This is a genomic window from Azospirillum sp. HJ39, assembly GCF_041507355.1.
Taxonomy (GTDB): Bacteria; Pseudomonadota; Alphaproteobacteria; order Azospirillales; family Azospirillaceae; genus Azospirillum; species Azospirillum thiophilum.
Genome location: NZ_CP167913.1, coordinates 169,072 through 394,577, shown reverse-complemented (window position 1 = coordinate 394,577; position 225,506 = coordinate 169,072). Strand labels below are relative to the sequence as shown.

210 protein-coding genes (2 of these 210 only partly in view) are annotated in these 225,506 nt (G+C 69.4%); 84 read left to right on the top strand and 126 right to left on the bottom strand.

What is annotated here, in order from left to right:
* Both ABMY26_RS33195 and ABMY26_RS33190 read left to right on the top strand, forming a co-directional pair.
* Nucleotides 1-299 carry the final stretch of a sugar transferase gene (locus tag ABMY26_RS33195; RefSeq protein ID WP_372400463.1) on the top strand. Its footprint begins 424 nt before the window's first position, so only the last 299 of its 723 coding nucleotides appear in the window; the start codon falls outside the window, past its left edge; the stop codon is at nt 297-299.
* A 223-nt stretch (nt 300-522) separates the two neighbouring features.
* Nucleotides 523-1,950 (top strand): S41 family peptidase, encoded by a 1,428-nt coding sequence (locus tag ABMY26_RS33190; protein ID WP_372400461.1) that lies wholly within the window; start codon nt 523-525, stop codon nt 1,948-1,950.
* A 37-nt stretch (nt 1,951-1,987) separates the two neighbouring features.
* Here the strand turns inward: ABMY26_RS33190 and ABMY26_RS33185 are convergent, their stop codons facing one another.
* Nucleotides 1,988-2,770, bottom strand: coding sequence for a 4'-phosphopantetheinyl transferase superfamily protein (locus tag ABMY26_RS33185; protein WP_372400460.1), 783 nt, complete (start codon nt 2,768-2,770; stop codon nt 1,988-1,990).
* A 103-nt stretch (nt 2,771-2,873) separates the two neighbouring features.
* On the opposite strand from ABMY26_RS33185, the gene ABMY26_RS33180 reads away from it, so the two are divergent.
* From ABMY26_RS33180 to ABMY26_RS33165, 4 genes are all read left to right on the top strand, one after another.
* Nucleotides 2,874-3,866, top strand: coding sequence for a phosphoribosylaminoimidazolesuccinocarboxamide synthase (locus ABMY26_RS33180; RefSeq protein ID WP_372400458.1), 993 nt, complete (start codon nt 2,874-2,876; stop codon nt 3,864-3,866).
* A gap of 42 nt (nt 3,867-3,908) precedes the next feature.
* On the top strand, nt 3,909-4,862 hold the full coding sequence (locus tag ABMY26_RS33175) for a D-2-hydroxyacid dehydrogenase family protein (protein WP_372400456.1): 954 nt from the start codon (nt 3,909-3,911) through the stop codon (nt 4,860-4,862).
* 127 nt (nt 4,863-4,989) lie between these two features.
* The gene (locus ABMY26_RS33170) at nt 4,990-5,742 is read left to right on the top strand and encodes a phosphatase PAP2 family protein (protein WP_372400454.1); all 753 of its coding nucleotides are present in this window, start codon (nt 4,990-4,992) and stop codon (nt 5,740-5,742) included.
* A gap of 110 nt (nt 5,743-5,852) precedes the next feature.
* The gene (locus ABMY26_RS33165; protein WP_372400452.1) at nt 5,853-6,332 is read left to right on the top strand and encodes a hypothetical protein; all 480 of its coding nucleotides are present in this window, start codon (nt 5,853-5,855) and stop codon (nt 6,330-6,332) included.
* Nucleotides 6,333-6,379: 47 nt separating this feature from the next.
* Here the strand turns inward: ABMY26_RS33165 and ABMY26_RS33160 are convergent, their stop codons facing one another.
* From ABMY26_RS33160 to exbB, 3 genes are read right to left on the bottom strand one after another with little or no spacing between them, the layout of a single operon-like run.
* Complete coding sequence (locus ABMY26_RS33160) at nt 6,380-7,240, bottom strand: energy transducer TonB (protein ID WP_372400451.1); 861 nt, start codon at nt 7,238-7,240, stop codon at nt 6,380-6,382.
* Nucleotides 7,237-7,668, bottom strand: coding sequence for a TonB system transport protein ExbD (gene exbD, locus ABMY26_RS33155; RefSeq protein ID WP_045583585.1), 432 nt, complete (start codon nt 7,666-7,668; stop codon nt 7,237-7,239). The genes ABMY26_RS33160 and exbD overlap by 4 nt, the downstream gene beginning before the upstream one ends.
* A 5-nt stretch (nt 7,669-7,673) precedes the next feature.
* On the bottom strand, nt 7,674-8,648 hold the full coding sequence (gene exbB / locus ABMY26_RS33150) for a tonB-system energizer ExbB (RefSeq protein WP_372400450.1): 975 nt from the start codon (nt 8,646-8,648) through the stop codon (nt 7,674-7,676).
* Nucleotides 8,649-9,036: 388 nt separating this feature from the next.
* Between exbB and ABMY26_RS33145 the strand changes: the two genes are divergently transcribed.
* Nucleotides 9,037-9,291 (top strand): hypothetical protein, encoded by a 255-nt coding sequence (locus tag ABMY26_RS33145; RefSeq protein WP_372400449.1) that lies wholly within the window; start codon nt 9,037-9,039, stop codon nt 9,289-9,291.
* Nucleotides 9,292-9,336: 45 nt separating this feature from the next.
* Here ABMY26_RS33145 and ABMY26_RS33140 read toward each other — a convergent pair whose 3' ends face one another.
* The 4 genes from ABMY26_RS33140 to ABMY26_RS33125 all read right to left on the bottom strand — a co-directional run bounded on the left by ABMY26_RS33140 (nt 9,337) and on the right by ABMY26_RS33125 (nt 17,604).
* Nucleotides 9,337-11,406 (bottom strand): methyl-accepting chemotaxis protein, encoded by a 2,070-nt coding sequence (locus ABMY26_RS33140; RefSeq protein WP_372400448.1) that lies wholly within the window; start codon nt 11,404-11,406, stop codon nt 9,337-9,339.
* A 198-nt stretch (nt 11,407-11,604) separates the two neighbouring features.
* Entirely contained in the window at nt 11,605-15,024 is a 3,420-nt protein-coding gene (locus ABMY26_RS33135; RefSeq protein WP_372400447.1) for an ATP-binding protein, read from the bottom strand.
* Entirely contained in the window at nt 15,024-16,706 is a 1,683-nt protein-coding gene (locus ABMY26_RS33130; protein WP_372400446.1) for a hypothetical protein, read from the bottom strand. The genes ABMY26_RS33135 and ABMY26_RS33130 overlap by 1 nt, the downstream gene beginning before the upstream one ends.
* A gap of 175 nt (nt 16,707-16,881) precedes the next feature.
* Nucleotides 16,882-17,604: a LuxR C-terminal-related transcriptional regulator gene (locus tag ABMY26_RS33125; protein WP_372400445.1), complete on the bottom strand. Its 723-nt coding sequence runs from the start codon at nt 17,602-17,604 to the stop codon at nt 16,882-16,884.
* Between the two features lie 314 nt (nt 17,605-17,918).
* On the opposite strand from ABMY26_RS33125, the gene ABMY26_RS33120 reads away from it, so the two are divergent.
* Together ABMY26_RS33120 and ABMY26_RS33115 are read left to right on the top strand one after the other, a co-directional pair.
* A complete protein-coding gene (locus ABMY26_RS33120; RefSeq protein WP_372400444.1) occupies nt 17,919-18,410 on the top strand; it encodes a response regulator in 492 nt (163 codons plus the stop codon).
* Nucleotides 18,407-19,483, top strand: coding sequence for an HD domain-containing phosphohydrolase (locus ABMY26_RS33115; RefSeq protein WP_372400443.1), 1,077 nt, complete (start codon nt 18,407-18,409; stop codon nt 19,481-19,483). Before ABMY26_RS33120 ends, ABMY26_RS33115 begins: the two co-directional genes overlap by 4 nt.
* Here ABMY26_RS33115 and ABMY26_RS33110 read toward each other — a convergent pair.
* The 7 genes from ABMY26_RS33110 to ABMY26_RS33080 form a co-directional block, all read right to left on the bottom strand.
* Nucleotides 19,476-19,853: a hypothetical protein gene (locus ABMY26_RS33110; RefSeq protein ID WP_372400442.1), complete on the bottom strand. Its 378-nt coding sequence runs from the start codon at nt 19,851-19,853 to the stop codon at nt 19,476-19,478. The genes ABMY26_RS33115 and ABMY26_RS33110 overlap by 8 nt on opposite strands.
* A gap of 223 nt (nt 19,854-20,076) precedes the next feature.
* The gene (locus ABMY26_RS33105; protein ID WP_372400440.1) at nt 20,077-20,472 is read right to left on the bottom strand and encodes a hypothetical protein; all 396 of its coding nucleotides are present in this window, start codon (nt 20,470-20,472) and stop codon (nt 20,077-20,079) included.
* A gap of 232 nt (nt 20,473-20,704) precedes the next feature.
* Nucleotides 20,705-22,486, bottom strand: coding sequence for a gamma-glutamyltransferase (gene ggt, locus ABMY26_RS33100; protein ID WP_372400439.1), 1,782 nt, complete (start codon nt 22,484-22,486; stop codon nt 20,705-20,707).
* Nucleotides 22,487-22,662: 176 nt separating this feature from the next.
* Entirely contained in the window at nt 22,663-22,974 is a 312-nt protein-coding gene (locus ABMY26_RS33095) for a DUF2892 domain-containing protein (protein ID WP_372400438.1), read from the bottom strand.
* A 111-nt stretch (nt 22,975-23,085) separates the two neighbouring features.
* On the bottom strand, nt 23,086-25,440 hold the full coding sequence (locus ABMY26_RS33090) for a response regulator (protein ID WP_372400437.1): 2,355 nt from the start codon (nt 25,438-25,440) through the stop codon (nt 23,086-23,088).
* Between the two features lie 121 nt (nt 25,441-25,561).
* Nucleotides 25,562-26,443 carry an EamA family transporter gene (locus ABMY26_RS33085; RefSeq protein WP_372400436.1) on the bottom strand — a complete coding sequence of 294 codons (882 nt, stop codon included), beginning with the start codon at nt 26,441-26,443 and terminating at the stop codon, nt 25,562-25,564.
* 99 nt (nt 26,444-26,542) lie between these two features.
* Nucleotides 26,543-27,184 (bottom strand): hypothetical protein, encoded by a 642-nt coding sequence (locus ABMY26_RS33080; RefSeq protein ID WP_372400435.1) that lies wholly within the window; start codon nt 27,182-27,184, stop codon nt 26,543-26,545.
* Nucleotides 27,185-27,332: 148 nt separating this feature from the next.
* Between ABMY26_RS33080 and dnaE the strand changes: the two genes are divergently transcribed.
* From dnaE to ABMY26_RS33065, 3 genes are read left to right on the top strand one after another with little or no spacing between them, the layout of a single operon-like run.
* A complete protein-coding gene (gene dnaE / locus ABMY26_RS33075) occupies nt 27,333-30,824 on the top strand; it encodes a DNA polymerase III subunit alpha (RefSeq protein ID WP_372400434.1) in 3,492 nt (1,163 codons plus the stop codon).
* Entirely contained in the window at nt 30,821-31,705 is an 885-nt protein-coding gene (locus ABMY26_RS33070) for a hypothetical protein (RefSeq protein WP_372400433.1), read from the top strand. The genes dnaE and ABMY26_RS33070 overlap by 4 nt, the downstream gene beginning before the upstream one ends.
* Nucleotides 31,702-32,658 (top strand): DUF1624 domain-containing protein, encoded by a 957-nt coding sequence (locus ABMY26_RS33065; RefSeq protein ID WP_372400432.1) that lies wholly within the window; start codon nt 31,702-31,704, stop codon nt 32,656-32,658. The genes ABMY26_RS33070 and ABMY26_RS33065 overlap by 4 nt, the downstream gene beginning before the upstream one ends.
* 24 nt (nt 32,659-32,682) lie before the next feature.
* On the opposite strand, the gene ABMY26_RS33060 is transcribed toward ABMY26_RS33065, so the two are convergent.
* Nucleotides 32,683-33,150, bottom strand: a complete 468-nt coding sequence (locus ABMY26_RS33060) for a MarR family winged helix-turn-helix transcriptional regulator (RefSeq protein ID WP_372400431.1) — start codon at nt 33,148-33,150, stop codon at nt 32,683-32,685.
* 493 nt (nt 33,151-33,643) lie between these two features.
* Here ABMY26_RS33060 and rimO point away from each other — a divergent pair, with 493 nt between their 5' ends.
* The 8 genes from rimO (at nt 33,644) to ABMY26_RS33020 (ending at nt 41,277) form a co-directional block, all read left to right on the top strand.
* Nucleotides 33,644-34,963 carry a 30S ribosomal protein S12 methylthiotransferase RimO gene (gene rimO, locus ABMY26_RS33055; protein WP_372400515.1) on the top strand — a complete coding sequence of 440 codons (1,320 nt, stop codon included), beginning with the start codon at nt 33,644-33,646 and terminating at the stop codon, nt 34,961-34,963.
* Between the two features lie 25 nt (nt 34,964-34,988).
* The gene (locus ABMY26_RS33050; RefSeq protein WP_372400430.1) at nt 34,989-35,402 is read left to right on the top strand and encodes an HNH endonuclease; all 414 of its coding nucleotides are present in this window, start codon (nt 34,989-34,991) and stop codon (nt 35,400-35,402) included.
* Between the two features lie 34 nt (nt 35,403-35,436).
* The gene (locus ABMY26_RS33045; protein ID WP_372400429.1) at nt 35,437-35,616 is read left to right on the top strand and encodes a hypothetical protein; all 180 of its coding nucleotides are present in this window, start codon (nt 35,437-35,439) and stop codon (nt 35,614-35,616) included.
* Nucleotides 35,617-35,732: 116 nt separating this feature from the next.
* Nucleotides 35,733-35,984 carry a hypothetical protein gene (locus ABMY26_RS33040; RefSeq protein ID WP_042690341.1) on the top strand — a complete coding sequence of 84 codons (252 nt, stop codon included), beginning with the start codon at nt 35,733-35,735 and terminating at the stop codon, nt 35,982-35,984.
* Between the two features lie 140 nt (nt 35,985-36,124).
* Nucleotides 36,125-36,550, top strand: coding sequence for an OsmC family protein (locus ABMY26_RS33035; protein WP_372400428.1), 426 nt, complete (start codon nt 36,125-36,127; stop codon nt 36,548-36,550).
* Nucleotides 36,551-36,685: 135 nt separating this feature from the next.
* Nucleotides 36,686-37,600 carry an alpha/beta fold hydrolase gene (locus tag ABMY26_RS33030; protein WP_372400427.1) on the top strand — a complete coding sequence of 305 codons (915 nt, stop codon included), beginning with the start codon at nt 36,686-36,688 and terminating at the stop codon, nt 37,598-37,600.
* A gap of 84 nt (nt 37,601-37,684) precedes the next feature.
* The gene (locus ABMY26_RS33025; RefSeq protein ID WP_372400426.1) at nt 37,685-38,884 is read left to right on the top strand and encodes an ABC transporter substrate-binding protein; all 1,200 of its coding nucleotides are present in this window, start codon (nt 37,685-37,687) and stop codon (nt 38,882-38,884) included.
* 8 nt (nt 38,885-38,892) lie between these two features.
* Nucleotides 38,893-41,277 (top strand): ATP-binding protein, encoded by a 2,385-nt coding sequence (locus ABMY26_RS33020; RefSeq protein WP_372400425.1) that lies wholly within the window; start codon nt 38,893-38,895, stop codon nt 41,275-41,277.
* A 144-nt stretch (nt 41,278-41,421) separates the two neighbouring features.
* On the opposite strand, the gene ABMY26_RS33015 is transcribed toward ABMY26_RS33020, so the two are convergent.
* Nucleotides 41,422-41,655, bottom strand: a complete 234-nt coding sequence (locus ABMY26_RS33015) for a hypothetical protein (protein ID WP_372400424.1) — start codon at nt 41,653-41,655, stop codon at nt 41,422-41,424.
* 275 nt (nt 41,656-41,930) lie between these two features.
* On the opposite strand from ABMY26_RS33015, the gene ABMY26_RS33010 reads away from it, so the two are divergent.
* The 12 genes from ABMY26_RS33010 to paaK all read left to right on the top strand — a co-directional run bounded on the left by ABMY26_RS33010 (nt 41,931) and on the right by paaK (nt 54,537).
* Nucleotides 41,931-42,752 (top strand): Crp/Fnr family transcriptional regulator, encoded by an 822-nt coding sequence (locus tag ABMY26_RS33010; RefSeq protein WP_372400423.1) that lies wholly within the window; start codon nt 41,931-41,933, stop codon nt 42,750-42,752.
* A 645-nt stretch (nt 42,753-43,397) separates the two neighbouring features.
* The gene (gene paaA, locus ABMY26_RS33005; protein ID WP_372400422.1) at nt 43,398-44,411 is read left to right on the top strand and encodes a 1,2-phenylacetyl-CoA epoxidase subunit PaaA; all 1,014 of its coding nucleotides are present in this window, start codon (nt 43,398-43,400) and stop codon (nt 44,409-44,411) included.
* 25 nt (nt 44,412-44,436) lie between these two features.
* A complete protein-coding gene (gene paaB / locus ABMY26_RS33000; RefSeq protein ID WP_372400421.1) occupies nt 44,437-44,739 on the top strand; it encodes a 1,2-phenylacetyl-CoA epoxidase subunit PaaB in 303 nt (100 codons plus the stop codon).
* A gap of 15 nt (nt 44,740-44,754) precedes the next feature.
* Nucleotides 44,755-45,519, top strand: coding sequence for a 1,2-phenylacetyl-CoA epoxidase subunit PaaC (gene paaC, locus ABMY26_RS32995; RefSeq protein ID WP_372400420.1), 765 nt, complete (start codon nt 44,755-44,757; stop codon nt 45,517-45,519).
* A gap of 7 nt (nt 45,520-45,526) precedes the next feature.
* Complete coding sequence (gene paaD, locus ABMY26_RS32990; protein ID WP_372400419.1) at nt 45,527-46,048, top strand: 1,2-phenylacetyl-CoA epoxidase subunit PaaD; 522 nt, start codon at nt 45,527-45,529, stop codon at nt 46,046-46,048.
* 109 nt (nt 46,049-46,157) lie between these two features.
* Nucleotides 46,158-47,237, top strand: a complete 1,080-nt coding sequence (gene paaE / locus ABMY26_RS32985) for a 1,2-phenylacetyl-CoA epoxidase subunit PaaE (RefSeq protein ID WP_372400418.1) — start codon at nt 46,158-46,160, stop codon at nt 47,235-47,237.
* A gap of 41 nt (nt 47,238-47,278) precedes the next feature.
* Nucleotides 47,279-48,958: a phenylacetic acid degradation protein PaaN gene (paaN, locus tag ABMY26_RS32980; RefSeq protein WP_372400417.1), complete on the top strand. Its 1,680-nt coding sequence runs from the start codon at nt 47,279-47,281 to the stop codon at nt 48,956-48,958.
* Nucleotides 48,955-49,761, top strand: a complete 807-nt coding sequence (gene paaG, locus ABMY26_RS32975; RefSeq protein ID WP_372400416.1) for a 2-(1,2-epoxy-1,2-dihydrophenyl)acetyl-CoA isomerase PaaG — start codon at nt 48,955-48,957, stop codon at nt 49,759-49,761. The genes paaN and paaG overlap by 4 nt, the downstream gene beginning before the upstream one ends.
* The gene (gene paaH, locus ABMY26_RS32970; protein WP_372400415.1) at nt 49,761-51,320 is read left to right on the top strand and encodes a 3-hydroxyacyl-CoA dehydrogenase PaaH; all 1,560 of its coding nucleotides are present in this window, start codon (nt 49,761-49,763) and stop codon (nt 51,318-51,320) included. Before paaG ends, paaH begins: the two co-directional genes overlap by 1 nt.
* A gap of 112 nt (nt 51,321-51,432) precedes the next feature.
* Nucleotides 51,433-51,876: a hydroxyphenylacetyl-CoA thioesterase PaaI gene (paaI, locus tag ABMY26_RS32965; protein ID WP_372400414.1), complete on the top strand. Its 444-nt coding sequence runs from the start codon at nt 51,433-51,435 to the stop codon at nt 51,874-51,876.
* 68 nt (nt 51,877-51,944) lie between these two features.
* Nucleotides 51,945-53,153 (top strand): 3-oxoadipyl-CoA thiolase, encoded by a 1,209-nt coding sequence (pcaF, locus tag ABMY26_RS32960; protein ID WP_372400413.1) that lies wholly within the window; start codon nt 51,945-51,947, stop codon nt 53,151-53,153.
* Between the two features lie 61 nt (nt 53,154-53,214).
* A complete protein-coding gene (gene paaK / locus ABMY26_RS32955) occupies nt 53,215-54,537 on the top strand; it encodes a phenylacetate--CoA ligase PaaK (RefSeq protein ID WP_372400411.1) in 1,323 nt (440 codons plus the stop codon).
* Between the two features lie 3 nt (nt 54,538-54,540).
* Here the strand turns inward: paaK and ABMY26_RS32950 are convergent, their stop codons facing one another.
* Nucleotides 54,541-55,203 carry a MarC family protein gene (locus ABMY26_RS32950; RefSeq protein WP_372400410.1) on the bottom strand — a complete coding sequence of 221 codons (663 nt, stop codon included), beginning with the start codon at nt 55,201-55,203 and terminating at the stop codon, nt 54,541-54,543.
* Between the two features lie 595 nt (nt 55,204-55,798).
* Between ABMY26_RS32950 and ABMY26_RS32945 the strand changes: the two genes are divergently transcribed.
* Nucleotides 55,799-56,815 (top strand): ABC transporter substrate-binding protein, encoded by a 1,017-nt coding sequence (locus ABMY26_RS32945; RefSeq protein ID WP_372400409.1) that lies wholly within the window; start codon nt 55,799-55,801, stop codon nt 56,813-56,815.
* A gap of 90 nt (nt 56,816-56,905) precedes the next feature.
* Here ABMY26_RS32945 and ABMY26_RS32940 read toward each other — a convergent pair whose 3' ends face one another.
* From ABMY26_RS32940 to ABMY26_RS32895, 10 genes are all read right to left on the bottom strand, one after another.
* A complete protein-coding gene (locus tag ABMY26_RS32940) occupies nt 56,906-58,738 on the bottom strand; it encodes a hybrid sensor histidine kinase/response regulator (protein WP_372400408.1) in 1,833 nt (610 codons plus the stop codon).
* 3 nt (nt 58,739-58,741) lie between these two features.
* Entirely contained in the window at nt 58,742-59,902 is a 1,161-nt protein-coding gene (nosP, locus tag ABMY26_RS32935) for a nitric oxide-sensing protein NosP (RefSeq protein WP_372400407.1), read from the bottom strand.
* Between the two features lie 193 nt (nt 59,903-60,095).
* Nucleotides 60,096-60,485: a DUF779 domain-containing protein gene (locus tag ABMY26_RS32930; protein ID WP_372400406.1), complete on the bottom strand. Its 390-nt coding sequence runs from the start codon at nt 60,483-60,485 to the stop codon at nt 60,096-60,098.
* Between the two features lie 91 nt (nt 60,486-60,576).
* Nucleotides 60,577-62,097: an aldehyde dehydrogenase gene (gene adh / locus ABMY26_RS32925; RefSeq protein WP_372400404.1), complete on the bottom strand. Its 1,521-nt coding sequence runs from the start codon at nt 62,095-62,097 to the stop codon at nt 60,577-60,579.
* 173 nt (nt 62,098-62,270) lie between these two features.
* On the bottom strand, nt 62,271-63,281 hold the full coding sequence (locus ABMY26_RS32920; RefSeq protein ID WP_372400403.1) for a formate dehydrogenase subunit gamma: 1,011 nt from the start codon (nt 63,279-63,281) through the stop codon (nt 62,271-62,273).
* A 165-nt stretch (nt 63,282-63,446) separates the two neighbouring features.
* The gene (gene fdh3B, locus ABMY26_RS32915) at nt 63,447-64,085 is read right to left on the bottom strand and encodes a formate dehydrogenase FDH3 subunit beta (RefSeq protein ID WP_372400402.1); all 639 of its coding nucleotides are present in this window, start codon (nt 64,083-64,085) and stop codon (nt 63,447-63,449) included.
* Nucleotides 64,086-64,107: 22 nt separating this feature from the next.
* Nucleotides 64,108-67,050: a formate dehydrogenase subunit alpha gene (locus ABMY26_RS32910; RefSeq protein ID WP_372400401.1), complete on the bottom strand. Its 2,943-nt coding sequence runs from the start codon at nt 67,048-67,050 to the stop codon at nt 64,108-64,110.
* A 19-nt stretch (nt 67,051-67,069) separates the two neighbouring features.
* Entirely contained in the window at nt 67,070-67,279 is a 210-nt protein-coding gene (locus ABMY26_RS32905; protein ID WP_045583624.1) for a hypothetical protein, read from the bottom strand.
* Nucleotides 67,276-67,908, bottom strand: coding sequence for a molecular chaperone (locus ABMY26_RS32900; protein ID WP_372400399.1), 633 nt, complete (start codon nt 67,906-67,908; stop codon nt 67,276-67,278). The genes ABMY26_RS32905 and ABMY26_RS32900 overlap by 4 nt, the downstream gene beginning before the upstream one ends.
* A gap of 222 nt (nt 67,909-68,130) precedes the next feature.
* Complete coding sequence (locus ABMY26_RS32895) at nt 68,131-68,307, bottom strand: hypothetical protein (protein WP_372400398.1); 177 nt, start codon at nt 68,305-68,307, stop codon at nt 68,131-68,133.
* A gap of 153 nt (nt 68,308-68,460) precedes the next feature.
* Between ABMY26_RS32895 and nadA the strand changes: the two genes are divergently transcribed.
* The 3 genes from nadA to nadC all read left to right on the top strand — a co-directional run bounded on the left by nadA (nt 68,461) and on the right by nadC (nt 72,137).
* Nucleotides 68,461-69,471 (top strand): quinolinate synthase NadA, encoded by a 1,011-nt coding sequence (gene nadA / locus ABMY26_RS32890; RefSeq protein WP_372400396.1) that lies wholly within the window; start codon nt 68,461-68,463, stop codon nt 69,469-69,471.
* Nucleotides 69,472-69,648: 177 nt separating this feature from the next.
* The gene (locus tag ABMY26_RS32885) at nt 69,649-71,319 is read left to right on the top strand and encodes an L-aspartate oxidase (protein ID WP_372400395.1); all 1,671 of its coding nucleotides are present in this window, start codon (nt 69,649-69,651) and stop codon (nt 71,317-71,319) included.
* Complete coding sequence (gene nadC / locus ABMY26_RS32880) at nt 71,304-72,137, top strand: carboxylating nicotinate-nucleotide diphosphorylase (RefSeq protein ID WP_372400394.1); 834 nt, start codon at nt 71,304-71,306, stop codon at nt 72,135-72,137. The genes ABMY26_RS32885 and nadC overlap by 16 nt, the downstream gene beginning before the upstream one ends.
* A gap of 21 nt (nt 72,138-72,158) precedes the next feature.
* Here nadC and ABMY26_RS32875 read toward each other — a convergent pair whose 3' ends face one another.
* From ABMY26_RS32875 to ABMY26_RS32850, 6 genes are all read right to left on the bottom strand, one after another.
* On the bottom strand, nt 72,159-72,725 hold the full coding sequence (locus ABMY26_RS32875) for a carbonic anhydrase (RefSeq protein WP_372400393.1): 567 nt from the start codon (nt 72,723-72,725) through the stop codon (nt 72,159-72,161).
* A 194-nt stretch (nt 72,726-72,919) separates the two neighbouring features.
* On the bottom strand, nt 72,920-73,807 hold the full coding sequence (locus ABMY26_RS32870; RefSeq protein WP_372400391.1) for a MurR/RpiR family transcriptional regulator: 888 nt from the start codon (nt 73,805-73,807) through the stop codon (nt 72,920-72,922).
* A 107-nt stretch (nt 73,808-73,914) separates the two neighbouring features.
* Nucleotides 73,915-74,862, bottom strand: a complete 948-nt coding sequence (locus tag ABMY26_RS32865) for an ABC transporter substrate-binding protein (protein WP_372400390.1) — start codon at nt 74,860-74,862, stop codon at nt 73,915-73,917.
* Nucleotides 74,862-75,911, bottom strand: a complete 1,050-nt coding sequence (locus tag ABMY26_RS32860) for a FecCD family ABC transporter permease (protein WP_372400389.1) — start codon at nt 75,909-75,911, stop codon at nt 74,862-74,864. Before ABMY26_RS32860 ends, ABMY26_RS32865 begins: the two co-directional genes overlap by 1 nt.
* Nucleotides 75,908-76,936 (bottom strand): FecCD family ABC transporter permease, encoded by a 1,029-nt coding sequence (locus ABMY26_RS32855; protein ID WP_372400388.1) that lies wholly within the window; start codon nt 76,934-76,936, stop codon nt 75,908-75,910. The genes ABMY26_RS32860 and ABMY26_RS32855 overlap by 4 nt, the downstream gene beginning before the upstream one ends.
* Entirely contained in the window at nt 76,933-77,784 is an 852-nt protein-coding gene (locus ABMY26_RS32850) for an ABC transporter ATP-binding protein (protein ID WP_372400386.1), read from the bottom strand. The genes ABMY26_RS32855 and ABMY26_RS32850 overlap by 4 nt, the downstream gene beginning before the upstream one ends.
* 366 nt (nt 77,785-78,150) lie before the next feature.
* Between ABMY26_RS32850 and ABMY26_RS32845 the strand changes: the two genes are divergently transcribed.
* Nucleotides 78,151-80,307, top strand: a complete 2,157-nt coding sequence (locus tag ABMY26_RS32845) for a TonB-dependent siderophore receptor (protein WP_372400384.1) — start codon at nt 78,151-78,153, stop codon at nt 80,305-80,307.
* Between the two features lie 36 nt (nt 80,308-80,343).
* On the opposite strand, the gene ABMY26_RS32840 is transcribed toward ABMY26_RS32845, so the two are convergent.
* Nucleotides 80,344-81,039, bottom strand: a complete 696-nt coding sequence (locus ABMY26_RS32840; RefSeq protein WP_372400383.1) for a hypothetical protein — start codon at nt 81,037-81,039, stop codon at nt 80,344-80,346.
* Nucleotides 81,040-81,307: 268 nt separating this feature from the next.
* Between ABMY26_RS32840 and ABMY26_RS32835 the strand changes: the two genes are divergently transcribed.
* The 7 genes from ABMY26_RS32835 to ABMY26_RS32805 all read left to right on the top strand — a co-directional run bounded on the left by ABMY26_RS32835 (nt 81,308) and on the right by ABMY26_RS32805 (nt 90,202).
* On the top strand, nt 81,308-82,378 hold the full coding sequence (locus tag ABMY26_RS32835) for an amino acid ABC transporter substrate-binding protein (protein ID WP_372400382.1): 1,071 nt from the start codon (nt 81,308-81,310) through the stop codon (nt 82,376-82,378).
* Between the two features lie 159 nt (nt 82,379-82,537).
* Complete coding sequence (locus ABMY26_RS32830; RefSeq protein ID WP_372400381.1) at nt 82,538-83,695, top strand: amino acid ABC transporter permease; 1,158 nt, start codon at nt 82,538-82,540, stop codon at nt 83,693-83,695.
* Nucleotides 83,692-84,870: an amino acid ABC transporter permease gene (locus ABMY26_RS32825; protein WP_372400380.1), complete on the top strand. Its 1,179-nt coding sequence runs from the start codon at nt 83,692-83,694 to the stop codon at nt 84,868-84,870. The genes ABMY26_RS32830 and ABMY26_RS32825 overlap by 4 nt, the downstream gene beginning before the upstream one ends.
* Nucleotides 84,871-84,904: 34 nt before the next feature.
* Entirely contained in the window at nt 84,905-85,648 is a 744-nt protein-coding gene (locus ABMY26_RS32820) for an amino acid ABC transporter ATP-binding protein (RefSeq protein ID WP_372400379.1), read from the top strand.
* A gap of 52 nt (nt 85,649-85,700) precedes the next feature.
* Complete coding sequence (locus ABMY26_RS32815; RefSeq protein ID WP_372400378.1) at nt 85,701-86,408, top strand: response regulator; 708 nt, start codon at nt 85,701-85,703, stop codon at nt 86,406-86,408.
* A gap of 395 nt (nt 86,409-86,803) precedes the next feature.
* Nucleotides 86,804-89,026: a methyl-accepting chemotaxis protein gene (locus tag ABMY26_RS32810; RefSeq protein WP_372400377.1), complete on the top strand. Its 2,223-nt coding sequence runs from the start codon at nt 86,804-86,806 to the stop codon at nt 89,024-89,026.
* A 129-nt stretch (nt 89,027-89,155) separates the two neighbouring features.
* A complete protein-coding gene (locus tag ABMY26_RS32805) occupies nt 89,156-90,202 on the top strand; it encodes an amino acid ABC transporter substrate-binding protein (protein ID WP_372400376.1) in 1,047 nt (348 codons plus the stop codon).
* A 6-nt stretch (nt 90,203-90,208) separates the two neighbouring features.
* Here the strand turns inward: ABMY26_RS32805 and ABMY26_RS32800 are convergent, their stop codons facing one another.
* From ABMY26_RS32800 to ABMY26_RS32780, 5 genes are read right to left on the bottom strand one after another with little or no spacing between them, the layout of a single operon-like run.
* The gene (locus ABMY26_RS32800) at nt 90,209-90,922 is read right to left on the bottom strand and encodes an ABC transporter ATP-binding protein (RefSeq protein ID WP_372400375.1); all 714 of its coding nucleotides are present in this window, start codon (nt 90,920-90,922) and stop codon (nt 90,209-90,211) included.
* Nucleotides 90,912-91,703, bottom strand: coding sequence for an ABC transporter ATP-binding protein (locus ABMY26_RS32795; protein WP_372400374.1), 792 nt, complete (start codon nt 91,701-91,703; stop codon nt 90,912-90,914). Before ABMY26_RS32795 ends, ABMY26_RS32800 begins: the two co-directional genes overlap by 11 nt.
* Nucleotides 91,700-92,770, bottom strand: coding sequence for a branched-chain amino acid ABC transporter permease (locus ABMY26_RS32790; protein WP_372400373.1), 1,071 nt, complete (start codon nt 92,768-92,770; stop codon nt 91,700-91,702). Before ABMY26_RS32790 ends, ABMY26_RS32795 begins: the two co-directional genes overlap by 4 nt.
* A complete protein-coding gene (locus ABMY26_RS32785; protein ID WP_045583640.1) occupies nt 92,767-93,636 on the bottom strand; it encodes a branched-chain amino acid ABC transporter permease in 870 nt (289 codons plus the stop codon). The genes ABMY26_RS32790 and ABMY26_RS32785 overlap by 4 nt, the downstream gene beginning before the upstream one ends.
* Before the next feature lie 50 nt (nt 93,637-93,686).
* Nucleotides 93,687-94,871 carry an ABC transporter substrate-binding protein gene (locus ABMY26_RS32780; RefSeq protein WP_372400372.1) on the bottom strand — a complete coding sequence of 395 codons (1,185 nt, stop codon included), beginning with the start codon at nt 94,869-94,871 and terminating at the stop codon, nt 93,687-93,689.
* Nucleotides 94,872-95,212: 341 nt separating this feature from the next.
* Between ABMY26_RS32780 and ABMY26_RS32775 the strand changes: the two genes are divergently transcribed.
* The 8 genes from ABMY26_RS32775 to pcaG all read left to right on the top strand — a co-directional run bounded on the left by ABMY26_RS32775 (nt 95,213) and on the right by pcaG (nt 102,196).
* Nucleotides 95,213-96,073, top strand: coding sequence for a CoA transferase subunit A (locus tag ABMY26_RS32775; RefSeq protein ID WP_372400371.1), 861 nt, complete (start codon nt 95,213-95,215; stop codon nt 96,071-96,073).
* Nucleotides 96,073-96,903, top strand: coding sequence for a CoA-transferase subunit beta (locus ABMY26_RS32770; RefSeq protein WP_372400370.1), 831 nt, complete (start codon nt 96,073-96,075; stop codon nt 96,901-96,903). Before ABMY26_RS32775 ends, ABMY26_RS32770 begins: the two co-directional genes overlap by 1 nt.
* A gap of 4 nt (nt 96,904-96,907) precedes the next feature.
* Nucleotides 96,908-98,107, top strand: a complete 1,200-nt coding sequence (gene pcaF / locus ABMY26_RS32765; protein ID WP_372400369.1) for a 3-oxoadipyl-CoA thiolase — start codon at nt 96,908-96,910, stop codon at nt 98,105-98,107.
* A 170-nt stretch (nt 98,108-98,277) separates the two neighbouring features.
* On the top strand, nt 98,278-99,078 hold the full coding sequence (pcaD, locus tag ABMY26_RS32760; RefSeq protein ID WP_372400368.1) for a 3-oxoadipate enol-lactonase: 801 nt from the start codon (nt 98,278-98,280) through the stop codon (nt 99,076-99,078).
* Between the two features lie 5 nt (nt 99,079-99,083).
* Nucleotides 99,084-99,494: a 4-carboxymuconolactone decarboxylase gene (pcaC, locus tag ABMY26_RS32755; RefSeq protein WP_372400514.1), complete on the top strand. Its 411-nt coding sequence runs from the start codon at nt 99,084-99,086 to the stop codon at nt 99,492-99,494.
* Nucleotides 99,495-99,499: 5 nt separating this feature from the next.
* The gene (locus ABMY26_RS32750) at nt 99,500-100,885 is read left to right on the top strand and encodes a 3-carboxy-cis,cis-muconate cycloisomerase (RefSeq protein WP_372400367.1); all 1,386 of its coding nucleotides are present in this window, start codon (nt 99,500-99,502) and stop codon (nt 100,883-100,885) included.
* Between the two features lie 25 nt (nt 100,886-100,910).
* The gene (pcaH, locus tag ABMY26_RS32745) at nt 100,911-101,633 is read left to right on the top strand and encodes a protocatechuate 3,4-dioxygenase subunit beta (RefSeq protein WP_372400366.1); all 723 of its coding nucleotides are present in this window, start codon (nt 100,911-100,913) and stop codon (nt 101,631-101,633) included.
* Between the two features lie 5 nt (nt 101,634-101,638).
* Nucleotides 101,639-102,196, top strand: coding sequence for a protocatechuate 3,4-dioxygenase subunit alpha (pcaG, locus tag ABMY26_RS32740; protein WP_372400365.1), 558 nt, complete (start codon nt 101,639-101,641; stop codon nt 102,194-102,196).
* A 65-nt stretch (nt 102,197-102,261) separates the two neighbouring features.
* Here pcaG and ABMY26_RS32735 read toward each other — a convergent pair whose 3' ends face one another.
* The 5 genes from ABMY26_RS32735 to ABMY26_RS32715 all read right to left on the bottom strand — a co-directional run bounded on the left by ABMY26_RS32735 (nt 102,262) and on the right by ABMY26_RS32715 (nt 108,269).
* Nucleotides 102,262-104,346: a methyl-accepting chemotaxis protein gene (locus ABMY26_RS32735; RefSeq protein ID WP_372400364.1), complete on the bottom strand. Its 2,085-nt coding sequence runs from the start codon at nt 104,344-104,346 to the stop codon at nt 102,262-102,264.
* 298 nt (nt 104,347-104,644) lie between these two features.
* Nucleotides 104,645-105,664, bottom strand: coding sequence for a TRAP transporter substrate-binding protein (locus ABMY26_RS32730; protein WP_372400363.1), 1,020 nt, complete (start codon nt 105,662-105,664; stop codon nt 104,645-104,647).
* A gap of 49 nt (nt 105,665-105,713) precedes the next feature.
* Nucleotides 105,714-106,991: a TRAP transporter large permease gene (locus ABMY26_RS32725; RefSeq protein WP_372400362.1), complete on the bottom strand. Its 1,278-nt coding sequence runs from the start codon at nt 106,989-106,991 to the stop codon at nt 105,714-105,716.
* 52 nt (nt 106,992-107,043) lie between these two features.
* On the bottom strand, nt 107,044-107,628 hold the full coding sequence (locus tag ABMY26_RS32720; protein WP_372400361.1) for a TRAP transporter small permease: 585 nt from the start codon (nt 107,626-107,628) through the stop codon (nt 107,044-107,046).
* Nucleotides 107,625-108,269 carry a gluconokinase gene (locus ABMY26_RS32715; RefSeq protein ID WP_372400360.1) on the bottom strand — a complete coding sequence of 215 codons (645 nt, stop codon included), beginning with the start codon at nt 108,267-108,269 and terminating at the stop codon, nt 107,625-107,627. Before ABMY26_RS32715 ends, ABMY26_RS32720 begins: the two co-directional genes overlap by 4 nt.
* Nucleotides 108,270-108,643: 374 nt before the next feature.
* On the opposite strand from ABMY26_RS32715, the gene ABMY26_RS32710 reads away from it, so the two are divergent.
* From ABMY26_RS32710 to ABMY26_RS32685, 6 genes are all read left to right on the top strand, one after another.
* Nucleotides 108,644-109,708, top strand: coding sequence for a LacI family DNA-binding transcriptional regulator (locus ABMY26_RS32710; RefSeq protein WP_372400359.1), 1,065 nt, complete (start codon nt 108,644-108,646; stop codon nt 109,706-109,708).
* Nucleotides 109,709-109,995: 287 nt separating this feature from the next.
* Nucleotides 109,996-111,495, top strand: a complete 1,500-nt coding sequence (locus tag ABMY26_RS32705) for a thymidine phosphorylase family protein (protein ID WP_372400358.1) — start codon at nt 109,996-109,998, stop codon at nt 111,493-111,495.
* Nucleotides 111,496-111,680: 185 nt separating this feature from the next.
* The gene (locus ABMY26_RS32700; RefSeq protein ID WP_372400357.1) at nt 111,681-113,285 is read left to right on the top strand and encodes an MBL fold metallo-hydrolase; all 1,605 of its coding nucleotides are present in this window, start codon (nt 111,681-111,683) and stop codon (nt 113,283-113,285) included.
* Nucleotides 113,282-114,523: an HlyD family secretion protein gene (locus ABMY26_RS32695; protein WP_372400356.1), complete on the top strand. Its 1,242-nt coding sequence runs from the start codon at nt 113,282-113,284 to the stop codon at nt 114,521-114,523. The genes ABMY26_RS32700 and ABMY26_RS32695 overlap by 4 nt, the downstream gene beginning before the upstream one ends.
* Entirely contained in the window at nt 114,520-117,276 is a 2,757-nt protein-coding gene (gene rbbA, locus ABMY26_RS32690; protein ID WP_372400355.1) for a ribosome-associated ATPase/putative transporter RbbA, read from the top strand. The genes ABMY26_RS32695 and rbbA overlap by 4 nt, the downstream gene beginning before the upstream one ends.
* A 3-nt stretch (nt 117,277-117,279) precedes the next feature.
* Entirely contained in the window at nt 117,280-118,407 is a 1,128-nt protein-coding gene (locus ABMY26_RS32685) for an ABC transporter permease (RefSeq protein ID WP_372400354.1), read from the top strand.
* 146 nt (nt 118,408-118,553) lie between these two features.
* Here the strand turns inward: ABMY26_RS32685 and pgmG are convergent, their stop codons facing one another.
* The 3 genes from pgmG to galU all read right to left on the bottom strand — a co-directional run bounded on the left by pgmG (nt 118,554) and on the right by galU (nt 122,321).
* Nucleotides 118,554-119,954: a phosphoglucomutase/phosphomannomutase PgmG gene (gene pgmG, locus ABMY26_RS32680; RefSeq protein WP_372400353.1), complete on the bottom strand. Its 1,401-nt coding sequence runs from the start codon at nt 119,952-119,954 to the stop codon at nt 118,554-118,556.
* A gap of 38 nt (nt 119,955-119,992) precedes the next feature.
* Nucleotides 119,993-121,324: a UDP-glucose/GDP-mannose dehydrogenase family protein gene (locus ABMY26_RS32675; RefSeq protein ID WP_372400352.1), complete on the bottom strand. Its 1,332-nt coding sequence runs from the start codon at nt 121,322-121,324 to the stop codon at nt 119,993-119,995.
* Nucleotides 121,325-121,451: 127 nt separating this feature from the next.
* Entirely contained in the window at nt 121,452-122,321 is an 870-nt protein-coding gene (galU, locus tag ABMY26_RS32670) for a UTP--glucose-1-phosphate uridylyltransferase GalU (protein WP_372400351.1), read from the bottom strand.
* Between the two features lie 390 nt (nt 122,322-122,711).
* Between galU and ABMY26_RS32665 the strand changes: the two genes are divergently transcribed.
* Together ABMY26_RS32665 and ABMY26_RS32660 are read left to right on the top strand one after the other, a co-directional pair.
* Nucleotides 122,712-123,530 carry an RluA family pseudouridine synthase gene (locus ABMY26_RS32665; protein WP_372400350.1) on the top strand — a complete coding sequence of 273 codons (819 nt, stop codon included), beginning with the start codon at nt 122,712-122,714 and terminating at the stop codon, nt 123,528-123,530.
* 88 nt (nt 123,531-123,618) lie between these two features.
* Nucleotides 123,619-123,924, top strand: a complete 306-nt coding sequence (locus tag ABMY26_RS32660) for a GNAT family N-acetyltransferase (RefSeq protein WP_372400349.1) — start codon at nt 123,619-123,621, stop codon at nt 123,922-123,924.
* A gap of 22 nt (nt 123,925-123,946) precedes the next feature.
* Here ABMY26_RS32660 and ABMY26_RS32655 read toward each other — a convergent pair whose 3' ends face one another.
* The 3 genes from ABMY26_RS32655 to ABMY26_RS32645 all read right to left on the bottom strand — a co-directional run bounded on the left by ABMY26_RS32655 (nt 123,947) and on the right by ABMY26_RS32645 (nt 127,324).
* Entirely contained in the window at nt 123,947-124,927 is a 981-nt protein-coding gene (locus tag ABMY26_RS32655) for an endonuclease/exonuclease/phosphatase family protein (RefSeq protein ID WP_372400348.1), read from the bottom strand.
* Between the two features lie 53 nt (nt 124,928-124,980).
* Nucleotides 124,981-125,661 (bottom strand): chemotaxis protein, encoded by a 681-nt coding sequence (locus ABMY26_RS32650; protein ID WP_372400347.1) that lies wholly within the window; start codon nt 125,659-125,661, stop codon nt 124,981-124,983.
* Nucleotides 125,662-125,782: 121 nt separating this feature from the next.
* A complete protein-coding gene (locus ABMY26_RS32645) occupies nt 125,783-127,324 on the bottom strand; it encodes a D-alanyl-D-alanine carboxypeptidase/D-alanyl-D-alanine-endopeptidase (protein ID WP_372400346.1) in 1,542 nt (513 codons plus the stop codon).
* Nucleotides 127,325-127,465: 141 nt separating this feature from the next.
* On the opposite strand from ABMY26_RS32645, the gene ABMY26_RS32640 reads away from it, so the two are divergent.
* Nucleotides 127,466-129,361, top strand: coding sequence for an FHA domain-containing protein (locus tag ABMY26_RS32640; RefSeq protein ID WP_372400345.1), 1,896 nt, complete (start codon nt 127,466-127,468; stop codon nt 129,359-129,361).
* A 4-nt stretch (nt 129,362-129,365) separates the two neighbouring features.
* Here ABMY26_RS32640 and ABMY26_RS32635 read toward each other — a convergent pair whose 3' ends face one another.
* The 8 genes from ABMY26_RS32635 to ABMY26_RS32600 form a co-directional block, all read right to left on the bottom strand.
* Complete coding sequence (locus ABMY26_RS32635; protein WP_372400344.1) at nt 129,366-130,625, bottom strand: MFS transporter; 1,260 nt, start codon at nt 130,623-130,625, stop codon at nt 129,366-129,368.
* Between the two features lie 199 nt (nt 130,626-130,824).
* Nucleotides 130,825-131,448, bottom strand: a complete 624-nt coding sequence (locus tag ABMY26_RS32630; RefSeq protein ID WP_372400343.1) for a LysE family translocator — start codon at nt 131,446-131,448, stop codon at nt 130,825-130,827.
* A 67-nt stretch (nt 131,449-131,515) separates the two neighbouring features.
* Nucleotides 131,516-132,322 (bottom strand): DUF3750 domain-containing protein, encoded by an 807-nt coding sequence (locus ABMY26_RS32625; protein WP_372400342.1) that lies wholly within the window; start codon nt 132,320-132,322, stop codon nt 131,516-131,518.
* A gap of 99 nt (nt 132,323-132,421) precedes the next feature.
* On the bottom strand, nt 132,422-134,623 hold the full coding sequence (gene paoC, locus ABMY26_RS32620; RefSeq protein WP_372400341.1) for an aldehyde oxidoreductase molybdenum-binding subunit PaoC: 2,202 nt from the start codon (nt 134,621-134,623) through the stop codon (nt 132,422-132,424).
* Nucleotides 134,624-134,626: 3 nt separating this feature from the next.
* The gene (locus tag ABMY26_RS32615; RefSeq protein WP_372400340.1) at nt 134,627-135,577 is read right to left on the bottom strand and encodes a xanthine dehydrogenase family protein subunit M; all 951 of its coding nucleotides are present in this window, start codon (nt 135,575-135,577) and stop codon (nt 134,627-134,629) included.
* Complete coding sequence (gene paoA, locus ABMY26_RS32610; protein ID WP_372400339.1) at nt 135,574-136,230, bottom strand: aldehyde dehydrogenase iron-sulfur subunit PaoA; 657 nt, start codon at nt 136,228-136,230, stop codon at nt 135,574-135,576. Before paoA ends, ABMY26_RS32615 begins: the two co-directional genes overlap by 4 nt.
* 219 nt (nt 136,231-136,449) lie before the next feature.
* Nucleotides 136,450-137,292 carry a serine O-acetyltransferase gene (gene cysE / locus ABMY26_RS32605; protein WP_372400338.1) on the bottom strand — a complete coding sequence of 281 codons (843 nt, stop codon included), beginning with the start codon at nt 137,290-137,292 and terminating at the stop codon, nt 136,450-136,452.
* A 49-nt stretch (nt 137,293-137,341) separates the two neighbouring features.
* Nucleotides 137,342-138,367, bottom strand: a complete 1,026-nt coding sequence (locus ABMY26_RS32600) for a helix-turn-helix domain-containing protein (protein ID WP_372400337.1) — start codon at nt 138,365-138,367, stop codon at nt 137,342-137,344.
* Between the two features lie 162 nt (nt 138,368-138,529).
* Here ABMY26_RS32600 and pobA point away from each other — a divergent pair, with 162 nt between their 5' ends.
* Together pobA and ABMY26_RS32590 are read left to right on the top strand one after the other, a co-directional pair.
* Complete coding sequence (gene pobA / locus ABMY26_RS32595; RefSeq protein WP_372400336.1) at nt 138,530-139,729, top strand: 4-hydroxybenzoate 3-monooxygenase; 1,200 nt, start codon at nt 138,530-138,532, stop codon at nt 139,727-139,729.
* Nucleotides 139,730-139,843: 114 nt separating this feature from the next.
* A complete protein-coding gene (locus tag ABMY26_RS32590; protein ID WP_045583671.1) occupies nt 139,844-140,200 on the top strand; it encodes a Lin0512 family protein in 357 nt (118 codons plus the stop codon).
* A gap of 92 nt (nt 140,201-140,292) precedes the next feature.
* On the opposite strand, the gene ABMY26_RS32585 is transcribed toward ABMY26_RS32590, so the two are convergent.
* The 4 genes from ABMY26_RS32585 to ABMY26_RS32570 form a co-directional block, all read right to left on the bottom strand.
* Nucleotides 140,293-140,886, bottom strand: coding sequence for a hypothetical protein (locus tag ABMY26_RS32585; RefSeq protein WP_144428356.1), 594 nt, complete (start codon nt 140,884-140,886; stop codon nt 140,293-140,295).
* A 334-nt stretch (nt 140,887-141,220) separates the two neighbouring features.
* The gene (locus ABMY26_RS32580; protein ID WP_372400334.1) at nt 141,221-142,267 is read right to left on the bottom strand and encodes an AraC family transcriptional regulator; all 1,047 of its coding nucleotides are present in this window, start codon (nt 142,265-142,267) and stop codon (nt 141,221-141,223) included.
* 183 nt (nt 142,268-142,450) lie between these two features.
* Nucleotides 142,451-143,116, bottom strand: coding sequence for an outer membrane lipoprotein carrier protein LolA (locus ABMY26_RS32575; RefSeq protein WP_372400333.1), 666 nt, complete (start codon nt 143,114-143,116; stop codon nt 142,451-142,453).
* A gap of 124 nt (nt 143,117-143,240) precedes the next feature.
* Complete coding sequence (locus ABMY26_RS32570; RefSeq protein WP_045583674.1) at nt 143,241-144,515, bottom strand: UbiH/UbiF/VisC/COQ6 family ubiquinone biosynthesis hydroxylase; 1,275 nt, start codon at nt 144,513-144,515, stop codon at nt 143,241-143,243.
* A gap of 426 nt (nt 144,516-144,941) precedes the next feature.
* On the opposite strand from ABMY26_RS32570, the gene glnK reads away from it, so the two are divergent.
* Nucleotides 144,942-145,280 carry a P-II family nitrogen regulator gene (gene glnK / locus ABMY26_RS32565; RefSeq protein WP_014189833.1) on the top strand — a complete coding sequence of 113 codons (339 nt, stop codon included), beginning with the start codon at nt 144,942-144,944 and terminating at the stop codon, nt 145,278-145,280.
* A gap of 84 nt (nt 145,281-145,364) precedes the next feature.
* On the opposite strand, the gene ABMY26_RS32560 is transcribed toward glnK, so the two are convergent.
* Nucleotides 145,365-145,973, bottom strand: coding sequence for a DUF2239 family protein (locus ABMY26_RS32560; RefSeq protein ID WP_372400332.1), 609 nt, complete (start codon nt 145,971-145,973; stop codon nt 145,365-145,367).
* Nucleotides 145,974-146,220: 247 nt separating this feature from the next.
* Here ABMY26_RS32560 and ABMY26_RS32555 point away from each other — a divergent pair, with 247 nt between their 5' ends.
* Nucleotides 146,221-147,477 (top strand): aminotransferase class I/II-fold pyridoxal phosphate-dependent enzyme, encoded by a 1,257-nt coding sequence (locus tag ABMY26_RS32555; RefSeq protein WP_372400331.1) that lies wholly within the window; start codon nt 146,221-146,223, stop codon nt 147,475-147,477.
* Between the two features lie 74 nt (nt 147,478-147,551).
* The gene (locus tag ABMY26_RS32550; protein ID WP_372400330.1) at nt 147,552-150,212 is read left to right on the top strand and encodes a DNA translocase FtsK; all 2,661 of its coding nucleotides are present in this window, start codon (nt 147,552-147,554) and stop codon (nt 150,210-150,212) included.
* 312 nt (nt 150,213-150,524) lie between these two features.
* Here the strand turns inward: ABMY26_RS32550 and znuB are convergent, their stop codons facing one another.
* Both znuB and znuC read right to left on the bottom strand, forming a co-directional pair.
* The gene (znuB, locus tag ABMY26_RS32545; protein ID WP_372400329.1) at nt 150,525-151,310 is read right to left on the bottom strand and encodes a zinc ABC transporter permease subunit ZnuB; all 786 of its coding nucleotides are present in this window, start codon (nt 151,308-151,310) and stop codon (nt 150,525-150,527) included.
* A complete protein-coding gene (gene znuC / locus ABMY26_RS32540) occupies nt 151,303-152,118 on the bottom strand; it encodes a zinc ABC transporter ATP-binding protein ZnuC (RefSeq protein ID WP_372400328.1) in 816 nt (271 codons plus the stop codon). The genes znuB and znuC overlap by 8 nt, the downstream gene beginning before the upstream one ends.
* 89 nt (nt 152,119-152,207) lie before the next feature.
* Between znuC and znuA the strand changes: the two genes are divergently transcribed.
* On the top strand, nt 152,208-153,188 hold the full coding sequence (gene znuA / locus ABMY26_RS32535) for a zinc ABC transporter substrate-binding protein ZnuA (protein WP_372400327.1): 981 nt from the start codon (nt 152,208-152,210) through the stop codon (nt 153,186-153,188).
* Nucleotides 153,189-153,263: 75 nt separating this feature from the next.
* Entirely contained in the window at nt 153,264-154,061 is a 798-nt protein-coding gene (dapB, locus tag ABMY26_RS32530; RefSeq protein WP_372400326.1) for a 4-hydroxy-tetrahydrodipicolinate reductase, read from the top strand.
* Nucleotides 154,062-154,086: 25 nt separating this feature from the next.
* Here dapB and ABMY26_RS32525 read toward each other — a convergent pair whose 3' ends face one another.
* The 4 genes from ABMY26_RS32525 to ABMY26_RS32510 all read right to left on the bottom strand — a co-directional run bounded on the left by ABMY26_RS32525 (nt 154,087) and on the right by ABMY26_RS32510 (nt 159,415).
* Entirely contained in the window at nt 154,087-154,713 is a 627-nt protein-coding gene (locus ABMY26_RS32525; RefSeq protein ID WP_372400325.1) for a LysE family translocator, read from the bottom strand.
* Between the two features lie 75 nt (nt 154,714-154,788).
* Nucleotides 154,789-156,576 carry a glycosyl hydrolase family 17 protein gene (locus ABMY26_RS32520; protein WP_372400324.1) on the bottom strand — a complete coding sequence of 596 codons (1,788 nt, stop codon included), beginning with the start codon at nt 156,574-156,576 and terminating at the stop codon, nt 154,789-154,791.
* Between the two features lie 384 nt (nt 156,577-156,960).
* On the bottom strand, nt 156,961-157,734 hold the full coding sequence (locus ABMY26_RS32515; protein WP_372400323.1) for a ferredoxin--NADP reductase: 774 nt from the start codon (nt 157,732-157,734) through the stop codon (nt 156,961-156,963).
* 238 nt (nt 157,735-157,972) lie between these two features.
* A complete protein-coding gene (locus tag ABMY26_RS32510; protein WP_045583682.1) occupies nt 157,973-159,415 on the bottom strand; it encodes a short-chain fatty acyl-CoA regulator family protein in 1,443 nt (480 codons plus the stop codon).
* 323 nt (nt 159,416-159,738) lie between these two features.
* Here ABMY26_RS32510 and aceA point away from each other — a divergent pair, with 323 nt between their 5' ends.
* The 3 genes from aceA (at nt 159,739) to ABMY26_RS32495 (ending at nt 164,129) form a co-directional block, all read left to right on the top strand.
* The gene (aceA, locus tag ABMY26_RS32505; protein WP_372400322.1) at nt 159,739-161,016 is read left to right on the top strand and encodes an isocitrate lyase; all 1,278 of its coding nucleotides are present in this window, start codon (nt 159,739-159,741) and stop codon (nt 161,014-161,016) included.
* A 623-nt stretch (nt 161,017-161,639) separates the two neighbouring features.
* Nucleotides 161,640-162,203, top strand: coding sequence for a DJ-1/PfpI family protein (locus ABMY26_RS32500; RefSeq protein ID WP_045583684.1), 564 nt, complete (start codon nt 161,640-161,642; stop codon nt 162,201-162,203).
* A gap of 210 nt (nt 162,204-162,413) precedes the next feature.
* Nucleotides 162,414-164,129 (top strand): methyl-accepting chemotaxis protein, encoded by a 1,716-nt coding sequence (locus ABMY26_RS32495; protein ID WP_372400321.1) that lies wholly within the window; start codon nt 162,414-162,416, stop codon nt 164,127-164,129.
* 19 nt (nt 164,130-164,148) lie between these two features.
* On the opposite strand, the gene ABMY26_RS32490 is transcribed toward ABMY26_RS32495, so the two are convergent.
* Both ABMY26_RS32490 and ABMY26_RS32485 read right to left on the bottom strand, forming a co-directional pair.
* Complete coding sequence (locus tag ABMY26_RS32490) at nt 164,149-165,051, bottom strand: prephenate/arogenate dehydrogenase family protein (RefSeq protein WP_372400320.1); 903 nt, start codon at nt 165,049-165,051, stop codon at nt 164,149-164,151.
* Nucleotides 165,052-165,162: 111 nt separating this feature from the next.
* Entirely contained in the window at nt 165,163-166,074 is a 912-nt protein-coding gene (locus ABMY26_RS32485) for a hydrogen peroxide-inducible genes activator (RefSeq protein ID WP_372400319.1), read from the bottom strand.
* 233 nt (nt 166,075-166,307) lie between these two features.
* Between ABMY26_RS32485 and ahpC the strand changes: the two genes are divergently transcribed.
* Together ahpC and ahpF are read left to right on the top strand one after the other, a co-directional pair.
* Nucleotides 166,308-166,871, top strand: a complete 564-nt coding sequence (gene ahpC, locus ABMY26_RS32480) for an alkyl hydroperoxide reductase subunit C (protein WP_045583688.1) — start codon at nt 166,308-166,310, stop codon at nt 166,869-166,871.
* A 445-nt stretch (nt 166,872-167,316) separates the two neighbouring features.
* Complete coding sequence (gene ahpF, locus ABMY26_RS32475) at nt 167,317-168,915, top strand: alkyl hydroperoxide reductase subunit F (RefSeq protein WP_372400318.1); 1,599 nt, start codon at nt 167,317-167,319, stop codon at nt 168,913-168,915.
* Nucleotides 168,916-168,991: 76 nt separating this feature from the next.
* On the opposite strand, the gene ABMY26_RS32470 is transcribed toward ahpF, so the two are convergent.
* Complete coding sequence (locus ABMY26_RS32470; protein WP_372400317.1) at nt 168,992-169,357, bottom strand: hypothetical protein; 366 nt, start codon at nt 169,355-169,357, stop codon at nt 168,992-168,994.
* A 277-nt stretch (nt 169,358-169,634) separates the two neighbouring features.
* On the bottom strand, nt 169,635-170,510 hold the full coding sequence (locus ABMY26_RS32465; RefSeq protein ID WP_372400316.1) for a GNAT family N-acetyltransferase: 876 nt from the start codon (nt 170,508-170,510) through the stop codon (nt 169,635-169,637).
* 912 nt (nt 170,511-171,422) lie between these two features.
* On the opposite strand from ABMY26_RS32465, the gene ABMY26_RS32460 reads away from it, so the two are divergent.
* Together ABMY26_RS32460 and ABMY26_RS32455 are read left to right on the top strand one after the other, a co-directional pair.
* Nucleotides 171,423-172,688 (top strand): O-antigen ligase family protein, encoded by a 1,266-nt coding sequence (locus ABMY26_RS32460; protein ID WP_372400315.1) that lies wholly within the window; start codon nt 171,423-171,425, stop codon nt 172,686-172,688.
* The gene (locus ABMY26_RS32455) at nt 172,685-173,620 is read left to right on the top strand and encodes a glycosyltransferase family 9 protein (protein WP_372400314.1); all 936 of its coding nucleotides are present in this window, start codon (nt 172,685-172,687) and stop codon (nt 173,618-173,620) included. Before ABMY26_RS32460 ends, ABMY26_RS32455 begins: the two co-directional genes overlap by 4 nt.
* On the opposite strand, the gene ABMY26_RS32450 is transcribed toward ABMY26_RS32455, so the two are convergent.
* A complete protein-coding gene (locus tag ABMY26_RS32450; RefSeq protein ID WP_372400313.1) occupies nt 173,617-175,242 on the bottom strand; it encodes a phospholipid carrier-dependent glycosyltransferase in 1,626 nt (541 codons plus the stop codon). The genes ABMY26_RS32455 and ABMY26_RS32450 overlap by 4 nt on opposite strands.
* A gap of 232 nt (nt 175,243-175,474) precedes the next feature.
* Between ABMY26_RS32450 and ABMY26_RS32445 the strand changes: the two genes are divergently transcribed.
* Nucleotides 175,475-175,846: a DUF2934 domain-containing protein gene (locus ABMY26_RS32445; protein ID WP_372400312.1), complete on the top strand. Its 372-nt coding sequence runs from the start codon at nt 175,475-175,477 to the stop codon at nt 175,844-175,846.
* 9 nt (nt 175,847-175,855) lie between these two features.
* On the opposite strand, the gene ABMY26_RS32440 is transcribed toward ABMY26_RS32445, so the two are convergent.
* The 3 genes from ABMY26_RS32440 to ABMY26_RS32430 are packed head-to-tail and all read right to left on the bottom strand — an operon-like array spanning nt 175,856 to nt 179,052.
* Nucleotides 175,856-177,412 (bottom strand): DHA2 family efflux MFS transporter permease subunit, encoded by a 1,557-nt coding sequence (locus tag ABMY26_RS32440; RefSeq protein WP_372400311.1) that lies wholly within the window; start codon nt 177,410-177,412, stop codon nt 175,856-175,858.
* Nucleotides 177,413-177,432: 20 nt separating this feature from the next.
* Nucleotides 177,433-178,569 (bottom strand): HlyD family secretion protein, encoded by a 1,137-nt coding sequence (locus ABMY26_RS32435; protein ID WP_372400310.1) that lies wholly within the window; start codon nt 178,567-178,569, stop codon nt 177,433-177,435.
* A gap of 33 nt (nt 178,570-178,602) precedes the next feature.
* The gene (locus ABMY26_RS32430; protein ID WP_372400309.1) at nt 178,603-179,052 is read right to left on the bottom strand and encodes a MarR family winged helix-turn-helix transcriptional regulator; all 450 of its coding nucleotides are present in this window, start codon (nt 179,050-179,052) and stop codon (nt 178,603-178,605) included.
* A 240-nt stretch (nt 179,053-179,292) separates the two neighbouring features.
* On the opposite strand from ABMY26_RS32430, the gene ilvD reads away from it, so the two are divergent.
* Complete coding sequence (gene ilvD / locus ABMY26_RS32425) at nt 179,293-181,158, top strand: dihydroxy-acid dehydratase (RefSeq protein ID WP_372400308.1); 1,866 nt, start codon at nt 179,293-179,295, stop codon at nt 181,156-181,158.
* A 224-nt stretch (nt 181,159-181,382) separates the two neighbouring features.
* Nucleotides 181,383-184,544, top strand: coding sequence for an adenylate/guanylate cyclase domain-containing protein (locus tag ABMY26_RS32420; RefSeq protein WP_372400307.1), 3,162 nt, complete (start codon nt 181,383-181,385; stop codon nt 184,542-184,544).
* Nucleotides 184,545-184,639: 95 nt separating this feature from the next.
* Here ABMY26_RS32420 and ABMY26_RS32415 read toward each other — a convergent pair whose 3' ends face one another.
* Nucleotides 184,640-184,930, bottom strand: a complete 291-nt coding sequence (locus tag ABMY26_RS32415) for a ribbon-helix-helix domain-containing protein (RefSeq protein WP_372400306.1) — start codon at nt 184,928-184,930, stop codon at nt 184,640-184,642.
* Between the two features lie 149 nt (nt 184,931-185,079).
* On the opposite strand from ABMY26_RS32415, the gene ABMY26_RS32410 reads away from it, so the two are divergent.
* The 5 genes from ABMY26_RS32410 (at nt 185,080) to ABMY26_RS32390 (ending at nt 188,704) form a co-directional block, all read left to right on the top strand.
* Nucleotides 185,080-185,277 carry a hypothetical protein gene (locus tag ABMY26_RS32410; RefSeq protein WP_372400305.1) on the top strand — a complete coding sequence of 66 codons (198 nt, stop codon included), beginning with the start codon at nt 185,080-185,082 and terminating at the stop codon, nt 185,275-185,277.
* A 119-nt stretch (nt 185,278-185,396) separates the two neighbouring features.
* On the top strand, nt 185,397-186,668 hold the full coding sequence (locus tag ABMY26_RS32405; RefSeq protein ID WP_372400304.1) for a YcaO-like family protein: 1,272 nt from the start codon (nt 185,397-185,399) through the stop codon (nt 186,666-186,668).
* Complete coding sequence (locus tag ABMY26_RS32400; protein WP_372400303.1) at nt 186,665-187,429, top strand: TfuA-like protein; 765 nt, start codon at nt 186,665-186,667, stop codon at nt 187,427-187,429. Before ABMY26_RS32405 ends, ABMY26_RS32400 begins: the two co-directional genes overlap by 4 nt.
* Nucleotides 187,430-187,578: 149 nt before the next feature.
* Nucleotides 187,579-188,217 carry a Crp/Fnr family transcriptional regulator gene (locus tag ABMY26_RS32395; RefSeq protein ID WP_372400301.1) on the top strand — a complete coding sequence of 213 codons (639 nt, stop codon included), beginning with the start codon at nt 187,579-187,581 and terminating at the stop codon, nt 188,215-188,217.
* Nucleotides 188,218-188,323: 106 nt separating this feature from the next.
* The gene (locus ABMY26_RS32390) at nt 188,324-188,704 is read left to right on the top strand and encodes a ribbon-helix-helix domain-containing protein (protein WP_372400300.1); all 381 of its coding nucleotides are present in this window, start codon (nt 188,324-188,326) and stop codon (nt 188,702-188,704) included.
* Between the two features lie 41 nt (nt 188,705-188,745).
* On the opposite strand, the gene ABMY26_RS32385 is transcribed toward ABMY26_RS32390, so the two are convergent.
* The 5 genes from ABMY26_RS32385 to ABMY26_RS32365 form a co-directional block, all read right to left on the bottom strand.
* Nucleotides 188,746-189,534: a 3-hydroxybutyrate dehydrogenase gene (locus tag ABMY26_RS32385; protein ID WP_372400299.1), complete on the bottom strand. Its 789-nt coding sequence runs from the start codon at nt 189,532-189,534 to the stop codon at nt 188,746-188,748.
* An 11-nt stretch (nt 189,535-189,545) separates the two neighbouring features.
* A complete protein-coding gene (locus tag ABMY26_RS32380; RefSeq protein WP_372400298.1) occupies nt 189,546-190,193 on the bottom strand; it encodes a 3-oxoacid CoA-transferase subunit B in 648 nt (215 codons plus the stop codon).
* A 17-nt stretch (nt 190,194-190,210) separates the two neighbouring features.
* Complete coding sequence (locus ABMY26_RS32375; RefSeq protein WP_045583701.1) at nt 190,211-190,870, bottom strand: CoA transferase subunit A; 660 nt, start codon at nt 190,868-190,870, stop codon at nt 190,211-190,213.
* 2 nt (nt 190,871-190,872) lie between these two features.
* The gene (locus tag ABMY26_RS32370; protein ID WP_372400297.1) at nt 190,873-192,264 is read right to left on the bottom strand and encodes a GntP family permease; all 1,392 of its coding nucleotides are present in this window, start codon (nt 192,262-192,264) and stop codon (nt 190,873-190,875) included.
* 76 nt (nt 192,265-192,340) lie between these two features.
* A complete protein-coding gene (locus tag ABMY26_RS32365; RefSeq protein WP_245636992.1) occupies nt 192,341-192,772 on the bottom strand; it encodes an SRPBCC family protein in 432 nt (143 codons plus the stop codon).
* Nucleotides 192,773-193,112: 340 nt separating this feature from the next.
* Here ABMY26_RS32365 and ABMY26_RS32360 point away from each other — a divergent pair, with 340 nt between their 5' ends.
* Entirely contained in the window at nt 193,113-193,199 is an 87-nt protein-coding gene (locus ABMY26_RS32360; RefSeq protein ID WP_372400513.1) for a heavy-metal-associated domain-containing protein, read from the top strand.
* A gap of 53 nt (nt 193,200-193,252) precedes the next feature.
* Here ABMY26_RS32360 and ABMY26_RS32355 read toward each other — a convergent pair whose 3' ends face one another.
* From ABMY26_RS32355 to ABMY26_RS32150, 42 genes are all read right to left on the bottom strand, one after another.
* Nucleotides 193,253-194,011: a hypothetical protein gene (locus tag ABMY26_RS32355; RefSeq protein ID WP_372400296.1), complete on the bottom strand. Its 759-nt coding sequence runs from the start codon at nt 194,009-194,011 to the stop codon at nt 193,253-193,255.
* A gap of 11 nt (nt 194,012-194,022) precedes the next feature.
* Nucleotides 194,023-194,754 (bottom strand): hypothetical protein, encoded by a 732-nt coding sequence (locus ABMY26_RS32350; RefSeq protein WP_372400295.1) that lies wholly within the window; start codon nt 194,752-194,754, stop codon nt 194,023-194,025.
* On the bottom strand, nt 194,751-196,025 hold the full coding sequence (locus ABMY26_RS32345) for a hypothetical protein (protein WP_372400294.1): 1,275 nt from the start codon (nt 196,023-196,025) through the stop codon (nt 194,751-194,753). The genes ABMY26_RS32350 and ABMY26_RS32345 overlap by 4 nt, the downstream gene beginning before the upstream one ends.
* Nucleotides 196,022-196,894 carry a hypothetical protein gene (locus ABMY26_RS32340; RefSeq protein WP_372400293.1) on the bottom strand — a complete coding sequence of 291 codons (873 nt, stop codon included), beginning with the start codon at nt 196,892-196,894 and terminating at the stop codon, nt 196,022-196,024. The genes ABMY26_RS32345 and ABMY26_RS32340 overlap by 4 nt, the downstream gene beginning before the upstream one ends.
* A 1-nt stretch (nt 196,895) precedes the next feature.
* On the bottom strand, nt 196,896-198,437 hold the full coding sequence (locus ABMY26_RS32335; protein WP_372400292.1) for a hypothetical protein: 1,542 nt from the start codon (nt 198,435-198,437) through the stop codon (nt 196,896-196,898).
* Nucleotides 198,434-204,760, bottom strand: a complete 6,327-nt coding sequence (locus tag ABMY26_RS32330; protein WP_372400291.1) for a tape measure protein — start codon at nt 204,758-204,760, stop codon at nt 198,434-198,436. Before ABMY26_RS32330 ends, ABMY26_RS32335 begins: the two co-directional genes overlap by 4 nt.
* Nucleotides 204,761-204,814: 54 nt before the next feature.
* The gene (locus ABMY26_RS32325) at nt 204,815-205,165 is read right to left on the bottom strand and encodes a hypothetical protein (protein WP_372400290.1); all 351 of its coding nucleotides are present in this window, start codon (nt 205,163-205,165) and stop codon (nt 204,815-204,817) included.
* A 53-nt stretch (nt 205,166-205,218) separates the two neighbouring features.
* Entirely contained in the window at nt 205,219-205,722 is a 504-nt protein-coding gene (locus ABMY26_RS32320) for a hypothetical protein (protein WP_372400289.1), read from the bottom strand.
* Between the two features lie 23 nt (nt 205,723-205,745).
* A complete protein-coding gene (locus tag ABMY26_RS32315; protein ID WP_372400288.1) occupies nt 205,746-207,047 on the bottom strand; it encodes a hypothetical protein in 1,302 nt (433 codons plus the stop codon).
* Between the two features lie 6 nt (nt 207,048-207,053).
* Nucleotides 207,054-207,260 (bottom strand): hypothetical protein, encoded by a 207-nt coding sequence (locus ABMY26_RS32310; protein ID WP_372400287.1) that lies wholly within the window; start codon nt 207,258-207,260, stop codon nt 207,054-207,056.
* On the bottom strand, nt 207,257-207,727 hold the full coding sequence (locus tag ABMY26_RS32305) for a hypothetical protein (protein WP_372400286.1): 471 nt from the start codon (nt 207,725-207,727) through the stop codon (nt 207,257-207,259). The genes ABMY26_RS32310 and ABMY26_RS32305 overlap by 4 nt, the downstream gene beginning before the upstream one ends.
* The gene (locus ABMY26_RS32300; protein WP_372400285.1) at nt 207,724-208,323 is read right to left on the bottom strand and encodes a phage virion morphogenesis protein; all 600 of its coding nucleotides are present in this window, start codon (nt 208,321-208,323) and stop codon (nt 207,724-207,726) included. The genes ABMY26_RS32305 and ABMY26_RS32300 overlap by 4 nt, the downstream gene beginning before the upstream one ends.
* The gene (locus tag ABMY26_RS32295) at nt 208,323-208,748 is read right to left on the bottom strand and encodes a gp436 family protein (protein WP_372400284.1); all 426 of its coding nucleotides are present in this window, start codon (nt 208,746-208,748) and stop codon (nt 208,323-208,325) included. The genes ABMY26_RS32300 and ABMY26_RS32295 overlap by 1 nt, the downstream gene beginning before the upstream one ends.
* A gap of 72 nt (nt 208,749-208,820) precedes the next feature.
* A complete protein-coding gene (locus ABMY26_RS32290) occupies nt 208,821-209,096 on the bottom strand; it encodes an HI1506-related protein (protein WP_372400283.1) in 276 nt (91 codons plus the stop codon).
* Nucleotides 209,097-209,111: 15 nt separating this feature from the next.
* Entirely contained in the window at nt 209,112-210,005 is an 894-nt protein-coding gene (locus tag ABMY26_RS32285) for a Mu-like prophage major head subunit gpT family protein (RefSeq protein WP_372400282.1), read from the bottom strand.
* Between the two features lie 10 nt (nt 210,006-210,015).
* Nucleotides 210,016-210,432, bottom strand: coding sequence for a hypothetical protein (locus tag ABMY26_RS32280; protein ID WP_372400281.1), 417 nt, complete (start codon nt 210,430-210,432; stop codon nt 210,016-210,018).
* 3 nt (nt 210,433-210,435) lie between these two features.
* Nucleotides 210,436-211,632: a phage protease gene (locus tag ABMY26_RS32275; protein ID WP_372400280.1), complete on the bottom strand. Its 1,197-nt coding sequence runs from the start codon at nt 211,630-211,632 to the stop codon at nt 210,436-210,438.
* Nucleotides 211,633-211,990: 358 nt separating this feature from the next.
* The gene (locus tag ABMY26_RS32270; RefSeq protein WP_372400279.1) at nt 211,991-213,274 is read right to left on the bottom strand and encodes a phage minor head protein; all 1,284 of its coding nucleotides are present in this window, start codon (nt 213,272-213,274) and stop codon (nt 211,991-211,993) included.
* A 2-nt stretch (nt 213,275-213,276) separates the two neighbouring features.
* The gene (locus ABMY26_RS32265) at nt 213,277-214,857 is read right to left on the bottom strand and encodes a DUF935 domain-containing protein (RefSeq protein ID WP_372400278.1); all 1,581 of its coding nucleotides are present in this window, start codon (nt 214,855-214,857) and stop codon (nt 213,277-213,279) included.
* Nucleotides 214,858-214,865: 8 nt separating this feature from the next.
* Complete coding sequence (locus ABMY26_RS32260; RefSeq protein ID WP_372400277.1) at nt 214,866-216,473, bottom strand: hypothetical protein; 1,608 nt, start codon at nt 216,471-216,473, stop codon at nt 214,866-214,868.
* Nucleotides 216,470-217,021: a DUF3486 family protein gene (locus ABMY26_RS32255; RefSeq protein ID WP_045585011.1), complete on the bottom strand. Its 552-nt coding sequence runs from the start codon at nt 217,019-217,021 to the stop codon at nt 216,470-216,472. The genes ABMY26_RS32260 and ABMY26_RS32255 overlap by 4 nt, the downstream gene beginning before the upstream one ends.
* On the bottom strand, nt 217,021-217,350 hold the full coding sequence (locus tag ABMY26_RS32250) for a hypothetical protein (RefSeq protein ID WP_372400276.1): 330 nt from the start codon (nt 217,348-217,350) through the stop codon (nt 217,021-217,023). The genes ABMY26_RS32255 and ABMY26_RS32250 overlap by 1 nt, the downstream gene beginning before the upstream one ends.
* Before the next feature lie 11 nt (nt 217,351-217,361).
* Entirely contained in the window at nt 217,362-217,673 is a 312-nt protein-coding gene (locus tag ABMY26_RS32245; protein ID WP_372400275.1) for an ArsR family transcriptional regulator, read from the bottom strand.
* Nucleotides 217,670-218,095, bottom strand: a complete 426-nt coding sequence (locus ABMY26_RS32240) for a hypothetical protein (protein WP_372400274.1) — start codon at nt 218,093-218,095, stop codon at nt 217,670-217,672. Before ABMY26_RS32240 ends, ABMY26_RS32245 begins: the two co-directional genes overlap by 4 nt.
* Nucleotides 218,095-218,295 (bottom strand): TraR/DksA C4-type zinc finger protein, encoded by a 201-nt coding sequence (locus tag ABMY26_RS32235; protein ID WP_372400273.1) that lies wholly within the window; start codon nt 218,293-218,295, stop codon nt 218,095-218,097. The genes ABMY26_RS32240 and ABMY26_RS32235 overlap by 1 nt, the downstream gene beginning before the upstream one ends.
* A 9-nt stretch (nt 218,296-218,304) precedes the next feature.
* Nucleotides 218,305-218,793: a hypothetical protein gene (locus tag ABMY26_RS32230; RefSeq protein WP_372400272.1), complete on the bottom strand. Its 489-nt coding sequence runs from the start codon at nt 218,791-218,793 to the stop codon at nt 218,305-218,307.
* A 10-nt stretch (nt 218,794-218,803) separates the two neighbouring features.
* Nucleotides 218,804-219,340, bottom strand: coding sequence for a hypothetical protein (locus ABMY26_RS32225; protein ID WP_372400271.1), 537 nt, complete (start codon nt 219,338-219,340; stop codon nt 218,804-218,806).
* Between the two features lie 122 nt (nt 219,341-219,462).
* Complete coding sequence (locus tag ABMY26_RS32220) at nt 219,463-220,029, bottom strand: hypothetical protein (protein WP_372400270.1); 567 nt, start codon at nt 220,027-220,029, stop codon at nt 219,463-219,465.
* Nucleotides 220,026-220,478 (bottom strand): regulatory protein GemA, encoded by a 453-nt coding sequence (locus tag ABMY26_RS32215; protein ID WP_372400269.1) that lies wholly within the window; start codon nt 220,476-220,478, stop codon nt 220,026-220,028. Before ABMY26_RS32215 ends, ABMY26_RS32220 begins: the two co-directional genes overlap by 4 nt.
* Nucleotides 220,475-220,738, bottom strand: a complete 264-nt coding sequence (locus ABMY26_RS32210) for a hypothetical protein (RefSeq protein ID WP_372400268.1) — start codon at nt 220,736-220,738, stop codon at nt 220,475-220,477. The genes ABMY26_RS32215 and ABMY26_RS32210 overlap by 4 nt, the downstream gene beginning before the upstream one ends.
* Nucleotides 220,738-221,016, bottom strand: a complete 279-nt coding sequence (locus ABMY26_RS32205; RefSeq protein ID WP_372400267.1) for a hypothetical protein — start codon at nt 221,014-221,016, stop codon at nt 220,738-220,740. Before ABMY26_RS32205 ends, ABMY26_RS32210 begins: the two co-directional genes overlap by 1 nt.
* A 1-nt stretch (nt 221,017) precedes the next feature.
* Complete coding sequence (locus tag ABMY26_RS32200; RefSeq protein WP_372400266.1) at nt 221,018-221,467, bottom strand: hypothetical protein; 450 nt, start codon at nt 221,465-221,467, stop codon at nt 221,018-221,020.
* 2 nt (nt 221,468-221,469) lie between these two features.
* The gene (locus tag ABMY26_RS32195) at nt 221,470-221,712 is read right to left on the bottom strand and encodes a hypothetical protein (protein ID WP_372400265.1); all 243 of its coding nucleotides are present in this window, start codon (nt 221,710-221,712) and stop codon (nt 221,470-221,472) included.
* On the bottom strand, nt 221,709-222,467 hold the full coding sequence (locus ABMY26_RS32190; protein ID WP_372400263.1) for a DUF2786 domain-containing protein: 759 nt from the start codon (nt 222,465-222,467) through the stop codon (nt 221,709-221,711). Before ABMY26_RS32190 ends, ABMY26_RS32195 begins: the two co-directional genes overlap by 4 nt.
* On the bottom strand, nt 222,464-222,796 hold the full coding sequence (locus ABMY26_RS32185) for a hypothetical protein (protein WP_372400262.1): 333 nt from the start codon (nt 222,794-222,796) through the stop codon (nt 222,464-222,466). Before ABMY26_RS32185 ends, ABMY26_RS32190 begins: the two co-directional genes overlap by 4 nt.
* Nucleotides 222,793-223,113, bottom strand: a complete 321-nt coding sequence (locus tag ABMY26_RS32180; RefSeq protein WP_372400260.1) for a hypothetical protein — start codon at nt 223,111-223,113, stop codon at nt 222,793-222,795. Before ABMY26_RS32180 ends, ABMY26_RS32185 begins: the two co-directional genes overlap by 4 nt.
* Nucleotides 223,106-223,462, bottom strand: a complete 357-nt coding sequence (locus ABMY26_RS32175) for a hypothetical protein (RefSeq protein WP_372400259.1) — start codon at nt 223,460-223,462, stop codon at nt 223,106-223,108. Before ABMY26_RS32175 ends, ABMY26_RS32180 begins: the two co-directional genes overlap by 8 nt.
* Nucleotides 223,463-223,471: 9 nt before the next feature.
* Nucleotides 223,472-224,107, bottom strand: coding sequence for a DUF3164 family protein (locus ABMY26_RS32170; RefSeq protein ID WP_372400258.1), 636 nt, complete (start codon nt 224,105-224,107; stop codon nt 223,472-223,474).
* Between the two features lie 74 nt (nt 224,108-224,181).
* On the bottom strand, nt 224,182-224,574 hold the full coding sequence (locus ABMY26_RS32165) for a hypothetical protein (protein WP_372400257.1): 393 nt from the start codon (nt 224,572-224,574) through the stop codon (nt 224,182-224,184).
* The gene (locus ABMY26_RS32160) at nt 224,571-225,041 is read right to left on the bottom strand and encodes a hypothetical protein (protein ID WP_372400256.1); all 471 of its coding nucleotides are present in this window, start codon (nt 225,039-225,041) and stop codon (nt 224,571-224,573) included. Before ABMY26_RS32160 ends, ABMY26_RS32165 begins: the two co-directional genes overlap by 4 nt.
* Nucleotides 225,038-225,394, bottom strand: a complete 357-nt coding sequence (locus ABMY26_RS32155; protein WP_372400255.1) for a hypothetical protein — start codon at nt 225,392-225,394, stop codon at nt 225,038-225,040. Before ABMY26_RS32155 ends, ABMY26_RS32160 begins: the two co-directional genes overlap by 4 nt.
* Nucleotides 225,391-225,506, bottom strand: partial view of a hypothetical protein gene (locus ABMY26_RS32150; RefSeq protein ID WP_052710339.1) — the 3' portion only. Its footprint extends 238 nt past the window's final position; 116 of the gene's 354 nt are visible here — the last part of the coding sequence; its start codon lies beyond the right edge, outside the window; it ends in the stop codon at nt 225,391-225,393. Before ABMY26_RS32150 ends, ABMY26_RS32155 begins: the two co-directional genes overlap by 4 nt.

Genomic DNA, 225,506 nt, shown 5'->3' with positions numbered 1-225,506 from the left:
AGTCGAGCCTGGACGAGCTGCCGCAGCTGCTCAACGTCCTGCGCGGCGACATGAGCCTGGTCGGGCCGCGCCCGATCATCGACGACGAGGTGCCCTATTACCGCGCCTGCTTCTCGTTCTACACCCGCTGCCGCCCCGGCCTGACCGGGCTGTGGCAGGTCAGCGGCCGCAGCGACGTCGATTACGTCCGCCGCGTCCAGCTCGACACCGCCTATGTCGTCGGCTGGAGCTTCTGGACCGACATCGGCATCATGCTGCGCACGGTGCGCGTCGTCGTGAAGGGCAGCGGCGCCTATTAGTCACCCCCCTCGAAAGCAGCCATCCGTTCACGCCGTCGCGCGCTCCATCGGGGCGCGCGACGCCGTCGTTGCCGCCCACCATCTCCCAGCTTGCCGGAACCGGGCTGGACTTTGAGAATGGGCGAACGACGTGTTAGGGTCGCACCAACCGGCGAAACCCCTGGTAAAGTGAACGATGCGTGTGAGACCGCCGGCCGGACCGGCCAGTCAAGAGGGGCCTAGGATGGCGAAGCTGCTGGCTGCCTTGCTGCTGATGATGGTGGCGATCGGGCCGGCCTGCGCCGTGGCCCCCACCAGCCGCGCCGACACCGTCGCGGCGCTGGACCGTTACCGCAGCGATTTCGCGAAGATCCGTGGCTACGGATCGCTCTCCACCGCCGACCGCAACTACGTCCTCTTTTCCGACGCCATGCGCCGGGTGCTGACGGAGCATGTGAAGCCCTTCGATCCGCAGGTGCTGATCGACAAGGCCGAAGACGGGCTGAAGAAGAAGAAGGCGGAGAACCCGCGCGCCAGCGACCGCATGCTGACCGAGGCGGCGCTGGACGGCATGCTGGGCTCGCTCGACCCCTATTCCAGCTTCCTCGATTCCGAGCGCTACCGCTACCTGCGCGAACAGACGCAAGGGGAGTTCGGCGGGCTCGGCATCGAGGTGACGATGGACGAGGACAGCGGGCTGATCAAGGTGGTCTCGCCGATCGACGGCTCGCCCGCCGCCCGCGCCGGCCTGCGCAGCGGCGACCTGATCGCCCGCATCGACGACATGGCGGTCAAGGGCCTGAACCTGCACGACGCCGTCGCCCGCATGCGCGGGCCGGTCGGCAGTTCGGTCGCCCTGTCGATCCGCCGGCCGCCGGCGACCGATGCCAACACGCGGGTGTCGCTGACCCGCGCCATCGTCAAGATCCAGCCCGTCCGCTACCGGCTGGAGGGCAACGTCGCCTATGTCCGCATCGCCACCTTCAACCAGTCGACCTCCACGGCGCTGGACGCCGCGGTCGAGGACATGCGCCGCCAGTCCAGGGGCCGGCTGATCGGCGCGGTGATCGACCTGCGCAACAACCCCGGCGGCCTGCTGGAACAGGCGGTGCAGGTGGCCGACCGTTTCCTGGAGACGGTGGACATCGTCTCGGTCCGCGGCCGCGACCCGGAGGAATCCCGCTCCTACCGCGGCACCTCGGGCGACCTGCTGGCCGGGCTGCCGGTGGTGGTGCTGATCAACAGCGGCTCGGCCTCGGCGTCCGAGATCGTGGCCGGCGCCCTGCAGGACCATCACCGGGCGCTGCTGTTCGGCTCGCGCTCCTATGGCAAGGGGTCGGTGCAGACCATCTCCTCGCTCAGCGCCGACACCGGCATCCGCCTGACCACCGCCCGCTACTACCGTCCGTCGGGGGCGCTGGTCGACTGCTTCGGCGTGTCGCCGAACCTGGAGGTCAAGCCGACCCACGGCAGCACCGAGGAAACCCACCCCGACCCCGCCACCTGCGACCCGAACGCCCCCGTCCCGCCCAAGCCGCAGGTCTGGCTGGCCGCGGACATGTGCCCGGACGTGATGGACAAGGCGCCCAAGCCAGACGACGACCGTCCGCTGGAATGCGCGGTGTCGGCCATCCGCAACCGCCTGACCGGGACGCTGGCCGGAGGGGAGTAAGGGAGCCCCCTCTCCCGCCCCGGGAGAGGGGGTTTTCCTACCCCACGAACCCCGGCCCCATCACCCGCGTCTCCACCGTCCAGCCCGTCCCGTGCGCGGCGACGGCGGCGACGGTGCCCGGCAGGACGCGGCGGTCGAACAGGCTCCAGTCGGCCGGAACGCCGACATCGGCCCGCAGGTCGGCCCCGATCTCCAGCAAGGCCGGTGCCGCGCCCGGCGTCACCTCCACCGCGAACCGGTCGAGCGGCATCGACAGCCCGACGCCGGCCGCCTTGATGAAGGCCTCCTTCCGCGTCCAGGCCAGCAGGAAGCCCTCGTCCCCCTGGCCGGCGGGCAGCGCCCGCAGGGCGGCGCGCTCGACGGCATGGAAGAAGCGGTCGGCGATCCCCTCGGCGCTCTCGATGGGGCGCAGCCTCTCGATGTCGATGCCGATCCGGCCCTCCGCCGCCACGGCGATGGCGAGGCTGTCCTCGCTGTCGCTGAGGTTGAAGGCCGGGCCGCCGGCCAGCGACGGCTTGCCATGCGCGCCGTAATCGAAGCGGAGCCCCGCCGGGTCGCGCCCGGTGCAGCGCCCCAGCAGCAGCCGCAGCAGCCCCCGGCGCAGCACGAAGCGGTCGGTCAGCCGCTCCATCAGGAAACGGTCGGCCCGCTCGATCTCGTCGGCGGACAGCAGCGCCCGCAGGGCGCCCCGGTGCGCCGACAGGCCGGTGAGGTCGGCGAACCAGACGCGGACCACGCCTGGGCCGAGGACGTAATCCTCGGCGGTCGGGTCATGCCCGGCGGTACCGCCGGGCTCTTGTGCGACAGCGCCGTCATGCATCGGACAGCGATCCTCCCTCGGAAATTAGCGCCCTGGCTCCGGCAGGGGTTTGGGGTATCATGCGCCCCTCTTGCATTCGCCCCCGCATCCGGACCAGGACCCCATGGTTGACACCGCCCTGCTCGCCCCGCACCTGACCAACGTTCTTCGCGACGCCTTCATCCCGGAGCTGCCCAATCATTACCGCGGCAAGGTGCGTGAAAACTACGACCTTCCGGACGAGGGCGGCGGGGCGCGGCGCATCCTGATCACCACCGACCGCCTGTCGGCCTTCGACCGCATCCTGACGGCGATCCCCTTCAAGGGGCAGGTGCTGACCCAGACCGCCCGCTTCTGGTTCGAGGCGACCAAGGACATCTGCGCCAACCATGTCCTGGAATATCCCGACCCCAACGTGGTGGTGGCGAAGCGGCTGACCATCATGCCGGTCGAGATCGTGGTCCGCGATTACATGGCGGGCACCACCGGGACCTCGATCTGGTCGATGTACAAGCAGGGCCGGCGCGAGATGTACGGCCACATCTTCCCCGACGGGCTGCGCCAGAACCAGAAGCTCGGCACCCCGATCATCACGCCGACCACCAAGGCCTTCGACGCCGGCCATGACGAGGAGCTGACCGCGGCCGAGATCGTCGGCCGCAACCTGCTGACCCGCGCCCAGTGGGACGAGGTGTCGGACAAGGCGCTGGCCCTGTTCGCCCGCGGCCAGAAGATGGCGGCGGACCGCGGCCTGATCCTGGTCGACACCAAGTACGAGTTCGGCTTCGACGAGGACGGCACCATCCTGCTGGCCGACGAGATCCACACCCCCGACAGCTCGCGCTACTGGTTCGCCGGCAGCTACCAGGAGCGCTTCGAGACCGGCGGCAAGCCGGAGAGCTTCGACAAGGATTTCGTCCGCAACTGGGTGGTCGCCCGCTGCGATCCCTACAGCCAGGACATCCCGGAGATCCCCGGCGACGTGGTTCTGGAAGCCGCCCGCGTCTATATCGAGGCCGGCGAAACCATCACCGGCCGCCCGTTCGAGGTGCCGGCCACGCCGGTCCCGGTGCTGGACCGCATCCGCGCCAACCTCGCCCCCTACTTCCCCAAGTGAGACTCTCCAAGTGAGACTTGCCAAGTGAGCGGAGCGGGCTCCATGCGCATCGCCATCCTCGACGATTACCAGCAGGTCGCCCGCGGCCTTGCCGACTGGTCGCAATTGCCGGGCGGCGCCGGCCTGACGGTGTTCGACCGGCCGCTCGGCGACGAGGACGCGGTGGCGGCGGCGCTGGAGCCCTTCGACGTGCTGGTGATCATGCGCGAGCGGACCCCGTTCCCCGCGGCGCTGATCGGCCGGCTGCCGAACCTGAAGCTGCTGGTCACCACCGGCGCCCGCAACAACGCCATCGACCTTGCGGCCTGCGCCGCCCGCGGCATCACGGTCAGCGGCACCCGGATGGTCGGCACGCCGACCGCCGAGCTGACCTGGGGCCTGATCCTGGCGCTGGCCAAGCGCATCCCGGCGGAGGAGCGTGCCCTGCGGGACGGCCGCTGGCAGACCGGCCTGACCGACGACCTGGAAGGCAAGCGGCTGGGGCTGGTCGGGCTCGGCAAGCTCGGAACCAAGGTGGCGAGGATCGGCCAGGCCTTCGGCATGGAGGTGGTGGCCTGGAGCCAGAACCTGACCGACGAACGCGCGGCCGAGGCCGGCGTCGCCCGTGTCGGCAAGCGGGAGCTGTTCGCCACGTCCGACGTGGTCAGCGTCCATCTGGTGCTCGGCGACCGCAGCCGCGGCGTGGTCGGCGCGGAGGAGATCGGCGCGATGAAGCCGACGGCGCTGTTCGTCAACACCTCGCGCGCCGGACTGGTCGACGAGGCGGCGCTGATCCACGCCCTGCGGCACGGCAAGATCGGCGGGGCCGGCATCGACGTTTTCCCAATCGAGCCTCTTCCGGCCGACAGCCCTTGGCCCGGCCTTCCCAACACCGTCCTGACTCCCCACCTGGGCTATGTGACGCGGGAGAATTACGCGGTGTTCTACCGCGACGCCCTGGAGGACATCCTGGCCTGGACGGCCGGATCGCCGGTGCGGCTGCTCTCCCCCGTCTAGATCGGATCGCGTAAAATCGGCATCGATTTGAAGCGTGAATCCGATCGCCAAACATAAGGCTAGAGTTTCGTGCGTTTCATATTAAACGCACGAAACTCTAGACGGGCAACGGAAACGGAGGGTGCCGGTGGGGGTGCGGACAGGGATCGGGGACGGCATCAGGAACGGCTTCTGGGCAAGGGTGGGCCGGCATCAGCTCGGCCTGCTCGTCGGGCTCTCGATCATCGCCGGGCTGCTGTTCGGCTTCGTCGAGCTGGCCGGCGAGGTGATGGAGGGGGAGACCAGCGCCTTCGACAAGCGCCTGCTGCTGGCGCTCCGCGATCCGCTGAACCCCGACCAGCCCGGCGGCCCCTGGTGGCTGGCCCGGGTGGCGCGCGACATCACCTCGCTCGGCAGCACCACCATCCTGACGCTGGTCACCGTCGCGACGCTGGGTTTCCTGCTGCTGCTGCACAAGCGGGCGGCGGCACTGCTGGTGCTGGTGTCGATCGGCGGCGGCGGGGCGCTCAGCGCCGGGCTGAAGATGCTGTTCGACCGCGCCCGCCCCGATCTGGTGCCGCACGGCGACCAGGTGATTTCCGCCAGCTTCCCCAGCGGCCACGCCATGCAGTCGGCCGTGGTCTACCTGACGCTGGGCGCCCTGCTGGCCCAGTTCGTGGAAGGGCGGCGGACCAAGGCCTATCTGCTGGCCTGGGCGATGGTGCTGACGCTGGTCATCGGATCGAGCCGCGTCTATCTGGGCGTCCATTGGCCGACCGACGTGCTGGCGGGCTGGAGCGTCGGTGCCGCCTGGGCGGCGCTGTGCTGGATCCTCGCCGAATGGCTGCAGCGCCGGGGCGCCGTCGAGCAGGACCGGCCGGAGGCGACGGCAGGGCGGTAAGGCGTGCGGGCCGACTGCGGTCTTGCCGGACCGTTTGTGAACAAGCGGGTTGAATACCGAAGCGTGCCCGCCGATAGTGTCGGCCCTACCCCTTTCGGATCAGGCCACCCATGCCTCACGGCACTCTCGACCGCGAAACCCTGGAAGCCGTGGGCGTCCTCGCCCGCGCGGTGGACGGCGAGCGGGTGCCCGGCGTCCTGGAATGCCGGCTGCTGGCGAATGCGCTCCGCCGCACCCTGGACTCCGGCGGGGAACTCGAGCTGGCCGAAGCCTCCCGCGTCTTCCGCACCCTGGACGCCGACCTGCGCGACCGCATCGTCGCCCGTGCCCGTCAGGAGGCCCGGCAGGCCCGCGCCCAGGGGACGGATGCCGCAAGGCAGGCAGTCACCCAGGAGGGCACCCGCGAGGGACCGGCGGCCGAGAAGCCGGCAGCGGCCGAACCGAAGGCGCGTGCCGGCACCAATTTCCTTGCCGCCCTCAACGGCCTGCGCCCGGCCGCCAGCAGCCGCAACGCCGCCCGCGACCGCCTGCGCGCCGCGGTTGACACCCAGCGCCGCGTCGGCCAGCGGACGGAGCCGACGCTGGACTGACGTCATGCCAACGGCTTTCGATGGTGACCCATCGAAAGCCGTTGATCTTATTTCAGGAAGAACTGGACCGGAACGACCAGCTCGATGCGCTCCTGCGCCATCTCCTCCGGCGGAGCCGGCAGGGGCGAGGCGCGGCGGACCATCTCCACCGTCTCCTCGTCCAGGACGCTGTGGCCGGAACTGCGGTCGATCTGGACCGACAGCACGCGCCCCTCGCGGTCGATGGTGAAGCGAACCTGCGCGACGCCCTCCTGCCGGCGGGCCTGGGCGGAGCGCGGGTAGCGCTTGTGGCGCTCCAGATGGCCCAGAACCCGGCCCTGCCAGCTCGGCACCGCCCGGCTGGGTGCCGTCGACGGTGCCGGCGCCGCCGGCGCCGGGGCGGCGACGGGAGCGGGCGGAGCGGCAGCCGGGGCCGGCTGCGCCTGCTGGACCACCGGACGGGGCGGCTTCGGCTTCTCCGGCTTGGGCTTCGGCGCTTCCTTCTTCACCTCGGGCTTGGGCTTCGGCGGATCGGGCGGCGGCTTGGGCAGCACCACCTCCGGCTCGACCACGGGCGGCGGCTCCGGCGGCGGGGGCGGTTCCTCGACCACGGGCTCGGGTTCGGGCGGCGGCGGTTCGGGAAGCGGCTCGATGACCGGCTCAGGCATCTGTTCCGGCAGCGGGATGTCGATGGCGGGGGCCGGTTCGGGCGGGGCCACCGGCAAAGGCGCCAGTTCCAGCAGCACCGCCGGCTGTTCCGCTTCGGAGGGGGTGATCGGCACATGCCAGGCGACCATGGCGACGCCGGCCGCGGCATGGACGCCCAGCGCGACCATCAGGCTGCCGCCCCAGCGGGCAAAGCCCCGCGCCGGCCTTTCCCCTCCGTCCGAGGTCCAGTCAGCCGCGCCGAAATCGGAGGCCGCGCTCATGGGGAGGGGGCCGTTTCCAGGCCGACGAGGCCGATCTTCAGATATCCCGCGCCGCGCAGGCTGTTCATCACCTCGGTCAGCGCACCGTAATCGACCGTCTTGTCGGCCCGCAGGAAGACACGCTGGCTCTTGTCGCCATGGGTGGCGGCGTCCAGCGCGGCGCCCAGCGCCTCCTTGGTGGTCGAGGTCTCGCCCAGCGACAGGGTCTTGTCGGCCTGGATGGTCAGGAACAGCGGCTTGTCGGGCCGTGGCGTCGGCATCGCGGTGGAGGCCGGCAGGTCGACCGGCACATCCACCGTCGCCAGCGGGGCCGCCACCATGAAGATGATCAGAAGGACGAGGACGACGTCGATGAAGGGCGTGACGTTGATCTCATGGGTTTCGGTCAGATCGTCGTCGTTGCCGCCGGAGCCGAGGCGCGCACCCATTCCCGTTACTCCGCCGCCTGGGATTTGCCATGGGCCTGCGCGGCCCGGGGCAAGGCATGGCGGTCGATGTCACGGCTCAGCAGCCGCAGCACCGCGGCAGACGCATCGGTCAGCTGGGCCTTGTGCCCGCCGATCGCCCGGCTGCAGGCGTTGTAGACCACCACCGCCGGGATGGCGGCGACCAGCCCGATGGCGGTCGCCAGCAGCGCCTCGGCGATGCCCGGTGCCACGACGGCGAGGTTGGTGGTCTGCGCCTTGGAGATGCCGATGAAGCTGGTCATGATGCCCCACACCGTGCCGAACAGGCCGATGAAGGGACCGGTGGACCCGATGGTGGCAAGGATACCGGTGCCGCGCGCCATGCGCCTGCCGGCAGCCGCCTCGATCCGCTCCAGCCGCGAGGCCGCACGGTCCATCAGGCCGTCGCGCGAGGGGGCGTCGGCCGACAGGTGCGTCTCCGCGATCACCGCGCGCACCAGCGTTGCCGCGGTGCCCTGGCTGAAACCGACCCGCTCCGCCGCCTGCGACAGCGAACGCGCCTCCTCCAGCATGGCCAGCGCGGCACGGGCCTTGCGCTTGGCCGCGGACAGCTCGAAGCTCTTCGCGATGGCGATGGTCCAGGTCACGACCGAGGCGAGCGCGAGCCCAACCATCACCGCCTGCACCACCGGGCTTGCGGTGACGAACATGCCCCAGGGCGACAGGTCGTGCGGCAGCGATGCCAGGGCCGTCGCGGCATCGGCCGCGCCCTGGCCCACTCCCTGCCCGACTCCAGTGCCGATCCCCTGACCAGCCGGAACCGTCGCCTGAACCGCCGTATGCACCGCAGTCGCCGCGGCCGCCGGGTCGGCGGCGGGCGGCGGCGATCCGGCGGCGGGGGCGGCTGCCTCCTGCGCATGGGCGGCGGCGCCGGCCATCAGCACCCCGACCGCGGCAAGAGCGGCGGTCAGGACAGGACGGTGGCGAAACGATGTCGGCATGGCGGTCCAACTCCCCTCGACGCGTGTCCACCACGCGCCGTGCAAAAACCCGATGACACTCCAGAGCAAAGCCCCCACCGGGGTTATAGTGCGAATAAGTCTCAATCGCACTGAAAATCGACCGGCCCTTGCCGGGATTCCGCCGTTTCCTGTGGGGTTTTCAAACGGCTTGGCCCGCATTTCGTTTGCCTGACGAACCATTTCACGCATGGAAGCAGAACAGACCGCAAATGTGAGAACGACTCTCAATACCACAAAAACCGCGGTGTCGCGAGAAATCTGGTCGCCGCAGCGACCGAATCCAACCGAATCCGCGCAACCTTCCGACCCTTCCAGCGGTTGAACAGCCGAACAGCGCATGTCCGATCCGACTTGAAGGAGGGGCCCGATGAACCGCGTGTCGGTTGTGGATGAGAATGGCAGCTTCCGGCTGGTCGCCTGCGACGGCCGCTTCGCCGTGGTGGAAACGCGGGCCGGCAAGGTCTTCGGCGTGCCGCAAGACCGTGACGGCGGCCGCGACGGCGCCGCCGACAGCCCCGACGGCATCGAATCCGTGGCCCGCTGGACCGGCGAGGGCGAGGCGCGGAATCTCATGCGCGACCTGTCCCGGCGCGGCGACGAACTGGCCCGAAGGATGCTGTAGCCTTCGGGCCGTGCGCCGCGAGCCGCGAGCAGCCCTACCGCCCAGTCACGCCACGGAGGCCAGCGGCGTCAGTCCGCGCGTCAGATTCACCATGTCGCGGTCGAGTTGCCGCTGGTCGGCCTCGGTCAGGTCGAACTTCAGATGCAGGCGGCCGTTCCCGCTGGACTTGATCCGCGCGGCCAGCGGTCCGGCCAGCCCGTCGATGCGCAGGACCAGCGGCGCACCGGCCAGCCCGCCTGGAGCCCCGCTCAGCATCGCGCCGCCGGCCGACAGGTTGCAGACCGTGGCACGGGCCGGCGAGGCACCGGGCACTTCGACCGAACAGCCGACAGAAACCGCGAAACGGGGCCGTTTGCGGCGGTCGACATCGGTGGTGGCGGTGCGGACGACACGGATCAGGACGTTGCGCAGGGAGTCGATGCCGCCCGCCACGTCGGCGGCCACCGTCCGCACCTCGCCGGCACGGCTCTGGGTGGCATCCGCCTCGGCCGAGACGCGGGCGATCCGCAGCGACACTTCCTTGGCCGCCTCGCTCGTCTGACCGACGGAGCGGGCGATCTCCTGCGTCGCCGCCGCCTGTTCCTCCACCGCCGTGGCGATGGAGGTGGAGATGGCGGCGACCTCGTGGATGGTTTCCGACACCTCGCCGACGGCACCGACGGCAGACACCGTCACCGCCTCCACCTCGGCGATCAGCGATCCGATCTCCTCGGTCGAGCGCGCGGTCTGGCTGGCAAGGGTCTTGACCTCGTTCGCGACCACGGCGAACCCCCGCCCGGCTTCACCGGCCCGCGCCGCCTCGATGGTGGCGTTCAGCGCCAGCAGGTTGGTCTGGCTGGCGATGTCGGAGATCAGCCGGGCGACCGCGCGGATGCGCTCCATCGAGATGGAAAGCCGTTCGATGGTGGAACGGGCGTTGCCGGACCGTTCCACCGCGCGGCCGGTGATCTGGCTGGCCGTGGACACCTGCAGCCCGATGTCGCCGATGGCCGCCGACAGTTCCTCCGTCGCGGCGGCGACGGTTTCGGCGTTGCTCAGCGCCTGCTGGGCGGCGGCGGCGACGGTCTGGGCATTGTCGCTGACCTGCACCGCCGACAGGGTCATCTCTCCGGCATTGGCGCTCATGCGGGTGGTCCGCTCGGCCACATGGTCGACGGCGACCCTGGTTTCCTGCTCCACCTTCTCCGCCATGGCCTCGAGCGCCCGGCGCCGCTCGTCCTCGCCATGGCGCCGGGTTTCCTCCTGCGCTGTGCGCAGACGGGCATTCTCCTGCGCCGCCTGCCGGAAGACACGGACCGTGTCGGCCATGCTGCCGATTTCGTCACGGCGCTCCTCCAGCCCGATCTCCACGTCGAGGGCGCCATCGGCCAGCGCCACCATGGCACGGCGCAGCCGCTCGATCGGGCGGATCATCGCAGATTCCAGGAAGACGACGCAGGCGGACGCCATCAGAAGGATGACCAGCCCGGCACAGATCAGGGTCCAACGCAGGTCATCCGCCGTCTCCCGCATCCCCTGGATGCCATCGGTCAGCCCCGCCAGCCGGTCCGCACTGACCGCGACCACGCTGGCGCCCAGCGCCTCCAGGCTGTCGCCCATGGCGTCGGCGACACTGTCGAACTGTCCCATGACGGGATTGCCGGCCGCGGGCCCGCCTTCGACATAGGCCTGGGCCATGCGCCGGCCCATCTCATAGTAGGGATCGAAGGCCTTGCGCGTCCTTTCGATCTCCGCGACCACCTGCTCCAGCTTCAACGCGCGCGCCAGGTCGGTTGCCTTGGCGGTGTGCTCCCCAAAGCGGCGGGCATAGTCGGCCGCCTTCTCCGGGCCGTCGTTCATGCCATCCAGCCCGCGGGTTGCCGACACGTCGGTCAGCCACTGCTGCGTCTGCACCACGTCATAGCGGATTTCCGCCACCAACGAGACCAGGGGGATGACCCGGCCGACCACGTCGCCGGTGTCGCGCTGGACATCGGACAGATGGACGGTCTGCCGGTCCATGTCGCGCATGGTGAGGATCGAGGACAGGCCGACCGCGGAAAAAACGAACACCGCGACGGCCACAATTTTTGCCCGGATCGAGATGGCGTGAAGAGCCCTGCTGGCAGAGATCATGATGAGAGGCTTCAAAAGTTAAGAGTACAAACGATTCTTGCCGAATCAATTTCGTACACACTTTAGAGAGCCCCAATCGATCCGTCACCAGAAACACATCTATTCATAGCCTCCTGTGACCGATCGCCGCTATTTTTTTAGAAATACTGCAAAAGTATTCAAGAAACAAATGAACATCCACCCGTCACTTCCGTTGCGTCATACCGGTGCCCGTTCATTCCCGCTCGTGGGCTCGACCGCAGCCGCATGCGGGATCCGCGAAGACAGCGCGTCGATGGTCGAGGCGGCGACGGCTTCGAGCGCATCGCACAGCGCAGCCTGGAGAGGACTTCCGGCGGACGTCTGCCCCTGCTGTTCCACCTGCGCCGCCAGCCGGCTCAGCCGCACCGCGCCGATGTTGGCCGCCGTTCCCTTCAGCGTGTGGGCCATGCGGACGAGCGGCGAGGGCCCTCCCCCCGGTGCAGGGGAGGAGGCCGACAGGGCGGCCTCGCGAATGGCGGCGATGACGTCGTTCACCGTATGCCGGAACGCCTCCACCGTCCGTTCCCATGCTTCGTCACCGATCACGTCGCGCAGGGAATTGGCCTGCCCCTCGTCGAGGAGGGGTGCGGTCCTCCAGAATTCCTCATCGGATACGGCCGGAGCCGGCGGCGTGACGGTGGCCGCATCGCCTGCCCCGTCCGGCCATGCGGCGTCAGGACCGGGGCGGGAAACCGCCGCCAGCGCCTTGAACAGGTCGGCGGAGACGATGGGCTTGGTCAGGTAGGCGCTCATGCCGGCGGCGAGATATTCGGCGCGATGGCCGGGCATGACATTGCCGGTCAGTGCCACGATCGGCAGCCGGGCGCACTCGTTCGCCATGGCGCGGATGTGACGGGTGGCGGTGACGCCGTCCATCACCGGCATCTGCACGTCCATCAGCACAAGGTCGAAGCCGCCGTCCTCGACCAGGCGGACAGCCTGCAACCCGTCCGCCACCGCGGTCACCTGATGCCCGGCGCGGCGCAGCATGGTGACGACGATGTCGCGATTGATCTCGTTGTCCTCGGCCACCAGGACATGCAGGCTGCCGGCCGCCTTCTTCCCCTGCGGAACGGCCGAAGCGGGCTCCGGGGCCGAGGACGCCCCCGGCGCCGGTGCCGCCTCGCACGGGTCGGCGGCGGGTTGGCAGTGCACGGTGAACCAGAAGACGCTTCCCTTGCCTTCGGCGCTGGACACGCCGATCCGTCCCCCCATCAGCATGACCAGCTCGCGGCTGATCGCCAGCCCCAGCCCGGTGCCGCCGAAGCGCCGCGTGGTGGAGCTGTCGCCCTGGGTGAACCGGTGGAACAGGGTCGGCTGCACCTCCTCCGGGATGCCGATCCCGGTGTCGGCCACCTCGAACCGCAGGCGGAAGGCACCGCCCGGCTCCGGCCTTCCCTCCAGCCCGATCCGCACGGCGACACCGCCGCGGTGGGTGAATTTCAGCGCGTTGCCGACGAGATTGACCAGCACCTGACGGATGCGGCGCAGGTCGGCGCGCACGCGGGCGGGCACGGCCGGCGCCACCTCCGTCGTCAGGATCAGGCCCCGCCCGCCGGCGGTCGGCTCGAGCAGGTCGATGCAGTCGCGCATCACGGCGCGCAGGTCGAAATCCACCGGCTCGACCTCCGCCTTGCCGGCCTCCAGCTTGGAGAGATCGAGAATGTCGTCGATGATCTGCAAAAGCGCGTTGCCCGACCGGTTGGCAACGTCCAGCAGCTGGCGCTGCTCCTCGTCCAGGTTCGGCCCCTCCACCAGGGCCAGCGCGCCGAGCACCCCGTTCATCGGCGTCCGGATCTCGTGGCTCATCGTCGCCAGGAACTCGCCCTTGGCGCGGTTGGCCTGATCGGCCGCCTCCTTGGCCCGGCGCAGGCTGGCTTCGATCTCGCGCTGGGCGGTGACGTCGCGCAGGGCGCCGGTGACGTAACGGCGGTCGCCCGCGCGCCAGCCGGCCAGCGTCGCCTCCAGCGGAAAATCGCTGCCGTCCTTGCGGCGGCCGGTCAGTTCCCGCACCTCCGACCGCTGGGCGCCGCCATTGCCGCTGCCCTCGCGGCCGGCCGCCCGCAACCCATCGTGAAGCGGGCCGATGGCAGCCGGCATCAGCCGGGTCAACGGCCCGCCGACCACCTCGGCTGCGCGGTAGCCGAACAGCCGCTCCGCCGCCTGGTTGAAGGCGTCGATCGTCCCCTTCTCGTCGACGGTGACGATCGGCTGGCCGACCGCCTCGAACATGGCGCGGTAACGCGCCTCGCTCGACGCCAGTCGGTTGGCGGCCAGCTCGCGTTCGGTGATGTCGGTAGCGGAGCCGCGATAGCCGCGGAAGATTCCGCGCTCGTCGAGGATCGGACGGCCGCTGACGCTGAAATACCGCAGGCCCGACGCGGTCATCACCCGATAACGGAAGTTCCGGAACGGCTCCCGCCGCTCCATGACGCTGCGGTGCTCCTCCCATTTGACGGCGTCACCCGGCTCGCGCAGGGCGACCTCGTCGCGCCGCAGGCCGATGGGCAGCGCCCCGCTGGCGATGTGCGGAACCAACGGCCCGGCCAGATGGGAAAAACGCAAGTCCGCATCCATCTCCCAGAACCAGTCCGAAGCCGTCTCCGCCTGGTCGCGGAGCCGCCCCTCGCTCAGGGCCATCCGCCGGGCCAGCGTCGCGAGCCGGGCCGTCTGGCGCGTCGCCAGCAGGGCCAGCCCGACCAGGCCGATGCTGCAGGCCAACGCCCCCAGCAGATAAATCCGCTGCCGACGCCGGGTATCGGACAGGAAGACCGCCTCGTCGAAGGCGGCGGTGACGACGAGCGGATAGTCGGGCAACCGCCGGAAGGATTGCAGGCGCAGGATACCGTCGATCACGCTGACGCTTCGCAGGAACCCGGTCGGCTGCCGGCGCGCCATCTGCAGCGTCGGCGATTCGCCGACGTCGCGGCCGACGATCCGGTCGCTCATCAGCGAGCGGGCGCGCAGGATGCCGTCGGTTCCGATGATCGCCACCGCGCCGTTGGTGCCGACATCCAGTTCCTCCAGCGAGCGGCTGAAATAGAACGGGTCCATCGATGCGACCAGCACCCCGGCGAAGCTGCCGTCGCTGCGGTCGATGCGGCGCGTGAGCTGGATCGACCATTTGCCCGACGCGCGGCCGAACACCGGCTTCCCGATGAACAGTCCAGCCTTCGGCTGGTTGACATGGACACGGAAATGCTCTCGGTCGGCCAGTTGGACGCGCTGGGGGGCATCCTCCACGCTGGTGTGGATCAGATCGCCATGCTCGTCGATCACTGCCAACTGGAGCAGAATGGCCGACCGCTCCACCGTCTGGCGCAGGAGCCACGGGACACCGGGGGTCCAGGCGTTGCCGTGCTCCTGGAAGTCGTTGATCAGGAAAACCATGATCTGGTCGGCCTCGGCGATGGTCCGGGTCGCCTGTTCGGCGACCACGCGGGCAAGGTTGCCCCCGTCGCGTTCGGCCCGCGTCATGGCCTCGGCATGGTCGTAATGGGCGAGCATCAGCGCAGCCGCCCACAGACCGGCAGCGATCACCAGGGTTCCTGCCCACACGGCGACCATGAAGCCGTGCTGCTGAAGCGTCCGCCCCATCACCGCTGCTCCCCGCGGCCGGCGGCGAGCGCCGCCACCCCCCGCCCCAGCCGCGGCAGGTCCAGCGGCAGCGGCAGCTCCAGGTCCGCCGGCCCGCCGCTGCCGGCGGCGGCGGCGGCGGCGAAGGTCACGCAGGGCAGGTCGGGCCGCAGCGACTTCAGGCGCACCACCAGCGCCGCGCCGGCCGTCAGCGTGCTCAGCCCGGGGCCGATGACCACCACGTCGAAGAAGCCGGGCTCGTCGGCGACGACGTCCAGCGCGTCGCGGGGATCGTCGCAGACCGAGACCTCGCAGCCCTGCTGCTCCAGCCCGGTCTGCATCCGGTCGCCGGTCGCCGGATCGGCTTCGATCACCAGCACCTGGACGACGGGTGCGACCGGATGCTTCGGAGGAACGGGCGCCGGCCGAGGCTGTGCGGGCGGAACGGCGGGGATGCGGAGCCGAACCGCCGTGCCCTCCCCGGGATGGGTCAGCAGACTGAGGCCGCCGTCGTGCCGGCGGGCGGTCAGCAGGGCCGCGGGCGGGGCGTCGGCCTCGTCATGGCCCTCATTGCCCCGGCGGTTGCGGGCACGGGTGGACAGCAGCGGGTCGACGATGGCGAACAGGACGTCGTCGGCCAGCGGCCGACCGTCGATGCGCAGTTCGAACAGGGTGTGCAAGCCCGCTTGCGGCGTCAGCAGGGTCCGGACACGCCAACCGGCCCGAACGGCGTCGCCGTCGCCGCTCCCATCCTCGCCATCCCCGCCCTTGCCGTCCCCGCCATCGACCTCCCGTTCATGGGCATTCCCGCCCGGCGCCGAACCGTCCACGGCTTGGGCGCCGCTCGGAGCGACGCTCAGGCACAGCCGCAAATCGGCACCGCGGCCGGCAGCCTCGATAAGCTCTTCCGCCAGTCCTGCAAGGGTCCGCGTCAGCAGCATGGCGTCGCACCGGGGGTTGGGCGCATCGGGGCGGCTGAGAACCGTGAAGCCGGACGGCACCGACGGCGCAGCGCGCAGAAGGGCCGCCGCCTCGTTCAGCACACGGACCACCGGTTCGGTGCGCAACTGCGCCGGCTCCGCGCGGGAGGCCATCGCCAGACGGCGCAGCCCCTTCCTCCCGCGGTCGACAGCGGCAAGGATCCGGCCGGCGTAATCGGCCTGGGGCGAGCCGGCGGGAAGGTCGGCGGTCAGGAAATCGGCATAGCCGGCGACCGCTCCCAGCGTGTTGTTCATGTCGTGGACGATGGCGCCGGCCAGCTCCGCCCGCGCATCCATCGCAGCGATCTGCTGGTCGCGCATGCTCCGGGCCGCTTGCCGGGCCGCCGCCCGAAGTTCGGCAATCCGTGCGGCATCGGCGACACCGGTCCCCGCTTCGCACGGCACCATACCGGGCGCCATACCGGGCACCGCGGCGGGAGCCGGCAGCGGAGCTTCGGGCCGGCCCGACCGGCGGTACGCGGCCCAGGCCAGCAGCAGGGCCAAACCGCCTGCCGCGCCGGTGCACGCCGCGGCCAGGGAAAGCACCCAGGGAGCGATCTCGCGCACGGGGGCCAGCGAGCCCGACAGAAGCAGGGCGCCTCCGGCCAGCGCGGCAAGCGCCGGAGCGATGCCGCCGGTTCTTCCTGCACGGAAAGTGCGGGAACCGGCTGCTGAAGCCGGCGCGACGGGTGGCCGGGACGGGAGATGGTCGGACGGGCTCATCAGCGACTCGGGAGTTCGGCCGGTTGCGCTCCGGCTCCGCTGAGCAAGAGCGGACGGTCGCGACCCGATAGCCTGGGACTTTAACATACGGACCGGGATCGCGCTGCTGGGAGCAGCCCTATGCGGCTCCGCATTCCAGCCCGCAGCCCCGAACGACAGCCCCCCTGCCGGCCGTTCAGGATGGCGCTTCGTCGAGGTTGCGGAACAGCAGCCCGGCCTGCTGGGCGCGGCGCACGGCGTCGGTACGGTTCCGGGCGCCCAGCTTGCGCAGGATACGGCGGGTGTGCAGCTTCACCGTCACTTCCTGAAGGCTTAGATGCCGCCCGATCTCCTTGTTGGTCGCGCCGGTGGCGAGCATCGACAGAACCTGCTGCTCCCGTTCGGTCAAGGGGGCGGAAAGCGCCCCTTCCCCGTCCAGCGCCGGCCCCTCGCACTCCTCCGCCTCGTCGATGTCGAGCGACAGGTCGGTCATGTGCATCAGGTCGAGCGCCACGTCCTTCGGCACGAAGCTGCCGCCTTCGGCCACCAGCCTCAGCGCCTGGGCCAGGACGCGGCGTGGCGTGGTCTTGGGCAGGAAGGCCTCGGCGCCGCACCGCAATGCCTCCAGCGCGGTCAACGGCTCTTCCGCCCCCGTCACCACGGCGACCGGCCCATGGATACCGGCCTGGCGAAGCACGCTGACCGGATTGCTGCCCTCCGCTCCCGGCATGCGCCAATCCAGCACGATCAGGTCATAGCGGACGATTCCGGCCGGAGACCCATCGGCCTCCTCCCGCAAGGCAGGCAGCTCCATCAGCGAACCGATGCATCCAACCTCGGCGTCCGGCCACGCCTGGCGGACCGACAGCTCAAGCGCATCCCGAAACAAGGGATGGTCGTCTGCCACCAAGATTCTCATCCACCGCCTCCGCCGCCCTCGGCAACCGATCTTTCCATTATATCGACATTTCCCTATATGCCCGCCAAAATCTTAAGTTTTTGTGGCCGTGACATATTTCACGTCCGTCATACAATGGGCCAGCCCCACCGTCGGCCGGCCATATACCGGGCCGGTTCGTACCGCATGCGGGATAGTATCCCCGCTATCCCATTTCCCGGCCGGGCTATCCCAGGCACCGGGGGCGCGGACGACGGCGACCGGCTAAGCTGAATTCCATCGAAATCCATCTTGCACAGCCTGCCGCGTTGCGGCGGACGACGGAAGCGGCGACCATGGAATCCACTCTGTACGAGTTGCGGGCACGCCCCACCTCTCCGCAATCCGCATCCGCGGCGCCCGAGACATCCGCGACCTCCGCCGGCGCGGCGGGTCCGGCCGGCACCGTCCTGCTGGTCGACGACGATCCGGACTTCCGCGGCATGGTCGGCACCGCCTTCACCCGCGCCGGCTACATCGTGCTCGAGGCGGAGAACGGCAACGCCGCGCTGGCCATGCTCGCCGACCGGCGGGTCGACCTCGTGGTGACCGACATCATCATGCCGGAGGCCGACGGCTATGAGATCATCCTGCGGCTGAAGCAGCTGCCGTCACGCCCGCCATTGATCGCGGTGACCGGCGGCAGCCTGCGGTTGCGCATGGAACTGCCGGGGATGGCCCGCCTGCTCGGCGCCGAGGCGGCCTTCGAGAAGCCGCTCGACCTCTCGGCACTGCTGGCGGAGGCCGGACGGCTGATCGGGTCCGGCAGGACGGAGACTGCGACGTGAAGATCCTCATCGTCGACGACGACCGGACCAACCTGCTCATCATGTCCGCCATCGTCCGCCGCCTGGACGACGCCGATCCGGTCACCATGGAAAACCCGCTCGATGCCGCCGGCTGGCTGGACGACAACGAGCCCGACCTGATCCTGCTGGACCAGATGATGCCGGACATGGACGGCATCGACCTGCTGCGCCGCATACGCGACGACATGCGGCTCGACAATGTGCCCGTGGTGATGATCACCGCCAACACCGCCGTGGATATCCGCGTGCGGGCGCTCGACCAGGGCTGCAACGATTTCCTGACCAAGCCGATCATCGTGCCGGAGGTCCAGGCCCGGCTGCGCAACCTGCTGGCCCTGCGCCAGAGCCGCGCCCTGCTGCGCGACCGCGCCGCCCTGCTCGCCGCCGAGGTGGAGCGAGTGACCGCCGCCCTGCAACGCCAGGGGGAGGAACTGGTCAACCGCCTGTCGCGCGCCGCCGAGTACCGCGACCCGGAAACCGGCGCCCACATCGAGCGGATGGCGCTCTATTCGCGCCTCATCGCCGAGGCGTCGGGCTGCGGCAGCGCCTTTGCCCAGGAATTGCTGAAGGCGGCGCCGATGCACGACATCGGCAAGATCGGCATCGCCGACATGATCCTGCTCAAGCCGGCCCGGCTGACTCCGGAGGAGATGGCGCTGATGCGCCAGCACACCGTGATCGGCCACCGCATCCTGGCGGACAGCGACATCCCGCTGCTGCGGCTGGCGGCGGAAATCGCCCTGAGCCACCACGAGAAATATGACGGCAGCGGTTATCCCAACGGTTTGGCCGGGAAGGAGATCCCGCTGTCCGGCCGCATCGTCGCCATCGCCGACGTGTTCGACGCGCTGACCTCGCTCCGCCCCTACAAGCGACCCTGGACGACGGAAGAGGCGCGGACCTACATGATCGGCAACCGCGGCAGCCACTTCGACCCCGCCCTGCTCGACGCCTTCCTGTTCCGCTGGGACGAGGTCTGCGCCATCCACGAAAGCCATGCCGAGACGGTGACGGAACTCCACCGGGAACACGCGACGGGTGGTTTCAGTTGACGATCCGCCAGGTCCCGTCGGATTGCAGGCAGGCGGTGCCGTAGACCGGCTGGGACCGGCCGCCGACGACGGCGCTGCTCTGATATTCGCGGCATTGCTGACCATTGCGCGAATAATAGGCCGGCCCAGCCGGATCGACGGCCATCGGGGCCGGAGCCGGGGCGTACACCACCGGCGGCGGCGCATAGACGACCGGCGGCGGGGCGTAATACTGCACCACCGGCGGCGGCGCGTAGTATCGGTAGGGCGGCGCGTAGTAACGGTGGGGATGATAATAGCCATAGGCCGGGAAAATCGGCCCGACCCCGATTCCGACCGATACCGACGTGCGCGCCTGCGCCGGCCCCGCCACGACCGTGGCGGCGGACACGGCTGCAATCATCACAGCACCCAGGGCAACCGCCCTCCGCACCGACATCATCATGCATCTCCCGATCGGCACGCCCGGCGGCTGTCCGGCCGGCGCGCGCACGATGGCCATCATACACCGGACCCGCCGCACTTCACAGGGGCTGCGCGGCGGGGCTGCGTCGACGGAATGGATGCCGAACCTCGGGACCGCGCCCTCCGTTCGCCATGGCCCGGCTCCGGCGTCAGATGTCGAGCGGCAGGTTGTCGGGATCGAAGCCCAGCTGCTCGACGATGGCGCGGGCGAGCGGGATGCTGGTCTCGAAGCGCCATTCGGCCATGCCGGGGCGGTATTCCGACACGTTGGGCCGGCCATTGGCAAAGCGTCGCGGGTGCAGCTCGTACCAATAGATGTCGCTCAGCCCGACGCCCTGCTCCTGCGCATAGGCCTCGGCGATGCGGGGCCAGTCGTTCACGGCAGGCGGGGGCGTCCCGGCCGACTTGGCGATGTCGGTCTGCTCCAGGAAGGCGACGATGCGCTTTCCCTCACGTTCGAAATCGGCGACACGGATGGTGACGGCCGGCTTCCCCTCACGCTGATAGGTCCACTCGCGGTTCTTTTCGACCAAGGCCTTGTCCACGGCAAATGCTCCGGTTCACTCCTGCAAAGGCTAACCGACCGGCCCGCCTTGCGCCAACTGTTCCGTTGCCTCATCCGCAAGGGCGCGAGGCACATGGCTCCCGCGCCGTCCGGAAAGACGCGTCCGGCTACCAAAGCACGCCGTTTTTTCTTTGTATACGGGAATTGTAACGCCCGGCGGCGGCCGGGCGCCCTCCCCTTCCATCGCGTCGTCCGGTCCGGCGGAGCCGGCCTCAATAGCCCAGCGTCATGCCGTCCGGGTTGCGCGGGTCGGAATAGCCGTACAGCCCGTCGGGGCGCAGCTGGATGGTCTGGGTTCGGCCCATCGTCGGCTTGACCGCCACCTTGTGGCCCATCTGCTCCAGCAGGCGGATCGTGTCGGGGCTGAGGCCCTTCTCCACCCGCAGCTCGTCGGGGGTCCATTGGTGATGGACGCGCGGCAGCGCCGCGGCCTCCGCCGGGTTCATGTCGAAGTCGATGTGGTCGATCACCGTTTCCATGGTGGTGGTGATGATGCGGCTGCCGCCGGGGCTGCCGGTCACCAGCCAGGGCTTGCCATCCTTGAGCACGATGGTCGGCGACATCGAGCTGAGCGGCCGCTTGTAGGGCTGGATGGCGTTGGCGTCGCCGCCGATCAGGCCGAAGGCGTTGGGAACGCCCGGCTTGGCCGAGAAATCGTCCATCTCGTTGTTCAGCAGGATGCCGGTGCCCTCCGCGACGATGCCGCTGCCGAAATTGAGGTTGAGCGTGTAGGTGGTGCTGACCACGTTGCCCCGGCTGTCGGCGACCGAGTAATGCGTGGTCTGGTCGCTCTCGTGGGGCGCCGGCTTGCCGGGCTTGACGGTGCCGGCCGGGGTCGCCTTCTCGGGATCGATCTTCGCCGCCAGCTCGTCGGCGTATGTGCGCGAGGTCAGGCCCTTGACCGGCACCTTGGCGAAGTCCGGATCGCCCAGATATTCGGAGCGGTCGGCGTAGGCCAGCTTCATCGCCTCCGCCATCAGGTGGATCCCCCTGGCGCTGGCGGGGCCGTATTCCTTCAGCGGCCAGCGCTCCAGGATGTTCAGCATCTGGATGATGTGCGTCCCGCCGGAGCTGGGCGGCGGCATCGACTTCACCGTATAGCCGCGGTAGCTGCCGCTGACCGGCTCGCGCTCCACCACCTTGTAGGCCTTCAGATCCTCCCTGGTGATGGAGCCGCCATGCCGGGCCATCTCCGCCGCGATCTTCTCGGCGATGGCGCCTTCGTAGAAGGCCTTCGGACCCTGCTGCGCGATGGCTTCCAACGACGTGGCAAGGTCGGCGTTGACCAGCGTCTCGCCGGCGGTCAGCGGGCGGTCGCCCTTGAAGAAGATGGCGCGGGTCGCGTCCCACCTGGCGAGATGGTCGCGCTCGACCTCCAGCAGGCCGGCAAGCTGCGGGGTGACGGTATGCCCCTCGCGCGCCAGCCGGATCGCCGGGGCCATCACGTCGGCCAGCGTCATCGTGCCGTATTTTTCCAGCGCATGGGCAAGGCCGGCGACGGTGCCGGGGATGCCGACCGCCAGATGGGTGTAGAGCGAGCGGTCGGGCACCACCTTGCCCTGGCCGTCGAGATACATGTCGCGGAAGGCCTTGGCCGGGGCCATCTCGCGGAAGTCGATGGCGACGTCCTTCCCGGTCTTGGCGTCATGCACGATCATGAAGCCGCCGCCGCCGACATTGCCGGCGTTCGGCAGCACCACCGCCAGCGCGAAACCGACGGCGACCGCCGCGTCGACCGCGTTGCCGCCGCGCTTGAGGATGTCGACGCCGATCTCGGTCGCCAGCCGGTGTTCTGAGGCAACCATCCCGTTCTGCGAGCGGACGGGATAGAAGATGGTGTAGCCGATGTCGTAGCGGACCGATGCCGGTGCCGAGGTCGAGGCGGCGGGGGCCTGCTGGGCAAGGGCCGGTACCGGCAGTGCCATCGGCAGGCCGAGGCACAGCGCCACCACGGCGGCGACGGACGGACGGAACCGGAGAGCGGGGAACCGCATACGGTGAATCTCCTGAGCGGGACGGCAGGTCGGGGGCTCCGGCCCGAGCTGCGCAGGATGTCACACCCGCGCTTCCCGGTCTTCACCCCGTCGCTGGCCTGCCCAATAATTCACCATCGGGGTTAATGGTATCGCTCATCCAGATGAATGGAATGCGACAGCCGGTGAACGGCCGTTCAATAGGTCTCCGCCATCCGGGACCGGTCGATGCCATGGGACATGCGGGAGGAGCCGTCATGGCCGAGCGCGTCGCCGTCATGGCCGGACAGGCGGTCCTTGAGCGGGCAATGGCCGCTCATGCCGCGGGCGACCAGGGCGGCGCCGACCAGCCCCATGATGGCGCCGGGTACGCTGGCACCCTTGCGCAGGCCGCCGGCCGCGACGGCAAGGCCGAGGCCGGTCGATAGGATGCGTTCACCCATGCCGAGGTTGGCGTGGCCGTCGAACACGCTGTCATAGGCGTGGCGGATCGTGGATTGGGCGCTCATGGCGGCTCCGATGCTGGAATTGGACAGGATCACCCTGCAAACGCCGCAACGCCCCCGTCTGTTCCCCGCCCTCCGCCCCCGTCCTCCGCGCGACGCGCGGCCTGGACGACGTCAGCCGGCGACCGCCGCCATGCTGCGGATCGAGCGCGCCAGCCGGGACGGCTCCACCGGCTTGGACAGCACGGTCATCGCCACCTCCTGCGCCGCGGCGGCGGAGGTCAGATCCTCGGCATAGCCGGTGACCATCAGGATCGGGGTCGCATCGCTGCGGGCACGCAGGGCGCGGGCCATCTCCAGCCCGGTCATTCCCGGCATCATATGGTCGGTGACGATGACGTCCGGCCGGTACCCGCGGTCGAGCAAGTCGAGCGCCGCTCCGGCATCGGCAGCCTCGCGCACCGAAAAGCCGGCTTGTTCCAGAAACTCGGCGGTGGCGATGCGCACCAGTTCCTCGTCGTCGACCAGCAGGACGGTGCAGCCGTCGATGCCGGCGCCCGCCGCGGAGATGCCGGCGGCCACCCCTGCGGTGCCTCCCGCGCCACCCTTTGCCTGCCCCCCCTCCTCCGGGGCCGTCGATGACGATGCCGGCGCCTGGCCCGGAACCGGCTCCGCAAGCCGGGCGCGCGGCAGGTAGAGGCTCACCGTCGTGCCCTCCCCCGGCCGGCTGGTCAGTTCGATGCCGCCGCCGGACTGGGTGGCCAGCCCATGCACCATGCTGAGGCCGAGACCGGTTCCGCGCCCGACCTCCTTGGTGGTGAAGAAGGGCTCGAAGGCGCGGGCGGCGACCTCGTCCGGCATGCCGGTGCCGGTATCGCGCACCCGCAACACGACATAGTCGCCGGCCGTCAGGCTCGGTGCCGTCACGTCCACTGCCGTCGGGGCAGGGGCCGTCAGGTCATGCCCCGCATCGGTTCCGACCGTCCGGTTGCCGGCCATGATCCGCAACGTCCCGCCGCCGGGCATGGCATCGCGGGCGTTCAGCGCCAGATTCAGCAGCGCCATCTCCAACTGGGTCGGGTCGATCATCGCCGCCCACAGCCCGGGGGCCGTCTCGACCTCGATCCGCACGGACTGGCCGAGCGTGCGGCCGAGCAGTTGCCCGACCTGCTCCACCAGACCGGCCACGTCGACCGGAACCGGCCGCAACTGCTGCCGGCGCGAGAAGGCCAGCAGGTGCTGCGTCAGGGTGGCGCCCCGTTCAACCGCCTGCAAGGCCAGCCGGGCGGGGCCGGCGATCCGCTCGTCCTTGCTGCGGCTCTCGATGACGTGCAGGTTGATGCCGATGGCCTGCAGCAGATTGTTGAAGTCGTGGGCGACGCCGCCGGTCAATTGGCCGATCGCCTCCATCTTCTGGCTCTGGCGCAACGCATGTTCGGCCTGCTCGCGCGCCTCCACCGCAAGGCGGGCGGAGTCCATCGCCTGGGTCGCCACCTCGTAGGCGCGGAATTGCCGCGCCAGCGCCCATATGGCGAGCAGCAGCGCCGCGATCCCGATGGTGCCGACGCCACCGATCGACCATGCCTGGATCCGCCAGTCCGCCAGAACCGCGTCCTGCGTCCGGGTGACGTTGACGATCAGCGGATAATCGGACAACGCCCGCGTGGAAACCAGGCGCGCCTCCTTGTCCAGCCCGCCCTGTGCCAGGAAAACCCCGGATCCCGCCTTCGACAACACCTCCAGGAAGCGGCGCGGCCCCACCGCACTGCCGATACCGATGCCGGGCAGCGTCGGGTAACGGGCCAGCAGGATGCCGTCGCGCCGCCACAGGCTGATGCTGCCGTTGCCGTCGGGCTGCAGCGCCTTGTACAGCCCCTCGAAATAGCCCAGCTCGATGGCGCCCAGCACCAGCCCGACGAAGCTGCCGTCCGGGCCGCTGATGCGGCGTGCCAGATAGATGGTCCAGGTGCCGCTGCCGCGGTTGCGCACCGGCTCGCTGATGAAGGGCTCGGCGGTGTCGTGGTCGCGCAGATAGGCGAAATAATCGCGGTCGGACACGTTGACCGACGGGATGGGGTAATAGCGTGAGAAATTGATCAGCTGCCCGTCGGCGGCGATCATCGTCACCGCATCGAGCTGCGGCAGACCCGAGGTTCTCGCCTGCAGCATCCGGTGGGTGTCGCGGCCCCCCATCCGGCGGACATAGTCGGCGGAGGTGGCGATCCCGTCGGACTTCACCTGTTCGACGATCGTGGTCAGGACCAGATCGACGCCCTGCATCGCACGCGCCGTCTGCTCGGCAAGCGACAGGTTCAGGATGGACAGCTCGCGCTCCGCCCCCTCCAGTTCCTTGCCGCGCATGCTGTCGATGTAATGGACGGTCGCCGTCAGCAGCAGGGTGACGAGCAGCCCGCCGATGAACAGCAGGACACGCAAGGGCCGGCTGGCCCGCAGATGCGCCAGCCAATGCCCGATCGGCGGGGTCGGCGGCCCGCCGTCCGGTCGTACGCTCCTGTCGGAAGAGTTCAAGGTCGACCCTGGCTGTGGTGGCTGTTCCGCTGCGTCGCGATGATCCGGAGGCCATGCCGCTGCGTCAAGACGGCCAAGGTCAATAGGCCTTTGACGCCGGGAGCCGTTCCATCGGCGCCGCTCAGGCCCGCGCCCGCGCCGCGGCCGGCAGCTTCAGCACCGACAGGGCCAGACCGGCGAAGACCAGCAGCCCGCCCGCCAGCTTGGCCGTGGTGAAGGTCTCCCCCAGCAGCAGCGCGCTGGAGCTCATGCCGAAGATCGGAACCAGCAGCGAGAAGGGGGCGACCAGGCTGGCCGGGTAATGCCGCATCAGGAAGCCCCAGGCACCGAAACCGAACAGGGTAGCCGCCACCGCGATGTAGACCAGCGAGGTCACCCCGACGACCGTCAGCGTGGTGAAGGCATGGAGGATGCGGTCCGGTCCCTCCAGGGCAAGCGACATCGCCAGCACCGGCAGCGGCGGGACCAGGCTGACCCAGACCATCAGGCTGAACAGGTCGGGAGCCTTGGCCCGCTTCATCACGATGTTCGACACGCCCCAGGCCGCCGCCGCCGCCAGGGTGAGGCCGAGGCCGAGCAGCGAGTCGCCCGCCGGCATCTCCATCGCGATCAACCCGACGCCGGCGAAGGCGACGATCATGCCGCCGATCTGCCGCGGCCCCGGCCGGTCGCCCAGCATGAAGGCGGCGAAGATGGCGGTGAAGAAGGCTTGGGACTGCAGGACCAGCGAGGCCAGCCCGGCCGGCATGCCGGCATCGATGCCGAAATAGAGCAGCGGGAACTTCACCACCCCGAGCATCGCCCCGATGCCGATCACGAAGCGCCAGGGCACCGGCGGTCCCTTGCGCCAGCCCAGCACCAGCACCGGCAGCGCCGCCAGCGCGAACCGCAGGCAGGAGAACAGCAGGGGCGGAAAATCGCGCAATCCGACCTTGATCGCGACGAAGTTGAATCCCCAGACGGCAGCGACCGCCACGGCGAGCAGGATGTGGGAAGCGCGCATGGTGGGGAGGCTAAACGGCCATCGCCGGACCGGTCAATCCGCCCCGGCCGCCCGGTCCCCGCGGCAGCCGCAGGGCTGGCCTGCGCGCCGGGGTTGCGGTCACGGATCGGCGTGCAGGATGCGGCATTCGTCCGACGCGTTGATCGCCCAGGAGGATCCTGCCAGCAGCATCGTGCCGATGTCCCCCAGGCCGCTGCTGCGGAAGCTGACGCGGCGGCCGCGGGCGAGCGGTTCGAGCTCGTCCAGATAGCTCTTGGTCGGCAAGGCGACATAGAGGCTGCCGTCCGGCAGGCCGCGGGCGCCCAAGGTCAGGCGCGAGCCCTGGTCGAGGCTGGCCGTCAGGTCGTAGCGCTCGCCGGGCTTCACCGTCGCCCCGCTGTCCGACGGGGTGAAGCCGGACAGGATGAAGCCCGATTCGACGGACGCGGTGCGGAAGGCCAGGCGCGGCGCCGCGTTCTGGCCGACCGGAATGCCGCGTTCGGCGACGCAGAAGGCCTTGCCGCCGGGTGGGGTGTGGATGGTGACGGTCCAGCCCTTGCCGGCACTGAAGGGCTTGGCCGGCCCATCCTCCAGCCCGGCGGCGGAGGGGGGCTTGACTGGTGGCGGCGGCACGGTTTCGCAGGCGGAAAGCGCCAGCGCGAGGCCGGCAAGCAGGGCCAAAGGCGTCGCCGCCCGGACGGCGCGGCGGTCCCGAAGGACCGGCAGCGGTCGGGCGACGGGTGCAAGGTGCAGCCGATCCATCGCGGCGTCCTCCCCATCCCAAGTTCCGTTACGGGGTCTTGTTGCGGCGACCTGCATACCACGTTCGCATGCATCCGCGCGACGGTCGCGGGAGCCGCACCGGCTGTGCTAGAACCGTGGGCCATTCCGCAGCAAGCCGCCGGTCGCCATGCCCCACGCCGACTTCATCCATCTGCGCGTCCATTCCGCCTATTCGCTGTCGGAAGGTGCGATCAAGGTGAAGGAGCTGGTCAAGCTCTGCCTCAAGCAGCAGATGCCGGCCGTCGCCGTCACCGACACCGGCAACCTGTTCGGCGCGCTGGAATTCGCGCTGGCGGCGTCGGATGCCGGCGTGCAGCCGATCGTCGGCACCGTGCTCGGCATCACCCGTGCCGGTCCGGCCCAGACGAAGCCCGGCCTGCCGGGCAAGGCGGCGGCCACCCCCGACCAGCTCGTCCTGCTCTGCCAGAACGAGGAGGGCTACCGCAACCTGATGGCCCTGGTGTCCAAGGCCTTCCTGGAATCGGACCCGCTGGCCGGCCCGCAGGTGGCGCTGGATGCGCTGGAGGGACGGTCCGGCGGGCTGATCGCGCTGACAGGCGGCCCCGGCGGCTCGGTCGGCCGGCTGCTGCACGAGGGCCAGAAGGATTTGGCGCTTGAGGTGCTGGAGCGGCTGAAACGGCTGTTCCCCGGCCGGCTCTATGTCGAGCTGCAGCGGCACGAGGGCGGGCGCGGCCATTTCGCCACCGTCGAGAACGCCATCGAGCCGGCGCTGATCGACCTCGCCTATGCCCACGGCCTGCCGCTGGTCGCAACCAACGACTGCCATTTCGCCACCGCCGACATGTACGAGGCGCACGACGCGCTGCTCTGCATCGCCGAGGGCGCCTATCTGAGCCAGGAGGAACGCCGCCGCCTGACCCCCGACCACCGTTTCAAGTCGGCCGAGGAGATGCGGCAGCTGTTCGCCGACCTGCCGGAGGCGGTGGACAACACGGTGGCCATCGCCCGGCGCTGCTCCTTCCTGCTGAAGCCGATCAAGCCGATCCTGCCGCCGTTTGCCTGCGAAGGCGGCCGGACCGAGGACGACGAGCTGCGCGCCCAGTCGCGCGCCGGCCTGGAGATGCGGCTGGAAAAGGCCGTCTACACCCCCGACATGACGCCGGACCAGCGCGAGGCGACGCGCAAGACCTATTTCGAGCGGCTGGAGTTCGAGCTGGACGTCATCGTCTCGATGAAGTTCCCCGGCTATTTCCTGATCGTGTCGGACTTCATCAAATGGGCGAAGAACAACGACATCCCGGTCGGCCCTGGCCGCGGGTCGGGCGCCGGTTCCGTCGTCGCCTGGGCGCTGACCATCACCGACCTCGACCCGCTGCGCTTCGGCCTGCTGTTCGAGCGCTTCCTGAACCCCGAACGCGTGTCGATGCCCGACTTCGACATCGATTTCTGCCAGGACCGCCGCGAAGAGGTCATCCGCTACGTCCAGAACAAGTACGGCTACGACCGCGTCGCCCAGATCATCACCTTCGGTAAGCTCCAGGCGCGCGCCGTGCTGCGCGACGTCGGCCGCGTGCTGCAGATGCCCTACGGGCAGGTCGACAAGATCTGCAAGATGGTGCCGAACAACCCGGCCAACCCGGTGACGCTGCAACAGGCGCTGGACAGCGAGGAGATGCTGCGCCAGGCCCGCGACGGCGACGACACCGTGCGCCACCTGATCGACATCGCGCTGAAGCTGGAGGGGCTCTACCGCCACGCCTCGACCCACGCGGCGGGCGTGGTGATCTCCGACCGGCCGCTGCACGATCTGGTGCCGCTCTACCGCGACCCGCGCTCCGACATGCCGGTCACCCAGTTCAACATGAAATATGTCGAACAGGCCGGCCTGGTGAAGTTCGACTTCCTGGGATTGAAGACGCTGACCGTGCTGAAGACGGCGGTGGACCTGATCGACGGGAAGCCCGACCTGACCACCGTCCCGCTCGACGACGAGAAGAGCTACCAGCTGCTCAGCCGGGCGGAGGCGACCGGCGTGTTCCAGCTGGAAAGCTCCGGCATGCGCGACGTGCTGCGCCGGCTGAAGCCGAACCGGCTGGAGGACATCATCGCGCTGGTGTCGCTCTACCGCCCCGGCCCGATGGACAACATCCCGAAATACATCCGGGTCAAGAACGGCGAGGAAAAAGCCGACTACATGCATGACAGCCTGGAAGGCATCCTGAAGGAAACCTTCGGGATCATGATCTACCAGGAACAGGTCATGCAGATCGCCCAGGTGCTGTCCGGCTATTCGCTGGGCGGTGCCGATCTTCTGCGCCGCGCCATGGGCAAGAAGATCAAGGAGGAGATGGACAACCAGCGCAAGATCTTCTGCGACGGCGCCGAGGCGCGCGGCGTCAAGGCCGATCTGGCCAGCCTGATCTTCGACCAGGTGATGAAGTTCGCCGGCTACGGCTTCAACAAGTCCCACGCCGCCGCCTATGCGCTGGTCGCCTACCACACGGCCTACCTCAAGGCGAACCATCCGGTGGAGTTCATGGCGGCGTCGATGACGCTCGACCTCGGCAACACCGACAAGCTGAACGTCTTCCGGCAGGAGCTGGCGCGGCTGCGCGTGCGGCTGCTGACGCCGGACATCAACCGCTCCGATTCCATCTTCGGGGTGGAGCAGCTGGCCGACGGGACCAAGGCGGTGCGCTACGCGCTGGCCGCGGTCAAGGGCGTCGGCCTGCCCGCCATGAAGGCGGTGGTGGAGGAGCGGCGGAAGAACGGCCCGTTCAAGAGCCTGTTCGACTTCGCCCGCCGGCTGGACCTGAAGACCATCAACAAGCGCCAGCTCGAGAATCTCGCCTGCGCCGGCGCCTTCGACGGGCTGAACCCCAACCGCGCCCAGGTCCATGCCGCGCTGGAGACCATCATCCGCTACGCCCAGGCCGAGGCGGCGGAGCGCGACAGCGGCATCGGCAACCTCTTTGGCGGCGGTGGCGGCGGCCTGCCGGAACCCGACATGCCCAAGGTCAAGGACTGGGAGCCGCTGGAGAAGCTGAAGCACGAGTTCGGCTCGATCGGCTTCTACCTGTCGGCCCACCCGCTGGACGCCTATTCCGGCCCGCTGGGGCGGATGAAGGTGGTGCGCTCCGCCGAATTGCAGACCGCCATCGCGAAGGGCGGTTCCACCCGCTACAAGATGGCCGGCATCATCGTGTCGAAGAAGGAGAAGACCGCCAAGTCCGGCAACCGCTTCGCCTTCGTCGAGCTGTCGGACGCCACCGGCGGCTACGAGGTGACGCTGTTCTCGGAGGTGCTGGCCGTCAACCGCGACCTGCTGGAGCCCGGCCGGCCGGTGCTGATGACGGTCGACGCCCAGTTGAACGGCGAGGAGGTCCGCCTGACCTGCCAGGAGATCAAGCCGCTGGAGGAGGCCGTCGCCTCGGTCAGCGCCGGTCTGCGCGTGGTGCTGCGCGACCCCTCTCCCATCGACACGCTGCGCGCCACCCTGGAGCGGCTGTCGCGCGGCAGGAGCCGCATCAACGTCCTGGTCGAGATCGACCCGCTGAAGGAGGTCGAGATCGAGCTGCCCGGCAGCTACACCATCACCGCGCAGAGCCGCTCCGCCCTGAAGGCTGTCCCCGGCGTGATCGAGGTGGCGGAACTGTGAACGGGGCGGCGCCCGCCTTCGGCCGCTTCATCGCCATCGACTGGTCGGGTGCCCGCGGCAGGCGGTACGCCGGCATCGCGGTGGCGGAGTGCGCGGCGGGCGATGCGGCACCGAAGCCGCTCGATGGGCCCGGCGGCTGGTGGTCGCGGACGGCTGTTTACGACTGGCTGCGGACGGAACTGGCGCGGGAGCCGGCGCTGGTCGGCATCGACTGCGCCTTCTCCCTGCCCTTCGCCGTGGCGGCGCGCGGCTTGCCCGGCTCCGCGGCGACCGTCTTCGACCTGTGGGACGCGGTGGAGGAGGTCTGCGCCGGCGAACCGGATTTCGGCGGCGGCCCCTTCGCCGTCCACGCCCTGCACGGAGCCGGGTTCTGGCACCGCGGACCGCAGCCGGATTGGTACGACGACCCGCACCGGGCGACCGAATGGGCCTGCCGTGCCGACGGGCTGGGCCATCCGCAAAGCCCCTACAAGCTGATCGGCTCCAAACAGGTCGGCAAGGGCGCGCTCGCCGGAATGCGGGTGTTGCGCGCCCTGCGCGCAGCTCTGCCCGGACGGCTTGCGGTCTGGCCCTTCGATCGGCCGGCGCCGGGCATCGGCGCGATGGTGGAGATCTATCCCCGCCTGTTCCTGAAGCAGACCGGTTTCGGGCAGCGCAAGATCCGCGACGGCGCAGAGCTGGACGTGGCGCTGGCCGGATTGGGATCGCAACCGCTGGGATTGGCCGGCACGGTCAGCGACCATGACAGCGATGCGCTGGTGTCGGCCGCCGGCCTGCGCTGGCTCGCCGCCAAGCCGCAGGCATGGGCTCCGCCGGGGCTGGACGATACGGCGCGGCGTCGGGAAGGATGGATTTTCGGAGTGGGGACGAGCGGATCATGAGCGACACCGGTTCCGCCCCCCTGGGGCCCCTCCTGGACAAGCACCGCCGCCCGGCGATCGACGTCGCCCGCGGGCTGGCGCTGGTCGCGATGGCCGCCTATCACGCCAGTTGGGACGCCACCTATTTCGGACTGGCCGGCTTCGACCTGCTGGGCGACCCGCTGTGGCTGGCCGCGCGTACGGCGATCCTGTCGAGCTTCCTGCTGCTGGCCGGGATCGGGCTGGTGCTGGCGACACGGGGCGGGCTCGACCGCGGACGCTTCCTGCGCCGGCTGGGCCGGGTGGCGGCGGGAGCCGCGGCGGTCTCGGCGGCGTCCCATGTCCTGTTCCCCGACAGCCCGATCTTCTTCGGCGTGCTGCATCACATCGCGGTGGCGAGCGTGATCGGCCTCGCCTTCATCCCCCTGCCGGCCCCGCTGACGCTGACGGCGGCGGCGGCGGCGGTGTTGGCCGGAACGACGCTGTCCTTCCCGCCGTTCGACGACCCGTGGCTGCGCTGGATCGGGCTGACCACGGTCGCGCCGGACTCCAACGATTTCGTGCCGCTGCTGCCCTGGATCGGCGGCGTGCTGGCTGGAATCGGACTCGCCCGGCTATGGCCGGGGATGGGCGACGGCGTGGCGGTGACCGGCCGCGCCGGGCGGGCGCTGGCCTGGAGCGGCCGGCACAGCCTGGCCTTCTATCTGCTGCATCAGCCGCTGCTGTTCGGCCTGGCCTGGACCGCTGCGCAGGTCATCCCGGTGGAACTGCCCGCGGTGCGCGATTTTCAGGCGGCCTGCGTGGCGAGTTGCGAACGGGCAGGCGTAGCGTCGGCGACCTGCGCGGCCAACTGCCGCTGCGTGCAGTCCGAACTGGCGCGAAACGGGCTGTGGGAGGGGTTCGTCGCCAACCGGCTGAGCGAACGCGAGCGTCGTGGTCTTGAGGACGCGGCGGCAGCCTGCCGCAAGCCCTGACGGGCCTTGTCAGAACAGGCGGAGTCAGACCGACTGCCGCTTCTCCAGCAACCCGCGCAACAGGCTGGTCAGGGTTTCGGCCAGACGATACTGGTCGTCGGCCGGCAGGTCGGCGATGACGCCGGCGAAATCGTTCAGCGGGTCGTGGCGCAACAGCTCGAGCGCCTTGGGGGTCGGGTGCAGCTGGGTGACGCGGCGGTCCTCCGGAACCGGCACGCGGACCAGCAACTCCTTGCCGACCAGCACCTCGACCATCTGCGAGGCGGCGCCGCGGGTGGTGGCGTGGAAGTCGGCGAAGGCCGAGACCGTGCGCTGGCTGTTGTTGGCGCCGGCGAAGAAGCGGAGCGCCGTCCATTGCGACGGCTTCAGGCCGTGGGTATAGCCCAGGCTGTCGGCGATGTGGGTGATCTGAAGCATCACGTCGGCAATGGCCTGCGGCGATGCGCCGCCCATATGGTCGCTGTCGGCATGTTCGGAGTCGACGATGTCCATTCCAGCTCCAATGGACCCGGCTCCAATGGGACCAGTTCCAATGGTCGATCCGATCGAAGCGCGATCCGACGCGCTGTTGTTCCGCACCGAAAGCCGGCCCGCAGCAACGCCGCGCAATTTTGCGAAGTCCATTTTGTTCCACTCTATAAGGTATAGTGGCTATACGATGGGCGTACAAAAAAGCAGGCGGCTATCGCTAGCAAGGCGGCAGCCACATCGCTCATAAGGTCATTGGACACTGTACCGCGACCGAACTGAAAACGGAACCGCGAACACTTCATCCTTTTGTTGCAAATTGTCGCATCGCCGTCATGGACGAATCGGCTCCGGCGCACCGGGATCCCATGCCAAGCATAAGCGAAATCGGCATGTCCGCCATGCCGATTCGAGTCTTTTCCATGTTTCACTGGCGCAACCCGCGATTCGCAGGTATACGCGCGCGATGACCACATCCCCCGTTCCGAAGTCCGCATCGCCGGCCCCCGTCCAGAGCATGGGCGCCCCGAAGGTCGGCATCGTCAGCCTCGGCTGCCCGAAGGCTCTCGTCGATTCAGAGCGCATCCTGACGCGCCTGCGCGCGGAAGGGTACGAGATCTCTCCCAGCTACGACGGCGCCGACGTCGTGCTGGTCAACACCTGCGGATTCCTCGACAGCGCCAAGAAGGAATCGCTGGACGCCATCGGCGAGGCGATCAAGGAGAACGGGCGGGTCATCGTCACCGGCTGCATGGGCGTGGAATCGGACATGATCCGGCAAATCCACCCCGACGTGCTCGCCGTCACCGGGCCGCACCAATACGAGCAGGTGGTGAACGCGGTGCACGACGCCGTGCCGCCGACGCACAACCCCTTCACCGACCTGGTGCCGCCGGAAGGGCTGCGGCTGACCCCGCGCCATTACGCCTACCTGAAGATTTCGGAAGGCTGCAACAACCGCTGCAGCTTCTGCATCATCCCGTCCCTGCGCGGCGATCTGGTCAGCCGGCCGATCCATTCCGTCCTGCGCGAGGCGGAAAAGCTGGCGGTGGCCGGCGTCAAGGAACTGCTGGTCATCTCGCAGGACACCAGCGCCTACGGCGTCGACGTGAAGTACAAGGCGGAGAAATGGTACGACCGCGAGGTCCGCACCCGCTTCTTCGACCTGTGCAACGAGCTGGCGAACTTCGACCTGTGGGTCCGCCTGCATTACGTCTACCCCTACCCGCATGTCGACGAGGTCATCCCGCTGATGGCGGAGGGGAAGATCCTTCCCTATCTCGACATCCCGTTCCAGCATGCCTCGCCCACCGTGCTGAAGGCGATGCGCCGCCCGGCCGCCCAGGAAAAGCAGCTGGACCGCATCCGCAAATGGCGGCAGGACTGCCCGCATCTCGTCCTGCGCTCCACCTTCATCACCGGCTTCCCCGGCGAGACGGAGGAGGACTTCCAGTTCATGCTGGACTGGCTGAAGGAGGCCCAGCTCGACCGCGTCGGCTGCTTCAAGTACGAGCCGGTCGAGGGCGCCACCGCCAACAGCCTGCCCGGCGCCGTGCCGGAAGAGGTCAAGCAGGAGCGCTGGGAACGCTTCATGGAGACGCAGAAGGCGATCAGCGCCGAGCGGCTGCAGCAGAAGGTGGGCTGGACGCTGGGCGTGCTGATCGACGAGGTCGACGAGGACGGGGCCATCGGCCGCTCCTACGCCGACGCGCCGGAGATCGACGGCAACGTCTTCCTGAACGGCGAAACCGGGTTGAAGCCGGGCGACATGGTCGACGTCACCATCGAGAATGCCGACGAATACGACCTGTGGGGCAGCGTCGAGCGCGACCTGTAACAACAATCACGATCGGAGCGCGCCCATGCCCGTCACGCCGGACGATGCCAGGCTGATGGATGTCCAGCAGGGCGGGCGCTGCTTCTATTGCGACGGGCCGATCGGGGCCGGCGCCACCTTCGACCATCTGGTCCCCCGGGCCTATGGCGGGGTCGACGATCCGGCCAACGTCGTGCTGGCGCACCGCCGCTGCAACCAGCGCAAGGGCGACCGGCTGCCAGACCGGGGCGAGCTCGACCGTTTCTTCACGCTGCGCCGGTCCAGCCGCCTCGGCGTATGGGGGCCGCTGCGTGCATTGCGCGACGCGGAAGAGGGCGACGAATGGATCGCCGTGGCGCGAGCCATCTCGCAGGACAAACGAGCCGCAATCCAAGTCTCCCGGCCGGCCGCGGCTGGAAACCACCCGCTGCCGGAAACCAATCCGACCCGATCCGGTTGAAGGAGGACATCCATATAATATGGGAGAGTCCCCGATGACCGGTTCCGAGACCGAACGCCAGAACAAGCAGCCCCACACCGAAGAGACGGTCCGCCACACTGGCGGCGAGCAGAACACCGGCAACCACAAGAAGCCGGACGCCCCCGACGCCAAGGGCGCCGACCGTTTCGGCGGAACCCGCGCCGGGGCGGAGAATGTGGAGCCGCGAAAATAGGACCGGGGAAAATAGGACCCGGGCAAACAAGACCGGGGGCATGATGGACAGGAGGCTGGCGTCCGCCCGGCCGCCTGTGCCAGATCCGGGGGACGCATCCAAAGGACGTCTCCCGCATGGCACCTTCGATCTTCAAACGCTACAAGCTGCACTTCACCCGCCCGCTGCCCGGCCTGCGTCCGGGCCGGCCGGAGCGCGACGCGATGGTGGAGCGGGTGCGACGGCTGGCCAGCGAGAACGGCATGGCCGGCGATCTCCACACCATCGCCCCCAACGCCGGCTTCGGCATCCTGGAGGTGCGCTGCACCGAACGGCTGGCCCGCCGCCTGTCCGACCTGTCGGAAATCGAGACCGTTCAGGAGGCGTGAGCCCTGGACGGAGAAGCCGGCGGCCTACCGCAGACGGGGTATGCGGCTGGCGGCCGGACTTTCCGGCCCTAGGTCAGGCTCGACCGGTGCGCGCGATGCGGCCGGCCGGACCCGAACCGACCGAAGGGGAGATACCTGACATGACGATGCGGCAATCGGATGCCGAATGGCGCGGCGACCTGAAATCGGGCAGCGGCACCATGCGGCTGGGCAGCGGCGCCTTCGAAGGCGCCTATTCCTTTCCATCGCGCTTCGAGAATGGCCAGGGCACCAACCCGGAGGAGCTGATCGCCGCCGCGCATGCCGGCTGCTTCTCCATGGCGCTGTCGGCTGCGCTGAGCCAGGCCGGCCATCCGCCGACCCGCGTCCACACCACCGCCAAGGTGCATCTGGAGAAGGCCGGCGCCGGCTTCGCCATCGGCCGGATCGAGCTGGATTGCGAGGCCGAGATCCCCGGCATCGACGATGCCGCCTTCCAGGAACAGGCGGCCGGCGCCAAGGCCAACTGCCCGGTGTCGAAGGCGCTGACCGGCACCCAGATCAGCCTGACCGCCCGGCTGCTCTGAACCGGGCACGCTCCGAACCCTTTTCCCCCTATGCCCGACCGATGATAGGATGCGCCGTCCGGAACCGGGCGGCGCTTCCCGTCAACCGCGCTCCGGATGAAATGGGCCGGATGAAACGGGCCGGACGTATCGAAGATGGGATGGAGCGGGACGGTGGAGCATCCGGCGTGGGGCGGCTTCGTGGACGTGGGCGGCGCCCGGCTGGAATACCGGCGCATCCCGTCCAGCCGCCCCGGCGCGCCGACCCTGGTGTTCCTGCATGAGGGGCTGGGCTGCATCGCCATCTGGAGGGATTTCCCCGACCGGCTGGCGGCGGCGACCGGCTGCGGCGCCCTCGTCTATTCGCGTCAGGGCTATGGCGGCTCCAGCCCCTGCCGGCTGCCCCGGCCGCTGCATTATCATGACGACGAGGCCGACGGCGTGTTGCCGGCGCTGCTCGACCGGCTGGGCGTGACCGGCGACCTCGTGCCGGTGGGGCACAGCGACGGTGCGACCATCGCCCTGCTGGCGGCGGCGGGCCGGCTCGGCCCCCGCATCCTCCTTGCCATCGCCGAGGCGCCGCACGTCTTCGTGGAGGACGTCACCATCGCCGGGATCGAGGCCGCATGCACCGCCTGGCGCAGCGGCGCCCTGCGCCGCGGGCTGGAGCGGCTGCACGGCGACAACACCGAGGCCGCCTTCCGCGGCTGGAGCGAGACCTGGCTGGAGCCGCGCTTCCGCGCCTGGAACATCGAGGACCGGCTGCCGGCGATCGCCAAGCCGCTGCTGGTCATCCAGGGCGTGGACGACGAGTACGCCACCGCGGCCCAGTACGACGCCATCGCCGCGAAGGCCGGCGGGCCGGTGAGCGTGCTGGTGCTGGAGGATTGCGGCCACACCCCCCACCGCGACCGGCCCGGCCGCGTGCTCGCCGCGATGGCCGAGGCGATAGCGGCAGCGGAGATGGCGGCAGCGGAGATGGCGGCAACGGAGACGGCGGCAGCGGGCCGGGCCCTCCCGCCGGAACGGCACAAGCCGTCCGTCCTACCGCTCGGCCAAAGGGCAGATTGACCCCACCGCTTCCGCCCTACCATAGTGCCGCCTTCCGCGCGCGGAAGCCCGTCTTCCGTCCGCCGCTTCATCGAACGACGGACAATGACTGCCGCAGCCTTCCGCCTTCTGTCGCCGATCCTCCTCCTGCTCGCGCTCGCGTGGGCGGCGCCGGCGACTGCGACCTCCCCTGACGGCCGGGAGCCGGTGATCCTGGCACTGGACGGGGAATTCGGGCTGTCCAACAGCACCTCGGCCGAAGCCATCGAACGCGGCATCCTGACCGCCATCGACGAGATCAACCGCGAGGGCGGCGTGCTGGGCGGCCGGCCGCTGGCCCTGGTCACGCGCGAACACCGGTCGATCTCCGCCCGCGGCATCAAGAACATCCGGGAACTCGCCACCATCCCCGATCTGGTCGCGGTGTTCGGCGGCCGGTTCAGCCCGGTGGTGATCGAGGAGCTGCCGGTGCTGGAACAGACCCGCACCCTGTTCCTGGCGCCCTGGTCGTCGGCGGACGCCATCGTCGACAACGGGATGCGGCCCAACTACATCTTCCGCCTGTCGCTGCGCGACAGTCTGGCGATGCCCTTCCTGCTGGCGCGCGCAGCCGACCGCGGCGTGACCCGCGTCGGCCTTCTGCTGACCAACACCGCCTGGGGCCGGTCCAACCTGGAGGCGGCCAACCGCCATCTCGTCGCCCACCGCGTGCCGGACGTGGTCGGCACCGCCTGGTACAACTGGCGGGACCGCTCGCTGATCGACAAGTACGAGGCGCTGGCCGCCGCCGGCGCCCAGGCCATCGTTCTGGTCGCCAACGACGACGAGGCCGCGGTGCTCGTGCGCGAGATGGCGGCCCTTCCACCGGAACGCCGGCTGCCGATCCTCAGCCATTGGGGGGTCACCGGCGGCGATTTCGTCGGCCAGGCCGGGCCGGCGCTCAAATCGGTGGATTTCAGCGTGATCCAGACGGTCAGCCCCTTCAACATCCCGCGCGACCGGCTGGCCCCGGTGCTGCAGACCGCCGGGCGGCTGTTCGGCATCCATCGGCCGGAGGACATCGTGTCGCCGGTGGGATTCCTGCACGCCTACGACCTGACCCGCATCGTGGCGCTGGCGATCGACCGCGCCGGCACCACCGACCGTGCCGCCGTTCGCGACGCGCTGGAACAGGTCGGTCCCTACCGCGGGGTGATCCGCGACTTCGACCGCCCCTTCGCCCCCGGCCGCCACGAGGCGCTGGGTGCGGACGACCTGCTGATGGCCCGTTTCCGCGCCGATGGCGTGCTGGTCCCGGCGGAGTGACGGCGCGGATGTCCGATCCCGACTCTCTCCCGGCCCCCCTGCCCGATCCGGAACCGGGCAGCGCCGGCCATCGCCGCCGCGGCGCTTTTCCCGGCGCCTCCGCCGACACGCCCCGGCGGATGCTGACGTCCGGCCGGCTGGCCCGCCGTTTCGCGCTGGTGTCACTGATGCTTGGGGTGCTGATCGCGGTCCTGATCGGCGCCAGCCTCTATGCGGTGTCGAGCCGCCATCTGGCACGCCAGCACCATGCCAATGTGGAGGCGAACGCCACGCTCGCCGCGCGCCAGACCGAAGGTGTGGTCAACACGATCGCGACGACGGTGCGCGAGTTGGCCGACAACAGCGTGCTGGCCACCGCGCTGGTCGATTCCGCGGGCAAGGAAACCTACCTGGCCCCCTTCCTGCGCAGCTTCAACCACATCGCCAGCGTGCCGGTGGCGATGGTCTTCACCGATTTCGAAGGCGAGCCGATCGCCGACAACGGCCGCCATTCGGGCGCGCTGGCCGTCGGCCAGGCCGACATGGCCTGGCTGCGCAAGGCCATCGCCGCCGGACGCCCCGCGGCCACCGTGGTGCTTCAGGACGGAACCCACTTCCTGCTGGCGGCGGAGATGCTGATCTATTCCCGCACCGCCTCGCCGGAAGGTGCGCTGATCTACAAGGTGCCGCTCGATGCGATGGTGCTGCATCCCGAAGCGGTGCTTCTCCATGCCAACGAAACGCCGCCGCCCGTTCCGGAAGGCATGGTGGCGGTGACGGTCCCGCTGAAGGTGCCCGACCGGCTGGCCGGGCTGGACCTGCGGCTGCGGCTGGAGGCTCCCGGTGTGCCGACCGCCGCCTTCCTGTCATGGATGCTGCCGGCCTACGGGCTGGCGGCGGCCGCCGCACTGCTGGCGATCTATGTCGGCAGCCGCGCCGTCGGCAACCATCTGACCCGCTCCCTGCGCGAGTTGGAGCGGCTGGCCGGCGCCATCGCCACCGACGGCTTCACCGGGCAGCGCGCGACGGTGCGCGGCAATGACGAGGTATCGGCGCTGGCCAAGGGCTTCAACGCCATGCTGGACCACATCGCGGCGATCCAGCGCGAGCGGGAGATGCGTGCGGCGGAGGAGATCACCATCCAGCGGACGCTGGCCGAGCGCGCGGAACAGGCGCGTGCCGAAGCCGAGGGCTCCCGCAACGAGGCGGAGCGGTCGCGCCAGGAGGCGGTGATGGCGCTGATGGTGGCGGAGCGGGCCAACGCCGCCAAGACCCATTTCCTGGCGGCGGCCAGCCACGACCTGCGCCAGCCGGTGCAGTCGCTGGTGCTGCTGACCTCGGCGCTGGGGATCCGGCTGGGCGACCACCCCGCCGCGTCGCTGGTCGGCAGCATCGAGGCGTCGATGGACGCGCTGTGCCGCCTGCTCGACGCCATCCTGGACATCTCCAAGCTGGATGCCGGCACCGTGTCGCCCAATGTGCAGGCGGTGTCGCTGGGCGCCATCTTCGCACGGCTGGAGGGCGAATACCGGCTGCGCGCGGCGGAAAAGGGCGTCGCCTTCCACAGCGTTCCCACGACCGTGACGCTGAACGCCGACCCGGCGCTGCTGGAACGGATCATCCGCAATCTGGTCGAGAACGCCCTGCGCTACACCGACCATGGCCGTATCCTGCTGGGCTGCCGCCGGGCGCGCGGCAGCCTGCGCATCCAGATCCACGACACCGGCATCGGCATTTCGCCGGAACATCTGGAACGCATCTTCCACGAGTTCTACCAGGTCTCCAATCCGACCCGCAACCGGGGCAAGGGGCTGGGGCTGGGGCTGGCCATCGTCGACCGGCTGGCGCGGCTGCTGGGATACCGCGTGCATGTCGCCTCCCGCCCGGACAAGGGTTCCTGCTTCACCCTGGACATACCGACCCCGGCCCTGCGCGCCGCCGCCGCGGCCATAACGGCGCAGACGGCGGAACGGCAGCCGGAACCGGGCCGCGGCATGGCGCTGGTGATCGACGACGACCCGCTGGTGCGCGAAGGGCTGACCCTGCTGATCGAGGATTTCGGCTGGCGCGTGCTTGCCGCCGACAGCGCGGCGGACGCGCTGCGCCTGCTGCGCAAAGGCTCGAAGACGCCCGATCTGGTGATCGCCGATTACCGGCTGGAGGCGGGCGCCACCGGGCTGGAGGCCATCCGGGCGGTGGAAACCGCGCTTCAGGCGCAAGGCCGCCCGTCGCCGCTCAGCGTCGTGCTGACCGGCGACACCGCCCCCCAGCGCATCGCCGACGCCGAGGCCAGCGGCTACCGCATCCTGCACAAACCGATCGCCGCAAAGGACGTGGCCCAGCTGCTGAGCGAGGCCGCAAGGCCGCAAGGGGCTGCCGGCCGCAATCCCGGCGCCGCCATGCCGCAAGACTGACGACGCCGCAGCCCGGAGGCGGAACCGGGGCGGATCGCGCCGAACCGGCATCGATCCGACGCGATCCGAGGCGATCCGAGGCGATCCGCCCGTCAAACGATGGCATGACGCTCCCGTGCGTTTCCCGGACAAACGCACCGCACCCTAACCGCGTCGCAGCGGGCCGGCCGCATCCACCTGAATGACGAGCCGCTCGATGAGGCGTACCGCCATTTCATGGTGCAGAAGCAACGGCTCCTGCATCTCCGGGCGCTGCTGGTCCTGGCACAGATACGGCGCTGCCGCATCCTCGAGAACGCCCCGCACCTCTTCCACGGTGAAGAAGCCTTTCTCGACCATGGCGATCACCAGCGATTCACAAATCGAGAGCGCGGCCATGCCTGCCGCCTCCTCCTCCGCCATCATCACGCCCCCCGTCTTGTCGTTCGATCCAGTGTCGCGGCCTACCGCCTGGACTGCCTTAAGGGCATAGGAACAACAAACGGGTCGGCGGCGCGTCGCACCACGTTCGAGAAAAATCTCAGCGCCTTTAACCTATGTTGTGGCCGCCTTTGTCGAAAGCCTTAATCGTTCGAGACCGCGCGGAACCGGCTCAACGGCGCATCCGTTCATTAAGGCGCCAGTGCTAGGACAAAGAAGGCAAAGAGACGACCATGACTCGCGCCCCGGCGAGCCGCGTACAAGAGTCCACTCCATTGTGGCTCAAATTAAGCAGCTACCTCGTCCTGTCGGACGAGGAAAAAATGTATCTTTCCGAATTGGAAAGGACAATCGCACGGCATCCTCCCCGGACCGATCTTCTACAGCAGGGCGAACGCTACCGTGACGTCCGCATCATGCGGGACGGGTGGGCGATCCGTCACAAGGCATTGCCGGACGGGCGGCGGCAGGTCGTGAACTTCGTTCTTCCCGGCGACATCATCGGCATGTACTGCACCTTGTTCGAATCCGCGGACCACAGCGTGACCACCCTGACCCCGGTCGAGGTGGCGAGCTTCCCGCCCGAGCGGATCGGCGAGCTGTTCCGCTCCTTCCCACGCCTCGCGGCGGCGCTCGCCTGGTCCGGCGCGCGGGAGGAGGCCATCGTCGCCGAACGGCTGCTCAGCCTCGGCCGGCGCACCGCGCTGGAACGGACGGCACATCTGATCGTGGAGCTGCTGCGCCGCCTCAGCATCGTGAACATGGCCACCGACGGACATTTCGTGCTGCCGGTGACGCAGGAGATCCTGGCCGACGCGCTGGGGCTCAGCATCGTCCACATCAACCGGACCCTGCGCCGGTTGCGCGACAGCGGGCTGATCGAGCTGAACGGCCAGCGCATCACCGTGAACGACGTGCGCCAACTCGCGTCCGTCGGCCAGTTCGACGAACTGTACCTGCACCTCATCCGTGCCCCGCGCCGGCTGGAACGTGCCTTTTCCGAAAACGGTCGCCCTCATGCCAACGCCAATGGAGCCGAACGGCCCAAGGCATGAGCAAAGGTTGGAGTGCCTCCCTCTCCCGTCAACGATGGCGGAGGAGGCATCCGCCAACGGTCTTCACCACAAAACACCGAACGGAAACAGGCTGCCGGAAGGCGGGCCGGTTGTCGGTCATATATTCGACAACCCAAAACAAATGGTTGTGCGGCCAAGTGGCTCCACAGCATCCGTGGAAATTTGCGGCGACTTTTGGACAATCTCTCCAATGCCGGCGGATCTTCTGGAATTCTATCGATAATTGATACGTATGGATGCGTTCGGGTGGCGTCCTGCCTGCTCGATACATCCGCAACGTAAGGCGGCACCGCTGCCGAGGACCGGCAAAAGCCGAGCAATTTTCTCAGCGGTGTCTTGCGCTGCCATTCCCTCTCGATGCCATCGCTGCCGCGCCGCACAAGACAGGCGTAAAGACACACCCCATGTATCGCCGATTGGCCTGATGCCAAGCAAACCTGCCGTACAAAGCCGCCGGACTTTCGGCGGAGATTCCATTTAACTAATTGATATTATTCAATATATACCGGGAAAGCCCAGCCCGTCCGAAAGCGACACACAAATCTTCTTTACAGGCTTTGATCTGTATCATATTTTCCCAGGACGCATTGTTCGCTGGACGTGCAATCCATCTCGGGGATGCCGATGTACACGCAAGCTTTGGACACCAAGACCGAGCAGGGCGCTCAGCCGTCTCCCCGGCTGGTGACGGAAGAGGAGTCCGCTCTCCAGGGCCGCTTCCAGGACCGCATCGACGCCGAAGAGAAGATCGAGCCGCGCGACTGGATGCCCGACGGCTACCGCCGCACCCTGGTCCGCCAGATCTCGCAGCACGCCCATTCGGAAATCGTCGGCATGCTGCCGGAAGGGAACTGGATCACCCGCGCGCCGACGCTGCGCCGCAAGGTGGCCCTGCTGGCCAAGGTGCAGGACGAGGGCGGGCACGGCCTCTACCTCTACAGCGCGGCGGAGACGCTGGGCGTGTCGCGCGACGAGCTGGTCGGCCAGCTGCTGTCGGGGAAGGCCAAGTATTCCAGCATCTTCAACTACCCGACCCCGACCTGGGCCGACATCGGCGCCATCGGCTGGCTGGTGGACGGGGCGGCGATCATGAATCAGGTGCCGCTCTGCCGCTGCTCCTACGGCCCCTATGCCCGCGCCATGGTCCGCATCTGCCGGGAGGAGAGCTTCCACCAGCGCCAGGGCTACGAGCTGATGCTGGCGCTGGCCCAGGGCACGGCCGACCAGAAGCGGATGGCGCAGGACGCGCTGAACCGCTGGTGGTGGCCGGCGCTGATGATGTTCGGCCCGTCCGACGAGCAGTCGGCCCACTCGTCGCAGAACATGGCGTGGAAGATCAAGCGCTTCTCCAACGACGAGCTGCGCCGGCGCTTCGTCGACGCCACCGTGCCGCAGGCGGAGTTCCTGGGACTGACGATTCCCGACCCGGAGCTGCGCTTCGATGCCGAGACCGGCCATTACGAGTTCGGCGCCATCGACTGGACCGAGTTCAACGAGATCCTGAAGGGCAACGGCCCCTGCAACCGCGAGCGCATCGAGGCCCGCCGGACGGCGTGGGACGACGGCGCCTGGGTCCGCGAAGCCGCCACCGCCCACGCCGCCAAACGCAGGCAGCGCGCCCTCAAGAAGGCCGGCTGACCCAAGAATTCCGAGGGAAGAGACGATGGATCGCCCCACCACCGACCGCAAGGACTGGCCGCTGTTCGAGATCTTCATCCGGCCGAAGAACGGGTTGTCGCACAAGCATGTCGGCAGCCTGCACGCCGCCGACGCCCATATGGCGCTGGACAATGCCCGCGACGTCTACACCCGCCGCGGCGAAGGCGTCAGCATCTGGGCGGTGCCGGCCGCGGCCATCGCGGCGTCCGACCCGTCGGAGAAGGCCAGCCTGTTCGATCCGGCCGACGACAAGGTCTACCGCCACCCGACCTTCTACGACATCCCCGCCGACGTCAAAAACATCTAGCCGGAAGACCATCCGATGAGCACGGAACTGCAACAGGCCCTGTTCGGCACCGCGCTGCGGCTCGGCGACACGTCGCTGGTGCTGGGGCACCGGCTGTCGGAATGGTGCGGCCACGCGCCGGAGCTGGAGGAGGACATCGCGCTGACCAACGTCGCGCTCGACCTCGTCGGCCATGCCCGGATGCTGCTGACCTATGCCGGCGAGCTGGAGGGCAAGGGCCGCGACGAGGACCGCCTCGCCTACCGCCGCGACGTCTTCGACTACCGCAACCATTTGCTGGCCGAACAGCCCAACCGCGATTTCGGCCATACCATCGTCCGCCAGTTCCTGCACGATGCCTGGGCCGTGGAGTTGTACGACCGGCTCTGCGCCTCGACCGACGCCACGCTGGCCGGCATCGCCGCCAAGGCGGTGAAGGAGGTGCGCTACCATGTCCGCCACAGCGGCGACTGGCTGGTGCGGCTGGGCGACGGCACCGACGTCAGCCACGCCAAGGTCGCCGACGCGCTCGGCCGGCTATGGCCCTACACCGGCGAGATGTTCGAGCGGGACGAGGCCGAACAGGCGCTGGTCGCCGCCGGCATCCTTCCCGACCCGGCCGAGCTGAAGGCCGCCTGGAGCGCCCGCGTCGAGGCGGTGCTGGAGGAGGCCACCCTCGACCGCCCGGCCGACGGCTGGATGCAGAAGGGCGGCCGCCGCGGCGAGCACAGCGAGCATCTGGGCTTCCTGCTGGCGGAGATGCAGTTCCTGCCGCGCTCCTATCCCGACGCGACGTGGTGAGGGCGGGATGCCGGATGCAGCAGGCTGCTGGGGACCGGAACCGGGTGCCGACGCGGGCGTGAAGGCCGCCTGGGATGCCCTGGCCGGGGTGATGGATCCGGAGATCCCGGTGCTGAGCATCGTCGATCTCGGCATCGTCCGCGCGGTGTCGCGGGAGGGCGGCGGTCCGCTGTCGGTGGCATTGACGCCCACATATTCGGGCTGCCCGGCGACCGGCGTGATCGTGCTGGAGGCGGAAGCCGCGCTGGCCCGCGCCGGCCTGGACGCGGCCGTTTCGGTGGTGATCGCCCCGCCCTGGACGACCGACTGGATCAGCGACGCCGGGCGCGAAAAGCTGGCCGAGGTCGGCATCGTCCCGCCGCCGCACTCCGGCAAGCGCGCCCTGACCGCGCCGGACGAGGTGATCGCCTGCCCGCGCTGCGGCTCGGAGGACACCCGCCAGATCAGCCGCTTCGGCTCCACCGCCTGCAAGGCGCTGCACGCCTGCAACGCCTGCCTCGAACCGTTCGACGTGTTCAAATGCCATTGATGCGTGGTTGCTGCGGATGCCCCCACCTAACCTCCCCCGCTGGGCGGGGGAGGGTCGGGGTGGGGGCAACCGCCGCGACCACTCAACCGGCCCGACCGAGGACCACCCCATGACCACCCCCAGCTTCCACCCGCTGACCATCCGCGAGTGCCGCCGGGAGACCGCGGACACCGTGTCGATCGCCTTCGACGTGCCGGCCGATCTCGCCGACCGCTTCCGCTTCGTCCAGGGCCAGTACCTCACCCTCAAGACCGCAATCGGCGGCGAGGAGGTGCGGCGCTCCTACTCCATCTGCTCGGGCGTGGGCGAGGACGAGTTGCGCGTGGCGGTGAAGACAGTGGAGGGCGGCCTGTTCTCCACCCACGCCAACCGGTCGCTGGCGCCGGGCGCCGTGCTGGAGGTGATGACGCCGATGGGGCGCTTCCACACCCCCGTCGATCCGGCAGCCTCCCGCACCTACGTCGCCTTCGCCGCCGGCAGCGGCATCACCCCGGTGATGTCGATCCTCAAGACCGTGCTGGCGCGGGAGCCGAAGAGCCGCTTCGTCCTGGTCTACGGCAACCGCACCGTCTCCTCCATCATCTTCCGGGAGGAGTTGGAGGATCTGAAGAACCGCCACATGGGCCGGCTGGTGATCCACCATGTGCTGAGCCGCGAGCCGGAGGAGGCCGGGCTGCTGGGCGGGCGGATCGGCGCCGGTCTGGTGCGCGAGCTGTGCGCCGGTCCCTTGAAGGCTGAAGACATCGACGCCGCCTTCCTCTGCGGTCCCCAGCCGATGGTCGAGGAGGTGCGCGACGCGCTGGCCGCCTGCGGCACGCCAGCCGGCAACATCCATGTCGAGCTGTTCGGCACGACCGCCCCGGCGCGCCCCGCCACGAGGAAAATCGCCGCGGACACGCCCACCGATGCCGCGACCATCGCCATCCTGCAGGACGGCAAGCGCAAGGAATTCACGCTGCCCTATGACGGCGAGAGCATCCTGGAGGCCGCCCACCGGCATGGCGCCGACCTGCCCTATTCCTGCAAGTCCGGCGTCTGCTGCACCTGCCGCGCCAGGGTCCGCGAGGGCAAGGTGGAGATGGCCGAGAACTACTCCCTGGAACCGTGGGAGGTCGAGGCCGGCTATGTCCTGACCTGCCAGTCGCGCCCGCTGACCGAACGGGTCGTCATCGACTTCGACGCCGCCTGACGCAACCACAGCCGACAACGACAACAAGGAAACGCCCCGCCATGACCACCACCCCGCAAGCGCTGTTCGAGACGCACGAGGCGACGCTGCAGAAGGCCGTGGAGGCCTGCCGCAGCCGAACCTACTGGTCGGCCTTCCCGGAGATGCCGAGCCCGCGCGCCTATGGCGAGACGGCGGCGGCCGATGGCGAGGCGGCCTTCGCGGCCTACCGTGACAAGCCGTTCGAGCTCGGCCAGCCGAGCGCCGCCGGCACGGTCGGCGGCGAACGCTCGCCCTTCGGCTTCGACCTCGGCATCGGCTACCCGGTGTCGGACGTCGATGCGCTGGTGAAGGCGGCCAGGGCGGCGATGCCGGGCTGGCGCAAGGCGGGGCCGAACGGCCGGGCCGGGGTCTGCCTGGAGATCCTGAAGCGGCTGAACGCGCGGTCTTTCGAGATCGCCAACGCGGTGATGCACACCACCGGGCAGGCCTTCATGATGGCCTTCCAGGCCGGCGGCCCGCACGCCCAGGACCGCGGGCTGGAGGCGGTGGCCTATGGCTGGAAGGCGATGACCGACCAGGCGCCGGCGGCGCGCTGGGAGAAGCCGCAGGGCAAGAACCCGCCGCTGGTGATGGACAAGCGCTTCGAGGTGGTCGGCCGCGGTGTCGGGCTGGTGATCGGCTGCGCCACCTTCCCGACCTGGAACGGCTATCCCGGCCTGTTCGCAAGCCTCGTCACCGGCAACGCGGTGATCGTGAAGCCCGGCCCGACCGCCATCCTGCCGCTCGCCATCACGGTCAGGATCGCGCGCGAGGTGCTGGCCGAGTGCGGGCTCGATCCCAACCTCGTCACGCTCGCCATCGGCGACACTGTCGCCAGGGATCTGGCGCTCAGGCCGGAGGTGGCGATCATCGACTACACCGGCTCGACCGGCTTCGGCGACTGGCTGGAGCAGAACGCCCGCCAGGCCCAGGTCTATACCGAGAAGGCCGGGGTCAACAGCGTGGCGATCGACGGCACCGACGACCCCAAGGGCATGGTGCGCAACCTCGCCTTCACGCTCAGCCTCTATTCCGGGCAGATGTGCACGACGACCCAGGTCATCTTCGTGCCCAGGGACGGCATCCAGGCGGGTGCGGAGCGCATGGGCTTCGATCAGGTCGTCTCGGCGCTCGCCGGCGGCGTCGAGAAGTTCCTGTCCGATCCGGAGCGCGCGGTGGAGGTGCTGGGCGCCATCCAGTCCGACGCCACGCTGGCCCGCATCGACGAGGCGGCCAAGCTCGGCACCGTCGTCCTGCCGTCGCGCGCCATCGCCCATCCGAAATTCCCCGACGCCCGCATCCGCACGCCGCTGATCCTGACCATGGACGCAGCCGACGAGGACAAGTACGGCCATGAGCTGTTCGGCCCGATCGCCATCGTCGTGAAGACCGACAGCACCGCCGACAGCCTGGAGCGCGCCGCCCGCCTGACCCGCACCAAGGGCGCGCTGACCGCCGGCCTCTACAGCACCGACCCGCAGCTGATCGAGCAGGCGACCGACCTGTTCGTGGAAGCCGGCGTCGCCCTGTCGGTCAACCTGACCGGCGGCGTCTTCGTCAACCAGTCGGCGGCCTTCAGCGACTTCCACGGCACCGGCGCCAACCCGGCGGCCAACGCCGCGCTGTGCGACCTCGCCTTCGTCGCCAACCGCTTCCGCGTGGTGCAGAGCCGCGTTCCGGTGCTGGAGGCTGTGCAATGAGCGGGACCAAGGGGAGCGACAAAACGATCCTGCTGACCATCGCCGACGGCGTCGCCACCGTCACGCTGAACCGGCCGGACCGGCTGAACAGCTTCACGGCGGCGATGCATGAGGAGCTGCGCGAGGCCATCGCCGAGCTGCGCGACGACAAGGCGGTGCGCTGCCTGCTGCTGACCGGGGCCGGGCGCGGCTTCTGCGCCGGGCAGGATTTGTCCGACCGCGCCGTCGCGCCGGGTGCCCAGGGGCCGGATCTCGGTGCCTCGATCGAGACCAACTACAACCCGCTGGTCCGCAGCCTGCGCAGCCTGCCGATGCCGGTGGTCTGCGCGGTGAACGGCGTCGCCGCCGGCGCCGGGGCCAACATCGCGCTGGCCTGCGACATCGTGCTGGCGGCGCGCTCGGCCAGCTTCATCCAGGCCTTCTGCAAGATCGGGCTGATCCCCGACAGCGGCGGCACCTGGACCTTGCCGCGGCTGGTCGGCCATGCCCGTGCCATGGGCCTCGCCATGCTGGGCGACAAGGTCTCCGCCGAGCAGGCGGAAGCCTGGGGCATGATCTGGAAGGCGGTGGACGACGACAAGCTGATGGAGGAGGCGGGGACGCTCGCCCGCCATCTCGCCAGCCAGCCGACCCACGGCCTGGCGCTGATCAAGCAGGCGCTCAACGCGTCGTCGGCCAACGACCTCGACACCCAGCTCGACCTGGAACGCGACCTCCAGCGCGAGGCCGGACGCACCCGGGACTACCGCGAGGGCGTGGCGGCCTTCGTCGAGAAGCGCGCGCCCAAGTTCGAGGGGCGGTGATGGCGGCGCTCGCCCCCTCCGTCACCGTCGCGGTGGTTGGGGCCGGTGCCATGGGCCAGGGCATCGCCCAGGTCGCGGCCCAGGCCGGCCACCCGGTCCTGCTGGTCGACAGCCGCCCCGGTGCCGCCGAGGCCGCCGTCGACTCCATCGCCAAAGCCCTGACCGCGCTGGTCGGGAAGGGCAAGCGCACGGCGGCGGAGCGCGACGCCATCGTCGGCCGGCTGCGCGCCGTGAACGGCCTGCCCGACCTCGCCCCCGCCGGGCTGGTGGTGGAGGCCATCGTCGAGGATCTGGACGTCAAGCGCCGCCTGTTCGCCGAGATCGAGGCCGTCGTCGGCGAGGACGCCATCCTCGCCACCAACACCTCGTCGCTGTCGGTGACCGCCATCGGCGCCGGGGTGCGGAGGCCGGAACGGCTGGCGGGCCTGCATTTCTTCAACCCCGCTCCCTTGATGGCGCTGGTGGAGATCGTCAGCGGCCTCGCCACCGACGCCACGGTGCTCGACACGCTGTTCGATACCGCGCGGGCCTGGGGCAAGAGTCCGGTTCGCTGCCGCTCCACCCCCGGCTTCATCGTGAACCGCGTCGCCCGCCCCTTCTACGCCGAAGGGCTGCGGCTGGTGCAGGAACAGGCGGCCGACCCGGCCACCATCGACGCCGTGGCGCGGGAGGCCGGCGGCTTCCGCATGGGGCCGTTCGAGCTGATGGACCTGATCGGCCATGACGTGAACTTCGCCGTCACCCGCTCGGTCCACGCAGCCTATTTCGGCGACCCGCGCTTCCAGCCCTCGCTGATCCAGCAGGAGCTGGTGGAGGCCGGGCGGCTCGGCCGCAAGACCGGCCGCGGCTTCTACGACCACGGCCCCGGCGCGCCCAAGCCGGTGCCGCACAGCGCCGAACCGGCGCCCAGGCCGGAAAGCGTGATCGTGCAGGGCGATCTCGGCCCCGCCGCATCCCTGGCCGGGCTGCTGCGCGAGGCCGGCATCGCGGTGGAGGAAACGCCGGGCATTGGCGTCCTGCTGGTCGATGGCGTCACGCTGGCCCTGACCGACGGCCGCACCGCCACCGCCCGCGCCGCCGGGGACGGCCTCGCCCCGCTGGTGCTGTTCGACCTTGCGCTGGACTACGCCAAGGCGACCCGCGTGGCGCTGGCCCCCGCCGACGGCACGCCGTCCGACGCGGTCGCCGTCGCGGCCGGACTGTTCCAGGCGCTGGGCAAGGCGGTGTCGGTGATCGACGACGTCCCCGGCCTGGTGGTGATGCGCACCGTCGCCATGCTCGCCAGCGAGGCGGCGGACGCGGCGATGCAGGGTGTCGCCAGCGCCGCCGACATCGACACCGCGATGACCAAGGGCGTGAACTACCCGCTGGGTCCGCTGGCCTGGGCCGAGCGCATCGGCCTGCCCCATGTGCTGGGCGTGCTCGACGCGCTGGCCCGCACGTATGGCGAGGACCGCTACCGCGCCTCGGCCCTGCTGCGCCGCCGGATCGCCGCCGCCCAAATCCCCTCTCCCGCCCCGGGAGAGGGAAGGGGCCCAAGCGGAGCTTGGGAAGGGTGAGGGGTGATCCAAGACGAACGCACCTGATCCTCGGGTCACCCCTCACCCGGCGCCTGCGGCGCCCCCCTCTCCCGGGACGGGAGAGGGCTTCAAGAAGCAAGGACCAGCCCGCATGAGCACGAATCCCCAAGATCCCCAAGCCCTCGCCGAAGCGGTCGGCCGCGGCATGTACGAGCGCGACCATTGCGCCCAGGCCCACGGCATCGAGTTGCTGGAGATCGCCCCCGGCTATGCCCGCATGGCGATGACCGTGCGCAAGGACATGGTGAACGGACACGACATCGGCCATGGCGGCATGACCTTCACCCTGGCCGACACCGCCTTCGCCTATGCCTGCAACGCGGCGAACGAGGTGACGGTGGCGGCCGGCTGCTCCATCACCTTCCCGGCCCCGGCGAAGCTGGGCGACGTGCTGACCGCCGAATGCCGGGAGGTGCACAAGCGCGGCCGGTCCGGCGTCTACGACGTCACCGTCACCAACCAGGATGGCACGGTGGTCGGCCTGTTCCGCGGCCAGTCGGCGCGCATCGCGGGGACCGTGATCCCGGTGGACTGACTCCACCGAAGGCGTCGCCCCTGGCAGTCACGCCGACGATCCCCATCTGTTTGTTTCTGGAGCGAACCATGCGTGAAGCCTACATCTGCGACGCCGTCCGCACCCCCTTCGGCCGTTACGGCGGCGGGCTGGCCCCGGTGCGCCCGGACGACCTCGCCGCGGTGCCGCTGAGGGCGCTGATGGAGCGCAACCCCGGCATCGAATGGTCCGCCGTCGACGACGTGATCCTCGGCTGCGCCAACCAGGCCGGCGAGGACAACCGCAACGTCGCCCGCATGGCGGCGCTGCTGGCGGGATTGCCCGACGCGGTGCCCGGCACCACGGTCAACCGCCTCTGCGGCTCCGGCATGGACAGCATCGGCATGGCCGCCCGCGCCATCAAGGCGGGCGAGGCCGAGCTGATCGTCGCCGGCGGGGTGGAAAGCATGACCCGCGCCCCCTTCGTCATGGGCAAGTCCGACAGCGCCTTCTCCCGGCAGGCCGAGATCTTCGACACCACCATCGGCTGGCGCTTCGTCAATCCGCTGATGAAGGCGACGTTCGGCATCGACAGCATGCCGGAGACGGCGGAGAACGTCGCCGCCGACCACGGCATCTCCCGCGCCGACCAGGATGCCTTCGCCGTCCGCAGCCAGCAGCGCGCCGGCCGCGCCCAGGACTCCGGCCGCCTCGCCCGCGAGATCGTCCCGGTCTCCATCCCCCGCCGCAAGGGCGAGCCGACCATCGTCGCCGCCGACGAGCATCTGCGCCCCGACACCACGCTGGAGGCGCTGGCCAAGCTCTCCACCCCCTTCCGCAAGGAGGGCGGCAGCGTCACCGCCGGCAACGCGTCGGGCGTCAATGACGGCGCCGCCGCGGTGATCGTGGCCTCGGAGGATGCGGTGAAGCGCTATGGCCTGACCCCGCGCGCCCGCGTCGCCGGCACCGCGGTGGCCGGCGTCGCCCCGCGGGTGATGGGCATCGGCCCGGCCCCGGCGACGCGGAAGCTGCTGGCCCGCCTCGGCCTCTCCATCGGCGACGTCGACGTGATCGAGCTGAACGAGGCCTTCGCCGCGCAGGGCCTCGCCGTGCTGCGCATGCTGGGGCTGCCGGACGATGCCGAGCATGTGAACCCCAACGGCGGCGCCATCGCGCTCGGCCATCCGCTGGGCGCCAGCGGCACCCGCCTCGTCGCCACCGCCGTCATGGAGCTGGAGGACCGCAAGGCGAAACGCGCGCTCTGCACCATGTGCATCGGCGTCGGCCAGGGCATCGCCATGATGGTCGAACGGGTCTGAACTATACCGGCAACACCGGCCGCCAAGCGCCGGGCATCCGAATCGAGGGGAGGAGCGTACCATGTCCATCATGACCGAGACCGGCGTGAACCAGACCAAGGCCGGCATGGACCGCTACGAGTTCGCCAGCCGCGACGAGATCGTGGGCATGCAGACGGAGCGGCTGGCATGGTCGCTCCGCCACGCTCACGCCAACGTCGCCTCCTTCCGCGCCAAGTGCGAGGCGAAGGGCGTCCATCCCGACGACTTCAAGGAGCTCAAGGATCTGGCGCGCTTCCCCTTCACCGTGAAGGACGACCTGCGCCAGGCCTACCCCTTCGGCATGTTCGCGGTGCCGATGGAGGACATCGTGCGCGTCCATGCCTCCAGCGGCACCACCGGGCGGCCGACGGTGGTCGGCTACACCAAGGGCGACATCGACGTGTGGGCGGAGGTGGTCGCCCGCTCCATCCGCGCGGCCGGCGGCACGCGCGGCGACCGGGTGCACATCGCCTACGGCTACGGCCTGTTCACCGGGGGCTTGGGCGCCCATTACGGGGCGGAGCGGCTGGGCTGCACCGTCATCCCGATGTCGGGCGGCCAGACCGAGAAGCAGGTCCAGCTGATCCAGGACTTCAAGCCGACCATCATCATGGTCACGCCGTCCTACATGCTGAACATCGCCGACGAGATGCGCCGCCAGGGCATCGACCCGCGCAGCACCAGCCTGCGCGTCGGCATCTTCGGCGCCGAGCCCTGGACCGGCGCGCTGCGCGAGGAGATCGAGCGCACCTTCGACATCCACGCCGTCGACATCTACGGCCTGTCGGAGGTGATGGGTCCGGGCGTGGCGTCGGAATGCGTCGAGACCAAGGATGGCCCGGTGGTCTGGGAGGACCATTTCTATCCCGAGATCATCGATCCCGAGTCAGGCGAGGTGCTGCCCGACGGCTCCTACGGCGAGCTGGTCTTCACCACGCTGACCAAGCAGGGCATGCCGGTCATCCGCTACCGCACCCGCGACCTGACCCGGCTGCTGCCGCCGACGGCGCGCGGCATGCGGCGGATGGACAAGATCACCGGCCGCTCCGACGACATGCTCATCATCCGCGGCGTCAACGTCTTCCCGACCCAGGTCGAGGAGCTGATCTGCAAGATCCCGGCGCTGGCCCCGCATTACGAGCTGGTGGTGACGCGCGACGGCCACATGGACAACCTCGCCGTCCGGGTCGAGATGCATGACGGCGTCCACCCCTCGGAATGGGACGGCCATGCCAAGCATCTCCAGCACTCGATCAAGTCGCTGATCGGCATCAGCACCCGTATCGAGGTCGCCGAACCCGGCGGCATCGCCCGGTCGATCGGCAAGGCCAAGCGGGTGCAGGACCTGCGGCCGAAGGCCTGAGGCTCAGCCCTTCTGCGACAGCGGCGGGAAGGCGTCCAGGACACCGGTCAGCAGGATCTGGACGCCGACGCAGAACAGCAGGAAGGCGAACAGCCGGGTCAGCACCCGCACCCGCGTCGGACCCAGGAAGGCGACGATGCGGTCGGCGGAGCGGTAGGACAGCCAGATCAGCCCCGCGATGGCCAGCGCCGCGCCCGACATGCCGATGAAGAACTCCATCAGCCCGCCGGCCCCGCGCGTCGGCCGGGTGGATCCCAGCGCGATGGCGACCGAGATGGTGCCCGGCCCGGTGGTGAAGGGGATCGTCATCGGGAAGAAGGCCGATTCGGCCAGCCGGTCGCCGTCGCCGGTCGGGGCGGCCTGCTCCTGCTTGCGCGCCTCGTGGCGTTCCGGCGCGGTCAGCAGCGCCCAGGCCCGTTCGGCGACCACGAAGCCGCCGGCGATCCGCAGCGCCGCCATCGACACGCCGAAGAAGTTCAGCACATAGGCACCCGCCCACAGCGCGGTCAGCATGACGATCGCCGAATAGAGGCTGACCAGCCCGGCCAGCCGCGCCCGGTCGCGCGGGCTGCTGTCCGCCGTCACCTGACTGAAGATCAGCGCCATCGCCAGCGGATTGACGATGGAGAAGAGGGCCGTGAAGGCGAGCAGGAAGCTGTCGATCATGGGATCCGGATGTCCGTCTGCTGTCCGGACAGTTAGCTGGGACGCCGGGGCGCTGGCAAGGGGATGGTTGCGCTCCCCCACGCCTGGAGTGGCCCTGCCCGCCTGCCCTGAAAGTGACCAGCAGGACGGTTTCGGCGTAAAATTGTGCGTTTCCCGGACAGGCACACCGTCACACATGCTGTCCGCACCGTCGGTTTCCGTCCGTTCGGACAGGTTTTTCAAGAGCGGAAACAACCGCCTGCCGCAAAACTCCGATCTCGCCGGATACTCTGGCTCGCTTCTTGCTGCTGCCGTTGCGGGAGATCAAGAACGCGAAGGACCGAAGGCCGTGCCGATACCCCGCCCTGCGTGGTCCTCCCATCGGCTGCGGCGCCGACCGACCCACGCCACGCCGTCAATGCTGCGGCGTCCCTCCGCCTTGCCCTTTTCGTTCGACGGCCTGAATATCGACCTCACCTTGGTCCCGTTCGCGGCCATCGTCCCCCGGGTTCTTCGGCACGCCGGTGGTGGGCATTCTTCCGCATACGCCAATCGACACGCCAATCCTTCAAGCCAAAAAAGCCCTTTCGCTCCAGCCAGAAGAGGATCGCACGCGATGAAGACCCTTGCCTCCGCCGTCCTGCTCGCCGCCACCGCGCTCACCGGCCTCGCCGGCTGGGGCACGCCGGCCGCCGCCGCCGAGCCGCTGACGCTCCAGCTGAAATGGGTCACCCAGGCCCAGTTCGCCGGCTATTACGTCGCGGCGGCCAAGGGCTTCTACAAGGACGCCGGGCTGGACGTGACGATCAAGGCCGGCGGTCCCGACATCAACCCGACCCAGGTGATCGCGGCCGGCGGCGCCGACGTGATCGTCGACTGGATGCCCTCGGCGCTCGCCAGCCGGGAAAAGGGCGTGCCGCTGGTCAACATCGCCCAGATCTTCCAGACGTCGGGCATGATGCTGACCTGCCGCAAGGACGCCAACATCAAGGATCCGAAGGACTTCAAGGGCAACACGCTGGGCGTCTGGTTCTCCGGCAACGAATATCCGTTCCTGTCCTGGATGAGCAAGCTGGGCTATTCGACCTCGGGCTCCAGCCCGGACGTGAAGGTCCTGAAGCAGGGCTTCAACGTCGACCCGCTGCTGCAGAAGCAGGCGGCCTGCATTTCCACCATGACCTACAATGAATATTGGCAGCTGATCGAAGCCGGCATGAAGGCCGACGAGCTGACAATCTTCAAGTACCAGGACCAGGGCGTGGCGACGCTGGAAGACGGCCTCTACGCCACGGAAAAGGGGCTGTCCGACCCCAAGGTGGTGGAGAAGCTGGCGAAGTTCGTGAAGGCCTCGGCCAAGGGCTGGGACTATGCCGCCAAGAACCAGGCGGAGGCGGTGAAGATCGTGCTGGAGAACGACACCACCGGCGCCCAGACCGAAGAGCACCAGACCACCATGATGCAGGAGGTCGCCAAGCTGATCGAGGGCGGCGCCAAGGGCACCGGCTATCTCGACCCTGCCGATTTCGACCGCACGGTCGGCATCCTGATGTCGGGCGCCTCCACCCCGGTGATCTCCAAGAAGCCGGAAGGCGCCTACAGCCACGCGGTGTTCGACGCGGCGGCCAAGCTGTAAGCCGCGTTTCCGCATGATACCGGGGTCGGAAGCCAAAGCTTCCCGCCCTGGTATCCCGGACGCCGGGCCGGGCAAGGCGTTACCGGTAAATCATCCCACCAGCCCCGACATCACCGCGCGCAGCTGCGCCGGCTTGACCGGCTTGTTCAGCACCAGGCATCCGGCCGCCTTGGCCTCGTCGGCCAGTTCGGGCGTGCGGTTGGCGGTGACGATGACGGCGGGCAGGATGCGGCCGCAGGCGGCGCGCAGCCGCGCCACCTCGTTGACCCCCAGCGCGCCGTCGTCCAGGTGATAGTCGGCGATCAGCAGGTCGGGCGGCTGCGGCATGCCCGACAGCAGGGCCAGCGCCTCGTCGCCGCTGGTCGCCGACACCACCTTGCAGGCCCAGCCGCGCAGCAGCGCCTCCATCCCCGCCACCACCGCCGGCTCGTTGTCCAGCACCAGCACCGACCTGCCGGCCAGCCGGTCGGCCATCGGCCGGGCGGCGACGCTGGCCGGGCGCGCGGCACGGCGCTCGGTGCCGCGCGGCACGGTGACGGCGAAGACCGAGCCGCGCCCCGGTTCCGACCGCACGGTGATCGGGTGGCCCAGCATGCGGGCGACCCGGTCGACGATGGCGAGCCCCAAGCCCATGCCGCGGTCGCGCCCCTTGGTGACCGGGGTGTCGAGACGGCGGAACTCCTGGAAGATCTCCTCGATCTTGTCGCGCGGGATGCCGGGTCCGTTGTCCCACACCTCGATCCGGATGCTGCCGTCCCCGGTCCGGCGGCAGCCGACCACCACCCGGCCGCCCTGGACATAGCGCAGCGCGTTGGACAGGAAATTCTGCACGATCCGCCGCAACAGCCGCATGTCGCTGCGCACCACCGCCCCCGACCCGACCATCTTCAGGTCGATGCCGCGCTCCGCCGCCACCGCCGCGTATTCGGTGGCGAGCGGCGCCAGGATGCCGCGCAGCGGGAAGTCGGTCACCTCCGGCGTCACCGCCCCGGCATCGAGCTTGGAGATGTCCAGCAGCGCCGACAGCAGATCCTCGACCGAGGCCAAGGCCACGTCGATGTTCTCCACCAGCTCGCCGTTCGCGTCCGGCTGCTCCAGGTCGCCCAGGGCGGACACGAACAGGCGGGCGGCGTTCAGCGGCTGCAGCAGATCGTGGCTGGCGGCGGCGATGAAGCGGGTCTTGGACAGGTTGGCGCGGTCGGCCTCCGCCTTGGCCAGCTGCAGCTGGTCGTTCAGCAGCATCAGGGCGGATTTCTCCGCCTGCTCGGATTCGCGCCGCCGCTCCTCCTCGTGCTTGATGACGGTGATGTCGGTGTAGACGCCGACGATGCCGCCGTCGCGGGTGCGCCGCTCGTTCACCTGGATCCAGCGTCCGTCGGACAGCCGGTTCAGGAAGACGCCCTTCAGGTCGTGGCGATGCTCCATCCGCTCGCGCAGCCAGATGTCGGGCGGCGGCTCGCTGACCGCCCCGGCGGCGGCGACCATCGCCACCAGATCGTTGAAGCGGATGCCGGCCTGGATGCGGTCCGCCACCGTCGGCCAGTAGGACAGGTATTTGCGGTTGCACAGCACCAGCCGGTCGGCGGAGTCGAACAGGGCGAAGCCCTCGTTCACCGACTCGATCGCCTCGAACAGGCGGGTCCGCATCGTCTCCGCCAGCTCCTTGGCGCGGGCATGGTCGCGGTTGCTGTCCTCCAGCTTGTGCAGGGCGCGTTCCAGCTCCAGCGTGCGCTCGCGAATCTTCTGCTCCAGCACGATGGCGGTCTGGAACAGCGAGAAGGCGCCGCCCTGGAAGTCCATCGACCGCTCGACGCGGTCCATCAGCACCTTGTTGATGCGCTGGAGCTTGGCGTTCTCACGCTCCAGCTCGGCGATGCGGTCGGCGGGATCGAGCGTCCAGCTGCGGGTTTGGATGCCGGCCATGGCTTAGCGCCCTCCGATGGCGACGCCCGTGAAGGTCTGGTTGACGTGCATGCCGTTCACCTGTTCGCCATAGGCGCAGAATCCGACGACCCGGTGGCGGGCCAGCCGGTCGGACATCACCGCGTTCAATTGCCGCTGCTCCATCTCCAGCCGGCGCAGGATGCAGTCGCAGCCGAGGATCAGGTCGGGGGCGCCGACCTCCGCTTCGATGCCCTCGATCAGACCGTCGAAGTTGGCGACCGGATCCACGCCTTCCGCCACCGTGAGCACGATGCCCTCGTCGATGGCGCAGAAGAAGGTCAGGCTCTCGTCGTCGTTCACCTTCTGGATCGAGCGGACATGGTACTGGCCGCCGACCCGCACCACGACGGGGTGCGCGGCGAAGATCATCGGGGTCAGCGGCTCGCCCTCCAGCCCGACCAGCCGGGCATATTCGCGCCCCGCCGGCTCGGCGTTGATCTCATGGACGATGCGGCGCTGCGGGTCGGCGCCGGTGACCACCATCTTGCGCTCGGAGCTGACGAAATGCTGGGTGCGGAAGACGGTGAAGGGCCGGGAGGTGGTGAACAGCGCGACCACCGCGGCGTTCGGGTGGAAGGCACCCTCATGCAGGACGAAGGTGCGTTCGAAATGCAGGTCGTCGCCGGCCGACGCGCCGAACAGCGGGATATCGATCAGCGCGTTGTGCAGCGCGCTGACCACCGTCTCCTCGCTCATCGACAGCCCGTCGATCAGCAGCATGGCGAAGCTGCGGGCGTCCTCGCCCAGCGGCACCGGCCGGGCCGCCATGGCGCGGTCACGGCGCGACAGCAATGAGCGGGCGATGACCGCGCTGTCGGCGATCTCGAAGCGGTCGACATGGTCGACCAGCGCGGTGACGATGGAGAAATCCTCGCTCGGAAAACCCACCGCCACCAGCGCGTTGGTGGTGTAGCCGCCGGGGCCGATCTCGCCCGCCGTGGTGCAGCCGATCACCGGCACCGTGCCGAATTCCGCCGCCAGCGCGTCGGCCAGCGCCGAACGGTCATAGCAGGGGGCGCAGAAGACGACCACGAGCTCCAGGCCCACGGCGCCAGCCCCCATACCCAACCCGGCGCCCAGCCCGGCACGCAGCTCGCGCGCGGCCTCCTCCGGCCGTTCGGCATGGGTGACGGCGCGCGGCATGCCGTCGCCACCCGCGGTTTTCGCCGGCCCCTTTGCCGACATCCCCCATGCGGACGTCTCTTGTGCGGACATGGCAGCCCCCGGCGCCTCCCCTTCCGTCCGCGGAGGCGATCCGGCAAGGGTACTCCAGGGATGGCGGCGGGCAAGGCCAATCCGCGGACCGGTGAAGGGGGGCATCGTCGGAACAGTCTCCCTACGGCATCTCTTGCATGGCGGTCGCCGGGGTGGGGTCCGGCAGGTCGGTCAGTTCCCCGTCGGTGAACAGACGGGCCTTGGCGGTGAAGCGCACGCCGTCGGGCGCCTCCAGGGAAAAACCGCCGCCGCGCGCTTGTATCACATCCAGGATGACCTGGCTGTTGCGCCACCATTCGAACGTATCGTCGGCCATGCAGAAGGGCGCGCCGCCTACCCGCCCGATGCAGAGATCCCGCCCGCCCATGCGGAACTCCCCCAGCGGCAGGCAGAGCGGTGCCGACCCGTCGCAGCAGCCGCCCGACAGGTGCAGCAGCAGCGGCCCGTGCTTGGCCGACAGGCGGTCGAGCAATGACAACGCTTCCGGTGTGGCGGTGACGCGGTCGGCCATGATGCGGTTCCCGATGAGCGGTTCCGTTGAAAGAAAAAAGGCCGGGGGACGTACCCCCGGCCCAGGTTTGCCCGATAGGGAGGAGCGGGGCTCAGAAGAAGCCGAGCGCTTTCGGGCTGTAGCTGACCAGCAGGTTCTTGGTCTGCTGGTAGTGGTCGAGCATCATCTTGTGCGTCTCGCGGCCGATGCCGGACTTCTTGTAACCACCGAAGGCGGCGTGCGCCGGATACAGGTGGTAGCAGTTGGTCCACACGCGGCCGGCCTGGATGCCGCGGCCCATGCGGAAAGCGCGGTTGCCGTCACGGCTCCACACGCCGGCGCCCAGGCCGAACTCGCTGTCGTTGGCGATGGCCAGCGCCTCTTCCTCGGTCTCGAAGGTGGTCACGGCGACGACCGGGCCGAAGATCTCCTCCTGGAAGATGCGCATCTTGTTGTGGCCTTCCAGGATGGTCGGCTGGACATAGTAGCCGCCCTCCAGCTCGCCGCCCAGATGGGCACGCTCGCCGCCGGTCAGCACCTTGGCGCCCTCGGCCTTGCCGATCTCGATGTAGGAGAGGATCTTCTCCAGCTGCTCCTGCGAGGCCTGGGCGCCGATCATCGTGCCGCCGTCCAGCGGGTGGCCCTGGGCGATCTTGGCGACGCGCTCGACCGCCAGCTTGATGAAGCGGTCGTAGATCGACTTCTGGATGAGGACGCGGCTCGGGCAGGTGCAGACCTCGCCCTGGTTCAACGCGAACATCGCGAAGCCTTCCAGCGCCTTGTCGAGGAACTCGTCGTCGGCGGCCATCACGTCTTCGAAGAAGATGTTCGGCGACTTGCCGCCCAGCTCGACCGTCGACGGGATGATGTTCTCGGACGCGTATTGCAGGATCAGGCGGCCGGTCGAGGTTTCGCCGGTGAAGGCGATCTTGGAGATGCGCTTGTTGGTGGCGAGCGGCTTGCCCGCCTCGATGCCGAAGCCGTTGACGATGTTGAGCACGCCGGGCGGCAGCAGGTCGCCGACGATGTCGGCCAGCACCATGATCGCCATCGGGGTCTGCTCGGCCGGCTTCAGCACGATGCAGTTGCCGGCGGCCAGCGCCGGGGCCAGCTTCCAGGCGGCCATCAGCAGCGGGAAGTTCCACGGGATGATCTGGCCGACGACGCCCAGCGGCTCATGGAAATGATAGGCGTAGGTGGTGTGGTCGATCTCGGCGATCGAGCCTTCCTGGGCGCGGATGCAGCCGGCATAGTAGCGGAAATGGTCGATGGCGAGCGGCACGTCGGCGGCGCGGGTTTCGCGGATCGGCTTGCCGTTGTCCAGCGTCTCGGCCAGCGCAATGACCTCCAGCCGCTCTTCCATGCGGTCGGCGATCTTCAGCAGGATGTTCGAGCGCTCGGTCGGCGAGGTGCGGCCCCAGGCATCCTTGGCGGCGTGGGCGGCATCGAGCGCCAGTTCGACATCGGCGGCCTGGGACCGGGCGACCTCGCACAGCGGCTTGCCGGTAATCGGGGTGAGGTTCGTGAAGTATTGGCCGTCCACCGGTGCCACCCACTGGCCGCCGATATAATTGTCGTAGCGGGGGCGGAGCGCGATCTGCTTCTGCAGGGTGTCGAGAGCCTGGTGGAGCATTTGGGCCGTTCCTCTCAATATGGCGAACCGGTCGGGTTGCCGGTCCGGCGCGTTTGTCTGGCGCCATTCAGCCACTTCGGGAGGGAGGGGGTAAATTGTACTATGGAAGGAGACGGCGGAGGAAGGCGACGGTCAGACAGCGTGATTGTTCGCACGCCATCGGATAAGGCTGCTCATTCCGCCGGCTGCCGGTCGCCTGCGTGCCCGCCCGGCCGGCCCTCGACATAGCCCTTGCGCAGCTGCTCCTCATACCAGCGGCGGTGATGCTCGATCGCCCAGGCCTCGTCGACCTCGCCGCGGCCCATGGCGTCGAAGGCGCCCTCCATGCCGATGGTGCCGATGTAGATGTGCCCGATCACCACCGCGATCAGCACCGCCGCCAGCAGCCCGTGGATCACATGCAGGATCTGCATGCCGCCGATCCCGGTGACGGCGAAGGGCACCATCATCAGCCAGCCGGTGGCCGTCATGCCGAGGCCGCCCAGCACGATGCCCCAGAACACCCCCTTCTGCCCGGCGTTGAAGCGCCCGGCCTCCGGATGCTTGCCGCCGGCCTTGGTGAAGAGGCCTCCGGCGGACTTGATCCACAGCCAGTCCGACTTTTCGGGGAGGTTGTCGCGCAGCCAGAGCGCCATGATCATCGCCAGCCCGACGATGAAGGGCACGCTGACATAGTTGTGGATCGACTTCGACGTCTCGGCCAGCGCGGTGAAGGCCGGATGGCCGATCAGCGGGATCAGCAGCGGCCGCCCGAAAGTGAGGATCGCGCCGGTCAGCGCCATCGCCAGGAAGCTGACCGCCGTCGTCCAATGGGCGAAGCGGTCCAGCCCGTTGAAGCGCAGCACCAGCCGCCCCGCCTTGCCGCCATGGATGCGGATGGTGCCGCGATAGAGGAAGAACGCCGCCAGGATCGCCGTCATGCCGATGGCGAAGCCGCCGATGGTCAGTTGCAGCGTCCGGGTTCGGAATTCCCGCCACTCCCGCCCCTGCGGCTGGACCAGCACCCCCAGCTTCTCGTCCGGGATGCTGACGCGGCCGACCAGCTTGTCGGTCTGCGGGACGTAGAGCGGCACCTGCTCCTTCGTGGTGGGCGAGTTGGGGCCGGGGGACTGGGTGAGCTGCGCCTGCACGACGGTCGGCGCGGCCAGCAGGACGATCAGCAGCAGGGCTTGGAGGGCGCGCATGGTGGTCTCCCGTATCGTCACTCTTTAGGAAGAAGCGCCGGTTGCCCCTTCCCTAACCCTCCCCCTCTTCGAGGGAGAGGGAACTGCCGCCGCACTCTTGCAAAGCTCCTGCCCCCTCTCCCGCGGAGCGGGGGAGGGATGGGGAGGGGGCAACCAGCGCGACGCTCACGCCCCTCCCCTGCCGCCCGGCACGCCGGGAGCGAAGGGCTGGCCCTGGTCGTTGCGGCCGTAGGCGGTGAACCAGCCCGGCGCGCCGGAGCCGTAGCCGCGGCGCAGCGACCGTTCCCGGTAGATGTCGGCCAGCACCGCACCGTCGCCGGCCATCAGCGCGCGGGTCGAGCACATCTCGGCGCACAGCGGCAGCTTGCCTTCGGCCAGCCGGTTGGCTCCGTATTTCCGGTACTCCTCGACGCTGCCGTCGGGCTCGGGACCGCCGGCGCAGAAGGTGCATTTGTCCATCTTGCCGCGGCTGCCGAAATCGGTGGTGCGCGGGTACTGCGGCGCTCCGAACGGACAGGCGTAGAAGCAATAGCCGCAGCCGATGCACAGGTCCTTGCTGTGCAGCACGACCCCATCCTCGGTCTGCAGGAAGCAGTCCACCGGGCAGACCGCGGCGCAGGGCGGGTCGTTGCAGTGCATGCAGGCCATCGAGATCGACCGCTCGCCCGGCTTGCCGTCGTTCAGCGTGACCAGCCGGCGGCGGTTGATGCCCCAGGGCACCTCATGCTCGTTCTTGCAGGCGGTGACGCAGGCGTTGCATTCGATGCAGCGTTCGGCGTCGCACAGGAACTTCATCCGGGCCATTGCTTTCCTCAGCTCCTGCACGTCATGCCGGTTCGACCCGGCAGAGGGTGACCTTGGTTTCCTGCATGAAGGTGACGGGGTCGTAGCCGTAGGTCGTCACCCCGTTCACCGGCTCGCCCAGCACGATGGGGTCGGTGTCGGGCGGGTAGTTGCCGCGCAGGGACTCGCCCTGCCAGACTCCCGAGAAGTGGAAGGGCATGAACACCGTGCCGCTGCCCACCCGGTCGGTCACCAGCGCCTTGACCTTGGCCTTGCCGCCGTCCTCCGGCCCGTAAACCCAGATCCAGGCTCCGTCCTCGATGCCCAGCCGCTCGGCGTCCTTGCTGTTGATCTCGGCGAACATCGACTGCTGCAGCTCGGCGAGCCACGGGTTGGACCGGGTTTCCTCGCCGCCGCCCTCATACTCGACCAGCCGGCCGGAGGTCAGCACCATGGGGAAGCGCTGGCGCAGGTCGCTGTCCGCCACCTTGAACTGCAGCGAGCGGGCGAGCTGGACCAGCCGGAAGTCGCGGCGGTCCTCGATGGCCGGGAAGGCCTTCACCAGGTCGGGGCGCGGGGAATAGATCGGCTCGCGGTGGACCGGCACCGGGTCGGGCAGGTTCCAGGCGACGGCGCGCGCCTTGGCGTTGCCGTGCGGCACGCAGCCATGCTTCAGCGCCACCCGGATGATGCCCATCGACAGGTCGGTCTGCCAGCTGACATTGTCCATCTCCGCGTCGCTGCCGCCGATGGCCCGGATGACGCGCATCTCCTCCGGCGTCAGATCCGTGTCCCAGCCCAGCTTCCTCAGCACCGCCATGGTGAATTCGGGATAGCCGTCCTCGATCTCCGACCCCTTGGAATAGGAGCCGTCGGCCAGCAGCGAGACGCCGTTGCGCTCCACCCCGAAGCGGGCGCGGAAGACGCCGCCGCCGTCCATGACATGCTTGGAGGTGTCGTAGAGCACGGCGGATCCCGGATGCTTCAGCTCCGGATGGCCCCAGCTCGGCCAGGGCAGGCCGTAATAGTCGCCGGCGCAGGGGCCGGCGGATGCCCGCATGGTGATCTTGTCGAAATCGGCCTGATGCTTCATGTGCATCTTCAGCCGTTCCGGCGACTGGCCGGTGGCGCCGATGGACAGGCAGCCGCGGTTCATCTCGCGCAGGATGTCCTCCGGCACCGGCCGGGTCTCCTCCACCGTGATGTGCTTGAACATCTCGTCGGCGAAGCCCAGCTTGCGGGCCAGCAGATAGATGATGGTGTAGTCGTCCTTCGATTCGAAGATCGGCTCCACCACCCTCTCGCCCCACTGCATCGAGCGGTTGGAGCAGGTGCGCGACCCGTCGGTCTCGAACTGGGTGCAGGCCGGCAGGATGTAGGTGCCGTTGCGCCGTTCCCTGATCGCGGCGAAGGTGGTCGGGTGCGGGTCGGCGACGACCAGCAGGCTCAGCTTCTCCAGCCCCTTCAGCATCTCCGGCATGCGGGTGACGGTGTTGCCGCCATGGCCGAAGCACATCATGGCGCGCAGGGGGCTCGGCTGATCGATCTCGCCGGGCTTGGCCAGCACGGCGTCGAACCAGCGCGTGGTCGGGATGCCCTTGGCCTCCATCAGATCCTTGGAGGCGAAGCGGCTCTTGAGATAATCGTACTCGACGTCCCAGACCCGGGCGAAATGCTTCCAGGCGCCTTCGGCCAGCCCGTAATAGGCGGGCAGCGTGGTGACGTCGAGGCCGAAGTCGGTGGCGCCCTGCACGTTGCAGTGGCCGCGGTAGATGTTGGCGCCGCCGCCGGCCACGCCGATGTTGCCCAGCGCCAGCTGCAGGATCGACAGCGCCCGGACGTTGGCGGTGCCGACGGTGTGCTGGGTGACGCCCATGCACCAGATCACCGTGCTGGGCTTGTTCTTCGCCAGCACCTCCGCCACGCGGCGCAGCTGGGTCCCGGGAACGCCGGTCACCCGCTCCACCTCCTCGGGCGTCCATTTCTTCACCTCGGCGCGGATCTCGTCCATGCCGTAGACGCGCTGGCGGATATACTCCTTGTCCTCCCAGCCATTCTCGAAGATGTGCCACAGCAGGCCCCAGGCGATGGGGATGTCGGTGCCGGGGCGGATGCGGACATATTCGGTGGCGTGGGCCGCGGTGCGGGTGAAGCGCGGGTCGATGACGATGAAGGGGGCGCGGTTGTGCTCCTTGCCGCGCAGCATGTGCTGCATCGACACCGGGTGCGCCTCGGCCGGGTTGCCGCCGACGATCACCAGCGCCTTGGAGTTCTGGATGTCGTTGTAGCTGTTGGTCATGGCGCCATAGCCCCACGTGTTCGCCACGCCGGCGACCGTGGTGGAATGGCAGATGCGCGCCTGATGGTCGACGTTGTTGGTCCCCCAGAAGGCCGCCAGCTTGCGGTAGAGATAGGCGCCCTCGTTGGAGAATTTGGCCGAGCCGAGCCAGAACACCGCGTCGGGGCCGGACGCCTTGCGGATTTCCAGCAGCCGGTCGCCGATCTCCTCGATCGCCCGGTCCCAGCCGATGCGCTGCCAGACGCCATCCACCAGCTTGAGCGGGTATTTGACCCGGCGGGTGCCCTTGGTCAGTTCGCGCACCGAGGCGCCCTTGGCGCAGTGGGTGCCCTGGTTGATCGGGCTTTCCCAGCCTGGTTCCTGCCCGACCCAGACGCCGTTCTGCACCTCGGCGATCACGGTGCAGCCGACCGAGCAATGGGTGCAGACGTTCTTGCGGGTCACCAGCTCGACATTGGGCAGGATCGGCCCGGCCTCCGCCTTGCGGATCATCGCGCCGGGCAGCGCGCCGACGGCAGCGATGCCCCCTGCGGCGATCCCGGAGCGGCGCAGGAAGGCGCGGCGGCTGACGCCCGGCTCCAGGCTGTCGGCCAGCGCCCCGGCCAGACCGGAGCGGGCGGTGGAAGCCCTGGCAGAGGCGTTGCCAGAGCCTTTGCCAGTGGCATTGGGGGACCGTTTGACCAGCATGGACACCCTCCCGGCCGCCCTACAGGCGGTTCAGCGCGTAGAAGCGCTTGACGTGTTCGGTTTCGCGGTAGCGGGTCTTCACCTGCTCCTGCGGCGTTTCCGCGGCCTGTGCCGCGTCGCCGGCCGGCAGCATGGTGGCCGCGGCGGCGCCGGCTGCGCCCAGCCCCAGCGTCTTCAGGATGTCGCGGCGCTGAAGCGGGGTGCGGGGAGGCTCGGGCTGGCTCGTCATGCGTCGGTTCCCTCCAGCATGCGGTTCGGTTGGGCGGACGCCTCCTGCCCGATCTCGGCTTCGATCTGCAGGAACAGGCGGCCGACGGTGCCGACCGGGCGGTAGAAATCGGCGGACTCCGCCCGTTCCAGATCCTGGAAGAAACGGCCGGCCCATGGCGCCAGATGGCTGTCCAGCATGTGGCTCTGCACCGCCGGGTCGGCGCCCTCGCGGATCAGCACGGCCATGACGTCGCACAGCGCGGCGATGTGGTCTTCCGGCTCCGACACGCCGGGCGCCCGTTCCAGCCCCAACGCCTGGAGGTCGGCGCGGAGCGCCGCCAGCGGCCGGTCGGTGAGGAAGCCGGTGCGGTAATAGGAGGCGTAGGGGACCAGCTCGCCCTGGACGACGCCGATGAACAGCGCGTTGAATTCGCGCTCCGCCCGCGCCCGGACGAGCTGCGGGTCGCCGTCCCGTGCGCGGGAGGCGAGCTCGTCGAACGCCTGCCCGAGCGGGGTGGCGTCGCCCGACAGGCCGCCCAGCAGGGCAAGCAGGGAGGCGGACGGCGGGGCCGCCAGGGTCAGCGCCAACAGCCGGTAGACGTCGGCGCGGGCGCCATCCGCACCGGTTTCCGGATCATGGATCGTCATCGCACTCCCGCAAGCCTGCGTCCTTGAGACGGCATGGAAGCCATGACCGGCCTGGGATGAGGCTGGCCGGACTTGAGATGCTGGACTTGGAACAACGCCGCACACGAACAGAAGTTGCCGCACCCGGTCGAGGTCGTCCGGGCGTGCTAATTCCTTTGCGCCGACGGCCGACGCCCGGCAGCCGGTACAGAGGCCCGCCGTCCGTCCCGAGTGCTGCGGCCCCTAGTGCTGCGGCCGGCCGGAGAAGTTGCGGTGTTCGACCGACGCCTCCTCCCCCACCCGGGCGCCGCCGGAGGCGAAGGTTTCGTCGGCGCTGCGGGCGAAAAGGGTGGGCAAGGCGACCCGCGCGCCGACGGCCAGCACGGCGATGGCGCACAGGGCGGCGAGAAAGGCTTTCATCGGGGCTCTCCCATCACGGCTCTCCGGGCGGCCGTCATGCCGGGCACAACGCTGCAGGAGACCGATTGTTTCCATCGACCGTTTTTCCGCTTGATATGCTCTAAAAGAGTACATATGGTTTTGCTCACAACGAGCATTGATCGGAGCGCCAGGATGCCCGAGGTCGCCGAACTCGCCTACACCCCCGCCGTCGCCGCGGCGACCGCGCCGATCTACGACCGGATGAAGCGCGTCGTGCCCGCCATCGAGTGGCCCTTCCACGCCCCGCTCGTCCACGCGATCAACGAGCTGAAGCGGGACCGCAACGCCGTCATCCTCGCCCACAACTACCAGACGCCGGAGATCTTCCACGGCGTGGCCGACATCGTCGGCGACAGCCTGGCGCTGGCCGCCAAGGCGACCCAGACCGACGCCGACGTGATCGTGCTGGCCGGCGTGCATTTCATGGCGGAGACGGCAAAGCTGCTGAACCCGGCCAAGACGGTGCTGATCCCCAGCCGCAACGCCGGCTGCTCGCTGGCCGACAGCATCACCGCCGCCGACGTGCGGCTTCTGCGCGAGGCCCATCCCGGCGTGCCGGTGGTCGCCTACGTCAACACCTCCGCCGAGGTGAAGGCGGAGGTCGACATCTGCTGCACCTCTGGCAACGCGGTGGAGGTGGTGGAATCGCTGGGCGTCGACCGGGTGATCTTCCTGCCCGACGAGTATCTGGCGAAATACGTCGCGACCCAGACCAAGGTGGAGATCATCGCCTGGAAGGGCCATTGCGAGGTGCACGAGCGCTTCACCGGCGCGGAGATCGGTGAGTTCCGCCGCCGCTTCGACCGGCTGACGGTGATCGCCCATCCCGAATGCCCGCCCGATGTGCTGGAGGCCGCCGATTTCGTCGGCTCAACCGCCCGCATGATCGACTTCGTCGGCAACGAGAAGCCGCCGCGGGTGCTGATGGTCACCGAATGCTCGATGAGCGACAACGTCGCCGCCGCCTCGCCGGACACCGAGTTCGTGCGCCCCTGCAACCTGTGCCCGCACATGAAGACGGTGACGCTGTCCGGCATCCTGGAGTCCCTCCAGACCCTGGAGCCGCGCGTCGAGATCCCGGACGCGCTCGCCGCCCGCGCCCGCCGCTCCGTCGAGCGCATGCTGGCGGTCAAGCCGAAGTGAGCCTCTGAAACGCCCTCTCCCGCCCCGGGAGAGGGAGGGGACCCGCGCCAATGGCGCGGGGAGGGTGAGGGGCAATCCAAACATGGATTTCCGATCCTTGCCTCACCCCTCACCCTTCCCGCTTCGCGGGCCCCTTCCCTCTCCCGGGACGGGAGAGGGAGCCCCAGGAGTCCATCCATGACCTCCAGCACGCCTTACGATGTCCGGGATGCCGAGGTGATCGTCGTCGGGTCCGGCCTCGCCGGGATGACGGCGGCGCTGCAACTGGCACCGCGCGCGGTCACCCTCCTCACCAAGACCGCCGGTCTCCCCGGCGGCTCCAGCCTGCACGCCCAGGGCGGCATCGCCGCCGCCGTCGGCCCGGGCGACCGGCCGGAGGACCATGCCGCCGACACGATCGCCGCCGGGGCCGGGCTGGTCGATGCCGCGATGGCGGCGCTGCTGACCCGCGACGGCGCCGCCCTGGTGCGCCGGCTGCTGGACGACGGGTTGCCCTTCGACCGCGCCGCCGACGGCTCGCCGCTGTTGGGACGCGAGGCCGCCCACGGTGCCGCGCGCATCGTCCATGCCGGCGGCGACGCCACCGGCCGCACCCTGGTCACCGCACTGGCGGAGCGGCTGCGCGCCACCCCGTCGGTCCGGGTGGAGACCGACGCCTTCGCCGTCGACCTCGCCATCCGCAACGGGCGGGTCTGCGGCCTGCTGGCCTGCCATGGGCAGGGCTGGGTGCTGCACCGGGCGCCGCGCGTGATCCTGGCGACCGGCGGCATCGGCGCCGCCTTCGCCCGCACCACCAACCCGGCGGAAGCCACCGGCGACGGCCTCGCCATCGCCGCGCGGGCCGGCGCCACTCTCGCCGACCTGGAGTTCGTGCAGTTCCACCCCACGGCGCTGGCGGTCGATTCCGACCCGGTGCCGCTGCTGACCGAGGCGTTGCGCGGAGCAGGCGCCCTGCTGCTCGACCGCACCGGCCACCGTTTCATGCCGGACGAACATCCGCTGGCGGAGCTGGCGCCGCGCGACGTGGTGGCCCGCGCCATCGGCCGGCGCGTCGCAGCGGTGGAGCCGGTGTTCCTCGACCTGCGTCCGGCGCTGGCCGCCAAGCCCGGCGGCTTCCCCACCGTCCTGGCGCTGTGCGCCGAGCATGGGCTCGACCCTTTCGCCGAACCGATGCCGGTGGCGCCGGCCGCCCACTACCATATGGGCGGCGTGGTCACCGACGCCGACGGACGGACCAGCCTGGAGGGGCTGTGGGCCTGCGGCGAGGTCGCCTGCACCGGCGTCCACGGCGCCAACCGGCTGGCAAGCAATTCCCTGCTGGAGGCGCTGGTGTTCGGCGCCCGCGTCGCCCGCGACGTGGCGGAGCGGCCGCTGGCACCGCTGCCGCCCTTCGCCCTGCCCCGCCCGCCGGCGGTCGCCGCCGACGTCGGCCATGCCCTGCTCGACGCCATCGGGGCGGAGGCGCGGACGGCGCTCTATGACGGGGCCGGTCTGGTCCGCAACGGGCTGGGGCTGCTGGCCGCCCGGCGCAAGCTCGACCGGCTGGCGGCGGCGCTGGACATGCTCCGTTGCGAGGACGGCGATAGCGAAAACGACCCCCAGGCCCCGCCCGAAATCGTCCGCCATTGGGGCGAGGCGCGCAACCGGCTGCTGGTCGGTCGTCTGGTGGTCCATGCCGCCCTGGCGCGGGAGGAGAGCCGCGGCGCCCACAGCCGCAGCGACCATCCCCTGCCCAATCCGGCCCATAACCCCGCCCATGGGCGCAGCGAACGCCGCACCCTCACCCTGACCGATCTGGCCGGCGCCGCCGGCCCCCTGCCCGGAGACGCCGCATGCTGCATCCTCTGACCGTCGAGCCCATCGTCCGCGCCGCCCTGGCGGAGGATCTGGGCCGGGCCGGCGACATCACCACCGACAGCATCGTTCCGGCCGACGCGGTGGCGACCGCCCGCATCGCCGCCCGCAGGGACGGCCGCGTCGCAGGGCTGGATGCGGCCCTGATCGCCTTCCGCCTGCTCGATCCCGCCATGGCGGTGACGGTGGAGCGCGCCGACGGCACCGACGTCACTGCGGGCGGCACCATCGCCACCCTGACCGGCAGCGCCCGCGCCCTGCTGACGGCGGAGCGCACGGCACTGAACCTGATGGGCCGGCTGTCCGGCATCGCCACCGCCACCCGCGCGCTGGTGCGCGAGGTGGACGGCACGAAGGCCCGCATCGTCTGCACCCGCAAGACCACCCCCGGCCTGCGCGTGCTGGAGAAGCATGCGGTGAAGCTCGGCGGCGGCTTCAACCACCGCTTCGGGCTGGATGACGCGGTGCTGATCAAGGACAACCACATCGCGGTGGCCGGCGGCGTGCGTCCGGCGGTGGAGCGCGTCCGCGCCGCCATCGGCCACATGGTGAAGGTGGAGGTGGAGGTCGACACGCTGGACCAGCTCGACGAGCTGCTCGGCCTGCCGGTCGACGTCGTGCTGCTCGACAACATGGACCCGGACACCCTGCGCCGGGCGGTGCGCAGGGTGGACGGCCGGCTGCTGACCGAGGCGTCGGGCAACGTCACCCTGGCCGGCGTCCGCGCCATCGCCGAGACCGGCGTCGACATGATCTCCTGCGGCTGGCTGACCCACAGCGCCCCGAACCTGGATCTGGGGCTGGACATGTGAGGCCGGGAGAGAGGGGGCGCGCTACGCCGCCACCTTCTCGACCTGGCCGTCCAGGCCCATCAGCAGCAGTTCGACCTCCAGGTCGGGATGGCGTTCCTTGACCATCGCCTTCAGCCTGGTCAGGTATTGGCCGTGCACCTCGGCCTCCTTGGCGGGGTCGGGCGACAGGTCCATGCCCAGGAAGACCTTGTAGGCGCCGCAGTCCCGGTGGTCCATGACGATCACCCGCTTGATGTGGTGCAGGTCCTTGGCGACCGCGACATGGTCCCAGAAGGCCTCGCCCCAGGCCGGCTTCTTGTCGGTCAGGGCGCCCAGGCTGGCGCCGGCCAGGATGACATGGTCGTAGTTCGCCTGCATGTTGCGGGCGTTCATGTAGCCGGCGACATGCCCCATCAGGCGGTAGTCCATGCAGGACAGCAGCAGCGTGTCGACGCTGCCGGCCAGCGCCGGGCGGCTCATCGTCAGCGGCGCCATCAGCGTCACCCCGGCGCCCAGCGTCGCCAGCTTCAGGAACCCGCGGCGCGAGCTGTGCTCGCCATTGTGTCCGCCCTGGCAGCAGCCATGGTGATGACCGGTCGGATGATCCATCGTCGCCTCCCCACGCACCCCGAAGCCTTCCGGGGTTTCACGCGCGATGCTGGCGGGAAAATGATGAAGATTTCAATATGGAGGCTTCGTCCAATTCTATCTGTCGGAAAATCCGGCGGCAGGGCATCTCCCGCACGGTGCCGGCGGTGCGGCTGCGCACCCCGCGATCCCGCATCCAGGGGGCACGATCCCGCTCACCGGGAATGCGGGCGGATCTCGCCATACAGCGTGACGAGCCGGTCGAGCGTGCCGACCGTCCGCTCCGGCGTCGCGGCGGACAGCGCGAGGTGCATCGCCTCGATGGTCACGAGGCCCGGCGCGTGCAGGGCGACATGCTCGGACTTCACCCGCGGCAGGAGGATGCTGGCCGCCGCGTGGGCGCGCAGCGGCGAATCCGCGCGGCCGAGGATCATGACGACGGGCAGGCCGAGACGCTGCGCCTCGGCCAGCGTCGCCGTCGCCTCGCGGTGCGCGCGCCCGTGCAGCAGCATCAGCAGGACCTGCCCCGCCCGCATGCCCAACAGCTGTTCGCCGAGCGCGATGCCGGTGGCGTTGAGCGCGAGGCCGGGCAGGCCCGAGCGGGAGAACAGCCGCGCCGCGTAATGCGCGATGATGCCCGACGCGCCGATGCCGAAGACGCAGACACCGTCCGCCCCGGCCAGCAGCCTGACGGCGGCGGCCATGGCGCGGCGGTTCTCCGGTTCGGCCAGCGCCTCGGCCGTGCGGCGCTGGCTGTCGATCACGAAATCGATGGCGGCGTCGCAGTCGCCGCCCAGTTCCCGCGCGGTCAGGGCCATCTTCTCGACCGGCGAGTCCGTCTCGCCCAGCCAGCCGTCGAGCGTGTCCTTGAGGTCGCGCAACCCGCTGAAGCCGAGCGCCTGGATGGCGCGGATCACCGTGGCGTCAGACGTGCCGGTCTCGAACCCGATTTCCAGCGCCGAGAGGCCCAGCACGGCGTGGCGGTGCGCATCGATGTAGGTGGCGACCGCGAGAAGGCCGGGCGACAACCGGTGCCGGCGCTGATTGAAACGCTCGGTGTAGAGGTCCTTCACCCGCTTCTGACGCGGCGCGACCTGAGACATGGCGGCAAATCCCCCCTGGAACTCCCCCTGGAACTCTCAGTCCTGTCTATCCCAGAGCAGGAACCGCTTCAATCGCACGGCCTCCGGCCGCCATCTTTCGCCAGCCGTCATTCCGCCGCCGGCCGCCGGGTCAGGTTCGACTGCACCGCCACCACCATCAGGCTGAGCGCCGCGTAGGAGTTGGAGATCGCCTCCTCGCGCGGGATCATGACGTAGCGCCCCTCCCGGCAAGCCTTCAGCAGATCGCAGAATCCTGGAAGCACCTCGTTCATCAGGGCGATCTCCTCCGCCGCCCCCTTGCCCTGGTCGGAACGGTAGGGGTCGAAGATGATGTCCGCATCCAGTTCCGGCAGCCGTTCGGGCCCGACCTCGATCCGGTCGTTCTCGGGAATTCCGTCGATCAGGGCGGGAAAGCGGAAGCCCGCATCGCGCAGCACCCGGCCCAGGGCGCGGTAGCTGTGATAGACGCTGAGCTTGCCGCGCATCGGCTGCAGGACCGAAACCGTGATGGCGCCGGTGTCCACCTCCGCCCGCAGCCGCTCGATCTGCGCGCGGTAGCGGCGTTCGAGAAAAGCCAGCCGCCGCTGGGCGTGGACCAGGTCGGCCAGCTGGCGGTAGAGGTGGGGGGCGCCCTTGCGGTTGTCCAGCGCGACGGTCGGCGCAATCTTCGCCAGCTGCTCCACCGGGGTTGGGCGCGAAATCTCGGTGACGATCAGGTCGGGCTTCAGGCGGACGACCGCTTCGAGATCCACGGTGGTGGCGCCGATGAAGACGATGCCGCCAGTGTCGAAATCGACGCCGGTCAGCAGGTCGCTCGACCGCAGTTCCGGCCGGCCGTCGGGACCGATGCGGCCATGGCTGCCCACCGGGAGCACGCCCAGCTCGATCAGCGGAATGGTCACGTCGATGTCGTAGACCGACACGATGCGTTTGGGCTGGGCGGGCACCTCCACCTTGCGGCCGAGGTCGTCGGTGAAGCTGCGCGTTTCCTGCGCCAGCGCCAGCGCGAACGTTGGCAGGCAGAGCAGCAGGGACAGGAGAAGGCGGATCGGCATCACAGCTGGTTCCTGCGGGTCCAGAGAAGAAGGATCAGCGTCGGCGCGCCGACAGCGGCCAGGACGACCCCGGTCGGCAGCTCGACCGGGGCGAAGGCGCTGCGCCCGATGGTGTCGGCCAGCAGCACCAGCATGGCGCCGATCAGCCCGGTGCCGATCAGCCGGGCGCGGGGCGATCCGGCGGGCAGCGCGCGCGCCAGATGGGGGGCGATCAGCCCGACGAAGCCCAGCCCCCCGGCGACCGACACCGCCCCCGCGACCAGGAACAGCGCCACCAGGAACTGCGCCACCGTGACCGCGCGCAGGCGCGTGCCCAGGCTGACGGCCAGGGAATCGCCCAGCAGCCGCGCCTCGGCGCCGGGGCTCGACAGCAGCAGCAGACCGCCGCCGGCCGCCGTCAGCAGCGCCGCCAGCCGCACCATCGGCCAGTCGGCGGCCTGGATGTTGCCGGCAAGCCAGAGCATCGCGGCCTGGAGGTTGCGGGTCTCCGCCGCCGCCAGCAGGATCGCCAGCACCGCCGACAGGCACCACGACACGCCGATCCCCACCAGCACCAGCCGCAGCCCCGATCCCGCCCGCGCCAGCAGCAGCACCAGCGCCCCCACCGCCAGCCCGCCGCACAGCCCGGCCACCGGCCGCCACCACAGCGGCGTGCCGGGCAGAAGCAGCAGCAGGGTCACGACGCACAGTGCGGCCCCCTCGCGCACGCCCATCAGGCCGGGATCGGCCAATCCGTTGCGCGTCAGCGCCTGCATCGTCGCCCCAGCCAGCGCCAGCATCGCCCCGCACAGCATGGCGAGCCAGACGCGCGGCGCGCGGAAGGCAGACAGGACCAGACGGCGGCCCTCGTCCGGCACCGCGTCGCCCAGCCCGAGATAGCCGAGGATCTCGCGGGCCGGGATCGGCTCGCTGCCCCGCCCCAGCGCCCAGAAGGCCAAAAGCGCCAGCGCCAGGGAGAGGCCCGCCGCCGCCAGCGCCGGACGGACGGGCAGCCGAACCGACAGCGCCCCTGCCCGCCAGACCAGGACCGGGGGATGTGCGCGGCTCATTTCGCCGCCCTCGCGAAGATCCACAGGAACACCGGCGCGCCGACCAGCCCGGTCAGGGCGCCGGTCGGCAGCTCCCGTGGCCGCAGAAGGCCGGTGGCGGCGAGGTCGGCGGCGGTCAGCAGCGCGGCCCCGGTCAGCGCCACCACGATCAGCGCGGCGGCGGACGGGCGGTTGTGCAGCCCCGGCCACAGCACCGGGGCGACCAGCCCGACGAAGCCCATCGGACCCACCAGCGACACCGCCGCCCCGCACATCAGCGCGGCGGCGCACAGCGCCCCGACCCGCAGCCCCGTCGCCGACACCCCGAGCCCCCGCGCCAGCGCGTCGCCCAGGCTCAACGCCGCGAGGCCGGGCGCGATCAGCAGCGCCAGCGCGAAGCCCGCCGCCGCGACCGGTGCCGCCGCCGCCACATGCGCCATCCGCGCCCCGGCACCGTCGCCGATCAGCCAGAAGCGCAACTCCTCCAGCGTGCCCTCGTCGAGGATCAGGATGACGGAGGTCAGGGCGTTGGCGAGCGCGGTGAAGGCGATGCCGCAGAAGATCAGCGTCACCGGCCGCAGCCCCTGCCGCCCGGCGGACGCGAAGCCGAGAACCAGCGCGAACAGCGCCCCCGCCCCCAGGCTGGCGACGAGCGGCCGCAGGGACGGCCCGACCGCCAGCGCCGGAAAGGCGGTCAGCGCCACCATGGTCAGCGAGGCGCCGGCGTTCAGCCCCAGGATGTGCGGCTCTCCCAACCGGTTGCGCAGCACCGATTGCAGCAGATAGCCCGCCGCCCCCAACCCCGCCCCGGCCAGCATCACCGCCAGCAGGCGGGGCAGGCGCAGCATCGCCAGCATCCGGTGATCGATGTTGCGCGGGTTGTAGGCGGTCAGCAGATCGACCAGCGTCGCCGGTGCCATCGGCTTCGGCCCGCCCAGCAGATGGACCGCCGCCAGCGCCAGCGCGGCGGCCAGCGCCAGGGGCAGCAGCGGCCACGGGCTGCGGCGGGCCGCCTTCACGGGGATCGGCGTCGTGACGGCCGTCATCGACACGCCACCGGCATGGAGGTCGGGGCGGATATCGGCACGAACACCGGCAAGCCGGTTTCCGGATGGCTCAGGCCGGCGACCGGCATGTCGAACACGTCGCCGACGATCGCCGCCGTGCAGGCGGCGGGATGGTCCAGCCGGTGGCGGATGCCGCCGCCCTTCAGGAAGAGGAAGCGGTCGGCATGCTGCAAGGCGAGGTTCAGGTCGTGCAGCACGCAGACGATGGTGCGGCCATGGTCGCGCACCAGCGTTGCCAGCATCGCCAGGATGTCGATCTGGTGGCGCATGTCGAGGAAGGTGGTCGGCTCGTCCAGCAGGATGACGGAGGTTTCCTGGGCCAGGACCATGGCGATCCACACCCGTTGGCGCTGCCCGCCCGACAGGCTGTCCACCCCGCGCGCCGCCAGATCGGCGACGCCGGTCACCGCCATCGCCCGGCCGACCGCCGCCTCGTCCGCCGCGCTCCATTGCCGGAACAGGCCCTGGTGCGGAAAGCGCCCGCGCGAAACCAGATCGAAGACGCTCAGCCCCTCCGGCACCAGCGGTTGTTGGGGCAGCAGGCCGAGCTTGCGCGAGACCGCGCGGGTCGGCAGCCGGGCGATGTCGGCGCCGTCCAGCAGAACCGACCCGGCCATCGGCGGCAACAGCCGCGCCATCGCCGCCAGCAGCGTGGATTTCCCCGACCCGTTCGGTCCCAGCAGCACGGTGAAGCGCCCGGCCTCGATCTGGAAATCGGCCCGCTCCAGCACCCGGCGCCCGTCATGGCCCACGGCCAGCCCCTCGACTGCGAGGGGGGGAACCGCAAGGGGTGGGATCGGGGGTCGCGGGGTGTCGTCTCTCGTCATTGGCACCTGTCCCGACAGCATCCCGCCTTAGCAGGATTTCCGCCTGTAGTAGTCAAGCCTTTCCGGCCGCAAAAAAATTCCGGATGCCGCATCGCCGCCTCCGGGACGCGGCTGCGGGGCGGAAAACCGCCCCCGGCAGGGCCGTTTCGGCCCGATCCGGCGGGGAATCGCCTGGAAACGGAGCCGGTTCGCCGGCCGTCGGCGGCGGCGCATTCTTGACTACTACGGCGTGACAGTCGAGCAAGAATGAGAATGAATTGCATGCGCAGCGCATTTCAGGCCCGGCAACCCCAAACCTCCGGCACATGCCTCCGGCACCCTGCCCCCGGCATCGTGCCCCCCAGCATCACGCCTATGGAATCCGACATGACGACCAGGACCCGCCTCCGCCCCTTCGCTTCCGCCCGGCTTCTCACCCTCGCCGCCTGCGCGCTGCCCCTGTCGAACGCACCCGCCCTCGCCCAGACGGCGGAGGACAAGGGTCCGAAGCCCATCCTCCTTGCCCCCATCCTGCTGGAGGGCCGGGACGGCACGACCTACGCCGCGCCGGTCGGCACCACCGCCACCCGGCTGGAGGTGCCGGTGATGGAGGTGCCGCAGGCGGTGACCACCGTCACCGGACAGGCATTGCGGGATCGCGAGGCCGACAGCATCGACGACGCGCTGGCCACCGTCAGCGGCGTGACGCAGACCAACACCGTCGCCGGCAAGGAGGATGCCGTGATCCGCCGCGGCTTCGGATTCAGCCGCGACGGGTCCATCCTGACCGACGGGCTGAAGACGGTCCTGCCGCACTCCTTCAACGCCACCGTGTCCAGCGTCGATGTGCTGAAGGGTCCGGCCTCGACGCTGTACGGCGTGCTCGACCCCGGCGGAATGATCAACCTGACCACGAAGAAGCCGGAGAGCCGCTTCGGCGGGACCGCCTACACCCGCTTCGACGCCTATGGCGCCGGGCGCACCGGCGCCAAGGCGGGGATCGACGCCACCGGCCCGGTCGATGGAACCGGCCTGTCCTGGCGCTTCATCGCCGAGGGCGAGAACGGCGACTACTGGCGCAATTTCGGCACGCGCAAGGGCTGGACCGTGGCCCCCTCGCTGCGGTGGACGGGGGAAACGACCGACGTCACCCTTTCCTACCTGCATCAGGACTACGAGGTTCCCTACGATCGCGGCACCGTCTACGACACCCGGACGGGCCGTTTCGCCGCCATCGATCGCCGGACGCGGCTGGACGAGGAGTTCGGCCGGACCGACGGCGCCTCCGACCTCGCCAAGCTCCTGGTGGATCACCGGCTCGGCAATGGCTGGAAGCTGTCCGCCGGCTATGCGTGGAGCGCCGACGATTTCCGCGCCGATCAGGTCCGGGTTCTCGGCTTCGACAGCACCACCGGCGCCGTCACCCGCCGCGCCGACGTCCGCGACGATTACGAGGTGCAGGCGCACGCCGCGCGGCTGGAGCTGATGGGCGACACGCGGTTCGCCGGGATGACGCAGGAACTGCTGTTCGGCCTGTCCTACGACCACGAGGCAACCGACCGGACCGCGCTGCAGAATTGCCGGACCAACAGCAGTTTCAACATGTACAACCCGGTCTATGGCCGCATGGCGCCCTGTGCCTATGTGCCGGTCGCCGGGACCGACGAGCATGAGCGCATCGAAACCGCCTCCCTCTACCTGCAGGACCGCATCCATCTGGCCAAGGACTGGATCCTGGTGGCCGGCATGCGGTACCAGGGCTACGACATCCGCGCCGGGCGGGGGGCGGTGGTGAACACCGACACCGACGGCCATGTCTGGCTGCCCAATCTGGGCCTCGTCTGGACCGCGACGCCGGCCCTGTCATTCTACGCCAACACCGCGCGCAGCTTCCGCCCCAACAGCTCGATCACCAGCGCCTATGGCAGCCTGCCGCCGGAGACCGGAACCTCGCACGAGCTGGGTGCCAAGTTCGAGGTGGCACAGGGGATCACCGGCACGCTGGCGCTCTACACCGCCCGCAAGAAGAACGTCGCCTATGCCGAGACGGTGAACGGCACCACCGTCTACCGCACCGCCGGGCTGGTGCGCTCGCGCGGGGTGGAGCTGGATCTGGCCGGCCAGCTCACCGAACGGCTGCAGCTGATCGGCAGCTACGGCTTCACCGACGCCAAGGTGCTGGACGATCCCGATTACGCCGGCAAGCAGCTGGCGAACGTGGCGCGGCACACGGCGGCCGTCTATCTCGCCTACGACCATGGCGCGCTGTTCGGGAGCGGGGGCGGCCTGCGCTTCGGCGGCGGCGTGCGTCTGGTCGGCGCGCGGGCGGGCGACAACGCCAACAGCTACGACCTGCCAGGCTACGGCGTCGTCGATGCCTTCGCCGCCTACACCTTCGACACCGCCCGCCCGGTCACCGTGCAGCTGAACCTGAACAACCTGTTCGACAAGACCTACTACACCTCCTCGATCGGCAACTCCGCCTATGGCATCGCCATCGGCGACCCCTTCAACGCCAGCCTGAGGGTCAGCGTCGCGTTCTGACCGGGTGCGCCGGGCAGTGCCGCCAGACCCGGAGCCCTAGAACAGGCCCTTGAACGGCAGCTGAGCCGGCGGTTCATCCGTCTTTGCCGCTTTGGCCGGCCTGCGGGCCGCGGGCTTCGCCTTTCCGGGCGTTTTCACCGGTTGTTCGGCGGCCATGGGCATGGGAAGTTCCGGCAGCGATTCGGGTGGAGAGGGGGACGAAGGCTCCACGACGGGTTCCGGTGCGACGGGCTCCGGCACGACGGGTTCCGGCGCGACGGGCTCCGGCGCGACCGGCTCCGGCGCGACCGGCTCATGTGCAGCAGGTTCCGGTGCGGCAGGTTCCGGAGCAGCGGCCACCGGTTCCGGCTTGCCGGCCTTCTTCTTCTTCGCCGGGCGGCCCGGCGTGAAGCCCACGCCGTCCTTGGCGCGCTCCTTGGCCTTGTCGCGGGCCTGGGCTTCCGGTGCGCTCGTGTCGGCGTCCAGCCATTTGCGGCGCTTGATGACCTCGTTCACCCGGCCCTGGTTGACGCCGAGCTGGAAGGCGATCTCCTGCTGGGTCATGCTGGTGGTTTCGTGCAGATGCAGGATTTCGACGGCCAGTTCGGGCGTCATCTTGCGCCCGGTCAGCCGCCGCGCCGGACGGATGGAACGCTGGCTGCGGTCGCGCGCCCGCAACGAGTCCAGGATTTCCAGCGCGGCCGTGTTGCCCGCCGCCTTCAGCGCCTCCTCGAACTCCTTCAACGTCGCCATCGGATCCCTCCCCTCGTCGCCTGCCGGTCCCCCGCCGCAACCGGCAGGATCACAGATAGTTCGGGTTCTGGCGATGGAAAAGACCCGGGAGACAGGACGGCGGGACCGCCGGCAGCCCGCCGGCCCCGGTGAAGGATCGTCCAAAGCTGTTCACAACTCGCCCATTCCCGTTCAAGCCGGGGGGGCACTTTGTTCAAGCCGGCGGGCGATTGTCGGGGTGCGCCTGCCGCCGGGGTCACGCTCCGGGCGGCAGGCGAGCCCGGAATGAATGAGGCTGAAGGAGCCACGCCCCGTGAAGACCCGTCTGCACACGCTCGCCATCGCGGCCACCTTGTCCGTTTCCGCCATCGCCCTGTCCGGCGCCGTCTCCGGCACCGCCCAGGCCGGCGCCACCTTCGACGGCGTGAAGCAGAAGGGCTACGTCCAGTGCGGCGTCAACCTGGGCCTCTACGGCTTCTCCTCGCCCGACGACAAGGGCAAATGGTCGGGCCTCGACGTCGACGTCTGCCGCGCGGTCGCCGCCGCCATGTTCGGCGATGCGGAGAAGGTGAAGTACACCCCGCTGTCGGCGCAGCAGCGCCTGCCGGCGCTCCAGTCCGGCGAGATCGACCTGCTGGCCCGCAACACCACCCGCACCCTGACCCGCGACACCGCCAACGGCCTGAACTTCACGCCGACCAACTATTACGACGGCCAGGGCTTCATGGTGTCGTCCAAGCTGGGGCTGAAGAGCGCCAAGCAGCTGAACGGCGCCACCGTCTGCGTGCTGCCCGGCACCACGACCGAACAGAACGTGTCGGACTATTTCCGCGCCAACAAGATGACCTTCAAGCCGGTCGTCATCGAGAAGAACGAGGAGCTGAACAAGGCCTTCTTCGCCGGCCGCTGCGACGCCCTGACCTCCGACGCCTCCCAGCTGGCCGCCATCCGCGCCGCCGAGGTCCAGAATCCCAACGACTACGTCATCCTGCCCGAGCTGATCTCCAAGGAGCCGCTGTCCCCGGCCGTGCGCCAGGGCGACGAGGAATGGATGAACCTGGTCACCTGGGCCTTCTACGCTATGGTGCAGGCGGAGGAGAAGGGCCTGACCTCCGAGACCGTCGACGCCGCCATGACCTCCCCCGACCCGGACGTGAAGCGTCTGCTGGGCGTCACCGCCGGCAACGGCAAGGCGCTGGGCGTGGAGGAGAACTGGGCCTTCAACATCGTCAAGCAGGTCGGCAACTACGCCCAGAGCTATGAGCGCAACGTCGGCGCCGGCTCCAAGCTGAAGATGCCGCGCGGCCAGAACGCCCTCTACACCGAAGGCGGCCTGATGTACGCCCCGCCGATGAAGTAAGCGCCTGCCGCGGATGCCCCCTCCCTAACCCTCCCCCACCTTCGGTGGGAGAGGGGACTGCCGCCGCTTCGCGACAGACTCCCTCCCCCGCGAAGCGGGGGAGGGTCGGGGTGGGGGCAAGTGTCCGCAACGCCTCACTCCCCCGCACGGAGCAACACCATGTCCAACCTGATCCAGGCGCTGAACTCCGCGCGCGTGCGGGGGTGGCTGTACCAGGGGCTGTTCCTGGCCGGCATCCTTGCCGTCGCCTGGTACCTCGTCTCCAACACCCTGACCAACCTCGCCAACCGCGGCGTCGCCACCGGCCTGGGCTTCCTCGGCCGTGAGGCCGGCTTCGAGATCGGCGAGAGCCTGCTCTCCTATTCCGCGTCCGACACCTATCTGAAGGCGCTGGTCGTCGGCCTGCTGAACACGCTGTCGGTCTCGGCCGCGGGCGTGGTGCTGGCGACCGTGCTGGGCGTCCTGATCGGCATCGCGCGGCTGTCGTCCAACTGGATGGTGAACCGCTTCGCCACCCTGTATGTCGAGACGATCCGCAACGTGCCGCTGCTGCTGCAGCTGGTGGTCTGGTACACCGTCATGAACCGGCTGCCCAGCCCGCGCGAAGCGATGGAGGTGCTGCCGCACGTCTTCCTCAGCAACCGCGGCATGAAGTTCCCGGTGCTGGCGGAGCATGCCGGCCATGGCTGGGTCCTGCTTGCGCTGCTGGCCGGCATCGCCGCCGCCATCGGCATCGTCCGCTACGGCCGCCGCCACCGCGAAGCCACCGGCAAGCCCTTCCCCACCCTGCCGGCAGCCATCGCCGCGCTGCTCCTGCCGCCGGCCGCGATGTTCATCGCCACCGGCGCGCCGCTGGCCTTCGACGTGCCGGTGCTGGCCGGCTTCAACTTCGAGGGCGGAGGGGCGATCACCCCGGAATTCACCGCGCTGCTGATCGGCCTGTCGGTCTACACCGCCGGCTTCATCGCCGAGATCGTGCGCTCCGGCATCCTCGCCGTGCCGCACGGCCAGACCGAGGCCGGGCTGGCGCTGGGCCTGTCGCCGGGTCACATCCTGCGCCTCGTCATCCTGCCGCAGGCGCTGCGCGTCATCGTGCCGCCGCTGACCAGCCAGTACCTGAACCTGACCAAGAACAGCTCGCTGGCCGTCGCCATCGGCTATCCGGACCTGGTCAGCGTCTCCAACACCTCGGCCAACCAGACCGGACAGGTGGTGGAGGCGGTGGCGATGATGATGGTGGTCTATCTCATCATCAGCCTCGGCATCTCCGGCTTCATGAACTGGTACAACCGCCGCGTGGCTCTGGTGACCCGATGAGCAAGCACTCCCCCGCCGACCAGGCCCCCATTCCCACCGTCGCCATCCCGCCCGCCCACTGGGCCGCCTCCTACGAGGAGGAGCCGTCCCAGGCTTCCGTCCCGCCGCAAGCCAACGGCATGACGGCGCTGAAGCCCTTCGGCTGGGCGAAGGACAACCTGTTCAACACGCCGCTGAACACGGCCCTGACCCTCGCCTGCCTTGCCCTGCTGTGGCTGGTGGTTCCGCCGGCGGCAAGCTGGCTGCTGCTGAACGCCAGCTGGACCGGCGCGTCGTCGGAGGCCTGCCGCGAGGCGGCCGGCGCCTGCTGGACGGTGATCGCGGTCAAGCACCGGCTGATCTTCTTCGGGACCTATCCCTATGACGAGCAGTGGCGCCCCTTCCTGGCCTGCGCCCTGTTCGTGGCGATGCTGGGCGCCAGCGGCGTGCGCGCCTTCTGGCGGCCCTGGCTGGCCGGCGCCTGGGCGCTGACGCTGGTCGGCATGGGCGTGCTGATGTGGGGCGGCGTCCTCGGCCTCTCCTATGTCGCCAACGACCGGTGGGGCGGCCTGCCGATCACGCTGATGCTGTCGGTCTTCTCCATCGCGCTCGCCTTCCCGCTGTCGATCCTGCTGGCGCTGGGCCGCCAGTCGTCGCTGCCGGCCATCCGCACCGTCTGCGTCGGCTTCATCGAGACGATGCGCGGCGTGCCGCTGGTCAGCGTGCTGTTCATGGCGTCGGTGATGTTCCCGCTGTTCCTGCCGGAAGGCGTCACGGTGGACAAGCTGCTGCGCGCGCTGGCCGGCATGACCCTGTTCACCGCGGCCTATCTGGCCGAGGCGGTGCGCGGCGGCCTGCAGGCGATCCCCCGGGGCCAGTACGAGGCCGCCGACGCGCTCGGCCTGTCCTATTGGCAGAAGACGGCGCTGATCGTCCTGCCCCAGGCGCTGCGCATCGTCATCCCGCCCATCGTCAACCAGTTCATCAGCGCCTTCAAGGACACCTCGCTGGTCACCATCGTCGGCCTGTACGACCTGCTGACCGCCGCCACCGTGGCGACGACCGACCCGGAATGGCGTCCCTACTTCGCCGAGGTCTACATCTTCGCCGGGCTGATGTTCTGGATCTTCTGCTTCAGCATGTCGCGCTACAGCCAGTGGCTGGAGCGTCTGGCCAACCGCTACACCAGCCGCTGACCGGCCCGCCGGAGAGCCTCTTGGAGAACGACCAATGACCGAGACCGCCATCATCGAACTCCGCAAGGTCGGCAAGTGGTACAACAGCTACCACGCGCTGCGCGACGTCAGCCTGACCATCAAGAAGGGCGAGAAGGTCGTCGTCTGCGGACCCTCCGGGTCGGGCAAGTCGACGATGATCCGCTGCATCAACCGGCTCGAGGCGCACCAGACCGGCCACATCGTCGTCGACGGCATCGAGCTGACCGACGACGTGAAGGCGGTGGAGAAGATCCGCCGCAAGGTCGGCATGGTGTTCCAGAACTTCAACCTGTTCCCGCACCTGACCGTGCTGCAGAACCTGACGCTGGCCCCCATCTGGGTGCGCGGCATGGCGAAGTCCGAGATCGAGGAGATCGCCATGATGTACCTGAAGCGGGTGCGCATCCCCGACCAGGCGCACAAGTTCCCCGGCCAGCTGTCCGGCGGCCAGCAGCAGCGCGTCGCCATCGCCCGCGCGCTGTGCATGCGGCCCGAAATCATGCTGTTCGACGAGCCGACCTCGGCGCTCGACCCCGAGATGGTCAAGGAGGTGCTGGACGTCATGACCGAGCTGGCGGGCGAGGGCATGACCATGGTCTGCGTCACCCACGAAATGGGCTTCGCCCGGCAGGTCGCCGACTCTATTGTCTTCATGGCCGAAGGCTCGATCATCGAGAGCGGGTCGCCGGCCGACTTCTTCGAGAACCCGAAAAGCGAGCGCACCCGCCAGTTCCTCGGCCAGATTCTGGAACATTGATCCGGAAAACGGCACGGCGGACGGCGAGCAGGCGGAAGCGGACAAGAGGACCATGCCGGCGACCATTGCCATCACCGACGACGACGCGGTGACGCGGGAGACGCTGAAGTCCTACCTGACGGACGAGGGCTTCGACGTCCTGCTTGCCCGCAGCGCGGAGGAGCTGAAGGAACTGCTGGCCGTGGCCACGGTGGACCTCCTGCTGCTCGACATCAGGCTGCCGCGCCAGGACGGGCTGACCCTGACCCGCGAACTGCGCGCGGGCTCGGAGATCGGCATCATCCTGGTCAGCAGCCGGGCGGAGAAGCTGGACCGCATCATCGGGCTTGAGATGGGGGCCGACGACTATATCGCGAAGCCCTTCGAGCCGCGCGAGATCCTGGCCCGGGTGCGGAACCTGCTGCGCCGGCTGCGGGCGCCGGGCGACCGCCGCGACGACCGCCGCCGCCTGTTCGCCGGCTGGACGCTGTGGCTCGACCGCATGCGGCTGACCGACCCGCAGGGACAGCCGGTGCGGCTGACCGGGGCCGAGTTCGAGCTCTTGTCGACCTTCGTCTGCAACCCCGGCCGGGTGATGAACCGCGACTATCTGCTGACGGCGACGACCCGGCGCAAGACCGACGCCACCGACCGCACCATCGACAGCCTGGTCCGCCGGCTGCGCCGCCTGATCGAGAGCGATCCCGCCGACCCGCGGCTGATCGTGACCGTGCATGGCACCGGATACCTCTTCGCCGGCGACGTCACGCAGGACGGCTGACCGCCTCCACACCGACCCCGAGCAAACTCCCCCGTCGCTACAGTCTCGCGGCGGCCACGCGCTCGGCAACCTGGGCCACGGACGCCGCGAAATATTTTCGCCGGCTTCCGTGGCCTTATTTTTATGCATCCGGCGAGGCAAACGGCCTTCTTTGAAGTCAACCCACCACATCCGGTTGCTTTTCTTCTTTTCCCAGTCGACCCATGGAAAGTCATAGGTCCGGCTTTCGGCGGGAATATAGCCCCCTCTTCTGCCGGAGAGCGCCCCACTTGTCTCAAATGCAAACGAAAAAACATGATCTGTTCACAATTTGACGCTAAACCGTTCAAAGGGACCAGCGATCATGTGCGTGTTGCAATCCGTGAAACCGTGCTGTGGCGGCGGGGGGTTTGGGCATGAAGGCAATCGCGACGGTATCCGGCAGGACTTTGGACGACACCGGCGCCCGCTACCGCTTCTGGACGCTGCGGCGGGCCATGGTGTCGGTGGTGGGCGTGCTGGTGGCGGCGCTGATCGCCAGCCAGGCCTGGGTCTCGCACCGCTACACCGACTTCGCCCTGACCACCTTCAACAGCAGCGCGGCGGCGACGCTGCGGGTGCTGGCCAACGACCGCATCCGCAAGAACTACACGGAATGGCTCCAGGGCCACGCCAACGAATGGAGCCGCGATTCCTTCCTGGTCGACAGCATCAACCAGAAGGATTTCGCCAAGACCACGCTGGCGCTGAAGAACATCAACACGCGCCCCGTCGTCGTCGACCGCGAGGTGAGGCTGGTGTCGATCGCCGTGTTCGACGCCGAGATGAACCGGGTGGCCGGCACCGGCGGCGAGGCGGACAGCGTCGCCACCGTGGCCCCGCTGTTCGAGACGCTGAAGTCCCGCGACATCGCCGACAAGCGCCGCCCCGCCAGCCTGCTGTGGCGCGACGGCCAGGGACGCCCGCTCTACAGCATGATCGTCCCGATCGGCGGCTTCCGCGTGCTGGGCTTCCTGGAGGTGGTGACCGATCCCCTCCCCGCCCTGTCCACCCTGGGCGCCGTGCTGGACGCCGACATCCGCGTCACCGACGCCAAGGGCGGGCTGCTGTTCGAATCCAAGGGCGGCGAGCCGTCGGCCCATGCGCAGCTGTCCACCACCACCGTCGCGCTGGGCGGCGACGGCGGCCTGCCCTGGGCGACGGCGGAGATCTCGCGCGACGTCGCCGATTTCGTCGACGCGACGGAGGAACTGCGCAACGACGCCCTCAAGATGGTCGCCGCCTTCGCGCTCGCCGTCGCCATCGCCGCGGCGCTGCTGCTGCGCGTCGCCGTCTTCGCCAACCTGCGCAAGTTCGCCCGCGCCATGGAGCAGATCGCCGCCGGCGACCTGTCGATCGAGGTGCCGCGCACCGGCCGCGACGAACTGTCGGTGATGGCGGCCTCCCTGCGCCGGCTGCGCGGCAGCGTCGAGCAGGTGCTGCTGATGAAGCGCATGGTCGATTCCAGCCCGGTGCCGACGGCACTGCTGCGCACCGATGGGCAGGCGATCCATGTCGGCTTCATCAACCCGGCCGCCCGTGCCTTCTGCGAGGCGCACGGCATCGACCCGGCCGGTCCCGACCTGCTGGGCCAGGGGCCGGAGTTCGCCGCCGAATGCGCCGACCCCGCCCGCCCGCCGATCCCGCGCCGCACCCTGACCGTCGACGAGACGACGGTGGAGGCCCATGTCGACACCGTGTACGACGACCAGGGCAACGTGCTGGGCAAGACGCTGTCCTGGACCGACGTGACCGACCAGGTGCGCTCGGCCGCCTTGTCCCGCCAGCTGATGGAGGACGTGCATCAGGTGGCGTCCGGCGTCGCCACCCAGTCGGGCCAGCTGCGCGAGCTTGCCGACGCGCTGCGCCAGCAGTCGGCGGGCACCATCGACAGCACGGTCACCGCCGGCAACTTCGTCGCCGAGAGCAACCGCAACGCCACCACCTGCAACGGCAGCGCGGAAACGCTGATGGACACCATCGGCACCGTTTCCAGCCTCGCCAACGAGGCGGCCGGCGTGGTCGGCTCCACGCTGGGCGAGCTGACCGCCGCCCGAGGCGTGGTCGACCAGCTGGGCGAGAACACCGACCAGATCCGCCGCATCGTCGACGTCATCACCAGCATCGCCCACCAGACCAAGCTGCTGGCGCTGAACGCCACCATCGAGGCGGCGGTGGCCGGCGAGGCGGGGCGCGGCTTCGCCGTCGTCGCGGCGGAGGTGAAGAAGCTGGCCGAGGAGACCGCCAACGCCACGGTGCAGATCGCCAGTTCGGTCAGCGCCATCAACGGCAGCATCCAGAACACCGTCGGCACCTTCGCCCGCATCTCCGGCTCGGTCGAGCGGATCAACGAGGTGCAGGACCTGATCGGCGAGGCGGTGGCACGCCAGACCGAATCCTCCACCGACATCCGCAGCCGGGTCGGCGTGATCGCCGGCAACACCGGCGAGGTGGCGGCGCTGATCGAGGGGGTGAGCGCCCAGGCGGCCCGCACCGGCGACATCGCCGGTTCGCTCACCCTGACGGCGAACACGCTGGCCGAGGAAGCCGCTTCGCTGCATAGTCTGCTCGGCACGCTGCGCGCCCAGCAGGCGGCCTGATCCCGGCCCGCCCGCCGGTTGCCGGCGGATCGGAGACGGCGGATCGGAGACGGCCGACCGGAGAAGGCGGACCGGAGCACGGGGGCGGCGGTTATGGATCTGGTGGGGGGACTCCGGCGGTTCGGCGCCGTGCCGGCTGCGACGCGGCTGATGGCGGCGTCTCTGATGGCGGCCGCCCTCGCCTTCACCGCCGCTCTCACCGCCACCCAGGCCCGGGCCGCCGACGGCGAGACGCTGGAGCGCATCCACAACCGCGGCGTCCTGGTCTGCGGGCTGCGCAGCGGGGTCAGCGGCATCTCATTCTCCGACCCGCAGGGGCATCTGGACGGCTTCCTGGTCGATGTTTGCCGGGTCTTCGCCGCGGCGACGCTCGGCAACGCCCAGGCGATCCGCGTCGTCCGCCTGCCCGAGAAGCCGCAGGAATATTCCGCGGTGGAAAAGCACGAGGTCGACGTGGCGCTGACCACCACGACCTGGACCTTCAGCCGCGACATCTCCTACGACGTCGAATTCCTGATGCCGCTGCTGCATGACGGGCAGGGCTTCGCCATCGAGAGCGAGGGCCCGCCGCCGCCGCTGGACCGGCTGGGGCCGCGCACCGTCTGCGTGAAGACGGCGACCACGACCGTCCTGAACCTCGAGGACCATATCCGGAAATCGGACCTGCCCTGGACGATCCGCACCTTCCAGACGCTGGACGAGGCGCTGCAGGCCTTCCTCGCCCATGAATGCGACCTGCTGACCACCGACCGCACGGTGCTGATCACCTCGCTGGCCGGCTACCGTCAGGCCGGCATGGGCATCCACATCTATCCCGACGTGATCTCGCGCGAGCCGCTGACCCCCTACATCGCGCGCGGCGACCGCAACTGGTACGACATCACCCGCTGGGTCCTCCACGCCATCATCCTGGCCGACGCCAGGGGCGTGACCGCCGCCGATGTCCAGGCCGGCCGGATTCCCGACGATCCGGAGCTTCACCGCATGCTCGGCCATGCCGGCAGCGCCGCCCGCACGCTTGGGCTGCCCGACGACTGGGCCTTGCAGGCGCTGGCCCAGGTCGGGAATTACGGCGAGATCTTCGACCGCAACCTCGGCGTCCCCTACGGCATGGACCGCGGGATGAACAGGCCCTGGACCCAGGGCGGCCTGCTCTATTCGCCGCCGTTCCGGTGAGCCCGTTTACGCCGCGAGCGCCACGCCCAGATGCCGTTCCAGCAGCGCCGAATCCGTCTTCGCCTGCTGGGCCGGGCCGGCATGCACCACCCGGCCGCGGTCGAGGAAGACCACCCGGTCGGCGAACTCCAGCGCCCGGTCGACCTGCTGCTCGACCAGGACGATGGTCATGTCGAGCCGCGACAGCGCCGCCATCAGCATGTCGCAGATGACCGGCGCCAGCCCTTCCAGCGGCTCGTCCAGCAGCAGCACCGTCGGCTTGCCCAGCAGCGCGCGGGCGACCGACAGCATCTGCTGCTCGCCGCCCGACAGCTCGCCGCCGCCGTTGCGCCGCCGCTCGCCCAGCCGGGGGAACAGCTCGTACGCCTCCTCCAGCGCCGAGCGCGGACGCCCCTTCAGCCCGGTGACGAGGTTCTCCTCGACCGTCAGCGATTTGAAGATGTCGCGCGTCTGCGGCACATAGCCGAGCCCCGCCGCCGCCCGCGCCGAGCTGTTCATCCCGCCGAGTTCCACCCCGTCCAGCCGGATGCTGCCGCCATGGCGGGTGGTCTGGCCGACCAGCGTCGCCAGCGTCGTCGTCTTGCCCACCCCGTTGCGGCCGAGCAGCGCGATGCGCCCGCCCGCCGGCACGCCGAACGAGATGCCGTCGAGAATCAGCGTCTTGCCGTAGCCGGCCTTCAGGCCGGCGACCTCCAGGGCTCCGGCGGACTCAGTGTGCATTGGCACGGCTCCCCAGATAGACCTCGCGCACGCGCGGGTCGGCGACGATCTCGCTCGCGGTGCCGCTGCACAGGAGCCGCCCCTGCGCCAGCACGACGATGGTCGTCGCGAACCGGAAGACCAGATCCATGTCGTGCTCGATCATCAGCACCGCCAGATCCTTGGGCAGCCGGTCGATGGCGTCGAGGATGCGCTGGCTTTCCGAATGGGGCACGCCGGCCGCCGGCTCGTCCAGGATCAGCACCTTGGGCTTCATGGCGAGCGCCAGCGCGATCTCCAGCAGCCGCTGCTGCCCATAGGCCAGCGAACCGACCGCGATGTGCGCCACGGGGGCCAGCCCCATGCTGTCCAGCAGTTCCGCCACCTCGTCGGCCAGCCCGGCCATCCTGGCGACGCTGGCGAACAGCCGGAAGGTGCGGCGGTCGCGCTGGAGGACGGCCAGTTCCAGATGCTCGCGCACCGTCATCGACTTGAACAGCCGCGCCACCTGGAAGCTGCGGATCAGGCCGAGCCGCACCCGCTCCGCCGCCGCCAGCCCGGTCACGTCGCGGCCGTCGAGCCGGACAGTGCCGGCGCTGGGCGGGATCACCCCGGTGACGAGGTTGACGAAGGTGGTCTTGCCGGCGCCGTTCGGCCCGATCAGGGCGCAGCGGTCGCCCGCCTTCAGCGTCATGGAGATGTCGGACGACACCTGGAGGCCGCCGAAATTCTTGCTCAGCCCCTCGACCTCCAGCAGCTTGGTCTCGCCGATCACGCCGATACCGGGAGCGGTCGCGCTCATCGCGGATCTCCTTTGACCGATTCTCCGTCATCGGATGCCCCTGCGCGCGGGCGCAGCAGGACGGTCAGCCGCTCTCCAACCGACACGATGCCGCCGGGCAGGAACAGGACGATGCCGATCAGGAACAGGCCGATGAAGGCCATCCAGTGGAAGGGGTCGCTGGCCGCCAGGATGTGATGGATTCCCATGAAGGCGGCGGTGCCGATCACCGCGCCGTAGAGCCGCCCGGTGCCGCCCAGCACCAGCATCACCAGCGCTTCCGCCGACCAGGAGAAGCCGGCGCTGTCCAGCCCGACGATGCCGCTGGTCACCGCGGTCAGCGCCCCGGCCACCCCGGCGAAGACCCCGGCCACCGCATAGAGTGCCACCAGATAGGCCTTGGGCGAGCCGCCGATCGCGGAAATCCGCAGCGGATCCTCCTTCACGCCGCGGCAGGCCAGCCCGAAGGGCGAACGCACGATCCGCCGCGCCACCATCAGCCCGACCACCAGCACCGCCAGCGCGAACAGGTAGGAGGTGCGGCCGAACATGTCGAAGCGGAACATCCCCAGCACCGGCGCCGGGTCGATGCCCGACAGGCCGTCGCTGCCGCCGGTCCAGTCGCGCGCCTTGTTGGCGACCTCCTGCACGATCTGCCCGACGGCGATGGTCAGCATCAGCAGGGTCAGGCCGCGGGCATGCAGGATCAGGGCGCCGGTCGCCAGCGCGACCAGCCCGCCGGCGACGCCGCCGACCGCCAGCAGGGCGAAGGGATCGTTCATCCAGTTGACCGCGGCGATGCCCGCGGCATAGGCGCCGGTGCCGAACATCGCCGCCTGCCCCAGCGTGGCGATGCCGCCATAACCGAGCACGAGGTCGAGCGACAGCACGAACAGCGCCGCCGCGGCGATGCGGGTCAACAGCCCCAGATCCTCCGGGAAAACCCAGTAGGCGGCCAGCCCGGCGGCGGCGACCAGCGGGATGCCGACCCAATCCAGGATGCGGCGCCCGGCCGGCGGGATGCGTCGGGTCATGCTGTCGCTCCGGGTGTCGCTCTGGGGGCCGGTCCGCTCGGCGACGCTCGTCATGCCGTCCTCCCTTTGAAGAAGCCGTGGGGCCAGCGGAACAGGATCAGGATCAGGGCGGCGTAGAAGAAGAACTCGCCGAAATTCGGGATCAGGTATTTGCCGGCGGTATCGACGATGCCCAGTGCCAGCGCCGCCGCGGCCGAGCCGAAGATGCTGCCCGCCCCGCCGACCGCCACCACCGCCAGGAACAGCACGATGTAGCGGATGGCGTAATAGGGCTCCAGCGGCAGCAGTTCCGCCCCCAGCACCCCGCCCAGCGCCGCCAGCCCGGTGCCGAGCGCGAAGGTCGCCAGATAGAGCCGTTCGGTGCGGATGCCGAGCGCCGCCGCCATCGCCGGATCGTCCACCGCGGCGCGCAGCCGGATGCCGAAGTCGGTGCGCTCCAGCAGCCACCACAGCCCGACCAGCGTCAGCGCGCCGGCCGCGATGACGAAGGCACGGTGCGTCGGGATCGCCTTCGGCCCGAGCGAGACGGTGCCCTGCAACAGCTCCGGCAACGGGATGCGCTTCAAGGTCGGACCGAACAGGTAGTTGATGCCGGCGACGATGACGAAGGTCAGGCCGATGGTCAGCAGCACCTGGGCCAGCTCGTTGGCGGAGCCGTAGATGCGGCGGTACAGCAGCCGTTCCAGCGGCAGCGTCGCCAGCACCGTCAGCGCCACCGCCACCACCAGCGCCGCCGCATAGGGCAGCCCGGCGACCTGCGCCGCATAGGAGGCGACATAGCCGCCGACCATGGCGAAGGCGCCGTGCGCCAGATTGACCACCCGCATCAGCCCCAGCGTCACCGACAGGCCGACGGAGATGATGAAGAGGATCATGCCGTAGGCGACACCGTCGACGGCGATCCCGAACATGGTTTCCATGATGTGCGTCCGTCCGGCCCGTTAACGGTAGCTGCCTTACGGCTCCCCCCTCACTTCCCGACTTTGTACCCGTAGTCGGGCTGCTTCTCGAAGGCGGCCTTCTCGACATTCTCGAAGGCGTCGCCGACCTTCTCAACGGTGCGCAGATAGATCGTCTGGGTGACGTGGCGGCTGACCGGGTCGATGGTCAGGGGACCGCGCGGGCTTTCCCAGCTCATGCCCTTCACCGACTCCACCGCCTTCGCGCCGTCGATCTTGCCGCCGGAATTCCTGATCATCTGGTAGATGACATGGGTGCCGTCATAGGCGCCGACCGAGGTGAAGGTGACGCTGTCGCTCGACCCGAACAGCTCCTTGTGCTTGGCGATGAACGCCTTGTTCATCGCCGAATCATGGGCGCGGCTGTAGTTGAAGGTGGTGGTGATGCCCAGAGCCGCGTCGCCCAGCGTCGGCAGGTCCGGCTCCTGGGTGATGTCGCCGGGGCCGAAGAACTTGATCCCGGCCGCCTTCAGCCCGGTGTCGTTGAACGACTTGGCGAAGCCCAGCGTGGTCGGCCCGGCCGGCAGGAAGGCATAGACGGCCTCGGCGCCCGAATCCTTGATGCGCTGCATGAAGGGGGCGAAGTCGTTGGACTTCAGCGGCATGCGGATGGTGTCGACCACCGTGCCGCCATGCTTCTCGAAGGTGGTCCTGAAGGCGGTCTCGCCGTCGATGCCGGGGCCGTAGTCGCTGACCGCCGACACCGCCTTCCTGATCCCCTGCCTGGCCATGTATTCGGCCAGCGGCACGGTGTTCTGCCACAGGGTGAAGGAGGTGCGGACATAGCGCGGCGACTTTTCCGTAATGGCGGAGGTCGCGGCGTTGAAGATCACGCAGGGGATGTTCGCCTCGTCGATCAGCGGGGCGACCGCCAGCGCGTCGGGCGTGAAGAAATAGCCGGCGAGGAAGGACACCTTCTCCTTGACGATCAGCTCCTGCGACAGTGCCTTGCTTTGTGCCGGGTTGGCCTGGTCGAGATCCTTGTAGATGAACTCGACCGTGTCGTTGCCGACGGTCTTGCCATGTTCGGCCTGATAGACCTCGATCGCCTCCTTGAAGGTCTTGCCGACCAGGGCGAACGGCCCGGAGAAGGGCGCCACGACGCCGACCTTGATGGTGGCGGCACCGGCAGGACCGGCCGCCAGCGCCAGACCGAATGCCGCACCCAGCAGCGCAGTGCGCAGAGTCCTCGTCATCGTTCCTCCCACATGTGACCATATTATGGATGCCGGAACGCGCAGCCCCGGTCGTCGACTGTTCCGCCCAGCGTACTGAGGGGCGAACGAACCGTCAAGTGCGATATTAGAAATACAGGGCGATAAACGCCCATTTGCTGGCTTGGATTTAATATGTTGATTCAAAACATATTAATCCCTCCCTCTCATCTCCATCACCGGATTTTCCTCATATTGCACCGCAATATGGGCGTATATCGCACAACTATTGGCTTATTCGCCCTTGACAGCGCCGGGCGTCGCCGCTCACTCTGTGCGTAAAGACGGATATTTGTGCGATTTTCGCACATTCGGGAGGTCATATGGCGCATATCACGCCCTTGCGCGAGGCGGTGGCGAGCCTCGTGCGCGATGGCGACACCGTCGCCCTGGAAGGGTTCACCCACCTGATTCCCCATGCCGCCGGGCATGAGATCGTCCGCCAGGGCCGCCGCGGCCTTACGCTGGTCCGCATGACCCCCGACCTGATCTACGACCAGCTGATCGGCATGGGCTGTGCCGCGAAGCTGGTCTTCTCCTGGGGCGGCAATCCCGGCGTCGGCTCGCTCCACCGTTTCCGCGACGCGGTCGAACAGGGCTGGCCGCAGCGCCTGGAGATCGAGGAGCACAGCCACGCCGGCATGGCCAACGCCTATGTCGCCGGCGCCTCCAACCTGCCCTTCGCGCTGCTGCGCGGCTACACCGGGTCCGACCTGCCGAAGGTCAATCCCAACATCCGCTTCGTCGAATGCCCCTTCACCGGGGAGAAGCTGGCCGCCATCCCGGCGGTCCGCCCCGACGTGACGGTGATCCACGCCCAGAAGGCCGACCGCCGCGGCAACGTGCTGCTGTGGGGAATCCTCGGCGTCCAGAAGGAGGCCGTGCTGGCCGCCAAACGCTCCATCGTCACGGTCGAGGAGATCGTCGACGATCTGGAGGCGCCGCCGAACGCCTGCGTGCTGCCGGGCTGGGCATTGTCCGCCGTCTGTCACGTTCCCGGCGGCGCCTATCCGTCCTATGCGCAAGGCTATTCGGAGCGCGACAACCGCTTCTACAAGGCGTGGGATCCCATCGCCCGCTCGCGCGAGACCTTCCGGTCCTGGATGCAGCGGCATGTCCTGGACACCGACGATTTCGCCGGCTTCCGCCGCGTGCTGGCCGAAAGCATGAAGGAGGCCGCGTGATGAGCGCCGAAACCACCACCGAGACCACCGCCGAAACCGCCGGCTTCACCGCGACCGAGATCATGACGGTGGCGGCCAGCCGCCTGCTGAAGAACGGCACCGTCTGCTTCGTCGGCATCGGCCTGCCGTCGACCGCCGCCAACCTCGCGCGGCTGACCCATGCGCCGGACGTCGTGCTGATCTATGAATCCGGCCCCATCGGCGCCAAGCCGACGGTGCTGCCGCTGTCGATCGGCGACGGCGAGCTGGCGGAGACCGCCGACACCGTGGTCGGCACGCCGGAGATCTTCCGCTACTGGCTGCAGGGCGGGCGGATCGACGTCGGCTTCCTCGGCGCCGCCCAGGTCGACCGCTTCGCCAACATCAACACCACCGTCATCGGCCCGTACGACGCACCGAAGGTGCGGCTGCCCGGTGCCGGCGGCGCGCCGGAGATCGCCTCCCAGGCCAAGGAGGTCTTCATCGTCCTGAAGCAGAGCCCGAAGGCCTTCGTCGCCAAGCTGCCCTTCGTCACCTCCGCCGGCCATCTCGACGGCGGTGACGCCCGCGCCCGCGCCGGCATTCCCGGCGCCGGGCCGACCGCGGTCATCACCGACCTCGGCATCCTCACCCCCGACCCGGTGACCAGGGAACTGACCCTGACCGGCATCCATCCCGGCGTGACGGTGGAGCAGGTGAAGGCGGCCACCGGCTGGGACCTGAAAATCTCGCCCGACCTGAAGACCACCGCGATCCCGGAGGCCGGAACGCTGACGGCGCTGCGCGGCCTCCAGGCCCGCACCGCCGCCGCCCACGGCATCTCCCAGGGGCAAACCGGCGGGGAAGGATAAGGCCATGCGTGACGCCTACATCTGCGACGCCGTCCGCACTCCCATCGGCCGCTATGCCGGCGCCCTGTCGCCGGTGCGCGCCGACGATCTCGGTGCCGTGCCGATCCGCGCGCTGATGGCGCGCAACCCCTCGGTCGACTGGGCCGCGGTCGACGATGTCATCTATGGCTGCGCCAACCAGGCCGGCGAGGACAACCGCAACGTCGCCCGCATGGCGGCGCTGCTGGCTGGCCTGCCCGACACGGTGCCGGGCACGACGATGAACCGGCTGTGCGGCTCCGGCCTCGACGCGCTCGCCACCGCCGCCCGGGCGATCAAGGCGGGCGAGGCCGAGTTGATGATCGCCGGCGGGGTCGAGAGCATGAGCCGCGCCCCCTTCGTCATGGGCAAGGCCGACAGCGCCTTCTCGCGGTCCGCCGAGATGTTCGACACCACCATCGGCTGGCGCTTCGTCAACCCGGCGATGAAGGCGCTCCACGGTGTCGATTCGATGCCGGAGACGGCGGAGAATGTCGCCGACGACTGGGGCATCTCCCGCGCCGACCAGGATTCCTTTGCGCTGCGCAGCCAGGACCGCGCCGCCCGCGCGATTGCCGACGGCAGCATGGCGCGCGAGATCGTCCCCGTCACCATCAAGACCCGCAAGGGCGAGACGGTGATGAGCACCGACGAGCATCCCCGCGCCACGACGCTGGAGGCGCTGTCGGCCCTGAAACCCATCGTCCGCCCCGGCGGCACGGTGACGGCAGGCAACGCGTCGGGGGTCAATGACGGCGCCGCCGCCCTGCTGGTGGCGTCCGAGGCGGCGGTGACGCGCTTCGGCCTGACGCCGCGCGCCCGCATCGTCGGCGGCGCCACCGCCGGCGTTCCGCCACGCGTCATGGGCATCGGCCCGGCGCCCGCCACCCGCAAGCTGCTGGAGCGGCTCGGCCTGACCATCGCCGCCATCGACCTGATCGAGCTGAACGAGGCCTTCGCCTCCCAGGCGCTGGCCGTGCTGCGCGAGCTTGGCCTGCCCGACGATGCCGCCCATGTGAACCCGAATGGCGGCGCCATCGCGCTCGGCCACCCGCTGGGCATGAGCGGCGCCCGTCTGGCGACCACAGCGGTCAACCAGCTCGAACGATCCGGCGGCCGGACCGCGCTGTGCACCATGTGCATCGGCGTCGGCCAGGGCATCGCGGTGATGATCGAGCGGGTATGAAGCGCCAGAAAGCCAGCCCCCCACCTATCCTCCCCCACTGGGTGGGGGAGGGACTGCCGCCGCTTTCCCGAACAGGCACTTGTCCCCTCCCCCGCCCAGCGGGGGAGGGTTAGGGTGGGGGCACCGTCAGCCGACGCCCATGCATCGCAACCACCGAAGGTGGAGTCCCCATGCCCTTCATCGAAGCCGCCGGCATCACCCAGCATTACGACCTGACCGGCCCGGCCGATGCGCCGGTGCTGCTGTTCGCCAACTCCATCGGCACCAGCTTCCACATCTGGGACGCCGTGGTTCCCCACCTGTCGCAGCGCTACCGCATCCTGCGCTACGACATGCGCGGCCATGGCCTGACCCAGGCGACGCCGGTCACCGGGGAAGCCGGCTACAACATGGACATGCTGGCCGACGACGCCGCCGGTCTCATGGACGCGCTCGGCATAGCGCGCGCCCATGTCTGCGGCCTGTCGATCGGCGGCATGATGGCCCAGCGCCTCGCCGCCAAGGCGGCGGACCGCGTCCATGGGCTGGTGTTGTGCGACACCGCCGGGCAGATCGGCCCGCCGTCGGTCTGGACCGACCGCATCGCCGCCATCCGCGCCCGCGGCATGTCCGCCATCGCCGAGGGCGTGATGGCGCGCTGGTTCACCGCCGGTTTCCGCGACAGCCGCCCCGACCAGATCCGCGGCTACACCGCCATGGTCGCCCGCATCCCCGAGGACGGCTATGTCGGCTGCGCCATGGCGATCCGCGACGCCGACCTGCGCGCCGACAATGCCGGCATCGAAGCCCCGACCCTGGTGATCTGCGGCGAGGAGGATGTGGCGACCCCGCCCGACCTCGCCCGGGAGCTGGCAGCCCGCATCCCCGGCGCCCGGCTCGAACTGCTGCCCGGCGCCGCCCATATCCCCGGCGTCGAGAAGCCGGCGGAGCTGGCGGCATTGATCGACGGCTTCCTGAAGGATCTTCAATGACCGACATGCCCGACAAGGATCTCCACGACCGCGGCATGGCGGTGCGCCGCAAGGTGCTGGGCGACGCCCATGTCGACCGCTCGCTGGAGCGCGCCACCGGCTTCGACGCCGATTTCCAGGAGTTCATCACCAAGACCGCCTGGGGCCAGATCTGGACCCGGCCGGGGCTGGACATCCGGACCCGCAGCATGCTGACCATCGCCATGCTGGCGGCGCTCGGCAAGGATGGCGAGCTGAAGCTGCACATCCGCGCCACCCGCAACACCGGCGTCACCCGCGACGAGGTGAAGGAAATCCTGATGCAGGCCGCGGTCTATGCCGGCATCCCCGCCGGAAACCACGCCATCGCGCTGGCCCGTGCCGTCTATGCCGAGATGGACGACGAGGACGCGGCCGAAGCGGCGCGGAAGGGCTGACCGTCATGGCCGACCTCCGCCCCGACATCCACCACGCAGACCCTTTGCTCGACCCGCTCTTCACCACCGACGCGGCGGCCGACGCCTTCTCGCCCGCGGCAAGGCTGCAGGGCATGCTGGATTTCGAGGCGGCATTGGCACGGGCGGAGGCGTCCGCCGGGGTGATCCCGGCCGGCGCCGTCCCGGCCATCGAGGCGGCCTGCCGGGCCGGTCTCTACGACCCTGACGCGCTGGGGGCGGAGGCCGCGCTTGCCGGCAACACCGCCATCCCGCTGGTCAGGCATCTGACCGCCATGGTGAAGGCCGCCGACGAGGAGGCATCGCGTTTCGTCCATTGGGGCGCCACCAGCCAGGACGCGATGGACAGCGGCCTGATGCTGCAGCTTCGCCGCTTCCTCGACGGGCTGGACGCCGATCTGGCGGCACTGGCCGACGGGCTGGCCGATCTCGCCGACCGCCACCGCGCCACCCCGATGGTCGCCCGCACCTGGCTGCAGCATGCGCTGCCCACCACCTTCGGGCTGAAGGCGGCGGCTTGGCTCGACGCGCTCGGCCGCGACCGGCAGCGGCTGGCGGCGGCGCGCAGCCGGCTGGCCCTGCAGTTCGGCGGAGCCGCCGGAACGCTCGCGGCCTTGGGCGAGGCCGGCCCGGCGGTGGCCGAGGCGCTGGCCAGGGACCTGGCCCTCCCCCTGCCGGCCCTGCCCTGGCATGCCAGCCGCGACCGCATCGCCGAACCCGCCGCCGCGCTCGGCATCCTCGCCGGCACGCTGGGAACGCTGGGCCGCGACATTTCGCTGATGATGCAGATGGAGGTGGGCGAAGCCTTCGAGCCCGCCGCTCCCGGCCGCGGCGGCTCCTCCACCATGCCGCACAAGCGCAACCCGGTGTCCTGCGCCGTGCTGCTGTCCTGCGCCATCCGCGCCCCGGCGCTGGTCGGCGGATTGCTGGCCGCCCAGGTGCAGGAGCATGAGCGCGGGCTGGGCGGCTGGCACGCCGAATGGCAGGCGCTGCCCGACCTCTGCCGCCTCGTCGCCGGGGCTGCCTGCCATGCCCGCGGGACGGTCGCCGGCCTGACGGTGGATGCGGAGCGCATGCGCGCCAACCTGGACCTGACCCGCGGCCTGATCCTGGCCGAGGCGGTCGCCATGGCGCTCGGCGAGCGGATGGGCCGGCTGGCCGCCCATTCCCGCATCGCCGACGCCAGCCGCCGCGCATCCTCCTCCGCCCGCCCCCTGCGCGACGTGCTGGCGGAGGATGCGGAGGTGGTGCAGGCGCTGGGCATGGACGGGCTAGACCGCCTGTTCGACCCGCTGCGCTACACCGGCTCGGCCGGTCATTTCATCGACCGCGTACTGGACAACCACAGGCAAACACAAGGTCGGCAAAGCTGACCGCTCCCAAGGAGGGAACCTCAAGATGGATACGGCCGTTCGAGAGGCAGAGGGCGACTTCAGCCCCCGCGACTGGGCGCAGCATCCGCCCTACCTGTCGCCGCTCTACAAATCGACGGTGCTGCGCTCGCCGCGCAAACCGCTGATCCCGATGAAGCAGTGCCTGTCGGTGCGGACCGGCCCGGTCTTCGGTCATGACAGCGTCGATGCGCTGGACAACGACCTGACGAAGAACGGCCGGGTCAACGGCGAGCCGGTCGGCGAGCGCATGATCGTCACCGGCCGCGTGCTCGACGAGAACGGCCGGCCGGTGCCGCATACCCTGCTGGAGATCTGGCAGGCCAACGCCTGCGGCCGCTACGTCCACCGCTGGGACCAGCACGATGCGCCGCTCGACCCCAATTTCTTCGGGGCCGGCCGCTGCATCACCGACGCCGAGGGGCGCTACCGCTTCACCACGATCAAGCCCGGCGCCTATCCCTGGGGCAACCACCACAATGCCTGGCGCCCGGCCCACATCCATTTCTCGCTGTTCGGGCCGTCCTTCCTGACCCGGCTGGTCACCCAGATGTATTTCCCGGGCGATCCGCTGCTGCCGCTCGATCCCATCTACAACGGCGTGCCGGAGGGTGCGCGCGAGCTGCTGGTCTCGCGCTTCTCCATCGACGTGACCGAGCCGGTGTGGGCGCTCGGCTACGAGTTCGACATCGTCCTGCGCGGACGCCAAGCCACGCCGATGGAGGGCTGAGACCGATGACCCAGACGCTGAAACAGACCCCGTCCCAGACCGTCGGCCCCTATTTCGCCTATGCCTGGACCCCGGAACTCTACGGCCGCCGCCCGCTGGCGACCAACCGGCTGGCGACGCACGACACGGCCGGCGAACACATCCGCATCGAAGGCATCGTCACCGACGGCGAGGGCACGCCGATCCGCGACTGCGTGGTCGAGATCTGGCAGGCCGGCGCCGACGGCAAGCATGCTCCCGGCGCCGCCGGCTTCGGCCGCTGCGGCACCGACGATGCGGGGCGTTACTTCTTCGACACCGTGAAGCCGGGCCCCCACGGCGACGGCCACGCCCCGCATGTCGCGGTGACGGTGTTCGCCCGCGGCATGCTGAGCCACGCCTTCACCCGCCTGCACTTCTCCGACGAGGCGGCGGCCAATGCGGAGGATCCGGTGCTGGCGACCGTGCCGGACGACCGCCGCGATACCCTGATCGCCCAACGCGCCGAGACGCCGGGCGGCGTGGTCTACCGCTTCGACATCCGCCTCCAGGGCGACCGGGAGACGGTGTTCTTCGACTGCTGAAGCCGGAGGCACGACGGGAGGGGAGCAGCCGCAGCGGCCCTCGCCCCCGTCATGCCTTGCACCCCTTACGCGGCGCGGATCGTCTCCACGAAGCGCTGAACCTCCTGGCGCAGCCGGGCCGACTGGTGCGACAGGGCGTCGGCTGCGGTGCGGGCCTGGGCCGCCATGCTGCCGGTTTCCCCGGCGGCACGGGTGACGCCGACGATGTTGGCCGACACCTCGCGCGTGCCGCCCGCGGCCTGCTGGACGTTGCGGCTGATCTCGCGCGTCGCCGCCCCCTGCTCCTCCGCCGCGGCGGCGACGGCGGTGACCGTCTCGCTGATGCCCAGGATGGTGCGGCCGATGGATTGGATGGCGCCGACGGCATTGCCGCTGACCGCCTGCATCTCGGCGATCTGGGCGGCGATCTCCTCCGTCGCCTTGGCGGTCTGGTTGGCGAGGTTCTTCACCTCGCTCGCCACCACGGCGAAGCCCTTCCCCGCTTCACCCGCGCGGGCGGCCTCGATGGTGGCGTTCAGGGCCAGCAGGTTGGTCTGGCCGGCGATGGACTGGATCAGGCTGACGACATCGCCGATCTTCTGCGCGGCCTGCGCCAGCCCGGCGACGGTGCCGTTGGTCCTTTCGACCTCGCCCACCGCATCGTTCGCCATCCGGGAAGAGGCGGCGATGCGCTGGTTGATCTCCTCGATGGAGTGGGCCAGCTCCTCCGCCGCGGCGGCGACCGTCTGCACATTGGCGCTGGCGACGTCGGCGGCTCCGGCGACGGCCGAGGCCTGGGCGTTGGTCTGCTCGGCGATGGCCGACAGCCCTTCGGAATCGGCGCGAATCCGTTCCGCCTGCTCGGTCACCCCGGCGACCACGTCGCCGACCGACCCCTCGAAGCCGGCGGCCAGACGGGCCAGCTCCTGCTTGCGCCGTTCGGCCGCCTGCGCATCGTCAAGGCGGCGCTGCTCCTCCATCTGGGCGACGCGGCCGGCATTCTCCTTGAACAGCTGCAGCGCCGTGTTGATCGCCCCGATCTCGTCGGCGCGGTCGCGGTCGGCCACCTCGACGTCGCGCCGGCCGGCGGTCAGCGCCTGCACCGTCGCGATGATCCGGCGCAGCGGCCGGCCGACGATGGCGCGGGTCGCCAGCCACAGCGCCAGCAACAGCACGGCGGCCAGCGCCAGGGCGCCCACGACGATGAAGGTTCGCAATTCCTGCTTCGGCGCCTCGATCCTGTCCATCGGCAGGTTGACCAGAACCGCCCAGGGTGTGGCCGACCGGCCGACCGTCACCGGCAGGAACAGCTGGCGCACCTCCGTGTTCAGGCTTTTCGACACCGAATATTGCGCGAAGTCCCGCCCCTCGCGGATGGCAGGCAGGGCGTTCTTCAGCCTTTCGTTGGTCTGGTCGATGGGTTTGCCCAGATGGTCGCGGTTGGAATAGCCCGCCCACAGCCCGCCGTTGGAGATCAGGAAGACCGAACCCGTATCGAAGGGCTTGGCCGACTTCAGCTCGTTCCAGATCTCGTCGGTGGCGATGTCGACGCCGGCGACGCCGATGAATTTGCCGCCTTCCATGATCGGCACCACCAGCGACACCATCAGGATGCTCTTGCCGGCGACGACATAGCTGTAGGGCTCGACGATCACTTCCCGGCCGGTGCGCTTGGCCTGCTGGTAATAGAGACCGTCCGGCCCGGGATCGTCATAGCCGACCAGAGCCTCCAGCTGGATCTTGCCGCCGCCGCGGTTCCAATAGGGAATGAAGCGGCCGCTGGCATCGCTGCCGGGACTGTTGACGAAGGCGGAATCCTTGCCGTCCAGCGCGTTCGGCTCCATGCCGACCCACACGCCGATCAGGTTGCCGTTGCTCTCCAGCAGGCTTTTCAGCCAGTCGTTCAGCGTGCCGCGGTCGGCGACCCCGTTTCGTTTCAGGCTCAGCAGCGTGGTGCCCATCAGCCGGCTGATGCCCAGCGCATCGTTCAGCCGGCGTTCGACGACCGCCGAATGGTACCTGCCCAGCTCGTCCCCCGCCTTGAAGGACAGCGCGTCGGTGTCGGCGCCGCCCTTGGCCGAGATCCCGACCGTGCCGGCTCCCAATCCGATCACCAGAACCAAGCCGATCGCCAGCACCAGCTTGGTGACCAACGGCAGCTTCCCGAACATCGCAAACCCCATCCATAGCCCACTCGACGTATTACCATCGCCTGATGCACGGGGTTGCGTCCAGAAAAAGAAGATAAAGTTTTAGAAGTGTCATAAAGAGCGCGGATAATGATTATCATAATCGTTCTACAGTCTGAAATATCAATACCCGATAATGAAAAGGTGTTTCTCCGCTTCACACCGTCATATCCCTTGCATCTCCGACCGTGCTTCACCTGCCGCCCCAATGGGATAAGGAAAAGGGGCGGCCCGGCTTTCCGGACCGCCCCTTCCGTCGTCGGTGCTGCGGCGCCGTTGCTTACTTGCGGGCGGCGGCGATGGCGGCCTGGATGTCCTTCAGGATTTCGGCACCGCCGTCGGCGGCGTACTTGTCGAAGGCGGGCTTGACCATCCCGCGCATGCGGTCGAGCTCGGCCGGGCTCAGCTCGTTGATCTGCATGCCCTTCTCCTTCAGGTAGGCCACGCTCTGGGCCGAGGCCTCGCGGCTGTCCTTGCGCTCGAACTCGCGCGAGGCGACGGCGGACTCGTTCAGGATCTTCTTCTCGTCGGCCGACAGGCCGTCGTACCAGCGCTTGCTGGCCAGCACGATCCACGGGCTGTAGACGTGGCGGGAGATGGTCAGGTACTTCTGGACTTCATAGAACTTGGAGGACTGGATGGTCGTGACCGGGTTCTCCTGGCCGTCGACCGTGCCGGTCTCCAGCGCGGTGAACAGCTCGGAGAAGGCCAGCGGCACCGCGTTGGCGCCGAAGCGGTTGAACATGTCGATGTAGACCGGGTTCTGCATCACGCGCAGCTTGATGCCGCCCATGTCCTCGATCTTGGTGATCGGCCGCTTGCTGTTGGTCAGGTTGCGGAAGCCGTTCTCCCAATAGACCAGCCCGACAAGACCCTTGTCGTTCAGCGCCTTCAGCAGCTTCTCGCCGAACGGGCCGTCGAGGACGGCGTCGGCCTCCTTCTCGTTGTTGAACAGGAAGGGCAGGTCGTAGACGCCGAAATCCTTGACGATGCCGACGAGCGTGGCGGTGGAACCCACCATCATCTCCTGCGCGCCGCCGATCAGGGCGTTCTGCATCTGGATGTCGCTGCCCAGGCTGGCGTCGCCGAAGCCCTTCATCTTGAACTTGCCGCCGCTGCGCTTGGACATCTCCTCGGCGAGGAACTTGACGGCGCGGCCCTGGTTGCTGCTTTCCGACAGGCCGTAGCCGAAGCGGATGATGCGGGTCTTGACCTCCTGCGCCGAGGCGGTCGTCGCGGCGGCGACCGGGGCGAGCAGGGCGGCGGCGAGGCCGGTGGCGAGCAGAAGCTTGCGGAACATGGTGGAACTCCCCTTCTTCAGGCGTTTCGTTGTGGTTGGTCTTCGAGGCTCAGTGGAACATGTGCAGCGGGACGGTGACGATCTCCGGCACGGCGATCAGCAGGCCCAGCAGGACGATGTAGGTCAGAAGGAAGGGCCAGATGCCCTTGGTGGCGCTTTCCAGCGAGATGCGGGCGACGCCGCACACCACGTTCAGCACCGTGCAGACCGGCGGATGGATCAGGCCCAGCGTGCCGACCAGGACGAACATCACGCCGAAATAGGCGGGGTCGATGCCGGCCTTGATCGCCAGCGGGGTCAGGACCGGACCGAGCACCAGGATGGTCGGCGTCAGGTCCATCACCGTGCCGACGGCCAGCAGCAGCATGGCGATGGCCAGCATCAGCATCTTCGGATGGTCCATCAGCGGGGCCAGCAGCTCGGTCATCTGCTGCGGCAGGTCGGCCAGCGTCACCATGTAGGACGACACCAGCGCCGCGGCGCACAGGAACATCACGGTGGCCGTGGTGCGCGCCGCCTGGACCAGCAGCGGGACCAGCTGCGGCAGCGTCACCTGACGGTAGACGAACAACGCGACGAACAGCGAATAGACGGCGGCGACCACCGCGGCCTCGGTCGGCGTGAAGATGCCGCCGCGCAGGCCGCCGATGATGATGACCGGCAGGGCCAGCGCCCATACGCCGTCGCCCAGCGCCTTCAGCCGCTCGCGCCCGCTCGCCTTCGGCTGCAGCTTGACCGTCATGTCGCGCACCACGAACATCCAGGCGCCGACCAGGCCGATGCCCATCAGCAGGCCGGGCACGATGCCGGCCATGAACAGCGCGCTGATCGAGGTGTTGGTGGTCACGCCGAAGATGATGAAGGGCATGCTGGGCGGGATGATCGGGGCGATGATGCCGCCCGACGCGATCAGGCCGGCCGAGCGCGGCACCGGATAGCCGTGGTCGCGCATCATCGGGATCAGCAGGGTGGCGAGCGCCGCGGTGTCGGCGATGGCCGAGCCCGACAGGCTGGCCAGCATCACCGACGCGCCGATGGTGACGTAGCCGAGGCCGCCCTTGATGTGGCCGACCAGGCTGACCGCCAGGTTGATGATGCGCTGGGAGATGCCGCCGGCATTCATCAGCTCGCCGGCCAGGATGAAGAAGGGCACCGCCATCAGCGGATAGTTGTCGGCGCCGCTCAGCATGTTCTGGGCGACCAGCTGGGCGTCGAAGAAGTCGAGGTGGACCATCAGCGCGACGCCGGTCAGCATCAGCGCGAAGGCGATGGGCATGCCGAGCAGCATGAAGCCGAACAGCGAACCCAGGAAAATGGTGAGAGTCATGGCGGCAACTCCGTCCGCAGAAGACCTGCGACGTTTGTCTTGGGGGCTGGGTTCAGTGCTTGGCGACGGCGGCGCTGCCGCCCTGGGCGCCCGGCGCCGGCGGCGCCACCGCGGGGCCGTGCGACTCCGGATGGTCCAGCGTCGTGTCGGGATTGCCGGGGATGCGGGCGTCCGGCTGGTCGGTGACGATCTTCCACAGGTTGGTCAGCACGGTCAGCGCCATGGCGATGGCCGGGAAGAAGCCGGCCGCGGCATAGAAGGCCATGGGGAAGCGCAGGACGGTGGAGAAGGTCTCCATGCCGATCAGCAGCTGCATCCAGCTCCCCTGCACGAACAGCCACAGGGCGTACAGCATCAGCAGATGCGCGATCACCGCGCAGACCCGGCGCGCCTTGGCCGGCAGGCGGCTCTGCAGGATCTCCAGCCCCAGATGGCGCTGGTGGCGCAGCGCCACGGTGGCGCCCAGGAACACCAGCCACACGAACATCAGCCGCGCGATCTCTTCCGCCGCGACGATGCCGCTGTTGAAGATGTAGCGCAGGACGACGTTGCCGAAGACAAGACCGACCATGACCGCCAGCATCAGCGCCATGATCCATTCGGTGATCCGCTCCAGCAGATCCGCCACGCGTTTCATGCGTTCCTCCCGGCGGCTGCGCCGCCATTCCTTGACCCGGCGGCTGCGCCGCCACGATCTTGTTTGTCTTCGCCGCCGGTGAGGCGGGTATACGCGTCGGCGACGATGGCATCGGCCGGCAGCGTCACCTCATAGGACAGGGCGCACTCGTCCGCGGCCGGCGGTTCCAGGTCGGCGAACTGGCTGTCGACCAGGGCCGTCGGCATGAAATGGGCGGTTCGCGCCCCCATGCGCGACAGGATCAGCGCCTTGTCGCCGAACAGATGCAGGAACAGCACCTTCCCGCTGTCGCCGCGCAGCCGGTCGCGATAGCGCCGCTTCAGCGCCGAACAGGCGACCACCAGCCCGCGGCCCTCTCGGTCGGCATCGGCGATGAAGCCGGCCAGCGTGCCCAGCCAGCCGTCGCGGTCGGCGTCGGTCAGCGGGATGCCGGACGACATCTTGGCGATGTTGGCCGGCGGATGGTGCGCGTCGCCTTCGACGAACCCGACGCCCAGCGCATCGGCCAGGCCTTGGCCGACGCTGGACTTGCCGCAGCCGGCCACGCCCATCACCACGACGACCGGCGGGACGGCGGGCGGCGCGGCGGGCGGCGCCCCGGCGGACTGCACAAGGGGCGGCACAATGGGGGGACCGTTCATGAGCCTTTTGTTCCCGATTCCCGGGTGCGCGGCGGCATCGCAGCGTCGTTGCGACACCGCCGCGCACTGACATATCCATGTTAGCGCTATCATCGCAAGGTCACCTGTAGCGTCCCGGCCCAGTGGCTGGAATGCGTGGATGACGTCCAGGCGAGATGGCGATACTGTTAGCGCTAACCTTGACGCCGGTAAAGAGTTTTGTTTGAGTTGCGGACGAACTGAGGAACGGAGCCGGAGGATGCGGGCGAAGGCCCTGCGACGCCGGCGGCTCTTGTGGCCCATGATACGGGACTGTAATCAGCCGGTCCGCGCGACCCTTCGTCGCGCCGGCCGGAATTGGCCGGAATTGGCCCGCATTGGAAGGATGGACCCTCGTGACGACGCATGGCGGTGATCGGGTGCCCCCCCTGGCGGTCAAGACGCGCAAGCCGCGCTCCTCGCGCACCGGGCGCGCGACGATGGCGGACGTCGCGGAACGGGTGGGCGTCAGCGCCATCACCGTGTCGCGCGCCTTCAAGCGACCGGAACTGGTGATGCCGGACCTGCGCCAGCGCATCCTCGACACCGCGCAGTCGATGGGCTACGTGCCGAACCAGGCGGCCAGCGCGCTGGCGTCGGCGCGCTCGATGACGGTGGCGGTGCTGATTCCGTCGATGACCAACATGGTCTTCGTGGAGACGCTGGCCGGCATCCACGACATGCTGCTGCCGCGCGGCTACCGCGCCCTGATCGGCGTCACCCACTATTCCCCGGAGGAGGAGGAGCGGCTGATCCGCACCTACCTGCAGTTCCAGCCCGACGGCATCCTGCTGACCGGCACCGACCACACCGAGATCGCCCGCACCTACCTGTCGGCGCTGAGCAGCCCGACCGTCCACATGATGGAGCTGCTGGACGACCCCGACAGCCTCAGCGTCGGCTGTTCGCAGGAGGAGGGCGGCCGGCTGATGACCACCCACCTGCTGGAGCGCGGCTATCGCCGCATCGGCTTCGTGGCGGTGCAGCTCGACCCCCGCACGCTCGCCCGCCTGGACGGCTACCGCCGCGCGCTGGAGGAGGCCGGCCTGTATGACGAGAAGCGGGTGTGGCGCCTGCCCGACCCCTCCTCCATCCATCTGGGGGCGGCGATGATCGACCGGCTGATGGCCGAGAACAGCGACTGCGACGCCGTGTTCTTCTGCAACGACGACCTGGCGCAGGGCGCGCTGTTCCAGTGCCAGCGCCGTGGCATCCGCGTGCCCGGCCAGCTCGCCGTCGCCGGCTTCAACGACCTGCCGGCCTCGGCCTGGACGACTCCGACCCTGACCACCGTCGCCACGCCGCGCTACGCCATCGGCCGCCATGCCGCCGCCATGCTCATCGACCTGATGGACGGCAAGGAGCCGGCGCAACGCCAGCTCGACCTTGGGCTGACCTTCATCGCGCGGGAGAGCACCTGAGGGGGAGGGGTTGCAGCGCATGCCCCCTCCCCATCCCTCCCCCGCTCTCGGCCGGCCGAAGGCCGGTCCGATCGCGGGAGAGGGGGGAGGAGTTTTGCGGGAGTGCAGCAGAGTTCCCTCTCCCGCAAAGCGGGGGAGGGTTAGGGAGGGGGCAAGACGCCGCCCCCCGAACCACATCCCCTCCGCCCCGCCAATGATGCGGATCAACCGCGGAGCCCGGCGGACGGCATGGCTGCCGCGCAGGCTCGGCGTCTCAGGCCGGCAGGGCCGGGCGTAGACTGAGGGGCATGCTGACGCTCCGACATCTGGCGATCGACACCGTCCGGGAGAATGTCGCCTTCCTCAACCGGCGCTGCACCCGCTACCATGTCGAGGATTTCCTCGGGCTGGGGCGGGTGGAGGTGCGGAACGACGGCCGCTCCCTGCTGGCGGTGCTGAACATCGTCGATGACGACGCCATCGTCGGACCGGACGAGATCGGCCTGTCGGCCCCGGCCTTCCGCCGGCTCGGGCTGGCCGCAGGCTCGGCGGTGCATCTGGTGCCGCCCACCCCGCCGGAGAGCTTCGAGCTGGTGCGCGCCAAGGTCGGCGGCGCCGCCCTGGACGACGCCCAGCTGGCCGCGATCATCCGCGACGTCACCGACCTGCGCTATTCCAAGATCGAGATCGCCGCCTTCCTGATCGCCTGCGCCAGCTTCATGACCACGGCGGAGGTGCTGGGCCTGACCCGCGCCATGATCGCCGCCGGCACCCGGCTGCATTGGGACGGCCTTGACGGGCTGCCGCGGACCATCGCCGACAAGCATTGCATCGGCGGCATCCCCGGCAACCGCACCTCGATGATCGTCGTGCCGATCGTCGCGGCGCACGGCCTGCCGATCCCGAAGACGTCGTCGCGCGCCATCACCTCGCCCGCCGGCACCGCCGACACCATGGAGGTGCTGGCCAACGTAGACATTCCGGTCGAGCGCATGCAGGCGCTGGTGCGCGAGGCCAAGGGCTGCCTGGTCTGGGGCGGCCATGTCCGGCTGTCGCCGGCCGACGACATCCTGATCTCGGTCGAACGGCCGCTGGCCATCGACACCCGCGAACAGCTGGTCGCCTCCATCCTGTCGAAGAAGGTGGCGGCCGGCTCCACCCATCTGCTGATCGACATCCCGGTCGGCCCCAGCGCCAAGATCCGCAACGCGGGCGAGGCGGTGCGGCTGCGCAAGCTGTTCGAGCATGTCGGCGACCGGCTCGGCCTGACGCTGGAGGTGGCGCTCACCGACGGCTCGCAGCCGGTCGGGCGCGGCATCGGCCCGGTGCTGGAGGCGCGCGACGTCATGGCGGTGCTACGCAACGATCCAGCCGCCCCGGCCGACCTCAGGGAGCGCGCCCTGCTGCTGGCCGGCCGCATCCTGGAATTCGACCCGGCGGTTCGCGGCGGTGCCGGCGGCAGCCGGGCGCGCGACCTGCTGGAGTCGGGCGCCGCACTCGCCACCATGGAGAGGATCATCGCCATGCAGGGGCCGCCGCCCGCGGTGGCGACCCTCGGCACGCTGGTCGCCGAGGTCGCGGCCCCGGCCGACGGGGTCGTCTCCTCGCTCGACTGCTACCGCCTCGCCCGCATCGCGCGGCTGGCCGGCGCCCCCAACGACAAGGGGGCGGGCATCGACCTGCTGCGCAAGGTCGGCGAGCGCGTGCGCCGGGGCGAGCCGCTCTACCGCATCCATGCCGGCACCAACGCCGACTTCACCTTCGCCCAGGCCTTTGCGGCGGAGGGCAGCGGGGTGGTGGTGGGGTGACAACAATGCCCTCTCCCGCCCCGGGAGAGGGAGGGGACCCACGAAGTGGGGAGGGTGAGGGGCAGTGCGGGATTTGAGAACCGCATGGTTCCTTGGATCACCCCTCACCCTTCCCACCGCTTCGCGGCGGGCCCCTTCCCTCTCCCCGGGGGGGAGAGGGAATGTTCAGAAGAAGGAGCCTTCCGATGTCCCTGTCACTGACCTTCCACGGCGCCGCCGGAACGGTGACCGGCTCCTGCTTCCGCCTGTCGACGCCCGAAGGCGACGTGCTGGTCGATTGCGGCATGTTCCAGGGCACCAAGACGATCCGGGAACTGAACTACCGGCCCTTTCCCTTCGACCCCGCCTCGATCCGGGCGGTGCTGCTGACCCATGCCCACATCGACCATTCCGGCCTGCTGCCCAAGCTGACGCGGCTGGGCTTCCGCGGCCGAATCTTCGCCACCGGCGGCACGGTCGACCTGCTGGACTACATGCTGCCCGACAGCGGCTACATCCAGGAGGGCGAGGTGGAGCGGCTGAACCGACGCAACCGCCAGCGCGGCCGGGCCGCCGTCCAGCCGATCTACACCCAGGACGACGCCATCCGCAGCCTGCGCCGGCTGCGCCGGGTCGAGTACGACCGCTGGGTCCAGATCCTGCCGGGCCTGCGCGCCCGCTTCTGGCAGGCCGGCCACATCCTGGGCTCCGCCTCCATCGAGATCGAAGTCACCGACGGCGTTGCGGACCCCACCCGCATCCTGTTCTCCGGCGACCTCGGCCCCGGCGGCAAGAGCTTCCACGCCGATGCCGATGGCCCCGAGCGGCCCGACTGGATGATATTGGAAACCACCTACGGCGACCGCGACCGCACCGACCTCGACGAGGCCGGGCGGCAGGCGGTGCTGCTGGCGGAGGTGACGGCGGCGCTGGCGGCCGGCGGCGTGCTGCTGATCCCGGTCTTTGCGGTGGAGCGCACGCAGGAACTGCTCTACGACCTCGACTGCCTGTTCGACAGCGGGCGGCTGCCGGCGGTGGATGTCTTCCTCGATTCGCCGCTGGCCGACGCGGTGACCGGCGTCTTCCGCCGCCATCTCGACGACCTGGAAACCGACGGCGATCCCTTCACCCGCGCCAACCTCCACCATGTCCGCAGCGTGCCGGAGAGCCAGCGGCTGAACAGCCTGTCCGGCGGCGCCATCGTCATGGCCGCAAGCGGCATGTGCGATGCCGGCCGCATCCGCCATCACCTGAAGAACCGGCTGTGGCGCCCGCAGGACACCGTCCTTCTGGTCGGCTACCAGGCGCCCGGCACGCTCGGCCGGCTGCTGCAGGAGGGCACGCCCCGCGTCCGCATCCATGGCGAGGAGATCGCGGTGAAGGCGCGGCTGCGCTTCATCGACGTCTATTCCGGCCATGCCGACCGCTCGGCCCTGCTCGATTGGGTTGCGGCACGGCACGGCGTCGGCCACGGCCTGTTCCTGGTCCATGGCGAGGAGGCCGCCCGCGCCTCGCTCCGCCAGGGCCTGCTCGACAAGGGCTGGGCGCCGGAGCGCATCGCCCTGCCCGCGCTGGACGACCGCGTCGATCTCGCCGCCCCGCGCCCGCTGGAACCGGCCGAGCACCATGCCCGCCTCGCCGCCGCCGGGCTTGCCGGCCGCGACTGGCACAACCGCTATGCCGAGGCGCTGCTGGCACTGCGCCGCACGCTGGATGCCGCCCCCGACGACGACGCGCGCGACCGCATCCTGGCCGGCGTGATGGGGGCGCTGGACACCGGTGGAACAGCTGGAAAGGGAACCCTGCCATGACCTTCAAGCGCCTTCTGATCGCCGTGGCCCTGCTGGCGCTGCTCGGCGCCGGGGCCGCCTATGGCTGGCGGGCGATGCAGGGCAACCGGCTGCCCGCCGGCTTCGCCTCCGGCAACGGCCGGATCGAGGCGAACGAGATCGACGTCGCCACCAAATACGCCGCCCGCGTCCTGACCATCCCGGTCGAGGAAGGCGACCTGGTGGAGGCCGGCGCCGTCATCGCCACGCTCGACACCCGCGACCTGGAAGCGCAGCTCCGCTCCGCCGAGGCGCAGCTGCGCCAGTCCCGCCGCACGCGCGAGGAATCGGTGGCGCTGGTCGCCCAGCGCGCGAGCGAGGCCGACTTCGCCGCCAAGGAGATGGAACGGGCGCTGATCCTGTTCGGCAAGGGCCATGTCGCCGAACAGCGGGTCGATCAGGCGCGCAACAGCCGCCGCACCGCCGATGCCGCGCTGGAGGCGGCCAAGAGCCACCTCGCCAGCGCCGACGAGGCCATAACCGCCGCGGCCGGCGACGTCGACCGGCTGGCAGATCTGGTCGCCGACGGCGTGCTGAAGGCGCCGCGCAAGTCGCGCGTGCTCTACCGCCTGTCCGAACCGGGCGAGGTGCTGGCGGCCGGCGGCAAGGCGGCGACGCTGCTCGACCTGTCCAACGTCTACATGACCTTCTTCCTGCCGACCGGCACGGCGGGAAATCTCGCGCTGGGGGCGGAGGCGCGCATCCTGCTGGACGCGGTTCCCGGCACCGCGATCCCCGCCGCCGTCACCTTCGTCGCGCCGCGCGCCCAGTTCACGCCCAAGCAGGTGGAAACCAAGTCCGAACGCGACCGCATGATGTTCCGCGTCAAGGCCCGCGTCCCGGAGGCGCTGGTCACCCGCTACATCGAGCGGGTGAAGACCGGCCTGACCGGCATGGCCTATGTGAAGCTGGACGACAAGGCGGTCTGGCCCGACTGGCTGGAGTCGACCCTGACCCGCGGAGAGTCTCCCTCTCCGCCGCCGATATCTCCCTCTCCCCCCCGGGGAGAGGGTCGGGGTGAGGGGGAGGCACAGCATGACTTCGCCGAAATGGCTCCCTCTCCCGCCCCGGGAGAGGGAAGGGGCCCGCCGCAAAGCGGTGGGAAGGGTGAGGGGGTGGGCACGAAGCCATGCGGTTCAGATTTCCTGGCTCACCCCTCACCCTCCCCGCCTCCGGCGGGGCCCCTCCCTCTCCCGGGACGGGAGAGGGCATTATCATGACACCCGCTCCCGCCGGCACCAACGCCGTCTCGCTGTCGGGCGTGCGGCACCGCTATGGCGGGACGGTGGCGCTGGAGGAGATCGCGCTCGACATCCCCGCCGGTGCCGGCGTCGCGATCATCGGCCCGGACGGCGTCGGCAAATCGACCCTGCTCGGCCTGATCGCCACCGCCAAGAAGATCCAGCAGGGCACCATCCGCGTGCTCGGCACCGACCTCGCCGACCGGCGCGGGCGGGCGGCGCTCCAGCCGCGCATCGCCTACATGCCGCAGGGGCTGGGCCGCAACCTCTATGCCGACCTCAGCGTCGCGGAGAACCTGCAGTTCTTCGGCCGCCTGTTCGGCCTCGACGCCGCCGAGCGCCGGAGCCGCATCGCCGACCTTCTGGAATCGACCGGGCTGGCCCCCTTCCCCGACCGGCCGGCCGGCAAGCTGTCGGGCGGCATGAAGCAGAAGCTCGGCCTGTGCTGCGCCCTGCTGCACGACCCCGACCTGCTGATCCTCGACGAGCCGACGACCGGCGTCGACCCGCTCTCCCGCCGGCAGTTCTGGGAGCTGATCGCCCGCATCCGCGCCGGCCGGCCCGGCATGACCCTGCTGGTCGCCACCTCCTACATGGACGAGGCGGAGCGGTTCGACCGGGTGCTGATGATGGATGCCGGCCGCCTGCTGGCCTACGACACGCCGGCGGCGGTGAAGGCGCGGACCGGCGCCGCCGATCTGGAGGAGGCCTTCGTCGCCCTGCTGCCCGGCGATGCCGGGCGCGGCCATGAGCGCCTGATCGTCCCGCCCCGCCCGGCCGAGGCCGACGGCGCCGAGCCGGCCATCGAGGCGCGCGGCCTGACCCGCCGATTCGGCGATTTCACCGCGGTATCGGATGTCGGCTTCCGCATCGGCCGCGGCGAGATCTTCGGCTTCCTGGGATCCAACGGCTGCGGCAAGACCACCACCATGAAGATGCTGACCGGCCTGCTGCCCGCCAGCTCCGGCGAGGCGCTGCTGTTCGGCAAGCCGGTCGATGCCGGCGACCTGGAGGGCCGCCGCCGCGTCGGCTACATGGCGCAATCCTTCTCGCTCTATGGCGAGCTGACGGTGCGGCAGAACATGGACCTGCACGCCCGCCTGTTCGGCCTGGACGATGCGGCGCCCCGGCTGGCCGCGCTGGTCGAGCGCTTCGGCCTGTCTCCCTACATCGACGCGGTGGCCGACCGGCTGCCGCTGGGGGTGCGGCAGCGGCTGTCGCTGGCGGTCGCCATCCTGCACGAACCGGAGCTGCTGATCCTCGACGAGCCGACCTCCGGCGTCGATCCGGTGGCGCGCGACCAGTTCTGGCGCGACCTGATCGCGCTCTCGCGCGACCAGGGGGTGACGATCTTCGTCTCCACCCACTTCATGAACGAGGCGGCGCGCTGCGACCGCGTCGCCTTCATGAATGCCGGCCGCGTCATCGCCGCCGGCCCGCCCGACGAGCTGCGCCGCCGGCAGCAGGCCGAAACGCTGGACGACGCCTTCATCGGCTTCATGCGGCAGGCGGAGGGGGATCCTCAATCCCAAACCGAGGAGAATCACCCTCTCCCGCCCCGGGAGAGGGAGGGGCCCCACGAAGTGGGGAGGGTGAGGGGGTCTTCCCGCCTCTCCAGCCGCCGGCTGCTGGCCTACGCATGGCGCGAAACGCTCGAACTCCGCCGCGATCCGGTCCGGCTCACCGTGGCCCTGCTCGGCACCGTGCTGCTGATGCTGGTCTTCGGCTTCGGCATCACCATGGATGTCGAGAACCTCACCTTCGCCGTGCTGGACCACGACCGCACGCCGGAAAGCCGCGCCTATGTCGAGCAGTTCGACGGCTCGCGCAGCTTCCGCGCCACCGCTCCCGCCGTGGACGCCCGCGACCTCGCGCTCCGCCTGCAACGGGGCGACGCCTCATTGACCATCGAGATCCCCGAAGGCTTCGGCCGCGACCTGCGCCGCGGCCGGGTGCCGGAACTGGCGGTGCGCATCGACGGCGCCATGCCCTTCCGGGCCGAGACCATCCAGGGCTACGTCTCCGGCATCCATCAGCGCTTCATCGAGGATGCCGCCACCGCATCCGGTGTCGCCCTGCCCGCCTCGCCGGCCACCCTGGAGATGCGCTACCGCTACAACCAGGCCTTCCGCAGCCTGGACGCCATGGTTCCCAGCACCATCGGCCTGCTGCTGGTCTTCATCCCCGCCATCCTCGCCGCGCTCGGCGTGGTGCGGGAGAAGGAGCTGGGCTCGATCACCAACCTCTACGTCACCCCGGTGACACGGCTGGAGTTCCTGCTGGGCAAGCAATTGCCCTATATCGGGCTGGCCGCCTTCAACCTGCTGCTGATGGTCGCCATGGCCGTCACCCTGTTCGGCGTGCCGGTGAAGGGAAGCCTGACCGGACTGCTCCTGGGCGGGCTGGTCTATGTGGTGGCGACCACGGCGCTGGGGCTGCTGATCTCGGTCTTCACCGCGACCCAGACCGCCGCGGTGTTCGGCACCGCCATCGTCACCATGCTGCCGGCCACGCAATTCTCCGGCATGCTGCAACCGGTGGCGACCCTGGAGGGCGGGGCATGGCTGTTCGGCACGCTGTTCCCCACCACCCATTTCCTGAAAGTGTCGGTCGGCGCCTTCACCAAGGGTCTGGCCCTGCCGGAGCTTCTCCCCTTCATCCTGGCGACCGCCGCCTTCGTGCCGGTGTTCCTGGCGCTCGGCGTCGCCTTCCTGCCGAAACAGGAGCGCTGAACCATGGCGCGCTTCCTCCGCAACAGCCTGACGCTCGCTCGCAAGGAATGGATCAGCCTGCTGCGTGACGTCTTCATGCTGGGCTTCGTCGTCTATTCCTTCACCTTTTCCGTCTACAGCCAAGCGACCGGCATCTCGCACGAGTTGCACAACGCCGCCATCGCCATCGTGGACGAGGACCGCTCGACCCTGTCGCAGCGGCTGGCCTCCAGCTTCCACAAACCGGAATTCCAGACCCCGGCGATGATCGGCCATGCCGAGGTCGATCCGGCGATGGATTCGGCCCGCTACACCTTCGTCCTCGACATCCCGCCGGATTTCCAGGCCGACGTTCTGGCCGGGCGCAGCCCGACGATCCAGCTGCTGATCGACGCCACCGCGATGATGCAGGCCGGCATCGGCGCCGGCACCATCCAGGGCATCGTCGACGACGAGGTCGGCCGCTTCGTCCGCCGCGAGGCCGACGGCACCGCCGCCCCGGTGTCGCTCCAGCTCCGCGTCGCCTACAACGAGGCGCTCGACACCAAATGGTTCACCGGCACCATGTCGGTGGTCAGCAACGTCACCATGCTGGCGGTGCTGCTGGCCGGCGCCGCCCTGATCCGCGAGCGCGAGCATGGCACGCTGGAACATCTGCTGGTGATGCCGGTCCGCCCGTCCGAGATCATGACCGCCAAGGTGCTGGCGAACGGCGCGGTGATCCTGGTGATGACGCTGGTGGCGCTCTATGCCGTGCTGCGCGGCCTCCTGTCGGTGCCGCTGGCCGGATCGGTGCCGCTGTTCCTGGCGGGAACGGCGCTGTACCTGTTCTTCGCGACGGCGCTCGGCATCTTCCTCGGCACGGTGGCGCGCTCGATGCCACAGCTGGGGCTGCTGTTCATCCTGATCGTGCTGCCGATGAACATGCTGTCCGGCGGCTTCACCCCGCTGGAAAGCGAGCCGGAATGGCTGCAGATGGCGATGCAGCTGTCACCCTCGACCCATTTCGTGGCCTTTGCCCAGGCGATCCTGTTCCGCGGCGCCGGCTTCGACGTGGTGTGGCCGAGGTTTGCGGCGACCGCCGGCATCGGCGCGCTGTTCTTCGCCTGGAGCCTGGCGCGGTTCAGAAGGCATCTGGCGAATTTCCGGTGAGGGGGCGTTCTGCCCCTCCCCGACCCTCCCCCGCTTCGCGGGAGAGGGTGCTTTATGCTAAGCGGCGGCAGTCCCCTCTCCCGCGTGAGCGGGGGAGGGTTAGGGAGGGGGCATTCGCCAGCCGAAGCCTGAACACCCCCCAAACCTCAGTGCGACCCGCCGCCCTCGAACGACGGCGCCGCCAGCCCGGAAGCCACCAGCTGCTCGATCAGCGCGCCCTTCAGCCGCTCCAGCCCGTCCTGGCTGTAGGACTCGGCGCGCGCCACCAGCACGTCCTGGGTGTTGGACGCGCGCAGCAGCCACCAGCCGTCGTCGGTCGTCACGCGGACGCCGTCGATGTCGTTGACCTTGGCGCCCGACGCCTTGACCCGGCCCTTGACCTCCTCGACCACGGCGAACTTGCGTTCCTCGTCGATCTGGAAGCGGGTTTCCGGCGTGTTGACCATGTCGGGCAGGCCATCGCGCAGGTCCGCCAGCGTCGTGCCCAGCTTGCTGACCAGCCCGGCCAGCCGCACGCCGCAATACAGCGCGTCGTCGAAGCCGTACCACTTGTCGGCGAAGAAGATGTGGCCCGACATCTCGCCGGCCAGCGGCGAGCCGGTTTCCGCCATCTTGGCCTTCAGCAGCGAGTGGCCGGTCTTCCACATCAGCGGCACGCCACCATGCTTGGCGATCTCGTCGAACAGGGCCTGGCTGGCCTTGACGTCGGCGATGATGGTGGCGCCCGGATGGCTCTTCAGCACGTCGGCGGCATAGAGCGCGACCAGCTGGTCGCCCCACACCACCCGGCCCTTGTGGTCGATGGCGCCGATGCGGTCGCCGTCGCCGTCGAAGCCGATGCCGATGTCGCAGCCATGCTCCGCCACCGCCTTCTTCAGGTCGACGAGGTTGGCCTCGACCGTCGGATCCGGGTGATGGTTGGGGAAGTTGCCGTCGATGTCGTCGAACAGCAGGACATGGGTGCCCGGCAGCTTGGCGGTCAGGCGGCGCAGGATCTCGCCCGACGCGCCGTTGCCGGAATCCCAGGCGATCTTCAGGTCGCGCGTGCCGTCATAGTCCTTCAGCAGGCGGGCGACATACTCGTCCTGGACGTCGATCTTCTCCGACGACCCCTCGCCCTGCTCCCAGTCGGCCTTGGCCGCCATGGTGCCGAGTTCCAGGATCTGCTGGCCGTAGACCGGGCCCTTGCCCAGCATCATCTTGATGCCGTTGTAGTCCGGCGGGTTGTGCGAGCCGGTGATCATGATGCCGGCCGCGGCCTCGCGGTCGCGGGTGGCGAAATACAGCATCGGCGTGGGGCCGAGCCCGATGCGCAGGACATGCAGGCCGGTGGAAACCAGCCCCTCGACCAGCGCCTCCTCCAGCTCCGGCGAGGACAGACGGCCGTCATAGCCGACGCAGACCGTCTTGCCGCCCTTGCGCACCACCACGGTACCGAAGGAACGGCCGACCGCGCGGGCGTCGGCGGGGGTCAGCGTCTTGCCGACGATGCCGCGGATGTCGTACTCGCGCAGCACCGTGGGGTGGAAGGTATGGGCTTCGCTCATCGTCTCGTTAGTCCTCTGTTGGACGCCGTCTTAAGACCTTATCCGCGATCCATCCCGCCGGCCGGCGTCGGCCGGCCGATGGACGTATAGATGAAGCCGGCCTTCGCCATGTCGTCGGGATTGTAGATGTTGCGCAGGTCGATCATCACCGGCCGCTTCAGCATCGCCTTCACCCGCTTCAGATCGAGCGCACGGAATTCGTTCCACTCCGTGAGAATAGCGACGCAGTCGGCGCCCTCCAAGGTGCCGTATGCATCGCCGGCCCATTCCACGCCGGGCAGCAGCTTTCCGGCCTCGTGCATCGCCGCCGGATCGAAGGCGCGCACCTTGGCGCCCGCCGCCTGAAGCGCCGGCACGATGTCGAGCGACGGGCTGTCGCGCATGTCGTCGGTGTTCGGCTTGAAGGCGACGCCCAGCACCGCCACCGTCTTGCCGTCCACCGACCCGCCGCAGGCGGCGACGATGCGCTCGGCCATCTGCTTCTTGCGCTTGTCGTTGATGTCGACGACCGTCTCGATGATGCGCAGCGGGCTGCCGACCTGCTGGGCGGTGCGGACCAGCGCCAGCGTGTCCTTGGGGAAGCAGGAGCCGCCATAGCCCGGACCCGGGTGCAGGAACTTCTTGCCGATGCGGCCGTCCAGGCCGATGCCGCGCGCCACGTCATGGACGTTGGCGCCCACCTTCTCGCACAGGTCGGCGATCTCGTTGATGAAGGTGATCTTGGCGGCCAGGAAGGTGTTGGCGGCGTATTTGGTCAGCTCCGCCGTCTCCAGCGAGGTCACCACGATCGGCGTCTCGATCAGGTAGAGCGGCCGGTACAGCCGGCGCATCACCTCGCCCGCGCGGTCGGACGTCGCACCGATGACGACGCGGTCGGGCCGCATGAAGTCGCCGATGGCCGAGCCTTCGCGCAGGAATTCCGGGTTGGACGCGATGTCGAACTCGGCGTCGGGCCGCACGCGGCGGATGATCGCCTCGACCTCGCGGCCGGTGCCGACCGGGACCGTCGATTTGGTCACCACCACCGTGTAGTGGTCGAGATGCTGGGCGATCTCTTCCGCCGCACCATAGACGTAGGACAGGTCGGCATGGCCGTCGCCGCGGCGCGACGGGGTGCCCACCGCGATGAACACGGCGTCCACGCCCTGCATCGCCTCCTTCAGGTCCAGGGTGAAGGACAGGCGGCCGGCCGCGACGTTGCGGGCGACGAGGTCGTCCAGGCCGGGCTCGTAGATCGGAATCTCGCCGCGCTTCAGCCGCTCGATCTTGCCGGCGTCCTTGTCGACGCAGGTGACGTGCACGCCGAATTCCGAAAAGCAGGCGCCGGAGACCAGGCCGACATAGCCCGTGCCGATCATCGCTATGCGCATCGCGTCCCCCTCATGTCCTTGAAGTCAGAAATCCCGGATCGGCCTCGCCCGGCCCAAACGCATGCGCCCGCCCCCGTCCGGCTCAGGGGACGGGGGCGGGCGCGGCATCGGGAATGCCGTCCGTCGGTCAGCAATATTTCCGCAGCATCTCGCGCACCTTGTCGGCCATGTCCGGCCGGTTCAGCGCGTGGGCGAGCGTCGCCTCGATGAAGCCGACCTTGTCGCCGCAATCGTAGCGGGTGCCTTCGAAACGCAGGCCGTGGAAGGGCTGCGTGCCGATCAGGTTGGCCATCGCGTCGGTCAGCTGGATTTCGTTGCCGGCGCCGCGCTGCTGCTTTTCCAGATGGTCGAAGATTTCCGGCTGCAGGATGTAGCGGCCGATGATCGACAGGGTCGACGGCGCCTCTTCCGGCTTCGGCTTCTCCACGAGGCCGCGGACGGTGGCGAGACGCCCGTCGTCCTTCTCGACGTCGAGGATGCCGTAGCTGCTGGTCTTTTCGCGCGGCACGTCGACGACGGCGACGATGTTGCCGCCGACCTCCTCATAGGCCTCGACCATCTGCTTCAGGCAGGGGGTCTTGCCCTGGACATAGTCGTCGGGCAGCACGATGGCGAAGGGGTCGTTGCCGATCAGGGCGCGGGCGCACCACACCGCGTGGCCGAGGCCGAGCGGCACCTGCTGGCGGGTGTAGAAGCAGCGGCCGGGCGCGATCTCGCTGTGGCGGACCTCCTCCAGCGCGTCCAGCTTGCCGCGCTCCTCGAGCGTGCGGTTCAGTTCGGTGTCGGCGTCGAAATGGTCCTCGATGGCGCGCTTGGAACGGCCGGTGACGAAGACGAAATCCTCGATGCCGGCGGCGCGCGCCTCTTCGACGGCGTGCTGCAGCAGGGGGCGGTCGACCAGGGGCAGCATCTCTTTCGGGATGGCCTTGGTGGCCGGCAGGAAGCGCGTGCCGAGACCGGCGACCGGGAACACCACCTTGCGCACGGGTTTCCGCATTGGACGTCTCTTGTGGTTGAGGCAAGTCGAAATCAAAATCGTCGCACGGCAGCCCGACCGCAAGCGGAGCCGGCGGGAGCGCGACCGTGGTCCGCGCTTTCTGCCACGCCTGCCGCGGCTGCGCAACAAACCTTCCGAGACCGGGCAAAAGGCTAGCCCACAGGGCAGAAATCGAATGAAAAACGGCCTAATGTCCTTGTTGGAGCCGAACTTTATCCGATCCGTCGAATCCTGCCCCGGACCTTTCTCATAGGCGCCGGGGCCTGGATTTCCCTTGGCAAGGGCTGGCGCGACACCGTGCCGCTGTCCCTTCCGCCCTGCCGTTCCGGCACCGCATCTTCCGTATGACGCCGCATCCGCGACGCTTGCGCCGGAGGGGGTACGGCGGCCATGCTGCGCCGCATGCCCCCCGACTCGCCGAATCTCCTCCCGCCGGACGCCCCCTCGCCGGACGCCCCCTCGCCGGACACCCCCTCGCCGGACGCCCCCCTGCCGAACGCGGAGGCGCTGCAGGCCCGCGTGCTCCACCGGGACGCGCTGTGCTTCGTCATCGACAAGCCGGCCGGCCTCGCCGTCCACAAGGCCGGACGCATCACCGACCATCTGGAGCTCTACCTGCCCCATCTGGCCGAACCGGGCGGCGAGCCGCCGAAGCTCGCCCACCGGCTGGACCGCGACACCGCCGGCTGCCTGATCCTCGGGCGCACCCCCTGGGCGCTGAAGCGCTTCGGACAGATGTTCGCCGCCGGCCATGTGGAGAAGACCTATTGGGCGGTCGCCGACGGCATCCCGGAGGCGGAGTCCGGCGTCATCGACCTGCCGCTGCTGAAACGGATCGAGCCCAAATCCGCGACGGGAGCCGCCCGCTCCTCCTGGACCATCCTGCCCCACCCGGACGGCCAGCCGGCGGTCACCGAATACCGCGTGCTCGGCACCGGTCCCGGCGGCTCCGCCGGCCGCTCCTGGCTGGAGCTGCGCCCGCGCACCGGCCGCACCCACCAGATCCGCCTCCATTGCGCCGCCATCGGCTGCCCGCTGGTGGGGGAGCCCTTCTACGGCCCGGCGCGCATCCCGCCGGGGAACCTGCATCTGCTGGCCCGCTCCGTCGCCTTCCGCATGGCCTTCGAATACCCGGCGGTCGACGCCGTCGCCCCGGCACCGGCGCATATGCGGGACGCGCTGTCCGCCTGCGGCTGGCGGGACGGGTGAGCGGCGCCGCGAAAAGGGGGTGCTTCCGTCATGTCCGCCGCGTCCCAATGTTAGGGGACGGACACCGGCAACTGACGGAGCGCACGGAATGGGACAGACGGATGGCGAACCGGCGGGCGGCGGACAGGCGGTCACCGACAACCGCGCCATGGGCCGGTTCGAGCTGGCGGTCGGCGGCCAGACGGTCTACGCCGACTATCGCCGCAACGGCCCGACCCTTGTCATCTCCTACGTCGAGGCGCCGCCCTCGCTGCGCGGCACCGGCGCCGCCGGCCGCCTGATGGAGGGCGTGATGGAGGCGGCGCGGGCGGAGGGGCTGAAGATCGTGCCGCTCTGCAGCTACGCCGCGCTGTGGATGCGGCGGAACCGCCGGCACACCGACCTGCTGGCGTAAGGGCCCGCCGCTACCCCGGCCGCTATCCCTCCGGCAGCGCGAAGCTCGCCACCACCGGCGCGTGGTAGCTGACGGGGGACGGCCCGTCGGGATGGTCGACCTCGTCGGTCAGGTCCTCGTTGTGGATGGCGACGTCGCGCAGGCGCTCGGTCAGGCGGGGCGAGGCCAGCAGATGGTCGAGCAGCACCGGCGTGCCGGCATGCAGCACGGTGTAGCGCCGCTCCTGCGGGATCGCCTCCTCCAGCGGCTCCAGCACGCGGCCGGCCAGCTCCGGGTTTCCGGTGAAATCGGCAGCGGCGCGGATGATGCGCACCGCGGTCTGCTCCAGATCGGCGTTGCAGTCGCCGGCGACGACGACCAGCGCGTCGGGCTCGGCGTCGAACAGCCGGTCCACCGCGATGCGCGTCTCCAGCGCCTGCCCCGCCCGCTTGATCGACGCGAGGTAATAGCCCTCCGCCCAGCCGGCCGCCGTCCTCCAGGTCGAGGCATCCGCCTTCTGCCCCGGCACCGGGGCGGCGATGGGCGCCCGCAGATGCAGGTCGAAGACATGCAGCGTCTGCCCGCCGGGCAGCGCCACCTCGGCATGGAGCACCGGGCGGTCCCAGCCGACCTCGGTCGCCTCCACCGACGCCGGGTCGGCGGTGGCGAGCATCACCCGCGGCGGCGGCACCAGCTGGTGGCGCAGCAGCCGCGCCGCCGCGATGGGCCAGCGGCTGACGATCACCGGGTTGTGGCGGTCGGCCGGCGACCCGGCATCGCCGGCGGTGACGTGGTAGCCGGCATAGCGCGTCCCCTCCAGCAGGCGGGACAGCGCCCGCAGCACGCGCGGCTCGCTCTTCACCGGATGCTGGCCGTCGACCTCCTGCAGGCAGAGGATGTCGGCCTCCAGCCGCTCCAGCTGCGGGCGCAGGGTGGCGATCCGCGCCTCGAAGGGCGGCTCGTCCGTGTCGTCGTCCAGGTTCTCCAGGTTGAAGGTGGCGATCCGGAACAGCGTTTCGGCCATGGCGGGCTCCGCGGAAGGACGGCAGGCGGCGGCATGCCGCCGGGTCGAGCCTATCAGAACAGCTCGACGTCGCCCTCGATCCGCGATTTGCGCAGATGCTCCATGTAGGAGGATTCGTTGCGGGCGATGTCGTGCAGCGACTCGTCGCCGATCAGCCGGCGCTGGCTGCGTCCGCTGGTGGGGAAGAAGCGCACCGCCCGCGGGCTGACGCCGCCGACGTCCCAGCTGACGGTGGGGATCCCCTCCGTCGCCAGATACTCCATGACGAAATCGACGTTGCGCTGGCCGATGTTGGCGGTGCGCAGCGTGTTCAGGTTGACGTTGGCCCCGCCGAACAGCTTGGCGCGCAGCCGGTCGCGCCGGCCGGTGACGGCCAGCAGCCGGTTGATCAGATGCTCCATCGCCGTGGCGCCGTAGCGGGACGACAGCGACAGCACGTCAAGCCCGGCGTCGGGCAGCAGGAAATGGTTCATGCCGCCGATCTCCGCCACCGGATCGTACAGGCAGGCGGCGACGCAGGAGCCCAGCGTGGTGGTGATGACGACGTTCGGGTCGTCGGTGACGACGCAGCCGCCGACGACGATGTTCACCACCTCCGCTCCCAGCCGCCGGTCGTGGTAGCGGTTTGCGGCGACGTCCTGCCGTTCCAGCCTGCGGCGAAGGGCGCTGCGCGCGGCCGGGCTGCGGGGGCGGTCCGTCGTCATCGGGCGGGCATCATGGGGGGCGAACGTCATGGAAGGTGGCGGGCTCCCGGCATGGGCTATGGGCAGATTTAGGGCGGATGGACCGGTGGCCCATTCAACGTTGGTCTGGTTTTTCACATACCCGTCATATTCCGTACTATGACGGTTGTCGTCAATAGGTTGCGATCCACCGCTCCAGAACCCTGGTCTGCAACGCGCGCGCGCCGGCGGCCCAGGCCCGCGCCTCCGGCGGGGTGGCCGTCACCCGCCGGTCGAGCGCCGCATCCAACGCCGCCCGGCGCCCGGGGTCGGAAATGAACAGGACGAAGCCCAGCCGCCGGCCGCTGGCCGCCGTCAACAGGCCGGACAACCCCTTGACATAGGCCAATGTTCCCGATTTTGCCCGGACGCCCGGGGGCAGCTGCTTGCCGTCCTCCTCCCCGGGCAGCAGGTCCCACAGCGCCGGGCCGCCGGCCCGCAGCAGCGCCGCCATCTGCCGCGGCGTGGCGCGCGATCCGGTGCCCAGCCCCGAATGGTTGGCCAGCCGCAGCCTGCGCCAGTTCGCTCCTTCCAGCGGCTGCCGGGTCAGCCACCCCTGCAGCAGGGCTGCCGACCGCTCCAGCGTGGCGGGGCCGGAGCCCGTGGCCGTGGCGGTGGCAATGGCGGGATCCAGCCGGCGGGCGGCGGCCAGCCCGATCACCTCGGCCGACAGATTGTTGGAATGGCGCAGCAGCCCGCGCGCCAATTCCGACAGCGGCAGGCTGTCCAGCGCGGCCAGCGGCACCGCATTGCCAGGCGCCCGGCCGGCCAGCGGCGGCGGCAGGGAAAGGCCGGCATCGGCGGCCATCCGGCGGAACAGCGTGGCGGCGGCCAACCCCGGCCGCGCCACCGGCACCCAGACCGGTCGCGGATCGGCGCCGCCCGGCAGTGCGACGCGCCAGCGGTCGGCGCCGTCCGGCAGAAGGGCAAAGGGCCCGCCCGCCGTCATCGGCAGCGCCGCGACGCTGTCCAGCGGCATCCGCCCGGCGGAGGCGACCGACAGCACCTCCGGCACCGGGCGCCCGTCGGCGCCGCGGCGCCACGCCAGCAGGGCCCGGTTGTAGTTCAGCGACAGCGCGCCGATCCCGGTGTTGTAGGCCGCCGCCCAGGGCTGGCCGGCATCGATCTCCGCCAGTTCGGGCAGCTGCCCGCAATCATAGAGGAACCGCCCTTCCACCTGCCGCAGCCCGGCGGCGCGCAGCATGTCGACCAGCTGCGCCAGGCCCTCCGTCGCCAGCGCCGGATCGCCGCCGCCCTGCAGGATCAGGTCGCCCCGTAACATCCCGTCGAGCGGCGCCGCGCTGCCGAGCAGCCGGGTGGTGAAGCGGTGGTCCGGGCCCAGCAGGGCAAGCGCCGCCGCCACCGTCGGGATCTTCGCCACCGACGCCGGGATGAAGAGGGTGTCGGCCGCCCGCGCGTCCACCACCTGCCCGCCGACAGGATCGAACAGGATGTATCCGACCGCGGTCTCATCGAAACCAGGGGTTGCAGGGGCCGGCCCCGCCAGGGCCGCGGCCGGCAGCAGGCAGGACGCCAGGAGCGACCCCAGCAGCCCAAGGACAGGGCGGCGCCCAACCGGCAGCCTCTGCAGCGGCCTCTGCCGCGGCCTCTGCGACGCGGAGCCGGGATCGCCGCCGGGCGCTGTTTCGGAATCGCTGTCGGGAGGGCAGGTCATCGTCGGGCGGGGTATCCTGTCTTGGCGGGGGCGGTCGGGCCCTTTCCGCTTCTGAAGGAACCTTTGATAAAGTATTCTGGGGAAAAATGCAGGAAATCGCGATCAGGGGCGTAGCCGGGCAATGCCCGGGCGGGGGGCGGGATGGCGATGTCCAAGCGGCGCGAGACGCGCTTCGAGGTGGTGGTCGAACAGGGCGGAAAACCCAACATCGACGGCGTCTTCGATGACGAGAAGGCGGCGACGGAACGCGCCAACTATTTGCTGCGCCTTGCCAAGTTTCCGGTGGTCCGCGTGGTCAAGGTCACCGGCAGCGGACGGGAAGAGACGGTCTTCCAGAAGAAATCCGCCGGCGGCGGCAAGCTGACCACCATCTCCCCGATCGAGAACGCCAACCTCTGCACCGACGTGTTGCAGCTGTTCTCCTTCGACAGCCGGATGACCCTGCTGCGCCTGCTGCGCGGCTATTGGGACGACCAGGGCGTCATCCCGACGGAACAGCTCCACCGCTACTTCCCATTGCGCTATTTCGAACGCGAGGCCCTGCTGTTCAACCCGGCGGTCAGCCGGCTCGCCAGCATCCAGGCGCCGATGCTGGGGCTGAAGCCGCACGAACGCTACGACCAGATCATCCGCCTGTTCGGTTCGCTGAAGGAACTGGCCCAGCAGTCCGACACGCTGGCACCCTTCGACCAGGCGCTGATGCGCAGCGGGATCTCCGGGCTGCTGCTGGCCGCCGTCGAGCGTCCGCTGGAGGAGCGCGACCGCATCGTCACCCATGCCGTCGGCTCGGCGCTGGAGCCGCACCGCGACTGGGGCGCCAAGCTGACCGCGGTGCTGCGCCTGCACCACGAGGACGACGGCGAGACCACCCGGCTGGTCGACGAGTTCACGGCGGAGATCGTCGACGGGCGCGAGCCGATTCGCGCGCTGATCGGCTATGCGCCCGACCTCGGCTCCGCCATCCTCGCCCTGCTGGCGACCCTGCGCGGCGACCTGGACGACCGGCTGCCCCACACCGACGCGCTGCTCGCCCTGTCCAACGCCGTCGGCGGCGGCGGCTTCGTCCGGACGCGGGAGGCGGTGCTGCACCGGATCCGCGGCGGGCTGGACGGGCTGACCCCGCTGACCCGCACCGGGGCGGCCAGCGACGCCCGCGCCTTCGGCGCCATCGTCGACGGGATGATCGCCTTCGACGGCTTCATGGGCGGCCCGGAGATGGCGGAGACGCTGACCCGCCGCGGCAAGGTCGTGTGGGCGGCCGGCGGCCGCGACCTGCCTTTCGAGGAGACGATGACGCGGCTGGCCGGGCGCTTCGGCACCGCGGCCGGGCGGCTTGGCTATCTGCTCGACCTCGGCGCCAGCCCCTACGGCCGCAGCAAGGTCAGCACCGTCATCCAGCATGTGGCGACCGAGCTCAGCCGCGTGAAATCGGCGGCGGAGCTGGCCGCCCCCGGCGTCTCGATGCAGGAGGTGCGCGACGGGCTGGGCCGCCGCCTGCGTGCCGCCGGCATCCCGCGGGCGCTGGCCGACGGGCTGATCGCCAAGATCGCCGCCATCCCCGACGACCAGCGCCTGTCGGTGACCGGCAGCGGCGTGCTGGCGGGCCAGCGGCTGGCCCCCGGGACCGCCCCCGGGACCGCCCTCGGCACCGCCCCACGCCCGATGGACATGACGGTCGACGCCCACGCGCCGCCCGCACCGCCGATGCCCCGCCTGACGCTGAGTTACCAGGGGCGGACGGTGACGTTGCCGGATGGCGGCGGCGAGGTCGTGATCGGCCGGTCCGCCGACTGCGCCATCGTGCTCGACCATGCCTCCGCCTCGCGCCGGCACGCGACGGTGCGGCTGCAGGGCGGCGCCTATGTGCTGGAGGATCTCAGCCGCAACGGCACCCGCGTGGCTCCGCGCGGCGGCGACCAGCGGGTGCTGAAACAGGGGGAGACGGTTCCGCTTGCCGGCCGGGGGGAGATCGTCATCGGCTCCCTCGACCTCGGCGAGCACCCGGCCCGCATCGCCTGGGAACTGTCGGGCCGATAACCCCTCACCCTCCGGCGCAGGCCGCCGCCAGCCGGTTTTCCGTCATGCGGTCGTCCAGCATCGCCACCGCCCACACAGCCAGCCCGCCCAGCGCCAGCGCGGCGCCGACCCAGCCGGTGGAGGTCCAGCCCCAGCCGGCGGCGATCGCCATCCCGCCCAGCCACGGCCCCAGCGCATTGGCGGCGTTGAAGGCGCTGTGGTTCAGCGCCGCGGCCAGCGTCTGCGCATCCTCCGCCACGTCCATCAGCCGGGCCTGCAGCGGGGTGCCCAGCCCGCCGCCGCAGCCGATCATGAAGACGACCGCCGACACCGCCCAGATGTTGCCGGCGGCGAACGGGTAGAGCGCCAGCGACCCGGCGCTCCACAGCAGCACGGCGGCGACGGTCGGCATCAGGGCGCGGTCGGCGGCCCAGGCGCTGACCAGCGTGCCGACGGTCATGCCGGACCCGAACACCGCCAGCACGACCGGCACCATCGCCGGGGAAACCTGCGTCACCTCCATCAGGGTCGAGGCGACATATGTATAGACGGCGAACATCCCGCCGAAGCCGATGGCGCCGATGCCCAGCGTCAGCCAGACCTGCCGCCGCTTCAGGGCGCCCAGTTCGCGCAGCGGGCTGGAGTCCGGGTGCGGCCGGTCCTTGGGGGCGAAGGTCCAGACCAGGGCCACCGTCAGCAGGGCGAGCAGCCCGACGACGCCGAAGCCCCAGCGCCAGCCCAGCGCCTGCCCGATCCAGTTCGCCATCGGCACGCCGACGACGGTCGCCACCGTCAGGCCCAGCATGGTCCGCGCCACCGCCTGCGCGCGGCGCTGCGGCGGCACCAGCGAGGCGGCGACCAGGGCGGCGACGCCGAAATAGGCGCCGTGCGGCAGGCCGCTCAGGAAGCGGAAGACCAGCATCCAGCCGTAGGACGGTGAAAAGGCGCTCGCCACGTTGGCGACGGCGAACACCGCCATCAGCCCGATCAGCAGCGTCCGCCGCGACAGCCTCGCCGCCAGCACCGCGATCACCGGCGCCCCCACCACCACCCCCAGCGCATAGGCGCTGATGACGTGGCCGGCGGTCGGCTCGTCGATGCCGAGGCCGCGGGCGAAATAGGGCAGCAGGCTCATCGTCGCGAACTCGGTCGTTCCGATGGCGAAGCCGCCCATGGCGAGCGCCAGGAGCACCAGGCCGGGATGGGCGGACGCCGTCTGCACCGCCGCCTCCCCTGCCGCCTGCCCCTGTGCACGCGCGTTGCCGTGATGGCCGGCCGAAGCCATGGTCGTTTCTCCGCTGTCGCCGCTCGATGATGGCACCCGGCGGACAAAGGGAACGGAATGCGGCCGGGGCGAGGTCAGGATATTTGCCGCGGGCATGATGAGGCAATCCGCCGCATGCCGCCAATTCCGCAGGTGCGAGATGAGCAGCGGGCATGGCTCGGCGGCGGGTCGCCCGGGCCGGAGCCTCAGCGGCCGACGGTCAGCGGCTGACGGTCGCCATCAGCCCGCCGATGCCGACGAAGGTTCCGCCGGTCACCCGGTTGAACCAGCGCCCATGGCGGGAGAGCCAGGGGGCGATGCGCTGGGCGGTGCCGGCCAGCACCAGCTCGTAGCAGAATTCCGTGAAGGCGAAGGTGCCGCCCAGCACCGCGAACTGCAGCCAGAAGGAGGCGCCCGGCACCATGAACTGCGGCAGGAAGGCGGCGAAGAAGATCAGCGCCTTCGGATTGGAGACCGCGACCAGGAAGCCCTCGGCGAACAGCCGCAACGGAGCGGTCCTGCCCCCGGCTTCAGCGGCGGCGTCGGTGCCCACGGCAGCGGCCGGTGCCCGCCACAGGCGGAAACCGAGATAGACCAGATAGGCGGCGCCGAGCCACTTGGCGATGGTGAAGGCGGTTTCCGACGTTGCCAGCAGCGCGCCCATCCCGGCCAGCGACGCCGCCACCAGCACCAGGAAGCCGCAGACGCCGCCCAGCACGGTGAAGACGGTGCGGGCGAAGCCGAAGCGCACGCCATGGGTCAGCGACAGCAGCCCGTTCGGCCCCGGCGTCACCGACAGGCCGACCGCCGCGATCACGTAAACGATCCAGATTTCCAACGTCACGGCGACCATCCCCATTTGCCGGCCAAATCCGCCCCACTATGGCACCGGCAGGCCCGATCCGCCACCGTCACCCCGGTCCCACCGGAGGGCCGGAGGGCGGAGCGGGCGGCGGAACGGCGGGCAGCCCGTCTCCGAGCAGGGCGATCCGCCCGATGCCGGGAAGCTTCACCGCGAGGTCGAGCGGGTCGATGCCGACCGTCAGCCCCAGCAGATTGACCTCCACCCCCTCCTCCCGCGCCAGCAGCAGGCCGGCCAGGCCGAACAGGCTGACCTGCCAGCCGGTGCCGCTCGGCGCCCGCGCGAACAGGCCGGTGCCGAGATAATCCTTGCCGAGCGCCGTGGAGGGCAGGTCGAGCCGCAGCTCCGGCACGGCGCGGGCCACCCAGGCGGCGAAGGTGTTGCTGTTGGGGCCGGGCCAGACCCGGTACTCGCCAGCAAAGGGATAGCTGGCGGCGGCCTCGGCGATCCGCGGGATGGCCGCCGCCGCCGCGGCGCCGCGCAACTCCGCCAGCACCACCGGCGGGGCGCCGAACCAGCGGCCGTCGGGGTCGCGGTTGCTGACCGCCACCGCCGGCAGGCCGCGGTAGGCCCGCCAGCCGATCACCTCGTAGACGGTGTAGCTCCGCGCACCCGCCGGCTTCACCGCGAACCAGGGATGCACGCCGAAGGCGCCGCGCCAGGACAGGGCGCGGGCGGCATAGACCTGGACGACCGCCTCGGGCGTCGCCGCCGGATCGGGGGCGAGGCCGACCGGGCTGCGGTCGGCCCGGCTCCAGTCCACCGCCAGCGACACGGTTCCCGACGCGACGACGAAGGCCGGCCCGGCGAGCAGCAGGACCAGCGTCAGCAGGCAAACCAGCAGCACCTTCACCACCCCATGCGCCCCATCCGGCCTCGCTGCCGCATGCTACCACCGCCGGAGCGGATCTCCCGGCCGGATCTTTCCGGCGACGCCGAAGAGGCGGCCGGCCGCTCACCCCACCGGCGGCATGCGGTCGATCAGCTTGTCCAGCGTGACCGGGTAGTCGCGCACGCGGATGCCGGTCGCGTTGTGGACCGCGTTGGCGATGGCGGCGCCGACCCCGCACAGCCCGAGCTCGCCCACCCCCTTCGCCTTCATCGGCGAGGACATCGGGTCGGTTTCGTCCAGGAAGACCACCTCCTGGTGCGGGATGTCGGCATGGACCGGCACCTCGTAGCCGGCAAGGTCGTGGTTGACGAAGAAGCCGGTCCGGGCATCCACCGCCAGCTCCTCCATCAGCGCCGCGCCGACGCCCATGGTCATGGCGCCGATCACCTGGCTGCGCGCCGACAGCGGGTTCAGGATGCGGCCCGCCGCGCAGACCGCCAGCATCCGCCGGACGCGGACCTCCGCCGTCGCGGCATCGACGCCGACCTCGACGAAATGGGCGCCGAAGGTCGATTGCTGGGCCTTCTTCGCCAGGTCGCCATACTCGATGGCATCCTCGGCCGACAGCCCGCCTTCGCCCGCCGCCTGGGCCAGCGGCACGCTGCGGTTGCCCGACCGCACCAGGCCGTCGGCGAACTCCGCATCGGCCGAGTTGACGCCGAGCGTCCGCGCCACCGCCTCGCGCAGCTTGACGCAGGCGGCATAGACGCCCGCGGTCGCATTGTTGGCGCCCCACTGCCCGCCCGACCCGGCCGACACCGGAAAGCTCGAATCGCCCAGCCGCACCACCACCTTGTCCAGCCCGACGCCCATCATCTCCGCCGCGGTCTGGGCGATGATGGTGTAGCTGCCGGTGCCGATGTCGGTCATGTCGGTCTCGACCGTCACCACCCCGCGCCTGTCCAGCCGCACCCGCGCCGCCGATTTGGTCAGCAGGTTGTTGCGGAAGGCGGCGGCCATGCCCATGCCGACCAGCCAGCGCCCGTCGCGCACCCGTCCCGGCTCGCCGCTGCGTTTGCTCCAGCCGAAGCGCTCGGCCCCGGTGCGCAGGCACTGCACCAGCTGGCGCTGCGAGAAGGGGCGCTCCGGCTTCTCCGGGTCGACCTGGGTATCGTTGAGGATGCGGAACTCCACCGGGTCGATCTTCAGCCGCTCCGCCATCTCGTCCATGGCGATCTCCAGCGCCATCAGGCCCGGCGCCTCGCCCGGCGCCCGCATGGCGTTGCCTTCCGGCAGGTCGAGATGGGCCAGCCGCGTGCCGGACAGCCGGTTGGCGCCGGCATAGAGCAGGCGCGTCTGGTCGGTCGCGGTCTCCGGCTTGCCGTCCTTCAGGTTGCCGGACCAGCTTTCATGGGCGATGGCCAGGATCCTGCCGTCCCGCCCGGCGCCAATGCGGAGGCGCTGGATGGTCGCCGGCCGGTGGGTGGTGTTGTTCGCGATCATCGGCCGCGGCAGCGCCACCTTGACCGGCCGCCCGGCCGCCCGTGCGCCCAGCGCCGCCAGCAGCGTGTCGGCGCGCAGGAACAGCTTGCCGCCGAAGCCGCCGCCGACGAAGGGGGAGATCACGCGGACCTTCTCCTTCGGCATCTCCAGCGTCTCGGCCAGATCGGTGACCGCCCAGTCGATCATCTGGTTGGAGGTCCACACGGTCAGCCGGTCGCCCTGCCAGGCCGCGATGGTCGCGTGCGGCTCCATCATCGCGTGGCTCTGGTCGGGGGTGGTGTAGGTCTCGTCCAGCTTGACCGCCGCCGCCGCGAAGGCGCCGGCGAAATCGCCGACGGTCGAATCCTCCGTCTTGTGTTCGGCGGAGTCGCCCATGGCCTCCCTGGCATGCGCCAGATCGAAGGCGCCGCCGCCGCTCTCGTACTCGATGCGGATGCGCTGCGACGCGGCCCGCGCCTGCTCGAAGCTCTCGGCCACGACCAGGGCGACCGCCTGATGGTAATGGTCGATCTCCGGCCCGCCCAGCAGCGGGGCGGCATTGCGGTCGGCCTTGCCGAGCCTGCCCGCGGTCCGGTGGGTGACGACGGCCAGCACGCCGGGGGCCGCCTCGGCCTCCTCCACCGACAGGGAGGCGATGCGCCCCTTGCCGATGCCGGCGCCGACCGGATAGCCATAGGCCTGGTCCGCCACCACGTCGTGGCGTTCATAGGCGTAGGGCGCGGTGCCGGTCGTCTTCAGCGGCCCGTCGATGCGGCTGGTCGGCTTGCCGATCACCGTCAGCCGGTCGATGGGATTGGTGGTGGCGGGGGTGTCGAACTTCATGGCTCAGCCTTTCGCTTCGGCCAGCACCGAGCCGAGCGTGCGCTCGACCAGCGGCAGCTTGAAGGCGTTGTCGTGCGTCGGCCTGGCGCCGGCCAGCAGCCGCTCAGCGACGGCCTTCGCCCCTTTTGGCAACTCGGCCTCCGCCGCCTCGACCCGCCACGGCTTGTGCGCGACGCCGCCCAGCGCAACCCGGCCGCTGCCGTCGGGCTGCAGGATGGCGGCGACGGAGACCAGCGCGAAGGCGTAGGAGGCGCGGTCGCGCACCTTGCGGTAGATGTGCCGGCCGCCGGCCGGCCGCGGCAGGGTCACCGCGGTGATCAGCTCGCCCGGCTCCAGCGCCGTCTCGATGTGCGGGGTGTCGCCGGGCAGCCGGTGGAAGTCGGCGATGGGAATGCCGCGGCGGGCGCCGTCGGGCCGCACCGTCTCGACCGTGGCGTCCAGCGCCCGCATCGCCACCGCCATGTCGCTGGGATGGGTGGCGATGCAGGCATCGCTGCCGCCGATCACCGCCAGCTGCCGGCTGAAGCCGCCGATGGCGGCGCAGCCGCTGCCGGGCTGCCGCTTGTTGCAGGGCTGGGCGGTGTCGTAGAAATAGGGGCAGCGGGTGCGCTGGAGCAGGTTGCCGGCGGTCGTCGCCTTGTTGCGCAGCTGGCCCGACGCGCCGGCCAGCAAGGCCCGCGACAGCAGGCCATAGTCGCGCCGCACCCGGTCGTCGGCGGCAAGGTCGGTGTTGCGCACCAGCGCGCCGATGCGCAAGCCCCCCTCCGCCGTCGCCTCGACCGTATCGAGCGACAGGCCGTTCACGTCGATCAGATGGACCGGCGTCTCGATCTCCAGCTTCATCAGGTCGAGCAGGTTGGTGCCGCCAGCGATGAAGCGGGCGCCGGGGGTGCGCGCCGCCGCCGCCGCCGCCTCGCCCGGATCGCGGGCGCGCTCGTAGCTGAAGGGCCTCATGCTTCCCTCCCGGCGACTTCCGTGATCGCGTCGACGATGTTGGAATAGGCGCCGCAGCGGCAGATGTTGCCGCTCATCCGCTCGCGCAGCTCGTCGGCGGTCAGCCGGGGCGCCGCGGTCAGGTCGGCGCTGACATGGCTGGGGATGCCGGCCTCGATCTCCTTCAGCACGGCGACCGCCGAACAGATCTGGCCGGGCGTGCAATAGCCGCACTGGTAGCCGTCATGCTTCACGAAGGCGGCCTGCATCGGGTGCAGGCTGTCGGGCATGCCCAGCCCCTCGATGGTGGTGATGCTGTCGCCCTGGTGCATCAGCGCCAGCGACAGGCAGGAATTGATCCGCCGCCCGTCCACCAGCACGGTGCAGGCACCGCACTGCCCATGGTCGCAGCCCTTCTTCGGCCCGGTCACGTGCAGCTGTTCGCGCAGCGCGTCCAGCAGGGTCGTCCGGGTGTCCAGGGTCAGGTCGTGGGGCTTGCCGTTCACCGTGAAGGATACGGTCGATATCACGGGCGCAAGGTCGGGGGGCACGGCCTGTTGCGGGACGGCCGCTCCGGCGGGCATCGGAAGGACGCCCGCGGTCAAGGCGGCCGTTGCCGCCGTGCCCATCAGCAGGCCACGCCGCGTCACGTCGAGGTCGCCGGGATGATGCATCGCGTGCTTCCCTCCTGTTCGTCGATAGTCTGTCGGGAAATCCCGTCAGCCGGGGCGGACATCGTCCGCCGCCGACGCATTCCCAGGCAAACTAAGGCGTCAAGGAGCCCCGATCAGTCCCCCGGCGGAGATGGTGCCCATGATCCACGCTCATGAAACCAAATCGGCTCCGCCACGGTTGTAGGGAGTTCCGCATTTTTTCCGGGCCGCTTCGCCGGTTCAGATGCTGTAGTCGCCCTGCTGCAGGCTCTGGTCCATGGTCAGGGCCGGGGCCGGCTCGTCGCGGCACCAGCCGACGACCTTGGCCGGCACGCCGGCCACCGTGGCGCAGCCGGGGACGTCCTTCAGCACGACGCTGCCGGCGCCGACCTTGGCATGGGCGCCGATGGTGATGTTGCCCAGCACCTTGGCGCCGGCCGCCAGCAGCACGCCGTCGCGGACCTTGGGATGGCGGTCGCCATGCTCCTTGCCGGTGCCACCCAGCGTGACGTTCTGCAGGATCGAGACGTCGTTGCCGATCACCGCGGTCTCGCCGATCACCACGCCGGTGCCATGGTCGATGAAAACGCCGCGCCCGACCGGCACCGCCGGATGGATGTCGACGGCGAAGGCCTCCGACACCCGGCTCTGCAGGAAATGGGCGAGGTCGTGGCGTCCGCGCCGCCACAGCCAATGGCCGACGCGGTGCCATTGCAGGGCGTGGAAGCCCTTGAAGTAGAGGAAGGGCGTCAGGCAGCCGTCGGCGGCCGGGTCGCGCGCCAGGATGGCGGCGAGGTCGGCGGCGGCGGCATCGACGATGGCCGGGTCGGTGTCCATGGCGTCGCGCACCACGGCTGCCAGCCGGTCCTCCGGCATGGCGCGGTCGGCCAGCTTGCGCACCAGCAGGGCGGCCAGCGCCGGGCCGAAGCCGTCGCGCGCCAGGATCGCGTCGTAGAGGAAGGGCGCCAGCCCGCTTTCCTCCGCCGCGACGCGCACGGCGTCGTCGCGCAGGCGGCGCCACAGCGACTGTTCGACCGTCTCCGCCGGTTCGCGCGTCATGACGTCCAGGCTGTCCATCGCCATCACCCTTTCCAGCAAAAGCATCCCGTCCCGCAACCCCGGCAGACGGCTGCTACTGTGGTGAGGAGCCCCCAGTCCGGTCAAGGCCATTGCCGTCAAGGCTGCCCCCCGCTCCGCCGGCCCCCGCGGCATCCGCGACGTGCGACCGCCGGAAGGCCTGGGGCGAGCGGCCCTCGCGCCGGCTGAAGAAGCGGGAGAAATAGGCCGGGTCCTCGAAGCCCAGCGCATAGCCGATCTCCGCCATGCCGTGGCCGGTGTAGATCAGCGAGCGCTTGGCCTCCAGCATCAGCCGGGCATGGACCAGCTGCAGGGTCGACAGGCCGGTGACGCGGCGGCAGGCGGCGTTCAGCCGGCCGGGCGTGACCCCCAGCACCACGGCATAGCGCTCCACCGGCCAATGGTCGCGGAAATGCTCGTCGACCACCGGCCGCAGCCGGGCGAGCAGCCGCAGGTCGGGCGACGGCCCCTGCCCCTCCAGGCCCGGTTCGGCCCGCCGCCGGTCGGCCAACCCCCGGTCGGCCGCCGGCCGCGCCGCGCCCAGCCGCAAGGCGGCGACCAGCATCAGCGTCACATGGGCGGCGATGGCGCTGGCGCGGCCAGGATGGTGGGCGCGGAACTCCGCCCTGATGGCGGCGAAGCCGCGGGCCAGCGCCGCCGCCTCGTCGGTGCCGGCCTCCAGGTCCCAGGCCCGCGGCAGGGCCGGCGCGGCGCGCAGGTCGGCCTCCGGCGCGGCGGCCAGCAATCCTGCCAAAAACCCTTCCGACATGGTCAGCACATGCCCGTCGGTGCCGGGATCGAAGCGGAAGCCGTGCACCACCTGGGCCGGCACCAGGATGAAGGCGGGGGCGCGGAACGCCGTTTCCGTGCCGTCCGCGGTCAGCAGCCCGCCGCCGGCGGTGACCAGCAGGGCATGGCTGAGGCCATCGTGCCGGTGGGGCCTGACCTCCCAATTGTGCAAGCGCATCCGCTCCGGGATCGTCTCGATATGGACGAAGCGCAGCTCCGGCACCGCCGGCGGTTCGCCATACAGCCAATAGCGGGGAATGGGTTCGACAGCATGCAGGCTGTGGGCGGACATCGCACGGGCTCCGGCGGTCTGGCGCTGAAAAGTACAAGCCTTTCGCCGGTTCGTCTATGTCCGGCCCTCCGCTCCCTGGATTAGCATCGATACGAATGATTGGCGCCACGAACAAAACGCCACCCGACGTCCCCGACAGTTCCCCCGAGGAGGGCGAGAGACATGCAGACCACCAAGGCGATGCGGACCCAGGTCGCCATCGTCGGCGCCGGCCCGGCCGGGCTGTTCCTGTCCCACCTGCTGCACCGGCAGGGCATAGAGTCGGTGATCCTGGAGCACCGGACCCGCGAGGAGATCGAGGGCACCATCCGCGCCGGCGTGCTGGAGCAGTGGGTCGTCGACCTGATGAACGGGATGGGGCTCGGCGGGCGCATGATGCGCGAGGGCCATTTCCATTCCGGCATCACCCTGCGCTTCGACCGCCGAAGCCACCACATCGACATGGCGGAGCTGACCGGCGGCAAGCGCGTCACCGTCTATGCGCAGCACGAGGTGATCCGCGACCTCGTCTCCGCCCGGCTGGAGGATGGCGGCAGCATCCTGTTCGGCGTGTCGGACGTGCAGTTCCACGATCTCGACGGCAAGGCGCCGCGCGTGAGTTTCCGCCGCGGCCCGGATGGCCCGCCGGAGGAGTTGCGCTGCGATTTCGTCGCCGGCTGCGACGGCTTCCACGGGCCGGCGCGGCAGGCGATCCCCGCCGCCGCCCGGGCCGAATACCAGATCGTCTACCCCTTCGGCTGGCTCGGCATCCTGACCGCGGCGCCGCCGTCCCACCCCGAGCTGATCTACGCCAACCACGAGCGCGGCTTCGCCCTGCTCAGCACCCGCTCGCCGGAGGTGCAGCGGCTCTACCTCCAGGTCGATCCCCGGGACGACATCGCCAACTGGCCGGACGACCGCATCTGGTCCGAACTGCATCGCCGGCTGGAGGATGAGAGCGGCTGGACCCTGAAGGAGGGGCCGATCTTCCAGAAGGGCATCATCGCCATGCGCAGCTTCGTCTGCGAGACGATGCAGCATGGCCGGCTGTTCCTTGCCGGCGACGCCGCCCACATCGTGCCGCCCACCGGCGCCAAGGGCCTGAACCTGGCGGTGGCCGACGTGCTGGTGCTGTCGCGCGCCATGACCGCCTACTACAAGTCCGGCGGCACGGAGGGGCTGGAGGGCTACAGCGCCACCTGCCTGCGCCGCATCTGGAAGGCGGAGCGCTTCTCCTGGTACATGACCACCATGCTGCACCGGAACGAGCAGGACTCGCCGTTCGAGCAGCGCGTGCATCTGGCCGAGTTGGACTATCTCGTCCATTCCCGCGCCGCCATGACCGCGCTGGCCGAGAATTACGTCGGCCTGCCGATGGAGTGAGGAGGTGCGGGCTGCCCCTTCCACAGCCCGGAAATCCCCATCCGCCCACTGGCATCCGCCCCCTTGCCGCGCCATCCTGTCCCCCGACCGACAGCCAGAGGGAAAGCTATCGCGATGAAGCAGGTGATGTTCGTGGAACTCGGCATGGGGGTGGACCTGCACGGGCAGGACGTGACCAAGGCCGCGGTCCGTGCCGTGCGCAACGCCATCGAACGCAACTCGATGCCCGGCATGCGGGCGCTGGTGGACGGCGACACCGGCAGGATGCAGGTGCGCGTCCATCTCGCCGTGCCGGCCGACGCCGACCGGCTGGACCAGGAGGCGGTCAAGGCGGTCTTCCCCTACGGCGCCGTCACCATCCATGTCACCAGCGGCGGCATGCTGGCGCCGAGCGGCATCTTCCTGGCCGACAAGAACGACCGCAACGAGCAGATCTACGTGGTCAACGCTGCCGTGGAGGTCGGCATCTGATTGTTCGGATGCGTCCCCCCCTGCTTCAATTTGCTATGCGGTATACGTGATTTCCCAGCTCGCGCGCACCGGATCGTTCCTGAAAACGCCAATTATGGGCGCGTTTTCTTTCCAGCATCTTGCGCAATGAAAGGCTTATCCGTTCCCTTCTCCCAATCGGCCAAGTACTCCGCCTTCTTCATATCCACGCTCTGCATGTTTGCCCGAGCCCAATCATGCGAAGCGGGGGTGTTTTCGACCCATGTGCAAGCTTTCAGGTCGCTCTCGAGATCGGAGGACGAAGCGGGAACCGGTTCCAGAGAAAAGCGGGCTTTCCACATTCCGAAGCGTGGAGCAATACGAGCGTAATAGACTTGATCGGTTGCTAAATCCGCGTCCATGAAGTCGGCCGACTCCCCCACAACCATCAGGCGATGCTTGCCTGCGGGAGTTTCGTAAGCAATTTTCTTCCCGGCAGATACGATACCGATAAACTCTGATTTTCCTGACGTTATGTCATAGACCGACGATTGAATGGCTCCTCCGAACATCGACGGGCGCATCAGGACAAGTGTCGCTGAGTTTTCAGAGGGTTTGGTCGCCGCGACCGGTTCCGATGCATCCCGCATATGCGGACTGGCACAGGCACTGAGCAACAACAGCGTGCTTACTGCCAAGAGCGCCGCACGAAATCTGCTCGCTATCATGGATTTTCCCCACTACCATTATTTTTCACGGGGCCACTGCGTCCGCATAGCTATGGTCTGCAGCGAAGCACCCATAACCCACCTTAAGTGGTAATCCCAAGTAGCGCAACCACGCGGAATCAAGCGCCTGAATCGTTGACGCTCAACGGCCAATCGACGGCCAATCGGCTTGATGATCCCAAACAAACGGATGATGTTGTTTGTACGTCGGCGGGTCCAGGGCCTCCTGCGGCCTTCGTCAAGCTGCATGTGCAACGATCCGCCGGATGCGCGCCGCCAAGCCGGTTTTCCGAACTCGGCCGAACTCCGCCGACATATGGGCGGGCTCGAAATTCTAGGCGCGCATCCTGGCCGGCGACACCCCGAACCAGCGCCGGAAGGCGCGGCTGAAGGCGCTGACCTCCGAATAGCCCAGCAGGGCGCCGATGTCGGCGATCGGGACATGGCGCTGGCGGATATGGATCGCCGCCAAGTCGCGCCTCACCCTCTCCACCAGATCGGAGAAGCTGAGCCCCTCGTCGGCCAGCCGGCGCTGCAGCGTCCAGCGGGCGATGCCCAGCCGGTCGGCGATGTCCTCGAGATGGGGCGGCCCGTCCGGCAGGCAGGCCCGCACCTCCGCCCGCACCCGGTCGAGCAGCGGCGGCGTGCCGGTGCCGCGGGCGATGTCGACCAGGGTGCCGCACAGGCCGGTCAGCCGGGCCATGTCGCCGCCGGGCATGCGGCGGTCGAGATGGCGGTCGCGCAGCAGGAGGGCGTTGGTGCGCTGGCCGAAATGGGCCGGGGCGTCGAACAGCGCCTCGTGCTGGCGCCAGCCCTCCGGCCGGGGATGCTCGAAATGCACCTCCTCCGGCATCCAGCCCGGGCCGAGGCAGGCGCGCACCACATTGGCGAACATGCCCATGGTCAGCTCGGCATCCTGCCGCCGCTCGACGATGCGGCCGTCGAGGATGCGGTATTCCAGCCGCAGCAACTCGCCCTCGCGGACGAAGCGGGTTTCGGTCGCCTGCTGGTGGAAGGGGAACAGCCGGGCCAGATGCTCCAGCGCCGCCCCCAGCGTCGGCGCGGCCAGCGCAATGGAGCCGATCAGCCCCAGCATCTCCGGCTGGAACTGGCGGCCGAACAGCAGGCCGAAATTGTCGTTGCCCGTCTCCGCCGCCGCCTCCTCCATCATCGCCACATAGGCGCCGAGGTCGAGCGCCAGCGTCGGCTGGCCCAGCGCCCGCTCCTCCACCCCGGCGCGCAGGAACACCCGGTCGGCGCAGCCGCCCTGCGCGGCGATGAAGCCGGAAACCCCGCACGCCGCCGCGGCAAGGATGTTGTGCTGCACAGTTCCTGTGCGGCGGTCGGCAGTCTGCCCAATCTTCGGTCGGTGCGGCGTCATGACACAGCCTCTCGCAGCCGGTTTGCCGCAACGCAGCAAACATCATGCCGTTCTCAAGCCTGCCAGAGACCGCTCGCTCCGTGAATTGTACGATGTGCCTACGGTTTCGGAACGGGCGCCCGCCCGCTCATACCGGCGGTCCGATAATGGCCGCCGGTATCCGCGCCGACTGGCGCGGCGGCATCAGTTGTTGCGGCCGAAGTCGGACCCGCGCGCCGGCTCCTTGAAATAGAACATGTCCCGCTCGAAGGTGACGTCGGTGCGCGGGTTGAGCAGCGCCACCTCGGTGGTCAAGCCCTGGGCATCCAGCACCCGCCATTTGCGCAGCTGGAAGGGGCGGTCCTCGAACACCAGGGTCAGGGTGCCCTTGCCGGGATCCTTGGTCTCCAGCAGGCTGACCTCGATCACGCCGGGTGCCTGGAAGACCTCGGTCACGGTGACGTCGCCCGACAGGCGGATGGTCTTGCGCAGGATGAAGTCGGCGAGCGTCGAACCGATGGGCGCGCTCGACTGCTGGCGCATCTCGCCGTCCCAATAGAAGACGAAGCTGCCGTCGGCGACGATGAAATCCTTCAGCGGCCGGTCATATTCCAGCCGCATCTTTCCCGGCCGCGACAGATAGAAGGTGCCGGTCGCCTGCCGGCCGTTGGGGGCCACCTGCAGGAACTTCGATTGGAGGTTGACGATCCCGTTCAGATACTCCTCCACCTTGGCGACGGTTGCCTCGTCCTGCGCCGTCAGGGCGACGGGGACCGCCGGGGCGGCGGAGGCGGCGAGCGCGGCCGGAACCGGGGCCAGCAGGGCGGCGGACAGCAGAACGGCGGAAAGGCGGCGAAGCACGGTCTTCATCCTCGGTCGTTCGGGATCTTCGGTCGTCCAGGGCCCGGATCCCCGTCGGGCACCGAGGCGGACATAAGGAGTCCGCCCCCCGCTGCCAAGGACCACCGACGGAGAGGAGCCGGGGAAGGAAGGATCAGAGCGGCAGCCCGCGGATCATCCGGGGCAGGTCGCCCACCACCCCCATGGCATGCTTCATGAAGAAGCGCTTGACCGGCGGCAGCCGGTTGATCACCGCCATGCCCAGGTCGCGCGCCAGCTTCACCGGCGGGATGCTGTTGGAGAACAGGTGGACCAGCCCGTCGCACACCGCGGCCAGCAGCACGGTGTCGAAGCGGCGCCAGCGCTGGAAGCGCGCCAGCACCTCCGGCCCGCCGACATCCAGCCCCAGCCGGTAGGCGTCGACCACCACCTCGGCCAGCGCCGCCACGTCGCGCATGCCGAGGTTCAGCCCCTGCCCGGCGATGGGGTGGATGGCATGGGCGGCCTCGCCCACCAGCGCCAGCCGGTCGGCGACGAAGCGCTCGGCCAGCAGCACCGACAGCGGCCACGCCTCGCGCCGGGTCAGCAGCGAGATCTCGCCGAGATAGCCGCCGGACCGCCGGGTCAGCTCGTCGATGAACTGGTCCTCGGGCAGCTTCAGGTAGGTGTCGACCAGCGAGGTCTTCTCGCTCCACACGATGGAACAGCGGTTGTCCGTCATCGGCAGCACGGCGAAGGGGCCGTTGGGCAGGAAATGCTCGACCGCGACGCCCTTGTTCGGCTCGGAATGGCGGATGGTGCAGATGATGGCGCTCTGGTCGTAGGACCAGCGCCGCACCTTGATCCCGGCGCTGTCGCGCGCCAGCGACCGCCGGCCGTCGGCGCCGACCAGCAGCCGGCCGCGCACCGTGCGCCCGTCGGCCAGCCGCACCGACACGCCGGTCCGCGTGCGCTCCACCGTGATCGCCTTGGCCGGCGCCAGATGGACCAGCCCCGGCAGCTCGGCCGAGCGGGTGAACAGGGCGCTGCGGATGTCCTTGTTGTCCAGGATCCAGCCGAAGGGCTGGTGCGTGCCCTCCATCGCCAGTTCGGTGTGGTCGTAATGGATGAACAGCGGCGAGAACTGGTCGGCGATGCGGATGTCCAGCATCGGCCCGGCCCGCTCGGCCATGTGGTGCCAGACCCCCGCCGACTCCAGCACCATCTTCGAGGCGTAGGAGATCGCGGTGGTGCGGATGTCGAAGCCGTGGCTCTCCATGCGCTCCGGGCTGTCCTGGTCGATGCAGACCACCGGCACGCCGGCGCTGGCGAGCGCCGCCGCCATGGTCAACCCGGCCAGACCGCCGCCCAGCACCACGACCTCGGTGGTGATGTCGCCGCCCTGCGGGGGGACGGACGCTTTGCCCGATTCGGTGCCAGATACGGCCATGATGCTCGTTGCCCTCTCGCCTCTTGCATGGCGCGGCAGCCAACCGGTCCCGAAAACCGGACGGGTCCGGACCGGGCGGCGCCGCGCGCGATCAAACATTGTCTTACGGAGGCCTCCTGTCCAGTGTCCTGTCCGGGCGCCGCCCCGGCAAACCGGGCCGGCCATGCCCGACAGGCGGCCGGACGGCTCATGAATGGTCGTATTTCAGGCATATGATGACTTTTTGAGCGCCCAATCGGCGGGCACATCCCGGTTGCCGCGGCGGATTTCAACCGGCACGATTCTTGTAGTCATTGCTTTTTGCGGTCGACGCGAACAGGCTTGGCCATCGGCGGGAGGACGGGACGGCGTTTGGCCGGACCGGAACCGCAACGGGGCGGCCACAGCCTCATCCGCGGCCGGAACAACGCTTTAAGGGGAAGCCACATGAAACTGGTTATGGCCATCATCAAGCCGTTCAAGCTGGACGAAGTGCGCGAGGCGCTGACTTCGCTCGGGATCCAGGGCCTGACCGTCAGCGAGGTCAAGGGCTTCGGCCGCCAGAAGGGCCAGACGGAAATCTACCGCGGCGCCGAATATTCGGTGAGCTTCCTGCCCAAGGTGAAGGTCGAGGTCGCCGTCTCCGACGACCAGTACGAGCAGGTGGTCGAGGCGATCCAGAAGGCCGCCAACACCGGCCGCATCGGCGACGGCAAGATCTTCGTCCTGGAGATCGCGCAGGCCGTGCGCATCCGCACCGGAGAGACCAACTCCGAGGCGCTGTAAGGCCGACGGCGAAGGCGGGTCCGCTCCTCATCCGTGCAGGAACGGACCCGGCCGGCGCGCAAACGCGCGCCTGCCGTCCACAGATCAGCCGGCCGCGGCCGGATCGCCTGGAACGGAACCGGGAACGGCAAAGGCGTCCGCCGCCAGCGCGCGGGCATAATCGCGCACATCCGCCGGCCAGTCCGCCGTCAGGCCGTCGAACAGCAAGCGATCCGCCGCATAGAGCGCCCGCACCGCCTCCTCGTAGCCCGGCCGGTCGCCGGCCAGGGCCGACATCACGCGATAGGCGGCCTCCTGCGCACGGCGCATGCGGTCCTTCGCCTCTCCCCCCTTGCGCGCCTCGTCCACCAGCTTGCGCAGCGCCACCGACGCCCCGCCGGGCTGGGCGTTCAGCCAGTCCCAATGCCGCGGCAGCAGCGTCACCTCGCGCGCCACCACCCCCAGTTTCGGCCGCCCCGGCCCGCGCGGGGTCTGCGGAGCAGCAAGCTCCCCGCCGGTTTCCCGCAAATCCGGCCCGCGCAGATCGAGATCGACGGCCCGCCCAGTCGCATCGTCGAAGACCAGGGCCGGCGGCCCATCCGGCTCCGCGGCAAGCGCCGTCCGCAGTACCCGCGCGACGGACGGCCCATCTCCGGCGGCGATGCGGCGGTCGCCGCGGAAGGCGGTGCAAAGGGGTTCGGCGGTGACGGACATGGGCTGGCCTCGGGGTTGTGACGCCGGGTTTTTACCCGGATGAAAACCGGGAGTCAATATCACCCGGATAAAAATCGGCCGCATGCCGCCCGCGGCCTGTGACCGTTCGGCCACCGGTCCCGTCCCATGGGTTCTGGGCGCTTGTGCCCCCCGGGCGGCGCCGATAGGATCGGTCGCGCATGAGATGCGGCCGCACCCCGATTGGCCGGGGCGCGGCATCCGGGGTGGGAAGAGGGTTCCGGTCGTCATGGTCCTTGCCGATTTCAGCGTCAACAGCGGTGCCGTCTTCACCGAGGCGATCGGGAACGACCGCCTCGACCGGCTGACCGATTATCCCTTCACCCGGCTGGCCAACCTGCTGGCGCCGATCACGCCGCGGGCCAACGTCGCCCCGATCCTGCTGACGGTGGGCGAGCCGCAGCATACCCCGCCGGCCATCATCGACGAGACGCTGCGCGCCAACACCGCCGGCTGGGGCAAATACCCGCCGGTCGGCGGCACGCCGGAATTCCGCGCCGCGGCCGGCGACTGGCTGACCCGCCGCTACGAACTGCCGCCGGGGCTGCTGCATGCCGACAGCTCCATCCTGCCGCTGTCCGGCACGCGCGAGGCGCTCTTCATGCTGGCCCTGCTGGCGGTGCCGACACAGAAGGCCGGGCGCCAGCCGGCGGTCCTGATGCCCAACCCCTTCTATGCGCCCTACGAGGGGGCGGCGGTGATGGCAGGGGCGGAGCCGGTGTTCCTGTCGGCGACGCGCGAAACCGGCTTCCTGCCCGACCTCGATGCCCTGACGCCGGAGCTGCTGGAGCGCACGGCGCTGTTCTACCTGTGCACGCCCGGCAATCCGCAGGGGGCGGCGGCCACGCCGGCCTATCTCGCCAAGGCGATCGGGCTGGCGCGGCAATACGGCTTCGTGCTGGCGGTCGACGAATGCTATGCCGAGATCTGGCTGGACGCCCCGCCGGTCGGCGCGCTCCAGGTCGCGGCCGGCATGCCGCAACAGGACGGCAAGCCCTGGGCCAACCTGCTGGTCTTCCACTCCCTGTCCAAGCGGTCGAGCGCGGCCGGCATGCGCTCCGGCTTCGTCGCCGGCGACCCGGCGCTGATCGGGCGCTTCTCCCGCCTGCGCAGCTACGGCTGCGCCGGCATGCCGCTGCCGATCCTGGCGGCCAGCACCGCGCTGTGGCGCGACGAGGCGCATGTGGAGGAGAACCGCGCCGCCTATCGCGCCAAGTTCGCCGCTGCGGAGGCCGAGCTGGGCGGCCGCTACGGCTATTACCGCCCGGCCGGCGGCTTCTTCCTGTGGCTCGACGTCGGCAACGGCGAGGAGGCGGCCAAGCGGCTGTGGGCGGAGGGGGCGGTCCGCGTGCTGCCCGGCGCCTACCTGTCGCGCAGCAATCCGGGCGAACCGAACCCCGGCGACGCCTATATCCGCGTGGCGCTGGTCGAAAGCGCCGACACCGTCGCCCAGGCCTGCGCCTCCATCGTCCGCATTCTCGGCTAAGCCACTCTCGGTTGACCGGCCCGCCCGGTTTCCCGCCCGTCTCCAAGTTTTCTACAGCACGAGGTTCCCGTCCCATGGCCCGACCCGCCGGCCCTTCCTCCGCGCGCCCCCGGCCCAGCCTGGGGCGGACCGCCGCCGGCCCGCGCAAGGGCGGGTCCCGCGACGGCGGCAAGGAAGCCGGCAAGGAGATGGGCAAGGATCCGGGACGGGACCGGCTGCGCGCCGGCCGCGGCCGGGCAGAGAAGCCCCCCTTCTTCTCCCCGGCCATGCGCGCCTTCGTCGTCGCCCGCGCGCGCGAGGCGATGGGCTTCGTGCTGGGGCTGTTCGGCCTGCTGCTGATGGTGCTGCTGGGCAGCTACGACCCGCAGGACGCCTCGCTGAACTCGGTCCCCGCCGCATCGGGGGGCACCCACAACCTGTTCGGCACCCCCGGCGCCTATGTCGCCGACCTGCTGATCCAGTCACTGGGCTGGGCCTCCTTCGTCATCGCGCTGGTGCCGATGTTCTGGGGCTGGCGCCTGGGGGCGCAGCGCCGACTGGGCAACCCGCTGTTCCGCACCGTGCTGGCGCTGTGGGGCGTGATCCTGGGATCGATGGCGCTCGCCGGCCTGACCGATGCGTCGACCGACCCGCTGGCGCCGCTGCCCGGCGGCAGCATCGGCCAGGTCCTGCTGCGCGGCGTCGGCAACCTGTTCGGGGCGGAACCGATGGTGGCGACCGCCGCCGCGGTCGGTGCCGGGCTGGTGCTGTTCCTGGCCGCCGGCCTGTCGGTCGGCGAATGGATCGCCAGCTTCCGCGCGCTCGGCCGCGGCAGCGTGAACGGCGTGCGGCTGATCCGCACGGGGACCCGCAACGGCATCGACGCCCTGCGCCGCCATGGCCGCAACGCGGCGCAGGCCGCGGTGCAGACCGCCTCCATCGCCGTGGACGACGCGCTGCGCGGCGACGGCGCCCCCAAGCGCGACCGGCCCCGCTTCGACGATGCCGTGCGCGTCGACCCGCTTCCCCCCGCCGGGCTTGACGCCAGCCCGCCCCCGGCTGCCGGCACGGGCTCGGCCGGGCAGGGCGCCGGGCAGGGCGCCGGGCAGGCAGGCACCGACCAACGGCCGCTGCGCCCGATCCCGGTCATCGCCCCGCCGAAATCCACCGCGTCCGAACGCGAGGCCGCAAGGACCGACCCGCGCCAGCCCCGGCTGCCGCTGGGCGAGGAGGACGGCCCGCCGGGCTACGAGCTGCCGCCGCTCGACCTGCTGCAGGTGCCGCCCGCCGGCATCCGCGGCGAACAGCTCGACGAGGCTGCGCTGCAGCGCAACGCCGGCCAGCTCGAAGGGGTGCTCGGCGATTTCGGCGTGCGCGGCGAGATCCAGAAGGTCCATCCCGGCCCGGTCGTCACCCTGTACGAGCTGGAGCCGGCGCCCGGCACCAAATCCTCGCGCGTCATCGGCCTGGCCGACGACATCGCCCGCTCGATGAGCGCGGTGTCGGTCCGCGTCGCCGTGGTGCCCGGCCGCAACGTCATCGGCATCGAGCTGCCCAACGCAAAGCGCGAGACCGTGCTGCTGCGCGAGCTGATGGCGGCGGACGGCTTCGACAAGCATGGCGGCAAGCTGGCGCTGGCGCTCGGCAAGGACATCGGCGGCCAGCCGGTGGTCGCCGACCTCGCCCGCTTCCCCCATCTGCTGGTCGCCGGCACCACCGGCTCGGGCAAGTCGGTGGCGATCAACACCATGATCCTGTCGCTGCTCTACCGGCTGCCGCCGGAGCGCTGCCGCTTCATCATGATCGACCCCAAGATGCTGGAACTGTCGGTCTACGAGGGCATCCCCCATCTGCTGACCCCCGTCGTCACCGACCCCAAGAAGGCGGTGGTTGCGCTGAAATGGACGGTGCGGGAGATGGAGGACCGCTACCGCAACATGTCCAAGCTGGGGGTGCGCAACATCGAGGGCTACAACGCCCGCCTGCGCGAGGCGCGCGAGGGCGGCGAGTCGCTGACCCGCCGCGTCCAGACCGGTTTCGATCCCGACACCGGCAAGCCGCTGTTCGAGGAACAGCCGCTCGACCTCACCGAGCTGCCCTACATCGTCGTCATCGTCGACGAGATGGCCGACCTGATGCTGGTGGCCGGTAAGGACATCGAGGCGGCGATCCAGCGCCTCGCCCAGATGGCGCGTGCCGCCGGCATCCACCTGATCATGGCGACGCAGCGTCCCTCGGTCGACGTCATCACCGGCACCATCAAGGCCAACTTCCCGACCCGCATCAGCTTCCAGGTCACCAGCAAGATCGACAGCCGCACCATCCTGGGCGAACAGGGGGCCGAACAGCTTCTCGGCCAGGGCGACATGCTCTACATGGCCGGCGGCGGCCGCATCACCCGCGTCCACGGCCCCTTCGTCTCCGACCACGAGGTCGAGCAGATCGTCCGCTTCCTCAAGGCCCAGGGCGAGCCCAACTATGTCGACGCCATCCTGGAGGACGAGGAGGGCGGCGAGTCCTTCGACGACGGCGGCCTGCCGGGCACCGGCAGCGGCTCGGGCGACGACCTCTACGACAAGGCGGTGGCGGTGGTCTGCCGCGAGCGCAAGGCGTCGACCAGCTTCATCCAGCGCCAGCTGCGCATCGGCTACAACTCCGCCGCCCGCCTGATCGAGCGGATGGAGACCGAAGGGGTGGTCAGCAAGCCCAACCACTCCGGCAAACGCGAGGTTCTGGCACGCAACATCGACGAATGAGTGTTTTTTCCCGGCCCGTTGACAGCGGCGGGGTACGGCACCAATATCGGGGGTAGGCGGGCCGGGGACTGCAATTCCCCGGCCCGCCCGCCCGATCTTAGTGCATCAGAAGGTCAAGCAGCCGCTTGACGATCTCCAGCACCAGGATCAGGAGAGTGAGGAAGCGTTCCATCCTCAAGCCCTCCGTCAGTGCGGCGGCGATGGCGGCCCATCCGCCATCGCGTCCGCCCGCGGACTATGGCGCAGGTGGTCGCGTCCGAAAACGGGAAACCCACGCAGCCCTGTTCTTTTACTGATTGCAGGCGGTGCCTGTTATCGCCTCAAAGGCACCAGCGATCCCAGCAGGAACAGCGCAGCGGCGGCCACCACCACGCTCGGCCCTGCCGGCAGATCCCAGTTCAGCGAGGCCAGCAGCCCGGCCACGACCGCCGCCACGCCGATGACCGAGGCCAGCGCCGCCATCGTCTCCGGCGTGCGGGCGAAGCGGCGGGCCGCGGCGGCGGGGATGATCAGCAGCGAGGTGATCAGCAGGATGCCGACGATCTTCATGGCGATGGCGATGACCAGCGCGATCAGCAGCATGAAGGCCAGCCGCAGGGCGTCGACCGGCATGCCCTCCACCCGCGCCAGATCCTCGTCCACCGTCACCGCCAGCAGCCGGCGCCACAGCAGCGCCAGACCGGTCAGCGCCACCGCCCCGCCGCCATAGATCGCCATCAGGTCGCCGCCGGTCACCGACAGGATGTCGCCGAACAGATAGGCCATCAGGTCGATGCGCAGCGTCTCCAGGAAGGCCAGCGTCACCAGACCCAGCGACAACGAGCCGTGCGACAGGATGCCCAGCAGCGTGTCGGCCGCGAGCGTGCGGCGGCGCTGCAGGGCGACCAGCGCCAAGGCCAGCGCCACGCACACCGCCATCACGCCCACCATCGGGTTGACGCCCAGCAGGAAGCCCAGCGTCACCCCCAGCAGGGCCGAATGGGCCAGCGTGTCGCCGAAATAGGCCATGCGCCGCCACACCACGAAGGAGCCCAGCGGCCCGGCCAGCAGGGCGATGCCGCCGCCGGCCAGCAGCGCGCGAACCACGAACTCATCCATGGCAGCAGCCCCCGTCATGGTCATGCACGACCTTGCCGTCCTCGGCATGGGCGTGGTCGTGGCGGTGCAGGTAGACGGCGAGGTCGGCGGCATGGCCGCCGAACAGGGCATGGTATTCCGGATGCCGGCTGACATCCTCCGGCCGGCCGGAACAGCAGACATGCCCGTTCAGGCAAATCACCCGGTCGGTGCGCGCCATCACCGTATGCAGGTCATGGCTGACCAGCAGGACGCCGCAGCCGCGGCGCTGCCGCACCTGGGCGATGCGGTGGAACAGCTCGGCCTGACCATGGACGTCGACCGCCTGGTCCGGCTCGTCCAGCACCAGCAGGTCGGGCTCGCCCAGCAGGGCGCGGGCCAGCAGCACCCGCTGCATCTCGCCGCCGGAGATGGTCTGCACCGCCGAATCGGCCAGCCGCGTCACCCCGGCCTCCTCCAGCGCCGCCTCCACCCGCTCGGCGGTCACCGGCCGCCACAGCGCCAAAAAGCGGCGCACGGTCAGCGGCAGCGTCTGGTCCACCGCCAGCTTCTGCGGCATGTAGCCGACGCGCAGCCCCGGACGGCGCAGCACCCGCCCGCCGCCGGGCGCCACCAGCCCCAGCACCGCGCGGACCAGCGTCGTCTTGCCGGCGCCGTTGGGGCCGATCAGCGTCACCACCTCCCCCGGCTGGACGGCGACGTTGACGCGGTCCAGCACGGTGCGGCGGCCGAAGCGGACGGTCAGGTCCTCGGTCCAGGCGAGCGGGCCGGCGAACAGGGCGCCGTCGATCTGGTCTGGTTTATCGCGCTGCGGGCTGGATATTGACATGTTACGTTATAACGTGACACCAGTTAAACATGGCTTCCCTATGCGCTGAAATCCAGCAGCCTGTCCAGCAAGTCGAGAGGATCCCTCCCATGCGCCCCAACGCGCTGTCCGCCGCCCTCCTGTCCGCCCTGTTCGTCTCCCCGGCGCTGCCGGCATTGGCCGATGCACCGAAAGTGGTGGTGTCGATCAAGCCGATCCATTCGCTGGTCGCCGCGGTCATGCAGGGTGTCGGCGAACCGGCGCTGCTGGTGCGCGGCGGCGCCTCGCCGCACAGCTACGCGATGAAGCCGTCGGACGCCAAGGCGCTGTCGGCCGCCGACATCGTCGTCTGGGTCGGGCCGGAGCTGGAAGGTTTCCTGGAAAAGCCGCTGAAGGCCAACGCCCCGAAGGCCAGACTGCTGACCCTGATGGAGCTGAGGGGCCTGACCCTGCTGGAAAGTCGCGAGGGCGGGGCGTGGGAGGCCCACGACCACGGCCATGAGAGCCACGACCATAAGGGCCACGACCACAAGGCGCATGACCACAAGGGCCACGACCACGGCGACGACCATGAGGAACTGAACAGCCACATCTGGCTCGATCCCGCCAACGCCCGCGCCATCGTCGTCGCGACGGCGGAGGCGCTGGCCGCCCGCGATCCCGCCGATGCCGAGGCCTACCGCACCAATGCCGACCGCACGCTCCAGGCGCTCGACGCGCTGGACGCGGAGTTGAAGGCGACGCTGGCGCCGGTGAAGGACAAGCCCTTCGTCGTCTTCCACGACGCCTACCAGTATTTCGAGGCGCGCTACGACCTGTCGGCGGTGGGCTCCATCACCGTCAGCCCGGACCGCCGTCCTTCGGCCAAGCGGCTGTCGGCGATCCGCGCCAAGATCGGCGGGCTGGGCGCCGCCTGCGTCTTCGCCGAGCCGCAGTTCGAACCGGCGCTGGTCCAGACCGTGGTCGAGGGCACCAAGGCGAAGACCGGCGTGCTCGATCCCGAAGGGGCCGATCTGGCGGAGGGCGTGGCGCTCTACCCCACCCTGCTGCGCAACCTCGCCGCATCGCTGCGCAGCTGCCTTGGCGCTTAAGCCGGGGCGGAGCCTGTGCTAAACCGCTGACAGCGGGGAAGCCCGGTTCCGGATGCTCGAAAAAGGGATGTGGTCATGAAGATCGGTATCGTCGGCTGCGCGGGGCGCATGGGGCAGATGCTGGTGCGCGAGATCGCGGCCACCGCCGGCTGCACGCTGGCCGGCGGGACCGAACGGACGGGCGGCCCGGCGCTGGGCAAGGATCTGGGCCTGCTGGCCGGCATCGACCCGCTGGGCGTCGCCGCCATCGACGATCCGGTCGCGCTGTTCGCCCAGTCGGACGCGGTGATCGACTTCACCAGCCCCGACGCGACCGAACGCCATGCCGCGCTCGCCGCCCAGTCGGAAACCGTGCTGGTCATCGGCACCACCGGCCTGAACCCGTCGCAGCAGGCGGCCATCGCCACCGCCGCCACCCACACCGCCATCGTCCAGTCGCCGAACATGTCGCTGGGCGTCAACCTGCTGCTGGCGCTGGTCGAGCAGGTGGCCCACACGCTGGGCGACGATTTCGACATCGACATCCTGGAGATGCACCACCGCCGCAAGGTCGATGCGCCGTCGGGCACCGCGCTCGGCCTCGGCCGGGCGGCGGCGGCCGGGCGCGGCGTTGCCCTGGAGGATGTCTGGCAGAAGGTCCGCGACGGCCACACCGGCGCCCGCCCGGCCGGCGAGATCGGCTTCGCCACGCTGCGCGGCGGCGACGTGATCGGCGACCACACCGTGATGTTCGCCGGCGACGGCGAGCGGATCGAACTGACCCACAAGGCGTCCGGCCGCCAGATCTACGCCAAGGGCGCCGTCCGCGCCGCCCTGTGGGCCCAGGACAAGACGCCGGGCCTCTACAGCATGCGGAACGTGCTGGGGGTCTGACCCCCCGGCACGCAAAAGCCTCGCGTCACGCCGTCCGTTTCCAGGCGACGGTCAGCAGGCCGGCGCCCATCAGCAGCGACCCGCCGACCCGGTTGACGGTGCGCTGCACCGACGGCGTCCGCACCGCGCGCCGCGCCGCCGAGGCCAGCAGGGCGTAAGCAGTGGCGTTCAGCGTCGCCAGCACCAGGAAGGTCGCCTCCATCACCACCATCTGCCCGGCCAGCGGCCGGCCGGGGTCGAGGAACTGCGGCAGGAAGGCGACGAAGAAGACTATGCTCTTCGGGTTCAGCGCGGTGACGGCATAGGTGTGCAGCATCATGCGCCAGGGCCGCACCGGCCGATCGTCGGCCACCGCCTCGCCGGTCCCGACCGGCGCCCGCCACAGCTTGAAGCCGAGATAGACCAGATAGGCCGCCCCCGCCCATTTCAGCAGGGTGAACAGCGCCGCCGAGGTCGACAGCAGCACGCCCAGCCCAAGCATCGAGGCGGTCATCGCGGTGAAGTCGCCCAACGCCACCCCGGCCACCGTCGCCATGGCCGAGCGCCGGCCATGGCCCAGCGCGTAGGACACGACGATCAGCACCGTCGGGCCGGGGATCATCAGCATGACGGCGGAGGCGGCGGCAAAGGCGAGCCACAGTTCGGGCGACATCGGGCGGGTCTCCTGTTCGGCAAGGACCCGCCCATCAATCCACAGCAGCCCGCCCCATGCAACTGGGGAGTGCCATCAAATCCGCCGCAGCGGCCGCCGGGCGCTCCACAGCCCGGCCAGGAAGGGCAGCGCCAGCAGGACCTGCAGGCCGGCCCAGCCCAGCGCCTCCCAGTTCGGGCGGCTCCAATCGACCTCGTGCAGGGCCTCCATGAAGGGCAGCTGGCCGTAGATCAGCGATTCGAGCGGCACGAAGCCTTCGGCGAGCACGGTCAGCAGCGCGGCCAGCAGCAGGCCGAAGGCCAGTGCCGCTTCGACCGGCAGGCGGCGGACAGCGCCGCACAGGCCGCGGGGCTCTCCGTCATCGTCGGCGGCGGGGACCGCCGGGCGGAACAGGCCGGCGATGCCGAGCGCGTCGCGGACCCCGGTCCCCACCGGCCGGCGGGCGGCGCGGACCAGCCCCAGCGCCGGCAGCGCCAGCGCCGGGATCAGCAGGTAGGGGTTGGGGAAGTCGCGGTAGCGACCGTCATAGACGATCAGCAGCGACCAGACCAGCGCCACCGCGCCCAGCGCCACGGCGCTCCACCGCCCCACCCGCTCGGTGCGGGTCAGGGCCGGGCGGGCATGGCGCAGGCCGACCAGCGGCTCGCGCGCCAGACCGCCGCTCGCCAGCGTGCGGTGGGCGGTCAGCAGCACCGCCAGCACCAGCGCCGCGGTCAGCGCCAGCATGCCGATGGCCAGCGTCGTGTCCTGCCAGTAGTGCTTGCCGTGGGCGGCGACGAAGGCGGCGCGCACATAGAGGGTCGACAGCGCCTGCGCCAGCAGGATCAGCACGACCCAGCCGGTGCCCGGCAGGTGCCGGCGCAACCCTGCCAGCCCGCCCAGCAGCACCAGCGCCAGCCCGCTGGAGACCGCGAACAGCCAGGGCCACGCCACATTGCCGACCACCGGCCCGGCCAGCGAGAATTTCGGCGTGCGGTCGGCATTGTAGAGGCCCCAGTGGCCGCCGACCGTGCCCTCCAGCTTGGCCTTCCATTCCTGGTCGAAGGCCTCGATGACGTTGTAGTCGAAGCCCTCCTGCTCGGCCATGCGGACGAAGGCGTTGACGAAGGTCGCCTTGTTGACCAGCCCGGGCACCGCGGCGCCGCGCGACCGCCCCGCGGTCGGCCAGCCGGTCTCGCCGACCAGGATCGGCTTGCCGGGAAAACGCTGGGCGATGATGCGGTAGCTGTGGCGGATGCGCTCGGTCGCGCCCTCCACGCCGGCCGGCACGTCCTCCCAATAGGGCAGCAGATGGATGGTCAGGTAATCGACGTGATCGGCGATCTGCGGGTATTTCAGCCACCATTCCCACACGTCGGCATAGGACACCGGCTGCTTCACCGCCGCCTTGACGCGGTCGATGTAGCCGGCGACCTGCTCCGGCGTCAGCTCGCGGCGCAGCAGCACCTCGTTGCCGACGATGACGCGGGTGATGACGTCGGGATAGCGGTTGGCGAGGTCGATCAGCGAGGCGATCTCCGCCTCGTTCTTCTCGGTCTTGGAGGACAGCCACGCCCCCATGGTGACCTGGATGCCATGCTTGCGCGCCAGTTCCGGCACCACCTGCAAGCCTTCCAGCGAGGTGTAGGTGCGCACGCCGGCGACCTGCGGCGCCAGCGCCGCCAGATCCTCCTCGATCTGGGCGGTGGTCGGGAAGACCTGGGTCAGCGGGCTCTGGCCGTCGCGGAAAGGGGCGAAGGACACGCTGCGCAGCTTGCCGCCCGGCGGCGGATCGAGCGGCACCGGGCGGTTCGGCAGGGACCAGACGGCGAGATTCGCGAGGCCGGCGACGAGGATCGCGGCGAGGATGAGGATCGGGCGCATGGGCGGGATGTCTACACCAAAGGCTCGGCGGTTTGAACGGCGACGGTCGCACCAACAGGCCGGGCGGCGTTTTTATTCACCGGCCCCACCATGAAAATGGGCGCGCCCCCAAAGGAGACGCGCCCGCCAGTCGGTCAAGGATTGAGTGACGTGCCTTCGTCACGGATTGATAAACCCACGGGAGGGGGAGTTTATTCCGGCGCAAAGGGCGAATTTCGGCAGCATCAGCCCCCCATCCCTCCCCCGCTCTCGTCCGGCCGAAGGCCGGTCCGATCGCGGGAGAGGGGGCAGGACTTTTGCGGGGGGTGCAGCGGAGTTCCCTCTCCCGCAAAGCGGGGGAGGGTTAGGGAGGGGGCATCGTCAGCCGACACCCCCACACAGCCCTCACCGCTCGACGAACGCCTTCTCGATGACGAAGCCGCCCGGCTCGCCGTTGGTGCCCATGACGAAGCCGCGGCGCTCCATCATCGCGGTGGTCTCGGCCAGCATGGCCGGGCTGCCGCAGATCATCACCCGGTCCTTCTCGGCATCGAGCTCCGGCAGGCCCAGGTCTTCGTACAGCTTGCCCGTCTCCATCAGCGTGGTCAGCCGGCCCTGGTTGCGGAAGGGCTCGCGCGTCACGGTCGGGTAGTACAGCAGCTTCTCCTTCACCTGCTCGCCGAAGAACTCGTTCTCCGGCAGGGCGTTGTGGATCAGCTCGTCATAGGCCAGTTCGGCCACCGTGCGGGTGCCGTGGGTCAGGATCACCCGGTCGAACTTCTCGTACATCTCCGGGTCCTTGATGATGCTGAGGAACGGCGCCAGGCCGGTGCCGGTGCTCAGCAGATACAGGTTCCGCCCGGGAAGCAGGTTGTCGGTGATCAGCGTGCCGGTCGCCTTGCGGTTCACCAGCAGTGTGTCGCCTTCCTTCAGGTGCTGCAGGCGCGAGGTCAGCGGGCCGTCCTGCACCTTGATGCTGAAGAACTCCAGCGTCTCCTCGTAATGCGCGCTGACCAGGCTGTAGGCACGCAGCAGGGGCCGGCCTTCGACCTCCAGCCCGATCATGGTGAACTGCCCCGGCAGGAAGCGGAAGGACGGATCGCGCGTGGTGGTGAAGCTGAACAGCGTGTCGGTCCAGTGGTGAACGGTCAGCACGCGTTCTTTGATCAAGTTGCTCATTGGGGCGTTCCAAAACCTGCAGTGCCAAGTCGATCTTGGCGACGTTAAATGCCGATGTCCGGGACGCTGCGTTCAGGTGGCCGATGCACGGATGACAAGCGGAGCTGCCGCGACGCAACGGCCGGACCCTATCAACAAAGCCGGCCGAAGGCCACGGGTTTATACCAGTCATTTGACGGGCTTTCCGGCAAACAACACAGTCTTTGCCGTACAACATTGATCCCGGTCAATCCGCCGCCTATTCGGCACTGGGCGGGGCGAACAGGTAGGGGGAGAGGCCGCGCAGGTTCTCGTCGACGATAAGCCGATGATTCAACGGCGGGAACGCCCGCTGCGAACAGTCCAGCCGCGGGCAGAGCCGGCAATTCACCCCGATCGGCGTCGCCGCCTCGGTGTTGGACAGGTCGAAACCGTCCGCATAGGTGACTTGCGCCGCATGCTGGACGTCGCAGCCAAGCGCGACGGCGAATTGCTGGGGCGGGCTGCGGTGGCCGCCGCCGGCCTTCACCACCGTACGGGCGATGGAGAAATAGGCGGTGCCATCCGGCATCTCCGCCACCTGGCTGTGGATCTTGCCCGGCGTGCGGAACGCCTCGTAGACGATCCAGCGCGGGCAGCCGCCGCCGAAGCGCGCCAGATGGAAGCCGCCGCCGGAAAAGCGCTTCGACACGTTGCCGGCGCTGTCCACCCGCATGAAGAAGAAGGGCACGCCCTTGGCCCCCGGCCGGTGCAGCGTGGTCAGCCGGTGGCAGACCTGCTCGAACGACGCGTCGAAGCGCCGCCGCAGGATCTCGATGTCGTAGCGGAGCTGGGTCGCCGCCTCGTGGAAGCGGGCATAGGGCATCAGCACCGCCGCGGCGAAGTAATTGGCCAGCCCGATGCGGGCCAGCCGCCGCGCCTCGTCCCCCGACAGGGCGGCGGCGTCGACGATGCCGTTCAGCAGGTCGCGGTGGCGCAGCAGCGCGATCTGGCAGGCGAGCTGGAAGGTGCGGCCCGACGGCGCCAGCATCTCCGACAGCAGGATGCGCCGGCTGTGGCGGTCGAAGCGGCGCACGGCATAGCCCATCACCTCCGACGGCAGCAGGCGGACGCGGACGCTGTGCTGGGTGTTCAGCCAGTCGGCCAGCCCGCGGTAGAGGTCACCGCGCTCCAGCCTGCCGTCCTGCCACAGCGCCTCGGCCGCCGCCTCCAGCTCGGGGAAATGGTTGGAGTGGGCCTGGAACAGGTCGCGCACCTCGTCCTGCGGGAAGCCGGTGTTCTGCACCAGATGCAGCTTCTCGCGGTCGGCCACCCGCTCCGCCAGCGCCTGGAGGTCGTCGCGCGCCCCGCGGAAGCCGCGGTAGAGCGCCACCACCGCCTGCCCCAGCGTCGGCGCCACCGCCGCCAGTTCGCGGAAATCCTGGTTCTTGATGTCGGAGCCGGCGAACAGCGGGTCGGCGAACACCTCGCGCAGCCCCGCCACCAGCCGGCTTTCCTCGTCCTCGGCGAAGGCCTGGAGGTCGACGCCGAACTGCTGGCCCAGCTTCAGCAGCAGCGGCACGGTGACCGGGCGCTGGTTGTGCTCGATCAGGTTCAGGTAGCTGGGGGAGATCGCCAGCTGCTCGGCCATCTGCGCCTGGGTCAGCCCGCGGTCGCGGCGCAGGCGGCGCACCTTCGGACCCAGCATCGCCTTCTTTTCCATGGTCGCCACCGCCGGCCCTCCTGGCCCCCGCCCCGATTTCGGCTTTACAAGATTTACCGATTTACAGGCTTTGTGAAACGGCAGTTTACAAACGGACCTTTTTACAAACAAGGGCTTATTGCAACGCACTCAGGCCCGGTTTAACTCTTGGTCCACGGCCGCGCTGTAAAGCGCAAGCGGCCCCGAAGACGGCCAGAGGCAGCAGAAGACGGCGGGAGGAAACGCCGCTGCATCCAGGCCGCGGGGGACCGACAAAAGGCCCGCCCCGAGACCCCAGTTCCGCCCCGATCGACCGGGCGCACCGGACAAAAGGAACCTGACCCATGTCGCTCGACGAAAAGACCAAGACCGCCATCCACGCCGCCCGTTACGAGGGCATCCGCCGCGACTACACCATGGACGACGTCAAGCGTCTGAGCGGCTCGGTCAAGATCGAGTACACGCTGGCCGAGCTGGGTGCGCGCCGCCTGTGGGAGCTGCTGAACACCGAGCCCTACATCAACACGCTGGGCGCGCTGACCGGCAACCAGGCGATGCAGGCGGTCAAGGCCGGCCTGAAGGCGATCTACCTGTCGGGCTGGCAGGTCGCCGGCGACGCCAACACGGCGGGCCAGATGTATCCGGACCAGAGCCTGTATCCGGTCAACTCGGTCCCGGCGGTGGTGGAGCGCATCAACAACACCTTCAAGCGCGCCGACGAGATCCAGACCTCCGAGGGCAAGGGCGACACCTACTGGTTCGCGCCGATCATCGCCGACGCGGAAGCCGGCTTCGGCGGCCCGCTGAACGCCTTCGAGCTGATGAAGGCGATGATCAAGGCCGGCGCCGCCGGCGTCCACTGGGAAGACCAGCTGGCGTCGGAGAAGAAGTGCGGCCATCTCGGCGGCAAGGTGCTGATCCCGACCCAGCAGCACATCCGCACGCTGAACGCCGCCCGCCTGGCCGCCGACGTCTGCGGCACCTCGACCCTGGTGATCGCCCGCACCGATGCCGAATCGGCGCAGCTCATCACGTCGGACATCGACGAGCGCGACCATCCCTTCATCGACTTCGACAGCGGCCGCACCACCGAGGGCTTCTACCGCCTGAAGAAGGGCCTGGGCGTCGAGCATTGCATCGCCCGCGGCCTGTCCTACGCGCCCTATTCGGACCTGATGTGGTGGGAAACCTCCAAGCCGAACCTGGACGAGGCGCGCCGCTTCGCCGAGGCCGTGCACAAGGAGTTCCCGGGCAAGATGCTGGCCTACAACTGCTCGCCCTCCTTCAACTGGAAGGCCAACCTGGACGAGGCCACCATCGCCAAGTACCAGCGCGAGCTGGGCGCGATGGGCTACAAGTTCCAGTTCGTCACGCTGGCCGGCTTCCACAGCCTGAACTACTCGGCCTTCACGCTCGCCAAGGGCTACGCAGAGCGCGGCATGGCCGCCTATTCCGAATTGCAGCAGGCCGAGTTCGCGGCCGAGAAGGACGGTTACACCGCCACCAAGCACCAGCGCGAAGTCGGCACCGGCTACTTCGACGCGGTCGCCACGGCGATCTCCGGCGGCACCTCCTCGACCACCGCGTACAAGGACAGCACCGAGGCTGACCAGTTCCATTGATCGCAGGTTCCGATCAAGGGGATTGGTCCGTGATCCGGTGTGCGAGCCGGATCTTTTCGAACGGCTGATGCTATGACTTGCCGACGGCCGGGGGCCTTCCCCCCGGCCGCTTTTTTTTGCCCGGCCTTCGGGGCGATTTTCCCCCGGCCGGCAGGGCAGCCGGTTCTTTGGGAATAATCCGTCGACGCAGCCACGCCTCCATGGTATGGCAGCCTTGCGCGGCATCAACCCGTGGTACCGCCCGGCTTGGCCGAAAGTCTTGAACGGGGCTGGAAAATCACCGCGGATACCACTGTCCGCCGGCGGTTGCGGCCGGCTGCGGTCCGCCGCGGCCTTGGGTGCGCCGCGGAATCCCTTGTTGACTTGGGGCCTCATCGGGACCAATTAAGTCCGCATGCTGAAAACAAACCGATCCGGGACGTAAAGGTCCCACACGCCGGCACCCGACCTCGGGCCCCGGCGGGCGGAACCGGCTGCCGCGCATCCCTGTTGCGCGGCGATGGCCGTTTCCAAACCGCCTCTGCCCCGGCGGGTTCTCCCCCCGGCAGGATCTCCTCTCGTGGAGATGCTCCCATCGGAGATGTTCCGGCGTCCTTGGTGAAACGATGAAAGGACATGACAGTATGGATCATACGCTCGCAGGAAAGTCGATCGCCATCCTCGTCTCCAACGGCTTCGAAGAAGCGGAGATGACCGAGCCGCAACGCGCCCTGATCAAGACCGGAGCGACGCTGCGCACCATCTCCACCGAGACGGGTCTGGTCAACGGCTGGCACGGCAAATCCTGGGGCCATTACTTCCCGGTGGACAAGCATCTGAGCGAGGCGCTGGGCGCCGACTTCGACATGCTGCTGCTGCCGGGCGGTGAGCGCAGCGTGGCGAAGCTGCAGCAGTCGGCCCACACCCGCCGCATCGTCGGCCATTTCCTCGATGCCGGCAAGCCGATCGCCGCCATCGACCAGGGCATCCAGCTGCTGGCGATCCCCGGCAAGCTGCGCGGCCGCCTGCTGGCCGCCCCGGAGGCCTACCGCGCCGACCTGACCGCCGCCGGCGGCCGGATCAGCGAGGACGCGCTGGTCGTCGACGACGTCACGGTCTCGGCGCTGGGCCAGGACCAGCTGAACGAGTTCGTCGAAGCCGTCGTCAAGCTGTTCTCCGAGCTGGGTTCGGTTCGCAAGGCCGCCTGACCTCCATCCTCAGCCGGCCCCGAAACGGCCGCCGTACCCCCGGGTGCGGCGGCCGTTTCGTTTTGGCGCCTGTGATCATTGCCGGATCCTGCAGGAAACCACTCATCTGCGTTGATTATTTTAAACATTCATATTAGTAAGGTTCAGCGTCAAACAATTCTGTCGGCCAAGGCGTCCTGTTGTCGGCGGATTGGTGGAAGGATGGGCAAAATGGCTGGAATTCGTGCATTCGGGCGCCTCACCATCCGGACCAAGATCATCGCCGCGGTGCTGGGCACCGTGGTGATGGCCGGCGCCTTCGGGCTCTTCACGCTCAGCCGGCTTGAAATACTAAACAATGCCGCCGAGACCATGCGCAGCCGCTCGCTGCCGGCGACCCAGCTGGCCGGCCAGCTCGCCGCCGCGGCGCAGGGCCACCGCATCGCCGAGGCGGCCTATGCGCTCGCCACCAACGAGATGCAGGTCGGCCAGGCGGAAAAGAGCTGGACCGAGGCGGTGGCGGAGGTCACGGCGCGGCGCGGGGCCGCCGGCTCCCGCTTCACCGGCGGTGAGGGGGCGGCGCGGCTCGCCGCCTTCGACGAGGCGTGGACCGCCTATGCGTCCGCGGCCGGGCGGGTGCGCGGCCTCGCCCGCGACGGCAACGCCCAGTCGGCCGTCAGCGTCTTCAAACGCCCGAGCGCCGTCGCCTTCACCCGCGTGCAGGAGGCGCTGGACGCGCTGGTCGACGGCACGATGGTCGATGCCGGCATCGTCGCCGACCAGGGGGCGGAGGTCTACCGCAGCGCCCACGCAATGGTGCTGGGCGGGGTGACGCTCTGCACCCTGCTGGCGCTCGGCGTCGGCGCGGCGCTGGTGCGCGGCATCTCCCGGCCGATCCTCGACGTCGCCACCGCCCTGGAACGGCTGGCCGCCCGCGATTTCTCCGCTGATTTCGGGGCCGATTTCGGCTCCGAGGAGGGCCGCCGCGACGAGATCGGCCGCATGGCCAAGGCCGCCCGCGTGTTCCGCGACGGCATGCTCGACGCGGAGCGGCTCCAGCAGGAACAGGAACGGCTGAAGGCCGCCGCCGCCGAGGAGCGCCGCCGGGAGCTGCACCGGCATGCCGACGGCTTCGAGGCGACGGTGAAGCGGCTGGTCGAGGCGCTGGCCGCCTCCACCGCCGAGATGGCCGCCGCCTCCAGCGCCATGGCCGACGGCGCGGCCGAGACGGCGAGCCACTCCGGCGCGGCATCCGCCGCCGCCGGCCGCGCCTCGGCCAACGTCGACAGCGTCGCCGCAGCCACCGCCGAACTGTCGGCCAGCTTCGGCGGCATCGCCGGGCTGGTCGCCTCGACCGCCGGCATCGCCACCGACGCCACCCGCGACGCCGAGCGCAGCACCTCCGTCATGGGCAGCCTGGCGGCTGCGGCAGCGGAGATCGGCAAGGTCGTCGACATGATTTCCGGCATCGCCGGCCAGACCAACCTGCTCGCCCTGAACGCCACCATCGAGGCCGCCCGGGCGGGCGAGGCGGGGAAGGGCTTCGCCGTCGTCGCGTCGGAGGTCAAGCAGCTCGCCGGACAGACCGCCAAGGCGACCGGCGAGATCCAGGCGCGCATCTCCGAGATCCAGGCCGCCTCCGGCACCGCGGTCGACAGCATCGGCGCCGTCACCCGCACCATCGCCCGGCTGAACGGGATCGCTGCCGAGGTCGCCGCCGCGGTGGAACAGCAGACCGCCGCGGTGGGCGAGATCGCAGCCAACATCCAGGACGCCGCCGACGGCACCCGCGCCGTCTCCGACAACATCGCCGCCGTCACCGCAGCCGCCGCATCGGCCGAGCAGGCGAGCGGCGCGATGGTCCGCTCGGTCGGCACCGTCACCGCCGATGCGGGACGGATGCGGCAGGAGGTGGATGGCTTCCTGTCGGCGCTGCGGGCATCGTAGGGGTTAGACCCCACCCCCCTCACGCCTGCTTGGCGTCGATGATCCCCCGCCGGATCGCGCGGGTCTTGGTGAAATGGTCCTGCAGCTGCTCGCCCTCGCCCCAGCGGATGGCGCGCTGGAGCGCGGTCAGATCCTCGGTGAAGCGCTGCAGGATCTCCAGCACCGCTTCGCGGTTGTTGAGGAACACGTCGCGCCACATCACCGGATCGCTGGCGGCGATGCGGGTGAAGTCGCGGAAGCCGCCGGCCGAGAATTTGATGACCTCGGACTTGGTGTCGTCCTCCAGGTCGGACGCGGTGCCGACGATGGTGTAGGCGATCAGGTGCGGCAGGTGGGAGGTGATGGCCAGCACCCGGTCATGGTGGTTGGCCTCCATGACCTCGACGGTGGAGCCGGCACGGCGCCACATCTCCGTCACCCGCTCCAGCGCGTGGCGGTCGGCGCCGGGCGGCGGGGTCAGGATGCACCAGCGGCCCTGGAACAGGCTGGCGAAGCCGGCCTCCGGCCCCGAATGTTCGGTGCCGGCCACCGGATGGCCGGGGATCAGGTGGACGCCGTCCGGCAGGTGCGGCCCGATGTCGCGCAGCGTCGCCTGCTTGACCGAGCCGACGTCGGTGACGATGGTTCCCTTTTTCAGCAGCGGCCCGATGGCCTCGCCCACCGCGGCGAAGCTGCCGACAGGGGTCGCCAGCACCACGAGATCCGCCCCGGCCAGCGCCGCCGCCAGATCGGTGGTCGCCTCGGCCACGATGCCCAGCTCCAGCGCCTTGGCGCAGGCCTCCGCGCTGCGGTCGGCGCAGACGACCGACCGCGCGATCCCATACTCCGCGAGCGCCCGCGCCAGCGAGGAGCCGATCAGACCGATGCCGACGATGGCGACGCGGTCGAACAGGGGGGCGGTTTCGGCGATGGCGGGGGGCATGGCGGGGTGTCCCGGTAACGGGGTGGACGGGTGGAAAAACCGCCCCGTTTAAACCATCTCGCACCCGCCGGACCAAGCGATTCTTTATCGGCGGTCCTTATGGGGTCCCGCTCAGCCCGTCTGGCGCCGCATCTCCTCCCGCAACGCCGCGGCAAGGCGCTGGCAGGTTTCCTTCCGGCCCGAGGTGCGGCGCCAGGCGAGCGCGATCCGGCGGCCCGGGCTGTCTTCGGCCAGCGGGCGCACCGACAGGTCGAGCCCGCGCAGGATGCCCGAATCGACCGCCATCTGCGGCAGCAGCGTCACCCCCAGCCCGTTCGCCACCATCTGCACCAGCGTGTGCAGGCTGGTGCCCTGGAAGGCGGTGTTGTGCGGGGTGGCGTCCAGCGCGCAGGCGGCCATCGCATGGTCGCGCAGGCAGTGGCCGTCCTCCAGCAGCAGCAGATCCTCCGACGGCACGGTGACCGGCAGGGCCGGATCGCCGGCGCTCAGCCGGTGATCCGTCGGGCAGACGAACGAGAAATGGTCCTCGGCGATGTCCTCGGTCTCCAGGTCGCCCATCGGATAGGGCAGCGCCAGCAGCGCGGCGTCCAGCTTGCCGGCGTTCAGCTGGTCGAGCAGCCGCGCCGTCTGGTCCTCGCGCAGGTAGAGCCGCAGGCGCGGGAAGGCCTCGCGCAGGGCCGGCATGACGCGGGGGATCAGGAAGGGGCCGATGGTCGGGATCACCCCCAGATGCAGCGAGCCCGACATCGGGTCGGCGGCCGAGCGGGTGATGTCCACCAGCTCCTCCGCCCCCTTCAACAGCTGGCGCGCCCGTTCGGCGATCTCGCGGCCGAGCGGGGTCGGCAGCACCGAGCGGCGGGTGCGTTCCAAGAGCGTGGCGCCCAGCAGCTCCTCCAGCTCCTGGATGCCGGCGCTCAGCGTCGACTGGCTGACCAGGCAGGCTTCCGCCGCCTGCCCGAAATGGCAGCGGTCGACGACGGCGACGAGGTAGCGGAGCTGGCGCAGGGTGGGGAGCGGTTTCATGCCCGGTTATGTAATCGGATTTATCGATCAATTCAATTGGTATTTTCTGCTTCTCTTGATCACAGATTTCCCGTATTCCTCCTCGGGTCAACCGGACACGGAACACCGCCCCACCCCGGCCACCTTCAGGCGGCCCCTTGTTCGACAGGGTGCGCCGCACTAAGTCGGACACGCCACGGCCGAAGGCCGGGGATGGGGCGAACCCAATCATCGCACTCCATCGGAGAACACTTATGTCCTTGATCAACAGCGAGATTAAGCCCTTCAAGGCGACCGCGTACAAGAACGGCAAGTTCATCGACGTGACCGACGCCGACCTGAAGGGCAAGTGGTCGGTCGTGTTCTTCTATCCGGCCGACTTCACCTTCGTCTGCCCGACGGAGCTTGAGGATCTGGCCGACAACTACGCTGAATTCGAGAAGCTGGGCGTCGAGATCTACAGCGTTTCCACCGACACCCACTTCTGCCACAAGGCCTGGCACGACACCTCGCCGGCCATCGGCAAGATCGGCTACACCATGATCGGCGACCCGACGCTGGCGATCAGCCGCAACTTCGAGGTCCTGATCGAGGAAGTCGGCCTGGCCGACCGCGGCACCTTCGTCGTCGACCCGGACGGCAAGATCCAGATCGTCGAGATCACCGCCGGCGGCGTCGGCCGCGACGCCAAGGAGCTGCTGCGCAAGATCAAGGCCGTCCAGTACGTCGCCTCCCACCCGGGCGAGGTCTGCCCGGCCAAGTGGCAGGAAGGCGAGAAGACCCTCGCCCCGTCGCTCGACCTGGTCGGCAAGATCTAAGGGTTTCCGGGGGTTTCCCCGGAAATCTCGGATCGGGGGCCGGCTGCGGCCGGTCCCCACCCCGCCCGCTCCGCGGCGGGCTTGGATGCAGCATCTCCCCGGACCTGTGCCTCGCGGCACGACCTCCCGCGGCCGGCTTCCCTCTGCCGCCGCCGCTCTCGATCGGTTCGTGATCGGTTCCTCATCGGTTTCCCCATCCCCGCGAAGGCGGGGACCCAGACGCGCAGTTTGTCGCAGTCTTTTCCCGGACCTGGATCCCCGCCTGCGCGGGGAGGACGATGACGCCTCGAACTCTTCACTGTTTCCAGAACCGGACCGGCCTTCCCGGACCGCCTCCCCTCTGCCCCCTCCGCCCCCCGCAAGGGGCCCCCATTCTCCGCCCGGACCGCCGCGACAAAGACGCGGGCGGCCCGCCCCGGACACGAAGACGTTGGGAACGAAAGCCATGCTGGACGCCAATCTGAAGACGCAGTTGAAGGCCTATCTGGAACGCATCACCCAGCCGATCGAACTGGTCGCGTCGCTCGACGGCGGGCCGAAGGCGCAGGAGATGCTGGGCCTGCTGGAGGACATCGCCTCGCTGTCGGACAAGATCACGCTGGTCCGCGACGGCAAGGACGAGCGCCGGCCCTCCTTCGCGATCAACCGGGTCGGCACCGACATCGGCGTCACCTTCGCCGGCCTGCCGATGGGCCACGAGTTCAACTCGCTGGTGCTGGCCCTGCTCCAGGTCGGCGGCCATCCGTCGAAGGAATCGGCCGAGCTGCTGGAGCAGATCCGCAACCTCGACGGCGATTTCCGCTTCGAGACCTACTTCTCGCTGACCTGCCAGAACTGCCCGGACGTGGTGCAGGCCCTGAACCTGATGAGCGCGCTGAACCCGCGGATCAAGCATGTCGCCATCGACGGCGCGCTGTTCCAGCAGGAGGTCGAGCAGCGTCAGGTGATGGCCGTCCCCACCGTCTACCTGAACGGCGAGCCCTTCGCCCAGGGCCGGATGGACGTGGCGCAGATCGTCGCCAAGCTCGACACCGGCGCGGTGGCCCGCGCCGCCGAGAAGATCAAGGCGAAGGCGCCGTTCGAGGTGCTGGTGATCGGCGGCGGCCCGGCCGGCGCGGCCGCCGCCGTCTATGCCGCCCGCAAGGGCATCAGCACCGGCGTGGCGGCCGAGCGGTTCGGCGGCCAGGTGCTCGACACCATGGCGATCGAGAACTTCATCTCGGTCTCCCACACCGAGGGGCCGAAGCTGGCCGCGGCGCTGGAGCAGCACGTCAAGGACTATGACGTCGACATCATGAACCTGCAGACCGCCACCGCCCTGGTGCCGCCGGCGCAGGAAGGCGGGCTGATCGAGGTGAAGCTGGCCAGCGGCGCCTCGCTGAAGTCGCGCACGGTGGTGCTGTCGACCGGCGCCCGCTGGCGCTCGATGAACGTCCCGGGCGAGGCGGAATACCGCAACAAGGGCGTGGCCTACTGCCCGCACTGCGACGGCCCGCTGTTCAAGGGCAAGCGGGTGGCGGTGATCGGCGGCGGCAATTCCGGCGTCGAGGCGGCGATCGACCTCGCCGGTCTGGTGGCGCATGTCACCCTGATCGAGTTCGACAGCCAGCTGCGCGCCGACGCGGTGCTCCAGCGCAAGCTGCACAGCCTGCCGAACGTCGACGTCATCGTCTCGGGCCAGACCACCGAGGTGCATGGCGACGGCAGCAAGGTCGTCGGCCTGTCCTACAAGGACCGGACCAGCGGCGAGCAGAAGCGGATCGATCTGGAAGGCATCTTCGTGCAGATCGGGCTGGTGCCCAACACCGAATGGCTGAAGGGTTCCATCGCCCTGACCCCGCGCGGCGAGATCGAGGTGGACGCCCGCGGCCAGACCTCCATCCCCGGCGTCTTCGCCGCCGGCGACGCGACGACGGTGCCCTACAAGCAGATCGTCATCGCCATGGGCGAGGGCGCCAAGGCGGCGCTGTCGGCCTTCGACCACCTGATCCGCACCGTCCCGGTCGAGGAATCGCGCCCGGCGGCGATGGAAGCGGCCGAGTAAGGACGACGTAACAGAAAAGCCGGCGGTCCCTCCCGGGGCCGCCGGCTTTTTTTGCTGTCATCCGCGGAGCGGGCGATCAGCCTTCCTTCGCCGCCGCCTTCTCCTTGTCCACCGCCTCCAGGATGCGCTGCAGCGCCTCGGTGCCGAGCGGCGAGTCCATGGTCAGCCCGTCGGCGAACTTGCGCAGCGCGCCGATGGTGCGGCGGCGGGTGACGAACTCGTCGTCGCCCGGCTCGAAGGGCTCGACCACCGGCCCCTTGTAATAGCCGCCGCGGAAGCCCCACTGGCGCCGCCCGTCGGCGCGCCACTCGCTGCCGTCGGACAGCACCATGCAGCGGCCGCCTTCGGTGTAGCGCTCCACCGTGGCGATGGATTGCGGAATGGACTGGCCGGTACGGATGGTGACGCGGTCGCCGACGCGGAAGCTGGCGGCAGTGAACATGCTTTCTCCATGAATGGCGCCCTGGCCAGACCGATGGGCTCCGGTCGCTGGCCGTGGTGCCGCAAAGATGCCGAAGACGCTGTTTTCCCCCAAGCGCCCCGCCGGATCCAGCGCCTTGTCGCGCCCCGCCCCCTCATGGGCGTTTGCGGGCTTCCCCGTGCGAGAACTGGGCGGGAGAATGGCGGCAGTCCCTCCCCCGCCCAGCGGGGGAGGTTAGGTGGGGGCAAAGTCAGCGCCTGCACCCTCGCAAGGATGAGGATGGAAAATCGTCGCCCCCTCACCCCAGCTCGAAGCTGGTGATGCCGAACAGCCGCGCCAGGTCCAGCTCCGGCGCCGGCCCCCGATACATCCGCGCCGTCTCGAACTGCGGCGACAGCCCCAGTTCCCCGGCCAGACGCACCGCCGCGCCGTTCGGTTCCGGCACGTCGAGGAACAGCGGCCCCTCACCTGCCGCCCGCCCCAGCGCCAGCAGCAGATCCCGCGCGACGGCGCCACCGTCGGCATAGAGCGGCCCGACCTTGCAGCCCTGGTGGCACGGGCGGACGACGCCGAAGCCGCGCAGCGTGCCGTCCTCGACGGCGGCCAACGCGGTGGCGCCCGGCAGGGCGATCCAATTGGCGAGGAAGCCGGGGCGCGGCGCCGGGAACAGACCGGCATCCAGCGCCATCAGCCGGTCGAACGGAATCGTCCGCGCATCCACCACGCTGATGGACGCCGCCTCCCCGCCGCCATCCGGCAGCCGACCGCCGAACCGGATGTTGCGGTGGGCAAGGACGAAGCCGGATTTCCGGTAGTTCGCCTGCTGGGCGACCACCCCGTCGAGGCCGACGGTGCAGCCCTCCAGATGGCGCAGCCCCGCCTGCCACAAGTGCCAGCCATGGCCGCGTCCGCGCACCTCCGGCCGCACGATGTAGAAGCCGAGAAAGCCGAACTTCCCCGGATAGCGGACGACGGACAGCGACGCCACCGGCCTGCCGTCCAGCAGCCCGGCCAGGAAGCCGGCGGGATCGGCGGCATGGAACGCGCCCGCATCGTGCAGGCCGGGATTCCAGCCCTCCTCCCGCGCCCACTCCACCGCCAGATCCAGCTCGGCCCGGCTCATCGTGCGAACGCGATAGCCCTCCGTCTCCCGGCCCGCCGCGTGCTGCGCCATCGGTTCCATCTCCGCCCCTCTCCGTCTTGCGGGCCGTCCTCTTGCCGGCCGTCGGCAGGGGACCAGCGTACCGTCCGGCCTTACGGCTGCACAATCCGGACGGCGCGTCTGCATGGAGCGATTTTCCACCCGCCCTTTCTCCTCCCCGGCGACCATGATAGGAATTATTGGCTCGCTCCAGGCGATGCCTGGTATTGCCGCCAGGGAGACTCCGTGCCGCCCCCGACGCATGAAAACCTCCGGTTCTATCTGATCAAAGCACGGTTCCACGTCCGGGGCGTGCCCGCGGTCGGGCTGGCGGATGAAATATGGAACAGGTCTGAATTCCTGTTTTATCCTGTTCCACCTGTTCCATCCGCCTCGGAAGACCGGGCGGCACGCGATGGCCACGGCTCCGGACCGCAAGCGGCACGGCCCCAGGTCCGCGGCGTGCCTGCTGTCGAGCCGGCCGATGAAACATGGAACAGGTCTGACTTCCTGTTCCATCCTGTTCCACCCACCCCGGACCACCGGGCGGCACGCGATGGCCACGGCTCCGGACCGCAAGCGGCATGGCCCCAGGTCCGCGGCGTGCCTGCTGTCGAGCCAGCCGATGAAACATGGAACAGGTCTGACTTCCTGTTCCATCCTGTTCCACCTGTTCCACCCACCCCGGACCACCGGGCGGCACGCGATGGCCACGGCTCCGGACCGCAAGCGGCACGGCCCCAGGTCCGGGGCGTGCCCGCCGCCGGGCCGGCGGATGGACCATGGAACAGGTCTGACTTCCTGTTCCATCCTGTTCCACCCGTTCCATCCGCCCCGGACCACCGGGCGGCACGCGATGGCCGCGGCTCCGGACCGCGCGCCGTTGCTTTCGCGGCGGGAGTGCGGTTAAGTCCCCGCCGGTTTCCGCAATTCCCCGCCGAGTTCATGGACGTCACCGCGTCGCGCCCCGCTTCCTCCAGTCCCGCCGCCGGCCGCCCTACCGCCGGCCGGCCCGATGCCGTGCTCCGGCACCTCGCCAGCGGCGCAGCCCTGGTCCTCGGGCCGCTGGCGGCGCTCGCTCCGCGCGGGATGCCGGTATGGGCGGTCGCCGTACTGCTGCTGGCGCTGGCCGGACTGGCGCGGCGCGGCGCCTTCGGCGGCATCCTGCGGGTGACGCCGCCGGCCGTGGCGGTCGCCGCCTTCCTGGCGCTGGCGCTGGCGTCCTGCCTGTGGAGCCCGTCCGAGCGCGCAGCGGCGACGGTGGGGGAGATCGCCTACATCGCGCTCGGCGCGCTGGCCGGCGGCGCCTGGGTGGCGGGGATGCCGGCGGCCGACGTCCGGCGGCTGGCCCGGCTGTTCCTGGCCGGCTGGCTGGCGGGCGGGCTGCTGTTCGCGGTGGAGGCGGCGCTGGACTTCCCGCTGAACCGCTGGTGGAACGCCGTCCCCGACGACCAGCTTCCCAACCTGTTGAACGGCAACGTGCCGAAGCGGACGGCGGCGCTGCTCTGCCTGCTGGTCTGGCCGGCGGCGCTGGCGGTCGACCGCTTCGGGCGCCGGGCGGCGGCCCTGCTGGTGCCGGTGGGCTATGCGCTGGCCTGCCTGCCGCTGACCAGCCGCTCGGCCATGCTGGGCATCGGCGCCGGGCTGGTCACGCTGGCGGCGGCGCGCGCCTCGGCCCGCTGGACCCGCCGGCTGTTCGCCGCCGGCCTGACCGCCGCCTTCCTGCTGGTGCTGCCGGCGGCCCTGCTGTTCGCCGGGCCGCTCGACCTCGACCATTCGGCGCTGCTGTTCCGCTCGGCCCAGCATCGGGTCGAAATCTGGGGCCATGCTGCCGAGCGCGCGCTGCGGACGCCGGTTCTCGGCCAGGGCATCGACGCCTCGCGCTCGCTGCCGCCGGAAGGGGCGGTGTCGGATTTCTCGCCCATCGGCGACAGCCTGCTGCCGCTGCACCCGCACAATGCCTTCCTCCAGGTCTGGCTGGAAACCGGGGCGGCCGGCGCGGCGCTGGCGCTGGCCGTCCTGCTGATGCTGCTGGCCGCCACCGCGCGGCTCGACCGCCGGGCCCAGCCCTTCGCGCTGGCGCTCTACGCCACCGCACTGGCGATGGGCAGCACCGCCTACGGCATCTGGCAGCCCTGGTGGATGGCAGGATTCCTCGCCGCGGCGCTGATGCTGCGGCTGGCGGCCCGTATCGGGGAACAGACACGATGAGCAAGCGCCCGCTCCGCATCCTGGTCATCAAGCTGGGCGCCTTCGGCGACTTCTTCCTGGCCCAGACCACCTTCGCCGCGATCCGCCGCCACCATGCCGGCGACCGCCTGACCCTGCTGACCCTGCCGTCGCTGGCCCCGCTCGCCCGCATGAGCGGCCTGTTCGACGAGGTGCTGGAGGATCCGCGCGACCGCTCGCTGTCGGCCTATCTGGCGATCCGCAGGACGCTGCGCGCCCACCGGTTCGACCGGGTCTACGACCTCCAGGCGCAGACGCGCACCGACCTCTACCACCGGCTGCTGTTCCCCGGCCCCTGGCCGGAATGGTCGGGCACCGCCAGCGGCGCCTCCCACCCCGACCGCTACGAGGGGCGGCGCAAGGTGCCGGTGCGCGACCGCTACGTCCGCCAGCTCGCCCCCTTCGGCATCGTGCCTGACGCGGCGCCGGACCTGTCCTGGCTCGACGCCGACATCACCGGATTCGGCCTGCCGGAGCGCTTCGCCCTGCTGGTTCCGGGATCCTCGGCCGGACGGCCGGACAAGCGCTGGCCGGTCCGCCGCTATGCCGAGGTGGCGGCGGCGCTGGCCGGGCGCGGCATCGTCCCGGTGGTGGTCGGCACCGGCAGCGAGCGCGACCTCGCCCGCGCCATCGCCGAAACCTGCCCGCAGGCGGTCGACCTGACCGACCGCACCGGCGTGCCGGAGCTGGGCGGGCTGGCGCGGCGGGCCTGGGGAGCGGTCGGCAACGACACCGGCCCGACCCACCTGATCGCGGCGGTCGGCTGCCCGACGGTGGTGGTCTTCTCCGACGCCTCCAACCCGATCCACAGCACCGGCCCGCGCGCGCTGATCCACCACCGCCCCGACTTCGCCGACATCGACAGCGCCGGCGTCCTGGCGGCGCTGGACCGGGCGCGCGGGGAGGGGGGCTAACGGCAGAAGGGAAACGGCGCCACCTTGGGCATGTAGATCGGGATCCACTCGCAGTGGGTCACCGGGTTGGGCAGCTTGCGTGTTTCGATCAGCGGCCAGGCATGGGCCGCGACCACCACCAGCGCCACGCCGCCCAGGATCCAGCGCCGCGGCTTGGCCCGGTCGAGCAGCTCCGGCATCCGCGCCAGCACCCAGGCGGCCGAGAGGATGGCCAGCGGGTCGGTGTAGGCGGCATAGGCGCGCTGGAAGCCGCGCAGCGAGAACAGCGCCTCCAGCCCCCAGGCGACCAGCAGCAGGAACAGCGCCTGCACCGCCGCCAGCCGCCGCCCCCGCCGCCACAGCACGAGCGCCCCGGCGATGGCGAACCACTCCACGACGATGGTCTGCGGGATGTTGTCGGGATGCAGGACGATGGTGCGGATCGCCAGCGTGCGGCCGATGCCGGCCAGCAGCAGGGCCAGCGTCCCCTCCCCCACCACCTGCCCCTGCCCCTGCAGCGCCGCCCCGTGGCGCCAGGTGGAGAAGACGAACATGTGCTCGACGAAGTTGGCCACGGCGATGGCGTTCCGCTCGTTCCAGCGGATGTCGAGCGCCAGAAGCCCGACCGCCAGCCCCAGCGCCACCGCCGCCGCCCCGGCCACGGCCCTCGCCGCCGGCACCCGGTGCACCGCCGCATGGACCAGCATGCCGACCAGCACCCAGCCGGCGACGACGGCCTGGTAGCCGCCGCCCGACAGCCCGCCGCCGACGGGGGTATAGGGGTAGACCGCCCGACCCCAGCCGGCCAGCCCAGCCGCGATCAGCCCGCAGGCCGGCACCGCCGCCACGGCCGCCGCCAGCCCGACCAGCGCCGCCACCCCCCAGGACGCCCCCGGCGGCGCCACCGGCTCCGGCCTGCGACCGAACAGGATCGCCGCCACCGGCAGCCCCATCGCCAGGAACACCGCCTGCACCTTGGTCACCATGGCCAGCCCGACCAGCAGCCCGGCCAGCGCCAGCTGCAGCAGCGACGCGCCGCCGCACTGCCGGCCCTCGGCAGGCCGCACCGCCCGCAGCACCAGCAGCAGGCCCAGCACGACGAAGCCGGCCGACAGCAGGTCGGTGCGCATCTGCCGCCCCTGCGCCGTCAGCCCGACGCCGAAGGCCAGCAGGATGCCGGCCAGCAGCGCGACCCGCCGGTCCGTCACCAGCCCGCGCAGCAGCGTGGTGTAGGCGACGGCGAAGCCGGCGGTCAGCAGGATCGACAGCGCCCGCCCGGCCTGGACCAGCAACTGCCACACCGCCTGCGTCGCCGCGACGTCGGTCCCCGGCGGCAGCGCCGACAGGGTGGCGACCGGCAGCAGCCCGACCGCGTGCAGCAGCCGGTACCAGAGGTCGATCACCAGGAAATAGCCGTAGCCGGGATGGTCGAAATATTCCTGCGGCAGCCCGTCGCCGAACAGCAGCCCGTGATAGGCCAGCACCAGATCCTGGTCGGCATGCACCCAATAGGGCAGCCGGAACCCGACCAGCAGGACCGACAGCGCCATCGCCGCGGCCAGCCCGGCGCACAGCAGCCACCAGGGCGCCGCCGCGACGCGGTCGAGGACGGACGGACGGGCGGCTGGGGCGGCGGGCGTCATGGGTCGTGCGCTCACGGTTCGGGTCGGCCGGCGCCTTGTGGCACGGAATGCGCCGGTTGGGAACCACCGTCCGCTCCCCGGCGTTGCCCTCGTGAAATGGCGGAACCGGGAGTCTCCGCCTCTTTCGAGGTGCCTCGCAGGAGTGGCTTTGCAACGTTGGCGGGACGCTGCCACAAAATACGGTATGGCAGGCCCGCCCGGCAGTGGAATGGGCAGTGGAATGGGGGACTTGATGGCCGATACCGACGACATCCAGGAGCGTATCCGGCGCCGCGCCCACGAGCTGTGGGAGAGCGAGGGCCACCCGCAGGGCCGCGATGCCGACCATTGGGCCCAGGCCGAAGCGGAAATCCGCGGTGCCGGCGCCGTGGAGCCGACCGAAAAGGTCGCCGGCTCACGCAGGAAGGCGGCCGCTCCCAAGGCGACGGGCAAGAGCACCCGCGCCGCCGCCGAATCCCTGTCGGAAGTCGCCGGAACCCCGGCGGAGGGTGCCAAATCCGAAGCGCCGAAGTCAGAGCCGGCAAGGCCGGCAAAGGCCGCCACCCCTGCCAAACCCGCCCGCGCCGCGAAGAGGAACGGCGGCAAGACCGCGTCACCCGGCTGAGCCTGCCGGCTATTCCATCACCGCCGCCTCGTCCGGCGCCGGGGCTCCCGCCTTCGGCCGACGGAGCAGCAGCAGCATCGGGATCACCAGCAGCGCGACGTACATCATCAGCTTGAAGTCGTCGATGTAGGCGATCATCGCCGCCTGCTGCGTGACCTGGGCATTCAGCATCGCCAGCGCTTCGGGCGAGGCGGTCACCTGTTCCGTCAGCGTCTGGGAGAAGGGCGTCAGGTGCCCGGCCAGGCTGGCATGATTGATCTGGGTGTTCTGCGACAGCAGCGTCATCACCACCGAGATGCCGACGCTGCTGCCAAGGTTGCGGACGAGGCTGAACAGGCTGGCGGCATCGGTGCGCAGCCGCGGCTCCAGCGTGGCGAAGGCGATGGTGCTGAGCGGCACGAAGACGAGCCCGAGGCCGAGGCCCTGCACCACGCCGCTGACGATGATCGGGCTGCGGTCCATCACGATGGTGAAGCCGGTCATCGACCACAGCGACCAGCTCGTCATCAGCACGCCGGCCAGGATCAGCAGCCGCGCGTCCACCCTGCGCACCAGACGGCCGACCACCAGCATCGAGATCATGGTGCCGACGCCGCGCGGCGCCAGCACCAGCCCGGTGGTGACCGTCGGGTAGCCCAGCAGGTTCTGCAGCATCGGCGGCAGCAGCGCCATGGTCGCCAGCAGGATCACCCCGATCACGAAGATCAGCACCAGCCCGGTGACGAAGTTGCGGTCGCGCAGCAGAGCCGGGTCGATGAAGGGTTCCGTCCGGGTGCTGCCGTGGGCGGTGGCGATGTGGATGGCGAAGATCCAGAAGGCGCAGGCGGCAAGCGCCGTCTCGATCCAGATCTCGGTCGCTCCGAACCAGTCCAGCTGCTCGCCGCGGTCCAGCAGCATCTGGAAGGCGCCGACCGCCAGCCCGAGCATGGCGAAGCCGAAGAAGTCGAAGCTGCGCTGGCGGCCCCTGGTCTCGTGCAGGAAGATCGCCATCCCGGCGAAGGCCAGCAGCCCGACCGGCAGGTTGATGTAGAAGACCCAGCGCCAGCTGAAACCGTCGGTCAGCCAGCCGCCGAGCGTCGGCCCGGCGATGGGCCCCACCATGATGCCGGCTCCCCACAGCGCCATCGCCTGGCCGTGCCGCTCCTTCGGGTTGATGTCCAGCAGCACCGACTGCGACAGCGGGACCAGCGCGGCGCCGAAGACGCCCTGCACCAGCCGGAAGGCCACCATCTGCGTCAGGCTGCCGGCCAGGCCGCACAGCACAGACGCCGCGGTGAAGCCGGCCACCGCGATCAGGAACAGCCGCTTGCGCCCGAACCGGTCGACCATCCAGCCGGTTGCCGGGGTCGCGATGGCCGCGGCGACGATGTAGGAGGTCAGCACCCAGGTGATGCTGTCCTGCGCCGCCCCCAGGCTGCCCTGCATGCTGGGCAGGGCGACGTTGGCGATGGTGGTGTCGAGCACCTGCATGATGGTCGCCAGCATGATCGAGACGGTGATCATGCCGCGATGCTTCACCTCATGCGGGACGCTGGAGGAGCCGGCGGAGGATTGGGCGGCAGCCATGGGAACTCTCCGACAAGCGATTACCGGATCGCCGCGACCGCGTTGCCGATCGCACCCGGCAGCGGCCGGCTGTAATGCGTGTCGACCTCCACCTCGGCGCTCAGGCCGGTGCGCAGCGGCACCGCGGCGGCGGGATCCGCGTCCCTGCTCCCGTCGATGCGCAGGCGGACGGGGACGCGCTGCACCACCTTCACCCAATTGCCGGTGGCGTTCTGGGCGGGCAGGACCGAGAATTCCGACCCGGTGCCGGCGCCGATGCTCTCGACATGGGCGGAGAGGGTGCGGCTGGAATAGGCGTCCAGCACCACGGTCGCGCTCTGGCCGACCGCCATATGGGTCAGGTCGGTTTCCTTGAAGTTGGCCTCGACCCAGCTCGACCCGCTCATCACCAAGCTGACCATCGACAGGCCGACCGTCGCGTATTGCCCGGCCAGGAGCCGGTCGGTCTGGCTGACCACGCCGTCGGCCGGCGCCGTCACCACCGTGTGGTCCAGGTCGCGCTGGGCGGTCGCCTTCTTCGCCAGCGCCTCCAGCACCGTCGGGTGGCGGTCGGTGGGAATGTCGGGATCGCCACCCAAGGCGGCGCGGGCACTGATCACCGCCTGCTTGGCCGTGTTCAGGTCCTGCTGCGCCGCCTGCAGGTCGTGGCGCACGGAATCGTAGGTGGCGCGCGCGGCCACGCCGGTCTTCAGCAGATCCTGCTGGCGCTGGAACTCGCGCTGCTCGAAGGAAACCTTCTCCTCGGCGGCGGCCTGCTTGGCCAGTTCCTCGCCCAGGTCGGCGCGCAGCTGCTCCACCTTCAGCCTTGCCGATGCCAGGGCGGCGTCGGCCTGCCGCAAGGCCAACCGATAGGGCTCGTCGTCGATGCGGAACAGCAGGTCGCCGCGATGAACCGGCTGGTTCTCGCCAACCGCCACCTCGACGATGCGGCCGGAGATGTCGGGGCTGATCGTCACCTTGTCCTGCTGGACATAGGCGTTGTCGGTCGAGACATAGCGCCCGCCCACCACATACTCATAGCCGCCGCCGACCGCCACCAGCAGCGGCAGGGCGGCCATCAGCAACCAGCGGCGCCAGCGCGGCCGGCGGGCGGGGGAGCCGGCCGCGGGGCGGTTTCCGGCGTCACGGTCGGTCACAGGATCGGATACGGCGGTCATTGCGGTCTGGTCCCGAAGAGAAAACGGTGTGGGTCAGGATTTCGCAGCGGTTTTTTCGGCCGGATCGGCCCGGCGCTCGGACAGGTTGGCGCGCATGTGCGCCAGCATCTCCACCAGCCGCGCCTCGGCATCGGGCGGCAGGCCGGACAGCGCCTCCGCATAGATGCCGGTGGCGACCGCCCGGCCGCGCTCCAGCACCGCGTGCGCCTTCGGCGTCAGGCGCGGCAGCCGTGCCCGCCGGTCGCTGGGGTCGGGATGCCGCTCGATCCAGCCGCCCTCCTCCATGCGGTCGATCTGCCGGCACAGCGTGATCGGCTCGATCTCCAGCAGGTCGGCCAAGGCCGTCTGCCTGATCCCCTCGTTCCGGGCCAGCGTGGCAATCACCGACCATTGGGCGCGGGTAAGCCCGAGATGGCGCGCGCGCTGGTCGAAGCGGACGCGCATCAGCCGCGCCGTGTCGTTCAGGACGGCGCCCAGAGTCATGGAATGGAGACTGGTGGACTGGGGATTCGCGGCGGAGGACATCGGGCATTCACAAGCTTGCTTATCACTTCGGATGATCTAATAAGCTAGCTTATCATCTGCAATCCTCGCGGCGTGCATGGCAGGGCCACGCCGCCGTCGCGCCTCTGGCATCCGCGACAGGAGATTGCTAAGGTGCCCACCCGTTTCGTTCCATTCCTTTCGCCAACTCGCCCGAATCGACCAGCTGAGGACCGATCCATGCCGCACTACCGCTCCCGCACCTCAACCCACGGCCGCAACATGGCGGGCGCGCGCGGCCTGTGGCGGGCGACCGGCATGAAGGACGGCGATTTCGGCAAGCCGATCATCGCCATCGCCAATTCCTTCACCCAGTTCGTGCCCGGCCACGTCCACCTGAAGGATCTGGGCCAGCTGGTCGCTCGCGAGATCGAAAAGGCCGGCGGCGTCGCGAAGGAGTTCAATACCATCGCGGTGGACGACGGCATCGCCATGGGCCATGGCGGCATGCTCTACAGCCTGCCCTCGCGCGAACTGATCGCCGACGCGGTCGAATACATGGCGAACGCCCACTGCGCCGACGCGCTGGTCTGCATCTCCAACTGCGACAAGATCACGCCCGGCATGCTGATGGCGGCGATGCGGCTGAACATCCCGGCGATCTTCGTGTCGGGCGGCCCGATGGAGGCCGGCAAGGTCAAGTGGCGCGGCAAGACCAAGGCGGTCGACCTGATCGACGCCATGGTCGCCGCCGCCGACCCGACCGTCTCCGACGAGGAGGCGGCGGAGATGGAGCGCGGGTCCTGCCCGACCTGCGGCTCCTGCTCCGGCATGTTCACCGCCAACTCGATGAACTGCCTGACCGAGGCGCTCGGCCTGTCGCTGCCCGGCAACGGCACCATCCTCGCCACCCATGCCGACCGCAAGGAGCTGTTCCTGGCCGCCGGCCGCCTCGCCGTCGACCTCTGCCGCCGCTGGTACCAGGAGGAGGACGCCACCGCCCTGCCGCGCGGCATCGCCACCAAGGCGGCCTTCGAGAATGCGATGACGCTGGACATCGCCATGGGCGGCTCGACCAACACCGTGCTGCACATCCTGGCCGCGGCGCAGGAAGGCGAGGTCGACTTCACCATGGCCGACATCGACCGGCTATCGCGCAACGTTCCCAACGTCTGCAAGGTCGCCCCGGCCGTCGGCGACGTCCATATCGAGGACGTGCACCGCGCCGGCGGCATCTTCGGCATCCTGGGCGAGTTGGACCGCGCCGGTCTGCTGAACCGCACGGCTCCGACCGTCCACGCGCCGACCCTGGGCGACGCGATCGACCGCTGGGACGTGATGCGCACCCAGGACCCGGCCGTCCATACCCTCTACAAGGCCGCCCCCGGCGGCATCCCCACCGTCGTGCCCTTCAGCCAGGAGCGCCGCTGGCCGGACCTGGACCTCGACCGCGAAAAGGGCGTCATCCGCAAGTCGGAAAAGGCCTTCAGCCAGGACGGCGGTCTGGCCGTGCTGTACGGCAACATCGCGGAGAATGGCTGCATCGTGAAGACGGCGGGCGTCGACGCCTCCAACCTCGTCTTCGCCGGCCCGGCCCGCGTGTTCGAAAGCCAGGACGACGCCGTCGCCGGCATCCTGGGCGACGTGGTGAAGGCCGGCGAGGTCGTGGTGATCCGCTATGAGGGTCCGCGCGGCGGCCCCGGCATGCAGGAGATGCTGTACCCGACCAGCTACCTGAAGTCGAAGGGGCTGGGCAAGGCCTGCGCCCTGGTCACCGACGGGCGGTTCTCCGGCGGCACCTCTGGCCTGTCGATCGGCCATGTCTCGCCGGAAGCGGCGCAGGGCGGCGCCATCGGCCTGGTCGAGAACGGCGACCGCATCGAGATCGACATTCCCAACCGCATCATCCGGCTCGCCGTCGGCGACGAGGAGATGCAACGCCGCCGTGACGCGATGAATGCGACGGGTGTCGATGCCTGGAAGCCGGTCGGCCGCCAGCGCATGGTGTCACCGGCCCTGCGCGCCTATGCCGCTCTGACGACCAGCGCGGATCGCGGTGCCGTGCGCGATGTGACGCAGGTCGAAAACATCGCTGTTCGGCGGTGAGCGCGACCCGCTTCCATGACGGGGCAGGCATATCCGGTACATATCACAAGTAATTATAGAAGCGCCGCGCAAGTTGCGGCGCTTTTTTTTGCCAGAGGCAACATACCAGAGTATGTCGCATTCCACCTGCGCGAAAATCTTGGGTGGATGCATCGCTCGGATGTTCGCAAAATTCAAAATGCATGCTCTAATATGTCAACGCGAATTCCGCGAGGGGGGCGGACATGGCGGACACACTGTGGAGCGCAGCGACGGACGGCAGTCGCCCCTGGCAGGACGCTTCACGCCTGCCGGGTGAGAAGCCGCGCGAACGCAAGGTGGTCACGGCGATGTTCGTGGATATCGTCCGTTCCTCCGCAATGGTGGCCGGCCGCGATCCGGAGGATGCCGACGACCTGCTGCTGTCGATCCTGACCCGGATAACCGAAGCGGTGCCGCGCTTCGAGGGCACGGTGACCCAGATGCTGGGCGATGGCTTCCTGGCGACCTTCGGCGCACCCGGTGCCAAGGAGGACCATGCGCTCCGCGCCTGCCTGGCCGCCCAGGACATCCTGAGCGCCACCCGCGACGAACAGGGCCGGCCGATCTTCCAGATCCGCATCGGCATCAGTTCCGGCGACGCGGTGGCCCATGTGGTGACCAACGGGCTGTGGACGGACTACCGCGCGGTGGGCGAATGCGTGCACATGGCCGCCAAGCTGCAGCAGCGCGCCGCCGCCGACAGCGCCCAGCTCAGCCGCGATACGCTCGATCTCATCCCGGTCGGAGTGGCGACGCGTCCGATGGGGAGCCTCCGCCTGTCCGAGGAGGTGGAGCCGATGCCGGCCTTCCTGCTCGACGGCGCCCGCGCCGTGCGCCGCACCGCCACCGACCTGCTGTCGGCCACCGACGCCCCTTATGTCGGGCGGGAAAAGGAGGTGGCGGCCCTGTTCGCGATCGCGGATTCGGTGGAGGCCGGGAGACCGGCCCAACTCCTGCTGCAGGGCGAGGCCGGGATCGGCAAGTCGCGGCTGGTCGGTGAATTCCTGCGCGACCCGCGCAGCCGGCGCTGGACCCTGCTGCAATGGCCGCAGATGCCGATCCGCCGGCTGGCCGACCCCGACGACCTGGAGGCGGTGGCGCTGAGCCTGGCCGAACAGGTGGCGGGCTGCGCCAGCGAGGAGGGCATCGACTGGGTTTGCGACGCCGCCGCCCGCCGGACCGGGACGCTGGCCGGCGATGCCGTGCGCGCGCTGTTCGGCCGGCCGGCCGCCGATCCGCTGTGGATCGGCCTGGATCCGGCGCAGCGCCTGTCGCTGGGAATCGAGGGGCTGGTGGGCGCGGTCCTGGAACTCGCCTCGCCCAAGGCCGGCGCTGCCGGGGGCGGTTCGGGTGCGCTGGGACGGCCACTGCTGGTGCTGGTGGAGGATGGGCACTGGGCGCGGCCGGTGATGGTGCGCCTGCTCGACCGGCTTGCCGGATCGCTGCCGGGCAGCGGCTCCCGCCTGCTGCTGCTCGCCACCCGGCGGCCGCCGCCGCTGGGGCCCGAATCCCAGGACCAGGGCTGGAACGGCCGGCCGGGCGGACGCCGCATCGATCTGGGCATGCTGTCGCCGGAACAGGTGCAGGCTTTCCTGTCCCACTGGCTGGGATCCGACTGGTCGCTGGTCGAACTGAAAGCCCAGGTCGCCGCCCGCTGCCAGGGCGTTCCGCTTTATCTGGAAGAGGTGTTGCGCACGCTTGAGGCATCCAACGCTATCGAAGGCGCGCCCGGTGCCTACCGGCTGGTCGATCCGCTGGTGGTGAACAAGCTTCCCCGCACTTTGCATGCGCTGCTGGCCGAGCGCATGGACCTGATGACGCTGGAGCGCCGCCGGCTGCTGATGAACGCGGCGGTGATCGGCATCACCTTCGATGTCGGGCTGCTCCAGGCGTTGACCGGCCTGCCGATGCCGAAGCTGACCGACTGCCTCGCCTATCTCGAGCGTGCCGGCTTCGTGCTGCGCACCCGCCTGCTGCCCAACCTGGAATACTCCTTCAAGCATGCGCTGGTCCAGGAGGTCGCTTATGCCACCCTGACCAAAGCCGATCGCCGCGCGCTGCACGCCCGCGTGCTGGAAGCGTTGCGCCACCGCCGCGACCACGACCTGCCCAACCGCCTGGATCTGCTGGCCCACCACGCATTCATGGCTGAGAACTGGCCGGCCGCCCACCTGTTCGGCCGCCGGGCCGGCGTGCGGTCGGAACTGCGGTCCCGGCTTGAGGACGCGGGCCGCCATTACCGCAATGCCCTGGACGCACTGGATCGGTGTCCGGACCGGCCCCGGAAACCGCTGCAAAGAATCGACACCTCCATCGCGCTGGCGCGGGCAAGAATGCCGCGCGGCTTCACCGATACGTGCCAACTGCTGGAACATGTCCGGGATCTGTCCCTTGCCGTCGACGATCCGCGACGGTATGCGCGTGCCTCCTCTATGCTGGCCGCGGTGGAGTGGTCGAACGGCAACATCGACCGGGCCATTCAGTTCAGTCGTGAAGGATTGCAGGCCAACGACGGCAGCTTCGACCGCAAGACGCAGATCCAGCTGCTCGGGCGGCTCGGCGGCATTTTGGCGGAGAAGGGATATTATCCGGAAGGATGCAGCGTGCTGCGATCGGCACGGAATATGCTGCCCGCCAACAGCCTGCGCGAACGTTTCGGACTGGCGGTGGTCGGCGAGGTCGGGATTTGTGCCAATCTGGCACGGAACTGCGCGGAGATCGGCTACGAAAGCGAGGCGGTCAGAACGGCACGGGATGCCGTCGAAGCTGCGGATGCCAGCCAGCACAACTTCTCACGGCTCTACGCGTATGAGCACATGGGCTGGACCTACCTCCTGCTTGCGGAACCGGAAAAATCGATCCCCTACCTCGAAACGGCACTCGAGTTGTGCGATTCGATCGATTCCAAGCTCCACAAGCCTTTCCTGCTGGGAGCCACCGCCTATGCCCGGGCTTGCACAGGAAAGGTCCAGGACGGGCTGCGGCTCTTCAAGCGGGGGCTGGCGATCGCCGAACAGGAGCGGGTCAACGCCTACATCAACCAAGTGCATCTCTGGCTCGCCGAGACCTACCTTCTGGCCGGCGACGTCGCAAATGCACGACAGCGGATACAACTCGTTCGGCAGTTAGCCTCTACGTCGGGTCGGATCGGTTATCTGGCAAAGGCCCAGGCACTGGACGCCGAGGCGACGTCCCTTATGCACGGCGGTACGAAAGGCGCCGATCACGCCCTGCTGCATGCCGAGGAGAATGCACGCCGCCTGTCCCTGACCCGGGTTGCCGCCAGATGCGCCGAACTCCGTGTCCGCTCACCCGACCAGCGCCCGACACCAATCATCCATCATTCCATGGCGGGGCGTTCCTAGAGTGCTATCGGTTCAAGCGGAATCGCCTGAACCGATAGCACGGAAAAACAGAAGCCTTGAGTCGGTCCGGTACCTCCATAGGCACCGGACCGACTCTAGCGCGCGCCGGTCTGCCTGAAATAATCCAACACATAGCTGCGGATCGCACTGGTCAACGGGATCGTCGAGGGCCGCGAGGAATCGACCTCCTGGCATAGATCGCGGACCGGCCGCTCCTCTTTCTTCGAAATCTCATCCAGCCCGCTCCAGATCGCCATTTCCAGACGGAGTTTCGCACGGCGGCCGGTCAGCGGGATCGTGCGCGAAACCACCGAGGGCCACACCATGAGGCTGCGCAGATCGGGGCCGTACGCCATGTCTTCGAAGGATTTCTTTTGAAGCTGCATAGGGCCGCTCTCCGGTACCGAACGGAATGAGAAAGTAGAGGGGCTGTCTACACTCACTCCACCCTCCGCACTGTGAAGTTCTTCACAGCCGGATACCCCTTCGAATGCGAAGAGTTTTCCGGTCGCCAAACTTCCCAAGGAAAAATTCCATGAACGTTTCGATCTCCCAGGCTTCGATGATCCGTGGCGCCGATGGCCGTCTCTATTCCGTGACCGCGCACGGCGTGTCGGAAATCGCCGACACCGCCATCGCCACGGCCCGTACCCATGTCCGTTCTGGCGACCGCGCTGGCTTCGAAACCGCCGACCACGAAGCCGCCCGCACCATGATCGCCCCGGGCGCCTGATCGGGTTCCCGGTTCCTGTTCTTCGGACCGTGGCCACCAGCACCGACAAGGTGCTGACCGGCCACGGACCCGGGAACGGGAGGCCCCCTTCGATTTTCCTCCGCCCCGGACAAGCCGCGATGCCCTTCGATCTGCTCGATATCAAAGCCTCGGTTTCGGATGCGGTGAAGGCCCACACGGTCGGCACCCACCGGGTCATGGCGCCCGAACAGACCCTGGCGCGGGTCGCTCCGTTCCTGCCGATCATGGGGATCACGCGGGTCGCCAATGTCACCGGGCTGGACGCCATCGGGATACCGGTGGTCATGGTGACGCGACCGAACTCGCGCTCCGTTTCGGTGTCGCAGGGCAAGGGGGTGACGCTCGCCGCCGCCAAGGCATCGGGGGTCATGGAATCGATCGAGAGCTACCATGCCGAACGCATCACCCTGCCACTGAAGTTCGCCAGCTTCGAGGAGCTGCGCTGGACCCATCCGGTGGTCGATGTCGACCGCCTGCCCCGGCTGTCGACGAGCAGCTTCAATCCGCATAGCCCCATCCTGTGGATCGAGGGGCAGGATCTGCTGAACGGCGGCCCGAAATGGGTGCCGTTCGAGATGGTCCACCTGAATTTCACCGTGCCGATGGCTCCCGGCAACGGCGCCTTCCTGGCAGGGTCCAACGGGCTGGCGTCGGGCAACCACAAGGTGGAGGCGATCAGCCATGCCATCACCGAACTGGTGGAGCGCGACGCGACCACCCTGTGGCGTCTGGCCGGCCCCGAGACCCGGACGGCAACGCGCATCGACCTGGACAGCGTCGACGACCCGGTCTGCCGTTCGCTGATCGACCGGTTCGAGGCGGCCGGCGTCGCCGTCGGTGTGTGGGAGACCACCAGCGACATCGGCCTGCCGGCCTTCCTCTGCCGCATCGTCGAGCGCGAGGAGCTGCCCCAGCAGTCCATCCGCCCGGCCACCGGCATGGGATGCCACGCCGCGCGCGAGATCGCCCTGTCCCGCGCCCTGACCGAGGCGGCGCAGAGCCGCCTGACCTTCATCGCCGGTGCCCGGGACGACATGCCGCGCGCCGAATACGAACGCCACCTCGACCCTGCCCACCATGCCCGCTGGAAAGCCGCCATCACCGGCGGCACCGGCCGGCGCTCCTTCTCCGACTGCCCGACCCGCACCGCCCCCACCATCGAGGCCGACCTGGCCCATCAGCTGGACCGGTTGCGTGCCGCCGGCATCGAGGAGGCCGTGGCCATCGACCTGACCAAGCCCGAATTCGGCATCCCCGTCGTGCGCGTCGTCGTTCCGGGACTGGAGGGTGCCGACGAATCCCCCGATTACCTGCTGGGCGACCGCGGCCTGCGTGTGCTCGGCGCCCATGCGATGGAGAAAGCGGCATGAGCGGCGTCTATGTCTTTCTCGGCCCCACCCTGCCGCACGAGGACGCGGCGTCGCTTCTCGACGCCACCTACCTGCCGCCGGTCGCACAGGGCGACGTGCTGCGACTGTGCGCGGAGAAACCGGCTGCCATAGGGATCGTCGACGGCTTCTTCGAAAGCGTGCCGTCGGTCTGGCACAAGGAAATCCTCTACGCCATCCATGCCGGCATCCCCGTGTTCGGCGCCTCGAGCATGGGGGCGTTGCGCGCAGCCGAATTGTATCCATTCGGCATGATCGGCGTCGGCGCCGTCTTCGAAGCCTACCGCGACGGGCGGCTTGAGGACGATGACGAGGTGGCGGTGATCCATGGTCCCGCCGAATTGGGGTACACCGCCCTGTCGGAAGCAATGGTCAACATCCGCCGCACCCTGTCCGACGCGGTGTCCGAGCGCTTGGTAACCGCTGAAACGGCATTGCGCCTCGAATCCATCGCCAAGGAACTGCCCTACCGTGAACGCGGCTATGGCCGAATGCTGCGGCTGGGAAGCGACATCGGCCTGCCTGCTGCCGAATTGACCGCCTTCCGGACATGGCTGCCGCAGGGCCGTTTCGACCAGAAGCGGGATGACGCCAAGGCGATGCTGCGCCAGATCGCACGGCGGCTGGGCCGCACGCCGGCCGGCGACGCCATGCCGGAAGCCCGCTTCCACTTCGAGCACACCGTCCTGTGGGACCGGGCCCTCCGGGACACAGCCGCGCCCGCCGGATCGCTCGCGATGTGAGAGCGTATCGGCTACACTGATCGCGCTGCAGTGGCGAATATCGCCATCGCGGGGCAAAACGGTGTCTGGACGGACGAATGAACGCGCCGATCGATATCGCGGCAGTGTTACGGCGCAACCGACTGCTCGGAGAGCTCGATTCCGGACAGATGGCAGAGTTGCTGGGGCTGGGGCGCATCGCCCGCTTCGACGCCGAGCAGATCATCTTCGACAAGGGTGATCCAGGCGACTGCCTGTTCGCGGTGCTGAAGGGACAGATCGCCATACGCACCTCCTCGGCGGACGGCAAGACCATGCTGCTCAACATCCTGGAGGCTGGCGACGTCCTCGGCGAGATCGGGCTTATCGACGGACGGGAGCGGACGGCCGCCGCGGTCGCCCTGCGTCCGGTCGACCTCTACCGCATCGACCGCGCCGACTTCATCCCCTTCCTGGAACGCCATCCGCGCCTGTGCACCCGCATGATGGTTGTCCTGTGCGAGCGGCTGCGCTGGGTATCGGAGAACATCGAGGACGCCGTCTTCCACGATGTGCCCCGCCGGCTTGCCCGCCGCCTGCTGCTGCTGTCGGAAAGCTATGGGCAGGCGACCCCGACGGGTCTGCGCCTGACCCTGCCGCTGTCGCAGGAAGCGCTCGCCAACATGCTGGGCGTCACCCGCGAAATGGTGAACAAGTGCCTGGGCGCTCTGCGCAAGACAGGCGCAGTGACATATGCCAAAGGGTTTATCGTCATCAACGACCTGTCTCTTCTCAAGGACATGGCCGGAGATCCCGAACGTTCTCCTTAGGGGGAATCCTTACATGCCTAAAGTTTTGTTCCCAAAACCAGTTGTGGTCGCGCTATAGTGTACGAGCGGTGGGGAGATCGCACGGGTAGCACGAGGATTTTTAGGCATGTCGAGCGACGGGAACAGTTTTGCTTGCGGCGGTCAATCCATGGGCGTGGCTTCATTGACATCCCGCACGCTGAGATTGTCCGGACGTGAGTTCACGGTCAGGTTGGAGCCATCCTATTGGGAAGGGCTCGATGAGATTTGTCACCGGGAAGATCTGACGGTGGACGAATTGTGCGCCGATGTCCGCGAACGGATGGAACAGCAGAGCCGCCGTACCGCCCAATCCGGCGTATCGCTCGCCAACGCACTGCGCGTCTTCGTTGTCGGCTATTACCGGCAGGCGGCAACGGAACGCGGTCACGCCCGTGCCGGTCATGGCCAGGGCCGCCCCTTCATCGCCACCCCGTTCGATACGATTCCCGCCATCAGCGGCAACTGAGGAAACGGGGGGGCAGGCCTTGCGGCCCACCCCCGACGACCTCACTGCGCCGTCCAGCCGCCATCCATGGTCAGCGCCGCGCCGCGCATGTTTCCAGCCGCGTCGGAGCACAGGAACACCGCCAGCTCGCCCAGCTGTTCCGGCGTGACGAAGGACTTCGACGGCTGCTTCTCGCTCAGCAGCTCGCGCCCGGCCTCTTCGATCGACACGCCGCGGCTTGCCGCCAGCGCATCGATCTGCTTCTGCACCAGCGGCGTCAGCACCCAGCCCGGGCAGATGGCGTTGCAGGTGATGCCCGTCTCCGCCAGTTCCAGCGCCGTCACCTTGGTCAACCCGATCACGCCATGCTTGGCGGCGACGTAGGCCGACTTGTTGACCGATGCCACCAGCCCATGGACCGAAGCGATGTTGATGACGCGGCCCCAGCCGCGCGCCTTCATGCCCGGCAGCGCCGCGCGGGTACCGTGGAAGACGGCCGACAGGTTGATGGCGATCACCGCATCCCACCGTTCCACCGGGAAGGCATCGACAGGCGACACATGCTGGATGCCGGCATTGTTGACCAGCACGTCCAGCCGGCCATAGGCGGCCTCGGTCGCGGCGACCATCGCCTCGATCTCCGCCGGCTTCGACATGTCGGCGCCGTTGTGGGCGACGCGGACGCCGAACTCCGCCGACAGCGATTGGCACAGCTCTGCGATGTAGGACGCGTCGCCGAAGCCGTTCAGCATCAGGTCGGCGCCCTGTCCCGCCAATTGCCGTGCGATTCCAAGGCCGATCCCGCTGGTGGACCCAGTGACGAGCGCGGCCTTCCCCTTCAGATTGGTCATTCTTCTTACCCTTAGAGCGGCATGGAACGGAGGTCCGGGGCGACGATCAGCTCGCACCCGGTGTTTGCGATCACCTGCTCCACCGTGACACCGGGGGCGGTTTCCTTCAAGACGAGGCCCGCGTCGGTCGGCTCGATGACGGCGAGGTCGGTCACCACCAGATCGACCCGGCGAACGGAGGTGAGCGGCAGCGCGCAGCGCTCGACGATCTTCGGTTCGCCCTTGGCGCTGTGCTGCATGGCGACGATCACCCGGCGGGCGCCGGTGACCAGATCCATGGCGCCGCCCATGCCCGGCACCATCTTGCCCGGCACCATCCAGTTGGCGAGCCGCCCCTCGCGGTCCACCTGCAGGCCGCCGAGCACGGTGACGTCGAGATGGCCGCCGCGGATCAGCCCGAAGGAGAAGGCGCTGTCGAAGGACGCCGCCCCCGGCAGGGCCGAGATGGGCGAGCCGCCGGCATCGGTCAAGTCGTGGTTCTCCGCCCCGGTGATCGGGCCGGACATGCCGACGATGCCGTTCTCCGACTGGAAGAACACGTGCCGTCCGGCGGGGACATAGCGGGCGACCAGGGTCGGCAGGCCGATGCCCAGGTTGACGAGGTCGCCGTCCAACAGCTCCAGCGCGACGCGCTTGGCGATCAGGGTCTTTTCATCCATGGCTTTCTACTCCCCGATCAGCGCGGCTTGGCGGTGACGATGTGGTCGACCAGCACCGACGGCGTCATCACCGCGTCGGGCGGGATGCAGCCGACCGGCAGGATGTCCTCGGCCTCGGCGATCACGGTCGCCCCGGCCATCGCCATCAGTGGGTTGAAGTTGCGGGCGGTCAGCGCATAGGTCAGGTTGCCGTACAGGTCGGCCTGCTTGGCGGCAACCAGGGCGAAATCGGCCTTGATCGGCATTTCCAACAGATAGGTCGTGCCGTCGATCTCGACCGTGCGCTTGCCCTCCTCCACCGTCGTACCGACGCCGGTGGGGGTCAGCACGCCGCCCAGCCCGACGCCGCCGGCGCGGATGCGCTCTGCCAGCGTGCCCTGCGGCACCAGCTCCACCTCGATGGCGCCGGAGATCATCTGCTTCTGCGTCTCGGGGTTCAGGCCGATGTGGCTGGTGACGACCCGGCGCACCAGCTTCTCCACCACCAGCTTCCCCAGCCCGTTGTCGGGCCGGGCGGTGTCGTTGGCGATGATGGTCAGGTCGCGCTTGCCCTGGCGGATCAGTTCGTCCACCAGCCGGTTGGGGCCGCCGACGGCCATGAAGCCGCCGATCAGCAGGGACGCGCCATCGGGAATGCGCGCGACCGCGTCTTCCAGGGAAATGAGTTTGTTCTTCATGATCAGACGATCCCGGTCAGGTAATAGACGGCGATCACGAAGAAGACCGCCAGCGTCTTGATGCAGGTGACGGCGAAGATGTCGCCGTAGGATTGCCGGTGCGTCAAGCCGGTGACGCCCAGCAATGTGATGACGGCGCCGTTGTGCGGCAAGGTGTCCATGCCGCCGCTGGCCATGGAGGCGACGCGGTGCAGCACCTCCATCGGGATGCCGGCGGCGTTGGCAGCGGTGATGAACTGGTCGGCCATCGCCGCCAGCGCGATGCTCATGCCGCCCGATGCCGACCCGGTGATGCCGGCCAGCGCGGTGACGGTCACCGCCTCGTTGACCAGCGGGTTCGGGATGGCCGACAGGGCGTCGCGGATGATCAGGAAGCCCGGCAGCGCCGCGATGACCGCGCCGAAGCCGTACTCCGACGCCGTGTTCATGGCGGCCAGCAGCGACCCGCCGATGGCGGCCTTGGTGCCTTCGGCGAAGCGTTGCGACACCGGCTTCCAGGCGAAGGCCAGCACCATCAGGATGCCGCAGAGCAGCGCCCCTTCCACCGCCCAGATGCCGGCGACCGACGACACCTGCGTCACCAGCGGCTTGGCGCCGGGGGTCAGCACCACCTCGCTGGTGGCACCGTAGACGCTGGGGATACCCAGCGTGAACAGCTTGTTCAGCACGCCGACGGCGACCAGGGGCGACAGCGCCAGGATCGGGTTGGGCAGCGCTTCCGCGGCCACCGGCTCCGGTTCGTTGCTGTGGCCGCTGCCATAGCCCTCGCCCCGCGCGATGGCCGAGCGCACCCGCCATTCCAGATAGACCAGCCCGAGCGCCAGGATGAAGGCCGAGCCGATCAGGCCGAGCCAGGGGGCGGCATAGGCGTCGGTCTTGAAGAAGGTGGTGGGAATGATGTTCTGGATCTGCGGCGTGCCCGGCAGCGCGTCCATGGTGACGGTGAAGGCGCCGAGCGCGATCACGCCGGGGATCAGGCGCTTGGGGATGTCGCCCTGCCGGAACATCTCGGCGGCGAAGGGATAGACGGCGAAGACCACGACGAACAGCGACACGCCGCCATAGGTCAGCAGCAGGCAGACCAGGACGATGGAGGTCACCGCACGCTCGCGCCCGACCAGCTTGATGACGGCCGAGACGATCGACTTGGAGAAGCCGGACAGCTCGATCACCTTGCCGAAGACCGCCCCCAGCAGGAAGACCGGAAAGTACAGCTTCACGAAGCCGACCATCTTGTCCATGAACAGGCCGGTGAAGATCGGCGGTACGGCCGACGGGTCGGTCAGCAGCACGGCCCCCAGCGCCGCGACCGGCGCGAAGAGGATGACGCTGAAGCCCCGATAGGCGACCAGCATCAGGAACGCGAGCGCTCCCACGCAGATCAGGAAACTCATTTGGACGATGCTCCCTCGGTTATTCTTGTCGGACGCTTGGCGTCGCTGATGTCGTTTCGGGCGTCGTTTTCGGGCATCACGGATGAAGCAGCCCGCGCAGCCGGGCCATGCCGGCATCGTAGAGATCGCGGACGAACCGTTCGGCCTCCGCCTCCGGGTCATGGAGCGGATGGAAGGTGGCGGTCCAGTGCAGGGCGGCGCGCCCGTCCCCGTCGTCGCCCAGCCGGATCTGGGCCAGCAGGTCGGCGACCGGATAGGGCCCGTCGATCACGGCGTAGGTGTAGGCGTTCTCGATCCGGCTGACATGCTCCAGCCGGTGGACCACCGGCGACCCGTCATAGAGCCGCAGGCGCCGCAACGCTCCCTTTTGCGTTCCGTCCACGGTCATCGAGACGGCGCCTGGATACCAGTCGCCCACTGCACCGTCCCACCGCACCAGCGGCCATACGCGGCGCGCCGGAACGGGCAGCAGGGTGGTGGAGGTGACCAGCGGCATCGCGGCGCTCACTCTTTGCCGATCCCAGGGGCGGGATTCATGCATGGATCAGAGCAAGGCATATGCCAGGATTGCGAGGACAGGATGTCGCAAGCCAACCATTTGGTAAGTCTTGGTTATTGCGATGCCGCCAGGAACTGTCCGCAGCACGGTCTGTCTCGATTCAGAGACATAGTGCAGAACGAAATGTATTTTATACGAGACAAAATCTCCTTTTCGAGACTTGCTGCCAAAGAGAGCGAGCCTGAATGCCGAAGGTCGAGCAAGCCTGCGGAAAGCCGCTTGACCTTCCTATCGCTGGAAGCTGCAGCCTTCCCCCATCCTGAGCAACCCGCATTGAGGGAGAAGACCCATGCTGACACTGAAAGTATCCGGAATGAGCTGCGGTCATTGTGCCCAGACCGTGACCAGGGCCGTGGAGGCGCTGCCCTCGGTGTAGCGCGCAAAATGGTTTGACGTGATCCGCCACATGGTTTGACGTCAATCTCTGGCTTACTCCGGCCAGCCGGCCAGCTCGTCCACCGTGGCGGGGTCGTCGGAAGCCTGCGCCGCGTCCTTCAGGTCGCGGGCATGCTGGACGATGGCGGAATAGGCGATCCCCACCGCGGCGGCCAGGGCGATGCCGTCAGCGGGATCGGGCAGCGGCAGGCGGGTGTTGTCGATGGCGATCCAGCCTTGGGCATAGCTTTCGGGCCAGGTTGGCAGCGCGCCCGACAGGACCAGCCCCGCCGTGGTCGCCATGCCGCCCAGATCGGTGCGGCTGCTGTCGGCCATGCTAAAGCGCTTGCCGGCATGCAATGCCCCCAGCCCGAGCCGGCGGTCCCGCTCGGCATCGATGGCCCGGGCCTTGACGCGGCGTGCGGCGGCAGCTTGCGCCTCGATCTCGGCTGGCGTCAGGTCCACCTGTTCATAGGTGACGGTGGCCGCCTCGTCGCCGATCTCCCATGCTTCGACCGGCCGGCGGACTGCGCGCTTGCCGGCCACCGTTGGCGGGCCGGGGTCGGTAACCGGCCGAACGGTCAGGCCCGGGCACATGGCTGCCCAATCGTCGGCCGTCCACAGCGTCCAGGCCTCCGGCGGGTGGGCGATGACTTGCACCTCCTCCTCCTCGACCATTTCAGGCGGCGCGTCCGGGTCGTCGCCCTGGACCGGCCGCTGGACGGTGACGCGGGTTTCGCAGGGGAAGCCGGCCGGCGAGTAGAACACGGACCTGGAGCCGTCCGGATAGATGATGATTGCGGGAAGTTGCATGACTGCGATCCTCAGCAGGGCGGAAGGGTGGGGAGGGTGTAGCTGGAGGCGGTGGTGATGCAGGCGCCGTATACACTCAGGTCGTTGAATGCCATGTACAAGGACTGGCCTCCGGCGACATCAGACCCCACGCATGCAGTCGTCCCTGCGACCTTCGTATAAGCCCCGGTGACACTGGCGACTTGTACCCCTTGGCAATAGCCCCTGGTTGTCGTGCCGTCGTAAGTGATCAGCAACTCGCGAAAGGAATGGTCATTCCACGCGCCCGAGGTGGCCGGCATGGTCATTGTCGTTTGGCTGCTTGTTCCAAAAAATTCCCATTTGAGGTCTGGTGAAGGGCACCAGATATGGTTCTGAATACCGGCGGCGCCCCACGAGCTTGCACCTGCGCCATTCTGCACCACAATGCCGGCGGCAGGCCCTACGGCCCCGAAGATCGCCAAGCGCATCAGGATAGAAAATGGTGCGCCACCGATACCCAGGTCCCATTTGGCCGTCGGCATCACAATGCGTCCGCTTTGCTCTGTCCGCATCGTGGATTGGTAGTCGGGCCATTTCTGCGGCACGACGGCACTCAGCCCAATGGACCCGTAGTAGGTCAGCGGGTTGCCCAAATCATCCGTTACCGGCTGTGTGCCCGGCACGCCGTCGCCGCGTAGGAAGAATGTGCGCGACCCGGCAGCCGGATCAATGGCGCAGGCTTTACCAGCTCCCATCCGCATGGTCCCGAATACGGCCATCATGCCCCTCCGGCGATGCTGTAGATGATGACGCTACTGGAGACGATCCAGTAAGTGATCACGCTGTACTTGCCGGCGGCGGTATTGACGGTGCCGTTGCCCATCTTGATCCAGTTGGCGCCGAAACTGACCGTTCGGCCGCCGGTCGCGTCCTCATGCAGCAGGATTTCACCGCGCTGCCCGACCGGGTATGTGGACGGATTGGCCAGCGTCAACGGGCCGGTCAGGTCGCCGACGGCGAAGTCCTGATAGGTCGCGAAATCCAGCGTCAGGGTTGCAGCGTAAGCGATTGCCCCCTGCTTCGCCGTCGCCGGGCCGCGGAACTTCGTCGCCTCAAGCTCCAACGGGCCGGTGTTCGGGATGCGCAGCCGTTCGGTGCCGTTGTTGACACGAAAGCTGTATCCGCTGGCGGCTATCTGCACTCCGTTGAAGATCAGATACCCGGTCCCTGTAGGGTCCCGCTGGAACGAGTAATCCTCGCCCACGCTCGGACCCATCAGCCAGATCGCAGGGCTGATGGGCGCGCGCCCCGGGTTCAGCGTCAGCAATGCCGCGGCGAGCCTAGCGAGTTCCTGCCCGCCCACGACGAGCGACAGCGTGTCCGCCCCGCCGACCTGGGCGATGCCGGTGTTGCTGTCCCCCGTCACCGCCAATCCTGGCGCCGCCACCGATCCCGGGGGCAGGCTGGCGCCGCCGACGTCGCCCTTGTCGCCGACACGTACAAATCCAAGCGCAAGGCCGTCGCCGGTGGCAAAGCCGCCAGGACCGGTCACATAGGTTACGGCGATCTTACGATAGGCGGCGGCCACGGTGACGCCGGTCACGTCCATGTCGAGATAGACTGCCGGGTTGCCCACCTTCATCACCCGCAACCGACCTTTGATGGCCGAGCTGCCAGCCCCGTACCCGCTCAGCGTGGCCGTGACGTCGGTACCGGCAAGGTCGGTGATCGACACATAGAGTGTGTAGGCGCCTGCGGTCGGCACCGCAGTCGAAGCGCGCATCTTGCCCGCCCCCGGATTGGCGTCGGTCGTAGCGGCATCCCACGACAGTGAAAGCGTGGACTGGACGGCGGCAATCGTGTCGGCCACCGCACCCACCCACACTGCCGCGTCACCGACATCCTCGAGCGCGTCCGGGAAGTTGGTGACATGCCCGGCGGTCAACCCGTCGTCGCTCTCGTCCAACCCGCCGGGGTTCTCCGGGCCGTAGGCGTCCTCGTTGTAGTAGCGGCTCGACAGGCGGTCGATCGCCGCCGTGGGGCGCGTCGTCATCCAATGATCTCCAGCAGTTTCAGGGTGGCGGACCACAGGTCGCCTTCGGTCTGCGTGACCGGGATCGTGCCGTCCTCCAGCGTGGCGAGCTTGACCCGCCGCCACTGGTGGCGCCCCTGGGTGATGTCTTCGATCATCAGCAGCGGGTCGGCCTTGCCCGCCCGCAGGCCGAGGTCGTGGAAGCGCATGGCCTCGTCTTCCGTCAGGTCGTCGAAGCGCACCGTCTTGCGCACCGGCGCCGGCCGCCGGTCCGGAATGCGGCGCCCGCCCGGTGTGGCATCGACCGGGCTGTTGTCGACCGGTTCCAGCACCATGCCCCAGTTGTGCGGCCAGTCCGGCCGGAACGCGCGGGCGATGAACAGATGGCCGAGGTCGAGCGGCCGGCCGCGGTTGTCGATCTCGACCCGCAGGGCCTTGCAGCGCGGCGACACCGCCGGCCGGTGCAGCAGCTGCGGCGTCTTGCCGGCAAGGTCGCGGGCGGTCTGACCGCCGGACAGGTAGTTGCCGGCGTAATAGCTCCGGGAGCGGCGGCGGTCGGGCGACGGGTAGACGCGCAGCCACGCCGCGGCCGGCCCGCCCTGCAGGATGGAGCCGGCCGAGCGGTCGGTCTGGTGGCTGTACCAGGTCAGACGGAACGTCGCCCGCGGGTCGATCGATCCACCGGCGATGACGAGCGTGTCGAACTTCTTGCCCGGCCCCGTCCACACGACGTCAAACCATGCGTCGGCAGGATCGCCGGAAACGCACCGCGCCACCGTCTCCTTCACGGTCGGGTCGAGCAGGTTTTCCAGCGGCAACGCCCAATCGCCGCCGGTCAGGGTGGCGGTGAGCGCAAGGTTCTCGTCGAGGACGGCTGCGGTTCCCATCATCTCACCCGAAAAAGCGCAGGCGCATGAGGTGCCGCGACGGCGATGCCAGCTGTTTTCCCACCAGCAGCATGTCGTCGGCGATCCCTTCGCGCGAATAGCCGAGATGCAGGGTCGTGCCCAGCGGCCAACCGAGCCGGGCGGCGGTCATCTCCACCACGACCCACAGCGACCGCCGCGGCTCGCCGGACGCCCGCGGACCGAATAGGGCCAGCAGCCGCGAGGCCAGGGCCTCCATGTCCGACTGGCTGGTCAATGCGGTTTCCACCTCGACGGAGCGGGCATCGTCGCCCCAGCGCGCCTTGACCCAATCGGCCTTCGCCACGGCCTTGCGCCACTCCTCGCGCAGCCAGACCTCGCGGTCGGTGTCCCACAGGATGCCGGCGGTCCGGCTGCGGTCGAGCACCAGGTGGTTGCGGCGCCCCTTCACCGTGACCTGCCATGCCGGCACCGCCAAATCCTGGTCGTCGACACCGATATCGAGAATTTGCCCCTCGCCGATGCTGGCGATCGGGCCGGCCGGCACGTCCAGCCGGGCGACCTGCCAGCGGCCCAGCGCGTCGGGCAGGACGGACGCCCCCTCGGAACGCGCCATCAAGTCGACCAGCTCGCGGTAACGCACGGCGCCCGACCACCAGGCGCCGATCATTGCGGCCGGTGCCCAGCCCGCCAGCGTATCGCCGATCGTGCCGATGCCCCGCCGGGTCAGCGCCCAGCGTATCGCCGAGGCGGCTGTCTCGCCGGCGTCGGTGCGGCCGGTCGGGTCCATGGACAGGTCGCCACCGATGGTGCCGCCGAGCTTGACCAGGCCGCGACTGTTGTCGGATGCATACTGCGTTGATGACAACGTCGCGGCGTCGAAGAAGGCCGGTGACATGTTGCCGAGATAGCCGAGGTTGGCGGCGTCGCCACGGTCATAGAGCGCGCCGGCGCCGCCGATCGGCCCGTCGTCGAGCAGCCACGTCCTGCTGACCGTGTTGACCGCCTTCCCCGGCACGTTGGCCGGCCGGCCGATGCAGAGCGGCGCGGTGTCGCCCTTGCCGGCATCCGGCGTGCCGTCATAGCCGAGCGGACCGGCGTTGGTGCCGCCCAAGGTGCGCGTGACGACGTCGGTGTCGAGGCTGGCGCGCAGGTCATAGAGCGGCAGCGTCACCTTGCCGGCCTGGCGGGCGGACAGCGTCGGCTGCGGCGCCTCGGCCCGGCCGGTGATGACCGGCGTCCACTGGTGCCAATACTGCCCCTCCTGGCCCATGCGGACATGCACCGCGCCCATCGCGCAGCCGGCCAGATAGGACACGCCGCCATCACCGTTCAGCAGGTCGAGCGCCCCGGCGCCGACGTCGCCGGCAAGCCGGGACAGGTCGGCATGGGTGCCGACCGAATAGGGCGGCGGGCCGGCCAGCCGGGACCGGTAGACCTGGTTCGGTCGGTCGGGATCGTCCGCCGGGAAGGGCAGGATCGGCGTGTCGCTGACATACAGCGTCTCGGTGGCGCCGGACGGCCGGGTCAGACCGATTTCGGCGATCCAGGCGTTGGGAGCGGTCATCGGGTCACCAGCTTCGTCAGCTTGTTGCCGAGCAGCCGCATCTCGGCTGCCTGCCCGTCGATCGCGTCCTCGATCCCGGCCAGCCGGGCGGCCATGGCGGCGATCTGGCCGCCGATCTCCAGCACGGCCGAGCGCACGGTGCCGATGGCGGTCACCACCGGCGCCATGTCCACCGTCACGATCTTCGGGCTGAGGATGTCGCGGGTCTGCTCATGCGACCAGTAGCGGGCCGGACCCGTCGCCTCGATCTCCATGCCGCGCTCACCGACCAGGCGCGGGCCGCCGGCATGCCAGCCGCCATCCTTGAAGCCGGGAATGCCGCGGCGGCGGGCCGCGTCTTCGATGTTGATCTCGATGTCGGTGTCGGGCAACTGGACGGCCCGCTCGTACATCGGCCGGAAGGCGGCGGCCGGCAGCGAGGACAGCACGCGCTCCTTCTCGGACACCATGCCGGCGAACAGGCTGGACCGCTCGCCATCGGGCAGCGACAGGCCGGCACGGTAGCGCGCCCAGAAGTCTTCCAGCCAGGTCACGCCGCTGCGGTCGACGCCGCCGGCGCCGGTGCGGACCAGCGCCTCGAACTGCGACGCCTTGCCGTTGGCGACGATGAAGTCGTTGAACGCCGCGTCGGTCGGCTCGCCGCTGTACCCCAGCGTGTGGGCGACCGAGCGCTGGACATCGGACGACATGCCGTCCCACCGCGATTGCACGTCGCTGGGTGCGCTGTAGCGCTGATAGCCGGGTGTCTGGCGGATCAGGGCCAGCAACTCGGTCATGTTGGTGTTGCCGCTGCCGATCGCCGCCTTGATCTGGTCGAGAAGGACGCGCTGCGCGCTGCCGATGCCGGTCAGCCGCTCCAGCCGGTCGATGGTCGCCTGTGCATCCTCGGCCCGCTTGGTCTCGGCCGATTTCAGGGTCAGGCCGAGCTGGCTCGTGCTGTCCCAGACTGCGCGGACATCGGTCAAGGTCTTGTCGTAAACGGTGCCGTCGCCACTCAGAGCCCGCTGGGCTTCGAGATACTTCTTGCCCGCCGCGTCGAGCTGGCCGGCAGCGTCCAGCGCAGCGGTGCGCTGGGCATCGGTGGCCGTGCCGGCTTTCTGCGCCTCGCTGTAGGTTGCGATAACGCCCTGCAGCCGGTCGAACTCAGCCTTGGCCGCATCGCGCAGGCCCTGCGGACCGAGGTTCGAATAGGTGCCGTCGGTCATGACGTCCCGGCTGGCCTGCGCCAGGCTGTCCGCGACATTGCCCCATGCGGTGGCGGCCTGCTGTGCGCCCGATACCACCGAACGCCAGCTTTCCCCAACCTCCTGGACGGCGGTGGACAGCAGGCTCGACCAGGTCGACGACACCTGATCGGCGGCGGCGGATACCGCAGTGGCGTTGTCCTGCCACGCGGCCGTCAGCACACTGACTGCGGCCTTATGCTGATCGGCCGTGACCGTGCCTGCGCGCAGTTGGTCGTCCAGTGCGGCCAGGGCGGTGCGCATCTGCGCCGCGGTGGCGGCGCCGGCAGCGGCACCGTCCAGCACCGCCTGCCAAGTCGGCCGCAGGGCCTCGATGGCGCCGCCGGAGAGGCCGGCGTCCGACAGCCGGGCGTCGAGATCGGGCCGCCAGTTCGCGTCGATCGCCTGCTCGACCGCAATGGCCCCCTGCCGAAGCGCGCCCAGCACGCCGCTCGCCGTCGACCAAGCGGCGGTCAGGCTGTTGACCAGCGTGCTGTACTGCTCGCCACTCAGCAGCCCGTCCATCAAAGCCTGATCCAGCTGCGACAGGGCACCCTGCAGCTGGGCCATGGTCACGGCCCCACGGGCGGCCGACGTCTCGACCGACTGCATGGTCGCGACCAGGCCGGAGACGCCCTTCGCCGTCGGGTCCAGACCGAGCGAGGTCCGGAAGCGGTCGGACATCGACACGCCAGCCGACGGGTTGGTCAGACCGGCCAAGGCGGCGGCGCCCTGCCGCTGCACCAGCTGGACCGAGGCGATGTAGTCATCCTTGAGCTTCTGCGTGTAGCGCGTGGCGAGGTCGGTCTGCTCGGCCGCCGTATAGCCCAGCGCCGACAATGCCGGCGTGAACGCCTCGACATTGATCTTGGCCTGCTCGGTCACCGCGGCCAGTCCGGTCAGCGGCTGGACGGCCGGGCCGAGCCCCATCATCGCCTCGATGCCGCGGCGGGCCGCTACCGTCAGCTCTCCTTCGGTCGCCAGCCCCAGTTCGCCGGCCTTGTTCCTCCAATCGGTGATGTTGGTCTGGATCTGGGTGCCGAGTTCCTTGGCCTGTTCGGTGAAGGTCTTGATCTGGTTGTTGGTCGGATCCAGGCTGGCGTTCATCAGGTCGAGCTGCTGGCGGAAGCCGGCGGCGAAGCCCAGGTCGGTGGCCAGCCCTTCGGCGGTCGTCGCCTTGGAGTTCTTCAGCGCCGTCTGGACGTCGTCGTCGACGCCGGTCAGCTGGCCGGTGCCGATCAGCCCCTTGAGGCTCTCGCGCATATAGTACTGGATCGCCTCGTCCTGCGATCCGAACGACGCCCTCTGGCCGGCGTTCTCGCCCTGCTGCGGCGTGACGTACCACTTGTTGTCCTTCGCGAAGAACTGCAGCAGGCCGGTGTTCAGCCCGTCGCCGCCGGTCAGCTTGCCGCCGATGCCAGTGACGATCGTGTTCATGGCGGTTGCGACGCCGTCAGTCACCTGCTGCATCTGGCCGGCATCGGCGCCGTTGTCGGCGAGCGCGGTGTCGGTACGGAACCCGCCCTTGCCGTCCATGACGACGTTGCCGGAGCTGTTGGGACCGACGCTCGCCTTCTGGGTGCCGACCATGCCCATGATCGCGCCGACCACGGCGCCGATCGCCATCCCGATCGGTCCGCCCAAAGACGATATCCCCATGATCGACGCCAGATAGGCCGATCCGGCCCCGGCCACCGCGCCGGACAGGCCGCCCACCGCCTTGCTGTTGGTCGCAGTGCCCAGCGCGCCGCCGACAAGGCCGCCGCCGAAGGCGCCGGCGCCAGCGGCACCCAGGTAGGCGGATATGCCGCCGGCGACGCCGGCGCCTGAAACTCCGCTGCTGGCACCGGTGTAGAGCGTGTTCGCGGCGGCTGTATTTCCTGCCGCCGCGATCCCTGTTGCCGCGTTGGCGCTGACCGCCCCGGAGATCGGGACCGCAGTCGCCGCTGTGACGCTGGCCGGCGCCGCCGTCGCCCATCCGCCGACCGTGCCGATCCCGAGCGTGCTGTACCCCCAGCTGTCGACCGCCGACATGATGCCGTTCGTCAGCCCCAGCTTGTCCGCCGCCCAGCCGGCGCCCTTCGACAGGGCGGTGTTGGTCAGGCTGCCGGTCAGACCGCCTTCCCCTTGCGCGGCCTGCCCGCCACCAACCGCCGACCACAGCGACGGCGAGGCGCTGCCCGTCGCCCAGTTCTTCAGCGGGTTGATGACCGCCAGTTGCAGCGCCGCCTGGATCACCTCCGACATGACCGCCTTGGCGACCGAGCCCCAACTGACCGTCGACGCCTTGCCCTGCACGAAGGCTTCGGTGATTGCGCTGCCGATCCGGTCGAAGGCGCGCTCGCCGATCCGGCCCAGCTCGTCCCAAATACCCCTTTGCTCGGCGATCTCCTCGCGAAGCCGTATCGCGGTTTCATGCTTGCGCAGCAGCGCGGCGATCTCGTCGTCGGTTGCGTTGGGAAACTGGCGGCGGATGTCCAGCTCGGCCCGCGCCAGCTCCAGCGTCCGATTGCGGATCGTCTCGCCTTCGCCCTGCAGCGACAGCTCGCGCTGCAGCAGGGCGATGTCTTCATCCGTCTCGCGCAACGAGCGGCGGTAATTCTGCCGTTCCTGCCACTTCGCCAGTTCGGCCGTCTTCGCACCGATCGCCTTCGCCCGCTCGCCGTCGACCGCAACGCCTTCCTTTTCGACCTGGGCCGCCGTCTGGGCGGCGACCGTCGCGGCGGCGACCGCCTTGGCCCCGAGTCCTTCGGCTTCAGCCAGCGATTTGGCCGCCTGGATCTGGAGATCCATGTCACGGTCCCACTGGGCTCCGGCCAGCTTGCGCCGCGCCGCATCCTCTTCGGTCAGCCGCTTGGCCAGTTCGGAATGGGCGCCGGCGCCGACCTTCAGCGTCTCGTTCTCGATCTGCTGTTTCAGGGTCGCGGCGGCCACGGCCGCGCCGCCCTGCTCGGTGGCGGCAGCCATCTCCAGCAGCTGCCGCGCCTGCCGACTGGACGCCGTGGCGGCCTCGCCGGCCTGACCGGCCAGTCCGGCCATGTTCTCCTTCAGCTTGCCTGCCCGGTAGCTCGCAGCATCTGCCTGGACGATGACGCCGTCGCGCAGGGCCTCGGCCACCTGCTGGTCCGCCCGCGCCGCCGCGACCGTCGCCGGGTTGCCACTCACCTGCGCCTGCGCCAGCCTGTCGGCGGCCGCCGCCGCCTCGTTGGTCAGCCGCACCTGCTCGGCACTGTCGGCGTTGCGCTTCTTGCGCCACGCCGCCGTCAGGTCGGCGCTTTCGTCAACGTCCAGCGGCCGACCTTTTTCCTCGGTCGCCTTGTCAAAGAGGGTGTAGAGGTCGCGGTACCGCGGGAGGATCGCCACTGTGGCCGCCTCACGGTTCAACTCAGCGATGGCGGCAGTGACTGGGTCCAGCTTCTCCTTCAACTTTTCGAGCACCATGGTCAGGCTGGTGGCATCCAGCCCCATGTCCTTCAAAGCTGATGGCGACTTCACCAGCAGGTCATTTACTGCCTTAACCGCCCGCCCCAAATCAGCCTGCCCCGAGGTCAGCAGCTTCCCTTTGTCGTAACTGAAACCGGCGGCCTGCGCCGCCTCAGTAAAAGCAGCAATCTGATCCGCAGTGACCTTATTGCCGGTGTCGACCTCCTTCCAGACCTCAGCCATACCGCGGCGTGTGTCTTCTGCCGTGCCGCCCAACTGAGAAAGGCTTCGCTCTGCTTCGGCGATCTGCCGGTTCAAGCGCTCCAGCCGGTCGGAGTATTTCAGTGCATCATCAGCCGATGTCGCCCGCTCAAGCTGATAGTTCGCGTACTGGCGGTTCTTGTAGAGGGCCGCGAGCCGGTTGACTTCAAGGGTGCGACTGTTGCCTTGCAGGAAACTGGTAGCCCAGTTTGCTCCGTCTGCAACAATGTCGCTGCCTTCGTTCCAAATCCTGGATGCTTCCCGTCCCACCTCATTGCGCAAGCGGCGCAAAGCGTTTTCGCGTCGGGTTTCCGCTGCTTCAATAGTACCAGCGGCCTTTTCCGCCGCCCCGGCATAATCCTGCATCGCTTTGATCAGGACATCCCGAAACATGGACGACGTCACTTTGCCGTCGTTCACCATCCGCCGAAAGCCGCCGGCCGTATTGCCAGATGCACGGTCGAGCGCCTGCATCAGGCCAGGCAATGGCTCCGTGACCTGCGCAAGTTCCTCAGCATGCAGCACGCCGGAACTGAAGCCCTGCGCCATACCTTGAAGTGAAAGAGATAGCGTGTCCGTTGAGGCGCCGGTCGCCTTTTGAATGTTAACGAAGCCCTCAAGCAGCGCCCGAGCCTGACCGGTCGTAACCAAGTCAGCCCGCTTCAATTCGAGCAACTGGGTATAGGTTTGGGTCAGCGCCAACTGGTCGGCATTAAAGCGGTCTGCCGTGGTTCCGAGGTAGCTTTGAGTATCAGCGTAATCGACTGCCGATCCCGTCAGTGAGCGCAGGCGAATTTCCAGTAATTCTATCTGCTTACGCGTCTCGATCGCCTGGACGCCGTAGCGTCGCAGAACCTCTCCACCCATTGCTGAAAAGAGAAGAGCAAGCCCACCCTTTAGTCCGGAAATGGCGCTCGACAGCGTCAGGGTATTGTCGTTGGCGGTATCGAGACCATCGGCAAAGCCCGCAAGGGCATCGCGATGGTGTGCAGTGGTTGCCGCACCGGCCGTGTGCTCGTCGCTAAGCCTGAGCACCGATTGTTGCAACACGGCGGCCCGCGCGCTGACCGCCCCCATCTCTTCGCCGAGCCCCTTGGCGGCTTGTCTCTGGCGACCAATGGCAGTGACCGCACCGCTGCCCAAACCTCTGTCCAGTGCCGCCCCGGCTTCATTGGCGGCACTTCCCACCTGACGTAGTTCCGAGGCGACACCTTTCGCCGCCTCTGCTGCATCACCAGTTGACTGACGAAGCCCCGTACCAGCCGTGCCCGTTGCAGAATTGAGCTTCTCCATCTCCTCGCGGGCAACACGGATGCCACCGACCAGACCTGCGGCGTCCGCCACGAACTGGAATGCGACCTTCATTGTGCTGCTGGACAAGGGAACCACCGCAAACGGGAATAGCGCGATGGTCATTTTCGACCATCGCGCCAATCCTTTGCCCTGGTGAAGTTGTTGTTGGATATGCCCCTACCGGGCACGCCTCGGCGGGTTTTTCCTCTTCCACTCCGCCATCCAGATGCCGGCGGCCTCGACCTCTGCGGCCTGCAGCAGGGTCAGCGTCTCACGATCCCACGGCACCCCGTACCCATCGGCCAGAGCCCGCACCTGCCCCCAATCGAGCCCGATGGGAGGACCGCCCAGGGCCGGATAGCGCCACACCCGCTCGGCCATCGTGAACAGCTCGAAGATGGGCCAGACACCCGACCAGACCCGCACCACGTCCGGGGCCGGATCGGCCGGGCTGTCGTCTTCGGCCCCGTCCGGCGCCGGTTTTCCCGTCAGCTCCGCCCAGTCCGTGGCGGTCGGACGGGCTGACACCGTCCGCCGCTGGGCCGGGGCATCGCCGCCCGCCCAGCGGCGGACGGCGGCGATCAGTTTCCCTTTTTTGGGTCTCCGTTGATGACCAGGCGGAAGGCCGCCCACAGGGCGTTACGGACGGCCCGGAACTGGCACAGCCGCTCGATCAGCTCGGGCGAGTATTCGCAGGGCGTCCCGTCCTTCTCGGCGAAGCCATGGCCGGCCGGCAGGCCGACGATGAACGCCTTCAGCTGCTCCACCTGGCCGAGCCTGGCCGTCTTGCGCAGCTCGGCCAGCTTCCTGTCCAGTGCGATGCGGGCTTCGTCGTCCGCGGCCTCCTCGCGCTCTGTTTCGACGTCGGTGATCTGGCGGTTCAGCTTCTCGTTGTGACGGGCGACCTCCTCCAGCACGTCGTCCAGTTCCTCTTCCATCGGGATCCGGAAGGTGACGAAGGCAGTGCGCGTGACGAAGGATTGCTTGGGCGCCGATCCCGTCGTCCGGGTGGATGTGGGCACCTGGATCAGGACCGGGGCGTCGACGGTCAGGCGGTCGTCGAGGATGAAGGCGGCTTTGCTCATGAACTTGGGTTCCTTGCTGGCGGTCAGGCGGCGGCAGAGGCGAAGATCGACCAGTCGGTGCCCTCGGTCGTCGGCACCGCCTTGCCGGACAGGTCGAACATGAAGTCCTTCTTGCTCTCGCCCGGCTTGGGCGGGTCGAGCTGCCAACGGTCGGTCCGCAGCACGACCGCCTCGCCGGCGGCCGAGCCGTGCTGCAGCACGAAGGCGCCGAACGCCCGGCTGGTGCAGAGGGCGAAGAAGTCGACCGAGGACATCGACGGTGCCTCGATCTTGGCGCTGAACATCGCCTTGGCGTCCTGGATGCGGGCGCCCTTGCGGCCGACCCGCGTCACATACTCGACGGTGTTGCCGGCATCCCAGCCGAAGGTTTCCAGCACCACGTCGTGACCGAACAGCTGGGCAACAGGCGTGTTTTCCGTGCTGACGACCAGCGGATCGGGCCAGTCGGTGTAGACCGGCTCGATCTCGACATCCAGCGCCGGTGCCGCATAGTCGGCCGTCACCTCGACTTCCCAATACGGGTAATCGTCGGCGGCGCCGGTCGCCTTGATCGTGCAGCGTCCGCCCAGCATGCGCCACAACTGCACCTGGTCGGCGTCCTCCGGATCGGGCAGGGTCAGCACCATTTCGAGGCTCTTGTGTCCGGCGCGGTCGCTCGACGGGGTGTAGGTGCAGCCGGCAGGCGTCAGGGCGATGGTGAAGATGTCGCCGATGACGAAGGGCGTGCCGATGGCGTCGGGGGTGATGACCGCTCCACCCGGCAGGGCGAAGGGCGACGCCGTGGTCATTACGACGCCGGTCTGGTTATAGGCCGGCTGATCGCCGGCCGCCGGCGCCGACACGGTGAAGGCGGCCACGCCGCTGCCGCCGGCGGTGGTGCAGGTCAGCGTCGCGATGCGCGGCAGGACGCCGCCGAACATGGTGGTGCGGGTGTAGGTGAAGGCGCCGGCCCCCGACGTCTTCGTCGCAGTCGCAGCGATGGTGGCGGCCGGGGTCGCCGCGACCTGCGCCCGCACCGCACCGCCCGCCCGGATGAACCGATCCCAGCAGGGGATGCCGGTGCCGCCGGTTCCGGCGCCGACCAGCGCCACCTTGGCCGACAGCTTGCTGCGCTTGTTCAGCAGGATGGACGCGTTCGCGCCGTTGAACGGCTTGACGTAGGGCAGCTCCTTGGTGTCCGCCTCCAAAGGCGTCCAGGTCACGTCCCACAGCCGGACGGCGTCGACGCCGGCCAGCGACGCGGCGCCCTCTCCGAAGGCGGTCTCGACGGCGGCCAGGACCGTCTTGTGGTCCCAATGGACCGGGTAGCTGGGCAGGGTCGCCATGCTGGCTTACTCCTCGCCGCGGGTGCGGCGCTTGCTGGTGGTGGACGGCCCGGCGGCCGGCGGTTCCGGGGTGGTCGGGGGCGCGGCCGGATCGACCGCCTGGACGGTCTCGACCGCGGCGCCGGCGGCTTCGGCTTCGGGCGGGGCCGCAGTGCCCGCGGGCACCGGGCCGGCGGCCTGGTCGTGGACGATGGTGTCGATGGCGCGCTTCATGAGACTTCCTTGGCGTGCAGTTTCCACTCGGTGACGAAGGACAGGGTGCTGGCGACCGCGCCGGCCGATCCGGCGCTGCCCAACCCCTGCAGGCGGCTTTCGGTGACGGCGAAGGCGACATAGCCGGCGGCCGGCGTCCAGCCGGCGAGCGCCGTGACCGCCGCCAGCTCCAGCGGCCAGACCGACGCGCGGGCCTTGTCGCCCGAGGCGTCGCCGGCATGGCTCTGCACCAGCACCACGGCGACACCTTGCACGATGTCGTGGCTGACGGCGCCGACCCGGCGCTGGAAGGTGGCGTTCCACCCCGTCGCGACCACGAAGGCGGCCGGCAGGCGCTGGGGCAGCCGCTTCTCGGAAATCAGCTTGGCGAAGTCGGTTTCGCCCTTGATGTCCGGCAGGGTCTCGGCTGGAATTTTGTCGCGGAGGCGGGCCTGTACCGCCTCGACCAGATCGATCGGCGTGGTCATGACGCGGCGCCCAGCCCGCCGGCGCCGGCCAGCCAGTCGCGGGCGATCTCGCCCAGAACGGCCATGCCGCTCTCCGCCAAGCCGAGAAAAGGACGGGCCGGCATCGTGACGTCATGCGCCTTCACGGTATGAACCTCGCTGTAGTTCGCCCGCGACTTCTTGGCGAACTTCCAGTCACCAAAGGTGCGCGACGCCCGCCATGCCGCCGAGCCGGTGTTGCCGGCATGGTGCCAGTAGAGCGTCTGCTGTCGGGCCTGCCGGTGGACGGTGCCGCCGAACTGGTGGATGGCGGCATAGACGACATTGGTGCCGACTTCGAACTCGGTCCGGCCGGCGCGGCTGGTGATGGACTGGCGCAGCCGGGCGGTGTCGGTCAGCGTCTCGCCGTTCTCGGCCAGGGCGCGGAGCGACGGCGGCCAGGGGTTGCCGTCCGGATCGGTCTGGGTTTCGAACCGGCGCTGGGTGTCGAACTCGACCTGTGCCGCCAGCTGCTCCATGAGCCCGGTCATGTCCTGCGCGGAAGCGGCCAGCTGGCCCAGCAGTTTGCGCAGGTCCGCGTCGTCGATCCTGATCGAAGCGCCGGTGGGATCGGCCATCACCAGCCCCGCAGGTTGTCGCGACCGAAGACGCGGTCGGAAGCCACGACCTCGATCCCGTCGGCCGTCGCCGCCGGCGCGGTGGTGCCGCCGACGTCGAGACGGACGGCGCCGCCGGCGATGTCGCGCAGGGTCCGCATTGCCGCCTGATAGTCGGCGGTCACCTTCTCGGGCGCGATGTCGATGTGCAGGGCGGCATAGGTCAGGCGCGCGGCCACGTCGGTCAGCAGCGCCGGCACCTGCGCCAGCGGCAGGGCGTAGCGGCCGGACAGATGCCCGTCGATGACGCTATCGGCCGACGTGATCGCCTGGTCGAGCACAGTGTCGACGATGGCGTCCTGATAGGGCGCCTCGCGGTCGGTCAGCTCGCGGAGCTTGGCTTCGGTGTAACGGGCGATCAGGACGGGCTTGGTGGCGTAGGACATGGCGGGCTCGCAGGATGGTTTGACGTCGGTGGCGGATCAGGGTGGCGACCTCATGATCCGCCGCCCCGCCGGTCAGGCGCCGGTGCCGTCCGGTGTGGGATCGTCCGGCTTGGGATCGGCGCCCTTCTTCTTGCTTCCGCTCCTGGTCGACGAAGCCTTGCCGGCGCCCTCCTCAGCGGCCTCCGGATCGGCCTCCATGACGATCAGGTTCCGTTCCGCCTTCAGCGCCTTCACCTCGTCTTCGGTGAAGGTGCCGGCGCGGTGGCGAACCTCGGCCGGCGGGTGATGCACGCCGCAGCGGCGGAAGCCTTCGGCCGGGCGGGCCGCGATCAGCAGGTCTTTTTCCATGCTCGGTTACTCCGGTCAGGCGAGCCAGGGAACGACGACGAGCTGGGCAGTGCCCTTCCACTCGTTGTCCTCGCCGTTGGCCTTGCGCTGGTTTTCCACGACTTGGCGGCCCTTGCCCTCCAGCGACGGCGGGACGAACAGATGCGTCGGGTTGACACCCAGCGGGCTGCCATGGTCGCGCTTGAGCGATGACATGGACGAACGGGCGGCGGCGTAGTTGTCGTGGGTCAGGTCCGCCTTGCTGCCGAAGGCGAGCTGCCAGAAGCCGAAGCCGACATTGGCGCGCCCATCCACGCCGTACACGTATTCCTTCTTGTCGAAGACCACTTGACTGGTCGGCGCGTCCATCCGGACGAAGTCGAAGGAGCGGCGCTTCTGGTAGACCACCGGCTTGATCATCCGGCTGAGGTCCATCAGGAACCACGGCTGGCCGCTGCCGGACTGGACGTTGGACACCGACACCGTGCTGCCGTCTTCGTCGATGACCGGATGGTCGGTGTCGAAGAAATACTGGCCGTCGTAACAGGCGGTGCTGAACCCCGTCTTCAGGAACGGGAATACCAGCGTGTCGGGGAAGGCCGCAGTCTGCCGCCCCATTTCGCTGAACATCGGCGCATAGATGCCGAACTTGTCGTCGTCGATACGGTCACGATCGACGCCGACCGTCAGTTCCCACGACTTGTTGCGGATGGTGTAGCCGGCGGCTTCCAGGTTGTGGACGACGCGCGGGCCGACCCATTCGCGGAAACCGGGGATGTCCTTCATCCAGCCATAGGTTTCCTCCGACGTCGTCGACGGCGTTTCCATCGCGACCAGGTTCCATTGGGATTGGACGCTGCCGAACCCTTGCTGGAATGAGGTCTGGAAGCCGGTGTAGAGGGCAAGCAGACTTGTCGGGGTGATGAGCATGGGAGTTTCCTCAGAACTCGACCCAGACGCCCAGGGCGTCCACGTCGCGGATGATGCCGGCCTTCGGCCGGGCAGCCGAGTTGTCGGTCTTGGCGACCGTCTGATCGTCGACCGCGTAGCAGGGCTTGCCGTAGTCGGCGATCGTGATGGCGTCGGTGCTGGTCGAGTTGGCGAAACGGAAGGTGCCGCGGTCGATGCGCACCACAGAACCCAGCTGGGTGGAGCCGGCGACAGTCGACGCCCGGTGCGCGGCGCGGCCGAGCACGGTCAGCGTGTTGGTCGCCGCCGCCGGCACAGCAGCGCCGGCGGCGTTCTGCGCGACCATGGAGCCGGCGAAGATGGTGGTGGACGCCGCGAGGTCACGTTCCAGGTGCGTGAAGCCGCCGGAGCGTTCGGGCGTGTTGCGGTCGTTGGTCAGGGCGGCCATCGCTTAACCCTCCTTGCCGGGCTGCGCGCCCAGCGACTTCTTGTAGGCGTCCTCCGACAGCCCCATGGCGGCGCAGACCGCCTTCTGTTCGGCCGTCAGCCCGCCGCCGGCCGGCGCCCCGCCGCCCAGCTGCTCGCCCGCCTTCAGCACCGGAACCGCGCTGGCGACCAGACGATCGAACAGCGGCTTGTTGGCCGAGGCCAGGGCGACCAGCTCGCCGCGCTGGGCTGGGACGAACTTGCCCGCGCTGATGACCGCGTCGACTTCGACCGTCAGCTTGTCGCCTTCCAGCGCCTGCAGGCGGCTGGACAGGGTGGCGACCTGCGTTTCCAGCAGGGTGGCCGCCGACGCGTTCGCCTTCAGCGTGGTGACCGCGGTGGCGATTTCCGTCGGCGTGGCGGTCTCGGCCAGGCCGGCGGCCGAGGCGATCGCCTTGACCTGCCCGGCGGTGGCCTTCAGCGATGCGACGGCGGTGACGACCTGCTCGGCCGTGGCGCCGGTATCGACGCCGGCGGCGGCACAGAGCGCGGTTGTGGTGGTGGCGGTGGCCTTCAGGCCGGTAACCGCCGCGACAGCGGTCGTCTGGTCGGCGGTCTTGGGCAGGCCAAGCGCCTCCAGCACCGCGGCGAGGATCGGATCCATGGATGTTCCGTGTTGGTGGGCGAGTGCGGGGAGGTCGGACAGCGCCGGCCGGTTGGTCAGGCCGGCGCCGATGATGCGGGTGACCTGACGGTCCTGCGTGTGCCGGAAGGACGGCGAGATGAACCGGTACTCCTTGGCGGCGATGGCGCGGGCGCCGGCCTCGGTCCATTCGACGTCGGCCTGGATGCCGTCGGCCGTGACCAGCAGGCCGGTGATCCAGCCGGACGCCGGCGCGGCACCACCCTTCGGCGCTGCCAGGTCGGCGGCATGGTCGTAGTCGATGGCGAGCAGCCCATGCGGGGCCGTCGCCAGCGAGGCGGCGACCACGGCCGCCGCGTCCTTGACCGTCCAGGGCTCCCGTCCATCGTTCGGCGTGACGGTGCCGACCGGCAGCAGCCGGATGCGACGGGGCGCCACGCCGTCCGCCGTGGTCAGGTCGGCGAAGAAGGCGCAGGTGGCGACCGCTTCGCCGGCCGGGCCGGTGGCGCAAAGGACCGGCGCCGGCACTTCACGGGTGCCGGCGCCATGGGGCGGGATCGGGGATCGCTGGATCGTCATGCCGTCATTCTGACGGGGATGACGGAAGGATGAACCGGGGCGAGTTGCGAGGGGGTTTCGGCCGATTTCGAGGGTGGCGGCGTCCATGCGCGGCACCCCTTTCGATCCGATGGTGCCGCGCCGGCCGTTTAAACAGGTTTTTAAACCGGTCCGGGGGTCCGCCGCCGCCGTCGTGCGTCGGATGTCGGCAAAGCGCATCAGCGGCTGTCTGGCGGGACTTTACCTGATCGGCCCGCGCGCTTATCTATAGGGGCGAGCCTGAGGCCAGTGACAACCGGGAAACCGCCGGTCCGGTTCGGTGGGCGGGAGACCGCCGACTGTCACGGGGAAAGTGGCGTGCCCCCCTGACCTCAGGCCATCACACGATCTTGGTGTAGCGCGTGTGCCCCTCGATGTCCGAGGGCTGCAGCAGACCGCCGGTGGTGACGAAGTTGCCGCGGATGCTCGCACGGGTGCCCGGCTCCTTCGTGGCGAAGTTCACCCGCACCACGATCTTCCCCAGCTTGCCGTCCCGGCCGGGCGGGTCGAAGACGTAGAGTAGCGCCGGATCCTGAGTGTCGAAATAGACCGCCTGCGGCTCTGCCAGAATGGCCGGTAGTGCCTTGACGTCGGCCGGCAACAGCCGTTGCGCCTCCTTCTTGGCGTCGCGCATCAAATGCGACAGCCCCTTGTCGGTGACCATCAAGGCGCCGCTCTCCGGCATCATGTCCGGCCTGTTGTCGGCCAGCCAGGTGACCACCTTCGGCGCCAGCGTGCCGACCGGCCGCATCTCGCCACGCGGCCGGGCGAGGGCGAGGCCGTCGACCCACTCGCGGAACTCCGGCCCGATCTGACGGGCCAGCGTCTTGGGGTCGGCCACCGTCGCCGCCAGTTCGGGCGGCAGGGCAGCCATTTTCTCCAGCAGCTGGCGGGCGGCCGAGGCCGTGCGCGCAGCCTTGCCCTTGTGGTAGCCGAAGCCTGGATCGACGCCGGCCGGCACCTCCACCGTCTCGCCGGTGCGGTTGTTCACCCACGGCCGCGGGTCGAGCGGCGGCGGTGTGGCGGTCTCGGTCCAGCCGTTGCGTTCCAGATCCTTCGCCGACAGTTGCTGCAGGGTGCAGCGGCAGCCCCAGCCGCAGGGCGGGCTGTGGGTGTCCCACCAGGGATGTCCGACCTTCAGGATCGTACCGTTCCAGGCCAGATGTTCGGGCCGCGTCCGCTCGTCCTTGACAGCGACATAGCGGAGATAGGGCCGCGCCGGCGCCAGCCGGTCGATCCGCTCCCATTGGCCGGCGGCCATGGACATGCGGACATTGGTGTCGAAGATCGTCTTCAGCCGGCGCGGGCTGCCCAGCTGCACCACCTGTTCCTCACCGGTCAGCGGATCGGTGTCGATCGCCTTGCCCCACCAGCCGCGGGCCTGCAGCAGCGGCTCCAGCCCCTTGCGCCACTGGTCGAAGGACTGCCCGTCATTCAGCGCCGCCACCAACGATCGGTGGACGTCGGCCAGCAGGTCGACCTCCATCATCTTGGCGACGGTGAAGGCGACGGCATGCTCTTCCTGCCAGACGTCCTTCCAGCTGAAGGCGACCCGGTAGCCCTTGGCTTCCAGGAAGCGGATCGCCTGCTCGGGTGGCAGGGGGTTGAGGGTCGGAACGGCCATGGCTAGTCGACTGCTCCCACACGCGCGGCCACACGGGCCATGAACTGTCCGCGGGCCAGTGCCTCGCGCAATGCGCCGGTATGGTCGTCGCCAGCGGCCGCGACCAAACGGGACACGAAGTCCTCCGCACTGGCCGCGTCTTCAGCCGCCGACAGGATGGCCGTGACCAGCGGCGCGGCCATCGGTTGCCAGTCGCCCAGCAGCTCGTCCACCAGACCGTCCACGGCATCGCCCTGCCCGGCCGGCTGTTGAGAGGTCAAGGCCGGGGCATCGGCAGTCACCGCCCGATCGGGCGGCGGCGCAGACGCGGCGGGCAGCGCCGGCTTGCTCAGCAGTTCGTCCGTCTCGTCGGGATCCGCGAAGCCGAACTTGTCGCGAACTTCCGACATGCTGACCTTCAGCCCCAGCGGCACCAACTCCTTCAGCGCCGACAGCTGCAACGTCAGATCATCCTGCGCCGGCCGGCCGATCCGGATCGTCGGATAGGCGTTCCGCGGCCCCATGTTGAGGCTGACCAGCGGCACGATCAGATCGCGCTTCAGCGTCACCGCCAGTTGGCGGGCGTCGGCGCGCTCGATGTCTTCCTGAACCTGCCGGTGTTCCTGCCCGACCGCATGGCCGCCGGCGATCGCATCGGTGGTCGCGGTCTGGCCCAGCACCAATTTGCTGGTCTGCCTTTCGAAGAACTCGACCAGCCCTTGGAAGACGGCGGCGTTGGCGGCGGCTTTGCTGGCCTCGACGAACTCCAGTTGCATGCTGGCCGGGATGATGGCGGCGGCATCCGAGGCGATGTTTCGCACCGCCCGCAACAGGGCGGCATGATCCGCCGGCGACGCCTCCGGACCATACTTGCCGACACGGATCGGCTGGCCGTAGGTCTCGACGAAGGACAACCAGTCCTTGGTCCCGAAGGCGGTGAAAAGCCACGCCCAACAGGCTGGCCGCGCCAAGCCGCCGCGGATCGGGATCCCGGACTTCGTCTTGGGCCGGTGGACGATGTACTTGAAGGGGTCGAGGTCGATGCCGTCGACGGCGCCGCCGTCGCGCAGGCGCAGGGTGGTGCCGTCGATCCGGTCGAAGACGAACCACCGCGGGTCGCGCCAGACGATCCGCGCCGGCATCCACTGGCGGCCGGAGGTGTTCCAGACGATTTCCGCGACGCTGAAGCCCTTGCCGATGCCGTCCAGCAGGTCATAGAGGATGTCGGCGAAGGCATCGTCGGCGATCGCCAGCCGCACCAGGTCGGCGGCCTCGACGTCGTCCGGCTGGTCGCTGGCGGCCTCAACCGTCACGTCCAGTTGGGAGACGGACAGGCGGCGCGTGCCCATCACCGACCGGAAGTGGATGAACTTCTCCTCGATGTCCTCGGCGAGGGCCAGATAGGCGCTCGGATCGCCCTGTTCGGCCGACAGCAGGATCGAGCCCAGCTCCCGCGGCGTCAGGCCATGCGATGGATGGTCGGCCAGCACCTGGCGCACGCCGGTCACGGTGGGACCGGACAGCTCCTCGGTCAGCACCTCGCGGACGATGGGCTTGCCGGTGTTCGGGTCGAGGATCGGAGAGGTCACGCGGATCGCGGGCATGGGTCGCCTCAATAGCCGCCGGCGCCGAACAGGCCGCCGCGGTCGTCGTCGTCGATGAAGTCCGGCAGGTCGCGGCGCTTGTTGGCTTCGGCCGTCCGGGCTGGCGTGTAGTCGTACTCGGCCGTGGGCAGCCGGCTGGCGTAATGGGTCAGGACGGCGGCAATGGCGGCGTCGCCATGGCGCTTGTTGCCGTCGGCCCCGGTCGTGCGGGCCTGTGTCCGCTTCAGCTGGGCCACGCCGTCGCGCATCTCCAGCTGGCCGAAGTCGACCAGCACGTCGGCATTTTTGGGCAGCAGGATCGACGAGCCTTCCATCGCCGCCTTGAACGGCGGCATGTTGACCCGATACCACTCGGTCGAGAACTTCACCTCCTCGATCCGCGCGGCGCCGAACAGCTGGCGCATGCGCTCGGCCAGACTGGCGCCGTTGCCGCCGGCGTCGAGCGCGCCCTTCACAAAGCGCGGCAGCCGGTCCAGCACGAAACGGACGATCAGCTTCTGCTCTTCATCCGGGACGTTGCGCAGTTCCATCATGAAGGCCGCGCGCAGGGTCAGGTCGGACATGATCTGCGCCGGCATCCCGACGGAGGCGTCGCGCAGCCGGGCATAGTCGTGGCCGTAAACCGACATTCGGTCCGGGTCGAGCCGGCTCAGCAGCGGCTCCAGCGTCTCCTTGCACCAGGCGGTGGCGAGCGCAGTCCGGGCATAGTCCGGCAGATCGACGAAGCCGGGTTCGCACTCCCACCGCACCACCGGGATCTCGGACGACATGCGCGCCTGCACCAGTGCGCTCGGCAGCCAGACGCCGCCCTTGTTCTTCGGGATGACGTGCAGCTCTTCGTCCGCCGCGTCGCCATAGCTGCCGACGATCTCGGCCCGCCAGGCGGCTTCCTTCTCGGCCGTCCATTCCTCGCCCTTGACGAGACAGATGCGCTTGTAAAGCCCGTCCTTCAGCGCGTCGTCGAAGGTGACGCGCAGCACGGCATAGGGCTTCTTGCCGGCGCGGCAGTCCTCTATCAACTGGTTGAAGGGATGGCCTGTGCCGTTGTGGGTGCTGATGACCGCGACCTTGCCGCCCCAGATCAGCAGCGCCATGGCCGACTTCAGCAGCTCCGACAGATCGTCGTGGAAGGCGGCCTCGTCGATGATGACGAAGCCCTGCCGGCCGCGCAGGCTGCGTGGGCGCGAGGCCAGGGCGACGATCTCGAAGCCGCTGGCGAAGGTGATGCGGAACGCCTTGATGCCATCGTCCGACCCGTCGTCGAACACCTCCTCCGATGTGGCCGAACAGGCGCGATCGAACAGCCGCGCCCATGCGCCGGCCGTGTCGATGAACTCCCGCGCCATGTCCAGGTTGTAGCCGATATAGAGCGTGTCCATGCCCTTCGCCGATTTCTCTGCGGCAGAGGTCAGGACGGCGTCGGCGGCGATCGCCCACGTGTAGCCGATGCGGCGGGACTTCTCGACGACCACGACCGAGCAGATCGCCGTCGTCTCCAGCAGCCGCTTCTGGTAGGCCAGCAGCAAGTCCAACGGCGGACCGCCGTTGTGACCGAGTGAGGGGATCTCGGTCGGCAGGCGCTTGAAGTCATCCTCGACGGCTGGCCGGAGCTTCATGACGCCTTCCGGATGCCGAGGAAGTCCTTCTTGATGTCGGCGATGGTGTCGGCCGACAGGCCCTTGCGCTTGGCCGTGGCCTCCATGACGGCGATCGCGCGCTTGTCCGCCTCGGTCTGAAGACGCAGGATCAGCTCGGCGTCGGTCTTGCGGGCCGATGTGAGCTTTTGGATGGAGCTGGTGAGGAACATCACCTGTTCGGGATCCAGCTTGGCGCCTTCGCCGTCCTCGCCGTTTATCAGGTCGAAGATCAGCGTCTGACACACTTCGATGTTGAGCCGGGCAATCCGCGTGTCGGGTTCGTCACCAAGTTGGCGTACCAGCCCCTCGGCCATGGCGCGTGACCGACGTAGGCGCTCGCCGACCTTGTCCATGGTTTGCACATAGCGACCGACCGCCGAGCGCGACACGTCCAGATCGATGCGGCCGGCGATACGAAGTTCCTGCAGCTTGGACAGCAGCTCGTCGATGGTCCATCCGTCTTCCCGCAGGCGCCCCAGCTCTTCGCGGATTTCCTTGGGCAGACGGTCGAGGGTCGAACGCGCCATCAGGGGCGTCCTCGTGCAACGCCATCGACCCGCGTGCGACCTTCGGCGACGTCTTCGCCCGCGTCGGTGAGCATCACCACAAGATGCCAGTTGGGAACCGGGCTCACCACGATCAGCCCGGCGCTGCCGAGCCAGTCCAGTTCTTCCCGGACCACCGCGCCGCTGGCGGCGAAGCCATACAGCCGGGCAACGTCGGCCAGCACCGTTTCAGGGGAGGTGTAGCCGGGCACCTTGGTCAAAGTGCGCAAGAGGTTCAACCGAAGATGCCGGCGCCATTCGATCATCGGATCGACGTCGACCGGATCGGGCAGAGTGTTGTTGTTGTCCATCCCAGCGCCTTTCAGAAAATTGAGGGAACCTTCACGCCCTCAACTTTTTCATGCCCATCCGCAACGTTCGCACCCCGCGCCGTGATGGAGGCGACCATGACGGTGTCCTTGAACATTTCCAGGGTGACGAGACGCCGTTCCTTCAGCCATTCCAGCTCGGTGCGAACCACCTCACGGGTCAGGCCGCGCCGATGGCCGAGCTGCTGCAGCCCGACTTCCAGGATGCTGTCGTTGGCGCTGCCGCCGGCCTCCTTCAGCAGTCGGAGGACGACCAGGCGGCGGTCTTCTTTCAGATGGGCCAGGAAGGCGCTGTCAGCGGTCATGAGTTCGCCCTTCTCAAGAACTCGTCCATGATTTGAACTTGACGGTCGGTGCGTTCGAACAGCGCGACGAAGCCGTTCGCGCGCTCTTCGAAAACGGCCAGCTTGCCTTCGACGCGGGTCAGCTGAAGGGTGAGGGTCGCCACGGCCTCGGCGGTCGGCAGATGCTCGATCGCGGTCTCGACGCGATCCAGGCGACCGCGCACCGCCATCGCCGCTTCCCGCATCTCGGCCTCCCTCTCGTGACGCGACTTGCGCTCGGTATCGATCGCCTCGTTGCGCGCCTTCGCCTCGGCCGCCAAATCGTCCTTGGAGGCGAACCGTGCGCGGACCGACCAGCCGACCCAGGCCAGCACCAGAGGGGAACCGATGGCGATCGAGACGGCGATGACCGGCCACCATTCCTTCAGCCAATCCGGCATCATCACAGCCCCCGCTCATGTCGTTCCTGGCAGTCCACACAGCGGGTCGCCGACGGCAGGGCCGCGCGGCGGGCTGGCGGGATCGCCGTGTCGCAGTCGATGCAGGCGGCCGAGCCGGCCTGCATCAGACGGCCGCGCACGGCGGAGATCGCCCCCGCCGTGAGGAAGGCGCTGCGCGCCTCCCCTTCGTCACCGAAGTCCACGGCCCGCCCTCATAAGCTGCTGGCCGGCTGCATGACCGGCAGCCCCGTGGACGACGGCACCGGCGCCACCAGATCGACCCGGCCGAGCAGTCGTTCACGCAGCCCTTCAGGGTCGATGTTCAGTTCTTTCAGGACGCCCGGCATCTTGGGGGCCAGATAGCCGGCGGCGACCGCCACCAGTTCGGACCGGGTGTCGATGCTGGTCAGCGCGGCGCCCTTCTGCAGCGCCTTCTCGCGGGCGTACATCAGGGCGTAACCCATGCCCTGTTCCAGCCGCTCGACCAGCAGGCTTTCGCGACGCACATGCAGCAGGTCGGCGCCCTTCTTCACGGCCCAGCCGAGCAGGGCCGAGATGCCGACGAAGAGATAGTCGACCAGTGTGGACAGCAATTCGGGCGGCAGCTTGATGGTGTAGGCGTCGGCGTCGGCGGCCAGAGCGCGGTTGGCGATGAAGAAGGCGGTGGCGAGCGCGGCCAGCACCCATATGAAAATGCGCAAGACGGGCTCCTCAGAGATACGGCGCGACCAGGCGCCGGTAGTTGGCGACGAAGTCCTCCGGCCGCCCCTTGCCCTTCGGCGTGTTGTAGACCTGCTTCCAGACCCGCGCGTGTCCCTCGATGTCGCCGGGGTTGGCGAGACGCACGGGCGACCGGTAGTAGAGCAGGCGGGCCACCGCGGTCGCATAGGCGAGGTTGGTGGCAAGCTGCATGGCCGGCGACGGCCAGCTGGCGGCGAGGCCGGCCAGCCGGGATGCCAGGGTCGGGCGGAAGCGCAGGAAATTCTCGTGCAGGTCGTCGAGCGTCGCGGGCTCGATCTGGTACAGGCCATAGGCCGGTCCGATGGTCCGGTCATTGGGGCCGGTGATCTGGTCCAGCGCGCGGAAGCCACTCTCTTGCGCGATGGTGCCGAGCAGCAGCTCGACCGATGCATCGGAGGTCAGGCCCGGAACGTCCGGGCCTTGCATCATCGAAAGGGTGGGGCGCACCACGAACAGTGCGAGGTGACGCGGGGAAAGACCGGGCGGGGTGGTGAGGGCGTTCGTCATACCCCCATTGTGCCGCTACCGACGCGCGCGTTTCAGGGGGCGAGTTTTCACCGGATACGACAACGGCGCCCCTGGGGGCGCCGCGTCGCATCGTGCATTTTCTGTGGTCTGACCGGGGTATCTCAGGTCCGTCTGGTTTCAAGGCGCCGCAGATCGTCAATGGTCAGGTCGCCGGCTGCGACCGCCGCGCGCAGCAGCGGCGGCTGGGCGGACAGGAAGGAGGTGTCGTCTTCCGCCACCATCTCCTTCTGTTCCGGCGGCGGGGTCAGCTTGTAGGCCCGGCCGCAGCAGGGACAGGTCAGCGTCACCGGCTGAGGGTCGGACACGGCCGGCTGCAGGTCGGCGGTCAGCCGATCGACGGTGCCCTTGTGCAGGGCCAGGGCACGGGCGATCGGCCGCGGTTGCCAACCGTTCAGCCGGAGGACGCGGGCATTGTGATGACTCATGCTCCACCGGCCGGTAGGCACACGGTATTCGTTGCCGCCGAGCTGCGACGCAATCAACCGCGCGGCCCGCCGGCCCAGCGCCATCACCAACGGATGATCGTCACGCAACCGGCTCAATTGCGGAATATGCAGCGTGCGGTCGCCGAAATGCGCGGCGAAGCGGACGGCGGCGTCGTCGCCGCACAGGCGCTGCACGTCGGCCAGGACGCCCGGCAGGTTGCGGATGGGCAGGCGCAGGCTCATGGCTGGGGCGTCCCCTCTATGCGGTCGGTCCACTGCTTCAGCTGCTCGATGGCGCGGCCGGCGTCGGCGGACTGGAGCCACTGCAGGGCGTCGACGCCGATCCGGCTCTTCAGCCAGGCCGCCAAGGCCGCCTCGCTGCGGTCGGTGACGGCGCCGGCGTCGGCCAGTGCCAGCCACATGGCGCGGACCTTGCGCTGCTGGGGCGTCAGCGCCGGCCGGGCCGGCCGGCCGCGGTGCTTCTTGCCGGCGCCCAGCCCCTTCAGCTGTTCGATCAGCTTGGCCCGCTCTGCCGGCTTCAGCTCGCCGGCGCTGTCGGTGCGGCCGCCGGAGACCTGCAAGACGCGGGCGCGGTAACAGTCCTCGGCCAAGGACAGCTCGCGTCGCATGGCATGGATCGCCTTCAGGTCGCCCGACCGGCGGGCGTCGGATGGTTTGACGGTAGCGGTCATGACGGGTTCCCTTCATCGGAACTGGCGCAGGATGGTTTGACGTTGACGGGGTCGCCCTTGCACACGGGGCAGACGCGGCCCTTCATCTCCGCCGTGACGCCGCGCCCCCGCAGCCAGTCCGTTTCGTGGCCGCAGACAGTGCACTCGAAACGGACGTAGGCCCGGCCGCTGGCGCCGGGGGTGCCGGCATCGACGACGCCCATCGTGCGCGGGTTGCGCTTGGCCGGCCGGCGGGGCTTTCGGAAGAGATCAAGCTGCATCAACGCGGCCTCCGTTCGACGGCGGCGTTGAAGCGGACGGCCAGATCGGTACCGGACATGCCGGCCGACCGGCACAGGTCGACCACAAGGTCGATCAGCTCGTTCGGATCCTGCTGGATGGGCTGGCCAGCCGGGCGGCCGGCTGCCACCGCCACCACGGCGCCCAGCAACGCGACCAGTTCGCCCCGGAAGGCGCCGACGACCGCGTCCCCCCGACGCAAGCGCCGGACGGCCGCGCCGGCGGCGATCGCCAGCTTGATGGTGTCGGCGCCGGACATCTCAAGCCTTCCTGGGCACGGGCGGATCGCCCATGATGCTGCCCATCGGTCGCGGCGCCATGAAGGCGTCCGGCATGCGGACGATCAGCTTCTCGGGAATGAGTTGCACCGGGGCGGCTGCAGTGGACGGATGCGCTGCCAGTCGCAATGTGGGATGCAACGTCCGGGTAATGATCTTCAGCCCTTTGCCGGAACCGCTGAAGCGGAAATGCCCATTGGTTGTGGGCATGATTGCCATCTGCCCACGCTCCGCCGAAGCCTCGCTGCCGAAGGCGAGGTTGACACACTGCCCCTTCTTGAAGCCGAGGCGTTCCACCAGCAGGGGGCCGATCACGATACGCAGTTCCGTGATCGGGTTCTTGCCGTTGGACTTGCCTATTGAAACTCGCACTTGGTCGGCAGCAGCCCGAAAAGAGGCGCCACTCTTGGGAACGATGATGTCGAAAGCCATGATCAGACCTCGGAGGGTTGGGTGGCGCCGCGGAGCAGGCTGGCGAGGCTGGGCAGACCGGGCGCCATTGGACGCTCGGGGAGGCACGCGGGAATACCGCGCACCCGCCGGAGGGTCCGGACGTGCGGTCCATCGACCAGGAACTCGACCTCCTCGGGGTGGCCGGGGATGCCTGCCACCAGGAGGACGGGAACCAGTCCGCCGTCGAAGAGCGAGACGGAAAGCGGTGGGGCGGCGGCGCTCATGGCATCAGCCCTTTCGCGGCTTCGGCCAGACGATCCAGAGGGTCGGCGCCGATCAGCGCCGGCGCCGCTCCACCAACCCCCACACCGGCGTTCAGCTCTGCGGATTGCCCGTCGCGACGGCCGGACTGCCAATCCCGGTGTTCATAGTCCCGCAGGTTGCGGTCGGCGTTGCGGTCGCGGGGCGACAGCTCGGTCAGCGACGGGTAGGCCAGTGCCGTGTACGCCTTGATGGCGTCGCCGTCTTCCGGCCGGCGCACCATGCGGTTGACCTTCCTTGCGACCCCCGCTACCCAGCCGTCGCAGAACAGATCGGCACGGCGGACCTTGTTGGCCCGCACCGTGACGCGCTTCAGTTTTTCAGCGATGTAGGTGCGGCGGGCTCGGCTCAACTGGCGGTGCAGAACGTCGAACGCGTAAGCCGCCACTTCCGGCAACGGATCGATGCCGATGAATGCCCATTTACCTGAAGCGAGGAAGATCAGGTCGCAAGCGAACGCGCGCCCGATCAGCCCGGCAAGATCGTCTTCCCATTTCGGCGGTTCGTTCGCGCGCGTCCCACGCTCCGTCTGGTTCTCGCAAGCATCCCGCGCACGGCATTCCTGATCGGAGATGCCGAAATCCTCCATCAACCGTTGCGCCATCGCCAAGGCGGTGGCGGCTTCATGCTCCGTGGCACCGGGGTCGCGCGCCACGGCCAGCAGCTTGCGGACCCTGTCGATGCGCCTGGTCCGCTCGGGAGTGTCGCTGCCGTTCATGCCCGACCCTCCCGATGTCCGGTCGCGGCGCCAAGTGTGACCACGGCGCCGGCCGGCACGCAGCCGGCCGCCATGCTCTCCTTGCCCCGCCGGAGCTGGTCGGCCGCCTCCTCCAGCATCACGACGCCGGCGTCGTAAGCATCAAGGTCGTGGCGGCCCGCGAGCGTAGCGGTCACGGTCATGAAGGCGGACAGCGTCGCTTCCAGCGCCTTCGCGGTGCCATGCTCACGCTCCACCGCCGCCAGTCCCGCAAGCGTGGCCGAAACCTCCGGCCGCACGCCCGGCGTGCCCAGACCGCTGCGGTGGATCAGAGCGATGATCCTGGTCATTTTGCGGTCCCTCCCTTCATGCCGACGAGAATTACGCTGGACATGTCGGCGACGGTGGTGGCGCCGCGGATCGTCAAAGCCACGCCCCAGCGGAGCTTGATGGCAGCCTGAACCGCCTCTAGATCGGAGGCGGCCGGGATCAGATGGGTCACGCGCATCCCGCCCGTGACGGTGGCGATGGCGGCTTCTCCGCTACGCCCCATCTGCTCCCCGATGGTGCGGCGCAGCCAGTATAGGATTTCGCGCTGCATCTGCCGGAGACGGCGCTCACCAGCTGCGCTTTCGGGCAAGGCGGGGTTACGGAAGCGATCAGACATTGGCCGCCTCCTTGCGCCGGTTGGCGATCATCCGGGCGGTGCGGCTGCCGACGCGGTCGCCGCCGTCGTTGACGTCCTTCGCCATCGCGGCGCAGCAGTGCTGACAGAACCAGTATTCGGTCGGGCGGATATGCTCGGGCTCGTCGCCCTCGTCCTCGTCGCCGACCTGTTCGACCAGGTGGCGGCAGCGCGTGCCGGGCGTCAGCTTGCCGCCGCAGGTGTGACAGCGGGGCGGTTCCTGGACGGTGACGATCTGATCGACGAGCGCCCGCTCGCCGTCGCCGTAGTCGCCTTCGAAGGGGCTGTAGAGAAGGGCTTCGGTTTCGTTGAATGCGATGATGGTTGCCATGACGTCACCTCACGCGCTGGCAAGGTTGATGTTCACCGCTTCCCACCGCGCTTCGGGCGACGGGCGGCGGTAGAAGCGGACGTAGGTCTTCGTTCCCTCGATCCGGACACTGTCGGCGATGGCCGTCATGGCCTGTTTCCACCGCTCGTCCTCGATGGCGACGCGGCGCAGGGCGAAGATGGCGTCACGGCTGACCTGACCTTCCTGGTCGACGCGGAAGGCGTGTTCCACCAGGGCGCGGATGTTGTCGTTGGCACCGGTCGACCAGTCGGCGATGCAGGCGTCGATCAGGTTCTTGGCGATCTGCAGCTCGGGGCCGAAGGTCATGTGGTCGGCGACGGCCACCTGCACCTTCATCGTGCCGTCGAAGCTGGTCAGGGTCATGTTGCCCTTCTGGCCGCCGCGGGTGTCCTGGTACTGCTCGGCCAGCAGGGCCAGGAAGGCGCCGACGTCGTCGAAGGTGTGGACCTTGAAGCGGGCGATCTGCGCCGACAGGTCGTCGGCATAGCCCATCAGCTTGCGGACCAGCTGGTCCTGCAGCTTATCGGCCGGCTTGACCAGGGGCTCGGGCACCAAACGGCCCTTGGCATCGGCCATGTAGCCGGCGGGGATCGCCGGGGCGGTGGTCGGGGTGACGGTTTCCATGGACTGATTGCCTCTTGGGGTGGTGGTGTTCCCGCCGGTGGCGGGGTTCTGAGGGGATGGGATCGGGGCGTCCGTCATCGGGCGCCTCCGATGCGGGCGGCAACCGGCTGGCCGGCGACGCGCTGCTGCCCGGTCAGCAGCAGCACGGCTTCGGACAGCAGGCGCATCTGTTCGGTGACGCTCCGGTGCAGCGTGACGCCAGCGGCGACGGCTTGGGCGACATGGACGGCGCCGTCGATGGACACCGGCGGCTGCACGCCGATCCAGCCGCCGCCCTCGGCCGGGGCGACCGTCATGGTGGACAGCTCACCGCGGTCCGGATCGGACAGCAGGCAGGTGTATCGGCCGTCGCCATGGTCACGGACCGTGACGACGCGGCGGGTCACCGTGTGCAGCACCTGGCCGGCGCCGCCGGGGATGTCGATCTCGACCAGCCCGTCGGCAAAGGGGATGAGGCGGGGCGTCATCGGCTCAGCCTCAGCGAGTGGATGCCGACGTCGCCGGAGCGGTACGTATCGGTCGCGCGGCAGCCGTTACAGATGCGGTTGCCTGGACCGGTGCTGTGGAACTCCGACCCGCAGCACAGGCAACGACGCGTGCCCTTGCCGGGCGTCGCCGATCCGATCCGCACCGGCTTGGGCCGCTGGACCGCCGGCGGCAGCGTGGCGACCGGCGGCGACTGGCGGGCGGCGGCGGCGCGGCCGGCCTCGGTCAGCTGCAGCACGCCGGGGAGGTTGCCGTGCGGCGGCTCGACCACCTCGACCCACCCGAGTTCGATGCATGCGTTGCGCAGCCTGGGGCCGGTGGAGGTCGCGAAGCCGAGCCTGTGGGCCAGGGACGTGGCCGAGGGCGTCTCCCCTTGCGGCTCCAGCGCGTCGCGGTAGCCGCGCAGGAACAGCCACGCACGATGCAGGGACCAATTCTGCTCGGTCATGCCGCGTCTCCTCCGCCCCAACGGCCCGTGGACGGGCGGTGCTGCTGGACGGCCTTGCGGGCGAAGCCGGCCGCCGTCTGCAGGATGACCGCCAGCCCGACCAGCTCTTCGGCGCTGTAGGGCACGAAAGGGCGGCAGGTCGACCGGCTGCGGACCGTCTCCGCCGCCTGCCCCAGCCAGACGCCACGGCGGTAGTCCACCGCGCGCAGCATGCGGGCCAGATCGCTGAAGCGGTCGGCCAGGGCGGCAGTCTGCGCGGCCGCCTGTTGGGAGGGGTTCTTGGCGAGCTGCTGGATCTGAACCGCCAGAGCGTCGAGCGACGACGCAACGGCCGTGGGTGCGATGTGGGTCATTTCGCAGTCCTCCTTGGGCAATCGCGGCAGGCGTTGCGCAGCATGCCGGCGAGAAGTGAGCGGGAGCGCCGGGCGGTCAGCTGCTCGCGGGCACAGCGGGTGTCGTCGATGT

Bases quoted from the DNA above. Each gene is read 5' to 3' on its own strand.
- ABMY26_RS33190 (WP_372400461.1), top strand. From the start codon at position 523: ATGGCGAAGCTGCTGGCTGCCTTGCTGCTGATGATGGTGGCGATCGGG.
- ABMY26_RS33185 (WP_372400460.1), bottom strand. From the start codon at position 2,770: ATGCATGACGGCGCTGTCGCACAAGAGCCCGGCGGTACCGCCGGGCAT.
- ABMY26_RS33180 (WP_372400458.1), top strand. From the start codon at position 2,874: ATGGTTGACACCGCCCTGCTCGCCCCGCACCTGACCAACGTTCTTCGC.
- ABMY26_RS33175 (WP_372400456.1), top strand. From the start codon at position 3,909: ATGCGCATCGCCATCCTCGACGATTACCAGCAGGTCGCCCGCGGCCTT.
- ABMY26_RS33165 (WP_372400452.1), top strand. From the start codon at position 5,853: ATGCCTCACGGCACTCTCGACCGCGAAACCCTGGAAGCCGTGGGCGTC.
- ABMY26_RS33160 (WP_372400451.1), bottom strand. From the start codon at position 7,240: ATGAGCGCGGCCTCCGATTTCGGCGCGGCTGACTGGACCTCGGACGGA.
- exbD (WP_045583585.1), bottom strand. From the start codon at position 7,668: ATGGGTGCGCGCCTCGGCTCCGGCGGCAACGACGACGATCTGACCGAA.
- exbB (WP_372400450.1), bottom strand. From the start codon at position 8,648: ATGCCGACATCGTTTCGCCACCGTCCTGTCCTGACCGCCGCTCTTGCC.
- ABMY26_RS33145 (WP_372400449.1), top strand. From the start codon at position 9,037: ATGAACCGCGTGTCGGTTGTGGATGAGAATGGCAGCTTCCGGCTGGTC.
- ABMY26_RS33140 (WP_372400448.1), bottom strand. From the start codon at position 11,406: ATGATCTCTGCCAGCAGGGCTCTTCACGCCATCTCGATCCGGGCAAAA.
- ABMY26_RS33135 (WP_372400447.1), bottom strand. From the start codon at position 15,024: ATGGGGCGGACGCTTCAGCAGCACGGCTTCATGGTCGCCGTGTGGGCA.
- ABMY26_RS33130 (WP_372400446.1), bottom strand. From the start codon at position 16,706: ATGAGCCCGTCCGACCATCTCCCGTCCCGGCCACCCGTCGCGCCGGCT.
- ABMY26_RS33125 (WP_372400445.1), bottom strand. From the start codon at position 17,604: ATGAGAATCTTGGTGGCAGACGACCATCCCTTGTTTCGGGATGCGCTT.
- ABMY26_RS33120 (WP_372400444.1), top strand. From the start codon at position 17,919: ATGGAATCCACTCTGTACGAGTTGCGGGCACGCCCCACCTCTCCGCAA.
- ggt (WP_372400439.1), bottom strand. From the start codon at position 22,486: ATGCGGTTCCCCGCTCTCCGGTTCCGTCCGTCCGTCGCCGCCGTGGTG.
- ABMY26_RS33095 (WP_372400438.1), bottom strand. From the start codon at position 22,974: ATGAGCGCCCAATCCACGATCCGCCACGCCTATGACAGCGTGTTCGAC.
- ABMY26_RS33085 (WP_372400436.1), bottom strand. From the start codon at position 26,443: ATGCGCGCTTCCCACATCCTGCTCGCCGTGGCGGTCGCTGCCGTCTGG.
- ABMY26_RS33080 (WP_372400435.1), bottom strand. From the start codon at position 27,184: ATGGATCGGCTGCACCTTGCACCCGTCGCCCGACCGCTGCCGGTCCTT.
- dnaE (WP_372400434.1), top strand. From the start codon at position 27,333: ATGCCCCACGCCGACTTCATCCATCTGCGCGTCCATTCCGCCTATTCG.
- ABMY26_RS33065 (WP_372400432.1), top strand. From the start codon at position 31,702: ATGAGCGACACCGGTTCCGCCCCCCTGGGGCCCCTCCTGGACAAGCAC.
- ABMY26_RS33060 (WP_372400431.1), bottom strand. From the start codon at position 33,150: ATGGACATCGTCGACTCCGAACATGCCGACAGCGACCATATGGGCGGC.
- rimO (WP_372400515.1), top strand. From the start codon at position 33,644: ATGGGCGCCCCGAAGGTCGGCATCGTCAGCCTCGGCTGCCCGAAGGCT.
- ABMY26_RS33050 (WP_372400430.1), top strand. From the start codon at position 34,989: ATGCCCGTCACGCCGGACGATGCCAGGCTGATGGATGTCCAGCAGGGC.
- ABMY26_RS33045 (WP_372400429.1), top strand. From the start codon at position 35,437: ATGACCGGTTCCGAGACCGAACGCCAGAACAAGCAGCCCCACACCGAA.
- ABMY26_RS33040 (WP_042690341.1), top strand. From the start codon at position 35,733: ATGGCACCTTCGATCTTCAAACGCTACAAGCTGCACTTCACCCGCCCG.
- ABMY26_RS33035 (WP_372400428.1), top strand. From the start codon at position 36,125: ATGACGATGCGGCAATCGGATGCCGAATGGCGCGGCGACCTGAAATCG.
- ABMY26_RS33030 (WP_372400427.1), top strand. From the start codon at position 36,686: ATGGGATGGAGCGGGACGGTGGAGCATCCGGCGTGGGGCGGCTTCGTG.
- ABMY26_RS33025 (WP_372400426.1), top strand. From the start codon at position 37,685: ATGACTGCCGCAGCCTTCCGCCTTCTGTCGCCGATCCTCCTCCTGCTC.
- ABMY26_RS33020 (WP_372400425.1), top strand. From the start codon at position 38,893: ATGTCCGATCCCGACTCTCTCCCGGCCCCCCTGCCCGATCCGGAACCG.
- ABMY26_RS33015 (WP_372400424.1), bottom strand. From the start codon at position 41,655: ATGGCCGCGCTCTCGATTTGTGAATCGCTGGTGATCGCCATGGTCGAG.
- ABMY26_RS33010 (WP_372400423.1), top strand. From the start codon at position 41,931: ATGACTCGCGCCCCGGCGAGCCGCGTACAAGAGTCCACTCCATTGTGG.
- paaA (WP_372400422.1), top strand. From the start codon at position 43,398: ATGTACACGCAAGCTTTGGACACCAAGACCGAGCAGGGCGCTCAGCCG.
- paaB (WP_372400421.1), top strand. From the start codon at position 44,437: ATGGATCGCCCCACCACCGACCGCAAGGACTGGCCGCTGTTCGAGATC.
- paaC (WP_372400420.1), top strand. From the start codon at position 44,755: ATGAGCACGGAACTGCAACAGGCCCTGTTCGGCACCGCGCTGCGGCTC.
- paaD (WP_372400419.1), top strand. From the start codon at position 45,527: ATGCCGGATGCAGCAGGCTGCTGGGGACCGGAACCGGGTGCCGACGCG.
- paaE (WP_372400418.1), top strand. From the start codon at position 46,158: ATGACCACCCCCAGCTTCCACCCGCTGACCATCCGCGAGTGCCGCCGG.
- paaN (WP_372400417.1), top strand. From the start codon at position 47,279: ATGACCACCACCCCGCAAGCGCTGTTCGAGACGCACGAGGCGACGCTG.
- paaG (WP_372400416.1), top strand. From the start codon at position 48,955: ATGAGCGGGACCAAGGGGAGCGACAAAACGATCCTGCTGACCATCGCC.
- paaH (WP_372400415.1), top strand. From the start codon at position 49,761: ATGGCGGCGCTCGCCCCCTCCGTCACCGTCGCGGTGGTTGGGGCCGGT.
- paaI (WP_372400414.1), top strand. From the start codon at position 51,433: ATGAGCACGAATCCCCAAGATCCCCAAGCCCTCGCCGAAGCGGTCGGC.
- pcaF (WP_372400413.1), top strand. From the start codon at position 51,945: ATGCGTGAAGCCTACATCTGCGACGCCGTCCGCACCCCCTTCGGCCGT.
- paaK (WP_372400411.1), top strand. From the start codon at position 53,215: ATGTCCATCATGACCGAGACCGGCGTGAACCAGACCAAGGCCGGCATG.
- ABMY26_RS32950 (WP_372400410.1), bottom strand. From the start codon at position 55,203: ATGATCGACAGCTTCCTGCTCGCCTTCACGGCCCTCTTCTCCATCGTC.
- ABMY26_RS32945 (WP_372400409.1), top strand. From the start codon at position 55,799: ATGAAGACCCTTGCCTCCGCCGTCCTGCTCGCCGCCACCGCGCTCACC.
- ABMY26_RS32940 (WP_372400408.1), bottom strand. From the start codon at position 58,738: ATGGCCGGCATCCAAACCCGCAGCTGGACGCTCGATCCCGCCGACCGC.
- nosP (WP_372400407.1), bottom strand. From the start codon at position 59,902: ATGCCGCGCGCCGTCACCCATGCCGAACGGCCGGAGGAGGCCGCGCGC.
- ABMY26_RS32930 (WP_372400406.1), bottom strand. From the start codon at position 60,485: ATGGCCGACCGCGTCACCGCCACACCGGAAGCGTTGTCATTGCTCGAC.
- adh (WP_372400404.1), bottom strand. From the start codon at position 62,097: ATGCTCCACCAGGCTCTCGACACCCTGCAGAAGCAGATCGCGCTCCGC.
- ABMY26_RS32920 (WP_372400403.1), bottom strand. From the start codon at position 63,281: ATGCGCGCCCTCCAAGCCCTGCTGCTGATCGTCCTGCTGGCCGCGCCG.
- fdh3B (WP_372400402.1), bottom strand. From the start codon at position 64,085: ATGGCCCGGATGAAGTTCCTGTGCGACGCCGAACGCTGCATCGAATGC.
- ABMY26_RS32910 (WP_372400401.1), bottom strand. From the start codon at position 67,050: ATGCTGGTCAAACGGTCCCCCAATGCCACTGGCAAAGGCTCTGGCAAC.
- ABMY26_RS32905 (WP_045583624.1), bottom strand. From the start codon at position 67,279: ATGACGAGCCAGCCCGAGCCTCCCCGCACCCCGCTTCAGCGCCGCGAC.
- ABMY26_RS32900 (WP_372400399.1), bottom strand. From the start codon at position 67,908: ATGACGATCCATGATCCGGAAACCGGTGCGGATGGCGCCCGCGCCGAC.
- ABMY26_RS32895 (WP_372400398.1), bottom strand. From the start codon at position 68,307: ATGAAAGCCTTTCTCGCCGCCCTGTGCGCCATCGCCGTGCTGGCCGTC.
- nadA (WP_372400396.1), top strand. From the start codon at position 68,461: ATGCCCGAGGTCGCCGAACTCGCCTACACCCCCGCCGTCGCCGCGGCG.
- ABMY26_RS32885 (WP_372400395.1), top strand. From the start codon at position 69,649: ATGACCTCCAGCACGCCTTACGATGTCCGGGATGCCGAGGTGATCGTC.
- nadC (WP_372400394.1), top strand. From the start codon at position 71,304: ATGCTGCATCCTCTGACCGTCGAGCCCATCGTCCGCGCCGCCCTGGCG.
- ABMY26_RS32875 (WP_372400393.1), bottom strand. From the start codon at position 72,725: ATGGATCATCCGACCGGTCATCACCATGGCTGCTGCCAGGGCGGACAC.
- ABMY26_RS32870 (WP_372400391.1), bottom strand. From the start codon at position 73,807: ATGTCTCAGGTCGCGCCGCGTCAGAAGCGGGTGAAGGACCTCTACACC.
- ABMY26_RS32865 (WP_372400390.1), bottom strand. From the start codon at position 74,862: ATGCCGATCCGCCTTCTCCTGTCCCTGCTGCTCTGCCTGCCAACGTTC.
- ABMY26_RS32860 (WP_372400389.1), bottom strand. From the start codon at position 75,911: ATGAGCCGCGCACATCCCCCGGTCCTGGTCTGGCGGGCAGGGGCGCTG.
- ABMY26_RS32855 (WP_372400388.1), bottom strand. From the start codon at position 76,936: ATGACGGCCGTCACGACGCCGATCCCCGTGAAGGCGGCCCGCCGCAGC.
- ABMY26_RS32850 (WP_372400386.1), bottom strand. From the start codon at position 77,784: ATGACGAGAGACGACACCCCGCGACCCCCGATCCCACCCCTTGCGGTT.
- ABMY26_RS32845 (WP_372400384.1), top strand. From the start codon at position 78,151: ATGACGACCAGGACCCGCCTCCGCCCCTTCGCTTCCGCCCGGCTTCTC.
- ABMY26_RS32840 (WP_372400383.1), bottom strand. From the start codon at position 81,039: ATGGCGACGTTGAAGGAGTTCGAGGAGGCGCTGAAGGCGGCGGGCAAC.
- ABMY26_RS32835 (WP_372400382.1), top strand. From the start codon at position 81,308: ATGAGGCTGAAGGAGCCACGCCCCGTGAAGACCCGTCTGCACACGCTC.
- ABMY26_RS32830 (WP_372400381.1), top strand. From the start codon at position 82,538: ATGTCCAACCTGATCCAGGCGCTGAACTCCGCGCGCGTGCGGGGGTGG.
- ABMY26_RS32825 (WP_372400380.1), top strand. From the start codon at position 83,692: ATGAGCAAGCACTCCCCCGCCGACCAGGCCCCCATTCCCACCGTCGCC.
- ABMY26_RS32820 (WP_372400379.1), top strand. From the start codon at position 84,905: ATGACCGAGACCGCCATCATCGAACTCCGCAAGGTCGGCAAGTGGTAC.
- ABMY26_RS32815 (WP_372400378.1), top strand. From the start codon at position 85,701: ATGCCGGCGACCATTGCCATCACCGACGACGACGCGGTGACGCGGGAG.
- ABMY26_RS32810 (WP_372400377.1), top strand. From the start codon at position 86,804: ATGAAGGCAATCGCGACGGTATCCGGCAGGACTTTGGACGACACCGGC.
- ABMY26_RS32800 (WP_372400375.1), bottom strand. From the start codon at position 90,922: ATGCACACTGAGTCCGCCGGAGCCCTGGAGGTCGCCGGCCTGAAGGCC.
- ABMY26_RS32795 (WP_372400374.1), bottom strand. From the start codon at position 91,703: ATGAGCGCGACCGCTCCCGGTATCGGCGTGATCGGCGAGACCAAGCTG.
- ABMY26_RS32790 (WP_372400373.1), bottom strand. From the start codon at position 92,770: ATGACGAGCGTCGCCGAGCGGACCGGCCCCCAGAGCGACACCCGGAGC.
- ABMY26_RS32785 (WP_045583640.1), bottom strand. From the start codon at position 93,636: ATGGAAACCATGTTCGGGATCGCCGTCGACGGTGTCGCCTACGGCATG.
- ABMY26_RS32780 (WP_372400372.1), bottom strand. From the start codon at position 94,871: ATGACGAGGACTCTGCGCACTGCGCTGCTGGGTGCGGCATTCGGTCTG.
- ABMY26_RS32775 (WP_372400371.1), top strand. From the start codon at position 95,213: ATGGCGCATATCACGCCCTTGCGCGAGGCGGTGGCGAGCCTCGTGCGC.
- ABMY26_RS32770 (WP_372400370.1), top strand. From the start codon at position 96,073: ATGAGCGCCGAAACCACCACCGAGACCACCGCCGAAACCGCCGGCTTC.
- pcaF (WP_372400369.1), top strand. From the start codon at position 96,908: ATGCGTGACGCCTACATCTGCGACGCCGTCCGCACTCCCATCGGCCGC.
- pcaD (WP_372400368.1), top strand. From the start codon at position 98,278: ATGCCCTTCATCGAAGCCGCCGGCATCACCCAGCATTACGACCTGACC.
- pcaC (WP_372400514.1), top strand. From the start codon at position 99,084: ATGCCCGACAAGGATCTCCACGACCGCGGCATGGCGGTGCGCCGCAAG.
- ABMY26_RS32750 (WP_372400367.1), top strand. From the start codon at position 99,500: ATGGCCGACCTCCGCCCCGACATCCACCACGCAGACCCTTTGCTCGAC.
- pcaH (WP_372400366.1), top strand. From the start codon at position 100,911: ATGGATACGGCCGTTCGAGAGGCAGAGGGCGACTTCAGCCCCCGCGAC.
- pcaG (WP_372400365.1), top strand. From the start codon at position 101,639: ATGACCCAGACGCTGAAACAGACCCCGTCCCAGACCGTCGGCCCCTAT.
- ABMY26_RS32735 (WP_372400364.1), bottom strand. From the start codon at position 104,346: ATGTTCGGGAAGCTGCCGTTGGTCACCAAGCTGGTGCTGGCGATCGGC.
- ABMY26_RS32730 (WP_372400363.1), bottom strand. From the start codon at position 105,664: ATGTTCCGCAAGCTTCTGCTCGCCACCGGCCTCGCCGCCGCCCTGCTC.
- ABMY26_RS32725 (WP_372400362.1), bottom strand. From the start codon at position 106,991: ATGACTCTCACCATTTTCCTGGGTTCGCTGTTCGGCTTCATGCTGCTC.
- ABMY26_RS32720 (WP_372400361.1), bottom strand. From the start codon at position 107,628: ATGAAACGCGTGGCGGATCTGCTGGAGCGGATCACCGAATGGATCATG.
- ABMY26_RS32715 (WP_372400360.1), bottom strand. From the start codon at position 108,269: ATGAACGGTCCCCCCATTGTGCCGCCCCTTGTGCAGTCCGCCGGGGCG.
- ABMY26_RS32705 (WP_372400358.1), top strand. From the start codon at position 109,996: ATGCTGACGCTCCGACATCTGGCGATCGACACCGTCCGGGAGAATGTC.
- ABMY26_RS32700 (WP_372400357.1), top strand. From the start codon at position 111,681: ATGTCCCTGTCACTGACCTTCCACGGCGCCGCCGGAACGGTGACCGGC.
- ABMY26_RS32695 (WP_372400356.1), top strand. From the start codon at position 113,282: ATGACCTTCAAGCGCCTTCTGATCGCCGTGGCCCTGCTGGCGCTGCTC.
- rbbA (WP_372400355.1), top strand. From the start codon at position 114,520: ATGACACCCGCTCCCGCCGGCACCAACGCCGTCTCGCTGTCGGGCGTG.
- ABMY26_RS32685 (WP_372400354.1), top strand. From the start codon at position 117,280: ATGGCGCGCTTCCTCCGCAACAGCCTGACGCTCGCTCGCAAGGAATGG.
- pgmG (WP_372400353.1), bottom strand. From the start codon at position 119,954: ATGAGCGAAGCCCATACCTTCCACCCCACGGTGCTGCGCGAGTACGAC.
- ABMY26_RS32675 (WP_372400352.1), bottom strand. From the start codon at position 121,324: ATGCGCATAGCGATGATCGGCACGGGCTATGTCGGCCTGGTCTCCGGC.
- galU (WP_372400351.1), bottom strand. From the start codon at position 122,321: ATGCGGAAACCCGTGCGCAAGGTGGTGTTCCCGGTCGCCGGTCTCGGC.
- ABMY26_RS32665 (WP_372400350.1), top strand. From the start codon at position 122,712: ATGCTGCGCCGCATGCCCCCCGACTCGCCGAATCTCCTCCCGCCGGAC.
- ABMY26_RS32660 (WP_372400349.1), top strand. From the start codon at position 123,619: ATGGGACAGACGGATGGCGAACCGGCGGGCGGCGGACAGGCGGTCACC.
- ABMY26_RS32655 (WP_372400348.1), bottom strand. From the start codon at position 124,927: ATGGCCGAAACGCTGTTCCGGATCGCCACCTTCAACCTGGAGAACCTG.
- ABMY26_RS32650 (WP_372400347.1), bottom strand. From the start codon at position 125,661: ATGACGTTCGCCCCCCATGATGCCCGCCCGATGACGACGGACCGCCCC.
- ABMY26_RS32645 (WP_372400346.1), bottom strand. From the start codon at position 127,324: ATGACCTGCCCTCCCGACAGCGATTCCGAAACAGCGCCCGGCGGCGAT.
- ABMY26_RS32640 (WP_372400345.1), top strand. From the start codon at position 127,466: ATGGCGATGTCCAAGCGGCGCGAGACGCGCTTCGAGGTGGTGGTCGAA.
- ABMY26_RS32635 (WP_372400344.1), bottom strand. From the start codon at position 130,625: ATGGCTTCGGCCGGCCATCACGGCAACGCGCGTGCACAGGGGCAGGCG.
- paoC (WP_372400341.1), bottom strand. From the start codon at position 134,623: ATGAAGTTCGACACCCCCGCCACCACCAATCCCATCGACCGGCTGACG.
- ABMY26_RS32615 (WP_372400340.1), bottom strand. From the start codon at position 135,577: ATGAGGCCCTTCAGCTACGAGCGCGCCCGCGATCCGGGCGAGGCGGCG.
- paoA (WP_372400339.1), bottom strand. From the start codon at position 136,230: ATGCATCATCCCGGCGACCTCGACGTGACGCGGCGTGGCCTGCTGATG.
- cysE (WP_372400338.1), bottom strand. From the start codon at position 137,292: ATGGCGATGGACAGCCTGGACGTCATGACGCGCGAACCGGCGGAGACG.
- ABMY26_RS32600 (WP_372400337.1), bottom strand. From the start codon at position 138,367: ATGTCCGCCCACAGCCTGCATGCTGTCGAACCCATTCCCCGCTATTGG.
- pobA (WP_372400336.1), top strand. From the start codon at position 138,530: ATGCAGACCACCAAGGCGATGCGGACCCAGGTCGCCATCGTCGGCGCC.
- ABMY26_RS32590 (WP_045583671.1), top strand. From the start codon at position 139,844: ATGAAGCAGGTGATGTTCGTGGAACTCGGCATGGGGGTGGACCTGCAC.
- ABMY26_RS32585 (WP_144428356.1), bottom strand. From the start codon at position 140,886: ATGATAGCGAGCAGATTTCGTGCGGCGCTCTTGGCAGTAAGCACGCTG.
- ABMY26_RS32580 (WP_372400334.1), bottom strand. From the start codon at position 142,267: ATGACGCCGCACCGACCGAAGATTGGGCAGACTGCCGACCGCCGCACA.
- ABMY26_RS32575 (WP_372400333.1), bottom strand. From the start codon at position 143,116: ATGAAGACCGTGCTTCGCCGCCTTTCCGCCGTTCTGCTGTCCGCCGCC.
- ABMY26_RS32570 (WP_045583674.1), bottom strand. From the start codon at position 144,515: ATGGCCGTATCTGGCACCGAATCGGGCAAAGCGTCCGTCCCCCCGCAG.
- glnK (WP_014189833.1), top strand. From the start codon at position 144,942: ATGAAACTGGTTATGGCCATCATCAAGCCGTTCAAGCTGGACGAAGTG.
- ABMY26_RS32560 (WP_372400332.1), bottom strand. From the start codon at position 145,973: ATGTCCGTCACCGCCGAACCCCTTTGCACCGCCTTCCGCGGCGACCGC.
- ABMY26_RS32555 (WP_372400331.1), top strand. From the start codon at position 146,221: ATGGTCCTTGCCGATTTCAGCGTCAACAGCGGTGCCGTCTTCACCGAG.
- ABMY26_RS32550 (WP_372400330.1), top strand. From the start codon at position 147,552: ATGGCCCGACCCGCCGGCCCTTCCTCCGCGCGCCCCCGGCCCAGCCTG.
- znuB (WP_372400329.1), bottom strand. From the start codon at position 151,310: ATGGATGAGTTCGTGGTTCGCGCGCTGCTGGCCGGCGGCGGCATCGCC.
- znuC (WP_372400328.1), bottom strand. From the start codon at position 152,118: ATGTCAATATCCAGCCCGCAGCGCGATAAACCAGACCAGATCGACGGC.
- znuA (WP_372400327.1), top strand. From the start codon at position 152,208: ATGCGCCCCAACGCGCTGTCCGCCGCCCTCCTGTCCGCCCTGTTCGTC.
- dapB (WP_372400326.1), top strand. From the start codon at position 153,264: ATGAAGATCGGTATCGTCGGCTGCGCGGGGCGCATGGGGCAGATGCTG.
- ABMY26_RS32525 (WP_372400325.1), bottom strand. From the start codon at position 154,713: ATGTCGCCCGAACTGTGGCTCGCCTTTGCCGCCGCCTCCGCCGTCATG.
- ABMY26_RS32520 (WP_372400324.1), bottom strand. From the start codon at position 156,576: ATGCGCCCGATCCTCATCCTCGCCGCGATCCTCGTCGCCGGCCTCGCG.
- ABMY26_RS32515 (WP_372400323.1), bottom strand. From the start codon at position 157,734: ATGAGCAACTTGATCAAAGAACGCGTGCTGACCGTTCACCACTGGACC.
- ABMY26_RS32510 (WP_045583682.1), bottom strand. From the start codon at position 159,415: ATGGAAAAGAAGGCGATGCTGGGTCCGAAGGTGCGCCGCCTGCGCCGC.
- aceA (WP_372400322.1), top strand. From the start codon at position 159,739: ATGTCGCTCGACGAAAAGACCAAGACCGCCATCCACGCCGCCCGTTAC.
- ABMY26_RS32500 (WP_045583684.1), top strand. From the start codon at position 161,640: ATGGATCATACGCTCGCAGGAAAGTCGATCGCCATCCTCGTCTCCAAC.
- ABMY26_RS32495 (WP_372400321.1), top strand. From the start codon at position 162,414: ATGGCTGGAATTCGTGCATTCGGGCGCCTCACCATCCGGACCAAGATC.
- ABMY26_RS32490 (WP_372400320.1), bottom strand. From the start codon at position 165,051: ATGCCCCCCGCCATCGCCGAAACCGCCCCCCTGTTCGACCGCGTCGCC.
- ABMY26_RS32485 (WP_372400319.1), bottom strand. From the start codon at position 166,074: ATGAAACCGCTCCCCACCCTGCGCCAGCTCCGCTACCTCGTCGCCGTC.
- ahpC (WP_045583688.1), top strand. From the start codon at position 166,308: ATGTCCTTGATCAACAGCGAGATTAAGCCCTTCAAGGCGACCGCGTAC.
- ahpF (WP_372400318.1), top strand. From the start codon at position 167,317: ATGCTGGACGCCAATCTGAAGACGCAGTTGAAGGCCTATCTGGAACGC.
- ABMY26_RS32470 (WP_372400317.1), bottom strand. From the start codon at position 169,357: ATGTTCACTGCCGCCAGCTTCCGCGTCGGCGACCGCGTCACCATCCGT.
- ABMY26_RS32465 (WP_372400316.1), bottom strand. From the start codon at position 170,510: ATGGCGCAGCACGCGGCGGGCCGGGAGACGGAGGGCTATCGCGTTCGC.
- ABMY26_RS32460 (WP_372400315.1), top strand. From the start codon at position 171,423: ATGGACGTCACCGCGTCGCGCCCCGCTTCCTCCAGTCCCGCCGCCGGC.
- ABMY26_RS32455 (WP_372400314.1), top strand. From the start codon at position 172,685: ATGAGCAAGCGCCCGCTCCGCATCCTGGTCATCAAGCTGGGCGCCTTC.
- ABMY26_RS32450 (WP_372400313.1), bottom strand. From the start codon at position 175,242: ATGACGCCCGCCGCCCCAGCCGCCCGTCCGTCCGTCCTCGACCGCGTC.
- ABMY26_RS32445 (WP_372400312.1), top strand. From the start codon at position 175,475: ATGGCCGATACCGACGACATCCAGGAGCGTATCCGGCGCCGCGCCCAC.
- ABMY26_RS32440 (WP_372400311.1), bottom strand. From the start codon at position 177,412: ATGGCTGCCGCCCAATCCTCCGCCGGCTCCTCCAGCGTCCCGCATGAG.
- ABMY26_RS32435 (WP_372400310.1), bottom strand. From the start codon at position 178,569: ATGACCGCCGTATCCGATCCTGTGACCGACCGTGACGCCGGAAACCGC.
- ABMY26_RS32430 (WP_372400309.1), bottom strand. From the start codon at position 179,052: ATGACTCTGGGCGCCGTCCTGAACGACACGGCGCGGCTGATGCGCGTC.
- ilvD (WP_372400308.1), top strand. From the start codon at position 179,293: ATGCCGCACTACCGCTCCCGCACCTCAACCCACGGCCGCAACATGGCG.
- ABMY26_RS32420 (WP_372400307.1), top strand. From the start codon at position 181,383: ATGGCGGACACACTGTGGAGCGCAGCGACGGACGGCAGTCGCCCCTGG.
- ABMY26_RS32415 (WP_372400306.1), bottom strand. From the start codon at position 184,930: ATGCAGCTTCAAAAGAAATCCTTCGAAGACATGGCGTACGGCCCCGAT.
- ABMY26_RS32410 (WP_372400305.1), top strand. From the start codon at position 185,080: ATGAACGTTTCGATCTCCCAGGCTTCGATGATCCGTGGCGCCGATGGC.
- ABMY26_RS32405 (WP_372400304.1), top strand. From the start codon at position 185,397: ATGCCCTTCGATCTGCTCGATATCAAAGCCTCGGTTTCGGATGCGGTG.
- ABMY26_RS32400 (WP_372400303.1), top strand. From the start codon at position 186,665: ATGAGCGGCGTCTATGTCTTTCTCGGCCCCACCCTGCCGCACGAGGAC.
- ABMY26_RS32395 (WP_372400301.1), top strand. From the start codon at position 187,579: ATGGCAGAGTTGCTGGGGCTGGGGCGCATCGCCCGCTTCGACGCCGAG.
- ABMY26_RS32390 (WP_372400300.1), top strand. From the start codon at position 188,324: ATGTCGAGCGACGGGAACAGTTTTGCTTGCGGCGGTCAATCCATGGGC.
- ABMY26_RS32385 (WP_372400299.1), bottom strand. From the start codon at position 189,534: ATGACCAATCTGAAGGGGAAGGCCGCGCTCGTCACTGGGTCCACCAGC.
- ABMY26_RS32380 (WP_372400298.1), bottom strand. From the start codon at position 190,193: ATGGATGAAAAGACCCTGATCGCCAAGCGCGTCGCGCTGGAGCTGTTG.
- ABMY26_RS32375 (WP_045583701.1), bottom strand. From the start codon at position 190,870: ATGAAGAACAAACTCATTTCCCTGGAAGACGCGGTCGCGCGCATTCCC.
- ABMY26_RS32370 (WP_372400297.1), bottom strand. From the start codon at position 192,264: ATGAGTTTCCTGATCTGCGTGGGAGCGCTCGCGTTCCTGATGCTGGTC.
- ABMY26_RS32360 (WP_372400513.1), top strand. From the start codon at position 193,113: ATGCTGACACTGAAAGTATCCGGAATGAGCTGCGGTCATTGTGCCCAG.
- ABMY26_RS32355 (WP_372400296.1), bottom strand. From the start codon at position 194,011: ATGCAACTTCCCGCAATCATCATCTATCCGGACGGCTCCAGGTCCGTG.
- ABMY26_RS32350 (WP_372400295.1), bottom strand. From the start codon at position 194,754: ATGATGGCCGTATTCGGGACCATGCGGATGGGAGCTGGTAAAGCCTGC.
- ABMY26_RS32345 (WP_372400294.1), bottom strand. From the start codon at position 196,025: ATGACGACGCGCCCCACGGCGGCGATCGACCGCCTGTCGAGCCGCTAC.
- ABMY26_RS32340 (WP_372400293.1), bottom strand. From the start codon at position 196,894: ATGATGGGAACCGCAGCCGTCCTCGACGAGAACCTTGCGCTCACCGCC.
- ABMY26_RS32335 (WP_372400292.1), bottom strand. From the start codon at position 198,437: ATGACCGCTCCCAACGCCTGGATCGCCGAAATCGGTCTGACCCGGCCG.
- ABMY26_RS32330 (WP_372400291.1), bottom strand. From the start codon at position 204,760: ATGACCATCGCGCTATTCCCGTTTGCGGTGGTTCCCTTGTCCAGCAGC.
- ABMY26_RS32320 (WP_372400289.1), bottom strand. From the start codon at position 205,722: ATGAGCAAAGCCGCCTTCATCCTCGACGACCGCCTGACCGTCGACGCC.
- ABMY26_RS32315 (WP_372400288.1), bottom strand. From the start codon at position 207,047: ATGGCGACCCTGCCCAGCTACCCGGTCCATTGGGACCACAAGACGGTC.
- ABMY26_RS32310 (WP_372400287.1), bottom strand. From the start codon at position 207,260: ATGAAGCGCGCCATCGACACCATCGTCCACGACCAGGCCGCCGGCCCG.
- ABMY26_RS32305 (WP_372400286.1), bottom strand. From the start codon at position 207,727: ATGACCACGCCGATCGATCTGGTCGAGGCGGTACAGGCCCGCCTCCGC.
- ABMY26_RS32300 (WP_372400285.1), bottom strand. From the start codon at position 208,323: ATGGCCGATCCCACCGGCGCTTCGATCAGGATCGACGACGCGGACCTG.
- ABMY26_RS32295 (WP_372400284.1), bottom strand. From the start codon at position 208,748: ATGTCCTACGCCACCAAGCCCGTCCTGATCGCCCGTTACACCGAAGCC.
- ABMY26_RS32290 (WP_372400283.1), bottom strand. From the start codon at position 209,096: ATGGAAAAAGACCTGCTGATCGCGGCCCGCCCGGCCGAAGGCTTCCGC.
- ABMY26_RS32285 (WP_372400282.1), bottom strand. From the start codon at position 210,005: ATGCTCATCACCCCGACAAGTCTGCTTGCCCTCTACACCGGCTTCCAG.
- ABMY26_RS32280 (WP_372400281.1), bottom strand. From the start codon at position 210,432: ATGGCCGCCCTGACCAACGACCGCAACACGCCCGAACGCTCCGGCGGC.
- ABMY26_RS32275 (WP_372400280.1), bottom strand. From the start codon at position 211,632: ATGACGATCCAGCGATCCCCGATCCCGCCCCATGGCGCCGGCACCCGT.
- ABMY26_RS32270 (WP_372400279.1), bottom strand. From the start codon at position 213,274: ATGGCCGTTCCGACCCTCAACCCCCTGCCACCCGAGCAGGCGATCCGC.
- ABMY26_RS32265 (WP_372400278.1), bottom strand. From the start codon at position 214,857: ATGCCCGCGATCCGCGTGACCTCTCCGATCCTCGACCCGAACACCGGC.
- ABMY26_RS32260 (WP_372400277.1), bottom strand. From the start codon at position 216,473: ATGAAGCTCCGGCCAGCCGTCGAGGATGACTTCAAGCGCCTGCCGACC.
- ABMY26_RS32255 (WP_045585011.1), bottom strand. From the start codon at position 217,021: ATGGCGCGTTCGACCCTCGACCGTCTGCCCAAGGAAATCCGCGAAGAG.
- ABMY26_RS32250 (WP_372400276.1), bottom strand. From the start codon at position 217,350: ATGGACAACAACAACACTCTGCCCGATCCGGTCGACGTCGATCCGATG.
- ABMY26_RS32245 (WP_372400275.1), bottom strand. From the start codon at position 217,673: ATGACCGCTGACAGCGCCTTCCTGGCCCATCTGAAAGAAGACCGCCGC.
- ABMY26_RS32240 (WP_372400274.1), bottom strand. From the start codon at position 218,095: ATGATGCCGGATTGGCTGAAGGAATGGTGGCCGGTCATCGCCGTCTCG.
- ABMY26_RS32225 (WP_372400271.1), bottom strand. From the start codon at position 219,340: ATGACGAACGCCCTCACCACCCCGCCCGGTCTTTCCCCGCGTCACCTC.
- ABMY26_RS32220 (WP_372400270.1), bottom strand. From the start codon at position 220,029: ATGAGCCTGCGCCTGCCCATCCGCAACCTGCCGGGCGTCCTGGCCGAC.
- ABMY26_RS32215 (WP_372400269.1), bottom strand. From the start codon at position 220,478: ATGACCGCTACCGTCAAACCATCCGACGCCCGCCGGTCGGGCGACCTG.
- ABMY26_RS32210 (WP_372400268.1), bottom strand. From the start codon at position 220,738: ATGCAGCTTGATCTCTTCCGAAAGCCCCGCCGGCCGGCCAAGCGCAAC.
- ABMY26_RS32205 (WP_372400267.1), bottom strand. From the start codon at position 221,016: ATGTCCGGCGCCGACACCATCAAGCTGGCGATCGCCGCCGGCGCGGCC.
- ABMY26_RS32200 (WP_372400266.1), bottom strand. From the start codon at position 221,467: ATGGCTTTCGACATCATCGTTCCCAAGAGTGGCGCCTCTTTTCGGGCT.
- ABMY26_RS32195 (WP_372400265.1), bottom strand. From the start codon at position 221,712: ATGAGCGCCGCCGCCCCACCGCTTTCCGTCTCGCTCTTCGACGGCGGA.
- ABMY26_RS32190 (WP_372400263.1), bottom strand. From the start codon at position 222,467: ATGAACGGCAGCGACACTCCCGAGCGGACCAGGCGCATCGACAGGGTC.
- ABMY26_RS32185 (WP_372400262.1), bottom strand. From the start codon at position 222,796: ATGACCAGGATCATCGCTCTGATCCACCGCAGCGGTCTGGGCACGCCG.
- ABMY26_RS32180 (WP_372400260.1), bottom strand. From the start codon at position 223,113: ATGTCTGATCGCTTCCGTAACCCCGCCTTGCCCGAAAGCGCAGCTGGT.
- ABMY26_RS32175 (WP_372400259.1), bottom strand. From the start codon at position 223,462: ATGGCAACCATCATCGCATTCAACGAAACCGAAGCCCTTCTCTACAGC.
- ABMY26_RS32170 (WP_372400258.1), bottom strand. From the start codon at position 224,107: ATGGAAACCGTCACCCCGACCACCGCCCCGGCGATCCCCGCCGGCTAC.
- ABMY26_RS32165 (WP_372400257.1), bottom strand. From the start codon at position 224,574: ATGACGCCCCGCCTCATCCCCTTTGCCGACGGGCTGGTCGAGATCGAC.
- ABMY26_RS32160 (WP_372400256.1), bottom strand. From the start codon at position 225,041: ATGACCGAGCAGAATTGGTCCCTGCATCGTGCGTGGCTGTTCCTGCGC.
- ABMY26_RS32155 (WP_372400255.1), bottom strand. From the start codon at position 225,394: ATGACCCACATCGCACCCACGGCCGTTGCGTCGTCGCTCGACGCTCTG.